This window comes from Pseudomonas wenzhouensis (genome assembly GCF_021029445.1).
In the GTDB taxonomy this organism is placed as follows: domain Bacteria; phylum Pseudomonadota; class Gammaproteobacteria; order Pseudomonadales; family Pseudomonadaceae; genus Aquipseudomonas; species Aquipseudomonas wenzhouensis.
In genome coordinates this window covers 627061-857746 of record NZ_CP072610.1, presented here as the reverse complement: position 1 = coordinate 857746, position 230686 = coordinate 627061, and the positions used below count along the sequence as shown (strand labels likewise).

The following is a 230686-nucleotide window of genomic DNA, read 5'->3' as shown; positions in this document are numbered from 1 at the left end:
AGCTCGCCACCGTCATATTCGTCCGGTTCGCTGAAGAACAGAGTCGCCGAGAGGTCGGCACGAATCCGATGCGGTGTGCCCGGCACGCTGAATACCGCATTGTCGATGTGGTCACCGTAGGTGCCACCTTCGGCATAGCGATTGAAACGCGGCGGCACCACTTTCAGTGGCAACGCAGCGGCCATGAAACGCGGATGCTGGGCCAGGCAGGCCAGGATGAAATCACCCAGTTGCTGGGTCAGCGGATCGTCCTGAGCGAGCTGTTGATTGGCCTTGACGTTCACCGCCTGATGCCCGGCGGTGAACCGGCCATCCTGCCAGTTGCCACCTTCAAGCGCGGCGCGGCATTGCCGTAGTTGTTCGGCATTCAGCACGCCGGGAATGCTCAGCATCATGTTCGGGGTTCTCCAGGGCCAGTCGCCGTTGCGAATGATTCTAAAGGGCAGCAGCACCCGGAAAGAAGTCCGATCTGCTACCGCAAAAATGAAAACGCCCCGACTGCGTGGCAATCAGGGCGTCTGGCACTCAAGCGTGCTTAGAAGTGGAAGTTGGTGCTCAGGGTGAAGGTACGCGGATCACCCAGCAAGGCACGGCGCCCCTGCCAGTTGGCCGAGCTGACATATTCCTCATTGGTGAGGTTGTCGATGTTCAGGCGCACATCCACATTGGCATTGACCTCATAGCTGGCCATCGCGGCGAAGGTGGTGTAGCTCGGCACACGGCCGTAGCGACCGTTGGCGACAATACGCTCGACGTCATCCGGACGCCCCAGGTAGGACGAGCCGACATGCTGGGCGCCCAGCCCCAGAGTCAGGCCGACAGGCAGACGGTAAGTCGTCCACAGGTTGCCGGAGACCTTGGGCGTGAAAGCCAGCTCGTCAACATCGGTGCGCAGCTCAGTGCCGTAGTCGCCACTGTTGGCACGACGACGCACGTCATCCAGATACGCGCTGTGCTTGCGCTCGCTGTCCATGAACACGATGCCGCCGAAGACATCCCAGTTGTCGGTGATCTTGCCACTGACACCCAGCTCAAGGCCTTTAACCACTTGTTCGCCATAGCCCTTGAGTGTGGCAGGCCCGGTCTGACCCACGTCCAGCCCGGTGATCGCCACCTTCTTCTTCTCCGTGTAGAACAGCGCGGCAGTGGTGGACAGGCGCTTGTCGAAGAAGTCCCACTTGGTGCCGATCTCGTAGCTGTGCGCACGCACCGGATCGGCGCCCTTGATCAACGCCGGCAAGCCCTGGTCGCTACGGGAGATATCCGAGTTGGACAGGTAGGAACCCGGCGGTTGGGTGGACACACCGTAGGCCGCATAAACGCTGCCGTTGGGCAGTGGCTTGTAGACCACACCCAACTTGCCACCGAGGCTCAGCTCGGTGTCATCGAAGTCATCGCCCGGCGCAGCAGCGCCATCCAGACGCTTGTTGCTGATGCTCGCCTGGTACTGCTCGAGACGCAGACCACCGGTCACCTGCCACTGGGGGTTGATCTCGATGGTGTCGTAGACATAGAGCGCCGCCGTATCCACATCGACCTTGGTGCGATCGCGCGGGGCCAATGCCGCTGGCACGCTGCGCTCCCAATCCGGATCGAAGACATTGACCAGCCCCGGCAGTGTCTGCGACTGGAAGCCCAGCGACTCAGACTTTTCACGGCTCAGTTCCAAACCTGCCGACAAGTTGTGGCGCAATCCTGCGGTATCGAACTGAGTGGACAGGTTGGTCAGGTTGCTCAGCGAGGTGTTGACGCGGTCATACTGCTGACGCTGTACATTGACCAGCGCAGCATTGGCATTGTTGTCGTCATCCAGTACGTGGGTGTAGCGCGCCTGGCGATCAACGCGGGCCAGACGTGTCTGGTTGCTGAGGGTGACGCCAGCGGACAGATCATGTTCGAGGCGGAACATCAGCGCATCGCTGGTGGTGTCGTCGAAATCGGACTTGAGGCCGAAGTACTTGTCGCGATCGGCCGACCACACCGAGGAATCGAGTGGTGTGTTGGCGCCTTTGAGCTGGTCACGCAGGGTGACGCCGGCCACACCCAGATCCGGGCGGTCGTTCATCTCGACGTGCTCGTAAGCGACTATGGCGCGAGTGTCGGTGCCCAGACCGAAGGCCACCGACGGGGCGATACCCCAGCTGTTCTTCTCGGCATGCTCACGGCCCGCGACGCCACTGTCCTCGACCAGCAGGTTGAGACGAAACGCGCTGCTGTCATTGATGATCTGGTTGGTGTCGAGCGTGGCACGGCGGCGTGGCTCGGAGTCGTACTGATCGAAGCCGAAGCTGGCGCCGCCGGCGATGAAGCTTTCCAGGGTTGGCGTCTTGGTCACCTGATTGACGTAACCACCGGCGCCACCGCGGCCATTGTCGGCTGCCGGCCCCTTGAACACCTCGACCTGCTCGACGTTGAACACGTCGCGGGTGTAGCTGCCGTTATCACGCGCACCGTCGATGAACAGGCTGCCGCTGGTGTTGAAACCCCGCAGGCTGAAGTTGTTGGTACCGGTGGCAAAACCGTTTTCGCCCGCCTCGAAGCTGATCCCGGGCGTATTGCGCAGCACATCGGTCAGGGTACGGGCGTTCTGCTGGCGGAACAGCGTCTCCGGAATGACATTGACCGTCTGCGGGGTATCGAGTAGGGCGGCGGTTTGCTTGGGAGAGGACGCCTTGTCGGCTTTGAACCCGTTGTCCTGTTGCCCCTGAACGGTGATGTCGTCCAGTTCCACCGCCGTCTCTTGCGCCACGGCATAACCGGACAGCAGAGCCAGGCTGACAGCCGAGGCCAGCAAACGACGCTGGGGGAAAGGGGTACGCTTGTTGTGTTTATCGCTCACGAAAGTCACTCCGGATAGAAACTGTGCGCGATAGTATTTGAGATTCAATCTTAATCAATCTTTATGAATGATTTACATCAACTTGTTTGTAACAAAAATATCCACGCTTTTATCCTGCCCCCTAGCAGGCCGTTGAAAAAAGCCAGAGCCCGCGTGGCTCTGGCAAAATGGCGGCCATCCTCTTCTGCCGAAGCCAGCCCAAGCCGATGCGTGGACTCGACCTCAAACAAAACGAGCTGTTCAGTTATACGACGCTGGAGCAGCGCATCCCGAACGATCACCCGCTGCGTCCCCTGCGAGGCCTGGTCGATACCGTTCTGGCTTCGATGGATCGGGACTTCGACGGGCTGTACTCCACCCTGGGACGGGCCTCGATTGCGCCGGAGCGGCTGCTGCGCGCCTCGTTGCTGCAGGTGATTTACACCATTCGCTCCGAGCGGCAGTTGGTCGAGCAGATTGATTTCAACCTGCTGTTTCGCTGGTTCGTCGGCTTGTCGATGGACGAGCGCATGTGGGATCACTCGACCTTCAGCCAGAACCGTGACCGCTTGTTCAACCAGGATGTAGCGCGGCTGTTCTTCCAGCGCATCAAGTCGCTGGCCGCATGGTCCGAGTACGCCAGCAACGAGCATTTCAGCGTCGATGGCACGCTGATCGACGCCTGGGCCTCGCACAAGTCCTTTATCAAGAAGGATGGCGGCGACCCACCGGAGGATGGCACGCGCAACCCCGATGCCGACTTCAAGGGCGAGAAGCGCAGCAACGCGACCCACCAATCGACCAGCGATCCCGAGGCCCGGCTGGCGCGCAAGAGCAATGGCGATGCCAGTCGTCTGGCGCACATGGCCCACACGATGATGGAGCACCGCAACGGTCTGATCGTGGATGTGGAATGCACCGAGTTCAATGGACGTGCCGAGGTAGAGGCGGCGCTGGAGATGCTGGAGCGCACGGCCAAGCCGGGCAGCACGGTAGGTGCAGACAAGAATTACGACCAGAAGCGTTTCGTGCAGAGGGCGCGCGAGCTGAAAGTGACACCGCATGTGGCGCAGAAGCGCAAGGGCAGCGCCATCGATGGGCGCACCACGCGGCATCCGGGGTATGCCGCCAGCCAGAAGATCCGCAAGCGGATCGAAGAAGGTTTTGGCTGGCTGAAGACGGTTGGCGGCCTGCGCAAGACCAAGCTGATCGGTCGCGCCAAGCTGAGTGCTCAGTTATTGCTGGGTTTCTCGGTCTACAACCTGATCCGACTGGGTAGCCTGTCGGGTTGGTGGCGAGGATCGCATGTATAGGGCGAGTTACGCCCAAAAAACGCCGAAAGGCGTGAACGTGGTGCTGAAACCTGTCAAAAAGGCCTGAAGTCAGGCCTTGTGTGGACTCCGTTAGGCCAAAGCGCTTGAAAAAGCGCCAAACCGGACGGGTTGGGGCAGTTGAAGCCGAGTTTTTCAACGGCCTGCTAGAGCGTCCAGGACCGACGATTCATTACACATGAGGTGTTCTGGGCAGACATGAAAACGCCCACTCGAGGTGGGCGTTCGTCACCTGGCATCACAGCCACCCTACGCAGGGTGGCCTACGGCCAGGGTCAAGACTTGCAGTGCCTTACAGGTAGTAGGACTTCAGCGGCGGGAAGCCATTGAACTCCACGGCGCTGTAGCTGGTGGTGTAGGCACCGGTGGACAGCCAGTACAGGCGGTCACCACTGGAGAGGTTGAGCGGCAGGCCGTACTTGTAGTGCTCGTACATGATGTCGGCACTGTCGCAGGTCGGGCCGGCGATCACCACCTCTTCCATCTCGCCCTTCTTCTCGGTCCAGATGGGGAACTTGATCGATTCGTCCATGGTTTCGATCAGGCCGCTGAATTTGCCCACATCGGCATACACCCAGCGCTCAACGGCGGTACGCGACTTACGTGCGACCAGCACCACTTCCGAGACCAGCACGCCGGCGTTGGCGATCAGCGAGCGGCCCGGCTCAAGGATGATTTCCGGCAGATCATCGCCGAAGTCTTCCTTGAGGAAGCGGGTGATTTCCGCTGCGTAGGTTTCCAGATCATTGGTGCGCTGGATGTAATTGGCCGGGAAGCCGCCCCCCATGTTGATCATCTGCAGGGTGATGCCGTCTTCTTCCTTGAGGCGCTCGAAGATCACCTTGACCTTGGCGATGGCAGCGTCCCACACGTCGATATCGCGCTGCTGGCTGCCAACGTGGAAGGAAATACCGTACGGCACCAGGCCCAGTTGCTTGGCCAGGATCAGCAGGTCCAAGGCCATATCTGGCTGGCAACCGAACTTGCGGCTCAGCGGCCAGTCGGCACTGGTGGAGCCTTCGGTCAGGATGCGCACGTAGATCTTCGAACCCGGCGCGGCCTTGGCGATGTTGCGCAGGTCGGCTTCGGAATCGGTGGCGAACAGGCGCACGCCTTTTTCATAGAAGTAGCGAATGTCGCGCGCCTTCTTGATGGTGTTGCCGTAGCTGATGCGCTCGGGGCCGACGCCGGTGGCCATGACCTTGTCCAGCTCGTAGATCGAGGCGATGTCGAAGCTCGAGCCCTTGTCACGCAGCAGCTCGATGATCTCGACGGCCGGGTTGGCCTTGACCGCGTAGTAGACCTTGGCGAAGGGGAAGCAGGTGCCCAGTTGATCGTAGGCATCAGCGATGATCTGGCGGTCGATCACCACGAACGGGGTTTCGTGCTGATCGGCGAATGCCTTCATGCGCTGGAAAGTGGCGGGTGCGTAATAGTCTTCGACCTTGATCGACATGCGGGAACTCCAATGGCTAAACCGGGAACACATGGATTCGGGCAGCAGAACCGCTCACAGGTTCCGCTACGTGTAGGGGGTGGCCGCGCAACGCGCGTGCCTGAACGTCTGACAGTTTCCCCACTTTGGTTCGCCTACTTCCCAAGGCATGTCGCCGAGCATCACCGGTACCGACCATGCGCCGGCCGGCAACCTCTCGTCGTCAGTACTTGAGCCGGATGGATCGTTTCCAGCATGGACGTTCGGGCGCGGACTTTAAGACCATGCGCCCCGCAGATCAACCGGAAATTCTGCCTAATTTCAGCTCGTTCCGGATATCACACAAAACGCCCTGAAATGCTGAACAGGCGGGGCTTTCAGCCAGTTTGGCGCAGCCGTGTTTCAGTGCCATTGCAGCACCTTTGAGCGAGCGGTTTGCACCGTCCGCTCGTCCACTCAGTACACGTCACGGCGATAACGCCCTTCCTCGATCAGCTCCTGCACCACCTCGTCGCCGAGCAAGTCGCGCAGCGCAGCATCGACGCCGCCGGCCATGCCCTGCAGGCTGCCGCACACATAAATGGCAGCCCCTTCGCCCAGCCAGACACGCAGGCGCTCGTGTTGCTCGCGCAATAGATCCTGCACGTAGCGCTTGTGCGCCTGATCACGGGAGAACACCAGATCCAGATGCTGCAGCTCGCCGGTGGCCAGCGCCGCCTGCAGTTCGTCGCCACAGAAGAAGTCGCAGGCGCGGTTGCGCTCGCCGAACAGCAGCCAGTTGCGCCCCTGCCCGGCTAGTGCGCGTGCGCGCAGCAGCGAACGCAGGCCGGCCAGGCCGGTGCCATTGCCGATCAGGATCAGCGGGCGGTCGTCGTCCGGCAGGTGGAAGCCGCTGTTGCGTCTTACCCGCGCCAGCAACTGACCACCGTCCGGCAGGTGCTCGGTCAGCCAGCCAGACCCCAGCCCCAGACGGCCATCGGCTTGCAACGCCTGACGTACGATCAGCTGCAGCACACCATCGGCCGCCACCGAGGCGATGGAATATTCACGCGTGCCCAACGGCACCAGCGCATCGACCAGTGCCTGGGCATGCAGGCCGACCAGATGGGCGAAGCTGTCTGGCAGTTGCCGCTCAGCCAACGCTTCGCGCAAGCTGGTCGCTTGCCCCGCGAGCGTGACGGGCTCGAAGCCCTCGAAGCCGGAATGCTGCAACCAGGACTCCACCACACTCGGCGCATGGCGCGGGCGAATCTGCAGAATGTCGCCGGCCTGCCAGGTGTTCTGCGCCGGTGGCGTCAGGCCGATGAAGAACACCGGCGCGCCCTGGCTGCCAGGGTTGAGCAGGCGCCGCTCAGCCAGCGTCCAGCTCTGCCAGGGCGCCTCCTCGAAACGAACCGGCGCCGCGCCGGTCAGCGCGCTCAGCTGCTGTTGCCAACGCTGCAGCGCGGCCTGATCGGCGCCATCGACCTCAACGCTGTCGAACAGGCGCTGCGCACCCTGCAAACCCAGCCAGTCGTTGATGCGCCGGGCGAAGCCGCAGAAGTGCTGGTACTGGCGGTCGCCCAGCGCCAGCACGGCATAGCTCAGTTGTTCGAGCGGCAGCGCGCCACCCAGCACCTTGCGCTCGAAGCCCTGCGCCGCGTCCGGCGCCTCGCCGTCACCGAAGGTGCTGACCACGAACAACGCCTTGCGTGTCTGCCGCAGGCTGTCAGCATCGAGGCGCGACAGCGGCTCGACCCGCACCGGGATACCGGCGGCCTGCAACTGCCCGGCACTCTGCCAGGCCAACTGCTCGGCAAAACCACTCTGGCTGGCGAAGCCCACCAGCCAGCCTTCAGCCGAGTCATCCGTTTTCAGCGTACCGCGCGCCGCCTGGGCCGCGCGCTTCTTGCGTCGGCGGTCCAGGTACAGCAGCCAGCCGGTGATGAAGAACAGCGGCATGGCCGCCGTGGCCAGCATCATCAGGATGCGCCCAGGCAGGCCGAAGTACTCGCCCACATGCAGGGCGTAGACGCTGGCCAGCAGTTGCGCCTTGAAGCTCTTCTCGGCGTAGCGCTCATGCCGACTGACTTCACCGCTTTGCGGGTCGAGCTGCAACTGGTTGAAGGCGCGCACATGCTCGGCGCCATCGAGTATGTAGAAAACCGTCGCTGGCTGCCCCGCCACTGGCGGCAGGCGCAGGTTCCAGGCCACCAGCTTGGGCCCGGCGGCTTGCTGGATGCTCTGCCAGACGGCGTCGTAGTCAACGTTCGGCGCAGGGCCAGCGGGCGCCTGGCGCTGACCACGCTCGCCACGCTGTTCGGTCGGCGTGTCGGAGAGCAGACGCGTCAGCCCCTCGCGATACCAGTCATAAGACCAGTACAGGCCCGTGAGCCCGGCGCAGAGATAAAACAGCAGCGCCCAGGTGCCGGCGACCGCGTGCAGATCCCAGTTGAAGCTACGCCCCTTCTTCTTCCAGTCCAGCGTCAACCAGGTACGCCAGCTCAAGGCCTGGCGCGGCCAACGCAGATAGAGGCCGGAGAGACAAAAGAACAGCAGCGCCAGAGTGCTGGCAGCGGTGATCTGCTTGCCCACTTCGCCCATGGACAGGAAGCGGTGCAACATCAGCATCAGGTGGAAGAAGTCCTGACCAACGGGCTCGGCAAGGACTTCACCGGTATAGGGGTCGAAGACGATGCGCGGCCCACGCCGCTCGCCCGGCGGCGGAGACAGAAAAGCCATGCCAGGCCCGTCATGGCGGCCATCGACCCACAGCCCGGTAACGCGATCAGCAGTGGCGGCCTCGATCTTCGCAGCCAGCTCGCCAGGGGTGAGAGGGCCTTGTGCGCTGGGCTGAATCTGCCAACGCTCGGCGTTGAGCGCCCGGGTGATCTCGCCCTCGAAACTGTAAAGGGCACCGGTTATGCCCATGACGGCCAGCACCAGGCCGGCGCTGATACCGAAGAACCAGTGCAACTGGAAGATGATTTTCTTGAACACGACGGAGCCACCCTCACCCACTGCGACGGGCGGCTACTCTATATGGGAATAATTTTCATAACCATTACTTTGCGCGATATTTACGCATCTGCAACAAGGCCCGGCCGCAGCACTTACCGAACGGCCTGAAAACCGATGACCGCTCTCCGCCAGAGCCGCCAGTTATCGGTATAATCCCGCGTTTTACGGGTGCCAAGGCACCCTCAACGACTCCATCCAGGCACATATTCATGACCACCCAGGCCGCCGAAGTCGCCAAGCGCCGTACCTTCGCCATCATTTCACACCCGGACGCCGGTAAGACCACCATCACCGAAAAGCTGCTGCTGATGGGCAAGGCCATCGAAGTGGCCGGTACCGTGAAGTCGCGTAAATCCGACCGTCACGCCACCTCCGACTGGATGGAGATGGAGAAGCAGCGCGGCATCTCCATCACCACCTCGGTGATGCAGTTCCCTTACCGTGAGCACATCGTCAACCTGCTCGACACCCCCGGCCACGAAGACTTCTCCGAAGACACCTACCGCACCCTGACCGCCGTGGACAGCGCGCTGATGGTGCTCGACGGCGGTAAGGGCGTCGAGCCGCGTACCATCGCCCTGATGGATGTGTGCCGCCTGCGCGATACGCCGATCGTGAGCTTCATCAACAAGCTCGACCGCGACATCCGCGACCCCATCGAACTGCTCGACGAGATCGAGGCGGTGCTGAAGATCAAGGCCGCACCCATCACCTGGCCGATTGGCTGCTACAAGGATTTCAAGGGCGTCTACCACCTGAGCGGCGACTACATCATCGTCTACACCCCGGGCCATGGTCACGAGCGCACCGAAGCCAAGATCATCCAGAAGCTGGATTCCGACGAAGCGCGTGCCCACCTGGGCGACATGTACGAGCGCTTCGTCGAGGAGCTGGAGCTGGTGCAGGGCGCCTGCCATGAGTTCGAGCCCGACGCTTTCCTCAAGGGCGAGATGACCCCGGTGTTCTTCGGCACCGCGCTGGGCAACTTCGGCGTCGACCATGTACTCGACGCCGTGGTCGACTGGGCGCCGCGTCCGCTGCCGCGCGCCGCCAACGAGCGCACTGTGGAGCCGACCGAGGAGAAATTCTCCGGCTTCGTGTTCAAGATCCAGGCGAACATGGACCCGAAACACCGCGACCGTATCGCCTTTATGCGCATCTGCTCGGGCAAGTACACCCAGGGCATGAAGATGCGCCACGCGCGCCTGGGCAAGGACGTGCGCGTTGGCGACGCCCTGACCTTCTTCTCCAGCGAGCGTGAGCACCTGGAAGAAGCCTACGCCGGCGACATCATCGGCCTGCACAACCACGGCACCATCCAGATCGGCGACACCTTCACCGAAGGCGAGAACCTGGGCTTCACCGGCATCCCGCACTTCGCCCCGGAACTATTCCGCCGCGTACGCCTGAAAGACCCGCTGAAATCCAAGCAGCTGCGCCAGGGCCTGCAGGAACTGGCCGAGGAAGGCGCCACCCAGGTGTTCTTCCCCGAGCGCAACAACGACATCATCCTCGGCGCCGTCGGTGTGCTGCAGTTCGACGTGGTCGCCAGCCGCCTGAAAGAGGAATACAAGGTCGAGTGCGCCTACGAGGCGATCAACGTCTGGTCGGCGCGCTGGATCGAATGCAGCGACGAGAAGAAGCTCAAGGAGTTCAAGGACAAGGCCTACGAGAACCTCGCCATCGACGGCGGCGGTCACCTCACCTACCTGGCCCCGACGCGCGTCAACCTCAGCCTGATGGAAGAGCGTTGGCCGGAAGTGAAATTCCGCGCCACCCGCGAGCATCACTGATCGCCCACTGCACAAGGCCACGAACATCAGCCGGCGTGTGCATTAATGTGGCTGATGTAGAAACGGACGCTGGCCCAGCCGGCGTCCAGTAGCCGAAACACCTGTCACCCGCTACTCTCGCCTTCTCGACTACAGGAGTTATCGATATGCGCGCTGCCCTTCTTTCTTTGCTTTTCACCGCTGGTATCACCCAGGCTGGCGTACTGGTCAACTCGACGGTATGGGTGGTCGCCCTCAAATGCGACGGCTACTCGCAGTGCTACGCCTCCAGCAACGGTTCCTACACCGGCAACCTGAGTGGCGCGCGTCGCTTTGACGATGCCGCTGCAGCCGAACGTTTTATCGGCAGCTTCACCAGCAGCATTCGCGACAAGAGCCCTCAGGTGCAGTCCATCGTTGAGCAGGTGTGTGTGGAGCCGACCGATAACCGCAGCAACGGCAAGCCCTGCTGAAGCGCCGCCCCTAATGGCGACCTGCCCAGGAGCCAGCATGCCCCATCCCAATCTCGTCATCCTTACCGGCGCCGGCATCTCCGCCGAGAGCGGTATTCGCACCTTCCGCGCCTCCGACGGCCTGTGGGAAGACCATCGCATCGAAGAAGTGGCCACGCCCGAAGGCTTCGCCCGTGATCCTGCGCTGGTGCAGCGCTTCTACGACATGCGTCGCGCCCAGTTGCGTGATTCGGCCATCGCACCAAATGCCGGGCATCTGGCCCTGGCCGAGCTGGAGGCTGGTTGGCAAGGCGAATTCCTGCTGGTGACGCAGAACGTCGACAACCTGCACGAGCGCGCCGGCTCCAAACGCTTGTTGCATATGCACGGCGAGTTGCAGTCGATGCTGTGCAGCAACAGCCAGCAGCGTTTTCCCTTGCTGGAGGACATGCCGGTCGGCCAGGCCTGTGCCTGCTGCGGCCTGAAGGGCACGTTACGGCCGGATATCGTCTGGTTCGGCGAAATGCCTTATCACATGGAGCGTATTTACGACGCGCTGGAGCAGTGCGAGCTGTTCGTCAGCATCGGCACCTCGGGGCACGTCTACCCGGCAGCGGGTTTCGTCGCGCAGGCGCGCCGTGCGGGCGCGCATACGCTGGAGATCAATCTGGAGCCGAGCCAGGGCCACTCGCTGTTCGCCGAAAAGCGCTATGGCCCGGCCACCGAGCAAATACCGCGCTGGGTGGCGGAGCTGCTGGCTGGTTGAGCGTCGAAATGTAGGAGCCAGCTTGCTGGCGATCAGCATCGTGCAGGATCGCCGGCAAGCCGGCTCCTACAAAAGCGCGCCCATGGCCATCATGCTGTTCACATAAGCGATGGTCGGACGCGATTAGTCCCCTCGCCCCTTTGGGGGAGGGTTAGGGCGGGCCGCGTTCGGAGAGGGGAAACTGGCAGTTTTGCGGTGCTTTCAACCCTCTCCCCCAGCCCATGGCCAAGCCGTAGGAGCCCCGCCTCGGGGCGAATACCCGATTCGCCGCGGGGAGCGGCTCCCACAATTTTCCTTCAGCCGGCAGCGCGTAGGGCGGACCGGGACGCCCTACCCGGCGTCCTGAACAGGCGCCGCGGCTTCGGCAGGTACCTCCGATGCCGGGCTGAACACACCATTGCTCCAGGCGTAGTAACCCAGTCCAAGCGCCAGCAGCAGCGCCAGTATCCAGGGCCACACAGGCGCTTTGTTGGCATAGGGGTCGCGTAGCGCGCGGTCGCTGCCCTTGGGCAGTTCCGCCATCTGCGTCAGTGCAGTACCGAAGGGAATGCTGAGCCGCGCCTGGGCATTCACCGCCCAGCCGTTGCCATCGAGGATCGGCCCCAGGCTGCGCCGGCGCAACTTGAACCAGGCCAGCAGCATCGCCGGGCCGGAGATGGCCAGCAACACACCGAGCAACAACAATGGAATCTGCCACCAGGCCAGCGCCAGAATCCCCGTGACCACCGCCGCCAGCGCCGTCCCCAGGGCGCCGACCGCCAGGCCGATGGCGGCGAAAATCCCGGCGAACTTGGCAATGTCGAAGGCCGGCGCCGCTGTAGCGGCCGGCGCAGCACCGGTTTCGCCGAGCCTGGCGGCAGTCTTGCTGACCATATCGGCATCACGGCTGGCCGCCAGCTTCTGTACCTGTTCGGACACCAGGCTGGAGATGCGCCGGTACGGCGACCAGAACGCCTCGCGAATACTGATGGCATGCTGCACCACCTTGACCACCGTGGCATCCCAGTCGTTGCCATCGCGGTCATAGAACAGCCCGTGGCGACCGGCCTGCAGATCGCCTTCACTGCCAGCGGTCACGGCCACCACGATGTTCAGCGTTTCCCGCCCCCGCACCGGCTCGCCACGACGGGTACAGGTGCAATAGAGCAGGAAGCAGTCGCTGGCCGCCGCCACCTTGGCATGCGCCTCGATGTCGCCCACCTCGACCACCAGATCACAGCTCTTGCCGTCGATGTACAGCACGCCGGCCTGGAACACCGCCTTGGCCTGACGCGCATAGAAGCGCTGGAACGACACGAAATTGCGCAGCAACTCGACCAGGCCGTGGCGCAGACGAATCAGCTTGTCCAGATCGACCAAGCCTTCGGCCGCCTCGGCCACCGCCTTGTCCTGTTCGACCAGGGCCAGTAGACGCGCTTCGCTGCCTTGTTCGAGCAGTTCGAGAATGCGCTCGCGTGACAGTCCATCGGCAATTGCCGGCTTGGGTGCCTCGGCCTGCCAGGCCAGGTAGTTGCCACACAGCGTCAGCAGATGTTGCCACTGCTCGCGCGACAGGCTATCCAGCTCGCCATACACCGGCACCACCACACGCTGACGAAACGCCGCGATAGCGCCCTGCCAGGCCGGATTGAGCCCCTTGCTCAGGGGTAATTCGTCGCCCTGCTGCACGGCGGCCAGTGGCAGCCCCGCGACTTCGCCGGCATCGGCCAGTGACAGCGCCGCCAGACGTACCAGTTCGTCTTCCCGGGCATTCATCAGCGCAGCGGCGCGCGGGTCGAACTCGGCCATGGCCACGCGAGTGAAATAATCGTCGATCTTGTCGCGCACGGCACTCAACGCCTCAACCGCCGCGACGGTGTCATCGCCGAACACATCCAGCCCCTGCTCGGCGGCCCGTGCATACCAAGCGTGTATTTGCCGCGCCTGGTCGAAGAAGACCGTAATCTGCTCAGCACCGATGGCCGGCTCGCCGCTACGATCAGTCTGCGCACCGAGGCAGCCAATAATGTCGGCGATGGCCACCTTGAGCTCGGCATCGTCGGTCAGGGTCGCCGGCACCAGACCATCGCCATTGGGCTGATGCGGCGGGAACAGTTGCGCCAGGTCAGCCGTATCGGCCGGGGTCAGGCTATCGCCATCGGGCCGGCCGAGTACACCCAGCAGACGCTGTGCAGCCAGACGCAGGCGTGTACCCACGGCATCGTCGGTGAGCGAGGACAGCAGCAGCGGGCCTTGCTGAAACAGCACGGCAGGATCAGCCAGGCGTGCCAGGGTCCAGTCGACCACATCGAGCATTTCCGGCGCCCGAATACGCCCGTCCCTGTTCAGGTCGATGTAATCGAGCATGCGCCGGTCCAACTCGAGGTTCTGCACCGGGCAGGCCAGGCTGGCCCAGAGTTTCTGATCCAGGCCACGCAGGGCGGCGAGGTCGGCCGGGGTTTCCAGTTGCACCTGATCGAAACCGCCGGCACGGAAGAAGCGCCAGCGATGCGCGAGAGTTTGGGTCATCTAGAGCAGTTCCTTTCTGGGTGAAGGTGTCACGCCACGGGGCAGAGCAGTACAACGCCACCCCAAATCCCGGCGTCAGTGCAGCCAGTGTAACCGAGCCTCGTCACCTTGCACTCATCATGCCCCAACTGCCTGCGGCTGCACCTCGGGCTGTTTGATCAACGCGTAGAGCACACCCGTGACCAGGCTGCCGGCGACGATGGCGAACAGGTAGGGCAGCGCATGGTTGATGGCGTTGGGAATCAGCAGCACGAACAAGCCGCCGTGCGGCGCCATCAGCTTGCAGCCGAAATACATCGACAGCGCGCCGGTCAGCGCTCCACCGGCGATACTCGCCGGGATCACCCGCAGCGGGTCTTTCGCCGCGAAGGGAATCGCCCCCTCGGAGATGAAGCACAGCCCCAGTACCCCAGCGGCCTTGCCGGCCTGGCGTTCGCTCTCGGCAAACTTGCGCCGCGCCAGCACGGTGGCGATGGCCATGCCGATGGGCGGCACCATGCCGGCAGCCATGGTCGCCGCCATCGGTGCATAGCTGCTGGAGGCCAGCAGACCGACGGAGAAGGCATAGGCCGCCTTGTTGACCGGCCCACCGAGGTCGACGCACATCATACCGCCGAGCAGTACGCCAAGCAGGATGGCATTGGTGCTGCCCATGCCATCGAGAAAGGCGGTAAGCCCCGCCAGCATACCCGCCACCGGGCTGCCGACCAGATAGATCATCACCAGCCCGGTAAACAGGCTGGCCAGCAGCGGGATGATCAGAATCGGCTTGAGCGCTTCGACGCTGGCCGGCAGACGCACCCAATGGGCGATGGCCTTGGCCGAATAGCCGGCAAGAAAACCGGCGACGATGCCGCCGATAAAACCGGCGCCCAGCGAGCTGGCCAGCAGCCCGCCGATCATCCCTGGTGCCAAGCCCGGACGGTCGGCGATGGAATAGGCGATGTAGCCGGCCAGCAGCGGCACCATGAGTTGAAAGGCGCTCTCGCCGCCAATCTTCATCAGCGCGGCAGCCAGGGTGCCCTCCTCCTTGAACGCCTCGATGCCGAAGACGAACGACAAAGCAATCAGCAGACCACCCGCCACCACCATCGGCAGCATATAGGACACGCCGGTGAGCAGATGCTTGTAGGGGCCGCTCTTTTCGCCACTGCTGGCGACGGCCTTGCCCTCAGCAGGCGCTGCCGCCTCGGCCAGCGGCCGCGCTTCGCTCAAGGCTTTTTCCAACGTCTGTTGCGGCTGTTTCAGTGCCACCCCGGTGCCGCAGCGATAGACCTTCTTGCCGGCGAAGCGGCTGGTATCCACCTCGATATCGGTGGCCAGCAGCAAGGCATCGGCGGCGGCAATGGCAGCCTCATCGAGCAGATTGCGCGCACCGACTGAGCCACGGGTTTCCACCTGCAGGTCGATCCCCATGCGCTGCGCCGCCTGTTGCAGCGCTTCGGCGGCCATGAAGGTGTGCGCCACGCCGGTCGGGCAAGCGGTGATGGCGACCAGGCGACGGCGGCCAGCGGTTTCAGACTCGGCACGTTCGACATAGGGCTGAGCACGCTCGGCGGCGTCCTGCAGGAAGCGCTGCGGGTCGGCCAGCGCTTCGGCCGGCGCAGCCTGAACCAGACGCTTGCCGGCAAAACGCGCCAGCGACAACTCACCGGTCTTGACCACCAGCACCCAGTCGGCGGCGGCGATCTGCGCTTCGCTCAGCGGCGCGCCGATGGCACGGCTGTCGTGCACCTCGACACAGGTTTGCCAGCCCAGGCGCTCAGCCGCTGCCTGCAGCAGGCGCGAACAGAGCACACTGGTGACCTGGCCGTTGGGGCAGGCGGTGACGATCAACAGATTCATGGTGGGCGCCTCTTATTGTTCTATGGAGTGCAACTGCACAGCCGTCTTGAGACGGGCCAGCTGCTCGCGATCATGGATGCCGAAGCCGATCTGGGTGACCGCTTGCGCGGCCACGGCGGTGGCCAGGCGCAGGGTGCGTTCGGCCGGCCAGCCTGCGAGCAGGCCGTGCAGGCTGGCGGCCAGCAGCGAGTCACCGGCACCCACCGTGCTGACCACCTCGACACGCGGCGGTACAGCGCGCAGGGCGATGCCCGGCCCATACCAATCGACGCCCTCGGCGCCACGCGACAGCAGCACATGCTCGATGCCCTGCGCGCGCAGACGCTGCACGGCGGTCGGCAGATCGCTGCCACAGACCTCAGCCAGTTCTTCTTCATTGGGTTTGATCAGCCAGGGCGCGACGCCCAGGGCCGCCTGCAACGCGGCACCGCTGCTGTCCACCAGCAGCGGCACGCCACTGGCCTTGATCCGCCGCAGCAGGCCGGCGAACCATTGCGGCGTCACCCCACGCGGCAGGCTGCCGGCGACCACGACGGCGTCATGCCCGGCGAGCAGCGGCTCCAGCTCAGTTTCCAGACGTTGCAGATGCTCGGCCTCGACCTGCGGGCCAGGGCCATTGAGGTCGGTGATGCAGCCATCGGCCTCGGCCAGTTTGATATTGCTGCGCGTCTCCCCCGGCACACGGACGAACAGATCGTGAAAACCGCGCTTGTGCATCAGGCTCTCGAACGGCGCCGCGTTGGCGCGCCCGAGAAAGCCAGCAACGCTCAGGCTATGGCCAAGGTCGGCCAGCACCTGGGCGACGTTCAGCCCCTTGCCGGCGGCGTGGCTGCGCAGCTCATGGCAGCGGTTGACCGCACCGGGGTGCAGGCGATCCAGGCGCAGGGTCAGATCCAGCGCCGGATTCAGGGTCAGGGTCAGGATTCGTGCCATCAGTGCATCTCCGCCACCAGCGCACGCACGGCGCTGGCACTGTCCAGGGTCAGGGCGCGGTCGGCCAGGGTGCGCGCCTGGCGACTGTCCAGCTCACGCACGCGCGCCTTGACCAGGGCCATCGAACGCGGCGTCACGCTCAGTTCGTCCACGCCCAGGCCGACCAGCAGCGGCACGGCCAAACGGTCGCTGGCCAGCTCACCACAAACGCCCACCCACTTGCCCTGGGCGTGGGCGGCGGTCACGGTCATCTCGATCAGGCGCAGCACCGCCGGATGCAGACCATCGGCCTGCGCCGACAGCTGTGGATGGCCACGGTCGATGGCCAGGCAATATTGCGTCAGGTCGTTGGTGCCGATGCTGAAGAAGTCCACTTCGCGCGCCAGTACCGGCGCCAGCAGCGCTGCCGAGGGCACTTCGATCATGATGCCGACCTGCAGATCGCTGACGGCGATCTCCTCACGCAGACGCTGCACCATGTCACGCGCTGCGCGCCACTCTTCCACCGCGCCGACCATGGGGAACATGATGCGCAGCGGCCGGCCATCGGCCGAGGCGAGCAAGGCGCGCAACTGGGTTTCCAGAATCGCCGGGCGCTGCAGGCTCAGGCGAATGCCACGCACACCAAGGAAAGGGTTCTCCTCAGCCGGCATCGGCCAGTACGGCAGCGGCTTGTCGCCGCCGACATCCAGGGTACGCACCACCAGCGGGCGCCCGTCCAGGGCATCGAGCACACGCCGGTACTCACGCTCCTGCGCGGCCTGATCCGGCGCTTGGGCATGCTCCATGAATACCAGCTCGGTGCGCAGCAGGCCCACCGCCTCCGCGCCCAGCTCCACCGCTTCGGCGGTTTCGCCACTGGCGCCAATATTGGCCGCCACTTCCACGCGCACACCATCGCGGGTCTGCGCCGCCTCGAAGCGCGCGGCATGTGCCTGCTCACGGCGTTGCTGCGCCGTCTCGCGCTCCCGGAGTGCCTGATCACGCTCGGCGACATCCGGAGCGATACGCAGCAGGCCGCTGTCGCCGTCGAGCAGCAACGGCGTGCCCTGCGCCAGGGCCAGTACGCCGTCACCGGCACCAACCACGGCGGGAATCCCCAGAGCGCGGGCGATGATGGCGCTGTGTGCAGTCGCACCGCCGCGCGCGGTCAGAATGCCCGCCACGCGCTGACGGTCGAGGCTGGCGACGTCCGACGGCACCACTTCGGCCATCACCAGAATGTAAGGTTCGTTCGGCTCGCTGGGCAGCTCCACGCCACACAGATGCGCCAGCACGCGGTTGCCGATATCACGCAGATCCGCCGCGCGCTCGGCCAGCAGCGGATCATGCAACGCCTCCTGGCGCGAGGCCGCTGCCTCGACCTCGCCCTGCCAGGCCGCCTCGGCGCTCGCACCCTTGGCCAGGCGCGCATCGACGTCCTCGCGCAACGCCGGATCAGCCAGCATGGCCAGATGGGCACTGAAAATCTCGCGGATGCTCGCCATCCCGGCGCCGTCGACCAGGCGCTGAATCTGCGCGGCAACGGCCGTTAGGGCTGACGCCAGTCGCGCTCGTTCCTGTTCGGCACCCTGCCCTTGCTCGGCGAAATCAAACACCGGCGGCGTGCGCACCAGCGCCGGGCCCATGGCGATCCCCGGCGAAGCACCAACCGCCAGCAGGCGACTCCCGGCAACCGGCGCCACCACCTCGACGGGTTGCAACTGCGCAGCCACTTCCGGCAACGCTTCGCTCAGCGGCTCGACTGCCTCACCCAAGCCGCTTTCCAGGGCCGCGCGAATGGCCGGTAGGGCGCTGTCGGCAATCGCCGGTTCGGCGCTGAACTCAAGCATCTGCCCACGTCGCGCGCCCAGGGCCAACAAGCGGCTGAGGCTCTTGGCCGACACGCCCGCGCCGCTGTCGCCGCGCAGACGCACGCGAATCTCGCCGGTAAAACCCTGCGCCAGCTCGCTCAGCGCCTTGGCCGGTCGCGCGTGCAAACCATGAGCATTGAGCAGCGGCACGCTGAGGCTGGGCCAGTCCGGCGGCACCTCGCCGCCCAGCGCCTCGATCACCTGGCGGCTATCGCTGGCTTCACTGAAGGCCGCCGCGCGGCCACCGATCAGCACATCGCATAAACGTTCCAGCGCCTGCCGATGCGCTTCGCCCTGGCTGGCCAGACAGAACAGACCACGTAGCGCCTCACCGCGAAAACTCAGCGGCTGAGCCGGGGTGACGAAGGCCAGCCCAGGCCGCTCGACGCTGGCCTCGCTGTGCAGCCACCACAGGCCGTCGCCCAGCGGCAGCGGCTCGCCACGGGCCAGCCCGAGGGCAAAACCGCTGCGCGCGCAACCGGCCTGGCGCAACAGGCGCGCGCCCTGCCAGAGCAATTCGTCGAAATCTTCGGCCGGCTGCCCCAGCGCCACCAGTTGGCCGTCCAGCGCCAGCGCCTGCGGCGCGCCCTGCAGCAGCTCGAGAATCTGCGCCGGCTCGCGGGCCTCACGCAGTGCCTGGCTCAGGTCGCCCTCGCCCAAGGCGCGGGTCAGCAGTTGCAGCAGGTGCAGGTGTTCGTCGGATTGCGCAGCAATGGCAATGGCCAGGTACACCTGCTGGCCATTGCCCCAGTCCACCCCATCGGGAAATTGAATCAGGCTGACGCCAGTGCGCAGCACCTGATCGCGGGTCTGTGGCGTGCCATGGGGGATGGCGATGCCCTGACCGAGAAAGGTCGAGCCCTGGGCCTCACGCGCCTGCAAGCCCTCGAGGTAAGCCGGATTGGCCAGGCCGGCACGGGTCAGCGCATCACCGAGCATGGCCAGGGCTTCGCCCTTGTTCGCCGCAACCCGGCCCATCTGGATTTGGCTGGCATCGAGTTCGAGCATGGTGGTCTCCGACTTGTTGTTTTGGCTAAGACTAGCCGATGAATCCGCTTTGCTGAAACGATTCATCAAGCGCTGGCACCTTATCCGATAATGAGTGATCCTTGAAGCCCGGCCGTCGCCGAGTCGTTGTAGACTCGCGGCGCTCGCACGCCCTCTCACTCAGCGATTCAGGATGCGCCCGTGAAACTCAGCGACATCGCCCGCCTGGCTCAGGTCTCGGTTACAACCGCCAGCTACGTGATCAACGGTCAGGCCGAGAAACGCCGCATCAGCCCCGCCACCGTGGCCCGGGTGCTGGCGGTGGTCGAAGAGCATGGCTATCGCCCAGATCAGCAGGCCGCCAGTCTGCGCCGTGGGCAGAGTCGCTGCCTCGGTTTCATCCTGCCGGACCTGGAAAACCCCAGCTATGCGCGCCTGGCCAAGCTGCTCGAGCAGAAGGCCCGCGCCGCCGGCTACCAGTTGCTGATCGCCAGTTCCGATGACGACCCGAGCAGCGAACGGCAGTTGCTTGACCTGTTTCGCTCGCGTCGCTGCGAGGCGCTGATCGTCGCCAGTTGCCTGCCGCCGGACGACCTGCTGTACCCCAGCATCGTCGCCGCCGGCCTGCCAGTGATCGCTGTCGACCGGGCATTGTCGCCAGCCCACATCCGCTCGGTGGTCAGCGATGACGAACAAGCCGGACGCACCCTCACCGCCAGCCTGCTCACGCCCAAACCGCGTCATATCGCCCTGCTTGGCGCACGCGCTGAACTGGTCATCAGCCAGGCGCGCGAGCGCGGTTTCCGTGCCGCCCTGGCGGGCTTCGACGGACGCCTCAGCGTCTGCCACGGCGAGCAGTTCAACCGCGCCTGCGGCTACCGGCATATGAAGACGCTACTGGACGCAGGCAGCCCGCCGGATGCCCTGCTGACCACCGCCTACGTGCTGCTCGAAGGGGTGTTCGATGCCCTGCGCGAACAAGGCAGCGAGCACTGGCCAGCCGTGCGACTGGCCACCTTCGGCGACACCCAGTTGCTGGATTTTCTGCCGCTGCGGGTCAACGCCATGAGCCAGCAGCACGAGCGCATTACCGAACGGGTATTGGCCTGGACCTTACAGGCGGTGGAGAACAACGACTATCGCCCCGGCATCGAGGCCATCGAACGCAGTTTCAAGGCGCGCCTGTAGGATCGGGCGCCTTCGCAACACAGAACCCGCGTGCGGACGACCATGGCGAGAAACACCGGCATCCGCACCTGGCATCGCCGGGAAAAATCACCGAAGCTTGGCCCATGCGCCTGATCGACACCCATACCCACCTCGACTTCCCCGACTTCGACACGGATCGCGACGCCGTGCTCGCGCGCAGCCGGGCGCTTGGCGTGCAGCGCATGGTGGTGCTCGGGGTTTATCAGGCCAATTGGCAGCGGCTGTGGCACCTGGTCGAGGCAAACGAAGGCCTGTATGCCGCGTTCGGCCTGCACCCGGTCTATCTCAACGAACATCAGCCGCAGCACCTCGATGAACTGCGTGCATGGCTCAGCGACCGCCTCGGGCAGCGCAAGCTCTGCGCCGTTGGCGAGTTCGGTCTGGATTACTACCTGGAGAACCTGGATCGGCAGCGCCAGCAGGCCTTGTTCGAGGCGCAGCTTGAGCTGGCTGCCGAGTTCGAACTGCCAGCCTTGCTGCATGTGCGCCGCGCCCATGCCGCGACCATCGCCACACTCAAACGCTTTCGCCTGAAGCCCGGCGGCATCATCCACGCCTTTGCCGGCAGTCAGGAAGAAGCCCGCGAATACATCAAGCTGGGTTTTCGTCTCGGCCTGGGTGGCGCGGCCACCTGGCCACAGGCCAACCGTCTGCGCCAGGTAGTGGCCGGGTTGCCACTGGACGCCATCGTGCTGGAAACCGACGCCCCGGACATGGCACCGGCCATGCACCCGTATCAGCGCAACAGTCCGGAGTACCTGGCAGATATCTGCACTGAACTGGCCGCCTTACGTGGCATCAGCACCGAAGAACTGGCGGCGGCCAGCAGCCGTAATGCAGATGAGTTGTTCGGCTGGGGATAAATGCAGCCAGGGTAGGAGCCCCCGCCCCGGGGCGAATGCTTCCAGACCGCGTCGCCCAAATTCGCGGCGGGGCGCCGCTCCTACCCCTGAGCGTGGAGGCCTGTGGAAGGGGCTTTGGCCACGACGACTACAAAAGCATCGCCGCCAAAGCGCCTCCCACGAGGCCAGTCCTCACACACGAAACGCGCCGATCAATTGCTTGAGCCGCGTTACCAACTCGCTCAATTCGCGGCTGGCCTGCTCGGTCTGGCTGGCACCGGCGGCGGTACGCTCTCCAGCGTGGTTGATCTCGACGATGTTCTGATCGATATCGTGCGCCACCGCCGTCTGCTGTTCGGCAGCAGCGGCGATCTGCTGGTTCTGGTCGACGATCATGCCCACTGCACCGAGGATGTTTTCCAGCGCCTGCTGCACCCTGGATGATTCACTGACCGTAGCATCCGCCATCTGGTGACTGGCATTCATGGCCTTGACCGCCGCGCCGACACCGCCTTGCAGCTTGGCGATCATCGCCTCGATCTCTTCGGTGGACTGCTGGGTACGCTTGGCCAGGTTGCGCACCTCATCGGCCACCACGGCAAAACCTCGTCCCTGCTCACCGGCGCGCGCGGCCTCGATCGCGGCATTGAGCGCCAACAGGTTGGTCTGCTCGGCGATGCCCTTGATCACATCCAGCACCTGACTGATCGAAGCGCTGTCGCTGGCCAGCTGATTGATGACCGCCACCGATTGATCGATTTCGCCGGCCAGACGCTCGATGGCGCCGACCTGCGCTTCGACCAGGGCACGGCCACTGACCGTTTCCTGATTCACGCTCTGCGCACTGCCCACTGCCGCCGCGGCGCTGCGTGCGACTTCCTGAGCGGTAGCGGCCATCTGGTTCATCGCCGTGGCCACTTGCTCGATCTGCGAACGCTGCCCCGCCACGGCCTGATTACTCTCGCCGGAGATCACCTCAACCCGGTCAGCCTGGCCACCGACTTCGCCCACGGTATGGCCGACACGCTCGATCAGATCGTGAATACGCTGCACGGTCTGATTGAATACCTGCCCCAGCTCGCCCAACTCGTCACGGCTGTGCGCCTGAAAGCTGACCGTCATGTCGCCCGCCGCCACCTTGTCCATCACCCGCCCCAGATTCTTCAGGGTGGTGCGGGTCGATACGTAAAAGCCGCTGTAGAGATAGACGATCAGCAGGAACACCACCACCAGGGCAGCGACCAGCAGCACCATCTGCCCACGGTTCTCCGCGAGCCTCTCGCTCAACTGGCTGTCGAGAAAGGCCAGCAGGCCATCGTTGAAAGCGTAGGTCTTGGCCATTTCCTGGCTGACCTGCTCATAGAACTGCGCCCAGGGTGCATCCAGGCTGTCGGCGATGATCACCTTGTCCTCGAACAAGACTGCGCCGTCCTTGAGCGTCTGACGGCTGGCCTCGGCCAGACTGCCCAGGCCATTCTGCGCAGCCACATTGCCCGCCAGGGCCTCCTGCAGATTGAGGCCATACTCGGCGTGCAGTTTCTCCAACCGCAACAGCAGATCATCGAATTTGGTACTGGCAGCGGAATTGAGAAACCCCTGCCCCAGGGAATAGGCACCGATGGCCCGCCCCTGGCTGAGCGCCCCGGTAATATGGGGCGTCACGTTGGTCAGTAGCTCGGTCATACCTCGCACCTGCGGCTGCGGGTCCTGACTCAGACCAGCCTGACTGGCCACCTGCTTGATGAAGACCTGCGAAGCTCCCAACAGCTTCTCGACCATGACGGCCTTGCTCTGCAAAGACGTCTCGGCTTCTGCGCTTTTCAGCTCGGCCAGCAGCTCATCGCGCTTGGCCAGGAACTCTGCGGCCTGGTCGGCATCGCTGGTCACCGGTTGCAGCCCCTGCAAACTGGCGCTGAGCGACTGCTGCAGTTGATCGATGCGCCCCTCGAGATCACCCGCCTGACCGGACTGGCCGATCATCGAATTGATCAGCACCAGGTCGTTGAGGTTTTCCAGATCACGCCGCAACTGCAGGCTGCTCCCCAGCAGTTCCAGGCTTTGCAGAGCCGTCTGGGTACCAACGAACTGACGATAGGAGTCACGCACCAGATAGAAGTTGGTGACGAGCATGGGCAGGAAGAACAAAACGCTGATCAGGCTGAACTTCATGCCGAAGCTGAGGCGATTCATCAGCGCGATGGCCGGGTACAACACGGTCTTCACTAGACGTCTCCAGTTAGCATTATTGTTATGGGTGTAGCTGAACGACCGCAAAACCGCTTTCGGGCTGACGACGGCGTCCTGCGCAGCCCGGCCTGTACAGAGGCAGACGAATGTGACGAAAGTCACCAAAAGGGCGGCTGATGCCTCTTATACCCCTTATCGACGTGTCGCTTTGTAACTTAAGGTTAAGCGCACGCCGAATGCCCAGCCGATATCCTGCCGGGCCGCGCAGCGCACGAAAGAGCCTGGCTGATCGCCAGGCGCTGCTAGATGAACAACACCCACACCGCGTAACCGGCGTACCAGACCACCGCCGCGCGTATCAGCAGCTGCCAGAGCTGATCGAGAGTCTCGACGCCCTCCTCACCCATCACCGGCGGCGGCATCTCCCCTGCCGCACGCCCGGCCTTGATCACCAGTTGCGCAGCAGAAATGTCCCAGCTCAGCAGCTCATGCAGCAGGGCACGACTGACCGCGACGAAATTGCCCACCAGGGCAAAACTGGAAGCCAGCACCCGCGCCGGCAGCCAATCGAAGGCATGCCGCACCTGCACGGCCCGCTCGCGCAGAGCCGGTTGCTCGGCCTGCTCGGCGCTCAGCGCCAGCAGGCGATACGCCAGCGCCGCCATCGGCCCGAGCAGCAGATACCAGAAAATAACCGCGAAGAAGCTTTGATACGCCTGCCACAGCAAGTGTCCCTGAACCTGCACCAGCAGCTCGCTGCCCTCTTCCGGCTGCAGGGCCAGATCGCGCTCGGCGACGTGGTACGCCGCCTGCGCATCACCGCGCCGCCAGGCATCACGAAACGGCCCCAGGGCGGCGAGCAGATCGCCACGCCCCAGGCTGTAGATCAGCACCAGCAAATGCACGGGCAACGCCAGCCAACCGTAAGCCAGCGGTTCGAGTACCAGCAAGAGCAGCCCCAGCACCAGCACCGGCAGCAACACCAGCAGCGCCAGGCACAGCCAGGGCGCCTGCTGAAAACCACCCTGCTGCAAACGCTGGAGCTGTGCCAACCAGGGGCCATCCTGCTGAATACGCAGGCGCCAGGCCGAAAACTTTTCAACCCACAGCACCAGTAAGATCACCAGAAAACTCATTGCTACCTCTCCTTCAGTTCGGCATGCAGGCGCGACCAATCGAAAGCCGGCCCCGGGTCGGTCTTGCGCCCGGGCGCGATGTCGCTATGGCCACGGATACGCTGCGCCGACAACGCCGGATAGGCGCCCAGCAACTGCCGGGTCAACTCGCCCAGCCTGGCGTACTGGGCATCGGTGTAGGGCAGATCATCCGTCCCTTCCAGCTCCACACCAAGCGAAAAATCATTGCAGTTGTCGCGCCCCTCGAAGCTCGATACACCCGCATGCCAGGCGCGATCCAGACAGGAGACGAACTGCGTCAGCCCGCCATCACGCTCGATGAAGAAGTGCGCAGAAACCTGCAAGGAGGCAATCTCAGCGAAGAAAGGGTGCTCGTGCACAGGCAAACGGTTCTGAAAGAACGTCTGCACCTTGCCGGTGCCGAACTGCCCGGGCGGCAAGCTGATGTTATGCACCACCAGCAAGGAAACCTCACCCGCCGGGCGTGCATTGAAGTTCGGCGATGGGCAATGGCGAATGCCCTGAAACCAGCCTGTCGAGGGGTCGAGCTGCATGAAATGCTCCTGAACGAGCAACCACTCTAGAACAGGCGGCTACAGCGGCCAAGAGCGAGGGCGCAACAGGATGTGCGCGCGAGAGAATCAGAGCGAGCCGCCAAGGCTCAGCGTCCTGGCATCAACCCCCTGTAGCCGCACATCGCGGCGAATGGTTACAGGGGCAACACCCAAGCCAGAAGCTTCGCCCCGGGACGGGGCTCCCACAAAAGCCGAAATGCTTAGCCCTGATATCCCCTGTAGGAGCCGCGCCTCGCGGCGAATCGATACCGAGCACGCTGCAAGAGCAAAAGGTTTAATCCTGATGCAGGGCCACTGACCAGAGCGTTACCGGAAGCGCTTCCCGGCAAAGAATCAGCTGTGTTTCAACCTGCGCAGGTTGCCTATCACCGACTCCAGAGCCCGGTCGAAAAGCAGAGCATCGTCGAGCAGGCGAATGGTATTGCGGCGAAACTCCACGGCCAGGGCGTTGCGCGTCTTCTCCAGCACCTTCATACCAGTGCGATTGACGAATACATACTTGCCAGTCGGCTTGATGATCGCCGCCAGCTTGCAGCGCAATTTATGCTCTTCGTCTTCCTGGATCTCGACCCAACTGCCGACACGCAGGGCATCGACCTGCAACAAGGCCTCGTCATCGTCCGGCAATACCACATCCGGCTCCTGCGGATGCGTCTGGCCCGGCGCGAGCAGAATGATTTCCTCCACCACCTCGACCATCGCCGGGGCATCTTCGACGTCTTGCGCAGCCGGCAACTCCAGCAGCGGCAACTCGATACCGGCCTCTGCTGCGTCGGTTGTCAGTTCAGGCACCACGTCGCTGTCGGACGAGGCCCGTTTGAAACGCTGGAAAGCCTGCACATGCAGCACCTCCAGCTGGCTGAAAAACTCGCTGGTGGAGAATGGATCGAAGGCCGCGCTGGCCATGCCCTCGCGCAATGCCTTGAGCAGCCCCGGCACCAGCTCCAGCAAGCGCAGGCGTGCTTCCGGGTCTTCATGCGGAGCAACACTCCAGACCAGATCATCCATGGTCTGCAAGGCGGCCTGCCACTCCTCGGAATCGACACCATGCTTGAGGCAGGTGAGCATCAGCACCTTGCTCCAGGCCTCCTGCAGCAGACGCACCACCACCTCCGGCAAGGTCTTGCCCAGCAGTCGTTCGTTCAATGCGTGCTCGACCTGACGACGCGCCAACTCGGCCTTCGCGCTGCCTTCCTCGGCGTCGCGCGTGCGCTGTTCGAGCAACTCGCTGCGGCGGCGTTCATCGCCGGTAAAGGCCATGAAGTCGGCCAGCAGCTCGGAGAAAATCGCCGGATCATCGACAAAGTCGTTAAGCAGACGCTGCACCACCTGCTCGATCTTCTGATACAGGCTGTCACGCTGCGCATCGTCCTGATCGACCCAGCCAAGGGCCGCAGAAGCGATTTCATTGAGCAGGCGGCGCGCCGGATGGCTGCCACGGCTGAAGAAGGTCTTGTCCAGCACCGCGACCTTGAGCATCGGGATCTGCAGACGTCCGATCAGCGCCTTGAGCGAATCCGGCAGGGTGCGATCGTCGAGAATGAACTCGAACAGCATCGACACCAGGTTGATCACATCTTCATCCACCTCACCCACTACCCGCGCCTTGCCGCTCTTGGCACTGGCGCGCTCGAGCAGTAGCTCGAGCTGCTCGCGCAGGTCGAAGTCTTCGACACTGGCCTGAGCCGGAGCACGCTGCTGCATGTGCGAGAGCAGACGCATCAGGTCATTGCTGGTAATCGGCAATGCATCGGCCACCTGGGCACGTCGTGGCATCGCCGTGCCGCGCACCTGCGACAGCAGATCCTGCAAGGCGCCAAACACCTCCTGCACACTCGCATCAGCCCCGTCGAGCAAGGGCATGCCGTCCTCAGTGGCTGGCTGCGCCTGGGCCGAAGTTGCCTGGCGCGGCTGCCGGCGCGGCGGTGCAGACCTGAGTTCAGGCAGCACACCGGCAGCGACCAGCGCCTGGTTGGCTTCGGCGTACAGCAGATCACAACCGCCGAGCACATATTTTTCGAACAGTTTGAGGATGATCAGCTTGACCTTGATCTCCACACCCAGGCCACTGCAGGCATCGAGGAAGTATTCACTGAGCAGCGTCGGGCCGAGCGGGTTGCTCTTGTCATCGAGTTTTTTGCTGATCACAGCATTGAGGCGCGTGGTGAGATGCCCCAGCGCAACGGCATCACGGCTCATCACCCTGGCCACCATGGCATCCAGGGCAACGGTTTCTTCCAGTTCGTCGTTCTGCACCAGGCTCAGGCTGTCGAACGACACCGCATCAAGCGCGGGTTGCGGCTTACCGATTTCGTACTGATTGAGATTGGCGAAAGACTCGAACACCTTCTGCAGGAAACCGCGCTCGATGTTCTTGCGTTTCAGGCGCAGGTCGCGCATGGCCTCGAAGAAAGCATTCTGCTCGGCATTACTGGTAGCCCGATCCGCCATCTCGAAGAGGGTATCGTCGGCATTGTCGAACAGGCTCTGCAGACTCTGCTTGAGCTGTTGCGCAGCTTTATCACGCACCTGGGTCAGCGCCACGGGCAGTCTTCCTACCGGCGAAGTTGGCGATTGCTCTGCGATGACCTTGGCCAGGTGCACCACATTCGCGTCGGTCTTCATTCTAGTCTCCCGCAGACTGCCCGAACCCGGGCTTCCTGGTCTGCACAGCGTCAACCGAGCGTCGTCCGTAACGTCAAAGGCCTGGCGTCAATAATGTAAAAAGTAAAGCCATTATAGGGAGGATACGCGCCACACCAAGCCAATTTTTACTGTAGACATGAAGCAGGTCACAGATAGCCACGCGCCCTGCCCGGAAGCCACTCGCTCAAGCGTAGCCGCAGATCGACAACCTAACGCCGGCTCGAAGCGAGCGCCGCGCCATGGGTCGGTCAAGCGCTCCGCTCGCAAGACCATACTGCGCAACCCGCCAGTTGCCAGTCCATTGCCCTTGCAGCGTCTGCCTCTATAATCGCCCCACGCCTACACCGGAGCCGATCATGCCCAACCTGACCCTCGCTGACCTCAGCGGCGAAATCGAAGCCAATGTCCGCCGCGCCCTGGCAGAGGACATCGGCAGCGGCGACATCACCGCGCAGCTGATTCCGGACGAACGCCTGGCCAGCGCCCGCGTGATCACCCGTGAGGCCGCCGTAGTGTGCGGCACGGCCTGGGTCGATGCGGTGTTTCGCCAGCTCGACCCCCGCGTCGCGGTACATTGGCAGGTGCAGGATGGTGACAAGGTCAGCGCCGACCAGACCCTGCTGCGCCTCGAAGGCCCGGCGCGCGCCCTGCTCAGTGGCGAGCGCAGCGCACTGAACTTCCTGCAGACCCTGTCTGCCGTGGCCACCCGCTGCCGCCACTACGCCGACCTTGTCGAAGGCACCCAGGTAAAACTGCTCGATACCCGCAAAACCCTTCCAGGCCTGCGTCTGGCACAGAAATACGCGGTGACCTGCGGCGGCTGCCACAACCACCGCGTCGGCCTTTACGACGCCTTCCTCATAAAGGAAAACCATATCGCGGCCTGCGGCAGCATCGCCCAGGCCATCAACGCCGCTCACCAGATCGCCCCGGGCAAGCCGGTGGAAGTGGAAGTGGAAAGTCTGGAAGAACTGCGCCAAGCGCTGGACGCGGGCGCCGATATCGTCATGCTCGACGAGCTGTCACTGGAGGACATGCGCGAAGCCGTAAGGCTCACCGCCGGCCGCGCCAAACTCGAAGCCTCGGGCGGCATCAACGACAGCACCTTGCGCGTGATTGCCGAGACAGGCGTGGATTACATCTCGCTGGGGACGCTGACCAAGGATGTGAAGGCGGTGGATTTGTCGATGCGGTTGGCACTGTAAACCGCTAACAATATCCAGATGCATCTCGCAGCGCATTGTAGCGCCAGCCTCCCCCTCGACATCTCACATCAGGAATAAGTCTGTAGACCCTACTTCACCCGGTTCGAGCCCCCCTCACCGCAACGAAAAACGGAGCCCGCAGGCTCCGTTGTATTTTCCACTGAACGCTTACTGCGCCAGCTTCTTGTAACGCACGCGGTGTGGCTGTGCGGCAGCCTCGCCCAGGCGTTTCTTGCGGTCGGCTTCAAACTCGGTGTAGTTGCCTTCGAAGAAGTTGACCTTGCCGTCGTCCTCGTAGGAGAGGATGTGCGTGGCGATACGGTCGAGGAACCAGCGATCGTGGGAGATCACGATGGCGGCGCCGGGGAAGTCCAGCAGCGCTTCTTCCAGGGCGCGCAGGGTTTCCACGTCGAGGTCGTTGGACGGTTCGTCGAGCAGCAGCACGTTGCCGCCCTGCTTGAGGGTCAGCGCCATGTGCAGACGCCCGCGCTCACCGCCGGAGAGATCCTTGACGAACTTCTGCTGGTCGGCGCCCTTGAAGTTGAAGCGCCCGACATAACCGCGCGACGGCACCTCGTAGTTGCCGACCTTGATCATGTCGAAACCATCGGAAATCTGCTCCCACACGGTCTTGTTGCCTTCGAGCATTTCGCGGCTCTGCTCGACGCTCGCGATCTGTACGGTTTCACCGATCTCGATGGTGCCGGAGTCCGGCTGCTCCTTGCCGGTGATCATGCGCAGCAGGGTCGACTTGCCGGCACCGTTACCGCCGATCACGCCGACGATGGCGCCTTTGGGGATGCTGAAGGACAGATCGTCGATCAGCACGCGGTCGCCGAAGGACTTCGATACATTGTGGAAATCGATGACCTTGTCGCCCAGGCGCGGACCGGCCGGAATGTAGATCTCGTTGGTCTCGCTGCGCTTCTGGAATTCCTGCGACTGCATTTCCTCGAAGCGCTGCAGACGCGCCTTGGACTTGGACTGACGCGCCTTGGCGCCCTGACGAACCCATTCCAGTTCGGCCTTCATCGCCTTGGCATGCGACGCCTCGGCCTTGGCTTCCTGAGCGAGGCGGTTGGCCTTCGATTCCAGCCAGCCGGAGTAGTTGCCTTCGTAGGGGATGCCGTGGCCACGGTCGAGTTCGAGAATCCAGCCGGCAACGTTGTCGAGGAAGTAACGGTCGTGGGTAATGGCCACCACGGTGCCGGGGAAATCATGCAGGAAACGCTCGAGCCAGGCCACCGAATCGGCATCCAAGTGGTTGGTTGGCTCATCGAGCAGCAGCATGTCGGGCGCCGACAGCAGCAGGCGGCACAGCGCCACACGGCGCTTCTCGCCACCGGACAGGTGTTCGATCTTGGCATCCCATGGCGGCAGGCGCAGGGCGTCGGCGGCCACTTCCAGCTGGCGCTCGAGGTTGTGCCCGTCGGAGGCCTGCAGGATGGCTTCGAGCTTGGCCTGCTCGGCGGCCAGCGCGTCGAAATCGGCATCCGGCTCGGCATAGGCGGCATACACTTCGTCGAGGCGGGCCTGGGCCTGCTTGATCTCGCCTACGGCCTCTTCGACGATGTCACGCACGGTCTTGCTCGGGTCGAGCTGCGGCTCCTGTGGCAGGTAGCCGACCTTGATGCCGGGCATCGGCCGGGCTTCGCCGTCGATCTCGGTGTCGACGCCGGCCATGATGCGCAGTAATGTTGATTTACCTGCACCGTTGAGACCTAAAACACCGATCTTAGCCCCCGGGAAGAAGGACAGGGAGATGTCCTTGAGAATTTCACGCTTGGGCGGGACAACCTTGCTGACCCGATGCATGCTGTAGACGTACTGAGCCATGGAAAACCTGACTGGTTAGAATAAAGGCTGAAATAGAGTGGGCCCGGCGTTACGGCGCAACGCTGCAGTAATGCAGACGGCAAACCGCTGGCGTCTGCTGACCTGCCCGCCGTGACCGGCTGCGGGTAATTTTCATTGCCCTGGCAACGACACGCTGACGAAGACGGTAGCCCCTGACAGGACGAACGCCAAGTGTCGCGCGGAGCGTTCACGCGCGCGGCACCAAAGCTACCGGAATGCGCGAGGCAGGGCAAACCCACGCTCGTCGGCGCAACTGGCACTTCGCCATATTTACAGGCATTCTACCCGGCTGGCGCGCATTCATGCAGACTCGCACGCCCAACTGCTCAAGATAGCCCCGCACCGTCAGCAGGTTCACCAGACGTGTCAACTCCCTCCTCCCTGCCTGCCTCCTCCACGGGCGAGTCGCGCGTGGCGTTGCGGCGCGCGCTGGTCACACTGATAGTGACGATCCTGGGATTGCTGGTCTGGCAGTTGGCTCAGGAATATCGCCAGTTGCTCGACAGCCAAAGGCAGTTGCATCAGGCCTATGCCACGCAACTGGCCAGACACCTGAGCCAGAGCATGTCACTCAAGGCGCAGACGGTGCAGGTCATACTCCAGAGCCGTGACGTTGCAAGTGAGGGGTTCGATCAGCGCATCGGCAACCTGCGCGAGGTTTTTCCGGCACTGAGCAGCGTGGCCTGGTTCGACAGCAACGGGCAGTTGCGGGCGGATAGCGCAGGCCCATCACGCGACCAGGCCTTTATCCGCCAACTGCTGCGGCACAACGCTTCGCACGACTATCACTACGCCTTCAGCCCCCCTGAAGGCCGCACGCTGTACCTGTTGCTGCGCCAGCCCGACGACAGTCATCACGTGCTGCGCCTGCAGCCCCAGGTACTGGACGACTGGCTGCGTGATCAGGATCGTGGCGAACATCAGTGGCTGCTCGAGGACAGACTGAGCCAGCGGGTCATTGCACGCGCTGACGACGCGCCACGAACAGGCTTCAGCGCCACCCCGGTTACCGCCGCAGAACAGGCGCACAGTCTGGAGGCATTCGCCCTGTCCGGTAGCGACTGGCAACTGCGCGCCCTGTTCGACGCTGAACGCGCCGGCAACCAGCTGATGCCAGCGCTGGCCGGTAAATTTCTGCTGTTCATTCTCTGCAGCCTGCTCACACTGCTGGCGCTCTATGGCCTGCAGCGCGAGCAACGCCGCCTACAACGTCTGAATACCGAATCACGCCGCTCGCTGCGCCAGGCTGCCAGCGCGCTTGGCGCCGTCGAGGAACGGATTCTGGTTACCCAAGCCGATGGCAAGGTGCGCTACCTGAATCCGCAGGCCGAGGCCCTGTTCGGTTTCAACAGTGAAGGCGCTCGAAACCTGCATCTGCTGGAATTGCTGCCGGATCTGGATCCCCTGCTGCTCAACAGCCCGCAGCAGAGCAGCGACCTCGGCGCGGAGCTGGTCAGGGTAACCCGTGAAGGTCGCGAACGGCTGTTTGCCGTGACGCGCAGCGACATCAGCGATAACGGATACCAGGCCGGCTACGTCTGGGTGCTGCGTGACGTGACCGACGAGCAGCAGGCCATGCGCGTGCTGCAGGAAACCCGCAGGCGCTATCAGGATATCTTCGAGGGCACCGGCGTGGCCCTGTGCGTCCTCGATCTCTCCGGCATGCGCAGCCTGCTGCTGCAGCACAAGCTGCGTGACGAAGCCGGCCTGCAGCGCTGGCTGCGTGCCGATAGCGCACACCAAGAGCAGCTGATCGAGCACCTGCACCTCACCGAAGCCAATCAGGTGGCGCTCAACCTGCTCGGGGTGAAGAGTACCGAGCAGGCCTGGCAGCAACTGATCGACAACGGCCCGATACAGCACGACGATCTGCGTTATCGCCTGGCCGTGGCCGTGCTCGAAGGCCCCAATCTGGTGGAGCTGGAAACCCAGCTGGTCACCGCACAGGGCCTGCAGCGTCATGTATGGCTGGTACTGCGTCTGCCGGAAATGATTCAGGATTATCAGGCCGTCACCCTGAGCATCAGCGATATCACCAGCCGCAAGCGTATCGAGCTGTCGCTGATCGAGCGTGAGCGTTTCTGGTCCGAGGTGGTGCGCTCGGTTCCTGATCTGCTCTACGTACATGACATGCAGAACCGGCACGTGCTGTTCAGCAACCACAGCCTGGGCCTGCAGCTGGGTTACAGCAAGGCCGAGCTGCGTGCGATGCGCGAAGACTTCTGGGTGCAGGTGCTGCACCCGGACGATGCCGAATACTACTGGCGCATCCGCAATCTGCAGCAGGTGGTGGGCGAGGGCGTCCTGCTCGAATCCGTGCTGCGCTGGCGTCATCGCAATGGTCAATGGCACTGGTTCAGTATCCGCGAGCAGGCACTGGCGCGCGACGAACGCGGCCGCGTCAGCCGCCTGATCGGCGTGGCCAAGGACATCACCGAGCAGATCGAGCGCAACCAGTCACTGCGTGACAGTGAGCAGCGCTATCGCCTGCTGGCCGAAAGCATCAGCGACGTGATCCTCTCCACCGACAGTCTGCTCAGGCTCAATTACGTCAGCCCTTCGGTCGAACCCCTGCTGGGCTATTCGGTCGACTGGGTGATGAGCAACAACATCTTCAGCCTGGCAGCCAACCCGCAACAGCTCAGCGGGCTGAACCTGCTGCTCGAGCGCATCCGCGACTCCCTGAGTGAGAGCGACCGGCTCGATCGCCTGCGCGAAGAACTGCCGGATCAGCTCTTCGTCTTCGACTGCCTGCGCGCCGACGGCCACAAGATTCCGGTGGAGCTGCGCCTGGTGCTGATGTGGGACGAGTACGGACGCTTCGAAGGCATTCTCACCGTAGGCCGCGATATCAGCCAGCAACGCCGCGCGGAAAAGGACCTGCGCATGGCCGCCACGGTATTCGAGCATTCCACGGCGGCGATCCTGGTAACCGACCCGGCCGGCTACATCGTGCAGGTCAACAAGGCCTTCAGCCGTGTCAGCGGTTACTCGCCGGCTCAGGTGCTCGACCAGTTGCCAGGCATGCTCACCGCCGACCGCCAGCAGGCGACACATGTGCAGTACATCCTTGGCCAACTCAACCAGCGTGGCAGCTGGGAGGGCGAGGTATGGCTCAAGCGCAGGGGCGGCGAGAACTTCCCTGCCTGGGTCGGCATCACCGCCGTGCATGACGAGGAAGGTGACCTGGTCAGCTACGTGTGCTTCTTCAGCGACATCAGCGAGCGCAAGGCTAGCGAGCAGCGCATCCATCGCCTGGCCTACTACGATGCCCTGACCCACCTGCCCAACCGCACCCTGTTCCAGGATCGTCTGCACAGCGCCCTGCAGCATGCCGAGCGGCATGACGAATGGGTGGTGCTGATGTTCCTCGACCTCGACCGCTTCAAGCCGATCAACGACTCACTCGGTCATGCTGCCGGCGACCGCATGCTCAAGGACGTGGCCGTGCGCCTGTCGGCCTGCGTCGATGGCGACGACACCGTGGCACGCATGGGCGGCGACGAGTTCACCCTGCTGCTGCAACCACGCGCCAACCGCGACAGCGCACTGAACCGTGCCATTCATGTCGCCGAGCAGATTCTTTCCAGCCTGGCCCGCCCCTTCATCCTCGAAGGTCGCGAGTTCTTCGTCACGGCCAGTATCGGCATTGCCCTCGCCCCGCAAGACGGCAACGAACTGAGCCAACTGATGAAGAACGCCGACACGGCGATGTACCACGCCAAGGAACGCGGCAAGAACAACTTCCAGTTCTACCAGGCCGACATGAACGCCAGCGCCCTGGAACGCCTGGAACTGGAAAGTGACCTGCGCCACGCCCAGGAGCAGGCTCAGTTCGTGCTGCATTACCAGCCACAGTTTTCCGGCGACGGCAGCCGCCTGACCGGCGTCGAGGCCCTGTTGCGCTGGAATCATCCGACCCGTGGCCTGATACCACCGGATGACTTCATCCCCGTACTGGAGGAACTGGGCCTGGTGGTGCAGGTCGGTGAATGGGTACTGGAAGAGGCGTGCCGTCAGCTCAAGACCTGGCATGACGAGAAGATCCGCATCCCCAAGGTGTCGGTCAACCTGTCGGCGCGTCAGTTCGCCGAAGGCGATCTGACAGCGCGGATCGCCACCATTCTGCGCAGAACCCGCGTACCGGCGGCCTGCCTGGAGGTGGAGCTGACCGAAAGTATTTTGATGCGCGATGTGGAAAGTGCGATGCAGACCCTCAGGGAACTCAAGCACCTGGGCCTGTGCATCGCCGTGGACGACTTCGGTACCGGCTACTCGTCGCTGAACTACCTCAAGCAGTTCCCCATCGACGTACTGAAGATCGACCGCAGTTTCGTCGACGGCCTGCCGGACGGCGAACAGGATGCGCAGATCGCCCGCGCCATCATCGCCATGGCGCACAGCCTGAACATGATGGTGATCGCCGAAGGCGTGGAAAACCACGCACAGCTGGACTTCCTGCGTGAGCATGGTTGCGACGAAGTGCAGGGCTATCTGCTCGGCCGGCCGATGAAGGCGCGCCAGTTCAGCGCCCAGTTCGGCGGTGCCGCGCTGTTCATGCTGAGCTGAGCGGCAGGCTGATATGGCACAGGGCTCTTGAAAGCCATTTGTCAGGCTCATGACCGACCTTCATATGCCTTAATGCGACCTTTACGGTAGAATCCGCCCCCTATTTCTTCCGCCCAGCTGACTTCAGGGGAATGCCATGTTCAGCCGTGATTTGAACCTCGCTCGTTATGACGCCGAACTCTTTGCCGCGATGGAGCAGGAAGCTCAGCGCCAGGAAGAGCACATCGAGCTGATCGCCTCGGAAAATTACACCAGCCCGGCGGTGATGGAAGCCCAGGGCAGCGTGCTGACCAACAAGTACGCCGAAGGCTACCCGGGCAAGCGTTACTACGGTGGTTGCGAGTATGTCGACGTGGTTGAGCAACTCGCCATCGACCGCGCCAAGGAACTGTTCGGCGCCGACTACGCCAACGTCCAGCCGCACTCCGGCAGCCAGGCCAACAGCGCCGTGTACATGGCCCTGCTCAACGCCGGCGACACCGTGCTGGGCATGAGCCTGGCCCATGGCGGTCACCTGACCCACGGCGCTAGCGTCAGCTTCTCCGGCAAGATCTACAACGCCGTGCAGTACGGCATCAACGACCAGGGTCTGATCGACTATGACGAAGTCGAGCGCCTGGCCGTCGAGCACAAGCCGAAGATGATCATCGCCGGCTTCAGCGCCTACTCGCAGGTGCTGGACTTCCCGCGTTTCCGCGCCATCGCCGACAAGGTCGGTGCCTACCTGTTCGTCGACATGGCCCACGTCGCCGGTCTGGTTGCTGCCGGTCTGTACCCGAACCCGGTACCGTTCGCCGACGTCGTCACCACCACCACCCACAAGACCCTGCGCGGCCCGCGTGGCGGCCTGATCCTGGCGCGCAAGAACGAAGAGCTGGAGAAGAAGTTCAACTCCGCCGTGTTCCCGGGTGGCCAGGGCGGCCCGCTGGAGCACGTCATCGCGGCCAAGGCCGTGTGCTTCAAGGAAGCGCTGCAGCCTGAATTCAAGGCCTACCAGGCGCAAGTGATCAAGAACGCCCAGACAATGGCCCAAGTGTTCATCGACAACGGCTACGACGTGGTTTCAGGTGGCACCGAGAACCACCTGTTCCTGCTCTCGCTGATCAAGCAGGACATCACCGGCAAGGACGCCGACGCCGCCCTCGGCCGCGCCTTCATCACCGTCAACAAGAACAGCGTACCGAACGATCCACGTTCGCCGTTCGTCACCTCTGGCCTGCGTATCGGCACCCCGGCCGTGACCACGCGCGGTTTCAAGGAAGACGAGTGCCGTCAGCTGGCGGGCTGGATCTGCGACGTGCTGGCCAACATCGGCAACGATGAAGTCGAAGGCCGCGTGCGCGAACAGGTCAAGGCGCTGTGCGCGAAGTTCCCGGTATACGGCAACTGATACGCTGCCTGAAATGAACAAGCCCGCCGAATTGGCGGGCTTGTTTTTGCCGGGGATTAATCTCAGGCCGGCTGTTTCACGTAGCGCGCCAACTGCGCGTCACGGCTCATCACATCGAGGGTGGCAGCCAGCACTTGCTCGCTGGTGGCGTCAGCTTTGCTGAAGATGCTGCCGAAATTCTCGTGGGTGACCTTGGCGAAATGCGCGCGGTCTTGCGCGGCAACGCCCAGCAGCGTGGCGTAGGCATCCAGCGCTTCACCCTGGCCCACGGCCATGTCTTCGGCGATGGAGTCGAGCATGCCATTCATTGCCAGCATGGAGCGACCGTTGTAACCCAGCGCGCCGCTGGTATCGCAGCCGTTGGTACCGGAAGTCATACCGAAGGTGGCATTACCCGAGGTGCCGTTGGTGGTGGTCGCCAGGAAGTGCGGCGCCATGCCGCGCTGCCCTTCGAACAACATGTTGCCCCAGCCGCAGCCGTTGCCGCCTGCCGCATCGGCAAATGCACCAACGCTGGCCATGCTCAACAGGCCGAAGACCAAACCTTTACCCAGCAGTCGCTTGCTCATATCTGTCACTCCGCAATATCGAGTAATAAAAACCGCATAAGGAGCTTTGGCGAGACTTGGCCACCTGTCAAACTTATGCGCTGCGGTTGTGCGCTACGGCACAGCTATGCAGCACAGGCTTACCAGCCTTGGCTATAGTGATGTAAATCCTTCAGGAGTACGGGCATGAGTGAATCAGCCAACGAGCGTCGGCGCTTTCAGCGCGTCGCTTTCGACGCCCCCACCGTCATCGCACAGGGCGAGCGACAATGGTCGGCCGCTCTGCACGATATTTCGCTCAAGGGTCTGCTCATCGGCACGCCGCGAGACTGGAACGGCGATCCGGATCAACCATTCGAGGCGCTGATCGAACTGGGCAACGAAGCCCGGGTGAAGATGGAAGTGGTGCTCACGCGCACCCAGCCGCAGTCGCTCGGCTTCGTCTGCCGGCATATCGACCTGGAATCGATCAGCCACCTGCGCCGCCTGATCGAGCTCAATCTGGGTGATGAGCAACTGCTGGAACGTGAACTGGCGGCACTCGGCGAAGCCGATTGATCAATGGCGCAGGCAGGCAGCTTCAGCCTGCTGCCGGCGCTGACGACGGGCCTGGATACGCTGCGCTTCGCGACGCGCCTCGCGTGACTCGACGGCCTTGGCGTCGAAGTTGAAAGCCCGGGAAAAGTAGTCGAAAAACAGGAACATGATGGTGTCTCCTCGTTTGGATACGCCTTCATGCTGCGCGTCGATAGCCTGCTACCCATTGATCTCGGTCAATTTTCCCCAGTGCCCCAATCGCGACAGAACGCCGCAGTCCAGTAGCCCGGATGAAATCCGGGAAGAACAGCACCGCAAAGCCCCGGATTGCATCCGGGCTACGCCCTCCTCTATTCGAACAGCGCATCCAGCGCCTGCTCCAGGCGCGTCACGGCGATGACCTGCAACCCAGCCGGCGCTTCCTTGGGCGCGTTGCCCTTGGGCACAATGGCGCGCTTGAAGCCATGCTTGGCCGCCTCCTTGAGACGCTCCTGACCACTGGGCACCGGGCGGATTTCGCCGGACAGACCAATCTCGCCGAACACCAGCAGGTCATGTTGCAGCGGCCGGTTGCGCAGGCTGGAGATTACCGCCGCCATCAATGCCAGGTCGGACGCTGTTTCCAGCACCTTGACCCCACCGACCACGTTGAGGAATACGTCCTGGTCATAGGTCGGGATGCCGCCATGGCGGTGCAATACGGCCAGCAGCATGGCCAGGCGATTCTGGTCCAGGCCCAGAGTGACGCGGCGCGGATTCGCCAGATGGCTGGTGTCGACCAGCGCCTGCACTTCCACCAGCATCGGCCGCGAACCTTCCCAGGTGGCCATCACCACGCTACCGGGCACCGCTTCCTGGGCGCGGGTGAGGAAGATCGCCGACGGATTGGAGACTTCCTTGAGGCCTTTGTCGGTCATGCCGAACACGCCCAGTTCGTTGACTGCGCCGAAACGGTTCTTCACCGCCCGCAACAGGCGCAAACGGCCATCGGACTCGCCCTCGAAATACAGCACTGTGTCGACCATGTGCTCCAGTACACGCGGGCCGGCCAACGCGCCTTCTTTGGTGACGTGGCCGACCAGAAAGATCGCCGTGCCGCTCTGTTTGGCAAAACGCACCAGCAGCGCCGCACTCTCGCGCACCTGGGCAACGCCACCAGGAGCCGACTGCAGTTGCTCGGTGAAGATGGTCTGGATCGAGTCGATGACCATGACCTTGGGTTTTTCCTGGCGGGCGGTGGCGATGATCGACTCGATGCAGGTTTCGGTCATCACCTTGAGCTTGTCCTGCGGCAGGTCCAGCCGCCGCGCGCGCATGGCCACCTGCTGCTGTGATTCCTCGCCGGTGACGTACAGTGCCCGGAAACGCTGGGCGATGTTGCACAGGGTCTGCAGCAGGATGGTCGACTTGCCGATGCCGGGGTCGCCGCCGATCAGCACCACCGAGCCATCGACCAGGCCACCGCCGAGCACCCGGTCCAGCTCGCCGGAAGCGGTGGAAAAGCGCGGAATTTCTTCGACACTGACCTCGGCCAGGGTCTTGATATTGGCCTTGTCGCCGGCCCAGCCAGTGCGGCCACTGGGCGTCGCGCCCTCGACCACGGTTTCCACCAGGGTGTTCCAGGCGCCGCACTCACCACATTGCCCGGCCCATTTGGGAAAGGTGGCGCCGCACTCGGTGCAGCCGTACATGCGTTTAGCCTTGGCCATGGGAAAATCGTCCTGCCTGTTGAGCGAAGGCTGGAACGATACCGAACTACTGGATAGATTTACAGACCACACCACACCGCGCGGAGCACATCCATGCAGATCCAACTGCTGCCCACCAGCGCCGAACAATTGCCGCTACTGGCCAACCTCTACCAGTTCTATGCCTACGAAAGCTCCGACTGGGAGCAGGAGGACGTGGAGACGGACGGCCGCTTCTACATCCATCACCCCCATCTGCAGCGCTATTGGCAGGAGCCGGGCTGGAGCGCACAGCTGATCCTGGCCAATGGCTTTATCGCCGGCTTTCTGTTGGTCGAACGCAGCGAATTGCCGGGTATCGAGGCGCCGGAATTTGCCGACCTGTTCATCCTCAAGAAGTATCGCCGCCAGGGCATTGGCCGCGCGCTGGTGCAGCAGATCATGGGCGATGGCAGCCCGTGGTTGCTGCGCTACTACCGCCAGGATGAACTGGCCTGCGCATTCTGGCAGCAGCTACTGAGTGAATGGCCCAGGCCAGCGCGCCCCGTGTGGACGGAAGAAGAGGCGGACGGGCTGCTCACCTACCTGATCAACCCGCCCGTACATTGATAGCGCCTGAGCGCAGGAGCCCGCTTGTGGGCGATCAGTCTTTACCAAGACCGCCTGCACTCAGCCCTTGCAGCCATTACCGCAACCGCAGCACTGCCCGGCAGCGCGCTTGAGCTGGCGCGCCAGCTCGTCCTTCATGGCGACACGATTGAGTTTCAGCGCGCCGAGCGTGACGTCATCGAGCAGCTCGATACCGTCCTCGATGCGGCAGATACGCTTGTCCAGCGCTTCGTATTCCTCGGCCTGGCGCGCGAAATACTCATCACTCTGGCGAAGACGCTGCAGCTCGCTGCGCAGTTCGGGAAAGTCATGAACCAGCGGATGATGGTCGACGTGCATGGTGGAGCCTCTGACAGGAAAGATGGCTCCAGCCTAGCGCTGCACGTCGACCGTTCATTTGATCCGGATCAAGCACTGCCCGCTTGGCGCAACAGTTCGGCGATCTCGTCCTTGAGGGCCACCCGCTGCAACTTCAGGCCCTGCAGGATCAGATCATCCGCCGCCTCACGCCCCGCCTCGATGGCGTAGATGCGCCTGTCCAGCGCTTCATAGTCACTGGCCAGACGTGGAAAGTGTGGGTCGCTGTGCAGCAACTTGCGCAAGGCATCGTGCTGCTGCGGAAACTCTCGGCTAAGCGGATGGTGTTCGAGCGGCATGGAGGATTCTCCGGAAGGGGTTTCCTTAGCCTAGTCGAAGCTGCACCGAATGCTGCAGCGCAAGGAGTTGCCAGCCCCGGCGTACCTGCGCAGCCCCTGAAACAAAATGTTGCAGCCTTGCTGCAATATCACCTGCTTTTTGCGTTAATTTCATCGGCCGTTCGTCACTAGCCCATCTACATGACACTCCTGATAGCGTTCGCTGTCCTCTCCATCCTGGTTTCGTTCATCTGCTCCATTCTCGAAGCCGCGCTGCTCTCTCTCACGCCCAGTTACATCGCCCAGCAGAAGGCCGACAAACCTCAGCTGTACGAAAGGCTGAAAGAGCTCAAAGACAAGATCGACCAGCCGCTGGCGGCCATCCTGACCCTCAACACCGTGGCACACACCGTTGGCGCGACCGGCGTTGGTGCGCAGGTGGCAATCGTCTTCGGCGACGGTTACCTGGGTATCGCCTCGGCGGTCATGACCCTGCTGATCCTGGTGCTTTCGGAAATTCTGCCGAAGACCATCGGTGCCCGTTACTGGCGCGCCCTGGCGCCCGTTCTGCCGGGCATGCTGCGGGCGATGATCCTGCTGCTCAAGCCGTTCATCGTCATGTCGGACCTGATCATGCGCCTGTTCGGCGGCAAGGAGCCGGAGCACGACATCCGTCAGGAGATCAAGGCGCTGACCCTGCTTGGCCGCGAAGTCGGCAAGCTCGACGAAGATGAGCATCGGGTGATCAGCAATATCCTCGACCTGCACGAGATTCGCCTGCGCGACATCATGACCCCGCGCATCGTCTGCGAATCCGCCGCACCGGACGAATCCATTGCCACCTTCAAGACACGCGCCAGCGAGAGCCAGTTCTCCCGCTACCCGGTCATCGGTGAAGACGAATCGCCGCTGGGCGTGGTGTTCCGCTATGACGCCCTGGCCGCCGAGAACGATGGCGAGCCGATCACCCAGATCATGAAGCCGCTGAAGGTCGTGCCGGAAAGCATGAACGTGGAGAACCTGATGACCCTGATGATGCAGGAACGTCAGCACATGTGCCTGGTGTACGACGAATTCGGCAGTTGGCGCGGCCTGGTGACCCTGGAAGACATCATGGAAACCATCATCGGAAAGCCGATCCTCGATGAGACCGATGACATTCCCAATATGCGCCGCTTCGCCAAGCGCCGCTGGGAGCACCGCATCAAGGCCATCCGCGAGGACTGATCACCAGTAGTTCTCCACCGCCACCTGACCCGGTCTGCGGGTCAGGCTCAGGTTGAGGCCGCGCGCTTTCAGACGCTGGCGAATATCGTCGATCATCTGCGGGTTGCCGCAGATCATCACCCGCGAATGCTCGGGCGTCAGTTGCAGCCCGGCAGCGCGCTCCAGCTCGCCGCTGTCGAGCAGATCGGTGATCCGCGCATGCAGGCAGCCCGGCGCCTGTTCGCGGGTAACCACCGGCAGGTAGGTGAGCTTGTGCGCGAACTCGGCCAAATGCTCCAGTTCAGCGAAGCTTCTGATCAGCGGCTGATAGGCCAGCTCGGCGCTGGTGCGCGCGCTGTACACCAGCACGATGCGCGCGAAGCGCTGCCACACCTCGAAGTCCTGCAGGATCGACAAAAATGGCGCGATGCCGGTGCCGCTGCCCAGCAGCCACAGGTCGCGGCCATCGACGAAGCGATCCAGGGTCAGGAAGCCGGTGGCCAGCTTCTCCACCAGCAGGCTGTCACCAACCCGCAGACGGCTCAGCTCGCGGGTAAATTCGCCGCCCGGCACCACGATGGAGAAGAACTCGAGAAACTCGTCATGCGGCGCGGACACCAGCGAATAGGCACGCCAGACCACTGAACCATCGACTTTCTCGACACCGAGACGCACGAACTGCCCGGCGCGAAAACGAAAGCCCGCATCCCGCGTGGTACGCAGGGTGAACAGGCTCGGCGTCAGGCCGTGCACCTCGAGCAGCGTCTGACGGGTGAACTTGTCGTCACTGACGGTCATAATCGCCTCCTCCTTTGAATACCTGCCCAGTCTGGCGCAATCGACCGCCGACAAACACCGAAGGTTTGCATGCCTACTCTCGACACACCCTTCGCCAGCCTTGATCATCTGCAACGCCAACCGCACCAGCCTAACGAGCCGCTGCAAGCCTTCGACGCAGCCGATGAATACCTGCTGGCTCATCTGCATGAGCACGGCATCGAAGCCGGTAGCCGCGTGCTGCTGCTCAATGACAACTTCGGCGCCCTCGCCTGCTCGCTGGCCGGGCACTACCAGGTGACCAGCAGCAGCGATTCGCACCTGGGCTTTCTCGCCCTGCAGAAAAACCTCGCCAGCAATGGCCTGAGTAGCGACACAGTCACTTTTTTGCCGAGTAGCGAAACGCCGCAAGGGCCGTTCGACTGGGTGCTGATTCGCGTGCCCAAGACCCTGGCGCTGCTGGAAGAACAACTGATCCGCCTGCACGGCCAACTGGCGCCGGGCGCTCGGGTGATTGCCGGGGCGATGATCAAGCACCTGCCGCGCGCGGCGGGCGATCTGCTGGAGCAATACATCGGCCCGGTGCAGGCCTCGCTGGCGGTGAAGAAAGCCCGCCTGCTCAGCGCCACGCCTGAGGCCAAGGCCGCGCCACGCTCGCCCTACCCGAGCCGCTATCGCCTGGATAAACCGGCGCTGGAGCTGGTTAACCACGCCAACGTGTTCTGCCGCGACGGCCTGGACATCGGCACCCGCGCCTTACTGCCGCACCTGCCACGCCATCTCGACGCACGCCGCGTCGCCGATCTGGGCTGCGGCAACGGCGTGCTCGGCATCGCCTACGCGCTGGGCAGCCCGCAGGCGCAACTGACGCTGGTGGACGAGTCCTATATGGCCGTGCAGTCGGCGCAGGAAAACTGGCTGGCGGCGCTCGGTGAGCGAGCAGTGATGATCCGCGCAGGCGACGGCCTGGCCGAGCAGCCGGCCGACTCGCTGGATCTGGTGCTGTGCAACCCGCCGTTCCATCAGCAGCAGGTGGTCGGTGATTTTCTCGCCTGGCGCATGTTCCAGCAGGCCCGCGCGGCACTGGTGACCGGCGGCGAACTGTGGATCGTCGGCAACCGCCACCTGGGCTATCACGCCAAGCTGGCGCGGCTGTTCCGTGGCGTCGAGCAGGTGGCGGCCAACCCGAAGTTCGTGGTGCTCAAGGCGAGCAAGTAAGCCACCTACAAGGTCAGGGTAAAGCGCGACAGCAATGCCCCCGGCAGCGCCATCGAGCCGGTCTGCCGGGCGCCGTAGGTGCCGCCGGGCAGCAGCAGTTCGGGCTCGCGGGTCAGGGCTTCGAGTTGCGGGCCGAGGCAGTCGAACAGCGAATCATCGAAGCGCATGGTGTTGACCGGCGCCTGGATCTGCCCGTCCTCGACCCAGAAGGTGGCAAAGCGGGTCATACCGGTCAGGCGCCCGGCCGGCAGGTCGGAGAAGTTGCCATACCACAGGTTACCGATATACAGACCCGTGCCGAGGCGCTGCAGCACCTCGCGCTCATCCAGATCACCGCCGTGCATGTGCAGTGACAACGGGTATTCGCCGCGTCCGGCACCATTGGCGGTCAGGCCGTACTCGGCAGCGCTGCGCGAACTGACCAGGCGTTCGCCAGGACGGCCACGATCGATCAGGCGCAGCGGCTGGCGTGGCCCCTCTGCCGTGAAGGCCGGAGCCAGGCCACCTTCGATACGCTCGTCCACGGTCACCTGGGTGTTGAGTTCGGCCTTGCCGCCGAACAGCCGCTGCAAGGGGCTGCCGCCCGAAGCCAGCGCCTGCGCACCGAAGCCCCAGCAGCATAGGCTGACCAGCTCTTCCAGCGCTGCCGGCGCCAGATAGGCGCGATAAGCGCCCGGTTGCAACGCCTTGGCCGGACGGCCGAGAAACGCCAGTTGTTGTCGCGCGCTGTCGAGATTGCGGGCGAACGCCTGAGCGTCCCACTGCTCACCGGCATAAGCGCTTTTCACCGCCTGGCCGTTGCCGTGAAACAGACTGAACTCGAAGTTGAAGCTGCTGGCGGCATACCAGCCGAAAGCGCCCCAGGAGCTGGCGAAGCCCTGGTACTGCGGCCCCAAGGCGAGAAAGCCGACCAGATCCAGGCCAGCCGCCGCAGCGACGATCTGCTGCGCCATGGCCGCGCTATCCAGCGCAATCGCTTCGCCCATGGATTCGCTGCGCCAGGCCTGACGATTCAGGCGCAGATACGGATCCTCGCTCAGAGTTGGCAGCATGCCACGCAGGCGCTGCAGCGCTTGCAGCAGCAGGGGTACATCTTCATCGAGCACACCACTGAGCGCCAGCTTGTGCTCGGCATGGCGCTGGCCCTGGTACAGCGACAAGGTGACGTAGACCTGCTGCACCTGCCCAGCCTGACGCACCTGCCCCTGGTTGAAGCGGATAAAGCTGGAAACCTCGGCGCCGTAGACCAGGGTAAAACCCTCCTCGCCCACGACTTGCGCCTGCAAATACTCCAGCAACGCGGTGAAATGCTGACGAGCATCCATCAGGCCGCCCCTCCAAAAACGTCGATATCGGCGAATACACAGGCCGGCGAGGCATGCCCGACGCGGATCACCTGATTGGGTTCGCCCTTGCCGCAATAGGGCGTGCCCATCACCTCGAAGGTGCAGGCGTCGCCGACCGCCTTGAGGTTGCGCCAGAAGCCCGAGCTGATGCCGCGATAATTGGGATTCTTCACCACGCCCTTGAGTTCGCCGTTTTCGATCAACTGGCCCCACTCGCAGCCGAACTGGAATTTGTTGCGCGCATCGTCGATCGACCAGGAGCGGTTGTTGCTCATCAGGATGCCGCGCTCGATGCCGCCGATCAGCTCGGCCAGGCTCTGCTCACCCGGTTCCAGATTGAGATTGGCCATACGGTCGATGGGCGGTCGATTCCAACTGCAGGCGCGGCTGTTGGCGACACCCGGCAGCCCGCTGCGCCACTGCGACAGCGCACCGCCGAGCGGACGCTGAAGGATGCCATCGCGGATCAAGTATTCGCGCTGCGCTGGGGTGCCGTAGTCGTCATGGCGGTAGCTGGCCAGCTCGCCTGGCACACCCGGATCGAAGGTCACGTTGAGCAATGGCGAGCCGTACTGGTAATGACCGAAATCCTCCTGGCGAATGAAGCTGGTACCGGCGAAGTTGCGCTCGTCACCGAGGATGCGGTCCAACTCCAGCGGGTGGCCGATGGATTCGTGAATCTGCAGGATCATCTGATCCGGCATCAGCAGCAGATCGCGCGCACCGCTTGGCGTGTTGGGCGCCAGCAGTAGTTGCAACGCCTCGTCGGCGATACGCGCAGCGCTGCCGATCACGCCCAACTGCTGCAGCACCTCGGCACCACCCTGCCGCGCCAGATGGGTGCCGCCGAAACTGCGGCTCTGGCTATCTCGATCATCGCTGGCGGTAACACCCACTTGCGGAAAGACATAGCGCTGGGCACGACGCAGGCAAGCGCCTGCGCTGTTGAGGTAGATCTGCTCGTGATCGGTAAAGGTCAGCCCAACATGGCTATCGACCAGACGTGCATCGCGGGGAATCAACGCCGACTCGGCCATCAGCAACTCGAACCAGTGCGCGGCACTGGCCAGCGGCTGCTGGTAACCCGGCATCACATCATCGGCCTGTTCGGCAGGTTGCGGCAGGTCAACGAGGCTCAACAGGTTATGCCCGGCCAGTGCGCGAGCCATCTGCTCGGCTCGCTCCAGCGCGGCCTGCAAGCCGACCTGGCTGAGATCGCTGGTGGCCGCATAAGCTTCGACACCGCCAATGCGCACGGTGAGCATGGCACCGCCATCGTCAACGAAAGAAGGCACCTGCGCCACATGCCGCCTCACCCAGTAGGATTCCCGGCTCTCCTGCACATAACGCAGCGAGCAGAAGTCGGCGGTGGATTTCAGCGCAGCAAAACGCCGCTGCAGAGTGTCGCTAAGGGCGAACATCGGGCCTCCCGGATTGCGGAGAAAGGAGGCCAGTATGGGAACAAGCGGGGGTGACGGATCAACCAGGGTTCAGCCCGGTGTACCCAACCCCGCCGCACTCATGAACTGGCGCAACAGCCAGGCCACCACACCCAGCGCAGTGACGCTGCAGGCCCAGATCAGCACCAGCCACACCAGACGCTGCCACAGCGGTTTCTTCTCTTCGGTTTCGGTCATGGCTGCGTTCTCAGTGATAACCATCATCCACCGTCACCTTGCCGCGAAACACGTAGTAGCTCCAGGCGGTGTACATGAGAATGAAGGGGATGATGAACAGCGCGCCCACCAGCATGAAGCCCTGGCTCTGCGGCGGCGCGGCGGCATCCCAGATGCTGATCGACGGCGGGATGACGTTCGGCCACAGGCTGATGGCCAGGCCGCTGTAACCCAGGAAGATCAGCACCAGGGTAAGGATGAACGGCGCGTAGTGTGCGTTATCGGCCACGGCCTTGAGCAGCGCCCAGGTGCACAGCAGCACCAGTAGCGGCACCGGCATGAACAAGAACAGGTTGGGCAGGCTGAACCAGCGCTCGGCGATATCCGGGTGAGCCAAAGGCGTCCACAGGCTGACGATGCCGGTCACGCCCAGCAACACCAGCACCAGCGGCCGCGCCATATCGTGCATTTGCTGCTGCAGGCGCCCCTCGGTCTTCATGATCAGCCAGGTGCAGCCGAGCAGCGCATAGGCAGCGATCAGCGCCAGGCCGCAGAACACCGAGAACGGCGTGAACCAGTCGAAGGCACCGCCGGCAAAACGCCGGTTGACCACCTCGAAACCATCGATATAGGCGCCCAGCGCCACGCCCTGGAAGAAGGTCGCGGTCAGTGAGCCACCGATGAAGGCCTTGTCCCACAGATGGCGTTTGGCGGCCTTGGCCTTGAAGCGGAACTCGAAGGCCACCCCCCGGAAGATCAGCCCCAGCAGCATCAGGATCAGCGGCAGGTACAAGGCATCGAGCACCACCGCATAGGCCAGCGGGAAGGCGCCGAACAGCGCCGCGCCGCCCAGCACCAGCCAGGTTTCGTTGCCGTCCCAGACCGGCGCCACGGTATTCATCATCACATCGCGCTCGCCGTCGTCACGGACGAAGGGAAAGAGGATGCCGATGCCCAGATCGAAACCATCCATCACCACATACATCATCACACCGAAGGCGATGATCACCGCCCAGATCAGCGGAAGGTCGATACCCATGTTCAGTTCCTCTGCGGCAAGGTGTCGGTTTCGCCATCGTCCAGGCCTTCTTCGGCAGCCGACAACGGCCGTGCCGGCGTACGCGGCTGACCAGGGCCACCGGACGACACTTCCTTGCCTTCATCGAGCGTCGGCCCCTTGCGCACCAGACGCAGCATGTAGCCGATGCCCGCACCGAACAGGACGAAATACACTACCACGAACAGCACCAGGGTGATGCCCAACTGCGTCGCGCTGTGCCCGGACGAAGCATCGGCGGTGCGCATCAGGCCATGGATGATCCACGGCTGGCGGCCGATTTCGGTGGTGTACCAGCCGGCGAGGATGGCGATGATGCCGCTCGGCCCCATCCATACCGCCAGGTGCAGGAACGGCCGGCAGGTATAGAGCCGGTCGCCGCGACGCAGCCAGGTGCCCCACAGGCCAACGAAGATCATCATCAGGCCCATGGCAACCATGATGCGGAAGGTCCAGAAGACGATGGTGGAGTTGGCCCGGTCTTCCGGCGGGAAGTCCTTGAGCGCCGGCACCTGCTTGTCCAGGCTGTGGGTGAGGATCAGGCTGCCGAGTGCGGGGATCTCCACCTTGAAGCGGGTTTCCTCGCGCTCCATATCCGGCCAGCCGAAGAGGATCAGCGGCGTCGGCTCGTCACCGACATTCTCCCAGTGCCCTTCAATGGCTGCGATCTTGGCCGGCTGGTACTTCAGGGTATTGAGGCCGTGCAGATCGCCAATGAAGGCCTGCACCGGCGCGACGATCAGCGCCATCCACAACGCCATCGAGAGCATCTTGCGGATCGCCGGGTTGTCACGCCCGCGCAGCAGATGCCAGGCCGCCGAGGCGCCGACGAAGAAGGCGGTAGCCAGGAACGCCGCCGTGGCCATATGCGCCAGGCGATAGGGGAACGAGGGGTTGAACACCACGGCGAACCAGTCCACCGGAATCACTCGCCCGTCGATGATCTCGAACCCCTGCGGTGTGTGCATCCAGCTGTTGGAGGCGAGAATCCAGAAGGTCGAAATCAGCGTACCGATGGCCACCATCAGCGTGGAGAAGAAGTGCAGGCCCGGCCCGACGCGATTCCAGCCGAACAGCATGACGCCGAGGAAACCTGCCTCGAGGAAGAACGCGGTGAGCACTTCGTAGGTCAAGAGCGGCCCGGTGACCGCCCCGGCAAAATCGGAGAAGGCACTCCAGTTGGTGCCGAACTGATAGGCCATGACCAGGCCGGAAACCACGCCCATGCCGAAGTTGACCGCGAAGATCTTCGACCAGAAGTGGTAGAGATCGCGGTACAAGGTATTGCCGGTTTTCAGCCACAGCCCTTCGAGCACCGCCAGGTAACTGGCCAGGCCGATAGTGATGGCCGGGAAGACGATGTGAAAGGAAATGGTGAAGGCAAACTGGATTCGGGCGAGATCAAGCGCCTCTAGACCGAACATGTGGTGTCCTCATTCAGGGTTATCTTGGCCCCGGCACGCAAAGCCGAGCCACAGACTCCAGGTGTTGGAGTCACACGAGCTGAAATTGTTCTTATGACATGCAGTGCAGCCGAACGGCTGCCAGATTAAGCGCGACGTGCGGTATTGATTTGAATCAATGTTGCAATGAAAGACTAGCGGCTAAAGGCGCAACAGGCGCTGTGGTGATTTGCCGCGCGACAGGCCACCACAGCACGGCTCCGACGAGCAATTGCTGAAGAGGCGTTGCAGCAGACGCCGCCTGCTGGGGCATGCCGGGCATCTACCCCTCGGTGAGCGAGCGCATGGGCGGCATGTCGTCGCTCGGATCAGGCCTGGCGTCGGTTGTCATTCGTCAACGACGCTCATCCGAAGAACAGGCCAATCAGCTCCTGCTTGCAGCGCACAACGTTCGCGCCGAAGCTATGCGGCTCGACAGGAGCCGCACCATGAACATCGCTGCACTCACCGCGCGCATGCACGCCATTCGCGACCACAACGACTGGCGCCGTTACCAGAGCCCGAAGAACCTGGCCATGGCCGCCAGCGTGGAAATGGCCGAACTGGTGGAAATCTTCCAGTGGCTGAGCGAGGAGCAATCCCGCCAGTTGCCGCCTGAACAACTCGCCCATGCCGGCCAGGAAGTGGCCGATGTGGTGCTCTATCTGCTGCAACTGTGCAGCGAGTTGGGCATCGACATGAACCAGGCGGTGCTCGACAAGCTCGCCGACAACGAACGGCGCTTCCTCACATGAGCGACCGCCACTTCGACGAACTCGCCACCCGCTTCGCCGAGAGGATCTACGGCGGCGCCAAGGGTGCCATCCGCCTCGCCGTGCTGCAGGCCGACCTAGCCGAAGCGCTGCCGGATCGTCCGCTGCGCGTACTCGACGTGGGCGCCGGGCTCGGCCATATGAGCCTGTGGCTGGCCCAGCGTGGCCATCAGGTCACCCTGGCTGAGCCGGCCGAACCCATGCTCGAAGGCGCGCGTCAGCGTTTCACCGAAGCGGGTCAGCATGCCACCTTCATCCAGGCGCCCTGGCAGGAACTGCCCGGCCAGTTGCAGGAGCCCTTCGACCTGGTGCTGTGCCACGCCGTGCTGGAATGGCTGGCCGAGCCGGCCGCCATCCTGCCGGTGCTGCACCAGTTGACGAACAAGGGCGGCTGGCTGTCGCTGGCCTTCTATAACAAGGACGCGCTGATCTACCGCAACCTGCTCAAGGGCCACTTCCGCAAGCTGCGCAAGGCGCAGTTCGCCGGCGAGAAACAGAGCCTGACGCCCCAACAACCGCTCGACCCACGCGAACTGGCCACGCAACTCGCAGCCTACTGGCAGGTCGAAAGCCGTAGCGGCGTGCGCGTATTCCACGATTACATGCCGCAGCCATTCCAGGCCAAGGCCGAACTGATCGACCTGCTGGAAATGGAGCTGGCCCATCGGCGTCACCCCAGCTTCGAGGGGCTGGGCCGTTACCTGCACTGGATATGCCGGCCGATCTGAACGCGTTGGACGAAGCCAGCAAGCCGGCGTAGCCTGAAACCACCCGGGATGTCGCGCGCGACCACGGAGACCACCATGCGCACCGTCATAGCCATACTCATCCTGCCGCTGCTGGCCGCCTGTCAGAGCCAGAATCCCTACCGCGCCGAATCGCTGCCCATACCACCAGCCCCGCCGGAAGCGGCCACCACCTTCGACCGCAGCGCCTACCCGGCCGCACCGCGCGATTACGGCCGTTATCGCAGCTGGAGCTGGCTGGACGGCCAGGCGCCCAGCAGTGAACTGGCCGACAGCGTCAGCGCCGGCCTCGACCAGTATGGCCTGCGCCCGGCGCTCAACGGCCCCGCTGATGTGCTGGTCAGCGCCCGCATCAGCCAGGAAACCCGCCTGCGCCAGTATCAGGACAACGTCGGCGGCTACTACGGCACTGGCAGCCACTGGGATCGCCATTACGGCGCCTATGGCAGCGTGCCCATCGTGCGCACCTACGAACAGAAAGTGGCCGTGGTACGCCTCGAACTGATCGACCCGCGCGACCGCCAGGTGGTCTGGTCCGGCAGCGGCGAGGCCCTGGCCGGCAAGGATCAGGCGGCGCAGGCCGAGGCCATGCGTGAGGCCATCCGCAGCGCGCTAAACGGCTACCCACCCCATTGATCGACCGCCTCGGAGAGCATCATGCGTACCCTGCCCTGCCTGTTTCTTGCCCTGCTGCTCAGTGGTTGCGCCAGCGTCAGCCTGGAGCGCGACTTCGACCCCAGCCGCGATTTCGCCGCCTACCGCAGCTGGAGCTGGATGGACGACAAGCTCGCCTACCAACCCGACGACGCACGGCTGAAGAGCGATATCACCGAAGCGCGAATCAGCCAGGCCGTCGCCGAGCAGCTCGAGCAACGCGGCCTGCGCCAAGCAGCTGACGGCAAGGGCGACCTGAAAGTGCAGAGCGTGCTGATCGTCGACGAGCGTCAGGATCAGATCACCACCCAGTACGGCGGTGGCTGGGGCGGCTATTGGGGAGGTTACTGGGGCGGCCCGGCCTTCACCGAAACGCGCCGTGTGGACTACAAGGTCGCGACGCTGCAGATCGACTTGTACGACGGCAAAGACGGCAAACTGGTCTGGCGCGGCAGCGGTGAACAGGTCATGCGCAGCCAGCCACCGACACCGGCAGAGCGCGAACGGGCGATCCGCGAAACCGTCACCCAGGTGCTCTCGCAGTATCCACCGCGCTGAACAAGGACCGCCCCGTTTGAACGCAAACCTGCAACACCGCCCGGCCACGGCCACCGACCTCGGTGACGTGGCCGGCTTCCCGCAGAACGTCGATGAACTGTTCTTCTGCTACCCCAAGGCCATCTGGCCACTCAACGTCGGCCAGCTCGCTGCCGCCATTGCCGAGCGGCGTGAAAGCACCGTGGTGGAACTGGCTGGAAAAGTCGCCGGCTTCGCCAATTTCTACCAATGGCAGCACGGCGAATTCTGCGCCCTCGGCAACCTGATGGTGGCACCCTGGGCACGCAGCCAGGGCGTGGCTCAGCACCTGGTGGAAGTGATGGAGCAGATCGCCCACGAGCGCTACAAGGCGCCGCTGATGAAGGTGTCCTGCTTCAACGCCAACGCTGGCGGCCTGCTGCTCTACACGCGTCTTGGCTATCAGACCGTCGGCATCGTCGAACGCCGCGCCCCGGATGGCAGCCGTGTCGCCCTGGTGCAGCTGGAAAAAAACCTGTCGTAACGCCTTACCCCGTTTCCCTCGTTGGAGTTATTTATGAACCACATCAGCGGCTGGCTGCTGGCCCTGCCCTTCCTCGCCGGCGCGGTGCTGCCTCTGCAGGCCGGTATCAATGGCCAGCTTGCCCGTCACCTGTCCAGTGTCTTCGCCGCCGCGCTGATTTCCTTTGCCGTTGGCAGCCTGGCGTTACTGCTGATGACCCTGAGCCAGCGTGAAATGCCTGGCCTCGGTGCGCTCAAGGAGCTGACCTGGTGGCACTGGAGCGGCGGCCTGCTCGGCGCTTTCTTCATCGCGACCGCGGCCTTCGCCGGGCCGCGCGTCGGGGCACTGCTGTTCATGGTGCTGGTGATCGCCGGACAACTGGCCATGGCCATCACCCTCGATCATTTCGGCTGGGCCGGTTTCCGAGAAAATCCGATCACCTTCGGCAAGGTGGCAGGCCTGCTGTTGATCGTCGCCGGGATATGGATGATCCGTCGCGGCTGACGGGTGGCCACGAATACTGGCAAATGGACACTCCAGGTATCACGAAAAGGCGCTATGCTCAGGCATGCATTTTCTGTGATCACAAAAAGCCCCGTGGAGAAGGTTCTGACGTCGCCTGCGACGGCCCGGAGGTGGCCGCCAGCGGTGACAGGCCGAAAACGATGCCCGACGCCGAAGTACCGCGCCAACCCAATACCTTCGCCCTGTGGCGCGAAGTGGATGACACCCGCATCCGCACGCGCCTTGGTGGTTTCTTCTATTTTCTGGCCTGGCTGCTGACCTGGGCCTTCAGCGCAGCGCCCGGCAGCCTGATGTTCAGCGGGGTGCTGGGCTGCCTGCTGTTCGCCGCACTGCTGGCCGCGCGACTGCTGCACCGCCCTGACGGCCTCGAAAGCCCCGAGCAGTTGCAGCGCTGGCTCGACCGTCACTGGGGTCTGATCCTCCTGACTTCGTTGTGCTGGGGCCAGGCCCATGCGCTGGCGGTGTACAGCGATGCCTACAACGACTCGGAAATGATCGCCACACTGGCCACGGTGGCCTTCGCCACGGCGATGACCTTCAACTTCGCCATGCGCCGCAGCCGCGCACTCCTGGCGCTGGCCCTGCTCTACCTGCCGGGCCTGGCAGTGATGGCGCTGAACTGGCAGCAGAGGCACGCGATGCTGATCACTCTGATCTTCTATCTCAGCTATCTGATTCTGGTATTAGGGCGTAACCATCGCGAGTACCGCGCCACCATCAATCTGGAGCTCAAGCTGCTGGAGCAGCAAAGCCAGTTGGACCTGCTCAGTCGCACCGACAGCCTGACCCAGCTCGGCAACCGCTATCAGTTCAATAACCTGTTTCCCAGCCTGGTGGCCAATGCAGTGCGCCAGGGCGAGCCGCTGTCGCTGGTACTGATGGATATCGACTTCTTCAAGAAGGTCAACGACGAACACGGCCACGTCGGTGGCGATACCTGCCTGAGCGCCTTCGCCGAACGCATGCGCAAGGTGTTTCGCCGCGATGCCAACGCACTGCTACGCCTGGGTGGCGAGGAGTTCGGTGTGCTGCTGCCGGGCACCACACTGGCCCAGGCCTGGGATCTGGCCGAGCACTTTCGACAGGAGCTGGAGGTAGAAGGCCTGCAGTTGTACGATCAGCGTCTGGAGCTGACAACCAGTCTCGGCATCGGTTGCTTCAGCAACAGCCATGACGCCGATGCCGACGCCTTCTTCAAGCGCGTCGACAGTGCGCTATACCGCGCCAAGCGCGAAGGCCGTAACCGTCTGGTTGCGGCAGATCACTAAAGCGCGCTGGCGTTAAGATCACGTACCAATTTAGGTAGGGTGCAGCGGGGCTGCCCAGGCGGCGCACACCAGCGTGTTCCGGAGGGATAAGTGGTGTGCACGGCATCTTACAAAGCCCATCACGACTAAAGGCGGAACTTGCCCATCTACCCGGTTAGACCATCGGCCAGGCAGCTCAGGCCAGAGCGGCCGACACCTGGAAACTCAGATCTCAGGACCCTACGCTAAATTCCAGACGAGCGGTCTGACCACCTTCGTCGAGCACACTCAGTTGATGCCGGCCACTGGCGAACGCGTGGTTGAAGGGAGCATCCTGAGTGCTCTCCCCAATAGGTTGGCCATCGAGGAACCACCAGCGCCGGCCGCTGCCGCCCAGGGCCGAAAGATTGAGCCTTAGCGGTTCTTGACTGCCTTGCGGCCGACGCAAGCGATCGCCATTGCGCACACCGACGATGGACAACGGTGACACCTGACTGCTCTGTGGTGGCGGGCAGCTCGCATCGATATGTGGCAAACGCGCGGTACGCCGCTCCCGGCGCGGCAACCAGGGCTCCAGCGGTGCCGGCCACAAGGCCAGTTCACGCGCTTCGGCCCCGGCACAACCGGAGCCGACGCGCAGCCCTTGGGCATTGACCCAATAGCGCTCGCGCAAACCGCTCCCCAGTGGCTGATCGGCTGCCAGCAGCGTGGGTGGCGTGGTGCCTTCAAGCGTCCAGACGAAACGCAGGCGCCGGCAGTTGGGGTCGTCCCTGCTCATCGGCTGCCCCAATGGCCAGCAGATGGCCGCCACACCCACCTCGGCAGGTTGTGGATCGGGCGGTGTGGCAATGCCGCGCTGGCTGTCGCGGTTGACCAGCAGATCGTGAACCTGCAGCAACAGCGGCGCAGCGGAGGCCAGGCCGAACTGGCCAGGCACCGGCGTGCCATCCGGGCGACCGATCCAGATACCGATCAGGTGACGCGGGCCGACGCCGATGGCCCAGGCATCGCGAAAGCCGTAGCTGGTGCCGGTTTTCCAGGCCAGGGTCGGGCGCTGCGCCAGGTAGGCACGCGGGTCACGATCAGGGCGCGCCTGACCGCTGAGAATGCGCCTGATGATCCAGGCCGAGCCGGGCGACAGCAGGCGCCGCTCGCGCAGTTCATCACTCGGCTGCAGTCGCGGCTTGGCCGCCATGCCACCGCGCGCGAAGGCGCTGTAGCCTGCCACCAGCGACTCCAGGCGCGAACCGCCGCCTCCAAGGATCATCGCCAGGTTCGGCTCCGCCAGTGCAGGCAGGCGAATAGGCACACCGGCACTGCGCAGCTCACCGGCAAAGCGTTTCGGCCCGTAGGCTTCGAGCAACTGCACGGCCGGCAAATTGAGCGAGGTGGCCAGCGCCTCGCTGGCCGATACCGGACCGACGAAGCCGGCGGCGAAGTTGCCGGGCCGGTAGTCGCCATAGTGTCGCGGCACGTCCTGCAGCAGCGACTCGGAATGAATCAGCCCGGCATCCAGGGCCATGCCATAGAGAAAGGGCTTGAGCGTCGAGCCCGGCGAGCGCAGGGCGCGAACCATGTCGACGTGACCGAAGCGCGAGGTATCGGCTATATCCACCGATCCGAGATAGGCACGCACCGCCATACTCTCGTGCTCGACCACCAGAATCGCCGCCGAGGTGCGCTCAGGCAGGCGCGCGCGCCAGCCCAGCAGCAGGTCTTCCAGGCGCTGCTGCAAGCTGGCATCGAGGGTGGTGCGGATTAGCGGTGGGCTGCCGGCACGGTTCAGCCGCCGCGCCAGCAAGGGCGCGAGGCTTGGCTCACGGCGCGGCGCTAGAAACACTGGTTCCTCCAGCGCTTCGTCTACCTGGGACTGGGGCCACACCTGAAACTCGCCCAGGCGCCGCAGCACCTTGTCACGTGCGGCCTGGGCGCGCTCGGGATGCCGGTCCGGACGCAAGCGGCTGGGCGCCTGCGGCAGTACCGCGAGCAACGCCGCATCGGCACGGGTCAGTTGGCTCGGCGGCTTGCCCAGGTAACTCCAGCTGGCAGCCGCCACGCCCTCGAGGGTGCCACCGAAAGGCGCACGGTTCAGGTACAGGGTGAGGATTTCGTCCTTGGACAGGTGCCATTCCAACTGCGCCGTGCGCCACAGTTGCTTGAGCTTGCCGGGCAGGTCACGCCCATGCGGATCGAGCAGCCGCGCCACCTGCATCGACAGCGTACTGCCGCCGGACACCACGCGCCCGCCGGTCAGGTTCTGCCAGGCCGCACGCCCCAGCGCCAGCGGATTGACCCCAGGGTGCTGGCGAAACCAGCGGTCCTCGTAAGTCAGCAACGCTTCCAGGTAATAGGGCGAGACCTCTTCGGGCGTCACCGGATAGCGCCATACGCCATCACGGTCAGCGAAGCGCCACAACGGCGTGCCGTCCTCGGCCAGCACCACCCGCGCCAGATCATCCTCGGGCAGGGGTAGTGGAAAGAGTTGGTCGGCTAGCCAGAGCAGGGTCAGGGGGAGTACGAGAATGAGGAGCCAACGGCGAGTTAGGCGGCGCATGCAAGGCCCTCTCCCCCAGCCCCTCTCCCATAAATGGGAGAGGGGAGCCGATCAGCGTTTTGCCAAGACTTGTGGCTACGTTCACCGCCCATCTTGCTCGCCGATTTCAAGACGAACCCGTTCAAGTACCGCCTTCGTTTCAGCCAGCACCTGATGATTCCAGAAACGCAGCACACGATAGCCTCGACTCTCCAGATAATGCTCACGTTTCTGGTCGTATTCCGCCTGCCGCTGATGTTGACCACCGTCCAGCTCGATGACCAGCCAGCGTTCGGTGCAGATGAAGTCGACGATATAAGGGCCAATGGGTTTCTGCCGTTTGAACTTCAGGCCTAGGAAGCGGTGGGCACGCAGGTAATACCAGAGCCGTTGTTCGGCATCAGTCATCTCATGACGAAGGCGTTTGGCGTTGTCGAGTAGCGTCATGGTTCCTCCTTGAACCTTTTTTCCCTCTCCCCCAACCCCTCTCCCGCAAGCGGGAGAGGGGAGAAGTTAGACACGCAACAGAAGTTGTACACGCTCGGCCCCCTCTCCCATTCATGGGAGAGGGTTGAGGAGAGGGCCGCTTTTAGCGCCCCCTCACCACCAGACTATCCGGCGCACTACCCAGTGCCTGCCAGCTCGGGCGGTACATGGATTCGACCTGCGGTGGCGGTACACGGTAGCTGCCCGGCGTCACCGCACGGGCCAGGTAGAGCAGATGGGTAGTGCCGTACTCCTCCACATCCACCGCGGCTACGTAACGGTCGCCGCGATATTCCTGGTGCTTGATCCGCGCGTTCTGCATCGACTGACGCCACTCCTTGACGTTGATGCCTGCGTCATCAAGGCTCGCCGCGCTTTGCGCCAGGTTCTGGTTCTCCAGCTCCAGGCCAGCCGGGAGCAGGTCAACGACCAGGGCGTCCGGCACACGTTGCTTGGCGCGCACGGCCAGGTGCACCAGCACCAGTTCGCCGCTGTCCAGGCGCTGCAAATCGAGCGGGCGACCATCCATACCGAGGTACTCGCGCTCGATGCTGAGGTTCTCACCACCGGCGCGCGGCGCCTGGCTCGGGTAACCGGACAGGGTAAGTTGCTGATACAAGGTAGCGCTGCCGGCGTTGCTCACGCTCAGCGGTTCGGCCAGCTCGCCACGCTCCAGCTTGATGCCGGGCTGCTGGTTGCTCAGGTCGAACTGGAAGGCGCCGCTGGCCAGCTTGGCGCTCCAGCTTTGCTCGGGTTTGCCGAGAATGCCGCGACCGGCGAGGAACAGCGAGTTGCGCTCCTGGGTCGACAACCAGCGCTGACCGGCCAGCTCATCCGCCAGATTGAACAGACGTTGCTCGCGCTGGCCAGCCGCCAGATCGTGCTCTTCCAGCAGGGCGAGAATCAGCGCCTGATCGCGCAGCGGGCTGCCATAGTCAGCCATCCAGCGTTCGCCATCGCGTTGTTGAATCAAGCCCTGATTCAACGCCTGCTCGGCACGCGGTGCATCGCCCATCAGCTTCAATGCGGCGGCCAGTTGCACCAGCGGCAGACCGGAGCGGGCGTCGTTACGACGGTCGAACAGGCTGCGTAGCGCGCCCAGCGGCGCCTGTTGGCTACGCGCCAACACGTAGCCGGCGTAGGCCTGCACGGCGAAGCGGGTGTGGGCGAAGTCCTGGCTGTAGCTGGCTTCGATCAGACTGCTCTGCTGCAGGTAACGCAGCAGGCGGTCGTTGGCCTTCTTCAGTGCCTCTGGCGGTACGCCAAAGCCCTGCTCGCGAGCACGCAGGAGGAAGTCGGTGACATAAGCGGTGAGCCAGTATTCCTCTTCGCTCTCGGCGCTCCACAGGCCGAAGCCGCCACTGTGACGCTGCATGCCGAGCAGACGCTCGATACCCAGCTCGATGCTCTTGCGCCGTTGCTCTTCCGGCTCGCCTTCCAAGCCGAGGCGCTTGAGGCTCGCAGCGTCAGCGTAGAGCGACGGAAACAGGCCGCTGGTGGTCTGCTCCAGACACCCGTACGGATAGGCCTTGAGTGCACGGATCTGCTCACCGAGGTTCAGCGGCGGCCGGCTCGACAGCGCCAGCACCGCCTCCAGCCCGGCAGGCTCGAACTGGTTCAAGGTACCGGCCGGCAGGGTCCAGGGCTCGCCCTCCCCCAATACCGCACGGAAGTGTTGCAGCTGCGCCGGGTAGGCCGGGCGAATGCCCAGCGTCCATTCGCGACTGAAGTCGCCCAGCGTCTCGTTCGGCAGAGCCAGGCCCTGCACCTCGACATGGATACGCCCCTGCCCCAGGCCACCTTCGGCGCGCACCGGAATCCGCAGTGTGGTGCGCTGGCCGTCGTTCAGACGGATCGGCGCCTCACCCTGGTTGAGCAGACGCAGTTGGCCTTCCACACTGACCTGCACGTCGAGCTGCTGCTCGGCACCGGACAGGTTGGTCAGGTCCAGCGCCAGGGTGGTTTCGTCACCACCGGCAAGGAAACGCGGCATCGACAGTTCGGCGATCAGCGGCGCAGCGACCACCGTCTTGGCCTCGGCCATGCCGAAGCGTTCGTCGGTCCAGGCCTGGGCCATCAGTCGCAGCTCGCCGTTGAAGTCGGGAATGTCCAGGCTGACTTCGCCCTCGCCCTTGTCGTTCAGTTTCAGCGCATCGCTCTGCAGGGCGACGATCAGCACACTGGTATCCGGGCGTTTGCCACCGGCGGCAAGGCCGGCATCACCACCGAAGGCCAGGCTGGCGACGCGCCCCTGGGCTTCGATCAGTTGGCCGTAGATATCCAGTTGGTCAGCGCCATAGGCCTTGCGCCCGAAGAAGTTGGCGAAAGGATCGGGCGTGGCATAGCTGGTGATATTTAGGATGCCCACGTCCACCGCGGCGACCAGCACATGCACCTTGTCAGGAATGCTGCCGTCGGCATTACGCGCGCTGACCTTGACCTTCAGCGGCTGTTTGGGCCGCATCTTCTCTGGCGCCTCCAGGCTCACCGCCAGCTTGCGCGGGGCACGTTCCAGCGGCAGGTGCAGCAGGCCGACCGCACGTTTCGGGGTGACCTGCGCCTTGCGCTCACCCGGACGCACCACCAGGGCGCTGAGGTAGAGATCGTGGCGCGCCCATTTCTTGTCGATGGGCAGTTCGAAGGTCTTGCCTTCGGCCGGCACGCTGATTTCCTCCCACCACAGCGGCCCCTCGCTGGACTCGACCAGCAGGTAGCCGTTGCCGGCAGCGGGCGGGGTGACGGTGATCCTGGCCACATCACCGGCGGAATAGGCGGGTTTATCCAGCGCCAGCTTGACCTGGTCCGGGCGCACCGCGCCGCCATCGGCGTTGTCCTGCCAGCGGTAGCCGGCCCAGAAGCGCAGACTGCTGACCAGCCCGGTCTGGTTGTCCACCACCTCGACCCGATAAGGGCCCCACTCCACCGGGAAGCTGACCTTGGCGGTACCGCCCGCGGCGACCTTCAGCGGCTCGTCGCTGAGGGTGAGGAATTTCTCGTTGTAGTTGTGACGCCAGCCTTCACCGTCGGAGAAGCTCCAGAAATAGTCGCGGCGTTCGCGCACCAGGCGCACGTTGAGGTTGTCGGCTGCCAGCTTGTTGCCAGCGGCGTCGGCCACCAGAATTTCGAATTCGGCCAGGCTGTCGGCGTCGACTTCCTCACCCTCGAACAGCCCACGCAGCCCTGGCAACCGCTCGGCCGGCCACACCGGCTGGATGATGCGGCGGGTGATCGGGCGACCACCGGACTCTTGCAGGCTGGCCTGGAGGATCAGACGCAGCGGCGACTTGGCGTCACCCCAGCGATTTTCCGGGCGCAGCACGGCGCGGCCCTGATCGTCGAGACTGACCTCGTCCAGTTCCTGGTCCTGGCTCAGATCGGCCTCGGTGATATCGCCGAACTGATAGCCCGGCAGGCTGGCCACCGCCTCACGCAGCGGACGCACATAGAGCTGCCCGGTCAGGCGATTACCGGCGGCCGGCGCGCCGTAGAGATAGCGGCCAGTCACAGCGAACTCGGCACTGTCGCCCGGTGCATAGGGCTGGTCCTGGCCCTTGAGTTCCAGGGCCAGGCGCTCGGGCAGGAAGTCCTCGACGAGAAATTCATAGAGCTGTGGGCTGCCGTCGCCCAGGTCGAGCAACAGTTGCCAGCGCCCGGTCGGGGCCTCCTCGGCCAGCGGCAGTTGATACTGATAGAGGCCGTCATCACCGGCATTCCAGACGAACTTGCGGCTGATTTGCTCATCCGGGCGGCGTACCTCGACGCTGACCGGCTGCGCCTTGACCGGGCGACCATCGGCATCGCGCAGCAGGCCGTTGAGCAGCACGGTCTCGCCGGGGCGATACAGATCGCGCGGGCCGAACACGAAGAACTGCAGGGCGTGCGCTTTCGGGCCGGTGATGTCGAATTCGGCCAGATCCAGCGCCGGGGTGTTCAGGCGCAGCAGGCTGGTCTGCTCGTCCTGCCTGGCCAGCAGCACCTGGGCCTTGTCCGGCAGCGGCAGTTGCGCATGGCCGGCCGAATCGGTCTTGCCTTCAGCGAGCAAAGCGCCATCACCATCGAGCAACTCGAGCTGCACGCCGGACTGCGCCTTGCCACCTTCCAGCGTCTGGGTGAACACATCGAGGCGGTCACGATAACGATGCGCGGACAGGCCGATATCGCTCAGGGAAAACAGCGTCGCTGGCTGCGAGTAGCTGTAGCTGCCAGCCTCACGCATCACCACCAGGTACACGCCCGGCTGCTTGAACGGCTCCAGGCCGGCAATGGGCAGCAGCAGGGTTTCACGGGTATTGCGTGCCGGGTTCAGGTCGAAGCGCCCGCCATAGACTAGATCGGCCATCGGCAGCAGCTCGCGCGCCTCCCAGGTATCCAGGTTGCTGGCGCGGCCCCAGCGCGCGAGGAAATTCGGCAGCGCCTCGGGCTTGATGCGGAAGAACTCGACATTGACCTTGTCGACGTTCAGCGCGATCACCGGCAGGCCTTCGGCCAGTCGGGTCGGCAGCAGCGAGCCACGGCTGGCGAAACCGACGCTGGCCTGCAGGTCGCGGGTTTCGAAACGGCTGACATGCTCGGCAGCGAGTTTGCCGCCATTGATCGACTTCAGCCCGGCATCGATGGTCAGCACCAGTTTGCGCTTCGGCTCGAGGTGGCGCAGGCGCAGCTCGCTGAGGTTGTCGGTCAGTTCCCAGGCGCCATCGACCTTGCCAGAGACGCTATCGACCAGATGCAGGCGTTCGGCGAAGGGCTGATCGGGGTCCAGTGGCATGGAGAAGGTCAGCGACAGCGCACTGGCGCCATCGAGCTGCACCTCGGAAACGTCGACCACCTCCAGCTCGCGCCCGGCGTAGCGCTTGGCCAGTGCCTCGCGGTCGACCGCTGGCTTGGGCGCCTGTGGCTGTTGCGCAGCAGGCGCGGCGGGGGTCACCGTGGCAGGGGGCTGGGAGGAATCACAGGCGCTGAGCAGGCTCAGCAGCATGGCCAGAAGCAGTCCTTTGTTCGGCATTGCGGGCTCCGGAGAGTAGGGGCGCGAAGGCCATCACTATAGCCGAGCGGCCAATGCGCCGACGAGGCGAGGCGACGAAATCCGCCAAGCTGCGCACACTCCGCAGGGCGCCTATAATCGGCGCTTTGCTGGAACGGAAGCCCCACATGCACGCACTGCTCGAAGCCTGGCGCCACACCCCGACCCAGCGCAAGGTCTGGGCGCTGGCGGCACCGATGATCCTCTCCAATTTGTCGGTGCCCATGGTGGCCTTGGTCGACACCGCCGTGGTCGGCCATCTGCCACATGCTCACCAGCTCGCTGCGGTGGCAGTCGGCGGCAGCCTGTATACCCTGCTGACCTGGGCCATGGGCTTTCTGCGCATGGGCAGCACCGGTTTCGCCGCTCAGGCAGCAGGGCGCGAAGATGGCGGCGCGTTGCGCCAGGTGCTGGTGCAAGGGCTCGGCCTCGGCGTGTTCATGGCCTTGCTGCTGGGCCTGCTGGCTTTGCCGTTCAGCAGCGCGGCGCTGAGCCTGATGCAACCCTCGGCGGAGCTGGATCAGTTGGCGCGCCAGTATTTCCAGATTCGCCTGTTCGGCCTGCCCGCCAGCCTGGCGACCTATGCGCTGATCGGCTGGCTGCTCGGCACGCAAAGCGCCCGTGGCCCGCTGGCCATTCTGCTCACCGCCAACCTGATCAACGTATCGCTGGATCTGCTGTTCGTGCTCGGCCTGGAATGGGGCGTGGCCGGTGCGGCCTGGGCCTCGGTGATCGCCGAATGGAGCGGTGCCCTGCTCGGCCTGTGGCTGGCCCGTGGCGCGCTGGCACGCTATCCCGGCCAACTCGACCGCCGCGCGCTGCGACACTGGCGCAACTGGCGCCCAGTGCTGGCGGTCAACCGCGACATCTTCATCCGTACCCTGGCGCTGCAATTGGTGTTCTTCCTGATCACCGTGAAAGGTACGCGCCTGGGCGATGCCACGGTGGCAGCCAACGCGCTGCTGCTCAATGGTCTGACCCTGACCGCCTACGCCTTGGACGGCCTGGCGCATGCCGTCGAAGCCTTGTGCGGTCATGCCCTGGGCGCGCGTGATCGCGCTGCACTGCGCCGCTCGCTACTGGTGGCCGGCACCTGGTCGCTGCTGGCCAGTGCCGGCTTTGCGCTGTTCTTCCTGTTCGGCGGGCACTGGTTCGTCGGCATGCTCACCGATATCGCCGAAGTCCGCGAACTGGCGCTGACCTTCCTGCCCTACCTGGCCGTGCTGCCGCTGCTGGCCGTGTGGAGCTACCTGCTCGACGGCCTGTTCATCGGTGCCACCCGCGCCCGCGAGATGCGCGACGCCATGCTCATCGCCCTGGCCTTGGCACTGCCGCTGGCCTGGTGGCTGCAAAGCCTGGGCAATCACGGGCTGTGGTTGGCATTTCTGGCCTTCATGGGGCTGCGCAGCGTCATACTGGGTGGCTATGCTTGGCACTTGAGTCGCCGCGACCTGTGGTTCCCACTCCCAGTATCAGGAGAGATCGCCCATGCTCAGCGTTCAGCTGCCCGCTAACGAGGCCAAGCGCCAACAAGCCCTGGATAACCTGGAGCTGCTCGACACCCCCGCCGATCCCTACCTGGACGCCCTGACTCGTCTGGCCCGCGATGTATTTCAGGTGAAGATGGCGCTGGTCACATTGGTTGACCGTGATCGCCAATGGTTCAAGAGCCGCCAGGGGATGGACGCGGCTGAAACACCGCGCAGCCTCTCGTACTGTTCACACGCGGTCCTGCGCGACGCACCGCTCATCGCCGAAGACAGCCTGACAGACGCCTGCTTCGCCGGCTCCGAGTTGGCGCGCAACACCCCCGATGTGCGCTTTTACGCCGGCTGGCCGCTGCACGATAGCGAGGGCCTGCCATTGGGTACCCTCTGCCTGGCCGACCCGCAGCCACGCCAGTTCGGTATTCAGGAACATTTCCGCCTGCGTGACCTGGCCTACCTCGCCGAACACTACCTGCACCTGCAGCACAGTTCGCAACAGGCCAGTGACCTGCGCGACGCGCTCAGCCGTGAGCAGCGCAAGGGCATGCTCGATCCGCTTACGCAACTCTGGAATCGCGCCGGATTGCAGCATTTCCTGGCTCTGGAACAAGTCGCCGTCAAATGCAGCAGCCAGCGCCTGGGCTTGATCTATTGCGATCTGGATCATTTCAAGCAGGTCAACGACAGGTATGGTCATGACGGTGGCGACCATGTGCTCTGGGAAAGCGCCCGACGCATGAGCAGCGCACTACGACCGGCGGATATCCTCGCCCGCAATGGCGGCGAAGAGTTCGTCGCACTCACCCGCGTGCACGATGATACGGAACTGCTGCAGATCGCCGAGCGTATCCGTCTGAGCATCGCCAGCCTGCCCATACAACTCGACCAGGGCGAATTGCAGCAGACGGTCAGCCTGGGCTGCACCCTGCTCGGCCACGACGAGAGCAGCCAGGATGCACTGAAGCGTGCCGACCAGGCGCTGTATCGCGCCAAGCACGGTGGCCGTAACCGCAGTGAGCTAAGCGCGCTGCCCCAGTGAAGGAAACCCGCATGACTGCCGCACTCGTCGCTTACCTGCACTACCTGTCGATCTTCGCCCTGTTCGCCCTGCTCAGCATCGAGCATGTCCTGTTCAAGGCGCCGCTTGACCTTGCCCGCGCGCGCAGCCTGATGATCACCGACCTGGCCTATGGCATCTGCGCCGGCCTGGTATTGGCTACCGGCTTCGCCCGTGTGCTGTGGTTCGGCAAGGGCGCCGCCTACTACATGGGCAACAGCCTGTTTCACGCCAAACTCGGCCTGTTCATCCTGGTCGGCCTGCTGTCGATCCTGCCTACGGTGGTTTTTTTCAAATGGCGTGGCGCCGTGAAGGCCGCTCAGGTGCCCGCGCCGAGTGCTCGGCAGGTACGCCTGGTGACCCGGAGCATTCGCCTCGAACTGCTGCTGTTGCTGGTGATACCGCTGCTGGCGGCGCTGATGGCGCGCGGCTATGGCGTGATTGGCTGAACCCTGGGAGACGCCGTTAAGCGCCTCCGCAGAGCAACACCGTAGCCCGGATGCAATCCGGGAGCGGTGTCCAACATTGCGCCAGCCCCGGAGAGCATCCGGGCAGGCGGCTTACGACGCCAGGTAGGACGAACGGGTCAGGCCCAGACGCAGCGCATCGAGGAACTGGGTACGCTCACGGGCGCTGATCTTGGCGCTGGCGACCTTGTCGCGGTAGTGGGTCATCAACTCCTCGGGCGACAGGTGCACGTAGCGCAGCATGTCCTCGATGGTGTCGTGGGTCTCGATGCCGGCATGCACCACGCTGCCATCGGCGCTCTGGTAGATGTTCACCGAGTCGGTATCACCGAACAGGTTGTGCATGTCGCCAAGGATTTCCTGATAGGCGCCGACCAGGAAGATGCCCAGCACGTAATCCTCGCCTTCGCGCAGTTCGTGCACTGGCAGGCTGGTCTCGATGGACTGCTCATCGACGTACTGACGGATCTTGCCATCGGAGTCGCAGGTCAGGTCCTGCAGCACCGCGCGGCGCAGCGGCTCCTCGTCCAGGTGCGACAGCGGCAGGATCGGCAGGATCTGACCGATGGCCCAGGTGTCCGGCAGACTCTGGAACACCGAGAAGTTGCAGATGTACTTGTCGGCAAGCTTGTCGTTGAGTTCGTCGAGCACCGCACGGTGCGAACGCTGGCGGGCCTTGAGCTGGTTGTGCAGGCGACGGCAGATGGCGAAGTAGCACTGCTCGGCCAGCGCCTTCTGCGCCAGGCTCAGCTTGCCGGCCGAATACTGCGCGGCCACTTCCTCGATGTAGTGGGTGGCGCGCCAATAGGTTTCAGCGACCATTTCCGGGTCGCTGTCGTCGAGCAGCTCGATCAGTACCTGCAGTACTTCCGGCTGCTCGATGCTCGCATCGATCTCCGGCACCTTGTCGTTGTGCCGCTCGACGTCGGTGACCTGCACCAGCAGCACGGCGTGGTGCGCAGTCATCGCCCGGCCGCTCTCGGAGAAGATGTGCGGATGGGGGATTTCCTGGCGGTCGCAGAACTCCTTGAGCATGTCGACCACGGCATCGGCGTAGTCCTGCATGTCGTAGTTGATCGAGCTGGCGTTGCGCGAGTGGGTGCCGTCGTAGTCCACGCCGAGGCCGCCGCCGACGTCGATGTGATCGACCGGCAGGCCCATGGCGCGTAGCTCGCCGTAATAGCGGATGGCCTCGCGGAAGCCCTTGCGGTAGTCGGCGATGTTGGCGATCTGCGAGCCCATATGGAAATGCAGCAGGCGGATGCCCTGATCCAGCCCGGCGGCGCGGAAACGCTCGACCACCGAGAGAAGCTGCGCGGCAGACAGGCCGAACTTGGACTTCTCGCCGCCGGTGTCGGCCCACTTGGAGGATGCCAGCGAGGACAGGCGCACGCGCAGGCCGATCTGCGGCGCGACCTTGAGTTCAGCCGCCTCCTCGATCACCAGAGCGACTTCCGACTCCTTCTCGATGACAATGAACACGTTATGGCCGAGTTTCTGCCCCATCAGCGCCAGACGGATGAACTCGCGATCCTTGTAGCCGTTGCAGACGATGGTGCCACCCTTCGGCGCCAGCGCCAGTACGGCCAGCAGCTCGGGCTTGGAGCCGGCTTCGAGGCCGATGGAGACGTTCTGCGTGGCGATGATGTTCTCGATCACCGCTTCCTGCTGGTTGACCTTGATCGGGTACAGCGCGGTATAGCGACTCTGGTATTCCAGGCGTTCGATGCTGGCGTCGAAGGCGCCGGTCAGGCGCCGTACGCGGTCCTGCAGGATGTCCGGAAAGCGCACCAGCAGCGGCAGCGACAAACCGCTCTGACGCAGCTCGTCGACCTGCTGATAAAGATCGATCGGCTGACTGTCCGGCCCATTGGGCCGTACCTCGATACGCCCGGCGTCGTTGATCGAAAAGTACCCGGCGCCCCAATGGCGGATACCGTAAACACTGCGGCTATCGGCTACGGTCCATTGGCTGCCGTCGTCTTTGCGGGTGCGTCGTGCGGACATCTGAGTCTCCCTGGAAGTGGGTGTGCGCAACCGTGGGTCGCGTCAGAAATTAAAGGCGATAGATGACGGTTGCTCGGCGGTCGACCACCAAAGCCTGCCGAAAGTTTAGAAAAAGCGGGCTCAGCCGCCGGACTTCTTCGCGGTAAAACCGCGCTTGCTCAGTTCGGCCAACAACAGGTCGACGTGGTCGCCCTGAATCTCGATCACCCCGTCCTTGAGTGCGCCGCCGGTGCCGCAGCGTTTCTTCAAGGCGCTGGCCAGCTCCTTGAGCGGCTCCTCGGCCAGCGGCACGCCGCTGACGGTGGTGACGGTCTTGCCGCCACGCCCCTTGGTCTCACGGCGTACACGGGCAATGCCATCACCTTCCGGGATATGCGTCTGCTTGCAGATACAGGCATCCACCGGCTGGTTGCAATCCGGGCAATGACGGCCACCATCGGTGGAATAGACGAGACCGCTCAGGGCGGAAAATGAAGAGGCTTTCTTGACCACCGGCTTGTCCTCGTAGGGGTCAGGATAGCGACTGGCTGAACGGATTCAGCCGCGAAGCCCCACTCAGGCAGGGGCAGCGCTAGCGGACAGACGTCCGCTGAAAAGGCCGCGCAGTTTAACGGCAAAGGCCGGGCTTGCTAAGACCAAATTTGCGTCATTGTTCAGTACTTTGGCGACGCTGTTCGCCATCGTGCACGGAGCGCTCGGAATCAACGACGCCGTAGGGTGCACCGCGCGCACCGCCTTTACATCTGAGACGGAGCTTCGCTGCGCGCGGCGCGGCCTACGAACTCGATACAACCGCCCTCTCCCGCCCTTCGGACACCCTCGGCTTGGGCATCCTGCGTCGCTCTAACTCCTGCATTCCTGCAGTCGTCTCCCATAAATGGGAGAGGGTCATCGGAAGGCCGCAAGCGGCCGGCTCATATAGCGTTCCAGCGCCGCCAACGAGTCCGGGCAGTAAGGTAGGCGTTGAGTTTCCTCCAGCGCCTGCTCGATGCTGATAAAGCGCGCTTCCAGCACCTCTTCCGGCTGCAACACCAGCGGTGCGTCGGATACCGCCGAGTACACCATGCACCACAAGCGACTTTCCGGGGCGTCATAGAGAAAGTGTGCATGCTCGACCAACTCGGCATCGACAATGCCCAGTTCCTCGGCCAGCTCACGCTCGGCAGACAACCGATAGTCTTCACCTTCGAGCACCATGCCGCCGGCTGCCACATCCCAGTAGCCGGGATACAACGCCTTGCTCAGGGTACGCCGGTGCACGCACAGCAGACCGGCCGAGTTGAACAACAGGATGTAGGTGCCACGCCCGATCAGACGCTGCTCACGCAGGTCGGCGCGAGAGACACCGCCAAGCGGCTGATCCTGCTCATCGACCCAGGCCACGCGCTCCTGATCCGAGGCAGCGCGATGCGCTGCCTCCGCCGCTGAAATCGCAGCCATCAACCCTGGCTCAGCAGTTGACGCAGATCGATCATGCCGGCGTTGGCCCGCGAGATGTAGTTGGCCATCACCAGCGAATGGTTGGCGAGAATGCCGTAGCCACTGCCATTGAGGATCATCGGGCTCCACAGGGTCGCCTGCGCCGCCTCCAGCTCGCGGATGATCTGGCGCACGCTGACGGTGGCGTTCTTCTTCGCCAGCACATCGGCGAAATCCACCTCGACCGCACGCAGCAGATGCGCCAGCGCCCAGGCCTGGCCACGCGCTTCGTAGAACACGTTGTCGATCTGCAGCCAGGGCGTCTCATATACGCCGCCCTGACCAACCAGACCGGACTCTTTGGCATCATTGCCGACCTGCAGGGCTTCGCTCAGACGCACCTGGCCAACGCTGGCAGACAGACGCTGCGACAGCGAGCCCAGGCGCGTACCGGCATCACCCAGCCAATTGTTGAGGTTGTCGGCACGGGTGTAGAACTGGGCGTTTTTCTCCTGCGGATCGCTCAGACGCGCCAGGTAGCGATCCAGCGACTTGATGCCCTCGCGGTATTCGGACTCGGACGCTGGCAGCGCCCAGCTCTTGTTGTCGAAATGAAAACGCGGCTCGGCCTTGGCCAGGTCCGGGTCTTCGGTGGACTGCGACTGCGAACGGGAGAAGTCCTTGCGCAGCGCGCGGGAGAAATCGCGCACCTGCACCAGCACGCCGTATTCCCAGCTCGGCATGTTGTCCAGCCACAGGCCGGGCGGCGCCAGGTCGTTGGAAATGTAACCACCGGGCTTGTCGAGCAGCGTGCTGGCGACCTGCTTGAGGGTTTCCACCGTGGTATAGCCGGTCACCATCTGCCGCTGCGCCTGTTGCGCGGCGCTCTGAGCGTGCTGTTGCACCTGAAAGGCCGACGGCTCCTGACTCCAGTACCAGCCGACCACCAGCGCGATCAGCAGATAGACACCGATCAGGCCACCCAGCGCACGCGCGATCAGGCTGCTACCTGAGGCCTTATCGGTACTGCCCGGCGAGTTCGTCGAGCGATTCTTCCAGTCCAGCATGACAGTGTCCCTTTTTAAGCGAATTCGAGTGTTCGACCACAACCTGGCCAACGGGTTGCGACCTGTTCCGCACTATAAGGCAAGCCCACTGCAAAACGCAGGGCGCAGGCGCAAACTTACCGCTGGTAAGGGAAAACTACATTTCTGTCGCTTATACGACAGAAATACGACCGTCAATTGATCGACGGCAATGCCAGCGCCCGCAGCAAGTGATAGCATAAAGCCACCACTGATTTAACCACCTATAGAAGTCGGCCCATGACCGAGCACCCGGCCCCCAGTCGCGATCGCCTCAAGCATCACTTCGCCCAGCGCGTGATTCATCAGGCGCGCCAGGTGCTGGAAGTATGGCAGCGCCTGCAGCGCAGCGAATGGAACGATGCCGGCATGGCCGAGCTGACCGAAGCCAACCTGCGCCTGCTGCGCTACGCCGAGCGCTTCGAGCAGATCGAGCATGCGCAACTGGCGCAAAGCATTGGCACCAGCCTCGACGAGGTCGTGGAAAATCGCGGCCGTCTCAACAGTACGCTGATCGCTCGCCTCAATCAGGCCATGCAACGCCTTTCACATACCGGCCTGCGCCATAGCGACGCCTTCGAGCAAACCTTCCTGCCACCGCTGCGCAAACCGGTCTATCTCGCCCTGCAGGATGCCCAACGCGCCGAGCGCCTGGCCCAGCAACTGGAGTTCTTCGGCCTGGCCGCGCAGGCACTGAGCGATGAGCGTGCTTTCCGCGCCGCCATCACCGAGCGCCACCCCGCCGCCATCGTCATGGACGTCGACTTCGCCGGCGCCGGGCTGGAGCTGGCAGGCTCGGTGCAGGAAGGCCTGGAGCAGAAGATTCCTCTGCTGTTCTTCAGCCACTGCGACAACGACACCCCGACACGCCTGGCCGCGGTACGCGCCGGCGGGCAGGAGTTCTTCACCGGCTCGCTGGATGCCTCGAGCCTGCTCGAACGTATCGAAGTACTGACTCACGTCTCCCAATACGATCCGTACAAGGTGCTGATCGTCGACGACTCCAAAGCCCAGGCGACCCACACCGAACGCGTGCTCAACAGCGCCGGCATCCTCACCCACACCCTGACCGAGCCGATCCTGGCGATGGACGCGCTGGCTGAGCTGCAACCGGACCTGATCATCCTCGACATGTACATGCCCGAGTGCAACGGCGCCGAGCTGGCCAAGGTAATCCGCCACAATGACCGCTACGTCAGCGTGCCGATCATCTATCTGTCGGCCGAGGATGACCTGGACAAGCAGCTCGATGCCATGAGCGAAGGCGGTGATGACTTCCTCACCAAACCGATCAAGCCGCGCCACCTGATCGCCACCGTGCGCAACCGCGCAGCCCGCGCCCGCAACCTCAAGGCGCGCATGGTGCGTGACAGCCTCACCGGCCTGTACAACCACACCCATACCCTGCAACTGCTCGAAGATGCCTGCTTCCGCGCTCGCCGTGACGGGCAGCCATTGGCCTTCGCCATGCTCGATATCGATCACTTCAAGAAGGTCAACGACACCTACGGCCACCCCATGGGCGACCGGGTGATCAAGAGCCTGGCGCTGTTTCTCAAGCAGCGCCTGCGCAAGACCGACCATATCGGCCGTTACGGCGGCGAGGAATTCGCCGTGGTACTGCCCGACACCGACGCGCAATCGGCACTCAAAGTGCTGGAGGAAATTCGCCAGCGCTTCGCCGAAATCAACTACCCGGCGCAGCCGCAGGATCTGTCCTGCACCTTCAGTTGCGGCATCGCCATGCTGCAACCGGGCCTGGATGGCAATGCCCTGTCCAAGCGCGCCGACGAAGCACTGTACAAGGCCAAGCATGGCGGGCGTAATCGGGTCGAGCTGTACTGATAGCAATATGATTGCACTCACCCTTGTGCCGTCATAAAACAGCAACCAAACCGCAATAAGCTCGCGACCATCGTCCAGTCGTCGATCGAGCCCGCCATGCGCCTCAAGCTGCTCACCAACCTCAACACAGCGCTGCTGGTCACTGCCTGCGTCGCGCTGGCAGCCACGCTCTGGTGGTCGCAGCGCGCCTTGCAGCAGCCCATGCAACTGATGGCGCGCTACCTGACGCTGTCCCAGCAGTTCCAGGGCCAAGTGATCGATAACATCCAGGCCTACCTGACCAGCGGCAATGCCGTGCAGCACAGCGCCGCAACCCAGGCCATCGACGCCTTCGAGCAAGATCTCGCGCAACTCCCGCCGCAACTGATCGTCGAACTGCGCCCAAGCCTGGAACAACTGCGCGACTTCAGCGCCAACCAGTTGCTGGCGGCTGGCAAGCTGGCTGGCGACCCACAAGGCCTGCTGTTGCAGGCCGAGCGCGAGATGCTCGCCGCGCTGGAGCAGTTGAACCAGTATGCAGCCAGCGCCAATGGCCCGGCCGCCAACGACTATCGCCAACCTTTGCAGGACGCGGGCTCGCGCCTGATGAAGCTGGCTCACGCCCGCGAACGCTTCATCAGCCAAGGCCGCAGTGAACTGCTCGGCGATGTCGAGCGCGAACTCAAGGCCTTGCGCCAGCAGGTGGAAGTGCTCGACAGCCTGCCGCTACTGGGCGTGCAGCAGGACGCCAGCTCCGCCAGCGCTGGTTTCGCCGCACTGCTCGGGCTGGATGACGGCGGGCAGACGCAACAGGCGCAGGATCGTGGCATCGAGCTGAAGCGTGAGCTGCATGCCCTGGTACGTCGCTACCCCGCTGAACTGCAGCGCACGCGCGAACTGGTCGAACAACGCCAGCAACTGACCCTGATCACGACCGAACGCGTGCGCCAGGTGCAGCAGGCACTGGCGGCGCTGGAGCCGCTGGTGCAGAGCGAATATGACCGCATCCAGGGTGAAGTGCGCCTGCTCCAGGGCCTGATGATCGGCCTGATCCTGCTCATCGCCCTGCTCATCGACCGTATCCAGCGACGCCTGTCGCAGGTGCTGGGCCATCTGGTTCCCGCCTTGTCGCGCTGGGCCAGCGGCGACTTCGCCACGACGATCACGATCAATTCGCGCATCCGCGAATTGCGTGATATCGAGGACTCGCTCAACCACCTGCGCCGCTACCTGGTGGAGCTGGTCGCCAGCATCCGCCATCACGCCGAGCAGGTTGCCGACTCCAGCCACACGCTGGCCGACCTCACGGGAGGCCTGCACGCTGGCGCCGAACGCCAGGCCGGCGATACGGCACTGATCCGTGACGCGCTGGGCGAGTTGGAAGCGACCATCGGCCAGGTCGCCGAGGATGCCAGCCAGACCGCTCATGCCAGCCGTGACGCTGATCGCGCCCTGGCTCACGGCCAACAGGTCATCGGCCAGAGCCTGCAAGGCCTGCATGCGCTGGTCAGCGAGGTACAGGACAACGCCCAGGCCATCGAGCGCCTGGCCGATGAGACGGCGACCATCGGCGGTGTGCTGACAGTGATTCGCGGCATCGCCGAGCAGACCAATCTGCTGGCGCTGAACGCCGCCATCGAAGCCGCGCGTGCCGGTGAAGCCGGCCGTGGCTTCGCCGTGGTGGCCGACGAAGTGCGCTCGCTGTCACAGCGTACCGGCACTGCCACCGCGGAAATTCAGGAGGTGATCGGCCGCCTGCAGCAGGCCGCGCACCAGTCGGTACAGGCCATGCGCGCCCAGGTCGGACATGCCGAAGCCACGGCAGAAAAGGCCGAGGCCGCCGACGGCGCGCTGGACGAGATCGTCAGCGCCATCGGCACCATTGCCAGCATGGCCGGGCGCATCGCCGAGGCCACTGCCCAGCAGAGCAGCGCAGTGGGTGAGATTCGCGAACATGCTGAGCGCATTCACCAACTCGGCGATGACAACCTCGGCCTGATCGCCAGCGGACGCAACGAAAGCGAACGCCTGCTGCAGCTTGGCGGCGACCTGCACAAGGCCGTGCAGGTCTTTCGCGTGTAACAGCCTGCGACACGGCAGCGCAGGGCGACGCGAGACGGAACTCGGCAGGAGCGCTCTTTTCCAAGATTGCGCTCATATCCGGCAATCAACGCTCCGGCGCAACGACGGCGCGGCGAGCGAGTGCTTTCCGGTATCATGCCGCCACCTTTCGCCGAGATATTGACCCGATGTCACTGCGTCGACTGCTGCTCCCCCTGCTTCTGCTCTGCCTGAGCCTGCCCGCTAGCGCCAACCTGTTCGACCAGCGTCCGGCTGCGTCGCCGCTTGGTGCACCGCTGAACAACAGCAGCGATTTCCTGCCGGTACGCGAAGCCTTCAAGCTAAGCCTGGTCAGCAGCGATACACAGGCCGTGACGCTGCGTTTCGTCGCCGCCGAGGGCTACTACCTCTACCGCCACCGCTTCAACTTCAGCGTCGAACCGGCACAGCTGACACTCGGCAAAGCCGAATTGCCGGCCGGTCAGGCCAAGCACGACGAATTCTTCGGCGATGTCGAGGTGTACTACGGCGTGCTGGATATCCGCGTGCCGCTGGATAACCCGGACAATCGCCCGCTGCGCCTGCAGGTCGGTTATCAGGGTTGCGCCGACAAGGGCCTGTGTTACCCGCCGGAAACCGAATTCATCGAGATCGGTGACATGCCTGCTGCCAACAGCAGCGATGGGGTATCGATGGCATCCGGCTGGAACTGGAAAGAGCTGGCGCTGTTCTTTCTCGGCGGCCTGGCGCTGACCTTCACCCCCTGCGTGCTGCCGATGCTGCCAATTCTCTCCGGCGTGGTACTGCGCGGCCAGTTGGGCGGCCTGCGCAGCCTGACCCTGTCGCTGGCTTATGTGCTGCCGATGGCCGCCTGTTTCGCCATTCTCGGTACGCTGATGGGCCTGTTCGGCGCGGGTCTCAACCTGCAGGCGCGCCTGCAATCGGCCTGGGTACTGGTGCCGTTTGCCGCCTTCTTCGCGGTGTTCGCCCTGGCCATGTTCGGCCTGTTCGAGCTGCGCCTGCCACGCCTCATCAGCGAGCCACTGGATCGCCTGGCCGGCAAGACCCATGGCGGCTCGCATGTGAATGCCGCCCTGCTAGGCGTGCTATCGAGCCTGCTGGTCAGTCCCTGCGTCTCGGCACCGCTGGCCGGTGCCCTGCTCTATATCAGTGCCAGTGGCGATGCCCTGGGCGGCGGCCTGAAACTGCTTGCCCTGGGCCTCGGCATGGGTACGCCGCTGGTGCTGTTCGCCGTGGGCGGTGGTGCGCTGCTGCCGAAAACCGGCACCTGGATGGTGAGCGTACGCAATGCCTTCGGTGTGCTGCTGCTGGCCGTTTCGGTGTGGCTGCTCGAACGCGTGCTGCCGGGCAGCCTCAGTCTGGCCCTGTGGGGCCTGCTGGCCGGCGGCGTGGCGGTGTTTCTCGGTGCCCTGGAATTCGGCCCCAAGACGAACCGGCAGAAGCTCAGCCAGATCGTCGGGCTGGCCCTGCTGGTCTATGCCCTGGCTGCCTGGGTCGGCGCCTTGCAGGGCGCGACCGATCCGCTCAAGCCACTCGGCCAGTTGCAGGCCGGCGCCAGCCAGAGCAGCGCCAAGAGCGGTGCCTGGCAAACCCTGAGCAGCCCAACCGAGCTGGACGCGGCCCTGGCCGAGGCCAAAGCTGCCGGCCAGCCGCTGCTGCTGGACTGGTACGCCGACTGGTGCATCAGCTGCAAGGTCATCGAGCGTGAGGTATTCGGCAATGCCGAGGTGGGTAGCAAGCTGGCCGGCTGGCGCCTGATCCGCTTCGACATCACCGCAAGCAATGCTGCCCAGCGCGCCCTGCTGGACCGCTACCAACTGTTCGGCCCGCCGGCCATCCAGTTGTTCGCCGACAATGGTGACGAATGGCTCGATCTGCGTGTCGTAGGTGAGGTCGATGCCGCGACCTTCGCCGGCCGCCTGGATCAGGCCGGCAGCCGCCAGACAGAACGCTGAGTACACTCAGGGTGATCGGGCACGCGCCCGGCAACGACCGAAACCAGCGCTGTAGTCATATTTCTGCCGCAAACGCCGGTCATCGTGTCGACTATTGCCGACATCGGGCCAGCTACGGCATAGTCCTGCGCAGCCCGAACAACAAGGAACGCGACCATGGCCACCCTACTGGTGCTGCACGGCCCCAACCTCAACCTGCTGGGCACCCGCGAGCCCGATAAATATGGCGCCACCACCCTGGCCGAGATCAATCAGGATCTGGAGCGCCGCGCCCGCGAGGCTGGCCACCATCTGCTGCATCTGCAGAGCAATGCCGAATACGAATTGATCGACCGCATTCACGCCGCAAAAGGTGAAGGTGTCGACTTTATCCTGATCAATCCCGCCGCCTTTACCCATACCAGCGTCGCATTACGTGACGCGTTGCTGGCGGTGAGCATCCCATTCATCGAAGTGCACCTGTCCAACGTGCACAAGCGTGAACCTTTCCGCCATCACTCCTACTTCTCCGACGTTGCAGTGGGGGTGATCTGCGGCCTTGGCGCCAGCGGTTACCGACTGGCCCTGGAAGCGGCACTCGAACAACTGACCGGGCGCGCCTGACGCGTAGCCTGGTAGACAAGTCCTACCTCACCTCTGGGAGTTGACCATTCATGGATATCCGTAAAGTCAAGAAACTGATCGAGCTGCTGGAAGAGTCCGGTATCGACGAGCTGGAGATCAAAGAGGGCGAAGAGTCCGTACGTATCAGCCGTCACAGCAAGCAGCCGGCCTATGCCGCGCAGCCGGTCTACGCCCCGGCACCCGCTCCGGCAGCCGCGCCTGTCGCTGCTGCCGCTCCGAGCGCTGAAGCTGCTCCGGCTGCCGCACCGAAGCTGAACGGTACCGTGGCTCGCTCGCCGATGGTCGGTACCTTCTACCGCGCCGCTTCGCCGACCTCTGCCAACTTCGTCGAAGTCGGTCAGACCGTGAAGAAAGGCGACATCCTGTGCATCGTCGAAGCGATGAAGATGATGAACCACATCGAAGCCGAAGCCAGCGGTGTGATCGAATCCATCCTGGTGGAAAACGGCCAGCCGGTTGAGTACGACCAACCCCTGTTCACCATCGTTTGATGCACGGGGAGCCTGCAATGCAGAAGCTGGAAAAAGTCCTGATCGCCAACCGTGGCGAAATCGCCCTGCGTATCCTGCGCGCCTGCAAGGAGCTGGGCATCAAGACGGTGGCCGTGCACTCCACCGCCGACCGCGAACTGATGCACCTGGGCCTGGCCGACGAGTCCGTCTGCATTGGTCCGGCACCTGGCGCGCAGTCCTACCTGAACATCCCGGCGATCATCAGCGCCGCTGAGCTGACCGGCGCCACGGGCATCCACCCGGGCTACGGCTTCCTCGCCGAGAACGCCGACTTCGCCGAACAGGTGGAGAACTCCGGTTTCGCCTTCATCGGCCCGACCGCCAACGTGATCCGCCTGATGGGCGACAAGGTGTCGGCCAAGGACGCCATGATCAAGTCCGGCGTACCGGTGGTTCCCGGCTCCGACGGCCCGCTGCCGGAAGACGAGGAAGAAGCCCTGCGCATCGCCCGTGAAGTGGGCTACCCGGTGATCATCAAGGCCGCCGGCGGCGGCGGTGGTCGCGGCATGCGCGTGGTGCACAAGGAAGAAGACCTGATCAAGTCGGCCAAGCTGACCCGCACCGAAGCCGGTGCCGCGTTCGGCAACCCGATGGTCTACCTGGAAAAGTTCCTCGGCAATCCGCGTCACGTGGAAGTCCAGGTGCTGTCCGACGGCCAGGGCAACGCCATTCACCTGTATGACCGCGATTGCTCGCTGCAGCGCCGCCACCAGAAGGTGATCGAAGAAGCTCCGGCCCCGCTGATCGACGAGAAGGCCCGCGCCGAAGTGCTCAAGCGCTGCGTCGATGCCTGCATCGAGATCGGCTACCGTGGCGCCGGCACCTTCGAGTTCCTTTACGAAGACGGTCGCTTCTACTTCATCGAGATGAACACCCGTGTTCAGGTCGAGCACCCGGTCACCGAGATGGTCACCGGCATCGACATCGTCAAGGAGATGCTCAGCATCGCCGCCGGCAACAAGCTGTCGATCAAGCAGGAAGACGTGAAGATCCTCGGCCACTCGGTCGAATGCCGGATCAACGCCGAAGACCCGGACAACTTCATGCCCAGCCCAGGCAAGGTCAAGCACTTCCATGCCCCGGGCGGCAATGGCGTGCGCGTCGACTCGCACCTGTACAGCGGTTACAGCGTACCGCCGCACTACGACTCGCTGATCGGCAAGCTGATCACCTTCGGCAAGGACCGTGACGAAGCCATGGCGCGCATGCGCAATGCCCTGGACGAGATCGTGGTCGACGGCATCAAGACCAACGTGCCGCTGCACCGCGACCTGGTGCGCGACAAGGGTTTCGTCAAAGGTGGCGTGAACATTCATTATCTGGAAAAGAAACTGGGTATGGATAAGCACTAAGCTTCGGCATAGCGCACAAGACAAGGGCTGCCATTTGGCGGCCCTTGTCGTTTCCGGGCTGCCAGCGGTGGCAGCCGCCTCATTGCTTCAAGTAAGCTTCGCGCCAATTTGCGCCGTCCGCCACCGTGTTCATGAGGTTTGTCATGCCCTGGTTACAAGTCCGTCTCGCCATCACGCCTGAGCAGGCAGAAACCTATGAGGACGCCCTGCTGGAAGTCGGTGCCGTATCGGTAACCTTCATGGACGCCGAAGATCAGCCGATCTTCGAGCCGGATCTGGGCACCACACCGCTGTGGTCGAACACCCACCTGCTGGCGCTGTTCGAAGCCGATACCGACGAGGCGGCACTGATCGCCCACCTGACCCTGCTGTGCGGCGGCAGCCTGCCCGAGCACCAGATCGAGCACATCGAAGATCAGGACTGGGAACGCAGCTGGATGGACAACTTCCAGCCGATGCGTTTCGGCCAGCGCCTGTGGATCGTGCCGAGCTGGCATGCCGCGCCGGAGCCGGATGCGGTCAACCTGCTGCTCGATCCGGGCCTGGCCTTCGGCACCGGTACCCATCCGACCACCGCGCTGTGCCTGGAATGGCTCGATGGCCAGAAGCTGGATGATTGCCATGTGATCGATTTCGGCTGCGGCTCGGGCATTCTCGCCATCGCCGCCTTGCTGCTAGGCGCACCGCAGGCCGTGGGCACCGATATCGACCCACAGGCCCTGGAAGCCTCCCGCGACAACGCCTTGCGTAATGGCATCGACCCCGCTCGTTTCCCGGTCTATCTGCCGGCGGATATGCCGCAGCAACCGGCCGACGTGGTCGTCGCCAATATCCTTGCCGGCCCGCTGGTTTCCCTGGCACCGCAGATCACTGCGCTGGTCAAAGGCGGTGGACGCCTGGCACTGTCGGGCATCCTCGCCGAACAGGCCGAAGAAGTCCGCGCCGCCTACGCCGGCGCCTTCGACCTTGATCCGACCGCCAGCAAGGACGGCTGGGTGCGCATCAGCGGCGTCAAGCGCTGATGCGCGCGCAATCGTTGCGTTAGACTAGCTGCTTGGATTTTCCGGACCCGCGCATGAGCGAAAGCCACGTTACCCAGTGCCCCCATTGCCGTACCAGCTTCCGCGTCAGCCAGGCGCAGCTGGCTGCTGCCCATGGCGTCGTGCGCTGTGGGGCCTGCCTGCACGTGTTCAACGCCGCCGAACAGCTGTTCGGCCCTGCCACGACGAGCGCAACAGTCAAAGCACCCAGCGCGGTGGCGCAACAGTTCCACGCCGGCACCGGCAGCAAGCCAGCAGCCAAGAAAGCGGTCGACGATACGCTGTGGATTCATGACGACCTGGACCTCGACAGCCTCGATCTCGACGAGGAACTGGCCAGACTGGAAGAGCAGGAACAGCAGCTGTCGCAGCAGTTTCTTGCCCTGGAACGGGCGCCGCGCACAACCGAACGCTTCGAGGACATTGGCGTAGACGCCCCCAAGGACATCCACGATGAATCCTGGACTGAAGCCCTGCTGCGTGACGAGCCGGTAAAACCTGAGCGCGCACGCTTCGAGCTGCAGGAAAGTGACGCACAACCGCAAGCGGCTGCAGCGGAACGTAGAATGGCCGAGCCTGCGCCGCCCACCACAACGCACAGACAGCCCGTTGTCGAGCCCCCAGAGGAAGCCGACGAACCGCGCCTGGGTAGCCTCGATGACGAACCGCTGGAACAAGCGCAGACGGACGAAGCCCCGCACAGCGAACGCGAAGAGTCCAAGCTCACGCGCAACGAGCCGGGCCTGCGCGAAGAGCGCCTGTTCGACCTGGACGACGAACCCCTGCAACTCGACTGGCAGCAGCCACAAGGCACCGCCTGGGGGCGCGTGTTCGGCTGGGGCCTGCTCAACCTGCTGGCGGCAGCCGGCCTGCTGGCGCAATACGCCACCTACAACTTCGATGAACTGGCGCGACAGGATCGTTACCGACCCTGGTTCGAACAGCTGTGCCCCAGCATCGGCTGCAGCCTGCCGTCGAAAGTCGACATCGGCCAGATTCGCAGCAGTAACCTGGTGGTGCGCAGCCACCCGGAGTTCTCCGGCGCGCTGATCGTCGACGCCATTCTCTACAACCGCGCGTCTTTCGCCCAACCCTTCCCGCTGCTGGAAATGCGCTTCGCCGACCTGGGCGGACAGCTGATCGCCAGCCGCCGCTTCAAGCCCAGCGAGTACCTCGCTGGCGAGCTGGCCGGACAGCGCGAAATGCCGCCGCAGACGCCCATCCACATCTCCCTGGATATCCTCGACCCCGGCATCCGGGCGGTCAATTACAGCCTCAGCTTCCACTCTCCCGAGTAGCCTGCAGAGGCCGCGACCCGTGGTCGCAGGCTCTTTATCTAACTGCTGGCGATAAGCCCATAGCTGTTCAGAATTTGTTCAAAACGACCTTTATCCGGTCATCCAGAGCGGGTATCATGCCCACCCTTTCGCGAGCACCCGCCCCACCATCGTCTTCCCCGCCGAACACAGTGGAGGGCAGGTGTTGATCGCAATCGACCAAACCCAGCAGGGACGCCCCATGTCGGCCCCACGTATTGGCCCTTACACATTGCCCAATCGGTTGATCCTGGCCCCCATGGCCGGCGTTACCGATCGCCCGTTCCGCCAGCTGTGCCGCCGCCTCGGCGCCGGCCTGGTGGTGTCGGAGATGGTCACCAGCGATGTGCGCCTGTGGAACAGCCGCAAGTCCAGCCTACGCCTGCTGCATGCCGGTGATCCCGAGCCCCGCTCGGTGCAGATCGCCGGCGGCGACCCACAGATGATGGCAGAAGCCGCGCGCAAGAACGTCGAGCTGGGCGCGCAGATCATCGACATCAACATGGGCTGCCCGGCCAAGAAGGTCTGCAACAAGGCTGCCGGTTCCGCCCTGCTGCGTGACGAACCGCTGGTACGCGAGATCCTCGATGCGGTGGTTGGCGCAGTGGACGTGCCGGTAACCCTGAAGATCCGCACCGGCTGGGATCGTGCCAATAAAAATGGCGTTACCGTAGCAAAAATCGCCGAAGACGCCGGTATTTCCGCACTATCCGTACACGGCCGCACCCGCGCCGATCTGTACACCGGCGAGGCCGAATACGACACCATCGCCGCCATCAAGCAGGCGATATCGATTCCGGTGTTCGCCAACGGCGACATCGACTCCCCAGAAAAAGCCAAGGCCGTACTCGACGCCACCGGCGCCGACGCCTTGCTGATCGGCCGCGCCGCCCAGGGACGGCCGTGGATCTTCCGTGAAATCGAGCACTACCTGCGTACCGGCGAAATCCTCCCGGCACCGAGCCTGCTCGAAGTGGAACGCATTCTGCTGGAACACCTGGCCGCACTGCACGCCTTCTACGGCGAATTGATGGGCGTACGCATCGCCCGCAAGCATGTCGGCTGGTATCTGGCAACCCTGCCGGGCGCCAGGGAGTTTCGCGCCCAGTTCAACCGTCTGGACAGCACGGACGCACAGTGCGCCCACGTTCGCGCGTTCTTCCGCGAACGGCACAACGATGAAAACGAGGTGGCCGCATGACGTTGATGACAGAGACCCTAGTGAGTGGAATTGCACCCGTGAGTGACAACACCAGCCTTAAACAGCACCTGAACACGCCAAGCGAAGAGGGTCAGACCCTGCGCGGCGCCGTGGAGAAGGCGCTGCACAACTACTTCGCCCACCTCGAGGGCGCGGACGTCACCGACGTGTACAACCTGGTGCTCACCGAAGTCGAAGCACCGCTGCTGGAAACCGTCATGAATCACGTGAAAGGTAACCAGACCAAGGCGTCCGAGCTGCTCGGCCTGAACCGCGGCACGCTGCGCAAGAAGCTCAAGCAGTACGACCTGCTGTAACCCGAACCCCCGAAAAGGGCGGCCCGCATGAGCCGCCTCTTTTGCTGATATCCCCGCTCTGATGGATAGTGAAATGACCGACCAGACCACCCTTCTGCCCGTCCGCCGCGCGCTGATCAGCGTTTCCGACAAGACCGGCGTCCTCGAATTCGCTCGCGAACTGAGCGCCCTCGGTGTCGAGATCCTCTCCACCGGCGGCACCTACAAGCTGCTCAAGGACAACGGCGTGGCCGCAGTGGAAGTCGCCGACTACACCGGCTTCCCGGAGATGATGGATGGCCGCGTGAAGACCCTGCACCCGAAGATCCACGGAGGCATCCTCGGCCGTCGCGCCCTGGACGGCGCGGTGATGGACGAGCACGGCATCAAGCCGATCGATCTGGTGGCGGTCAACCTCTATCCCTTCGAAGCCACCGTGGCCAAGCCTGATTGCGACCTGGCCGACGCCATCGAGAATATCGACATCGGCGGCCCGACCATGGTGCGTTCGGCAGCGAAGAACCACAAAGACGTGGCCATCGTGGTCAACACCGGCGACTACGCCGGCATCGTCGCCTCGCTGAAAGCCGGCGGCCTGAGCTACGCCCAGCGCTTCGACCTGGCGCTCAAGGCCTTCGAACACACCGCAGCTTACGACGGCATGATCGCCAACTACCTGGGCACCATCGACCAGGCACGTGACGCCCTGTCCACCGAAGGTCGCGGCGCCTTCCCGCGCACCTTCAACAGCCAGTTCGTCAAGGCACAGGAAATGCGCTACGGCGAGAACCCGCACCAGAGCGCGGCCTTCTACGTCGAGGCGAAGAAGGGCGAAGCCAGCGTCTCCACCGCCGTGCAACTGCAAGGCAAGGAGCTGTCGTTCAACAACGTGGCCGACACCGACGCCGCACTGGAGTGCGTGAAGAGCTTCGTCAAGCCGGCCTGCGTCATCGTCAAGCACGCCAACCCCTGCGGCGTCGCCGTGGTACCGGAAGACGAAGGCGGCATCCGCAAGGCCTACGACCTGGCCTACGCCACCGACACCGAATCGGCCTTCGGCGGCATCATCGCCTTCAACCGTGAGCTGGACGGTGAAACCGCCAAGGCCATCGTCGAGCGTCAGTTCGTCGAAGTGATCATCGCCCCGAAAATCTCCGCCGCCGCTCGTGAAGTGGTGGCTGCCAAGGCCAACGTGCGCCTGCTCGAATGCGGCGAGTGGCCGGCCGAGCGCGCTGCGGGTTGGGACTTCAAGCGCGTCAATGGTGGTCTGCTGGTGCAGAGCCGCGATATCGGCATGATCAAGGCAGAAGACCTGAAGATCGTCACCCAGCGCGCGCCGAGCGAGCAGGAAATCCACGACCTGATCTTCGCCTGGAAAGTGGCCAAGTTCGTCAAATCCAACGCCATCGTCTACGCCAAGAACCGCCAGACCGTCGGTGTCGGCGCCGGCCAGATGAGCCGCGTCAACTCCGCACGTATCGCCGCGATCAAGGCCGAGCACGCCGGCCTGCCGGTACCGGGCGCGGTCATGGCCTCGGATGCCTTCTTCCCGTTCCGCGATGGCATCGACAACGCGGCCAAGGCTGGCATCACCGCAGTGATCCAGCCCGGTGGCTCGATGCGCGACAACGAGGTGATCGCGGCGGCCGACGAGGCTGGCATTGCCATGGTGTTTACCGGCATGCGCCACTTTAGGCACTAAAATCGGCCGCACTGAAACCGGCATCTGCGTTGTTGCCCCAGGTTCCGCCAATGCTCATTGCCAGTCGGCAACTGCGCTTGTCGAAACCTGGGGCGCCTAGCATCTACCGGCTTCATCGCGACCTCGAATTTTGTAGAACGTAGCCCGGATGAAATCCGGGAACGCTCAGGAGAACCCCATGAACGTACTGATCATCGGCAGCGGCGGTCGTGAACACGCCCTGGCCTGGAAAGTGGCGCAGGACAAACGCGTCGAGAAGGTCTTCGTCGCCCCGGGCAACGCCGGCACTGCGGTGGAAGCCAAGTGTGAGAACGTCGCCATCGACGTGCTGGCCATCGAAGAGCTGGCCGATTTCGCCGAGAAGAACGTGCAACTGACCATCGTCGGCCCGGAAGCGCCGCTGGTCAAAGGCGTGGTCGATCTGTTCCGCAGCCGCAAACTGGACATCTTCGGCCCCACCGCTGCCGCCGCCCAGCTGGAAGGCTCCAAGGCCTTCACCAAGGATTTCCTGGCGCGTCACAAGATCCCGACTGCCGACTACCAGAACTTCACCGAGATCGAGCCGGCGCTGGCCTATCTGCGCGAGAAAGGTGCGCCCATCGTGATCAAGGCCGACGGCCTGGCCGCCGGCAAGGGCGTGATCGTCGCCATGACTCTGCAAGAGGCCGAAGACGGGGTGCGCGACATGCTCGCTGGCAACGCCTTCGGTGAAGCCGGTTCGCGCGTGGTGATCGAGGAATTCCTCGACGGCGAAGAAGCCAGCTTCATCGTCATGGTCGACGGCGAGAACGTGCTGCCGATGGCCACCAGCCAGGACCACAAGCGCGTCGGCGACGCCGACAGCGGTCCGAATACCGGCGGCATGGGCGCGTACTCGCCTGCGCCGGTAGTCACCGCCGAAGTACACAAGCGCGTGATGGACGAGGTGATCTACCCCACCGTGCGCGGCATGGCCAGCGAAGGCAACGTCTACACCGGCTTCCTCTATGCCGGCCTGATGATCGACAAGGCCGGCAAGCCCAAGGTCATCGAGTTCAACTGCCGCTTTGGCGACCCGGAAACCCAGCCGATCATGTGCCGCCTGGAAAGCTCCCTGGTGCTGCTGGTCGAGGCCGCCCTGGCCAAGGCGCTGGACAAGGTCGAAGCGACCTGGGACCCGCGTCCGACCGTGGGCGTGGTGCTGGCCGCTGGCGGCTACCCCGGCGATTACGCCAAGGGCGACGTGATCGAAGGCCTGGATGAAGCCGCCAAGCTCGACGGCAAGGTGTTCCACGCTGGCACCGCGCTGAAGGACGGCCAGATCGTCACCGCTGGCGGTCGCGTACTCTGCGCCACCGCCATCGGCCGCACGGTCGCCGAAGCCCAGCAGCAAGCCTATCGCCTGGCCGAGAAAATTCGCTGGAACGGCATGTTCCACCGTCACGACATCGGCTACCGCGCCATCGCCCGCGAGCGCGGCGAAGGCTAAGGCCAGCGCCACTCGGAGAATACGGTGCGGATAGCGCAAAAAGCCGCGCCGCGCCGTATTCTCGCGAGCAAATGCTTGGCTATAATCCGGCCACTCATATAGAAGGACTTGCCCGTGCGCCGGCTCAGGATTGCCATCGGACTACTCGCCAGTTTGCTGTTGCTTGGCCTTGCCCTGACAGCCACTGCGAACGCCGCCTCGCAAAGCGCACATGCCTGGTCCTATCTGGTCGACGCCAGCGCCCGCCTGGACCTTGAAGAGGTTCGCGCTCAGCGCCAGCAGTTCAAGCCCCTCAGCAAACAATCCTTCACCTTCCCGCCCAGTGATCACGCCGTCTGGCTGCGTGCTGAACTGCCGCCGCAAGAGCAGCCCGTCTGGCTGTGGATCTTCTCGCCACGGGTGCAGTACCTCGATTACTACCTGCTACGAGATGGCCAGCTGGAGCAGAACCTGCACACCGGCGAGGCCATGCCACTGGACTCGCGGCCGCTGCCGTCGCGCTTCTACCTGATGCCCCTGCCGAATGACGGCCAGGCCCGCGTCGCCTATGTCCGTCTGACCTCCAACCACCCGCTGATGACCTGGTTCAAGGTGATGGATCAGGCCGAACTGGTCAGCCTGGAAAAACCCGCCTACCTCTACGGCATGCTGTTCGGCGCCCTGTTGCTGCTGACCCTGTACAACCTCATCCGCTTCATCTACAGCCGCAGCGCCAGTGGTCTGTGGCTGGCCGGGGTGAACATCGGCCTGGCCGTATGCTCGTCGGCCAACCTCGGCATCTTCGCCCAGTGGCTGCCCAGCCTGGGCTACAACCAGTCCCTGATCGCCGACCTCTCTGCCCTGTTCGCTGCCTTCAGCGCCCTGGCCTTTGGCCTGAGCTTCATGCACGGCACGCCAGTACAGCACAGCCCGCTCAATCGCCTGTTGCAGGGCAATGCCCTGCTGATTCTGGTATACGCCCTGTGCATCGCCGCCACCGGTCTGCTCTGGTACAGCTCGCTGGTCTACCTGCTGGTGGCCCTGAGCGCGATCAACCTGCTGCTGGTGAGCGCGCTGCACTGGCGCTCGGGCTATCAGCCGGCGCGCCTGATCACCATCGGCATGGTGGTGTTCAATCTCGGCTTCGGTTTCTTCGTCCCTGTTTTGCTCGGTTTCGATCAGCTCAATCCAGGCTGGCTGGTGCTCGGCGTGTTCAGCGTCGCCACCCTGGCAGGGCTGATCCTCAGCGTGTCATTGACCGAACGGCAACGGCAGATCCAGAGCGACACCCTGCAAGAGAGCACCGCCCTCGCGGCCAGCAGCGCCGAGCTGCGGGCCAAGGCCGAGTTCCTGGCCAAGATCAGCCACGAAATCCGCACCCCGATGAACGGTGTGCTGGGCATGACCGAACTGCTGCTAGGCACGCCGCTGTCGGCCAAACAGCGTGACTACGTGCAGACCATCCACAGCTCGGGCAACGAGCTGCTCACCCTGATCAACGAAATTCTCGACATTTCCAAGCTGGAATCCGGCCAGATCGAGCTGGATGACGTGCAATTCGACCTCGGTGCGCTAATCGAGGACTGCCTCGACATCTTCCGCGCCAAGGCCGAGCAGCAGCGCGTGGAGCTGATCAGCTTCATCCAGCCGCAGGTGCCACGGGTGATCAGCGGTGACCCCACGCGCCTGCGCCAGGCCTTGCTGAGCCTGCTGGACAACGCCTTCAAGCAGACCGACGAGGGCGAGATCCTGCTGGTCGCCGCACTGGACAGCAGCGATGGTCAGCAGCGCCTGCGCATTGCCGTGCAGGACAGCGGCACACCGTTGCAGGCCGAGGAGCGCGACGCGCTGCTCAACGTCGAACTGCAGAGTCGCGACTTCCTCTCCGCCACCCGGCTGGGTGGGCGTCTGGGCCTGATCATCGCCCGCCAGCTGGTGCGCCTGATGGGCGGCGAGTTTGGCATCCAGGGCAGCGGCAATCAGGGCACGACCCTGTGGCTGACCCTGCCGCTGGACGCCGCCCGCCTGCAGCAGCCGGAACCCGATCTGGACAGCCCGCTGCAGGGCGCCCGCCTGCTGGTGGTGGACGACAACGACACCTGCCGCAAGGTACTGATGCAGCAATGCAACGCCTGGGGCATGCAAGTCAGCACCGTAGCGTCCGGCAAGGAAGCGCTGGCCCTGCTGCGCACCAAGGCGCACATGCGTGAATACTTCGACGCGGTGCTGCTCGACCAGGACATGCCCGGCATGACCGGCATGCAACTGGCGGCGAAGATCAAGGAAGACCCCAGCCTCAACCACGACATCCTGCTCATCATGCTCACCGGCATCAGCAACGCGCCGAGCAAGGTGATCGCCCGTAACGCCGGGATCAAGCGTATCCTGGCCAAGCCGGTGGCCGGCTACACGCTCAAGACCACCCTGGCCGACGAACTGGCGCAGCGCCCCAACGACGCGCCGGCACAGGCCGCACCGACGCCGGTGAGCATGCCCCTGAACGTGCCGAGCGACTTCCGCATCCTGGTCGCCGAAGACAACAGCATCTCGACCAAGGTGATTCGCGGCATGCTCGGCAAGCTCAACCTCAAGCCGGACACCGCCAGCAATGGCGAGGAAGCCCTCAGCGCGATCAAGGCGCAGCCCTATGACCTGGTGCTGATGGATTGCGAAATGCCGGTGCTCGACGGTTTCTCCGCCACCGAACAACTGCGCGCCTGGGAAAAGAGCGAGAAGCGCCCGCGCACCCCCGTGGTGGCGCTGACCGCGCATATCCTCAGTGAACACAAGGAACGCGCGCGTGCCGTCGGCATGGACGGCCATATGTCCAAACCGGTGGAGCTGTCGCAGCTGCGCGAGCTGATCGAGCACTGGATCGCCGAACGCGAACTGCGTCGCCAGCGCGATGCGCTGCCACACTGATAGTCTTCCTTACCTTTTCTGCCTTTCTGCGAGCCTGCCGCCATGGCGTCCGAGTTGTTCAGCCTGTACCTGAAGATGCTGGTGCTCTACAGCCCCTTCTTCGTCCTCTCCTGCTTTATCGGCCTCAGTCGCGGCTACACCCTCAAGGAACGCAAGCGCCTGGCCTGGAAGGTGGCGCTGGCCACGCTGATCGCCAGCGTGCTGCTGTACCTGTTCGGCAAGCACATCTTCACCCTGTTCGGCATCACCATCGACGCTTTCCGTATCGGCGCAGGCAGCGTGCTGTTCATCTCCGCCCTGGGCATGGCCCAGGGCAAGTCGGCGGTGCAGAGCGACAACGTGCAGCAGGACGTAACCATCGTGCCGCTGACCATCCCCATCACCGTCGGCCCCGGCACCATCGGCGCCCTGTTGCTGATGGGCGCGAGCCAGCCGCACTGGGACGACAAGCTGGTGGCCGTGGCGGCGATCTTCCTCGCCAGCCTCACCGTAGGCGTGGTGTTGTACCTGTCCAACCAGTTCGAACGCCTGCTCGGCGACCAGGGGTTGCAGATCGTCAGCCGCCTGATGGGCCTGTTCGTCTGCGCCCTGGCCGCGCAGATCATCTTCACTGGGGTGAAGAATTACTTGGTGCCGTAAGCCGTAGCGCGCGCCAAACCGTAGGGTGCGCCATGCGCACCAGCCTTTATCGCAGAACGCTGGCGGTGCGCACAGCGCACCCTACATGCCCGCTGCGGTGAACGCACCAGCAGCCCTGAAACTCTGCACCATCCGCTTGCAGCGCGGCCCCAGCACGGTGCACCGCTCCTCGACAGCGCCCTGCTCGCAGCGCTGAAAATCACCTAACCACATGAAATAAAAGACTTTATAAGAACTGGCACCCTCATTGCTCTAGCGATTCCAACTTGGATACAAGATGGAATCTCGAAGCATGTCCAACGCACCGACCGCCCTCACCCTCGCCGGATGGCAACAGGCCTACCGCGACGGCCAGTCCCCTGCCGAACTGCTGCACGCTCTGCGCCTGGAACTGCGCACTGATGACAGCGCCTGGATCGCCCTGGCCAGCGAAGCGCAGCTAAACGCTCAACTCGACGCCCTGGCCAGCGCGCTGGAAGGTGCAGCCGGCGATCTGAGCAAGCTGCCGCTGTACGGCGTGCCCTTCGCCATCAAGGACAATATCGACGCTGCCGGCTGGCCCACCACCGCCGCCTGCCCCGAGTTCGCCTACACCGCCGACGCCGATGCCACAGTGGTAGCCCGACTGCGCGCGGCCGGCGCCATCCTTATCGGCAAGACCAACCTCGACCAGTTCGCCACCGGCCTGGTCGGCACCCGCTCACCTCACGGCGCGGTGCCCAACAGCTTCAACCCGGCTTACGTCAGCGGCGGTTCCAGCTCCGGCTCGGCCAGTGTGGTCGCGCGCGGTCTGGTGCCCTTCTCGCTGGGTACCGACACCGCCGGTTCGGGCCGCGTACCGGCGGGTTTCAACAATATCGTCGGGCTCAAGCCGACCAAGGGCTGGCTGCCCAATACCGGCCTGGTACCGGCCTGCCGCACGGTCGACTGCATCTCGGTGTTCGCCCTGACTGTCAGCGATGCCCTGGCCGTGGCCAATATCGCTGGTGGCTATGACGCTGCCGATGCCTACAGCCGCAAGAACCCGAACAGCGCCAAGGTCGGCATGCCGGCCCAGCCGCGTCTGGCCGTGCCGGCCAACCCCGAGTTCTTCGGCGACAGCCAGAACCAGGCCGTCTATGAGGCCGCACTGGGCAAACTGCGCGAACTGGGCGCCGAGCTGGTGGAGATCGATTTCGCTCCCTTCCAGCAACTGGCCGAGCAGCTCTACTACGGCCCCTGGGTCGCCGAACGCACCGTCGCGGTAGAAGGCGTGAACCCCGAGCACATCAACCCGGTGGTGCGCGGCATCGTCGAGAACGGCCACAAGTACAGCGCCTGCGACGCCTACAAGGCCGAATACATTCGCGCCGAACTGAGCCGCGTGATCAACGACGCCCTGGCCGGCTTCGACGCCATGGTGGTACCGACCTCACCAACCATCCGCACCCTGACCGAGATGGAAGCGGAACCTGTGCTGTTCAACAGCCAGTTCGGCACCTACACCAACTTCACCAACCTCGCCGACCTGGCCGCCCTGGCGGTGCCGGCTGGCCTGCGCGCCGACGGTCTACCGGCCGGCATCACCCTGCTCGCCCCGGCCTGGCATGACCAGGCATTGGCCGCCTTCGGTCAGCTCTGGCAGCAGGCACTCAATCTGCCACTGGGCGCCACTGGCAAGCCGCTGCCAGCGCAAACCGCCAGCGATAAACCAGCGCCGGGCTGCATCCGCGTCGCCGTAGTCGGCGCGCACCTGACCGGCATGCCGCTGAACTTCCAGCTCACCAGCCGCGATGCCGTGCTGGTGGAGCAGACCACCAGCACCGCGCATTACCGCCTCTACGCACTGCCCGGCACCGTGCCACCCAAGCCGGGCCTGGCGCGGGTGGCTGAGGACGGCGCCGAGATCATCGTCGAGCTGTGGGACGTGCCGCAGGCGCGCTTCGGCGAGTTCGTCGCCGAGATCCCGCCACCGCTGGGCATCGGCAACCTGGAGCTGGCCGATGGCCGCTGGGTCAAGGGCTTTATCTGCGAGCCCTATGCGCTGGATGGCGCCCGTGACATCACCAGTTTTGGTGGTTGGCGGGCGTTTATCGCCGAAACCAGGAAGTGAATGACTCCCCTCTCCCGCTTGCGGGAGAGGGGTTGGGGGAGAGGGTGGCCTGCATGCCCCCTCTCCCTAGCCCTCTCCCCGAGGGGAGAGGGAACTGATCAGCCGTAGATACTGTTATCTGGCGCAAGCGACATGGAGTTCGGGGTCGAACTTTCGTCCGGACTTCAGCACGCCAAAGGCCACATGCACGAGTTTGCGCATCATGGCACCGATGATGACTTTGGCTGGCTTGCCGTTACCGGCAAGCCGGTCACGATAGCGACGCCCCCAGTCGGTTCTGTACAGAGCCACCATCGCGGGCATGTACAGCGCACTGCGCAGCCGTGAGTGACCGACCTTGGACATCCGCGGCTTGCCCCTGACGCTGCTGCCAGACTCATACGCACGCACGCTCAAGCCGGCAAAGGCAACGAATTGGCGCGCCTTGTCGAAGCGTTCTCCTCCCAGGCCGTAGGCCAATAGAACGGATAAGGTGCGTTCCCCAAGACCAGGGATGGAGGTCAGCAGCTCACGCTTGCCTCGTAACATCGGGTCATCATCAAGCGTCTGGGATATCTGCAGTTCAATACGCTTGATCTCTTCGTCGAGCCATTGCAGGTGCTTGTCCAGACTTTCACGCACCGAGTCACGGGCCGACTCGATCCGGTTCTTTTCCTCGGTGCGCATGGTCACTAGGCCTTGAAGGCGCAGTACCAGCGCTTTTAACCGCTGCTCCGAAAGTGATGGAGCAACCCAAAGGGCAGGTTGTCGTTGCCGACAATAATCAGCCAACGCCCTTGCATCGATTGCATCAGTCTTGCTACGCAGACCCAGCGATTGAGCATGGGCTTTGGCCAGGGCTGGATTGATGACACTGACGCGATGCCCCGCATTGGCCAGATGTACAGCCACTGCCTCCCAGTAGATGCCCGTAGCCTCCATACAGATGTGCACTGTTGCTTGGGCGTGCTGATCGATCCAAGCGCACAACCCGACAAACCCTTCGGGGTTATTGGCGAAGACCTTGTTCTTGAATTTTGCACCCAGCATCAGGGCGCAATCGATTTTCTTCTTGGATATGTCGATTCCCAGAGGGATGAAGTCAAAAGAGCTCATGGCTTGCGCGATCCACCTTGTGAATGCTGACTCACGGCTTGGCCGGGTCGAAGATACTGTCCGATCTCTGGCAAGTTAAAGCAGGCAAACCGGTGCGAAATCTACATCACGGCCTTGTCGCCAAGGGTGGATACGGCATCCGGGTGCCTTGTGCTCAAGAGCGACTTGAGCAAAAACAAAATACAAGGGTGGATGACCGTAGCCATCCACAAAACCGAACAGCTGGTGGAAAACGCTTCGCGGTTTTCCACCCTACGACGAGGGAACGACCGTGTTTACCACCGTACTGATCGCCAACCGTGGCGAGATCGCCGTCAGAGCCATCCGCACGCTCAAGCGCCTGGGCGTCAAAAGCGTCGCCGTCTACGCCGACGCCGACCGCAATGCACAGCACGTACGCGACGCCGATATCGCTATCGCCCTGGGCGGCGACAAGCCGGCCGACAGCTACCTGCGTATCGACAAGATTCTCGCCGCCGCGCAAGAAACCGGCGCCCAGGCGATCTACCCCGGTTATGGCTTTCTCTCGGAAAGCTCCGAGTTCGCCGATGCCTGCGAAGCAGCCGGCATTGCCTTCGTCGGCCCGACCGGCGAGCAGATTCGCGAGTTCGGCCTCAAGCACCGGGCCCGCGAACTGGCGGCCCAGGCCCAGGTGCCGATGGCCCCGGGCACCGGCCTGCTGCACAGCCTGGAAGAAGCGCTGAGCGCCGCCGACAGCATCTGCTACCCGGTGATGCTCAAGACCACCGCAGGCGGTGGCGGCATCGGCCTGACCCGCTGCAGCGACGCCGCCGCGCTGGAAAGCGCCTACGAGAGCGTCAAGCGCATGGGCGAGCAATTCTTCAGCGATGCCGGGGTATTTCTCGAGCGTTTCGTCGATCAGGCGCGCCACGTCGAGGTACAGATTTTCGGTGACGGCGCCGGCCGCGTCGCCGCCCTTGGCGAACGCGACTGCTCGCTGCAGCGGCGCAACCAGAAGGTGGTCGAGGAAACCCCGGCGCCGAACCTGCCGCAGGCCACCCGCGAACGCTTGCACGCCGCAGCCGTGCAGCTTGGCGAGTCGGTCAACTATCGCAGTGCCGGCACCGTGGAATTCATCTACGACGCCGCCCGTGACGACTTCTACTTCCTCGAAGTGAACACCCGCCTGCAGGTCGAGCACCCGGTCACCGAGATGGTCACCGGTCTCGATCTGATCGAGTGCATGCTGCGTGTGGCCGCAGGCGATGCGCTGGATTGGCCCGCGCTCGACCGCGCCCCGCAAGGCGCCGCCATCGAAGTGCGGATCTACGCCGAAGACCCGCTGAAAAACTTCCAGCCCAGCCCAGGCGTGCTCACCGACGTGCATTTCCCGGACGACGTGCGCGTCGACGGCTGGGTCAGCACCGGCAGCGAAGTGTCGGCCTTCTACGACCCGATGATCGCCAAGCTGATTGTCCATGCCGACACACGCGCTGAGGCCATCGCCAAGCTGCAAAAGGCCCTGGGCGAAACCCGCCTGCACGGCATTGCCAGCAACCTCGACTACCTGCGCCAGGTGGTGGCCGACGAACGCTTCACCCAAGGCCAAGTATGGACGCGTCTGCTCGACAGTTTTTCCTTCAAGGCCAGCGTCATCGAAGTGCTGGAGCCCGGCACCTACTCCAGCGTGCAGGACTACCCCGGCCGTCTCGGCTACTGGGATATCGGCGTGCCGCCGTCCGGGCCGATGGATGATTTCGCCTTCCGCCTGGCCAACCGTATCGTCGGCAACCACGCCGAAGCCGCCGGCCTGGAATTTACCCTGCAAGGCCCGACCCTGCGCTTTCAAAGCGATGCGCTGATCGCCCTGACCGGCGCCGATTGCCCGGCCACCCTGGACGATGCACCGGTGGCCTACTGGCAGCCAATCGCGGTCAAGGCCGGCCAGGTGCTCAAGCTGGGCCGCGCGGTCAGTGGCTGCCGCACCTATCTCGCCGTGCGCAATGGCCTGGACGTGCCGCTGTACCTGGGCAGCCGCTCCACCTTCGCCCTCGGCCAGTTCGGCGGGCATGCCGGGCGCCCCCTGCGTACCGCCGACATGCTGGCCATCTCCCAGCCCGAGTTGCCGGCCTGCACCACGCCAGCGCCAGTCGCCCAGCCGCAGGCGGCTCACCCGAGCCTGATCCCCAGCTACGGCACCACCTGGAACATCGGCGTGCTGTATGGCCCGCACGGCGCGCCGGACTTCTTCACCGCTGAAGCCATCGAGGAGTTCTTCGCCGCCGAGTGGGAGGTGCACTACAACTCCAACCGTCTCGGCGTGCGCCTGAGCGGCCCGAAACCGAGCTGGGCGCGGGCCGACGGCGGCGAAGCCGGCTTGCATCCATCGAACGTGCACGACTGCGAATATGCCATCGGCTCGATCAACTTCACTGGCGACTTCCCGGTGATCCTGACCAAGGACGGCCCCAGCCTCGGCGGTTTCGTCTGCCCGGTGACCATCGCCAAAGCCGAGCTGTGGAAGGTCGGCCAGGTCAAGCCCGGCGACAAGCTGCGCTTTCACCCTATCGGCTTCCAACAGGCGCAGAGCCTGGAGCAGGCGCAACTGGGCAGCATCGAGGCACTGGCGGCGATCAGCGCGGTGACCCTGCCGGCACCGTCGCTGCAAGCGGACACCACCGTTTCCGCCACCGTGCTGGCCGAGCTGCCCGCTGCAGGCAGCCGCCCGCGTGCGCTGTATCGCCAGGCCGGCGACGCCTACATCCTGCTGGAATACGGCGACAACGTGCTGGATCTGGTCCTACGCCTGCGTGTGCATCTGCTGATGGAAGCGCTCAAAGCCGAGCCGCTGCGCGGCCTGGAAGAACTCGCCCCCGGCGTACGCTCGCTGCAACTGCGCTACGACAGCCGCGTGCTGCACCAGCGCACCCTGCTCGACCACCTGCTGCGCCTGGAGCGCCAGCTTGGCGATGTCGCCGAGCTCAAGGTGCCGACCCGGATCGTCCATCTGCCCATGGCCTTCGAGGACAGCGCAACGCTGGCCGCCGTCGAACGCTACCGCGAAACCGTACGCAGCGAGGCGCCCTGGCTGCCGAACAACGTCGACTTCATCCAGCGCGCCAATGGCCTGGAAAGCCGCGAGCAGGTTCGCGACATCCTGTTCGACGCCAGCTATCTGATCCTCGGCCTCGGCGACGTCTACCTCGACGCGCTCTGCGCGGTGCCGCTGGACCCGCGTCATCGCCTGCTCAGCTCCAAGTACAACCCGGCGCGCACCTTCACCGCCGAAGGCACTGTGGGCATCGGCGGCATGTACATGTGCATTTACGGCATGGACTCCCCCGGCGGCTATCAGTTGGTCGGTCGCACCCTGCCGATCTGGAACAAATACGTGAAGAACGCCCAGTTCGAGAATGGCCAGCCCTGGCTGCTGCGCTTCTTCGATCAGGTGCGCTTCTATCCGGTCAGCGAGGCCGAACTGGATGAGTTCCGTGAAGCCTTCCGCGAGGGCCGCGCGCAGATCCGCATCGAGCAAAGCGAATTCGACTTCGCCGCCTACAACCGCTTCATCGCCGACAACGCCGCCGCTATCGAAGCCTTCCAGCGCCAGCAGAAAGCCGCCTTCGACGCCGAAGTCGAGCTGTGGAAGGACGACGATCCGAGCACCGCACAAGCGCTGACCAGCCCGAGCCATGATGACGCCGATCTGGACGGCCATCTGGTCGCCGCCGAGATGAGCGGCAGCGTGTGGAAGGTGCTGGTCGAGCCCGGCCAGCACGTGGAAGCCGGCACACCGCTGCTGGTGGTGGAGGCGATGAAGATGGAGCTGGCAGTGACCGCGCCGGTGGCCGGCACGGTCAAGTCGCTGCGCTGCGCCCCCGGCAAGGCGGTGACGCCGGGCGATGCCCTGCTCCTGCTGACCCCGAACGAGGCGGCCTGAGATGCAACTGGTCAGCCCGGCCAAGCGCGGCAAGGAGCGCCCGGAGAATCTCGCCGAGCGCATCTACCTGCAGCTCAAGGACGACATCTTCGAGTTCCGCCTGCTGCCCGGTGATCGCTTTAGCGAAGGCGAGATCGCCGAACGCATGGCCGTCAGCCGCACGCCGGTGCGCCAGGCGCTGTATCGCCTGGAGCGCGAGGGCTATCTGGAGGTGCACTTCCGCAGCGGCTGGCAGACCAAGCCGTTCGATTTCGCCCACTTCGAGGAGCTGTACGAAGTACGCATCGTCCTCGAACTGGAGGCGGTCAAGCGCCTGTGCGAACGCCCCAATGACGTGCTTCCGGATGCACTGGAACAGCTGCGCCGCACCTGGATGGTGCAGCCGGAGCAGCGCCTGCAGGACCGCCGCGAAGTCTCGCGCCTGGATGAACGTTTTCACTGCCAGTTGGTGGAGGCCGCCGGCAATCGCGAGATGGCCCGCCTACACGCCGAAGTCAGCGAAAAGATCCGAATTATCAGGCGCCTGGACTTCACCCGGGGGCCACGCGTGGCACTCACCTACGAGGAACACGCCCGCATCCTCGGCGCGATTCTGTCGCGCCGCTGCGAAGAGGCACAGCTATTGCTCAAGACCCACATAGAGGTCAGCAAAGCGGAAGTGCGCAAGATCACCCTGCACATGCTGCACAGCGCCCGGCAACGGGCGCTACCGGCGCAAGGGTGACGTAAATGACCTTTTGCATCACTGCCGAACAATAAAGAGTTGCCCACTTACTCAAGTTGAGAATGGAGAACACAGCATGCAACGTCGCAGCCTGATCAAGGCCTTTACCCTTTCCGCTTCCATCGCCGCCATGGGCCTGAGCTGGTCCATCCAGGCCGCCGAGACCATCAAGGTCGGCATCCTGCACTCGCTGTCCGGCACCATGGCCATCTCGGAAACCTCGCTGAAAGACATGGCGCTGATGACCATCGACGAGATCAACGCCAAGGGCGGCGTGCTCGGCAAGCAACTGGAAGCGGTGGTGGTCGACCCTGCCTCGAACTGGCCGCTGTTCGCCGAGCGTGGCCGTCAGTTGCTGACCCAGGACAAGGTCGCGGTGACCTTCGGCTGCTGGACCAGCGTATCGCGCAAATCAGTGCTGCCGGTCTATGAAGAGCTCAACGGCCTGCTGTTCTACCCGGTGCAATACGAAGGCGAAGAGATGTCGCCGAACGTGTTCTACACCGGCGCCGCGCCAAACCAGCAGGCCATCCCGGCGGTGGAATACCTGCTCAGCGAAGACGGCGGCGCCGCCAAGCGCTTCTTCCTGCTCGGCACCGACTACGTCTACCCGCGCACCACCAACAAGATCCTGCGCGCCTTCCTCAACAGCAAGGGCATCGCCGACAAGGACATCGAAGAGGTCTACACCCCCTTCGGTCATAGCGACTATCAAACCATCGTCGCCAACATCAAGAAGTTCTCCGCTGGCGGCAAGACCGCCGTGGTTTCCACTGTGAACGGCGACTCCAACGTGCCGTTCTACAAGGAACTGGCCAACCAGGGTCTGGAAGCCACCGAAGTGCCGGTGGTGGCCTTCTCCGTGGGTGAAGAAGAACTGCGCGGCATCGACACCAAGCCGCTGGTCGGCCACCTGGCAGCCTGGAACTACTTCCAGTCCGTGGAAAACCCGGTCAACGAGAAATTCGTCGCCGACTGGAAAGCCTACGCCAAGGCCAAGAAGCTGCCGAACGCCGACACCGTGGTGACCAACGACCCGATGGAAGCCACCTACGTGGGCATCCACATGTGGGCGCAGGCGGTCGAGAAGGCCGGGACCACCGACGTCGACAAGGTACGCGAAGCCATGGCCGGCCAGACCTTCGCGGCGCCGAGCGGCTTCACCCTGAAGATGGACGAGAAGAACCACCACCTGCATAAGCCGGTGATGATCGGCGAGATCCAGGAAGACGGTCAGTTCTCCGTGGTCTGGGAAACCGACGGCCCGATCCGCGCCCAGCCGTGGAGCCCTTACATCGAAGGCAACGACAAGAAAGCCGATACCCCGGTGAAGTCGAACTGATTCCACGGTTCTCACCCGCTGCAAACCTGTAGGAGCTGGCTTGCCAGCGATCACCCTGATCACCCGCAAGCGGGCTCCTACAGGCCATCAAGGACACCCTTATGCCCACTGCCCTTACCCGAATTCTCCTGAGCCTGCTGTTGTTGCTGCCTCTGGCGGCGCAGGCTGGCGAGGCCGACGATTTCGTCGCCGCCAACGCCAGCAAGCAGGCCAAACTGCTGCAGGACTGGGCCGCCGCGCCCAGCCCCGAGCGTATGCCACTGCTGCAAGCTCTGCAGCAGGGCCGCGTCGGCAGCGATGCCGACAAACGCGCCTTCATCGACCAGAGCGGCACCTGGCAAGCCGCCGATGGCGACGCCGCAGCCAACGGCACGCCACGCAAACTGCGCCTGAACAACCGCCTGCGCGGTCTGGTCGCCTTCGCCGTGGCCAGCCATCAATTGCTCGACGACGACGCCGCCGTGCGCCTCGCCGCCGCCAAGCAACTGCAACGCAACACGCCGCCGGCACTGCTGCCCTTGCTGGAAAACCGCCTGAGCGCGGAAGCCGACGAGAACGTGCGCGATGCCATCACCCTGGCCCTGGCCAACCTGCAGCTGGAGGCCAGCGACCCTGCCGTGCGCCTGGCTGCCGTGGAGCGTCTGGGCAAGACCGGCGACCCACTGGCGCGCACCCGCCTGCAAAGCCTGCTCGATGGCGAAGAAAGCGACAGCGCCGTGCGCGCCGCCGCCGAACAGAGCCTGGCTCAGGTGAAGAACAAACTAATGATCGGCGAACTGCTCGGCCAAGCCTTTAGCGGCCTGTCGCTGGGTTCGATCCTGCTCCTCGCCGCCCTCGGCCTAGCCATCACCTTCGGCCTGCTCGGGGTGATCAATATGGCCCATGGCGAAATGCTGATGCTCGGTGCCTACACCACCTACGTGGTGCAGTTGAGCTTCCAGCGCCTGGCACCCGAATACCTGACGCTCTACCCGCTGGCCGCCTTGCCCATCGCCTTTCTGGTCACGGCCTGCATCGGCATGGCGCTGGAGCGTACGGTGATCCGCCATCTCTACGGCCGCCCGCTGGAAACTCTGCTGGCCACCTGGGGCATCAGCCTGATCCTGATTCAGTTGGTACGCGTCACCTTCGGTGCGCAGAACGTCGAAGTGGCCAACCCGGCCTGGCTGTCCGGCGGCGTGCAGGTGCTGCCGAACCTGGTGCTGCCGTACAACCGCATCGTCATCATCGGCTTCGCGCTGTTCGTCGTGGTGCTGACCTGGCTGTTGCTGAACAAGACGCGCCTGGGCCTGAACGTGCGCGCGGTGACGCAGAACCGCAACATGGCCGCCTGCTGCGGCGTGCCCACCGGGCGCGTGGACATGCTGGCCTTCGGCCTCGGTTCGGGCATCGCCGGCCTCGGCGGCGTGGCCCTGAGCCAGATCGGCAACGTCGGCCCGGACCTTGGCCAGAGTTACATCATCGACTCCTTCCTGGTGGTGGTACTCGGCGGCGTCGGGCAACTGGCCGGTAGCGTGCTGGCCGCCTTCGGCCTGGGCGTGGTGAACAAATTCCTCGAACCGCAGATCGGTGCCGTGCTCGGCAAGATCCTCATCCTCGCGCTGATCATTCTGTTCATCCAGAAACGCCCGCAAGGCCTCTTCGCTCTCAAAGGACGGGTGATCGACTGATGACCATGCCACTCAATCAAACATTGCTGGCCCGCGCCAGCGCCAAACTCGGCCCGCAGGTCTCCCTGGCCATCGGCCTGCTGGTGCTGGCGATCCTCGTCGCCATGCCGTTGCTGCACCTGCTGCCGGCCGACCATGCCCTGCACGTCTCGGCCTATTCGCTGACCCTGGTGGGCAAGATCCTCTGCTACGCCATCGTCGCCCTGGCGCTGGATCTGGTCTGGGGCTACGCCGGCATGCTGTCGCTGGGCCACGGCCTGTTCTTCGCGCTCGGCGGCTACGCCATGGGCATGTATCTAATGCGCCAGAGCGCTGGTGACGGCCTGCCGGCCTTTATGAGCTTCCTGGCCTGGAACGAGCTGCCCTGGTACTGGTACGGCACCTCCAGCTTCCTCTGGGCCATGTGCCTGGTGGTGCTGGCGCCCGGCCTGCTGGCGCTGGTGTTCGGCTTCTTCGCCTTCCGCTCGCGGATCAAGGGCGTGTACTTCTCGATCATGACCCAGGCGCTGACCTTCGCCGGCATGCTCCTGTTCTTCCGCAACGAAACCGGCTTCGGCGGCAACAACGGCTTTACCGGCTTCACCCGCATCCTCGGCTTCGACATCACCGCGCAGAGCACCCGCGCGGCGCTGTTCTTCGCCACCGTGGTGTTGCTGGTGGGCAGCCTGTACCTGGGCTTTCGCCTGGCACGCAGCAAGTTCGGCCGGGTGCTCACCGCCCTGCGTGACGCCGAGAACCGCCTGATGTTCTGCGGTTACGACCCACGCGGTTACAAGCTGTTCATCTGGGTATTGAGCGCGGTGTTGTGCGGTCTGGCCGGCGCGCTGTACGTGCCGCAGGTGGGCATCATCAACCCCAGCGAAATGGCGCCGACCCAGTCCATCGAAGCCGCCGTGTGGGTCGCCCTGGGCGGTCGCGGCACGCTGATCGGCCCGCTGCTTGGTGCCGGCCTGGTCAACGGCATGAAGAGCTGGTTCACCGTGGCCTTCCCGGAATACTGGCTGTTCGCCCTGGGCGCGCTGTTCATCGTCGTCACCCTGTATCTACCGCGTGGCGTGGTGGGCTTGCTGCGCAAGGAGAAGGATCAATGAAAGCCACTCCGCTACCTGAAACCATGCTCGAAGCCGCTTTCGACCCCAACGGCCTGACACTGGACACCGGCAAGACCGTCGGCAAGGGCGTCAACGTCCGCCACGGCACCATCCTTACGCTGGAAGACATCAACGTCAGCTTCGATGGTTTCAAGGCGCTGACCAACCTGACCCTGTACATCGGCGTCGGTGAGCTGCGCTGCATCATCGGCCCCAACGGCGCCGGCAAGACCACCATGATGGACGTGATCACCGGCAAGACCCGTCCGGACAACGGCGTCGCCTACTTCGGCGAGCAGTACGACCTGACCGCCATGAGCGAAGTGCAGATCGCCCAGGCCGGCATCGGCCGCAAGTTCCAGAAGCCGACGGTGTTCGAAGCGCTGACGGTGTTCGAAAACCTGGAGCTGGCACAGAAGACCAACAAGTCGGTATGGGCCAGCCTGCGCGCCAAACTCAATGGCGAGCAGAAGGATCGTATCGAGGAAGTGCTGACCACCATCCGCCTGGAAGCCTCGCGCAACCGCCCGGCTGGCCTGCTATCCCATGGCCAGAAGCAGTTCCTGGAGATCGGCATGCTGCTGATGCAGGAGCCGCACCTGCTGCTGCTCGACGAGCCGGTGGCGGGCATGACTGACGCCGAAACCGAGTTCACCGCCGAGCTGTTCAAGTCGCTGGCGCGCAAGCACTCGCTGATGGTGGTGGAGCACGACATGGGCTTCGTCGGCTCCATCGCCGACCACGTCACCGTGCTGCACCAGGGCAGCGTGCTGGCCGAAGGCTCGCTGGAACAGGTACAGAACGATGAGCGGGTGATCGAGGTTTATCTGGGTCGCTGACAGTCGGTGCGCACGGCGCACCCTACCCGGCGCGGCTTATCCCGTAGGGTGCGCCGCGCGCACCGCATGCTTAAGGACATCGATATGCTGCAAGTCCAACAACTCCACCAGTATTACGGCGGCAGCTACATCCTCCGTGGCCTGTCGTTCGACGTGAAGGTCGGCGAAGTCACCTGCCTGCTCGGCCGCAACGGCGTGGGTAAGACCACCCTGCTCAAATGCCTGATGGGCCTGATCCCGGCCAAGGACGGCAGCGTGCAATGGGAAGGTAAGGCCATCACCGGCTTCAAACCGCACCAGCGCGTACACGCCGGCATCGCCTACGTGCCGCAGGGCCGCGAGATCTTCGGCCGCCTGACGGTGGAAGAGAACCTGCTGATGGGCCTGTCACGCTTTCCCGGCAGCCAGGCCAAGGCCGTGCCGGATTTCATCTACGAGCTGTTCCCGGTGCTGCGCGAAATGAAGCATCGCCGTGGTGGTGACCTCTCCGGTGGCCAGCAGCAACAGTTGGCCATCGGCCGCGCCCTGGCCAGCCAGCCGCGCCTGTTGATCCTCGACGAGCCCACCGAAGGCATCCAGCCGTCGGTGATCAAGGAGATCGGCGTGGTGATCAAGAAGCTCGCCGCTCGCGGCGACATGGCCATCCTGCTGGTGGAGCAGTTCTATGACTTCGCCGCCGAGCTTGCCGACCAGTACCTGGTGATGAGCCGTGGCGAGATCGTCCAGCAGGGCCGTGGTGAAAACATGGAAGCCGAAGGTGTGCGCGGGTTGGTGGCGATCTGACCAGCCTCGTAGGGTGGACGACGCTTCATCCGTCCACCACTCTGCGATGCAAGGGTGAATGAAAAAACGTCATCCCCCTACGCCCAGCTCCGCCTTGTGGGGCTTTAGTCGCGACGGATCCTAGCGCCAGCATGTATGGCAATCGCTGCGCGCACCACGCACCGAGTTGGTTCGAGGCACGCCTCTTGCTTGCCCACTCGGTCAACTATCCTGCGAAAGCGCTGCCCTGACATGAATCTGCCTGCCGCCCTGTTCACGCCAAGCTGGCCTGCCGAGCTGGAGCTGGCCTACGCGCGCCACGGCGAACGCACCACGCCGGTGCGCAGACGCCACCTTGGCCCCCTTAGGGTGCAGAAGCACCTGTATGCCGAAGGCCCGGAGGTGTGCCAGCACATCATCGTCCATCCGCCCGGAGGCATCGCGGGTGGCGATACGTTGGACATCTCGGCTCATGCCGGCGAGAACACCTGGGTGCAGCTCACCAGCCCCGGCGCCGCCAAGTGGTACAGCGCAGCCGGTGTCGCCCGCCAGGATCTGCGTCTGCGCGTCGAGGCCGGCGCCACCCTGGAATGGCTGCCGCAGGAAACCATCCTCTATGCCGGCGCCCAGGCCGAACTGCACACGCAGATCGAGTTGCACGGCGATGCGCGCCTGTTCTACTGGGATATCGTCGCCCTAGGCCGCCCCGCCTCCGACGAGCGTTTTGCCAGCGGCCACTTTCAGGCCGCGCTGGATATCCGCCGTGACGGCAAGTTGCTCTGGCACGAGCGCCAGCGCGTGAGCGGTGGCGACGGCCTGCTCGACTCGCCCATCGGCCTGAACGGCCAGCCGGTGTTCGGCACCCTGCTGGTCAGCGGCGAAGTGGACAGCGAACTGCTGGAACGCTGCCGTGAATTGAAGATCGACGGCGTGCGCGGTGATCTCAGCCAGCTCGCGGGCCTGCTGATCGCCCGCTGCCTGGCCAGCGAGGCACTCAAGGCGCGTGCCTGGCTGATCGCCATCTGGCACCTGCTGCGTCCAGCGCTGCTAGGGCGGGAAGCGGTGCCACCGCGAATCTGGAGCACATGAGCACAACGAACAGGTAGGAGCCGGCTTGCCGGCGATCCGCAGAGGCCTGATCGCCGGCAAGCCGGCTCCTACGAATTGCAGTACAGCCACGCCAGCGTGGAACAGCGCACGCCGCGTTCTACCCAGCGACCGAAACACCATTGCGGACAAGGCACGGCCTTGCCGCTCCAAGACTGGAGCCGTCATGGATTTGTCACCAAGAGAAAAAGACAAGCTGCTGATCTTCACCGCCGGCCTGGTGGCCGAGCGCCGCCTGGCCCGCGGAGTCAAGCTGAATTACCCGGAAGCCATGGCCTATATCTCCGCCGCCCTGCTCGAAGGCGCGCGCGACGGCCAGACGGTCGCCGAGCTGATGCACTTCGGCACCACCTTGCTGAGCCGCGAGCAGGTGATGGAGGGCGTACCGGAGATGATCCCGGAAATCCAGATCGAAGCCACCTTCCCTGACGGCACCAAGTTGGTGACCGTCCATCAGCCGATTGCGTAACTCATGAGCTATTCCATAGTCGACGCCAGCGAAGCCGACCTGCCTGGCATCCTCGCCATCTACAACGACGCGGTGCAGCACACCACGGCGATCTGGAACGAGACGCTGGTGGATCTGGCCAACCGCCGCGCCTGGCTGACCGAACGCACGGCAGCCGGCTTCCCGGTACTGGTGGCGCGTGATGCAGGCGGCGCGGTACTCGGCTACGCCAGCTACGGCACCTGGCGCAGCATCGAAGGTTTTCGCCAGACCGTCGAGCACTCGGTCTACGTGCGCGCCGACCAACGCGGCCAAGGGCTCGGCCCAGCGCTGATGCAGGCGCTGATCGAGCGCGCCCGCGCCGCCAACCTGCACGTCATGGTCGCCGCCATCGAGTCGGAAAATGCCGCCTCGATTCGCCTGCACCAGCGCCTCGGCTTCGTCACCACCGGGCAGATGCCCCAGGTCGGGCGCAAGTTCGGGCGCTGGCTGGATCTGACTTTCATGCAACTGATTCTGGAGTGAGCACCCCATGATTCCCGGCGAATACCAGATTGCCGACGGCGAGATCGAGCTCAATGCCGGTCGCCGCACGCTGACCCTTTCCGTGGCCAACAGCGGCGACCGACCGATCCAGGTCGGCTCGCACTACCACTTTTTCGAGACCAACGATGCGCTGCTGTTCGACCGCGCCAGCACCCGTGGCATGCGCCTGAATATCCCGGCCGGCACCGCCGTGCGCTTCGAGCCCGGACAGAGTCGTGAGGTGGAACTGGTCGAGCTGGCCGGCGCGCGTCGGGTGTTCGGCTTCGCCGGGCGGGTGATGGGCAATCTCGACTGATGGTTCCCACGCTCTGCGTGGGAACCCATAGCGGGACGCTCCGCGTCCCTGCGACGCAGAGCGTCGCCAACTGCATGTCCACGCAGAGCGTGGGCACGATCAAACGAATACAGGAAGTGCCGATGAAGATTTCCCGCCAAGCCTACGCCGACATGTTCGGCCCCACCGTCGGCGACAAGGTGCGCCTGGCCGACACCGACCTGTGGATCGAAGTGGAGAAGGACTTCACCACCTACGGCGAAGAAGTGAAATTCGGCGGCGGCAAGGTGATCCGCGACGGCATGGGCCAGGGCCAACTGTGCGCCGCCGACGTGGTCGACACCCTGATCACCAACGCGCTGATCATCGACCACTGGGGCATCGTCAAAGCCGACGTCGGCCTCAAGGACGGGCGCATCGCCGCCATCGGCAAGGCCGGCAACCCGGATATCCAACCGGACGTGACCATCGCCATCGGCGCCGGCACCGAGGTGATCGCCGGTGAAGGCATGATCCTCACCGCGGGCGGCATCGACACCCACATCCACTTCATCTGCCCGCAGCAGATCGAAGAAGCGTTGATGAGCGGCGTCACCACCATGATCGGCGGCGGCACCGGGCCGGCCACCGGCACCAACGCCACCACCTGCACCTCCGGGCCGTGGCACATGGCGCGCATGCTGCAGGCCGCCGACGCCTTCCCGATGAACCTGGGCTTTACCGGCAAGGGTAACGCCTCGCTGCCCGAGCCCTTGATCGAGCAGGTCAAGGCTGGCGCCATCGGCCTCAAACTGCACGAAGACTGGGGCACCACCCCGGCCGCCATCGACAACTGCCTGAGCGTGGCCGATGAATACGACGTGCAGGTGGCGATCCACACCGATACCCTCAATGAATCCGGCTTCGTCGAGACCACCCTCGGCGCGTTCAAGGGCCGCACCATTCACACCTATCACACCGAAGGTGCCGGCGGCGGTCACGCGCCGGACATCATCAAGGCCTGCGGCTTCCCCAACGTGCTGCCGTCCTCGACCAACCCGACGCGCCCGTTCACCCGCAATACCATCGACGAACACCTGGACATGCTCATGGTCTGCCACCACCTCGACCCGAGCATCGCCGAGGACGTGGCCTTCGCAGAATCGCGTATCCGCCGCGAGACCATCGCCGCCGAAGACATCCTGCATGACCTCGGCGCCTTTTCCATGATCAGTTCCGACAGCCAGGCCATGGGCCGCGTCGGCGAGGTGATCACCCGTACCTGGCAGACCGCAGACAAGATGAAGCAGCAGCGCGGCCCGCTGCCCGAAGACGCACCCGGTAACGACAACTTCCGCGCCAAGCGCTACATCGCCAAGTACACCATCAACCCGGCGATCACCCACGGCATCAGCCACGAAGTCGGCTCGATCGAAGTGGGTAAATGGGCCGACCTGGTGCTGTGGCGCCCGGCCTTTTTCGGCGTCAAGCCGACGCTGATCCTAAAAGGCGGGGCGATTGCCGCCAGCCTGATGGGCGATGCCAACGCCTCGATCCCGACGCCACAACCGGTGCACTACCGGCCGATGTTCGCCAGCTACGGCGGCAGCCGCCATGCCACTAGCATCACCTTCATCAGCCAGGCGGCATTCGACGCTGGTGTACCGCAGCAGCTCGGGCTGAAGAAGAAAATCGGTGTGGTCAAAGGCTGCCGCGAGGTGCAGAAGACCGACCTGATCCACAACGGCTACCTGCCGAATATCGAGGTCGATCCGCAGAACTATCAGGTCAAGGCCGACGGCCAGTTGCTCTGGTGCGAGCCGGCCGACGTGCTGCCGATGGCGCAGCGCTATTTCCTGTTCTGAGTTGCCCTGCGGGAAGAGCCGTCGGGAAAGCTAGCGCAGCTGGCTGTCCTTGCTGCCCCGCCGGTTGTAGCCGGTGAAGGCGGCGCTCTTCCGGTCGTGTTCGGCCTGGCAATTGACGCACAGGCGCACGCCGGGAATGGCCTGGCGACGCGCCTCGGGAATGACGGCATCGCATTCTTCGCAATGCCGCAGGCTCTCGCCTTTCGGCAACTGGCTACGGGCACGCGCGACGGCGTCCTCGATGCTGCTGTCGATCTGTTCCTGCACCGCGTCGTCGCTTGCCCAACCGCCAGCCATGTTCGACCTCCTCGCACTGTCCGGACAGATATGCGCCTGGAGAATGCGAAGTGCAAGTGGTGTTCTGGCTAGGAGTCTGTTCACGATATTGCGAGCTGGAAGCCTACAAGGCAAAAACAGGCGAGGATCGGTCGGAGTCGCGCTCGACTTTACGAGCTGTAAATGAGCAGTCCGATCGGGCTGGCGCTCCAGCCTGTTTTTAACGCCGTAAGGTCGAAGCGCAGCAGATCGTGAACAGGCTCTTACTCGCGGACTTCCATGAACTCCTTGGCCCAGACGATGTAGTCCTCGGGCATGGTGTACTTGTGCGTCAGTTCGGTGGCGTTGAGGTCGCACGGCTGGGCGCCGCGCTGCTCGCGCAGGCAGTCGTAGGTGGCCTTGATCGCGGCGAAGTAGGCGGCGTGGCCGTTGACCACGATGCGCACGCCCAGACGCGCCAGGCGTTCGTTATCACGCAGCTCGGGGTTGCCGTAGGTGACCAGCATCAGCGGCACCTTGAGGCCTGCGGCGATCTGCTCCAGGTGGGCGAAATCCTTGATCCCGACCAGGCAGATGCCATCGGCGCCGGCGGCCTCGTAGGCGCGCGTGCGGCGGATCACTTCGTCCACTTCCAGCACCCCGGCGTGGGTCCGGGCGATGATGGAGAGTTCCGGATCGACGCGTGCTTCCAGCGCAGCGAGGATCTTGCCGACACCTTCCTCGATGGAGATCAGATCGGTGGACTTGCGGCCGAACTGGGCCGGCAGCAGGGTGTCTTCGATGGTCAGCGCGGCGACACCGGCGCGTTCCAGCTCGACCACGGTGCGCATCACGTTGAGCGCATTGCCGTAGCCGTGGTCGGCGTCAGCGATCACCGGCAAACGCGCCACGCGGCCGATGCGCGCGGCCTGCTCGACGAACTCGCTGAGAGTGATGAGGGCAAAGTCCGGCGCGCCGAGCACTTGAAGAGACGCGACGGAGCCGCCGAGGATACCGACCTCGAAGTCGAGATCGGCGGCGATGCGGGCGGACATGGGATCGAAGACCGACGCGGTGTGATAGCAGCGATCGGAAGCCAGCAGGGCACGAAAGGCACTGCGCAGCTCATGGTGGGATGCACGTTGCAGGATGGGCATGGGGGCGTATTCCAAAGTCGGTTGAATCGCTTCTTTCTCGTTTTAGTCATGGCGTAGACGTGACGAATGCTAGCGCAAGGCACTTGCTGCCAGCTTTCAGTCGGTACGCCCTGGCGGATAGCCAGCAATTTACCGGCCAGCCAGCTCCGCCGGCAGCGCCGGGAAGAAGCCGCCACCGCTCAGCAGGCCGTAGGCCATCCAGGCGGCGACCGCCAGATAGAACAGGCGCGGCAGCCAGGTCGCCAGCGACTGCTGCTGCGAGGCCAGCTGTTGTGCCTGCAGGCGGGCGAAGCGCAACAGTGCTTCACCTGGTCGACCGGTCGCTTCACCGGTATTGAGCACACCGATGAACATGGCCTTGCCGGGAAAGCTCAGCGCATCGAAGGCCCGAACCAGTGACTGCCCAGCCGTGATTCGCGGCGCCAGGCTGGCGAAATCCCGCCGCAAGCGCGCATTGGTTATGGCACTGCAGGCACGCGGCAGGGCGTCGAGCACCGGCATGCCTGCCTCCAGCAGCAACCCGAGACTGTCGCAAAAATTACGCAAATCCGCCCGCCACTGCAGGCTGCCGAATAACGGCAAGCTCAACAACAGATCGTCGAGCAAGCCGGGGGCCTCGCTCCGGCGCTGCTGCCAACGGCGCCATAGCGCGCTCACCCCCCACAACAGCGCAGACAGCCACAGCAGCGGCAACAGCACGGCGAGCAAATAGCCGCCCCCACTCAGGCCACCCGCCACCAGGGCAGGCAGGGGTTTGACCGCCAGCGCCAGCAGCAGCACGCCCGCCGGCAGCAGCAGACGTGATCTCAGCTCAGTCACATGACGCGCTTGCTCGTCGTAGCGCTGCGCCAGTTGCCGATAGATGTGCGTCAGCGCGCCGGCTTCCTGCGCGGCACGCACCAGGCCACTTTCCAGTGGCGTAAAAACGCCACTCAACTGGCCGGAACTCGCCAGATCGCGACCGTTATCCACCATCTGGCGCAAGCGCTTGAGCGCAGCCTCATGGCGCGCCCCGAGCGTCAGGCTGGCCAACGAGCGATCGATGGGTACACCCGCCTGTTCCATCGCCCCAAGATGGGCGAACAGGTCAGCGCGACTGCGCAGATCGAGCGTAAGGTGACGACGCGCCATGATTGGACTCGGTGAATGACCAGCGCTCAGGGTAACCAGTCGCCGCGCCAGCCGCTACGGCTCCATGGGCGGCATCGCCGCATGTGGTAGCCAGCGCTTGAGGATGGCGGCCAGACTGCCGTCCTCGTGCATCTGCTGCAGGGCGCGCTGCCAGCGCACCACACGTACCATCGAGGTTTGCGGGGAGAAGGCGATGTAATAGGCCGAACGCATGAAGGGCACATGCGCGGTAACGTCTTGCGGTTTGAGCTCGGCGGCAGCCAGCTCGCCCGCCAGGGTCAGATCCTCGGTGGCAATCAGCTTGACCCGGCCATGCCTGAGCATGGTCATCATCTGCTTCGAGCTGGACACGCCATAGAGGTTGCTGAACCCCTGTGCACTCAGGGTCTCGTAGGTGTACCACTGCTTGGGCAGCGCCAGAGGCCCGCTGGCGGCGGCCTGCTGCAGGGTATCGATGACCAGGTGACGGGACTTCAACGAATAGAAGCTGGTGGTACCGACCACGATGGGGCCGACCCAGTGGAATCTATCCTCACGCACGGGCGTGCGCACGGTAGAAAACAGAGCCGTGTCGGCGGCCTGCTGAGCCAGATGGAAGGCCCGTGTCCAGGGCAGCACTTCGATCTTCCCGCTGTCGCCGGTACGCGCCAGCAGGGCCCTGACCACCTCGACGGAAAAGCCACTGGGTTCGCCATCGCGGGTGAAGCTCATCGGCGGGGCTTCTTCGGTGAGCAGGCGCAGCTCAGCCGCAGCCGGCGCGCACAGCGCCAGCAACGCGAGACACAACCATCGACGCAGGTGCCTGCCCATCATGTTTCCTCTCGTGTGCAGCCCGGCAAGCCGGGCAATGCCCTGCAGCCACCTCACTCCGGCCGCAACTGATCGGTCAACGCCCGCGCGTCGGCCTCCGGCAGCCAGCGTCGATAGACACGTGCCAGGCTGCCATCATCACGCATCGCCTGCAACGCATGCTGCCAACGGGCGACACGCGCCTTATCGGTCTGCCGGGAAAAGGCAATATAGGAGTCATTGCTCATCAGGTCGAACTGCGCCTGCAACTGTCCGGCATGCATGCCCTGCTCGGCGAGCATGCCATCGAGGGTTAGGGTGTTGGCCAGCAGCAGCTTGACGCGACCATGACGAAACATGCGCAGCATGTCCTGCGGTGTCGACACGCCATAGAGGTTTTGCAGATTCTGCTCGCGCAACAGTTCATAGCTGTACCACTGCCAGGGGACAGCGAGCGTGCCGAGTTGGCGCACATCATCGAGGGTGTTGACTCGCAGTCCGGCATCCTTGAGCGTGTAGAAACGCGTATGACCGCGCGCGATCGGCCCCACCCACTGAAACTCGGCCTCGCGCTGCGCCGTGCGTACGGTGAAGAACAGCGCGCTATTGGCCTGCTGGCGAACCTGATGATAGCCACGGGTCCAGGGCACCAGCTCGATCCGTGCCGGCTCGCCAGTACGACGGATCAGCTCTTCGACAACGGCCACCGCCATGCCACTGGGCTTGCCGTCCTCGAGGTAGCTGAACGGTCGATAGTCCTCGGTATACAGCCGCAACTCGGCAGCCAGCACATGGGCGCAGGCACTGCAGAGCAGCAACAGGGCTGCGAGCGGGTACTTCAGGCTCATTGCAGATCACCGTCCGTGATGCACCCTACGACCAATTCAGGGTGACCAGGCCGGCCATCATAAACGCCCGGACGATCCATCACCAAGGCCGCCTGCTGAACCCTGCGCGGCCATGATCCGCAGCTCAGCACCACCCGCCTCACTGCGCCACCCAGCCTGTCTGCACGCTGTCGGCTCATACTTTTTCACATTCAAAACCGACGGTCGGGCTAGCCCTGGCGCGCCGGGCAGGCGATCATCGGCCTTCCTACGCAGACTCCAGCTACCATGACCGCCACGACTGACAGCCGTACCCCGACGCACAAGCCCCGCCCACTGATCGACCTGGCCATCAGCATCCTGATCCCTTCGTTCATCCTCATGAAACTCAGTGGCGAGCAGCGCCTCGGCGCCGATGGTGCGCTGATTCTGGCCCTGGCCTTCCCGCTGGGCTGGGGCGCGTTCGAGCTGATCAAGTACCGCAAATTCAATTTCATCGCCCTGCTCGGCCTGATCAGCGTCGCGCTGACCGGCGGTATCGGCCTGCTCAAGCTCGATACCCAGTGGCTGGCGGTCAAGGAAGCGCTGATTCCCGGGCTGATCGGCATCGCAGTACTGGTCTCCACCCGCACCCGTTACCCGCTGATTCGTACCCTGCTGTTCAACAAGACCGTGCTCAATATCGACAAGATCCATGAGCGCCTGGAACAGGGCGGTCATGTCGAGCACTTCGAAACGCGCCTGCTGCGCGCCACCTACTGGCTCAGTGGCACCTTTTTCTTCTCCTCGCTGATGAACTATGTGCTGGCCAAGTGGATCGTGGTCAGCCCGGCCGGCACCGAGGCCTTCAATGACGAGCTGGGGCGCATGACCCTGCTCAGCTACCCGATGATCGCCATTCCCTCGATGATCATGCTGATGGCCATCTTCTACTACCTGTGGAAGACCATCCACGGCCTGACCGGGCTGAGCCTGGAAGAGATCATGGCCAACAGCGGCCAGGAATCGCAGTCCTGATCCCCGCCGGCCCAACGGCCGGCGTGCTGCAGTCATGCTGAGTCTGTCCGCCTATCTGGCGCTGTTTCTCTCCGCCCTGGGCGCGGCGACGCTGTTGCCGCTGCAGTCCGAAGCGCTACTGGTCGCCCTGCTCCTGGCCCGCCAGCATCCGCTCTGGGCCTTGCTGCTGGTCGCCACGCTGGGCAACGTGCTGGGCTCCTGGATCAACTGGCTGCTGGGCCGCTCCCTCGAGCGCTATCGCGAGCGACGCTGGTTTCCGGTCAGCCCGGCGCGGTTGGAGCAGGCGCAAGCCTGGTATGCACGCTATGGGCGCTGGTCATTGCTGCTCAGCTGGATGCCGGTGATCGGCGATCCATTGACGCTGGTGGCGGGTGTGATGCGTGAGCGCCTGTGGGTATTTCTGCTCATCGTCACCCTGGCCAAAACCGGCCGCTACGCGGTACTGGCGGCGCTGACGCTGAACTGGACATGAGCGTTGGGGGACAATCGTTGACACAACTCCGACAAGCCGCAAAAGGTCTGGCAGTTGAGTACAAACGGCGCCTCGCAGATACTGCGCAGCGCGCCGCGCGGGCACGATCCGCCAACGGCCATTGCCAAACGGTCTCAAGGCCGATGAATAGCGGCCTCGGATGGAGGCATGCGGCCCCGCTACCTCGGGGCCAAGCGAGCGAGGAATTGCAGTGTCTGTCGTAGAAGCCAAACCCAAACTGAAGCGCAGCGACCTGATCTGGACGCTGATCGGACTCGGTGCCGTGGTCTTCTCTGGCTTTCTGCTCTACCGCGAACTGCGCACTATTTCCCTCGACGAAATCAAGGGCAGCCTCGAAGCGATCTCCCACATCAACTGGCTGCTCGCCGCTGCCGCGACACTCGGCGCTTACTGGGCGCTGGCCTGGTACGACCGCATTGCCGTCGCCCACCTGGGCAAGAAGATTCCCTGGCGCTTCATCACCCTCTGCTCCTTCACCACCTATGCCCTGGCCCACAATATCGGCGCCTCGGTGTTTTCCGGGGCGGTGGTGCGTTACCGCGCCTATCGCAGCAAGGGGCTGACGCCACATGAAATCGGCATCCTCATCGTCTTCTGCTCCTTCACCTTCGCCCTTGGCACACTTCTGGCCAGCGGCTGTGTGCTGATCGCCCAACCGGATCTGATCCACCGCGTCGTCGACGTCACGCCGCTGGTGTCCATCGCCATCGGCGGCGTCCTGCTCGGCCTGGTCGGCCTCTACGTGCTCGGTTCCTGGCGCCAGTTCAAGCCCTGGACCCTGGGCAAGCTGCATGTGGAATACCCACGCCTGCCCATCGTCAGCCGCCAGTTGCTGGCCGGCCCGCTGGAGCTGTTGTGCGCGGCGGCAATCATCTACTTCGCCCTGCCGGCCGATAACCATCCCGGCTATCTGGTGGTACTCGGCGTGTTCCTCGCCTCTTTCTCGCTGGCGCTGCTGTCCCATGCACCAGGCGGCCTGGGCGTGCTGGAGGTGACCTTCCTCGCCGCCCTGCCGGAAATCCCCGCCGCCGATGTACTGGCCGCGCTGATCGTATTCCGCATGTTCTACCTGCTGCTGCCCTTCGCCCTGTCGCTGTTGGTGGTGCTGGGCTTCGAGTGGAGCCAGTGGAAGGAAAAGCAACTGGGCAACAACTTGCCGTCCTGACGGCTCGCCGCCACCGCTTCGCTGACATAGAATGCGCGGCCATTTTGCGGCCCTGCGTTCTGTCATGTCCTTCAGCACTCCCGCCCGCGCCTGCGGCATCGACTTCGGCACCTCCAACTCCACCGTCGGCTGGCTACGTCCCGGCCAGGACAGCCTGCTGCCCCTGGAAGACGGCAAGATCACCCTGCCCTCGGTGATTTTCTTCAACACCGAAGAGCGTCGCCCGGTCTATGGCCGCCTGGCCCTGCACGAATACCTGGAAGGCTACGAAGGCCGGCTGATGCGCTCGCTGAAGAGCCTGCTCGGCTCCAAGCTGCTGAAGAGCGAAACCACCGTGCTGGGCAGCGCCCTGCCGTTCAAGGACCTGCTCGGCTTCTTCATCGGCGAGCTGAAAAAGCGCGCCGAAGCCCAGGCCGGGCGCCCCTTCGAGGAAGTCGTGCTGGGACGCCCGGTGTTCTTCGTCGACGACGACCCGGCCGCCGACCAGGAAGCGCAGAACAACCTGGTGGCCGTGGCGCACAAGCTTGGCTTCAAGGAGGTGTCCTTCCAGTACGAGCCCATCGCTGCAGCCTTCGACTACGAGTCGAACCTCGACCGCGAGGAGCTGGTACTGATCGTCGATATCGGCGGCGGTACCTCGGACTTCTCTCTGGTGCGTCTGGCCCCTGAGCGCCATCATCTGGCCGAGCGCCAGGGCGATATCCTCGCCACCGGCGGCGTGCACATCGGCGGGACCGACTTCGACAAACAGCTGTCGCTGGCCGGGGTGATGCCGCTGTTCGGCTATGGCAGCCGGATGAAAAGCGACGCCTTCATGCCCACCAGCTACCACCTCAACCTGGCCACCTGGCACACCATCAATGCGCTGTACGCGCAGAAGACCCAGCTTGCCCTGCAGAACATGCGCTACGACATCGTCGACGCCACCGGCATTGACCGCCTGTTCGGCCTGATCGAACAGCGCGCCGGACACTGGCTGGCGATGCAGGTGGAAGACAGCAAGATCGCCCTGAGCGAACAGGACGCACGGCCCATCGACCTGTCGCGCGTCGAGCCGGGCCTGGTCGCCGAGCTGACTCGACCGTTGTTCGAGAATGCCATCGAGCCATTGCTCGAACGCATCCGCGCCAGCCTTACGCAGTTGCTGGCCGATGCCGGCATCAGCGCCGATCAGGTCGACACGCTGTTCTTCACCGGTGGTTCCAGCGGCGTGCCGGCGCTGCGCCAGAGCGTGGCGGCGATACTGCCGAATGCGCGCAGCGTGGAAGGCAACACCTTCGGCAGCATTGGCAGTGGCCTGGCCATCGAAGCCAAGAAACGCTACGGCTAACGATCTGCTGCGCGTTGGCCCGGCCAGAGCAGCGGTAAGCAATCGGCCTGGTGATAGACTCCCCACCTTTTGATCTGCTGAGGAAATGTCCGATGAAAACCGAGCTGGAAGAACTGATCGCCAAGATAAGCTCCGGCTGCCTGGCCGAGGACGAGATCGCCCGCATCGCCGACGAGGCCGCGCAGGCCTATGCCGACCCGGCTGCCTTCCTCGCGGCCAACCCGGACGTCAACTACGACGATGACTTCCCCATCCCGCTGGGCGAGTGGGTGGTGGTCGGCAGCCTGCCGGAGACCGTGCTGTTCCAGGCCGACAGCTATGAAGAGCTGTTCCAGCGCATCACCGAATCCTTCGGCCCGCAGGTGCAGTTCGTGCTCAAGGCCAAGCAACTGGCCAAGACCGAGCCGCTGAAAGCACTCAACCGCATCCAGGTACAACTCTCGGCGTTGTCGCCAGAGACCGACGGTTACGTGCTGGTGGACTTCAGCGAGTCGCTGGACGACGAACTGCAGGCCGTACTGGTGTACGCCAGCGACCTGCCACGGGTACTGGAACTGGCGGTGGAGGTGGGCATCTACGCCGCACCAGCGCTACAAGCCCTGCAAGAACAGGCGCAAGACTGAGCCACCGCCGCGCGCGGTTCGATACACCGGCCAGGCTCAGAATCCCACCAGCAGCATCCACCCCGGCAAGGTCATCGCCGCCAGCAGCGTGGACAGGGAAATCGCCGCGCTGACGCTGCGGCTATCCTCAGCGGTGCGGGCGAAGGCCATTACATTGACCCCGCTGGGGCAGGCCGCGAGCAATACCAGCACACTGCGCGCGGTGTCGTTGAGGCCGGGGAGCAGGCCGCTGAGCCACCAGACCAGCGCCGGGAATACCAGCAGTTTGACCAGCGCCACGCCCCAGGCCTCGCCCGTTGGGCGCAGGCGATAACGCGACAGGCTGGCGCCGAGCACGATCAGCGCACAGGGCAAGGCGGCCTGCCCCAGCCAGGTAACGGCGCGCCACAGACTCTCCGGCACCTGCAGCTCGGAGAGGTTGAGCAGCGCGCCCAGCCCCAGGCCAATGATCATCGGGTTGGCCAGGTTCTTCAGCAGCGCGCGACCGTCGACACGCTCCTGGCTGCCGAAGGCGGCGTAGAAACTGTGCAGGGAAAACAGCGTGAGGCTGTGGAACACCAGGATGGCAAACACATAGAGCAGCCCGTCATTGCCCAACAGGCTGGCGATCAGCGGAATGCCCACCAGCACGTTGTTGGAGAACGCCGCCACCAGCCCCAGTGGTGTCGCCGTCCCGCGCCGCCAGTGTGCCAGCGCGTTGACCATACCGAACACCAGCAGCACGGGCAGGTAGTAGGCCAGCAGCAATACCGGCGACAGCCCTTCGGCCAGCGAGGCCTTGGCGATACCGGCGAACAGCAGCGTCGGCATGAACAGCTTGAAGGTGATGTTGGCCAGACCGGCCGCCGACTCGGTGGTGAGCCACTGGCGCCAGCCGAGCAGATAGCCGAGAACGATCAGCGCGAAGATCGGCAAAATGGCCTGTGCGGCGAGCATGGCTGAAGCGGCCTCCTGGGACTGCTGAAGAGGACGGATCGAGCTCGACCCGCGAGGGCCGCCAAGCATACGCGTGCCGAACGCTCAGCGCGACGCCTTGCGAAACATCCGCCGCCAGGTTTGACACTCAGCCAGAAGTACCGAGATAGAGAGCCCCAATCAAGTATTGAGGGGATCGATGTTCACTATCAGGTCAGTCAAGTTCTTATCTTCGCTCATGTCCTCAAGAATTAGCTCCGAAGCCACTTATTACTCCCCAACGGAGAGAACGACATGAAAACTCAACTTAGCCTTGCAGCCCTGGCCCTGAGCCTGATGACCACCAGTGTATTCGCCGCCTCTAGCAGCGCCCCCTTCCCTCTGGTGGGTGAAACCAAGGACAGCCAGGTCCAACAGCAACCCGTCGCACCGCTGGCCGAAGACGGCGCCGACCGCACCCCCGGTGCCCAGCGCGTTCAGCTGGTAGAAGGTGGTTATGAGCGTACGCCGGGTGCACAGCGCGTTCAGCTGGCTGAAGGCGGCTATGAGCGCACTCCGGGTGCCCAGCGTGTTCAACTGGCCGAGGGCGGCTATGAGCGTACTCCCGGTGCTCAGCGCGTGCAGTTGGCCGAAGGCGGCTATGAGCGCACCCCGGGTGCCCAGCGTGTTCAACTGGCCGAGGGCGGCTATGAGCGTACTCCCGGAGCTCAGCGTGTGCAGTTGGCCGAAGGCGGCTATGAGCGCACCCCGGGCGCCCAACGTGTTCAGTTGGCCGAAGGCGGCTCCGATCGTCTGATCGAGCAGCGCGGCCGTACGGTTTGAGTGCTGTTGCAACACCCACAAGCCCGGCCCAAGCCGGAATGCTGTTCACTTAAGGTTGCACACGTTTGGCTCCCCTCTCCCATTTATGGGAGAGGGGCTGGGGGAGAGGGCTGAAAACACCGCAAACCTGCCAGTTTTCCCCTCTCCGAACGCGGCCCGCCCTAACCCTCTCCCCAAAGGGGCGAGAGGACTCATCGCGTCCGACCATTTCTTATGTGAACAGCATTACGGCCCAAGCCGGGCTTTTTCATACCCGTGGCTGGCTCAACCGAGTCACTCACGCCACCCCGGCAGTGGGCAAACGGTAGATCCAGATGCGCCGCAGAACGGTCGCGAACTGTCCCCATAGGGTTCCGCTGTTGTAGTGCTGGCCATAACGCTCAGCGATCAGGCGCACCTCACGTGCCAACGCGGCATAGCGCCGCGCCGGCAGATCCGGAAACAGGTGATGCTCGATCTGATGGCAGAGGTTGCCGGTCAGAATATGCAGCAGCGGCCCACCGGACAGGTTGCTGGAACCACGCAGTCGGCGCAGGTACCAATGGCCACGGGTTTCCCCTTGCAATACTTCGGGTGCAAACACCGCTGCCTTCTCGGTGAAATGGCCGCAGAAGATCACCAGAAAGGTCCACAGGTTACGCAGTAGATTGGCCACCAGGTTGCCCGCCAGCACGGCCAGGGCATTGGCGCCAAGCAGCAGCGCCAGCAGCGGAAAAACCAGATAATCCTTGCCCCACTGCCGTGCCAGCTTGGCGCCGAACTGACGCGCCAGCGGTTTTACCTCGTCCTGGCTGATGCGCCCCTTGATCAGCTTGTCCAGGCGCAGGTGCTGGATGGCCACGGCGTACTGGAACAGCAGCGCCTGGATCGTCACCCACAAAGGCTGCCAGCGGTAAAAGGGCTTCCAGCGCTGCTCGGGGAACAGCCGCACCACGCCGTAGCCGACAATGCCTGCAGCTCTTCGGCAAAGGCCTGTTGCCCCTGACGGCGCACCTGATGCAGCAGTGTCACCGGCGCAGAAAAACCTCGCGCCAGCGCCTCACGCAACAACCCGAGCAACGGCGTGATGCCGCTGCCGGCCGCCAGCCACCAGCACAGAGCCGGCGCAGCGGCTGCAGAGCAGGCGACAAGCAGCGCGCCAATGACAGGGGAATCAGGGGCATCCGTAATTATCCATTAAACATTTGTTCACGACACTGGCAGAAAGCCCATATTCCAGACAACACTTGTACACCGAAAGGCGCCGCGCGGTTCGACGCTGCCCCGCTGCTTTTGCTAGAGTGCGGCATCGCCCAATGATCCGGTTTCGCATGACGCCACGCGCCGAACAAAAGCAGCAGACCCGCCAATCCCTGATGGACGCAGCCCTCACGCTGATGGAAAGCGGCCGCGGCTTTGGCAGCCTGAGCCTGCGCGAAGTGACGCGTGTCGCCGGTATCGTGCCCACCGGCTTCTACCGCCATTTCGCCGACATGGACGAACTCGGCCTGGCACTGGTGGCGGAAGTCGGCGAGACCTTCCGCGCGGCGATCCGCCAGGTACGCCGCCATGAATTCGAGATGCGCGGCATGATCGATGCCTCGGTGCGCATCTTCCTCGCTGAAGTGGCGGCCAACCACGCTCAGTTCCTATTTCTCGCCCGCGAGCAGTACGGCGGCTCACAACCTGTGCGCCAGGCCATTGCCGCCCTGCGCGAGCGAATCACCAGCGACCTGGCCGCCGACCTCAAGCTGATGAACCGCATGCCGCACCTCGACGATGCAGCGCTCGACGTGGTCTCGGATCTGGTGGTCAAGACCGTCTTCGCCACCCTGCCCGAGCTGATCGATCCGCCCGCCGAAACCCTGCCGGCGCACCTCACCGCAGAGGCCAAGGTCATCCAGCAACTGCGCTTCATCATGGTCGGTGGCAAACACTGGCTGGGGCTGGGCAAGCCATCCGAGTAGCCCGCACCAAAAACGCGCAAGCCTGAAAAAAACGCACCAAATAAATTCCGACCGCTTCGTCGAGTTATCCACAGCTCGCCTGAACCTCGCGCCCTGCGCCATTCTTCGGCCTTGGCAAGGCACTTGCACTATTTCCGGGCACACTGCCCCGGAATCGATACACATGCTGGTGATCCACGCCCGAATCGCGCCGCAGAGAGCCTACGACGCCGAACTGGAACTGACCTTCGAAGCCCGCAGCAAGAGCCGCCTGCGCTGCTTTACCACTGCCGGTGAAGAGGTCGGCCTGTTCCTCGAACGCGGCCAACCGGCACTGGCCGATGGCGAGTTTCTGCAGGCCAAGGACGGACGTGTCGTGCGCGTGCGCGCCAAGGCCGAGCCGCTGCTGCATGTCACCTGCGCCAGCCCGTTCGAGCTGATGCGCGCCGCCTATCACCTCGGTAACCGCCATGTCGCCCTGCAACTGGGTGACGGCTGGCTGCGCCTGCCCGACGACTATGTACTCAAGGCCATGCTGGAACAGCTCGGCGCTACGGTCGAAGCCATCGAAGCACCCTATCAGCCCGAGCAGGGCGCCTATGGCGGCGGCCATCATCACTCCCATCATGGCGACGAAGAGTTCAACTATGGTCCGCGCCTGCACCAGTTCGGGGTACGCAAGTGAGTCGAGCCATATCGCCCGCGCGCACCGGGGTCAGCCCATGAAACCGGCCTGGGCACTGTTGCGCCTGGCCAGCCCACAGCTGCCCATTGGCGGTTACAGCTACTCGCAAGGCCTGGAATGGGCCATCGACAGCGGCCTGGTCAGCGATGCCGAGAGCGCCGAGCGTTGGCTGGCCGATCAGCTCTTGCTCAATCTCGCCCGCTTCGAAGCGCCGCTGCTGCTGGCCCACTGCCGCGCAGCCGCACAGGCTGACTGGGCACAGCTTCAGCTACTGGCCGAACAACACCGCGCCAGCCGCGAAACCCGCGAGCTGGCCCTGGAAAGCCGGCAGATGGGTTATTCGCTGCGGCAACTGCTCGAAGGCCTGCCGGAGCTGGATGAGGCCGCGCGTGAACTCCTCGCAACCCAGGAGGAGCCCGGCCTGGCTCTGGCCTGGGCACTGGCGGCACGCGCCTGGCACATCACCGCGGACGATGCCCTGGCCGCCTGGCTCTGGGGCTGGCTGGAAAACCAGCTCGCCGTCTTGATGAAGGTGCTGCCGCTCGGCCAGCAGGCCGCCCAGCGCCTGACCAGCCGCCTGCTGCCGCAGCTCGAGGCCGCGCAACAGCAAGCCGCCAGCCTTTCCCCCGAACACTGGGGCAGCGCCGCTTTCGGCCTGGCCCTGACGAGCATGGCGCACGAGCGCCAGTACTCGCGTCTTTTCCGCTCCTGATGAGGAACAACACCCCATGAACAGCCAACCCCTGCGTGTCGGCATCGGCGGCCCGGTCGGTTCCGGCAAGACTGCCCTCACCCTGGCCCTGTGCCGCGCCCTGCGCGAGCGCTACAACATCGCCGTGGTCACCAACGACATCTACACCCAGGAAGACGCCCAGTTTCTGGTGCGCAACGAGGCGCTGGAGCCCGAGCGCATCATCGGCGTGGAAACCGGCGGCTGCCCGCACACCGCGATTCGCGAGGACGCCTCGATCAACCTGGAGGCCGTGGAGCAACTCAACCGCCGCTTTCCCGGCCTGGATCTGATCATCGTCGAATCCGGCGGCGACAACCTGTCGGCCACCTTCAGCCCCGAGCTGTCCGACCTGACCCTGTACGTGATCGACGTGTCAGCCGGCGACAAGCTGCCGCGTAAGGGCGGCCCCGGTATCTGCAAATCCGACCTGCTGGTGATCAACAAGGTCGACCTGGCGCCGATGGTCGGCGCCTCACTGGAAGTGATGGAGCGCGACACCCTGAAGATGCGCGGCGACAAGCCCTTCGTCTTCAGCAACCAGAAAGTCGGCCAGGGTCTCGACGAGATCATCGCCTTCATCGAACGCCAGGGCATGCTCACGGCAGCCTGATTCCACCTTCAAGGAGATCCCTATGAACCTGCGCAAGACCCTTTCCGCCATCGCCCTGCTCTGCACCCCGGCACTGGCCTTCGCTCACCCTGGGCATGGTGATTCCGGCCTGATGGCCGGCCTGGCCCACCCGGTGTTTGGCCTGGATCACCTGCTGGCGATGTTCGCCGTTGGCCTGTGGGCCGCCCAACAGAGCGGCGCGGCGCGCTGGGCGCTGCCGCTGACTTTCGTCGGCAGCATGCTGGTCGGCGGCCTGCTCGGCTTCTCCGGCGTGGAAATCCCGCTGATGGAAACCGGCATCGCCGGCTCGGTACTGGCGTTCGGCCTGCTGGTAGCCGTCGCCGCGCGCCTGCCGATGGCGGTATCCGTAGCCCTGACCGCCTTCTTCGCCCTCACCCACGGCGTCGCTCACGGCCTGGAGTTGCCGGAACTGGCCAGCCCCTTCGGCTACGCCATCGGCTTCATCGTCGCCACTGCCGCACTGCATGCCATTGGCTTTGCATTGGTGCGTTTTCTGCCCCAGGCCGCAGCCCCCTTGGTACGTATCGCGGGTGGCGCCTCGGCAGCGACGGGTGCCTGGTTGCTGCTCAGCTGAGCATCCGCTGCAGGCAGGGTGTACACGCACCCTGCCTGTTGGCGTCCAGAGCCGACGTGACGGGCGCTAGCGTGATCGACCACCAGCTTATCCACAGTTTTCTTCACATACCCAGGGGATAATTGTTCGGCCTGCCTGCCAAGGTATAAAAAAGACTGGACAACGGTGTGTCCAGCATCCGCTGAACAGCACTGATCAAAGCTTGGCCAATACGCTGAGAACCAGTCATATCAGGCCATACAGCAACAATTACAACAGTTACCCACAGCATCACCCACAGCAATCGTGGAAAACCAAAAAGCACGCTTCGAGCTTTCCCAAAAACTGTCAAGTCCTTGTGTAAAAAGGAAAAATAACGCTGTTCAATTCTTCACCAACAGGCTGTAAACACGGTATTTCAGGCATCGCAGGCAAACGCCACCAGCTTATCCACAAAAATGTCCACAGCCTTCGTGGAAAACTTTATTGCCGTTGTCCGGATACACAAGGCCCTTGCATCGATACAGGCACCAACGCGACGCTAGCGGCTGCAGCCGGAGTCGCTTTCAGTGGTCTTGCAGGCGCATCAAGCCGCCAAGTTCATCCTGGGATGTTTCATGTTCAGTTTCTTCCTCGCCGCCATGCTCCTTGGCTTCGTCTTCAACGCGGCGCCCGGCGCCGTATTCAGTGAAACCCTGCGCCGGGGCCTGCGCGACGGTTACAAACCGGCGCTGATGGTGCAGATCGGCTCGCTGGTGGGCGATGCCACCTGGGCCGCCGTGGGCCTGACCGGCCTGGCACTGCTGCTCGACAGCGCACAGATCCGCTACCCGTTGACCCTGGCCAGTGCGCTGTATCTGGCCTGGCTCGGTTATCAGTCATTGCGCGACGCTCATCGCCCGCCGCTACCCAGCAACGACAGTCAGGGCGCCGCTGGTGGTGCCTTCGCCGCAGGCGCTGCGCTGTCGCTGACCAACCCGCAAAACATCGTTTATTGGGCGGCCATGGGCGGCGCGATGGCGGCCATCGGCGTCGCTCAGCCAACGCCAGCTCACCTGGCGGTGTTCTTCGCCGGCTTCATGGTCTCGTCGCTGCTCTGGTGCTTCATCTGTGCCGGGCTGGTGGACTGGTTTCGCCGCGCGGCCTCGCTGCTCTGGCACCGCCTGACCTACGCAGCCTGCGGCGTGGTGCTGCTGGGGCTGGCCGGCATGAGCGCAATGGAACTGGTCTGATCGACGGGCAGCTATCGCCATCATCGAAATAATCTAAGGGCGCAGCATCCCAGGCAGGACTAGGCTCAAACACATACCCCTGCGTCAGGAAGCCGCGCCATGCCCCTCAACGACCTGCTCAAGCAACTGCTCGCCAGTTACGCCTGCGCCACCTGCGGCATCGATACGCGCCACTGACCCTTGGTGGCTGGGCTGCGGCTGGTTACCCTTGGCGCCTTCAGCCAAGGAGCCTGCTCATGTCCCTGCGTAGCGTCTGCGTCTTCTGTGGTGCCAGCCCTGGTGCCAGTCCCATCTACCGCGAAGCGGCCGAAGCCCTCGGTCAGCACCTGGCCAAGCGCGGCATTCGCCTGATCTATGGCGGCGGCGCCGTCGGCCTGATGGGCGTGGTCGCCGATGCGGCGCTGAACGCCGGTGGCGAGGTGATCGGCATCATTCCGCAAAGCCTGGAACGTGCCGAGATCGGCCATCGCAACCTGACCTGCCTGGAAGTGGTGGATGGCATGCATGCACGCAAGGCGCGCATGGCCGAGCTGGCCGATGCCTTCATCGCCCTGCCCGGCGGCCTCGGCACTCTGGAAGAGCTGTTCGAGGTGTGGACCTGGGGCCAACTCGGCTACCACGCCAAACCGCTGGGGCTGCTGGAGGTGAACGGTTTTTACAGCAAACTCGGCGACTTCCTCGATCACCTGGTCGCCGAGCGCTTCGTGCGCCCGCAGCACCGCGAGATGCTGCAGATTGCCGGTACCCCCCAAGACCTGATCGATGCGCTGGTCGAATGGCGCCCGAGCGCGGCGCCGAAGTGGGTAGTTCGCGCGCCCGTCTGAGCCAGTACGCAGAGATGTAACACAATGCTACGCTCTGCGGCTTCACTCCCTATGGAAGCCGCACCATGGCCGCAAGCAGCCTGCTCGCCCTGATCGACGATATCAGTACGGTACTCGATGACGTCGCCACCATGACCAAGGTCGCCGCGCGCAAGACTGCCGGCGTACTGGGCGATGACCTCGCGCTCAACGCCCAGCAGGTCACCGGGGTCAAGGCGGATCGCGAGCTGCCAGTGGTCTGGGCCGTGGCCAAGGGTTCGCTGGTGAACAAGGCGATCCTGGTGCCGGCCGCGCTGCTGATCAGCGCAGTGGCGCCCTGGCTGGTGGTGCCGCTGCTGATGCTTGGCGGTCTGTTTCTCTGCTATGAAGGCGCGGAAAAGCTGCTGCACAAGCTCCTGCACCGGCATCAGCATCAGCATGAGCCGCAGCAGGCGCATCTGCAGGCCGTCGCCGATCCGGCCATCGACCTGCTGGCATTCGAGCGCGAGAAGATTCGCGGTGCGGTACGCACCGACTTCGTGCTGTCGGCCGAGATCATCGCCATCACCCTCGGTACCGTCGCCACCGCCAGTTTTCTCAATCAGGTGCTGGTGCTCAGCGGCATCGCCCTGGTGATGACCGTCGGCGTGTATGGGCTGGTCGCCGGCATCGTCAAACTGGACGACGCCGGACTCTATCTCAGCCAGCGCGCCAGCGCCTTCGCCCAGGCCTGTGGGCGCGGCATCCTGCGCCTGGCCCCCTGGCTGATGAAGACGCTTTCGGTTGTGGGCACCGCAGCCATGTTCATGGTCGGCGGTGGCATCCTCAGCCACGGCCTGCCGCCTGTGGAAAGCGCCGTGCACCTGGCTGCCGAATGGGTGGCCGAGGATGCAGGCGCCCTGCTTTCGGCCCTGGTGCCGACACTGCTCAACGCCCTGTTCGGCATCATCGCCGGATTGCTCAGCGTACCGCTGGTCAGCGCGGCGAGTGGTCTGTGGCGGGCACTGCGCAAAACGCCGAGGCGTTAGGCGCTCACTTTCTCGGCAGTTGCCTGCGCCCCTTGCGGGGCGCTGCCCGAAGCGACTTGCCCCAGGCTTATCCACAGCTTGCTCCACCGTTTTCGGGGATAACCTCTCAGCCCCCTCTGCAACGTCGGGCAGAGCCTTGCCTGCTCACTCAAGCAATTCATTACAAAGCATTTTCTCGCAACGCCACGAGCATCTGGACAAAAGCTGCACAGCGCCTTGCCAAGTCCGCATGGCAGAGCCTCTGGCGGATCTTGCAGAGCTTCCCCACAGAACTATCCACAGCTTTTCTGGATAACCGCCGTGGCGTTCGGTCGCACCCATGAGCAGCGGTAGCTGTGCGAACCTTCACTGGACCTGACCGGAAACTCAGAATCTGGAGGCTTCACGATGTTACGTAACGTTGCTCTGATGGCACTGCTTGGCCTGGCCAGCACCCCGCTTCTTGCTGCCGAATGCTCGGTGGATGTCGAATCGACCGACCAGATGACCTTCAACACCCAGGCCATCTCCGTCAGCAAGAGCTGCAAGACCTTCACCGTCAACCTCAAGCACGTAGGTTCGTTGCCCAAGACCGCCATGGGCCACAACTGGGTACTGAGCAAGACCGCCGACATGCCCGGCGTGGCCACCGACGGCATTCCCGCCGGCCCGGACGCCAGCTACGTAAAAGCCGGTGACGAGCGCGTGATCGCCCACACCGACCTGATCGGCGGCGGCGAAAGCACCTCGGTCACCTTCGACGTCAGCAAGCTGGCAGCGGGCGAAGACTACAGCTTCTTCTGCTCCTTCCCCGGCCACTACTCGCTGATGAAAGGCAGCCTGAACTTGGTCGACTAAAAGGCCTGCGATGATCGTGGGAGCAGCGCCAGTGCGCCCTCCCACGCCTCCTACCCCAACGGCAGCACCGTGACCTGCACGTCCGGATCGTGGCTGCCGCCCCCCAGGATCACCCCACGCAGCGGCGACACATCGGAGAAATCCCGGCCCCAGGCCAGGGTGATGTGCTCCAGCGCCGGACGTAGGTTGTTGGTCGGATCAAAATCCACCCAACCCTGACGCGGACAATACAGCGAGATCCAGGCGTGCGAGGCATCGGCGCCGATCAGCCGTGGTTGGCCGGGTGGCGGCTGGGTCAGCAGGTAGCCGCTGACATAGCGGGCCGCCAGGCCGCGCGAACGCAGGCAGGCGAGCATCAGGTGGGCGAAGTCCTGGCAGACGCCGCGTTTTTCTTCCAGCACCTGCAGCAGTGGCGTGGTCACCTGAGTGGCGCCAGCATCGAAACTGAACTCCTCGAAAATCTTCTGCATCAGTGCCTGGCCGGCCTGCAGCAACGGGCGCCCTGGCGTGAAGCAGTCGTCAGCGAAGTCGGCAAAGACCTGCTTGAGGCGTACGTAGGGTGACTCGAAGCGATAGCGTGCCGCTTCCAGCAATGCCGGCTCCATCGGCTTGCCGCTATAGCTGAGCGCCGCGCAGGCCGCCTCCCAATTCGGCGAATCGTCGAGGTCGAGCGCAGGGCGTGCCAGCACCTCGACACGCAGCCGCGCACTGACGCTGAGCGCCTCATGCGGGCGCTCGAACACCAGCCGCGTCAGCGGGTTGCCAAACACGTCCAGACCGTCACGGCGCTGGCAGGGCTGCGGGTCGATACGCAGCTCCTTTTCCTGGCAGCGCTGCCAGGGGCATTCGCGCGGCCACAGGTGCGCCAGTTGCTGGGCCAGGGAAACCGGCGCCGAATAGCGATAGTGAGTGTCGTGCAGAACTTGATAAAAGGCGCTGCTCATGAGGATTGCGTCCGTTGGCTGACATCGACATGAGCGAAGAAGCGCAGGCCAAGATGATCGGATACCGCGCCGGCGGCCTCGCTGATGGCCACCAGCAGATCGGCCAGGCCTTCGAGCACCGCGCGGGTGCTGCCGGGGCCGAACAGCGGGTTTTCCAAACTGGCGAGGCTGAACGCGGCAAGCTGCTCCTCCAGATACGCCAGGTAGCGCTCGGCCGGCAGCTCGAAGCGCTCATTGAGCCCTTCCAGCGAACGCAGCAGGGTGCGCATCTGGAAGATCACCGCGTGCGGGTTCTGCTCGTCCAGCAGCAGCAAGTCGAGCACCGGGATCAACTGCGCCGAAGCCAGGTAGCGGGTGCGGTAAGTGATGCTGCTGTTACCCAGTTCCAACAGCCACTCCAGCGCTGATTGATCGGTGGATGAACCGCTGCGCAGGAAGCCGGCGAAGCTGTCGCAGAGAAACTGCAGGCGCTCGATGTAGCGGCCGAGCATGAGAAAGCGCCAGCCGTCATCGCGGGTCATGTCGTCGAGGGCGAAGCCCGACAGCGCCGCCAACGACATCAGTAGGCGGTTGAGAAAATCCAGCAGTTCACCGAAGTCGGCCGGTTGGCCTTCAAGCAGCTGCGCCTCGCGCTGCAATTCCACCAGCGCCTGCCAGTTAGCCTGGGACAGCTTGCCGCGCACACTGCCGGCAGCCCATTGCAGACGCTGCAGGTTGGCGCGCAGACTGGCCGGCCAGTCGCTGCCGAGCAGCGCTTGCAGCAGACGCTCCGCCAGTTCACCCTCGTCGGGATCTGCCAGCAGGCCCAATTCCTGCGCCAGCGCCAGCGCGCTCTGCAGCGCCTGCGGGTCGTCATCGTCATCGACGTAGCGCGCCAGCATGATGCGCAGCAGGCGCGCATTGCCCTCGCAGCGCTCGGCGTAACGACCGAACCAGTACAGGTTCTCCACCACGCGTGAAGGCAGGAAGGGGTCGCTACGGACCAGGTCGGCGGTGCCGAGCGTACGCTGCGTCTGCCAGGGCTCGCCGCCACTCTGCCGCGTGCCGAGCACCCAGGTATCCTTGCTCGCCCCGCCGCGCTGCATCGACACGACCTCGGCATCGGCCTCGGCGGCCACACGCGTCAGGCCACCCGGCATCACCCGATAGCCATCGGCGCTGGCCACGGCGAACACGCGCATGCCGATGGCCCGCGGCTGCAAACCGCTGCCGTCCCACACTGGTGCCTGCGACAGCTTGGCCCTCGCTTGCGCGACATAGGCGTAGGGACGTGCCTGCAGGCGCTCAGCCAGCTTGGCGCGCTGCGCCTCGTCCAGATCACGGCCGAATACCGGATTGAAGCTCTGCGAGGGGAAGGCCGGACGTACCAGCAGCTGATCGAGTTTCTCCAGCGCCTCGTCCAGTACCGGCGGCTCGCCGCACCACCAGCTGGCGATGGATGGCAGCAGCAGTTCTTCGCCCAACAGGTGCTCGCTGATCGCCGGCAAAAAGCCGGGCAGGCCGGGGGATTCCAGCACGCCGCTGCCCAAGGCATTGGCCACCAGCACGCGGCCACGGCGCACGGCCTCGAGCAGGCCAGGTACGCCAAGGGCGGAATCGGTACGCAGCTCCAGCGGGTCGCAGTAGTCGTCGTCGAGACGGCGCAGCACCGCATGCACGCGGCGCAGGCCGGCCAGAGTCTTGAGGTAGAGGGTTGCGTCGCGCACGGTCAGGTCGCTGCCTTCGACCAGTGGATAACCTAGCTGGCGCGCCAGGTACAGGTGTTCGAAGTAGCTCTCGTTGAAGCGCCCCGGCGTCAGCAGCACCACCAGCGGTGTCTCGCCGCCACTTGGCGCCTGACGTGCCAGGGTGTCCTGCAGGGTACGGAAGAAACCGGCCAGGTACTGCACGCGCAGGTCGCGGTACAGCTCGGGGAAGGCACGCGAGACGATCTGCCGGTTCTCCAGCGCATAACCGGCACCGGATGGCGCCTGGGTGCGGTCGGCGGTGACCCACCAGCGCCCGTCCGGCGCCCGGGCCAGATCCACTGCATACAGGTGCAGCCAGGTACCGCCCGGCGCCTGCATGCCCTGGCACGGCCAGAGGAAATTGTTGTGGCCGAACACCAGCTCGGTCGGCAGCAAGCCCTCGGCGATCAGCTTCTGCGGGCCATACAGATCGGCCAGCACGCGGTTGAGCAAGGTCGCGCGCTGCGCCACGCCAGCGGCGATCTGCTGCCACTCGTCAGCGGGGATCAGATTGGGCAGCAGGTCGAGTTCCCACGGGCGGTCGGCGCCGTCCGGGTCGGCGTAGACGTTGTAGGTAACGCCGTTTTCCTGAATCTGCCGCGCCAGCATCGCCTCGCGCTGCGCCAGGTGTTCCGGGCGGCTGCGTGCCAGTTGCTCGTAAAGGCGGCGCCAGTGCGGGCGCACGTTGCCCTTGGCGTCGAGCAGTTCGTGGTAGGCCCCGGCAGGGGGCGGATAATCGTCTAGCAGGTCGTGCATGGCAGGCTCGGCAGTGGCAAGGCGGTGCAGCGTGATGCAGGTTGATGCTGTATCCGTGGGAGGCGCTTCAGCGGCGACGGTTCGCGGCTAAAGCCCCTCCCACAGACGGAATCGACGTCAGACGCGACGCAGATCCAGGGTCATCGGCAGTTCATTATTGTCTATCGGCTGCATGACAGGGCGCTTGCCCGGGCTATGGCCCAGGCGGAAGAAGCGCGCCAGGCGCCGGCTCTCGGCCTCGTAGGCGTTGACCGGCAGGCTGTCGTAGTTACGACCGCCCGGATGCGCGACATGGTACTGGCAACCACCCAGCGAGCGCTGCATCCAGGTGTCGATCAGGTCAAACACCAGCGGCGCGTGCACACCGATGGTCGGTTGCAGGCAACTGGCCGGCTGCCAGGCGCGGAAACGCACACCACCAACGAACTCGCCAACCTTGCCAGTCGGCCGCAGCGGCACCGGCACGCCGTTGCAGGTCAACACATAGCGATCCGGGGCCATGCCGTTCACCTTCACCTGCAGCCGCTCCAGGGACGAGTCGACGTAGCGTACGGTGCCACCGACCGCCCCCTCCTCACCCAGCACGTGCCAAGGCTCCAGCGCCTGACGCACTTCCAGGTCGATACCCTTGACCATGAAGTCGCCGGCCTTGGGAAAGCGGAACTCCAGATGCGGGGCGAACCATTCGCTGCGTAGGCGATAGCCAAAGGCACCCAGTTCCTGCAGCACATCGGCGAAGTCCTGCTCGATGAAATGCGGTAGCAGGTAACGGTCGTGCAACTCGGTGCCCCAACGCACCAGCTTCGCCGGCCGATAGGGCTCCTGCCAGAAGCGCGCGATCAGCGCACGCAGCAACAGTTGTTGAGCCAGGCTCATCTGCGCATGCGGCGGCATCTCGAAGGCGCGCAGTTCGAGCAGACCCAGGCGACCAGTGGCCGAGTCCGGCGAGTACAGCTTGTCGATGCAGAACTCGGCGCGGTGAGTGTTGCCGGTGACGTCCACCAGCAGGTTGCGCAACAGCCGATCGACCAGCCACGGCGGGCAGTCGCGCCCCGGTTCGGGCATCTGCGCGAAGGCGATCTCCAGCTCGTACAGAGCATCGTTGCGCGCCTCATCGACACGCGGCGCCTGTGACGTCGGGCCGATGAACAGCCCGCTGAACAGATAGGACAGCGACGGGTGGTTGTGCCAATAGCTGATCAGGCTACGCAGCAGGTCGGGACGGCGCAGGAAGGGCGAATCCCCCGGCGTCGCCCCGCCGAGGACGAAGTGGTTGCCACCGCCGGTGCCGGTGTGGCGTCCGTCGATCATGAATTTCTCGCTGGACAGACGCGACTGCCGCGCGGCCTCGTAAAGAAATTCGCAGCGCTCGACCAGCTCATCCCAACTGGCGGCCGGGTGGATGTTGACCTCGATCACGCCCGGGTCGGGGGTAACGCGGAAATACTGCAGGCGCGGGTCCAGCGGCGGCTCGTAGCCCTCCAGTAGCACCGGGCATTTGAGCTCGGCAGCCACGGCCTCGATGGCCGCGACCAACTCCAGATAGTCTTCGAGATGGCTCAGCGGCGGCATGAACAGATACAGACGGCCATCGCGGGGCTCGGCGCACAGCGCGGTACGGACGATGCCGGCAGCCGATTGCCCGTTGGCCGGGCGCGCGCTCTGCGGGCCGGCACTGGCGCCGCGCCAGACACCGCGCAGCTGACGCTGGATCTGCGCCGGACTGGGCAACGGCGGCAACGCCTGGCTGGGGTCGACCGGATTGACGTAAGGGTAGTCGGCCTGACTGACCCAGGGCATGGAATCCAGCGGCAGCCGATAGCCCAGCGCCGAGTCGCCCGGCAACAGACGGCAATGCTCGTCGCGCAGGAACCAGCGCCCGCTCTGCCAGCCGTTGCCCACTACCTGGCGCGCCAGCGGCAGCACGTGACCGACCACGGCGTCGAGGCCCTGGTCGAACACCTTGCGCAGGCGCTCGCGCTCCAGCGGGTCGCTCAGGCGCGGATCGTCCGGAGTGACGTTGTCCGGCAGCTTGCGCTCGCGCCACAGGTAGTAGAACCAGTCCTCATAGGCCGGGAAAACGTTGCCGCCATCTACACCCAGATGCGCCGCCAGGGTGGCGAGAAAACGCGAGGCCGTTTCTGCCGTAGCGCCATAACCGCGCTTCTCATCGGCCAGCAGCTTGGGGTCGTGCCACAGCGGCTCACCATCGCGGCGCCAGAAACAGTTCAGCGACCAGCGCGGCAACTGCTCGCCGGGGTACCACTTGCCCTGGCCGAAGTGCACCAGCGCCTTGGGCGCATAGTGACTGCGCAGGCGGTAGAACAGATCGGCGGCCAAGCGGCGCTTGTTCGGCCCGAGCGCGGCGGTGTTCCACTCGTCGTCATCGGGATAATCGAGAGCGACGAAGGTCGGCTCGCCGCCCATGGTCAGGCGCACGTCGTGCTTGTGCAGGTCATCGTCGATCTGCTGGCCCAGCGCCTGGATCGCCTGCCATTGCGCCTCGCTGTAGGGTTTGGTGACGCGCGGCGCCTCCCACACCCGCTCCACGCTCATCAGGTGCTCGAATTCCACCTCACACTCGTCCAGCCCGCCGGTGATCGGCGCCGCCGAGGACGGCTCCGGGCTGCAGGCCAGCGGAATATGACCTTCGCCAGCAAACAGGCCGGAAGTCGGGTCGAGGCCGATCCAGCCAGCGCCGGGCAGGTACACCTCGCTCCAGGCGTGCAGGTCGGTGAAGTCCTTGTCAGTGCCGCTGGGGCCGTCGAGGGCTTTGACGTCGGCGGTGAGCTGGATCAGGTAGCCGGAAACGAAACGCGTCGCCAGCCCCAGGTGCCGCAGCAGCTGCACCAGCAGCCAGGCCGAGTCGCGGCAGGAGCCGGAAGCCAGCTCCAGCGACTGCTCCGGCGTCTGCACGCCCGGCTCCATGCGAATCAGGTAACGGATGTCAGCCGACAGGCGCTGATTCAGCCCGACCAGAAAGTCGATGCTGGGCACCGGCTCGCGGGAAATGCCGGCCAGGTACTTGGCGAATAGCGGCGTCGCCGGCAACTTGATCAGGTAAGGCGCCAGCTCGCGCTGCTCGCCCTCGGTATAGGCGAAGGGAATACGTTCGGCGTAAGGCTCGAGGAAGAAGTCGAAGGGGTTGAACACCGCCATCTCGGCGACCAGGTCTACCTCGACCTTGAACTCGCGGGTCTTCTCCGGAAACACCAGGCGCGCCAGGTAGTTGCCCTGCGGGTCCTGCTGCCAATTGATGAAGTGCTCGCCCGGCTCAACCTTCAATGCGTAGGAAAGGATACGCGTGCGACTGTGCGGTGCCGGGCGCAAGCGTACGACCTGCGGCCCGAGATTGACCGCACGGTCGTAGCGGTAGTGGGTGACATGGTGCAGCGCGACATGAATCGACACGGCGGCCTCCTGCTAGCCTGGGCGATGTGCTGAACAGCGCAAGACTTATGCCAGAGACGCAACACCGGTTTTCAAGGGCGCGCGCCGCGGCAAGCCCCACAACAGTGCATCACCCGCACCAGCAGCGAATGGACGCACAACGATAGAGCAGACCCAACTGACAGCAGCAGCACTCTAACTCATTCGACATTGCAAACAGCAAAACGCCAGCTCGAGGCTGGCGTCTTGTTCAGCGTGGCGCGACCGGGCGCGGTTTCTTCTTGCCACTGGCACCCTTGCCAGCCCCCTTCTTCTGCTCCTGCAACTTGGCGAAGGCTGCGGCCTTGGCCTGCTCGCGCTTGTCCCAGGGCTTGGCACCATCGCTGGCGCGTGGCGGCAGGCCGTTGTGCTGGGTGAGGATCTTGCCCACTTTCTTGCTACCCGCCGGCGTCGAGTTTTTGCGCCGGGCGCTCTGGTACTCGTCGGTCTGCGGTTGGTAGGTTGGGATCAGGTGGTGCTTGCCATTGCCGATCAGATCGCTACGGCCCATGCGCTCCAGCGCTTCACGCAGCAGCGGCCAGCCCTTGGGATCGTGATAGCGCAGGAAGGCCTTGTGCAGGCGACGCTGCTGCTCGCTCTTGACGATCTCCACGCCATCGCTCTTGTAGGTAACCTTGCGCAGCGGGTTCTTGCCCGAGTGGTACATGGCTGTCGCCGTGGCCATCGGCGACGGGTAGAAGGCCTGCACTTGGTCGGCGCGGAAGCCGTTGCGCTTGAGCCACAGGGCGAGGTTCATCATGTCCTCGTCGGTGGTACCGGGGTGCGCTGCGATAAAGTACGGGATCAGGTACTGCTCCTTGCCCGCCTCTTTCGAGTACTTCTCGAACATCTGCTTGAAGCGGTCGTAGCTGCCGATGCCCGGCTTCATCATCTTGTCCAGCGGGCCGCGCTCGGTGTGCTCCGGGGCGATCTTCAGGTAGCCACCAACGTGGTGGGTGACCAGCTCCTTGACGTACTCCGGCGACTCCACGGCCAGGTCGTAGCGCAGGCCCGAAGCGATCAGGATCTTCTTCACGCCCGGCAGCGCACGCGCCTTGCGGTACAGCTCGATCAAGGATGAGTGGTCGGTGTTGAGGTTCTCGCAGATCCCCGGGAACACGCACGACGGCTTGCGGCAGTGCTTCTCGATCTCCGGATCCTTGCAGGCGATGCGGTACATGTTGGCGGTCGGCCCGCCGAGATCGGAGACCACGCCGGTGAAGCCCGGCACCTTGTCACGCATTTCCTCGATCTCGCGGATGATCGACTCATGCGAACGGTTCTGGATGATGCGGCCCTCGTGTTCGGTGATCGAGCAGAAGGTGCAGCCGCCGAAGCAGCCGCGCATGATGTTCACCGAGAAGCGGATCATCTCGTAGGCCGGGATCTTCTCCTTGCCATAGGCCGGGTGCGGCACGCGCGCATAGGGCATGCCGAACACGTAGTCCATTTCCTCGGTGGTCATGGGAATGGGTGGCGGGTTGAACCAGACGTCCACCTCGCCATGCTTCTGCACCAGCGCGCGGGCGTTGCCCGGGTTGGTTTCCAGGTGCAGCACGCGGTTGGCGTGGGCGTAGAGCACCGGGTCGTTGCGCACCTTCTCGAACGACGGCAGGCGGATCACCGTCTTGTCGCGGGTCATGCGCGGGCTTTCGAGAATCTGTACCACCTTGGCTTCATTCGGGTCTTCGACCGACCCTTTGGCCTGCTCGATGGCACAGGCTTCCATGTCCTGGGTATTGACGTAGGGGTTGATGATCTTGTCGACGCGGCCCGGGCGGTCGATACGGGTTGAGTCGACCTCGAACCAGCCCTCAGGCGTATCGCGACGAATGAACGCCGTGCCGCGTACGTCGGTGATGGCTTCGACTTTCTCGCCTCGCGACAGACGCTGGGCGATTTCCACCACGGCGCGCTCGGCGTTGCCGTAGAGGAGGATGTCGGCGGTGGCGTCCATCAGAATCGAACGGCGCACCTTGTCCTGCCAGTAGTCGTAGTGGGCGATGCGACGCAAGGAGGCCTCGATGCCACCGAGCACCACCGGCACATGGCTGTAGGCTTCCTTGCAACGCTGACTGTAGACCAGGCTGGCGCGGTCCGGGCGCTTGCCGGCCAGGCCGCCCGGGGTGTAGGCGTCGTCGGAGCGAATCTTCTTGTCGGCGGTGTAGCGGTTGATCATCGAGTCCATGTTGCCCGCCGCGACACCGAAGAACAGATTCGGCTCGCCAAGCTTCATGAAGTCGTCTTTGCTGCGCCAATCCGGCTGGGCAATGATGCCGACGCGAAAGCCCTGGGCTTCGAGCAGGCGGCCAATGATGGCCATGCCGAACGACGGATGATCGACGTAGGCGTCACCGGTGACGATGATGATGTCGCAGCTGTCCCAGCCGAGCTGATCCATCTCTTCCCGGCTCATCGGCAGGAAGGGCGCAGGCCCGAAACACTCGGCCCAGTACTTGGGATAGTCGAACAACGGCTTGGCGGCTTGCATAATTTTTGATCAGCGGGCTATCACGAGGGGCGCGGATGATAGCACAAAAATTGACCAAACCAGACTACTGCACTGGGTTTAATGATACCGCGCAAGCCACGAAAAGATGGGCGCCGCTCCCTCCCACACAGGGCTAGCCATGACGCCATCCAGCTAACAAGAAGGATGAAAGTGGCCGTCATGCTTGCGCAATAGCCTAATGCCATATTTGTTTACGTCGGATAACAATCCTGAGCATATACTCAGAAAGTCGGCCAGCTGTTTTCGGGAAACCTATGCTGCAGCGCCATATTCTCCTGCTCGTTGTTCTGCTGGGCTTGTCCGCTTGCGGCCTGGCACACGCATCCATGGTGCTCACCGACGCCAGTAGCGGCATGCCGCTCAATGCCCATATCGAGCTACTGGAGGATACTCAGGGCACACTGAGCATCGACAACATTACCGCCCCCGAACAGCAGGCACGCTTTCAGCCCGCCAATGGCCGCGCCAGCGTTGGCCAAAGTCTGAACCCCTGGTGGGTCAAACTCGCCCTGCAGCGTGATGAGCAGGCACCCGCCCACTGGGTACTGGAAGTGGGCTCGGTGACCCAACTCGACCTGCAGCTCCATCAACCCGACGGCCAGGGCGGCTGGCTGGTGCGTCAAGCCGGCGAGCGCGTCGCCTTCAGCGAGAACCGCGACCACCCCTACCGACGCATGGTGTTCGACCTGCCAGCCCTGGGTGAACAGCCAACGACCTTCTACCTGCGTGCCTTCGACCCGGCGGGCAACTCCTTCCCGCTGCGCATCTGGCAGCTCGACGACCTCACGCAACTGGCCACCCGCGAGAATCTGGCACTCGGCGTCATCTACGGCGTGGTCTTCGCACTGCTGCTGTACAACCTGTTCATCCTCATCTCGCTGCGCGACAAGGCCTATTTCTGGTATGTGCTGACCACCGCCTTCGCCCTGCTGTTCATCATGAGCATGACCGGTCACGGCGCGCAGTACCTGTGGCCGAATTATGCGGTACCGCCATGGCTCGACCGCATTACCCTGCCATCGCTGTGGGGGCTGTTCGCCAGCCGCTTCACCCAGGCCCTGCTGCAAACGCGTGTCTACGTGCGCTGGGCGCATCACCTGCTGAACATGGCCTGCGTGATCTACCTCATCGCCATCGTCCTGAACCTGTTCGAGCAGCGTTACCTGGCCGCATGGGCCATCGCCCTGCTGTCTCTGACCAGCATCCCCGCTGCGTTGGGCAGCGCCCTGATACGCTGGCGCCAGGGCTTCTTCCCGGCGCAGCTGTATCTCTACGGCTACGGTCTGGTCCTGGGCAGCGTCAGCATCCTCCTGCTGCGCACCACCGGCGTGCTGCAACCAGCCGAGTGGAACGCTTACATCTTCCCGCTGGCCGTGGCCGCCGAATCCATCCTGTTCTCCTTTGCCCTGGCTTACCGCATCCAGATACTCAAGCAGGAACGCGCTGTCGCGCTGCAGCAGGCGGACCGCGAGAAGACCGCGCGCCTAGCCCAACTGCAGGCCAGCGCCGACGAACTTCAGGCGGCAGTGACCATGCGTACCGCCGAACTGGCCGCAACCAACGAGCAGCTGCGTGATCGCGAGCGCGAACTGCAATACGCCGCCTTCCACGACTCGCTCACCGAACTACCCAACCGCCGCTACCTGGTCGAGCGCTGTGAATCAGCCCTGGCGCACGCCGAGCGGCACAAGGAAAGCATCGCGCTGCTGCTGATTGATCTGGATCACTTCAAGCCGATCAATGACCGTTTTGGCCACGCGGCTGGTGATCTGATGCTGCAGGTAATTGCCAGGCGCCTGCGTGAACATGTGCGCGCCGGTGATGCGGTGGCCCGCCTGGGCGGCGATGAATTCGCCGCGCTGATCTGTGGCAGCGATGCCGAAAGCCAGGCCCGGGAAATTGCCGAGCGCCTGCTGGCTGAGCTGGCGGCCCCCGTGCACTACGGCGCCGAACGTCTGCAGGTGACCATCAGCATCGGCGTGGCGCTCTATCCGCGCCATGCGAAGAACTTCACTGGCATTTACAAAGCAGCCGATACAGCTCTTTACCGGGTCAAGGAGCAAGGGCGTTCGGGCCTACGCGTGCATGGCGACGATGGTGAGCTGAGCGAGCAGGCCTGCCTACAGCTGGATGTACTGAAAGTATCCAGTGGCCTGGCCTGAGCACACGGCAGGGCTAGCGTTAGCCGATATAGCGTCGCGGCACCCGCGCGGTAACCTTGGTCAGTAACTCGTAGCCAATGGTGCCACACGCCGCGGCCACCTCATCCACTGGCAACTGACTGCCCCACAGCTCCACCGGCGAATCGATATCGGCCTCGGGCAGATCCGTGATATCCACCGCCAGCATGTCCATCGACACCCGGCCCGCCAGCACAGCACGCTGCCCCTCGACCAACACCGGCGTACCGCTGGGCGCATGGCGCGGATAACCATCGGCATAACCGCAGCTGACCGTGGCGATACGCGAAGGCCGCTCGGCCACCCAGGTCGCGCCATAACCAACGCTCTCACCGGCTGCAACTTCACGCACGGCGATCACCCGCGCAGCCAGGGTCATGGCCGATTTCAGCCCCAGTTCGCGTGCGCTCAGCTCGGCGAATGGTGTGGCGCCATAGAGCATGATGCCGGGGCGCAGCCAGTCCATATGCGCGGCAGGAATGGTCAGCACGGCCGCCGAGTTGGCCAGTGAGCGATGATTGAAATCCAGATCCAGCAGATCGAGAAAACGCTCGACCTGCTGTTCGGTCAGCGGATGACCGCGCTCGTCGGCGCAGGCGAAGTGGCTGAGCAGGTTGAGCTCGGCGACCTGCTCAGCGTCTTCCAGCCGCGCATGCCACTGACGCAGGCTGGCGGCGTCGAAACCCAGGCGATGCATGCCGGAGTCGAGCTTGAGCCAGACATTGAGCGGACGCGCCAACTCAGCAGCAATCAGCGCCTCTGCCTGCGCCGCGCTCTGCACCACCACATCCAGTCCAAGCTGCGCGGCGATGGCGTATTCACTGGCCTCGAAGCAGCCCTCGAGCAGCAGGATGCGCGCCTCACCATGCATGGCGCGCACCTCGGCCGCCTCCTCCAGGCAGGCCACGGCAAAGCCATCGGCAACCTCGTGCAGCGCCGTCACCACCTCACGCACGCCATGCCCGTAGGCATTGGCCTTGACCACGGCGAAGGCCTGACGCCCGGGCGCGCAGCGCTTGGCGACGGCGTAGTTATGAGCGATGGCGGAAAGGTCGACGATGGCGGCAAGCGGACGCATGACAGAAGGCCTGAACGAAAAACGGGCGCCCATCTTAACCGCTGGGCGCCCGTTTTCATTGATCTAGAGCGTAGCCCGGATGCAATCCGGGGGCTTCTGCGCCGAGAGCCCTGGATTTCATCCGGGCTACAGAGCTCGCCCCTACGACGCCCGTGCTGAGAATCTCATTCGTCGTCGAACTGGTAGCTACCCGGCGCCAGGTTCTCGAAGCGCGAATACTTGCCGAGGAAGGCCAGGCGCGCGGTGCCCAGCGGGCCGTTACGCTGCTTGCCGATGATGATCTCGGCCACGCCCTTGTACTCGGTCTCGGGGTGATACACCTCATCGCGGTAGACGAACAGGATGATGTCGGCGTCCTGCTCGATTGCACCGGACTCACGCAAGTCGGAGTTGATCGGGCGCTTGTTAGGGCGCTGTTCCAGACCACGGTTGAGCTGCGACAGGGCGATGACCGGGCAATTGAATTCCTTGGCCAGCCCCTTGAGCGAGCGCGAAATCTCGGAAATCTCGTTGACCCGGCTGTCGCCGCTGGAGCCCGGGATCTGCATCAGCTGCAGGTAGTCGACCATGATCAGGCCGATCTCGCCGTGCTCGCGCGCCAGACGTCGCGTGCGCGCACGCATCTCGCTCGGGGAAATACCGGCGGTATCGTCGATGAATAGCTTGCGATCATTGAGCAGGTTGACCGCACTGGTCAGGCGTGGCCAGTCATCGTCATCGAGCTGACCGGCACGTACCTTGGTCTGGTCGATACGCCCCAGCGAGGCGAGCATACGAATCACGATGGATTCCGACGGCATCTCCAGCGAGTAGACGAGAATCGCCTTGTCGCTACGCATCAGCGCGTTTTCCACCAGGTTCATGGCGAAGGTGGTCTTACCCATCGACGGACGGCCGGCGACGATGATCATGTCAGCAGGCTGCAGGCCACTGGTCAGGTTATCCAGATCGTCGAAACCGGTGGACAGGCCGGTGATCGCGTCACCGTTGTTGAACAGCGTGTCGATGCGGTCAATGGCCTTGACCAGAATGTCGTTGATACCCACCGGCCCACCGGTCTTGGGGCGGTCTTCGGCGATCTGGAAGATCAGGCGCTCCGCTTCGTCGAGAATTTCCTCGCCAGTGCGGCCTTCCGGGGCGTAAGCCCTGTCGGCAATCTCGTTGCTGATGCTGATAAGTTTGCGCAGCGTGGCGCGCTCACGAATGATCTGCGCATAGGCCTTGATGTTGGCCACCGACGGCGTGTTCTTCGCCAGCTCGGCGAGATAAGCCAGGCCACCGACCTGCGATAGCTGCCCTTCCTTGTCCAACTGCTCGGACAGAGTCACCACGTCAAAAGGTTCGTTTCGCTCGGCCAGCTTGAAGATGGCGCGGAAGATCAGGCGGTGGTCGTGGCGATAGAAATCGACGTCCGACACACCATCGAGCACACGCTCCCAGGCATTGTTGTCGAGCATCAGGCCGCCGAGCACCGCCTGTTCCGCCTCGATGGAGTGCGGTGGCACTTTCAGGGCGGCAGTTTGCAGGTCGTACTGTTCGGGAATGCTGATGTCGTTCATAGGCTCGGGACGGAAACACTGCGATAGAAGACCATGTCTGCATCAGGCGCAGGAGCCGTAGGGTGGGCTTCAGCCCACCAGCCCGCGTGGGCTGAAGCCCACCCTACGAGAAAACGCCGACAGGGACATGACCATAGAAAAACAAAGGGCACGGATCGCCGAAGCGATGCCGTGCCCGATTGTCAGCAGACCTGCGCTACAGCGCAAGCCCGCTTGGCGGCTACTTGATTAAGCAGCGACCACGATCACCTTGACGGTGGCTTCGACGTCGGTGTGCAGGTGCACAGCTACGTCGTATTCGCCAACCTGGCGAATGGTGCCGTTCGGCAGGCGCACTTCAGCTTTGGCCACTTCAACGCCGGAGGCGGTCAGGGCGTCAGCGATGTCGTGGGTGCCGATGGAACCGAACAGCTTGCCTTCATCGCCAGCGGTGGCGGTGATGGTGACTTCCAGCTCAGCCAGTTGAGCAGCGCGAGTTTCAGCAGACGCTTTCTTCTCGGCAGCCAGTTTTTCCAGCTCGGCGCGACGTGCTTCGAAAGCAGCAACGTTGGCTTCGGTGGCAGCAGTGGCTTTGCCTTGCGGCAGCAGGAAGTTACGGCCGTAACCGGCTTTAACGTTCACTTTGTCGCCCAGGTTGCCCAGGTTGGCGATTTTTTCCAGCAGGATGACTTCCATTTGGGTCTTACCTCTTAACTTTTAACCTTCACCGTTCGCAGAGCCCGGGCCGTTCTTGCGCGCCAGGCGACCGCGAAAATCAAACAGACTGTCGACGATGGCCAAGACCACCAGCAACGGATAGATCAGCTGCATGAACAGCAGGAGCGTGATGTACATGCCCACCAGCCAGAAGCGAGCGAGCCCACCCTTCTCCACCAGGCCGTGCACCAGGGCGATCCCGGCGAACAGCAGCGGCACACTGCACAGCGGCGTGAGCATGGCCAACTGCGGCCCCAGATTGGGACCTAGCACCATGCCCGCCAACAGCAACAGCGCCTGCGGCAGCGGCAGTCTCAGGGCGCGAAACTCGCGACCGAAACCGCCAGGGTTGTACAGCACGGCCTGCCAGTAACGCCCAAGAATCAGGCTCAGCAAGCTCAGGATCTGCAGCAAGGCCGCCAGCAATCCGGTCAGCACCGGTGCGATCAACGCCTCGAGACGCTCGCGTTCGCTCACCGACAATTGCTGGTGAGCCCCATCGAACATGGTTGGCAAAAGCTTCTGCAGCTCGCCGGCCATGGCCGCGATGGGTTCGCGGAACACTGCCCCAAGAACCAATCCATACACCAGGCCCAGTGCCACACTGCACAGCAGTATGCGGTTCCAGGTCCAACTGGCGCGCAACAACAACGCCAGGCTCAACGCCCCCACCAGCACCAGCAAGGTGCGCGGTTCGCCGAAATACCACCAGGCAATCGCCGGCAGCATGGCCCAGGCCAGGATGCCCATGGCATCACTGGCTCCACGCCGCAACAGCACAAGGCTGCCAGCGGCGGCACTCAACCAGAACAACAGCGGCATCGCTGCCGATCCCACCACCACGAGGGTGGCCTGCATACGGCCGCGCATGATGTATTCAGCCAGGGCGCGCATGCGATCTATTCCTTAACGCTTGTCGACTGTCCGGTCTCAGCGGCCGTGGCTGTCGGTGTAGGGCAGCAGGGCCAGGAAGCGGGCGCGCTTGATAGCGGTGGCCAGCTGACGCTGATAACGAGCCTTGGTACCGGTGATACGGCTCGGAACGATCTTGCCGGTTTCCGAGATGTAGGCCTTCAGGGTGTTGAGATCTTTGAAATCGATCTCTTTCACGTCTTCAGCGGTGAAGCGGCAGAATTTACGACGACGGAAGAAACGTGCCATGTGATTGGCTCCTCAATAGATCCGTGGATTACTCGTCAGCGTTGTCGCTGTCGTTGCTGTCGCTGTCATCGCCATCGTTGGAATCGGCGTTTTCAGGACGTTCACGACGCTCGCGGCGCTCACTGCGGTTTTCTTCGGCCTTCAGCATCTCGGACTGGCCAGTGACGGCCTCGTCGCGACGGATGACCAGGTTACGGATCACGGCGTCGTTGTAGCGGAAGTTGTCTTCCAGCTCGGCCAGGGCCTTGCCGGTGCACTCTACGTTGAGCATCACGTAGTGGGCTTTGTGGACGTTGTTGATGGCGTAAGCCAGCTGACGACGGCCCCAATCTTCCAGGCGGTGAATCTTGCCACCGTCTTCTTCGATCAGCTTGGTGTAACGCTCGACCATGCCGCCGACTTGCTCGCTCTGGTCCGGGTGAACCAGAAAGATGATTTCGTAATGACGCATAAATGCTCCTTACGGGTTGTAGCCTGCCAACTCAGGTGGTCAGGCAAGGAGTGGGTTTTTCTCGTGATGAGCTTGCCAGGCGGTAGGCGCAAAAAGGCCTGCCGTCACAGCAAGGGGCGCCATTCTAGAGAAGCCCCCTGCCGCACGCAAGACGAATTGGCGATTATTTGAGCAGTCAGCCCTTGTGCTTGGCCTGACGCTGGCGCACCGCCTCGAACAGGCAGACGCCGGTGGCCACCGAGACGTTGAGACTGCTGACACTGCCGGCCATGGGCAGTTTGACCAGGTAATCGCAATGCTCACGGGTCAGGCGGCGCATGCCCTTGCCCTCGGCACCCATGACCAGCACCGTCGGGCCGGTCATGTCCTGCTCATAGACTTCCTGCTCGGCCTCGCCGGCCGTACCGACCACCCACAGGCCACGCTGCTGCAACTTCTCCAGACTGCGCGCCAGGTTGGTCACCGCCACCAGCGGAATCACCTCGGCAGCGCCACAAGCAACCTTGCGCACCGTGGCATTGAGGGTGGCCGATTTGTCCTTGGGCACGATCACCGCCAACGCGCCGGCGGCATCTGCCGTACGCAGGCAAGCCCCCAGGTTGTGCGGATCGGTCACGCCATCGAGCACCAGCAGCAAAGGCGGGCCTTCGCAACGATCGAGCAACTCTTCGAGCATCGCCTCGCCCCAGACCTGGCTGGGGCTGACATCCGCAATCACACCCTGGTGCACACCCTCGACCCAGGCATCCATTTCACGGCGCTCGCACTGCCCCACTTTTACCCGAGACTGCGCAGCCAGCTCCAGCAACGGCTGCACCCGCGGATCACTGCGACCATCAGCCAGCCAGACCTGCTTCACCCGCTTGGGGTGATGACGCAGCAAGGCTTCCACGGCATGTACGCCGTAGATCTTTTCCAGATCACTCATGACTTGGCCTTACGCTTACGCGGCTTGCTGCCCGCTGGCGGGGCACTGTCGCCACGCCCGGCACCTTTGCGTGCAGTGCTCGCCGACTTGCCGGCAGCACTTTTGCCGCTACCGCCCTTGCCTGCTTTGGCACCCGCCAGCAACGCCTTCTTCACGTCACGACTCTTCTGCACATCGGTATTGCCCATGCCGTCGGGCTTGCCGCGCCGCGCATCGTCACCCTTGGCGGCCTTATCCTGGCTTAGCTCGAAGTCGATCTTGCGCTCGTCCAGATCGACGCGCATCACCTTGACCTCGACGCTGTCGCCGAGGCGGAAGCTGCGGCCGCTGCGCTCGCCGGACAGGCGATGGTGAACCGGGTCGAAGTGGTAGTAGTCGGCCGGCAGCGCGGTCACGTGCACCAGACCTTCGACGTAGATGTCGCGCAACTCGACGAAAATGCCGAAACCGGTCACCGCCGTGATCACACCGGCGAAGGTCTCGCCGACACGATCCTGCATGAACTCGCACTTGAGCCAGTTGACCACGTCGCGGGTCGCTTCGTCGGCACGCCGCTCGGTCATCGAGCACTGCTCGCCGAGCTTCTCCAGCGTGGCCTCGTCGTACGGATAGATACGCGCCTTGGGCATGATCGCGGCCCCGGCACGCTCGACGTGCTTAGTGTCGCGTTTGGAGCGGATCACGCTGCGAATGGCGCGGTGCACCAGCAGGTCGGGGTAGCGGCGAATCGGCGAGGTGAAGTGGGTATATGCCTCGTAATTGAGACCGAAGTGCCCTTCGTTCTGCGCGCTGTATACCGCCTGGCTGAGCGAACGCAGCATCACGGTCTGGATCAGGTGATAGTCCGGGCGCTCGCGGATGCTTTCCAGCAGGCGCTGATAGTCCTTGGGCGACGGGCCGTCCTTGGACTTGCCGCGTTGCAGCGACAGACCCAGCTCGCCGAGGAACGCCTTGAGCTTCTCCAGGCGCTCCAGCGGCGGGCCGTCGTGCACGCGGTACAACGACGGGATCTCGTGATCCTGCATGAAGCGCGCGGTGGCCACGTTGGCGGCCAGCATACACTCCTCGATCAGCTTGTGCGCATCGTTGCGCTGGGTCGGGCGGATCTCGTCGATCTTGCGGTCGGTGCCGAAGATGATGCGCGTTTCCTGCGTCTCGAAATCGATGGCGCCGCGCTCGTGTCGCGCCGCCACCAGCACCTGATACAGCGCATAGAGCTGATTGAGGTGCGGCAGGACGTCCTTGTACTCGCTGCGCAGGGACTTGCCCTCGCTGCTCTTGGGGTCTTCCAGCATCAGGCTGACCTTGTTGTAGGTCAGGCGCGCATGGGAGTGGATCACCGCTTCGTAGAACTTGTAGTCGACCATCTGGCCGCTCTTGGACATGGTCATTTCGCAGACCATGGCCAAACGATCGACATGCGGGTTGAGCGAGCACAGACCGTTGGACAACTCCTCCGGCAGCATCGGCACGACGCGCTCGGGGAAGTACACCGAGTTGCCACGCTCGACCGCCTCGGCATCCAGTGCCGAACCGACCTTGACGTAGTGCGACACGTCGGCGATGGCCACGTAGAGCTTCCAGCCACCGGAGAACAGCTTCCAGCGGCTGCTGTTCTTCTCGCAGTACACCGCATCGTCGAAGTCGCGCGCATCTTCACCATCGATGGTGACGAACGGCAGGTGACGCAGATCGATGCGCTTCTCCTTGTCCTTCTCGTCCACTTCAGGCTTGAGCTTGCGCGCTTCCTTGACCACCGCCTCGGGCCAGACGTGCGGAATGTCGTAGCTACGCAGCGCGACGTCGATCTCCATGCCCGGCGCCATGTAGTTGCCGATCACCTCGACGATATCGCCCTGTGGCTGAAAACGTGAGGTCGGCCAGTGCGTGATCTTGATCTCGACGAACTGGCCGATGCGTGCACCGGCCGTGCGCCCCGGCGTGACCAGCACTTCCTGCTGGATCTTCGGGTTGTCGGCGACAACAAAGCCAATACCATTTTCTTCGTAATAGCGCCCGACGATACTTTCATGGGCGCGCTCGATCACTTCGACGATGCCACCTTCACGGCGACCACGGCGGTCGAACCCGGCGACACGCACCAGCGCACGATCACGATCGAACACCAGGCGCATCTGCGCCGGGCTAAGGAACAGATCGTCACTGCCGTCATCGGGCACGAGGAAGCCAAAGCCATCGCGGTGACCACTGATACGCCCGCAGATCAGATCGAGCTTGTCCACCGGCGCGTAGGTGCCGCGACGGGTATAGATGAGCTGGCCGTCGCGCTCCATGGCACGCAGACGGCGACGCAGCGCTTCGAGCTGGTCGTCGGTATCGAGACCGAACTCTTCGACCAGTTGCTCACGGCTGGCAGGCGAACCACGCTCGGCCAGATGGGCCAGAATCAGTTCGCGGCTGGGGATGGGGTTGTCGTATTTTTCCGCCTCGCGGGCGGCCTCGGGATCGAGGGATTGCCAATCGGCCATGTAGGAAGGATTACCTATGCTTATGTATAAAGGTGTATGCCATCTGCCTATTGAAGCGCGAAAACGTCATTCGCGGCAGCTTTTCCGGCGACAATAATTTTTTTGCGGTCAGGGGTTTACAAGGTAAATGCCCGCCCGTATAGTTCGCGCCCACAGCGTCGAGCGGACGTTGTAACACGAAGCAGATGATGATTCATCAGTTTCAGTGCCCAGGTGGCGGAATTGGTAGACGCGCTGGTTTCAGGTATCAGTGGCTTAACGGCCGTGGAAGTTCGAGTCTTCTCCTGGGCACCAAATTTCGTGAAATGGTCTGATAAGCCATTTTGCAAATAACGGATGCAACGCTCCGTGTCGGTAACGACGAACATTGCTGCAGTGCCCAGGTGGCGGAATTGGTAGACGCGCTGGTTTCAGGTATCAGTGGCTTAACGGCCGTGGAAGTTCGAGTCTTCTCCTGGGCACCAAAATTCAAAAAACCGAGTCTTATGACTCGGTTTTTTATTGCCTGCGCAAAAGTGGCCCGCACGCAAGGTGCGCCCAGCGCACCCTACACCTTGAACTGACCCAGGCTGGCCTTGAGCTGCGCCGCCAGTTCGTCCAGCGCGCGCGCATTGCCGGCAATCGCCGCCACCGCCTCCGCCGCATGCTGCGCCTCGGCATGAATGATCTCGACACGCCCACGCACAGCGCCTGCACCTTCTGCCTGATGCGCCGCCGCCTGAGTCGCCGCATTGATGGCGCCGTGCACATCATCCACCGATTGCTGCACCGACTGCTGCAGGCGCGCACTGTCACGCAGCACCTCCAACCCCTCGCTGCCCTGCGCACCTGCCTGAGCGATGGCAGCAACCGCCTCCTGCGCGCCACGCTGCAATGCCGCGATATGCGTCTGGATATCGCCCGTGGACTGCTGGGTCTTGCTTGCCAGCGCCCGCACCTCGTCGGCCACCACGGCGAAGCCACGCCCACTCTCGCCCGCGCGCGCCGCCTCGATGGCCGCATTGAGCGCGAGCAGGTTGGTCTGCTCGGCGATGGACTGAATCACCGTCAGCACCACTTCGATCTGCTCGCTCTGCTTGGCCAGCCGCTCGATCACCGCCGAACCATCAGCCACCCGAGCCACCAGACCTTCGATCAGCGCGGACAGACGCTGAGCAATCGCCGCATTTTCGTGCGCGGCCTGACGGATGGTATCGACACGCTGCAGCGCCTCCTGCATGGCCTGGCTTTCTGCCTGCGCCTCATCGGCCATCTGCTCCAACGCCTGCAGACTGCCCGCCACCTCATCGCGCTGACGACCGGCTGCGGCCTCGGCCGCAACGCCACGCTGAGTCAGGCTGCGGATCTGCTCACCGGTGCGCAGCGCCACTTCACCGGACTCACGCACGATGGGCTGCAGCTTGGCGATGAAACGATTGACCGCATCCGCCATCTCGCCGACTTCATCACGGCTGTCGATACTGACGCGTCGCGTCAGATCCCCCTCACCCGCTGCCAGGTCGTTGAGCGCGGCACTGAGCAAACGCAGCCGGCTGAGCACCCGCCATCCCAACACAAGGGCGACCACCAGCATTGCCAACGCCCCCACGACCAACAGCCCCATGGCAATGTTCCACCGCAGCGAATCAGCCGCTACACGCACCGACTCGCCACCGTTACGGGCCATTTCCTGGGTATAGCGCTCGGCCGACTGCAGACGCTCACGCAGCGCACCAGCGGCTTCTTCGGAGGCACCGGCCAGGCTGCTGTCGACCAGCACACCCGCCCCTTCGACCAATGTGGCAAAACGGCCATCCAGCGCTGCCAGCTCCTTCTCCACCACATCCAGCGACAAACCCATCTGCACCTTGCCGATCGACGCCCCCATCGGGCTGATTTGCGCCTCGACCACGTATACGCGCGGATCACGCGAGGCTGCATCGACCAGTTTTTCCAATGGCGAGTCACCCTGACCAGCAGCGACCAGCTCACGTACCTGCGCATTGCTGCGATTGAAATTGCGGGTCAGGCGCTTGCCTTCGGCGTCATAGATGATGGCGAACAACACCGCCGGATCCTGCTGGGCAATGCGCGTGAGCGAGGTGAGCGCCGGAATGTCCAGATCCCAGATCGACTTCGGTGCAACCCCGGCCAGCAACTGCGCCAGCGCCTGACCAGACTGCTTCAGGTTGTTTTCCAGCACCACCCGCAGCTGCGCCTGCTCGTCCTTCAGCTGACTGGAAAGCCCCTCCCCCAGGCGCGACCGCGTACTGCTCGACAACGCCGCCAGGCCCTGGGTCATCTCACGCTCAGCCAGGCTCAATTCCTCGCCAAGACGGCGACTCTCGCCTCCCAGGCGCTGCACCAGGTCTTCGACCATGCCATCGACCGAGGCACGCATCAGCCAAACCGCCAAACCGACCTGCACCAGCATGGCCAGACCAAGCGCGACGAAAACCGGGCGCAGCAAACGACTACGCAACATGGACACGATGGCAAACACTGGCGACACTCCTCAACGACCGTAACGACTATAACGGCGACTTCCGGGATTTGTTTAATACAAGCAAAGCACATGCCCGAAACACTGGAACCGCTCCGTCAGCGCCCACGAAAAAGCCGCCCGAAGGCGGCTCTCGTGACGCGTCAGCAGCGCCCCATCAGGCGAACGGATGACGCAACACGATCGTCTCGTTGCGATCAGGACCGGTGGAGATGATGTCGATCGGCGCACCGACCAGCTCTTCCACGCGCTTGATGTAGGCGCGAGCAGCGGCCGGCAGGTCTTCCAGGGTCTTGGCGCCCAGAGTGGACTCGCTCCAGCCCGGCATTTCCTCATAGACCGGCTGCAGGCCGATGTAGCTGTCGGCGTCAGTCGGCGCATCGACCAATACCTGGTCATTGGCGTCCTTGTAGCCGGTGCAGATGCGGATGGTTTCCAGGCCGTCGAGCACGTCCAGCTTGGTCAGGCACAGACCGGAGATGCTGTTGATCTCGATGGCGCGACGCAGGATTACCGCATCGAACCAGCCACAACGACGGGCACGCCCGGTGGTCGCGCCGAACTCGTGACCGCGCTTGGCGAGGAAGGCGCCAACGTCGTCGAACAGCTCGGTCGGGAACGGGCCGGAACCGACACGGGTGGTGTAGGCCTTGGTGATACCGAGGATGTAATCCAGGTACAGCGGGCCGAAACCGGAACCGGTGGCGATACCGCCTGCCGTGGTATTGGAACTGGTGACGTAGGGGTAGGTGCCGTGGTCGATGTCCAACAGCGAGCCCTGAGCACCTTCGAACATGATGTCCTTGCCTTCACGACGCAGGTCATGCAGCACCGCGGTGACGTCAGCCATCATCGGCTTGAGCAGCTCGGCGTATTCCATGCACTCGTCGAGTGTCTTCTGGAAGTCGATGGCCGGCTCTTTATAGAAGTTGACCAGCTGGAAGTTGTGGTAATCCAGCAGCTCGCCCAGCTTGGCGGCGAAGCGCTCGCGGTGAAACAGGTCACCGACACGCAGGCCGCGACGCGCGACCTTGTCTTCGTAGGCCGGGCCGATACCGCGACCGGTAGTGCCGATCTTGGCATCGCCACGCGCCTTCTCACGCGCCTGATCCAGCGCCACGTGGTAGGACAGAATCAGCGGGCAGGCCGGGCTGATGCGCAGACGCTCACGCACTGGCACACCCTTCTCTTCCAGCTTGACGATTTCGCGCATCAGGGCGTCGGGCGCAACGACCACGCCATTGCCGATCAGGCACTCGACGCCTTCACGCAGGATGCCGGACGGAATCAGGTGTAGGACGGTCTTCTCACCGTCAATAACCAGGGTGTGGCCAGCGTTGTGGCCACCCTGATAACGCACGACTGCTGCGGCCTGCTCGGTGAGCAGGTCGACGATCTTGCCCTTGCCCTCATCACCCCACTGGGTGCCCAGGACGACGACATTCTTACCCATAAACTTGTCCTCTTCGCGCAAGCTTCGATGCCGGCCGCGAGCCGGCGAAAATGAATTCAGGACGCCAGGGGCGCCACCTGCCAACGTCCATCGCGCAGTGCCAGCAGGCGATCACAGCCTGCTTCGCGCGCATCCGCCTCGCTCTGCCCGGGCAGCGCCTGTACCACGCGCTCACCCTCACCACGCAGACGCCGAACGGCCTGCCACAGATAGAGGTCATGATTATCCGGTGCCCAGATACCGGTTACCGTCTCGTCCAGACGCATGTCGCCCAGGGTCACCAGGGTTTTCAGATCGGTCGAGAAGCCGGTGGCCGGACGCGCCCGGCCGAACACGGCACCGGTATCGTCGTAACGACCGCCCTGTGCAATTGCACCACCCTCGCCCGGCACGAACGCCGCGAACACCACGCCGGTGTGGTAGTTGTAGCCGCGCAACTCGCCCAGATCGAAGTACAGTGGCAACTCCGGGTAACGCAACTCCAGCGCATCAGCAATGGCCACCAGCTCATCGAGCGCGGCGTGCACGGCATCCGGTGCCTCGACCAACGCCGCCTGAGCCAGGTCCAGCACTTCACGCCCGCCGCACAGCTCGGCCAGCGAACGCAGCATGTTGCCCAGGCCAGCCGGCAAGGCCGCCGTCAGGGTCTCGATTTCGTCCATGGCCTTGCGCTGCAACGCATCGAACAGCCGCTGCTCGGCTTCGCCGGATAAACCCGCGGCACGCGCCAGGCCGCGATAGATGCCAACATGACCGAGATCCATATGGACATGCGGCACCGCGGCCAGCTCGAGGGTCTCGACCAGCAGGCTGATCACCTCGATATCGCTGGCCGGACTGGCATCACCATACAACTCGGCGCCCAGCTGAATCGGACTACGCGAGGTGGTCAGCGCACGCGGTTGTGCATGCAGCACGCTACCGGCGTAGCACAGCCGGCTTGGCCCTTCGCGGCGCAGGGTGTGCGCGTCGATGCGCGCCACCTGCGGGGTGATGTCGGCACGAAAGCCCATCTGCCGACCGGACAGCGGATCGGTGACCTTGAAGGTACGCAGGTCAAGATCCTGACCGGCGCCAGTCAACAGGGATTCCAGGTACTCGATATGGGGGGTGACGACGAACTCGTAACCCCAAAGTTGGAACAGATCCAGCACTTGGCGGCGGGCCGCCTCGATGCGCGCCGCTTCCGGCGGCAGTACTTCTTCGATGCCATCTGGCAGCAGCCAGCGGTCTACCGTTGCCATTTCGCCATTCCCCTCTCGATCCGGGCGGCACAAGCCTTCAGTGAAGCAGATATAGAAGGGCCGTACCCAGCAGCATGCTGGCCAGCCCCATAAGACGCAGTCGGCGGTCGGACAGACGCGCTGCCTGCATGACCGCTCCGCGCCAATGGCGCGGATAGAGGAAGGGCAGGATGCCTTCCAGCACCAATACCAGACACAGTGCGATGCCGAGTTCCTGCCACATGATTCCCACAGACGCAAAAAAGCCGGGATTTCCCCGGCTGCCGCATGATAACACGGTCAGGGCGACAAGCCACAGGCTTCAGGCGACAGGCAAACAGATGTTCGCCTGAGGCCTGTAGCGTGCAGCCTGAAGCCACTTTTTCAAGGCTTTGAGTTCTCCAGATAACGGAAGAAGTCACTGCCCGGATCCAACACCAGCACATCACGCTTGTCGGCGAAGCTTTCGCGGTACGCCTGCAAGCTACGGTAGAAGGAGTAGAACTCCTGGTCTTGACCGAAGGCATTGGCATAGATCGCAGCAGCCTGTGCGTCACCATCACCGCGCAGCTCTTCAGCCTCGCGATAGGCCTCTGCCAGCAGTACGCGGCGCTGACGATCAGCGTCGGCACGAATACCCTCGGCCAGCTCGCGACCCTTGGCACGGTGTTCGCGCGCTTCACGCTCACGCTCGGTGCTCATCCGCTCGAATACACTGCGGTTGACTTCACGCGGCAGGTCGATGGCCTTGACCCGAACGTCAACCACTTCGATACCCAACTCACGCTCGGCGGCGCGGTTGAGGGTCGCGGTCACGTCGGCCATCAGCGCATCACGCTCACCGGATACCGACTCATGCAGCGTACGCTTACCGAACTGGTCACGCAGCGAAGCTTCCAGTCGACGCGCCAGACGCTCGTCGGCAACCTGCTTCATGCCGGAGGTAGCCTGATAGAAGCGCTCGGCATCCTTTACCCGCCATTTGGCATAGGCGTCGACCATGAGCGCCTTCTTCTCCAGCGTCAGGAAGCGCGACGAGGTCGAATCCAGTGTCAGCAGACGCCCATCGAAAATACGCACCTGGTTGACGTAAGGAATCTTCACATGCAGACCGGGTTGCACATCAGGCTGAACCACTCGCCCGAACTGCAACAGCACCGCACGCTCAGTCTGCGCCACGATATAGAAGCTATTCCATGCCACCAGGGCCAGAACCACGGCCACGATCAGGCCGATCAGGGACTTGTTGCTCATCAACGGCCCTCCCGGGTACGCAGGTTACGCTGCGACAGATCGCTGCTCAGCGGCACCGCTGGATCACGCGTTGTCGTGTTGCTGCTGTTGGCAGAACTGGAGGAAGAAGCACCGCCACGGCTGTCGATCATCTTGTCCAGCGGCAGATAGAGCAGGTTGTTCTGCCCCTTGTCGCCGGTGACCAGAACCTTGCTGGTGTTGCTCATGACTTCCTGCATGGTGTCGATATACAGACGCTCGCGAGTGATCTCGGGTGCCTTGCGGTACTCGGCCACCAGCTTGGTGAAGCGGTCGGCCTCGCCTCGGGCACGCGCAATGACTTCATCACGGTAACCATTGGCCTCTTCCAGCATACGCTGGGCCTGACCACGGGCTTCCGGGATTACGCCGTTGGCGTAGGACTCGGCCTGGTTCTTCTCACGCTGCTCGTCTTCACGGGCGCGAATCACGTCATCGAAGGCTTCCTGAACTTCACGCGGCGCAGCAGCGCTCTGGATGTTCACCTGAGTGATGGTGATACCGGTGCGATAGTTGTCGAGGAAGCGCTGCAGACGCTCACGCACCTCGGTCGCCATCAGTTCACGGCCCTCGGTCAGCACCTGATCCATCTCGGTGGAGCCCACGACATGGCGCACGGCGCTGTCGGTGGCGTGCTGCAGGCTGACTTCCGGCTGGTCGACGTTGAGCACGAAGTCCTGCAGGTTGCTGACGCGGTACTGCACGGTCAGCGGTACCTCGATGATGTTCTCGTCTTCGGTCAGCATGGCGCCCTGCTTGCTGTAGGCGCGCTCACGGGTGACGTTTTCCTGGAACTTGCGATCGATCGGCGGGAAGTAGATGTTCAGGCCAGGACCGACGGTCTCATGGTACTTGCCGAAGCGCAGCACGACAGCCTGCTCCTGCTCGTCCACCACATAGATCGCGCTGTACAGCCAGACCGCCGCCAACAGGCCGAGGCCTACGAACAGCAGACCGAAGCCACCGCCGCTACCGCTGCGCCCGGAGTCGTCATCGCCGCGCTTCTTGCCGCCACCGAAAATGCCATTGAGGCTTTCCTGCAGCTTGCGAAACGCCTCGTCGAGATCCGGCGGGCCCTGCCGGCCACCGCCTTTGCGGCCGCCCCAAGGGTCTTGATTGTTCGAGTTGCCACCCGGCTCATTCCAAGCCATAGCGTTCTCCGTACTGATAAAGCGAAGGCGCGCCCACGGCGCGCCGGCTAATGCTACCCAAAGCCCCACGGTGACAGCAAAGCCGCCGCCCCAGGCTTTATTGCAAAGTATGTTGCTCGATAAAGGCCTGAGGCTCCAAACCTTCACGACTCACCAGGCGATTGAGCTCGACGCGCGGCAAGCGTACCGACAGCAGGCTGTTGCCCAGCTCATCATGCACTTCACTTTGCACGGCCCCCAGGGCGAACAATTGCGCCCGCAGCCTTCCGAGACGCTGCGACAACTGCAGCGTGGCAACGAACAAATCCTCGCCCAGCAATTCCGCCACGGCCTGGCGTAACAGCTCCAGACCACGCCCATCTCGCGCCGACAACCACACGCGAAGCGGTTTACCGTCACCATCACGCTGGATCTGCGGCTCGACACCTTCCAACAAATCCAGCTTGTTGTATACCTCCAGCATCGGCAATTCGTGCGCACCGATCTCCCGGAGCACGTTCTGCACCTGCTCGATCTGGGCCATGCGCTCAGGCTCATGGGCGTCGATCACATGCAGCAGCAGGTCGGAATTGCTCGATTCTTCAAGCGTAGCGCGGAAAGCCTCGACCAGCTTGTGCGGCAGATGGCGAATGAAACCCACGGTATCGGCCAGCACCACGGGGCCCAGGTCGTCGAGTTGCAGACGGCGCAGGGTCGGATCGAGTGTGGCGAACAGTTGATCGGCCGCATACACCTCGGAGGTGGTCAGGGCATTGAACAAGGTGGACTTGCCGGCGTTGGTGTACCCCACCAGGGAGACCGATGGAATATCCGCACGCCTGCGCCCGCGACGCGCCTGCTCACGCTGACTGCGCACCTTGTCCAACTTCTGCTTGATCTGCCGGATGCGCACACGCAGCAAGCGGCGGTCGGTTTCCAGCTGGGTTTCACCCGGGCCACGCAGACCGATACCGCCCTTTTGCCGCTCAAGGTGAGTCCAGCCGCGCACCAGGCGCGTACTCATGTGGTCGAGCTGAGCCAGTTCGACCTGCAGCTTGCCTTCATGAGTACGCGCGCGCTGAGCGAATATATCGAGGATCAGGCCGGTACGGTCGAGCACACGGCATTCGAAGGCGCGCTCAAGATTGCGCTCCTGGCTGGGTGTCAGGGTGTGATTGAAGATGACCAGATCGGCCTCGGCGGCCTTGACCTGGTCGCGCAGTTCCTCGACCTTACCGCTGCCGATCAGGAACTTGGCCGTCAGACGACTGCTGGGCACACTGAAGAAAGCGACCATGTCGGCGCCTGCCGACATGGCCAATTCCTGGAACTCCTGGGGGTCTTCGCTCGCCTCGGAGTCTTGGCCTTCCAGATGAACCAGGATGGCCCGCTCACCGCCCTCATGACGCTCGAAGAACAATGCAGCCCCCTATAGGTCAGGCGTTACCCGGTTCGCTATCGCCCTGCTCGGCATCACCTGCGCTCGGCAAACGCACCGGACGGCTGGGGACGACGGTGGAAATGGCGTGCTTGTAGACCATCTGGCTGACGGTGTTCTTCAGCAGGATGACGAACTGGTCGAAGGACTCGATCTGGCCCTGCAGCTTGATGCCGTTGACCAGATAGATGGAAACAGGGACGCGTTCCTTACGCAGGGTATTCAGGTAAGGGTCTTGTAGCGAATGCCCTTTTGACATGTGCCGCACTCCTTTCGAGGATCAATTCAATAATTTTAGTAGGTAAACAATGGCTTCAGGCCGTCCCACCCCCAAGGATAGACGACCAGCGGCAAGGTCTCATTTCAATATGGAGACGCTTTCCAGGTATTTCAAGACGCGAGACAGATTGTCGCAGGCCAGGCTATCGAGCCAATGCAAGTTCTCCCAACCGCGTAGCCAGGTGAACTGCCGCTTGGCCAACTGGCGAGTGGCGATGATGCCCCGCTCGACCATATCGTCCCGGGACAGCTCGCCATCGAGGTATTCCCATACCTGGCGATAACCCACCGCCCGTATAGACGGCAATCCCGCGTGCAAGTCACTTCGGCTACGCAGGGCTTCGACCTCTTGCACAAAGCCCTGCTCCACCATCGCCCGAAATCGTTGAGCGATGCGGTCATGCAAAACCTGACGCTGCGCTGGTGCGATAGCAAGCTGAGCAACAGTATAGGGTAATTGCCCGGTACCTGATGTGCCCGCATCGGGATTTCCTGCCGCCTGGCGCCGGCGATGCTCGGTCATGCTCAGGCCGCTCAGGCGATAGACCTCCAGGGCCCGGGTCAGACGCTGCGGGTCGTTGGGGTGGATGCGCGCCGCGGACTCCGGATCGACCTCCGCCAACTCACGGTGCAGCGCGTCCCAACCTTCGACCAGTGCGCGCGCTTCCAGCTCGGCGCGTATCGCCGGATCGGCACTGGGCATGTCGGCCAGGCCCTCCAGCAGCGCCTTGTAATAGAGCATGGTGCCGCCGACCAACAGCGGAATACGGCCACGCGCCGTGCTCTCGGCCATGGCGGCCAGGGCATCGGCGCGAAACTCCGCCGCCGAATAGCTCTCAGCAGGATCACGGATATCGATCAGGGCGTGAGGAAACGCGTCGAGAATGGCACGATCAGGCTTAGCCGTGCCGATGTCCATGCCACGATAGATCAGCGCCGAATCAACGCTGATCAGGTCACACGGCAAGACGCGCGCCAGCTCCAGGGCCAGGTCGGTCTTGCCGGCGGCAGTCGGGCCCATCAGGAAGATTGCAGGAGGAAGCGCAGGCATCGATATGACTCGGCAACAAAGACGGGAGCCCTCGGCGGGGCATTGCTCAATTACTGACCACGCATGAACAGCTTGTCGAGCTGATCCATGCTCAATTGCGTCCAGGTCGGTCGCCCATGGTTGCACTGGCCACTGCGCTCGGTCTGTTCCATGTCACGCAGCAGGGCGTTCATCTCGGGAATGGTTAGGCGCCGGTTGGCGCGCACCGCGCCATGGCAGGCCATGGTCGCCAGCAGTTCATTGAGGTGCGCCTGGATACGGTCGCTGGTGCCATATTCGAGCAGATCGGCCAGTACGTCGCGCACCAACTGGGTCGCTTCGGCCTGCTTGAGCAGCGCCGGAATCTGGCGGATCGCCAGCGTTTCCTCTCCCAGGCGCTGCAATTCGAAGCCCAGACGCTGGAACCACTCGCCATGTTCCTCGGCGCAGTCGGCTTCACGCTGACTGAGAGCGATGGACTCCGGTACCAGCAACGGCTGGCCGCGCAGCCCCTCGCTGGCCATCGCATGCTTCAGGCGCTCGTAGGTGATGCGCTCATGCGCGGCGTGCATGTCCACCACAACCATGCCCTGAGCATTCTCGGCGAGGATGTAGACGCCCTTGAGCTGCGCCACGGCATAGCCGAGCGGCGGAATGTCGCCCTGTTCCTGCGGCAGCGCTGCGGGCGACGCAGCGGGCAGCGGGGCGAAATACTCGCGATAGGCGGCCTGCGTTTCGGCAGCCGGTACGCCGGGGTTGCCGGCCGGCTGCTGATAACCGGCACCTGCACCACGCCAGGCCGGCTGCGCATTGGCCACCGGGGTTTCCAGCACGCTGGCGGCCAGGCCCATTTCGCCCTGCGGGCCAAATTCTCCGGCGGCCAGCCCGCTTGCACGCGACATGGGGGAGATGGCCGCCGGAGCCGCCACCTGATCTTCCGGTCGTACATCGGCCAAGGCCCGATGCAGCGTACCGTAAAGGAAGTCATGCACCATGCGGCTGTCACGGAAGCGCACTTCGTGCTTGGTCGGGTGAACGTTGACGTCCACCGTGCTCGGGTCGATTTCCAGAAACAGCACAAAGGTCGGGTGACGGCCGTTGAACAGCACATCACGATAGGCCTGGCGCACCGCATGGGCAACCAGCTTGTCGCGGACCATGCGGCCGTTGACATAGAAGCACTGCAGGTCCGCCTGGCTGCGCGAGAAGGTAGGCAAGCCAACCCAGCCCCACAAGCGCAGACCACCGCGCTCGATCTCGATCGGCAGCGCCTGCTCGAGGAAGGCCGGGCCGCAAACCGAGGCCACACGCCGCGCACGACTGATCTCGTCACCCGCCTCGTGCAGGCTGAGCACGGTCTTGCCGTTATGGCGCAGGTGAAAGCCGACATCGAAGCGAGCTAGCGCCAGGCGCTTGATCACTTCCTGCAGGTGATCAAATTCGGTTTTCTCGGCGCGCAGGAACTTGCGCCGTGCCGGGGTGTTGAAGAACAGATCTCGCACTTCCACCGAGGTGCCCACCGGGTGCGCAGCTGGCTGCACCCGTGGCGCCATGTCGCGTCCTTCGGTTTCCACCTGCCAGGCCTGGTCGGCGTCGGCGGTACGCGAAGTCAGGGTCAGGCGCGATACCGAGCTGATCGAAGCCAGCGCCTCGCCGCGAAAGCCCATGCTGAGTACGGCTTCGAGGTCTTCCAGCTCGCGAATCTTGCTGGTGGCATGGCGAGCCAGGGCCAGCGGCAGGTCGTCCGGGGCGATGCCACTGCCGTCGTCGCGCACCTTGAGCAGCTTGACGCCGCCCTGCTCGACCTCGACATCGATACGCCGGGCACCGGAATCCAGGCTGTTTTCCAGCAGCTCCTTGGCGACCGAAGCCGGACGCTCGACCACCTCGCCCGCAGCGATCTGGTTGGCCAGGCGCGGGCTGAGCAAATGAATACGGGACATGACACTCACTACTGGGCTGCCAGCGCTGTGGCGGGTATCTGCAATGTCTGGCCGACCTTGATCACGTCGCCCCTGAGCTTGTTGGCACTGCGCAAGGCCGCCAGGCTGATCTGATAACGCTGAGCGATCAGCGCCAGGCTTTCGCCGCGCGCCACCACATGTTCGCGCGGGCCGGCGACGATCTTGCCTTCGTCACGCAGCCAGGCTACGTAGGTGCCGGGCGGCGGATTCTCGTGGAAGAACTGCTTGACCCCGGTGGTAATGGAGCGCGCCAGTGCCTGTTGATGACTGACAGTGTGCAGCTTCTTCGCCTCGTTGGGATTGGAGATGAACCCGGTTTCCACCAGGATCGAAGGAATATCCGGCGACTTCAGCACCATGAACCCTGCTTGTTCGACGCGCCGCTTGTGCAGCGGGGTGATGCTGCCCATGTTCGACAACACCTTCTGCCCGACATTCAGGCTGGATGACAGCGACGCCGTCATCGACAGGTCCAGCAGCACGCCAGCGAGCATCTTGTCCTTGTCGTCGAGACTGACGTTGCCGGCACCGCCGATCAGGTCAGACTGATTCTCGGCATCGGCCAGCCAGCGGGCGGTCTCGGAGGTTGCTCCGCGCTCGGACAAGGCATAGACCGACGCACCGAAGGCCGAAGCGCGCGGCGCTGCATCGGCATGAATGGAGACGAACAGATCCGCGCCCTTCTTGCGCGCAATCTCGGTGCGCTTGCGCAGTGGAATGAAGTAATCCCCCGTGCGCACCAACTCGCCGCGAAAGCCTTTCTCGGCATTGATCTGTCGCTGCAATTCCCTGGAAATGGCCAAGGTCACGTTCTTCTCGTACTGCCCTTTGACCGGCGACAGCGCGCCAGGGTCTTCGCCACCATGGCCGGCATCGATGGCGATAACGATATCGCGCTTGCCATTGGGCACAGGCGTCAGCTTGGGTGGCGGCTGGGTCGGCGTGACCGGCACGGGCGGCGCGCTGGCCGCAACGCTGGAGGTCGGCGCAGAGGGCGGCGCACTGCCCTGATCGAACAGGTCGACAACCAGGCGATGGCCGTACTGCTGATTGGGCGCCAGGGTAAAGCTCTTCGGCGAAACCGGCGCCGACAGATCGATGACCACGCGCAACTCTTCGGCGCTGCGCTGCGCCGAGCGCACACCGGTGATCGGGGTATTGGCGAGCGAGAGCTGCTCGAGATTGGTGGCCAGCCTGGCACCCTTGACATCGATGACGATACGGTCAGGAGCCGCCAGCGTGAAGACACTGTGCTGCACCGGGCCGGACAGATCGAAGACCAGGCGGGTATTGTCCGGTGCACGCCACAGACGCACGCTACGCACATCGGAGGCAGCCAGCACCTCGGCAGCCAGGGCCGCCAACAACACCCCCACAGCGGTAACCAGCGCGCCTATGCGCATAACCAACCCCATCGCGTCTTATTCATTGCTTGCTGCCAAGCGCCTTGCACCAGGCCTCCCCTCGAGTCCCATGCCCTTGCAGCAACAGCGAGCGGCCGCTCGCCTGGGGGCTAATGGTAATGTCCAGGTCTGGCTTTGGCAAAACGCCTGCGCCACGCTGCGGCCACTCGATCAGGCACAGAGCGGCGCCTTCGAAGTAATCGCGGATCCCGAGAAACTCCAGCTCCTCAGGATCGACCAGGCGATACAGGTCGAAGTGGAAGGCGCGTACGCCACCAATCTCATAGGGTTCGACCAGGGTGAAGGTCGGGCTCTTGACCGCCCCGACATGGCCCAGCCCGCGCAGAATACCGCGCGACAGGGTGGTCTTGCCGGCCCCCAGATCACCATGCAGATAAATCGTGCCGACACCTCCACTGACCTCGGCAATCGACGCACCCAACGCCAGCATCGCAGCCTCGTCGGCCGCCTCGAATCTCACTTCGTACAAGGACACACCTCCTCCAATAACTGACGAATGGTACAGGGCAGATCACCGGCCGCCAGCCCACGCCCCTGCACGGCAAGCACCTCGCCGGCCCGTGCATGCAGCCAGACGGCCAGGCAGGCCGCATCATACGCGGCCATGCCCTGCGCCAGCAGCGCGCCGATCAGGCCAGCCAGCACATCTCCCAGCCCCGCCCCCGCCATCGCCGGATGGCCACGATCACACAGCGCCAGACGTCCATCCGGCGCGGCGACCAGACTACCGGCGCCTTTGAGCACTACCACCAGACCAAAACGCTGCGCCAGCGCTCGCGCCGCTGCGGGTCGGTCCGTCTGCAGCACCGCCGTTTCGATACCCAGCATACGCGCCGCTTCACCCGGATGCGGCGTCAGCACACCATGACGCGGCGCACTGACCTGCCCAGCCGCAAGCAGATTCAATGCATCGGCATCCCATACCTGCGGCTGATCGCTACCCGCCACGCCAGACAGCAGACTGCGGCTCCAGGCCCCCTGGCCCAGTCCCGGCCCGACCACACAGACATCGGCACGCTCGACCAGACTCAGCAACTGATTGGCCGAGGCTACCGCAGCACACATGATTTCTGGTCGGCGCACCAGGGCGGCCGCAACATGTTCAGCGCGCGTGGCCAACGACACCAGCCCGGCACCGGCACGCAACGCGCTATCGGCGCACAGCAACGCAGCGCCGCCCATACCCAGGTCACCCCCTACTACCAGCAGGTGACCGAACTGCCCCTTGTGTGCCACTGGCGAGCGGGCGGCCAGACGCGGCAGGTTAGCTGGATCGAGACGCTGCGCCACGCTGGGCGCCCGAGCCAATAGCTCAGCGTCGCCCTGTAGATCGTCGAACTGTAGCTCGCCGCACAACTGCGGGCCGACACCCGTGAACAGACCGAGCTTGAGCGCGATAAAGGTCACCGTCAGGTCGGCGCGCACTGCCACCCCCAGGCGCGCGCCCGTGTCGGCCTGCAAGCCAGATGGAATATCCACCGCCAGCACCGGCAACCTGCTCTGGTTGAGCAGACGAATCGCCTGGGCACAAGGCTCACGCACATCGCCAGTCAGGCCCGTGCCGAGCAAGGCATCGACCACGACACCGGCCAATGGCGCGCATTCGCTCCAGGGCAGAATCGCCACCCCGGCATCCCTGGCCTCAGCACGAGCCTGGGCAGCATCGCCACTCAACGCGGCGGGATCGCCAACGGCCAAGACCCGCACACGCCAGCCGGCACGCTGAGCCAGGGCAGCAATCAGATAACCATCGCCAGCATTGTTGCCACGCCCGGCCAGCACGGTGATTTCGCCAGCCTCCGGCCAGCGCCGGCGCAGGGCGCGCCAGGCGGCATGGGCAGCGCGCTGCATCAGCGCGAATCCGGACGTACCGGCTGCAATCAACTGCGCATCCAGCGCACGCACCTGTGCGGCACTGTGCAGGCTAAACGGCAAAGAAGCGGAAAATGAATGCATGGCTCGCTCACCACGGATGTCTGGCAGAATTATACCCACGTCCATCGCCTGCGCCCGCCCATGTCCGAACAGCATCTCGACCTCGACCTTCTCGCCCAATCCATCAAGGACTGGGGGCGCGAGCTGGGCTTCCAGCAGGTTGGCATCAGCGATGTCGAGCTGGGCGAGCACGAAGCGCACCTGCAACGCTGGCTGGAGGCCGGCTACCAGGGCGAAATGGACTACATGGCCGCCCATGGCAGCAAGCGCTCACACCCGGACGAACTGGTACCTGGCACCCTGCGCGTGGTGTCGCTGCGCATGGACTATCTGCCCGGCGACACGCAGATGGCCCAGCGCCTCAAAGAGCCGGAACAGGCCTACGTATCGCGCTACGCCCTGGGCCGCGACTACCACAAGCTGATCCGCAAGCGCCTGCAACAACTGGCCGAACGTATCCAGCAACAAATCGGCCCGTTCGGCTACCGCGCCTTCGTCGACAGTGCACCGGTACTGGAGAAAGCCATCGCCGAAAAAGCCGGCCTGGGCTGGATCGGCAAGAACACCCTGGTGCTCAACCGCAAGGCCGGCAGCTATTTCTTTCTCGGCGAGCTGTTCGTCGACCTGCCACTGCCGGTGGATGCCCCACACGCCAGCGAGCATTGCGGACGCTGCAGCGCGTGCATGGATATCTGCCCCACTGCAGCCTTCGCCGGCCCTTATGTACTGGACGCGCGGCGCTGTATCTCCTACCTGACCATCGAGCTGAAGGGCTCAATTCCCGAAGAATTGCGCGCGCCCATCGGTAACCGGGTATTCGGCTGCGATGACTGCCAGATCGTCTGCCCCTGGAATCGCTTCGCCCGGCCCACCGAACAGGGCGACTTCCAGCCGCGCCACGGCCTGGACAACAGCAGCCTGGCCGAGCTGTTCCTGTGGACGGAAGAGGAATTTCTCGGCCGCACTGAAGGCTCGCCGCTGCGCCGCGCCGGCTACGAACGCTGGTTGCGCAACCTGGCGGTCGGCCTGGGCAATGCGCCCTCCACCATCCCGGTGTTGGAGGCGCTACAGGCGCGCCGCGAACACCCGTCGGAGCTGGTACGCGAGCATGTGGCGTGGGCCCTGGAGCAGCACGGCGCCTTGTAGTCCGGATGAAATCCGGGAATGGCGCCGCCCGTTTCCCCGGATTGCATCCGGGCTACGCTACTCGCACGGCACGCGGGACGCGCCGGAGTGGCTCATTTACACCTTGAGGAAATGCTCACGGTAGTGGCGCAGCTCGGCAATGGACTCGCGAATGTCATCCAGCGCCTGGTGGGTCGCGGTTTTCTGGAAGCTGTCCTTGACCTCGGGCGCCCACATGCCGGCGAGGATCTTCAGCGTCGACACGTCCAGGTAGCGATAGTGGAAGTAGGCTTCCAGCGCGGGCATGTACTTGTAGAGGAAACGACGATCCTGGCCAATGCTGTTGCCGCAGATCGGCGACTTGCCCTTGGGCACCCATTGCTCGAGGAAGGCGATGGTCTGCGCTTCGGCCGACGCCGTGTCGATCTTGCTTTCACGTACGCGCTGGGTCAGACCGCTCTGGCCATGGGTGCGGGTGTTCCATTCGTCCATAGCGGCCAGCGCTTCGTCGCTCTGGTGAACGGCGATCACCGGGCCTTCGGCCAGCACGTTCAGCTCGCTGTCGGTGACGACGGTGGCCATCTCGATGATCACGTCGCGCTCCGGCTCCAGGCCGGTCATTTCCAGGTCGATCCAGATCAGGTTATTGGGGTTTTGCATGGTTAGGCTCCTTGGCTCAGGCACCCAGTCTAGCGGATCTCGGCACCCTTCATACGCCAGAGCAACAGCGCCGTTTGCCGCCCTTCGTTGATCTCAAGCTTGCGATCAGCCGGCACACCCGGTATCTCGAAGGTGTTGCTGATCAGCCAGCTGCCGGCGCGCATCTCGACCTGCGCCTTGGCCCACAGTCGCGGCATCGGCACCGGCGACAGGAAGCAGTAGACGACATCGAACTCACGCAACTCGACCTGCCATAGGCTTTGATAACGAATGCTGCAGTTCTCCTGCAGCAGGCAGCGTAGCCAGGCGAAAGCGAAGAGCAGCGGCGCCGTCTCGACACCAACGAACTGCCCGCGCGGAAACCGTCTGGCCATCTGCAGCACCGTACCAGCAGTACCACAGCCCAGGTCGACGAAGCGCAGCGGCGGCTCACGCTCGCTCAAGCACTGCTGCAGGCGTCGCTGCGCCTTGCGCCCACTCAGGTAGAGCGGCACCTGTTCGCGCAGACTGTTCCAGTTGACCAGTAGCAGCAGGACGAAGCCCAGCAGGAACAACCAGGCCGGTAAATCGGCGCGCTGCATCACCAGCAGCGCGGGCAGAAACGCCAGATTGATCCACAACCACCAGCGTGACAGACCCAGGCGCCAGCCGATCCCGGCGGCCACAACACCTTGCAGCAGCGCCACCGAAAACAACGACATGCGCCAGGGCAGCAACGCCAGCAGATAGACCAGCACCACCACCAGCGCCAAGGCCAGACCCTGCGCCAAAAGAGCGCGCAATAACGGTAGCCGCAGCACCGCTCGTTCCTCGCCTGCCGTCATTCCCGACCTCTGTTCCTGACAGCCGAATGGCCACCGAGCGCTCATGCTAAACTCGCCGCGATCAACACTCCACTACCCGGATGCTCCATGGCCAAACGCCAACTCAACCGCCGCCAGAACTGGCGCATCGAAAAGATTCAGGGCGAACGCGCTGCCCGCGCTGCCAAACGTGAATCGAAGGCCGTGGAAGCCCTCGAAGGCGGCGACCTGGGGCCGGAGCAGACCGGTCTGGTCATCGCCCACTTCGGCGTCCAGGTGGAAATCGAGGGCTTGCAGGGCGAGCTGGCCGGCCAGGTGTTTCGCTGCCACCTGCGCGCCAACCTGCCGGCACTGGTCACCGGTGATCAGGTGGTCTGGCGCCCCGGCAATCAGGGTGACGGCGTAATCGTCGCGCAACTGCCGAGAAACAGCGAACTGTGTCGCCCCGACATGCGCGGCCAACTCAAGCCGGTGGCAGCCAACGTCGATCAGATCGTCATCGTCTTCGCACCACTACCCGAGCCGCACGCCAACCTGATCGACCGTTACCTGGTGGCCGCCGAGCACGCGGGCATTCGCCCGCTGCTGCTGCTGAACAAGGCCGACCTGATCGACGAACAGAATCAGGTGGCGCTGGACGCATTGCTCAAGGTCTATCGTGAGCTCGAGTACCCGCTGCTGGAAGTCTCGGCCCATCAGGGCGATGGCATGGAGCAGCTGAAACATCGCCTGAACGGAAACATCAGCGTATTCGTCGGCCAATCAGGCGTGGGCAAATCATCCCTGGTCAACAGCCTACTGCCCGGCATCGATACGCGCGTTGGGGCATTGTCGGAGCTGACCGGCAAAGGCACGCACACCACCACCACCGCACGGCTATTCCATTTCCCCGGTGGCGGCCAGTTGATCGACTCACCCGGCATTCGCGAATTCGGCCTGGGCCATGTCAGCCGTGATGACGTTGAGGCAGGCTTCATCGAATTTCACGAGTTGCTCGGGCGCTGCCGCTTCCGTGACTGCAAACATGACCGCGAGCCAGGCTGCGCACTGCTCAAGGCGCTCGAGGACGGCCGCGTGCAACCTCAGCGCATGGCCAGCTACCGACACATCATCGCCAGCCTGCCGCAGGACGATTACTGATTGTTCAGTTGATCGAGCGGGCTGCCGCCACCCTCGAAGATATTCAGACGCTCGCGCAACTGATCCTCGGGCAATGCCTCTGCCGGGGCATCTGAAGGGGTTGTCGCAGGCGCCTGGTCTGGCGCAGGCGCGTCACCGTTCGCGCCCTGCTCACCCTCGATCGCACGCTGCGCCTTCTTGGTCAGCACGACGATATCGATGCGCCGGTTGACCGGATTGAACGGATCCTCACGATCGAATAGTGCCGACGACGCATAGCCGACCACCCGCGCCACCTGCTCGTCCGGATAGCCGCCAGCGATCAGCACCCGCCGGGCGGCATTGGCGCGATTGGATGACAACTCCCAGTTGCCGAAATCACCCCGCCCGACGAAGGGCTTGGCATCGGTATGGCCACTGATGCTGATCTTGTTCGGCACCGCACGGATGGTATCGGCCATGACCAGCAGGATGTCTTCGAAATAAGGCTGCAGGTTGGCGCTACCCAGGGCGAACATCGGCCGGTTCTCGGCGTCCATGATCTGGATGCGCAAGCCATCCTGGGTGATCTCGAACAGGATCTGGTCCTTGAAGCGCTGCAACTCGGGGTTGTCCTCGACCTTGTTCTGCAACTCCTGCAACAGCAGCTCGAGACGCTCCTGCTCCATCTTGTCGGCCAGGGTCTCGATCTGATCGGTGCTGATCCCCGTCTCGTCCGGCTGGCTCTCGGGGGTCTCGGAGATATCCGGATTGAGCGTGCGCTCAGGGGCCGGCGTCGGCGTGCCGCCCAGGTCGATGACGTAGGGGCTGGCGCTTTCGGTGAAGCCAATGGGGTCCTGGAAATAACCGGAAATGGCCTTCTTCTGCTCCGGCGTGGCCGATGTCATCAGCCACATCACCAGAAAGAACGCCATCATGGCGGTTGCGAAGTCGGCGAAGGCAATCTTCCAGGCACCGCCATGGTGCCCGCCCGCGACCTTCTTGACCCGCTTGACGATGATGGGTTGGTTATTTTCCATGGCTTAGCTGCCGCGCATGGCCTGTTCGAGCTCACTGAAGCTCGGACGGTGCGCCGGATACAAGACCTTGCGCCCGAACTCCACGGCCAGGGTCGGCGGCATGCCGGACGCCGATGCAACCAGGGTCGCCTTGATCGCTTCGTAGAGATTCAGCTCTTCCTTGGCATCGTGCTCAAGGGCGTTCGACAGTGGGCCGAAGAAACCGTAGGAAGCGAGAATGCCGAGGAAGGTACCGACCAGGGCAGTACCCACCTTTTCGCCGATTTGCGCGTTGTCCGCCTCGGCCAGGATCGACATGGTGATCACGATACCCAACACCGCCGCAACGATCCCCATGGCCGGCATGCCGTCGGCGACCTTGGCCACGGCATGCGCCGGGTGTTCCACTTCTTCCTTGAGGCTGGCCAGCTCCATGTCGAACAGGCCTTCCAGCTCATGCGGTGCCATGTTGCCGGAGGACATGATGCGCAGGTAGTCGCAGATGAAGGCGGTCATCCGCGCATCCCTGAGCACGCCAGGGTACTTGCTGAAGATCGGACTGGCGTTGGGATCCTCGACGTCGGCCTCGATAGCCATCATGCCCTCGCGGCGACTCTTGTTGAGAATCTCGTAGAGAAGCTTGAGAACTTCCAGGTAGTAGGTATGGGTAAAGCGCGTACCGAACATGCTCAAGGACTTCTTGAACACGGTCATGAACATGCTGCCCGGGTTGGCCTGCAAAAATGCCCCCAGCGCCGCACCGCCGATGATCAGCACCTCGAAGGGGTGAACCAGAGCCATGAACTGCCCGCCCGAGAGGATGAATCCGCCGAGTACGCAGCCGAAAACAACGATGATGCCAATGATTCTTACCATGAAATAAACGCTTGCAGAGCCTAGTGAATGGGTTATTGAAAACAACCCTTCTAATTATCGGAACTTATACGCCAGACTATAGCCAGTTATGGTCAAAAGCCAGTTTCGACTCGAGCCAATATGCCGACGTCAAAGTCTCTACCGCGTACGCTGGACACCTGGTTACAACAACTGGGCAAACTGCCCCTGCCGATCGAGCAGCAGCAGCATGTGCGCCTGCGGCGCATTCTCGCCGATAGCCGTCTCAACTGGCGTGAAATCGCCGAGGCGATAGAAGCGAGCCCCTCCTTTGCCCTGCAAGTGCTGCGCGAGGTCAATCAATCGGGCAACAGCCTCAGCGCCCCTGCAGAAAGCGTCGAGACGGCATTGTCGCGCCTGGGTCTGACCCGCTGCGAAGCCCTGCTCAACCTGGCCCCCGCACTGCCCGAACAGGATATACCGCTGGCCTTCAGGCAAATCCTGCTCATCAGTCAGCACGCCAGCCAGCAGGCCCGGGGGCTGTTCGGTGCGCGCCTGGCACGCCTGTGGAATGAACTGCATGGCTGCAGCCTGCTGTTTCTGGCGCCGGTCTGGCCGCTGCTGTATGCCCACCCCGAACTGTTCGACGCCTGGGAACAACGCGTGCTGCTCAAAGGCGAACGTCCGGCAGCAGTGGAGCAGGAGCTGCTCGGCGTCCCCCTGATTCAACTGTGCATCAAGCTGGCCGAGCGCTGGCGTCTGCCGGAGTGGATCGTACGCGGCTACCGCCTGCTCGAACGAGATCGTCGCCAGTTGGTCAAGGCCCTGCATATCGCCCGCGATAACGAGCACCCACTGCATCAACAGCAGATGCTCGATGCCGACATTCCCCTGCGCCACTGGCTTACCCACCCCAGCAATTGCGTGCTGCTGGCCAACGGTCTGGCGGTGTCGGCTCACCATGCCTGGGATACCGCGCACAGCCTGCGCTGGCAGCGCCTCACCGGCCTGTACCTGCAGATCCCGTTGAGCGAATTGCAGCAGGAAGTGCACCAGCATGCCGTCAGCAGCGCCCGCCTGAGCCATGACGCTGCGCTGTGGCATCCCGCCCAGGCCTTGATCTGGCCGTGGCATGTCCACCGACTGAAACCTGCCGTCAGCGCCCCACCGCCACCAAAGCGTGACGCGCTCGCCTTGTGGCGACAGCACTGCGCACGCCTGCTGGCCGAGCCCAGCAGCTTTGCCAATGTGCTACAGCTGACCGCATGTGCCCGCGATGCCCTGCAAGCCTGCGGCATGCAACGCATCCTCGTGCTACTCGCCGACCGCACGCACACCCGCCTGCAGGTGCAGCAAGCGGCCGGCCTGGATGCCAGCGCAGCGAGCCTGAGCCTCGATCCGACACAAAGTCAGGTGCTCCGGCGCTTGCTCGACGCACCTGGGCAATTGCGCCTGACGCCAGGCAACGTGGCGCAGTTTTCTGCCTTGCTGCCGGGTCACCTCAAGGCGCTGTTCCCCAGCGAGCATCTGCTGCTGCGCTCACTGGCCAATAACGGTCGTGTGGTGCTGCTGCTCGTGGCCGACCAGAGTGGCCAGCCGCTCAACGACGTCAGCCTGCAGGCTGTCGGCAAGACCGCGCAGTGCATCGAACGCGCGCTGGGCAGCTTCTCCAGGCGCGGACGCTGAAGCAGCCCATTTCCGCTACAATCGTCCGTTCTTAACTTCAGGGAGGCCTTCATGTCCGCCTTCGACAACCTGCCGCTGGTGATAGAGCCTGCCGAACTGGCCGCACGCCTGAACGCCGACGACCTGATCCTGCTCGATCTGAGCAGCGCCGCACGCTATGCCGACGGCCACATTGCCGGCGCACGCTGGGTCGATGCCAAGCGCACGCAACGGGGTCAACCGCCAGCGCCGGGCCTGCTGCCGGAGCCGGCCCAGCTCGAGGCGCTGTTCGCCGATATCGGCCACCGTGCTGACGCCACCTATGTTGTCTACGACGACGAAGGCGGCCCCTGGGCGGGCCGCTTCATCTGGCTGCTCGATGTGATCGGTCACCCGCGTCATCACTTCCTCAATGGTGGCCTGCAGGCCTGGGTCGCCGACGGCCTCGAACTGAGCCAGGCAGAGCCTGCAGTAACCCGCACCGAGGTATCACTCACACTGAGCGATACCCCCACCGCGACCTGCGATTACCTGCAAGCGCGTCTGGGCGATGATGACCTGGCCATCTGGGACGTGCGCAGCGCGGACGAATACACGGGCGCGAAACTCAATTCAGCGCGAGGTGGGCATATCCCCGGCGCCGTCCATTTCGAATGGACAGCCGCCATGGATCCGCAGCGCGGCATGCGCATCCGCAGTGATATCGACGACATCCTGCAAGGTCTGGGCATCACGCCGGACAAGGAAGTGATCACGCATTGCCAGACGCATCGCCGCTCCGGCCTCAGTTACGTGGTGGCCAAGGCGCTCGGCTATCCGCGCGTGAAGGCCTATGCCGGCTCCTGGTCAGAATGGGGCAATCGGCCCGACACCCCCATCGAGCGCTGAGCGAACGGCCATCAGTTACCCCGACCTGGCCGTGCCAGCGCCGGCTCAAACCCTCAAGGAAACACGATGAAACAACGTCTTTTTATCCTCAGCCAGTACCTGCTGCCGCATCACCTGCTGTCACGTCTGGTCGGCTGCGTGGCCGAATGCCGCATCGGCTGGCTGAAGAACCCGCTGATTGCCTGGTTCGCCAAGCAGTACCAGGTCAACATGAGCGAAGCTCAGGTCGAAGACCTGCGCGCCTTCGAACACTTCAACGCGTTCTTCACCCGCGCTCTGAAAGACGGCGCGCGCCCGCTGGATGAAACCCCTGGCGCCATTCTCAGCCCCGCCGATGGCGCGATCAGCCAACTCGGCGCCATCGAACACGGCCGTATCTTCCAGGCCAAGGGCCACAGTTTCAGCGCCGTCGAACTCCTGGGTGGCGACGCTGAGCGTGCCGCGCCGTTCATGGGCGGCCAGTTCGCCACCGTGTACCTCTCGCCGAAGGATTACCATCGCGTCCATATGCCGCTGGGCGGCACCCTGAAGGAAATGGTCTACGTGCCCGGCCGGCTGTTTTCGGTCAACCAGACCACCGCGGAAAATGTGCCGGAACTGTTCGCCCGCAACGAGCGCGTGGTCTGCCTGTTCGATACCGAGCGTGGCCCCATGGCCGTGGTGCTGGTAGGCGCAATGATCGTCGCCAGCGTTGAAACGGTATGGGCCGGTCTGGTCACACCGCCCAGGCGCGAACTCAAGAGCACGCGTTACGACGCAGCAGCGCGCGGCCCCATCGAGTTGGCCAAGGGCGCCGAGATGGGCCGCTTCAAGCTGGGCTCTACGGCCATCGTGCTGTTCGGCCCGAACCAGGTGCAATGGGCCGAGGAACTGGCGGCCGGCAGCCCGGTGCGTATGGGCCAACGACTGGGCAATGCCCAGGCCTGAGCGGGCGAGACAAGGAACCGCCCCCCGACCATCTGGTTATAGATGTGCACCCTGGCCAGGCAGCCCAGCAGGTAAGCGGGCTGCCAGCGCAGTCAGATACTGCTAGAGTTCGAAAGACTACTACTAGAGCCGCTTGATAGTGCGTGGCCGGAGTATCCGAGTTTGATGGATAAACAGAGTACCCACCTGCAACTGTTGCGTGTGCCCACGCCAAGCCAGCAGAGCCTCAGTTTCTGCAATGGCAGCCCCCGCGATCTGAAACGCTGGATCGCGGCCCTGCCCAAGGCGAACATCGGCGAAACCGCACGACAGCTGTACCAGAGCCTGGTGGAACTCAACCAGTTTCTCACCCCCGCCGACAATCGCCTGCAGTTGCTGGAGTTGCTGCGCCCGGAAGTCAGCTTCGTTTGCCAACATCTGGAACGCCACTTTCTCAATCAGGCGATCGTCCTCGATGAACGCCCGCGCAAGGTGGCCAACCTCTGCCAGGCGCTGCAGAACCATCTGGCTGTCGGCTACAAGCTGATCATTGCCAAGGTCATCCCGCTCAGCGGCAAAGACCGCGACCAACTGCTCGCAATCGCCCTGCAGCGTGCCAGCAACAGCCTGTGCAGCCCGCTGGTGCGCGCCAGCCAGCTGTATTGCCCGGTGCCTGAAGGACTCTGGCTGGAACTGCACCAGCTCTACCAGATCGCCTGCGAGCAACGCCTGCAACGCCAGGTCATTCGTGACCCTCTGGCCCGCCATACGCCGGGCCTGAGCACCGAGCAAAGCTATATCACCGCGCTGCTGCTGGGCTGCGCGCGCACCAACCAGATGCGCCAGAACGGTATTGCACGCCTGGCCGAGGCCCTGGAGCCGTGGAGCGCACTGATCAAATTGCAGCCGGGCGATCATCCGGACAGCCTGTTCGTCCTCGCCCCACAAATCGATGGCCCACCGCGCTACAAGTCGCTGTATCAGAGCAGCGACCTGCACAATCTGCTGGGCATCGATACGCAGCCACTGGTCGATGCGATCAAGGAATACCTCGAACTGCCCGAAGAAGATCGCAGCAAATCGCGCCTGATGATCCCCGAAGGCATCAGCCTCGACCTGCTGCAACATGTTGCCGCAGCCTGGGGCGACATCGCCGAGCGCACCTTCCAGCGCACGCCGGGGCAAGGCAGCCTGACCCTGTGCATTGGCATGACCGCGCTGCATTTCTTCCTCTCCGGGCGTCGCTCGTTCGGCGAGGTGCTCAAGCGCCCGGTGGAAATCGGCGCGGCCGTCTTCAAGCCGAATACCGGTGAGCCGGATATCTGGTCCAATGCCTTCGATGCGCAACGCAGCGCAGCCGACGAGATCCACTTCGAAGAGATTCAGTACACCAAGGTCACCCCGGGCGAGCAGACGCCGACGACGAACAGCGCCGAGGACTATCCGACCTTCAAGCTGGCCATCGTCAACCACAGCCCGGGCGGCTACTGCCTGTCCTGGCCCAAGGAAGTGCCCAGCCAGCTACAGGCGGGCGAGCTGCTCGGTGTGCAGGACAGCCCCAGCCAGGGCTGGAGCGTGGCCATCGTACGCTGGATTCGCCAGGTGCGTGGTGGCGGCACGCAGATGGGTATCGAGCTGATCGCTCCGCATGCACGCCCCTGCGGCCTGCAACTGCTGCGCAAGGCCGATCAGAACAGCCAGTACCTGCGCGCCCTGCTACTGCCGGAAATCAGCGCCATTTCTCGCCCTGCCAGCCTGATCACACCGCGCCTGCCCTTTCAGGAAGGCAGCAAGGTACTGATCAACGACCGCGGTGAAGAACACCGCGCCGTACTCAGCCGACGCCAGGTCAGTACCGGCAGCTTCAGTCAGTTCGAATATCACCGCGTAGGCGAACAAGAGCCCCCTGCCGGGACGCCGGTCACAGCCTCGCAAAGCCACAAGCCTGCCGGGGAGGAAGATTTTGACTCGCTCTGGAAGTCTCTGTAGGCTCCGGAAGATTCACCATTTGTCGCCTTTTCGCGTCCATTCGGCGCTGCATTGACCCTCTATGGCCATCGAAAAAAAAACCATCCGCCTGCTGCTTCTCGAAGATTCGCAGAACGAAGCTGAGCGCCTGGTCAGTCTGTTCCGCAACGCCGGGCATGCCACCCGTGTGCACCGGCTGACCTCCAGCGAGGATCTCGCCGAGACCCTGCAGCACACCTGGGATCTTTTGATCTGCGCCCCGAGCAGCGAGTACCTGGAACCTGGCGAGGCTATCAACGCCATCCGCCGGCAGGCCAAGGATATTCCCGTCATTCAGCTGGTCGATGACAACGACCCGGAAATCATTACCGAAGCGCTGTTGTTCGGCGCCCAGGATGCATTGCCACAGGGCGAGGACGAACGCCTGGTGTTGGTGGCCAAACGTGAGCTGAGCAATCTGGAAGAGCGGCGTGCCCGGCGCGCGGCTGAAGTGGCCCTGCGCGAGGCGGAAAAGCGCTGCCAGTTGCTGCTGGAAAGCTCGGTGGACGCCATCACCTACGTGCATGACGGCATGCATATTTACGCCAACCGCGCCTACCTTGAGCTGTTCCGCTACGAAGATAGCGAAGAGCTCGAAGGCATGCCGATGATCGACCTGATCGCCAGCAGCGATCATGCAGCGTTCAAGGATTTTTTGAAGAACTACCAGAGCGCCGAAGGTAATGCTGAGCTCAATTGCCAGGGCGTACGCGCCGACGGCAGCAGCTTCGCCGCGCAAATGAGTTTCTCTCCGGCCACCTATGACGGCGAACCCTGCATCCAGGTGGTGATCCGCGCGGAAACCTCCAATGCCGAACTGGAAGAAAAGCTGCGCGAGATCAGTAGTCAGGACCTGGTCACCGGCCTGTTCAACCGCAGTCATTTCCTCGAGCTGATGGACAGCGCAGCCGAGCGCGCCATCAACAGCGGCCAACCCTCGACCCTGGCATATATCCGCGTCGACCGCTACGCCGCCCTGCAGGGCGAAATCGGCCTGGCCAGCATCGACCTGCTGCTGACCGATCTGGCAGGACTGTTGCGCGACCACTTCCCCGCCGACAGTCAGTTGGCGCGTTTCGGTGACGACGTATTCACCGCCCTGCTGCCAGGCCAGACACCCGAGCATTGCCAGGCCAGCCTGCAGAGCCTGCTGAAGAAAGTCGAAAGCCATCTGTTCGACGTCAGCGGACGCACCGTGCAGACCACGCTGTCGATTGGTGTCGCGGGGCTCAGCGAGAAGACCGCCAAGGCCCAGGAAGTCATCGACCGCGCACTCCGCTGCGCTGATGAACTCAACGACGGCAATGCGCTCAAGCTGTTCAACCCGGCCGACGAGCTGGCCGCCGCCGCCAACCGCGGCAACCTGCTGGCCATGGTGCAGCAGGCACTGGAGAACAACAGCTTCCGCCTGCTGTTCCAGCCGATCATCAGCCTGCGCGGCGACGCCAACGAACACTACGAAGTCCTGTTGCGCCTGCTCAGCCCGCAGGGGCAGGAGGTCTCGCCGAAGGACTTCCTCGCCGCCGCCAAGGAGGCAGGACTCGGCGAGAAGATCGACCGCTGGGTGATCCTCAATTCGATCAAACTGCTGGCTGACCACCGCGCCAAAGGGCATCACACCCGTCTGTTCGTGCACCTGTCCAGCGCCAGTCTGCAGGATCAGACCCTGCTGCCCTGGCTCAGCGTGGCACTCAAGGCTGCACGGCTGCCGTCGGACTCACTGGTGTTCCAGTTCAGCGAACCGGACGCCATCGCCTACCTGAAACAGGCCAAGGCATTGACCCAGGGGTTGGCGCAGCTGCATTGCAAGGTCGCTCTGAGCCAGTTCGGCTGCGCACTGAACCCGTTCAACACGCTCAAGCACCTGCACGTGGACTTCGTCAAAGTCGACGGCTCGTTCTCCCAGGATCTGAGCAATGCAGAGAACCAGGAAGCGCTGAAAACCCTGCTCAGCAGCCTGCATGCCCAGGCCAAGCTGACCATCGTACCCTTCGTCGAAAGTGCCAGCGTGCTGGCCACGCTATGGCAGGCCGGCGTCAACTTCATTCAGGGTTACTACCTGCAGGGCCCAAGCCAGTCGATGGACTACGACTTCTCGGCCGGCGACGAATAAATCCCGCCGACGAAGAAGCCACCTGAACAGGTTAATGCCGATCCGATAAGGTGGCCGTGGCCAAAGCGGCTTTTCGTAGGAGCCCCGCCTCGGGGCGAAGTTTTTCGATGGCACGTCACCCTGGTTCGCGGCGGGGCGCCGCTCCTACACATTGGCTGCGTCGAGGCTTAACTGGCTGGCATTAACCTGAACAGGTGACTTTTTATATCCGAGACGGCGCCGGTGCTTATTCCTGCCCCTCACGGTCGCGAAAACCCAGCAGATAAAGAATGCCATCCAGCCCCAGGGTGGAGATCGCCTGCTTGGCCGATTGCTTGACCAGCGGCTTGGCCCGGAAGGCCACACCGAGACCGGCCAGGCCAAGCATCGGCAGGTCGTTGGCGCCATCACCAACGGCGATGGTCTGCTCCAGCTGCAAGCCCTCCTTCTGCGCCAGCTCGCGCAACAGATCGGCCTTGCGCTGGGCATCGACGATGGGCTCGACGGCCACCCCGGTGACCTTGCCGTTCTCGATCTGCAGTTCGTTGGCGAACACGTAGTCGATGCCCAGCTTGGCCTGCAGCTGCCTGGCGAAATAGGTGAAGCCACCAGAGAGGATCGCGGTCTTGTAGCCCAGGCGCTTGAGTTCGGCGAACAGCACCTCGGCGCCTTCGGTCAGACGCAGGGACGCGCCAATCTCTTCCAGTACGTCTTCCGACAGCCCCTGCAGCAAGCCCAGGCGCTCCTTGAAGCTGGCGCGAAAGTCCAGCTCACCGCGCATGGCGCGCTCGGTAATCTCGGCCACCTGTTCGCCAACGCCGGCCGCCTTGGCCAGCTCGTCGATCACCTCGGCCTCGATCAGCGTCGAATCCATGTCGAACACGGCCAGGCGGCGGTTGCGACGGAACACCGAGTCGCGCTGGAAGGCGATGTCAACATTGAGCTCCTGCGCCACACTGAGAAATTCGGCGCGCAGAGCTGCCGGATCAGCCGGCTCGCCACGCACGGAAAACTCGATGCAGCCCTTGCCCTGCTCGGCCGGCATGTCCAGTGGCATGCGCCCGGAAAGGCGGTCGATATGGTCGATATTCAGGCCGTACCTGGCGGTAATCGCACTGACCCGCTGCAGTTGCTCGGCGCTGACCTTGCGCGTCAGCAGGGTGACGATATGGCGCGCCTTGCCCTGGCCACCGACCCACTGCCGGTAGTCGTCTTCGGAGACCGGGGTAAAGCGCACCTGCTGATCGAGTTCGTAGGCGGTGAACAGCAGATCCTTGAGCACTGACTGCGAGCGACCATTGTCCGGAATCTCGATGAGGATGCCGAACGACAGGGTGTCGTGGATCACCGCCTGGCCGATATCGAGAATGTTCACCCCGCCCTGAGCCAGCACGCCGGTGATGGCAGCAGTGAGTCCGGGGCGGTCTTCGCCGGTGATATTGATCAGGACGATTTCGCGCAAGACGCACCCTCCAGGGCAAACGATTGAGGCAAGCCAGCAGTGAAATGACTACCGACCGACGAAAAGGCGCACATTCTACCCAGTTTCCCGTCGATCCGGGCAGCCGTGCGCTTTGCCCACCCCAGAGCGCTCGCTATACTGCGCGGCAACTTCAGTCGACAAGAGCCGAGCTCTGTGAACCGGCCCGCGCCCGTCAAACCCGATAACTTCTTCCTCCTGATCTTCCACGCGCTGCGTCAGCGACGCGTGCCTCTGGTGCTGCGCATCGCCAGCCACAGCCTGCTGCTGGTGGCGCTGGCCATGCTCATCTATGCCTGGGTCATGGGCATGCAGTTCAAGCAGGCCATGCAGCAGCAGGCCGACGCCCTCGGCCAGGCGCTGATTACCCAGACGGCTGCCTCCGCAACCGAGCTGCTGGTGTCCAACGACATCCTCAGCCTCAACGTGCTGCTGAGCAACCTGGCGAAGAATCCACTGGTCGCGCACGCCGCGATCTACAGCGTGGATGACCGCATCCTTGCCGAGGCGGGCTCGCGCCCGACGCGCAGCGTACTGGGCGAAACCGAGGGTCTGTACTCCACCTCCATCACCTTTCAGGAAGTGATGGCCGGGCAGTTGCGCATCAGCCTGGACATGAGCCAGTTCCAGCAACCGATGACCATCAGCCTGCAGAGTATGGGCATCCTCAGCCTGATCCTGCTGGCCCTCACGCTGTCACTGAGCATGCGCCTGGGCCGGCACATCTCCACGCCGCTGCTGCAGATGCGCCTGTGGCTACGCGACCCGGACGACCCCGCCCCAGGTGCCGGACGCAACGACGAAATCGGCGATCTGGCGCGCCAGCTGCAGGCACGCCTGGTGCCGGAAAAGCCTGAACCCGAGCCGGAGTTGGATGACCAACCGCTGCTCGACGACGTCGACGACTACCTCCCAGAAGAAGACGACGACGAGCCGCAACAGCCGCGCGCCAGCCATACCTTCGATGAACGGGACAGAGACGACGAGACGCTCAAGCCCTGGCCCGAGGCGATTGAACCGGACGATCCCTTCGCCGACCTGCGCGACGAATCCACAGCCGCCGCGCCCGTCGCCCAAGCGCCGCGCCAATCGCAGGCCAGCGCGGTGCTGGCCATTCAGCTCGGTGCTCAGGAGCAACTACGGCGTCTGCCGCGCACACGTCTGATGGAACTGCTGGAGCGTTATCGTGCCTGCCTCGATCAGGCTGCCGCGCTGTATCAGGGACAACTGCACACGCTCAAGGACGGCAGCAGCCTGATGCTGTTCCACGAACGCGAATGCGGCGAAGACTACCTGACCCACGCCATCTGTTGTGGCGAATTGATGCGCGCCCTGGGCCATGCCCTGCAGATCGAGGTCGCCGACAGCGGCATCACCCTGCAGCTGCAATTGGGCCTGACCCTGGGCAGCGACCTGGAAGAACTGGGCCAGGCCGAGCTGCTGCTCAGCGACAGCGCCCTGGATGCCCTGGCACTGTCACAACACAGCCGCAACCTGCTGCTGGTCGAGCAGCGCGTCGCCCAGGACACCCTCGCTCGCCAACGTGCGCGCATTCGTCCGATTGCCAGCCCGGAGGGTGCCAGTTGCGTGGAGCGCCTGCTCGATCCTTATCCGGCCCTGCTGGAGCGGCAACTGACGCGCATGCACGACAGCCGGGCACACTGAGGCCCGGCGTCACTCAAGCACTGGCCAATGCGCGCCGCTGTGGCGGCTTCACACCGTAACGCTGCAGCCAGTCCGCCCAGCGCACCCGCTCGTCACGCACCAGCCAGCCTTCCTGCTCGGCGAAGCTCTCCGACAGCCACAGACCGCGGGTACCGGCAGGCCGCAACTCGCCTTTGCTCAGGGTGAACAGCTCGCCACTGGGCGCCCCCCGGTGCAGCGCCAACAGGTAAAGATCCGGGCGACGACGCTCCAGCCGCGCTACCAGCCGGCCCTCCTCCAGGCATTCATCGACATGGAACAGACTCAGTTGGCGGGCATCGCGCGGCAGCTCCAGACTCATGTCATAGACCAGCTGCAAGGATGCCGTAGGCAGATGCACATAGGCACGCGGGCGCTCGAGCAGGGTCAGGTTGCCACACTGCACCGGTAGCGCTGCACCGGACAGCGGACTGAGGCGGAAGTGACTGGACTCACGGTAACGCAGGGCGCCCTGATAGGGCGTGGGCAGCCAGGTATCGCCGAAGCGCCCGCTCAACCAGCCATCGGCGCTTTCCAGCAGACATTCCTCGGCCACCTCCTGAATGGCCGTGAGCAACGGCAGATTGAGCTCATGCGCCGGCACGTAGCCGGAAATCAGCTTGAGCACGGTGTCGCCACGATCCGGGCGACGCTGGCGCACCAGCAGCCAGTAATCGCGCCCGTGCAGACGCAGGGTCAGGCGTACCGACACGCCCAGATTGGCCAGCTCGACGGAAAAGCGCGAGCTGTTCGCCACCTCAAGCGGGCGGCGCCGCTCGAGCATCTGCTGAAAATTCAGCGGCTGCCCCAGGCTCTGGTAACTCAGCCCATCCGGGCCGGCCTCGACGAACAGTGGCAGGGTCTTGAACGTGCTTGGGTCCTTGCGGATCAGCGTACGAGGCATCTCGGCTCCTCTTTCCGGCGGGGCGTGAGGCGACTAGCAAGCCGGCACTCACGCGCGGGTCAGGTTGCGACGAAAACCGCTCAAGGCTGCCCCAAGCTAGCCACTCAATACAACCCAGGGCCTGTAAGAGGACGTGACCGATCTAGTCGATGCCCTGCAAAACAGCCGCAACAGTCGCGGCATTGGCCGCCAGATGCGCAGGCGTGATGGTGCCGACGATGGCGCTGCTGACCCCCGGATGCGCGAAAATCAGCTCGAAACTGGCGCGTACCGGATCGACCCCCTCGGCCAGGCAGGCGTGACCGCTGGCCAGCGCCTTCTTGATCAGGATGCCCTTGGCATGACGGGCAGCGTAGTCCAGCACCGGCTTTTCGCCCTGCTCGCCGAGGTTGTAGGTGACCATAGCGCAGTCCCCCTGCTGCAACGCCAGCAACCCGCCCTCGACGGTCTTGCCGGAAATCCCATAGGCGAGAATCTTGCCCTCGCGCTTGAGCGCGGCCAGCGTCTCGTACACCCCTGTCTCGCGCAGCACCGCCAGATCGTTACCGTCGGAGTGCACCAGCAGCAGATCGATACGGTCGGTTTCCAGGCGCCTGAGACTGCGCTCGACGGACAGCCGCGTATGCGCCGGCGAGAAGTCGAAATGCGACTGCCCCTGCTCGAATTCTTCGCCGCTCTTGCTGACGATCACCCACTCATCACGCTGGCCACGCAACAGCGGGCCAAGGCGTTGCTCGCTGATACCGTAGGCCGGCGCGGTATCGATCAGGTTGATGCCCAGCTCGCGCGCCTGCTGCAGCAAGGCCCGCGCCTGCGCATCGTCGGGGATGGTGAAGCCGTTGGGATACTTCACCCCCTGATCGCGCCCCAGCTTGACCGTACCCAGGCCCAGCGGCGAAACGCGCAAGCCGGTGGAGCCCAGCGGACGATGCAGATCGTGCAGGGTGCTCATGGCAGCAACGCCTCCCATACCGGCTGACCCAACGCAGGGCGCGGCAGCTCGGGCCGCGGCGTATGACTGAGCGGCTGCACGCCATCACGCTGCAGGGCGGCCAGTACGCGGTCGGCGAAATCCGGCGCCAGCGCCAGTTTGGTCGGCCAGCCCACCAGCAGGCGCTGCTGTTCGGCCAAAAATGCATTGTCGGGACGCACCAGGCCCGACTGCGCCGGCTCGGCACGGTCGACACGCAAGGTGGCCCAGCGCGTCTGACGCTGATCGACCCAGGGCAGCAAGGCTGCCATTTCCTTTTGCGCGGCCTGAATTTGCGCAGCTTCATCGCGGGCAACGCCGTCCGCCTCGGCCAGATCACCGCCGAGGTACCAGACCCACTGTCCGTCCGCCGCCGGATGAGTGGTGACGGTCACCCGTGGCTTCGGCCCACCACCCAGACAATGCGCATACAGCGGTTTCAGCGCCGGCCCCTTGGCCAGCACCATATGCAGCGGGCGCAACTGCTGCGCAGGCTGCTCAATGCCCAAGGCGGCGAGCAGCTCAGCATTGCCGGCACCGGCACTGAGCACCACGCGCTGCGCACGAATCTCGCGACCATCGACGATCAAGCCGCATAGCTCGCCATTGTCCTGCAGCGATTCGATACGTTCGGCCGCCAGCAGGCTGTCGCCAGCCAACTCGGCCAGACGGGCGATCAGGCTCGGCACATCGAGCACCAGCTCGGCCAGGCGATAGACCTTGCCCTTGAACTTCGGATGCTGCAGCGCCGGCGGCAACTGATCGCCCTTGACCTGATCGACTCGGCCGCGCACCGCCTTGCTGGCAAAGAAGCTGGTGAGGTTGCCGGCCAGGGTGCCGGGCGACCACAGGTAATGCGCGTCGGAGAGGATGCGCACGCCAGAAAGATCCAGCTCGCCATTACCCGCCAGCGCCTCGCGCCAGCGCCGTGGCATGTCGGCAATGGCCTCGGAAGCGCCCGTCAGCGCACCGTGCAGGGCGTACTTGGCGCCGCCATGGATGATGCCCTGCGATTTCAGACTCTGCCCGCCGCCCAGGCTGCCGCGCTCCAGCAGCACGGTGGCGAAGCCATGCTGACGCAGGCGCGCATTGAGCCAGAGACCGGCGATACCGCCGCCGACGATCAGGACATCGGTGCTGAGAGCTTGGGACATGAACGCGCCTCGCAGAAAAACAGGCGCGCAGTATAACCCTCGGGGCCGCTACACGCGGCAAGCTTCAGGCCGCAAACGTAACCCTGACGTCCCGCTTCAATGGCCGGTGGAGCTGGAAAACAACTGGATCACCACCACGCCACTGACGATCAGGCCCATGCCCAGCACAGCCGGCAAATCGAGTTTCTGCTGATAGATGAACATCGCCGCGATGCTCACCAGGACGATGCCCAGACCCGCCCAGATGGCGTAGGCAACGCCCACCGGAATGGTACGCACCACCAGTGTCAGCATCCAGAAGGCAATGCAGTAGCCGCCCACCACCAGCACCAGCGGCAAAGGCTTGTTGAAACCATCGATGGCCTTCATCGATGTGGTGGCGACCACTTCGGCGGCGATGGCAATGGCGAGATAGAGGTATCCGGGCATGATGGCGACTCCTGAGCGAGGCTGCCGATTCTAGTCGTCATAGCGATGGGATAAAGTCATTACCTATCTGCAATGGAGATAGGCAATGAACTGGAACCTCGATCAGCTCCATCTGTTTGTGCGCACCGCCGAGTGCCGCTCCTTCTCTGCCGTGGCACGCGAAAGCGGTCGCGCGCAGTCGGCGGTGAGCACTGCCATCGCCCTACTCGAAACGGATCTGGGCGTAGCCCTCTTCGAACGCAGCAGCGGTCGCCAGCCACAGCTGACCGAAGCGGGTGCGGCGCTGCTGGAGCAGGCACGCAGCGTGTTGCAGCAGTGCGAGCGCCTGGATGGTCGCGCACTGGGCCTGGCACGCGGCGAGGAAGCACGCCTGCGCCTGGCGCAGGATGAGGCCATGCCCTATCAGCCAGTGCTGGCCAGCCTGGAAGCACTGGCCGAAGCCTTCCCCCTGCTGGAGGTTCAGCTCTCCAGCGGCGCGCAGGGTGATGTGGCGCGCAAGCTGCTCCAGCGCCAGGCCGACCTAGGCCTGCTGTTTCATCACGAACAGATGCCCAGGGAACTGGAAAGCCAGCGCCTGGGCACCATCGAGATGGTCACGGTATGCAGCCCACAGCACCCGCTGGCGGCACTCGACAGCGTGGAACGCCGCGACCTGGCCGAGCATCGCCAGTTGCTGATGACCCCGCAGGACAGCCACTACCCCGGCGGTGAGCAGATCAGCCCGCTGGTGTGGCGCGCCGACAGCTTCTACGTGATGGCCGAGCTGGTGATCCGTGGCGTTGGCTGGGCCTGGCTGCCGCGCCATGTGGCGCAGTACCCGACCTACCAGGGCCACCTGCAGGAACTGCGCAGCGACTGGGCGCCGCTGCCACTGGTGGTGGAGCTGGTCACCCGCCGCGACGGCGCGCTCGGCCCGGCGGCCAACTGGCTGGCCGACTGCCTGGCGCGCGAACTGCTGCGCCCGCAAGCGTGATCGTGCTTCCAGAGGATTGCGGGCGGCGATAAGCTGCGCCCCCATGAACAGACTCCTCTACACCCTGCTGCTGCACCTGGCCCTGCCCCTGATTGCTCTGCGCCTGGCGCTGCGTGCGCGCAAGGCACCGGCTTATGCCCAGCGTATCGATGAACGTTTCTCCCTAAACCTGCCTTCGATGAAACCCGGCGGCATCTGGGTGCACGCGGTCTCGGTAGGCGAAAGCATCGCCGCAGCACCCATGATCCGCGCATTGCAGGCACGCTATCCCGAACTGCCGATCACCGTGACCTGCATGACGCCGACCGGCTCAGAGCGCATCCAGGCACTGTTCGGCGGCAGCGTGCAGCACTGCTACCTGCCCTACGACCTGCCCTGGGCCGCTGCGCGTTTTCTCGACCGCGTAAAGCCGCGCCTGGCCGTGGTCATGGAAACCGAGCTGTGGCCGAACCATATCCACCAATGCGCCAAGCGCGGCATTCCGGTCGCCCTGGCCAACGCAAGGCTGTCCGAACGCTCGGCACGGGGTTACGCCCGGTTCGGCAAACTCACCGCACCGATGCTTGCCGAACTGTCGCTGATCGCCGTGCAGACTCAGACCGAAGCCGAGCGCTTTCTCGATCTGGGCGCCCGCTTCGAGTGCGTGGAGGTGACCGGCTCGATCAAGTTCGACCTGAAGATCGATGCTGAACTGCTGCAACGCGCAGATGCCCTGCGCCAGCAATGGCAGGCCACGACTCGACCGATATGGATCGCCGCCAGCACCCACACCGGCGAGGACGAGATCATCCTCGCCGCCCATCACCAGTTGCTGAAGTCTCGACCGGATGCCCTGCTGATCCTGGTGCCGCGCCACCCCGAGCGTTTCAACACGGTGCATGAGCTCTGCATCAGCCAAGGGCTGACCACACGCCGCCGCTCCACGGGAGAAGCCGTGCAAACCAGCGATCAGGTGCTGCTGGGCGACACCATGGGTGAGCTGCTGTTTCTCTACGCCCTGGCGGATATCGCCTTCGTCGGCGGCAGCCTGGTGGCCAACGGCGGGCATAACCTGCTGGAGCCGGCCGCGTTGGGCAAGCCCGTGCTGAGCGGCCCGCACCTGTTCAACTTCCTGGAAATCGCCGCGCAGTTGCGCGAAGCCGGCGCCCTGAACGAAGTGGAAAACGCCGGGCAGTTGGCGGACAAGGTTGCGGCGCTGCTGAACGAACCGAGCGAGATGCAGCGCATGAGCCAGGCGGGCCTGAGCGTGCTCAAGGCCAACCAGGGCGCGCTGCAGCGATTGCTGGAGGGCTTGCAGCGTCTTCTGTAGCCGGATGTAATCCGGGCTACGCTTGGCAATCGTCAGGGCGGGTAGGGTGGGCTTCAGCCCACCACATCCAGAGCGGCCACTGTTGGTTGGCCGAAGCGGTTCGCCACCCGCCCCCTACGCTCTGTCTGATACGCAACCGCACTTGAAAGCAAAAGCCCGACTCGCGTCGGGCTTTTTCGTCTCAGCGCTTGCCTCAGAAATCCTGATTGTTCTTCAGGCGATCCTCGGCGGCCGAGGCCAGGTCCGGCGGCAGGAAATCCTTGTCCGGGTTGTAGTCCGGCTTGAGGAAACTGCCCAGCGCTTCCAGGTCAGCCGGGCTCAGAGTGCCGGCGGCCTGCTTCAGGCGCAGGTTATTGAGGATGTAGTCGTAACGTGCGTCGTTGTAATTGCGCACGGCGCTGTAAAGCTGACGCTGGGCGTCGAGCACGTCGACGATATTGCGGGTACCGACCTGATAGCCGATCTCGGTGGCCTCCAGCGCGCTCTGGTTGGAGATGATCGACTGGCGCCGCGCCTGCACGGTCTCCACATCGGTGTTCACCGCACGGAACAGGTTGCGGGTGTTCTGCACCACCTGACGACGCAGGCTCTCGCGCAGCTGCTCAGTCTGCCCCAGGCGCTGGTAGGCCTCGCGTACCTGCGAGCTGGTCAGGCCACCGCTGTAGATCGGGATATTCAGTTGCAGACCGATGGAACGCTGTGAAACGTCGCCACTGAAGGTACGCCCAGTCGCCGCACTGTTGGTAAAGCCCAGGCTGTCGTTGTCGCCCTGCTGATAACTGGCCACGGCATCCAGGGTCGGCGCATGGCCGGCCTTGCGCTGCCGCAGGTTCTCTTCGGCAGCCGTCACCGCATACAAACTGGCCTGCAGGTTGAGGTTCTGCGCCGCCGCCGTATCGACCCAGGACTTGGCATCGTTCGGCGTTGGCGCCAGCACCGGCAGGCTGTGCACGATCCCTTCAACCGCCACGTAATCGCGGTTGGTCAGGGTCACCAGCGCTTCGAAGGCATCATCCACCGCGCGCTCGGCGAGCAGGCGGTTGGCGCGCGCGGTATCGAAACCGGCCTGCGCTTCGAGCACGTCGGTCTTGTCGGACAGACCGACGTCGAAACGTTCGTTGGCCTGATCCAGCTGACGCTTGAATGCAGCCTCTTCGGCCCGGGTCGAGGCCAGGTTGTCCTGCGCACGCAGCACGGCGAAGTAGGTTTCGGCGCTCTGCAGAATCAGGTTCTGCTCGGTCGCCGACAACTCCAGTGCGGCCTGCTCACTGGTCGCTTCGGCGGCCTGCAGCTGGAACCAGCGATCAGCGCGGAACAGCGGCTGACTGAGATTGGCCTGGTAGACCAGACCACTGCGCGAACTGGTGACGCTCGGCGTGTCGACTTCCGTACGTGTATCACCATAGTTGGCACCGGCCGACAGGTTGGGCAGCAAACCGGCACGCGCCTGCGGCACGACTTCGCGACGTGCCTGGTAATCGGCACGCGCGGCAGCGATATCGGCGTTGCTCTTCGCGGCTTCCTGATACACGGTGACCAGGTCGGTCTTGCTGGACAGTGGGGCCTCTTCGGCCTGAACCAGGCCCACCGAAGCGGCGGCCACGGCGATTGCCAGGGAAAGTCTGCGCAACATGATGGATGTCGATCCTTGAGTAGGCGGTAATCAGCAAGGCTACGGCCCGCTGCAGGCAGGGGTCAAGCGCGCCATGGCTTGCATCAGTCTAGATAGTGACAAGCTATGTTGCCGCCCCGGAACAATCCGTCAAAACGGCAGATTCCGACATACGGGCCAATGCCCAACGGGCAGCGGATTGGTTTTCTCTCGCCAGCTTGTTTAGACTGCGTACGTTCTTGTCGGGGTGCCTCAAATCAGAGGCTGAGATCGGAGAGTTCCGGATCCCGTTGAACCTGATCAGGTTAAGGCCTGCGTAGGGAACAAGATGTCCTCGCCCATCAACCGGCGAGTCCTCTCGGCACCGCTCATGGTGCGCCTCCGCCTCTCTTTGCTCTCAGGTTCCGCCTCCGACAACCATCCCCGGAGATAGCCTTGATGAGCGTACAACAACAAAAGAATCTGAGTGAGTCGGCACAGGTCGACCAGCAGTCGGTACAGCCCTTCCCCCGTTCGCAGAAAGTCTATGTGCAGGGCTCGCGCCCGGACATCCGCGTGCCGATGCGCGAGATCAGCCTGGACGTGACGCCGACCGACTTCGGTGGTGAGATCAACGCGCCGGTCACCGTCTACGACACCTCCGGCCCCTACACCGACCCCAACGTCAGCATCGACGTGCGCAAGGGCCTGGCCGACGTGCGCAGCGCCTGGATCGAAGACCGCGGTGACACCGAGAAACTGCCGGGCCTGTCCTCCGAGTTCGGCCAGCGCCGCCTGAACGATGCCGAGCTGACCAAGATGCGCTTCGCCCACGTGCGCAACCCGCGCCGGGCCAAGGCTGGGCACAACGTCAGCCAGATGCACTACGCCAAGAAAGGCATCATCACCCCGGAGATGGAATACGTCGCCATCCGCGAAAACATGAAGCTGGCCGAAGCGCGTGAAGCCGGCCTGCTCAATGAGCAGCACGCCGGCCACAGCTTCGGCGCCAACATCCCGAAAGAGATCACCCCCGAGTTCGTCCGCAGCGAAGTCGCTCGTGGCCGCGCCATCATCCCGGCCAACATCAACCACGTCGAATTGGAGCCGATGATCATCGGCCGCAACTTCCTGGTGAAGATCAACGGCAATATCGGCAACTCGGCGCTGGGTTCCTCCATCGAGGAAGAAGTGGCCAAGCTGACCTGGGGCATCCGCTGGGGCTCGGACACGGTGATGGACCTGTCCACCGGCAAGCACATCCACGAAACCCGCGAGTGGATCATCCGTAACAGCCCCGTACCGATTGGCACCGTGCCGATTTACCAGGCCCTGGAAAAGGTCGGCGGCATCGCCGAGGACCTGACCTGGGAGCTGTTCCGCGACACCCTGATCGAGCAGGCCGAACAGGGCGTGGACTACTTCACCATCCACGCCGGCGTGCTGCTGCGTTATGTGCCGCTGACTGCCAAGCGCGTCACCGGCATCGTCTCGCGCGGCGGCTCGATCATGGCCAAGTGGTGCCTGGCGCATCACAAGGAAAACTTCCTCTACACCCATTTCGACGACATCTGCGAAATCATGAAGGCCTACGACGTCAGCTTCTCGCTGGGCGATGGCCTGCGTCCGGGTTCGATTGCCGACGCCAACGATGCCGCCCAGTTTGGCGAGCTGGAAACCCTTGGCGAGCTGACCAAGATCGCCTGGAAGCACGACGTGCAGTGCATGATCGAAGGCCCCGGTCACGTGCCGATGCAACTGATCAAGGAGAACATGGACAAGCAGCTGGAATGCTGTGACGAGGCGCCGTTCTACACCCTCGGCCCGCTGACCACCGACATCGCGCCAGGCTACGACCACATCACCAGCGGCATCGGTGCGGCGATGATCGGCTGGTTCGGTTGCGCCATGCTCTGCTACGTCACGCCCAAGGAGCACCTGGGCCTGCCGAACAAGGATGACGTGAAGACCGGCATCATCACCTACAAGATCGCCGCCCATGCTGCTGACCTGGCAAAAGGTCACCCCGGCGCACAGATCCGCGACAATGCCCTCTCAAAGGCGCGCTTCGAGTTCCGCTGGGAAGATCAGTTCAACCTGGGGCTGGACCCGGACACTGCACGCGCTTACCACGATGAGACGCTGCCGAAGGATTCGGCCAAGGTCGCGCATTTCTGCTCCATGTGCGGGCCGAAGTTCTGCTCGATGAAGATCACCCAGGAAGTACGTGAATACGCCAAGGATCAGCGCATCGACGCCGTCGATCTGGATGCCGAGCAAGGCATGCAGGCCAAGGCCGAGGAATTCAAGGCGCAAGGCAGCCAACTCTACCAACGCGTGTAGCAGGCAGTCATGGAAGCTTGATCTGGCAGCGCTATGCTCGCTAGTGTGACAGGTAACGGGCCGCAGTTTGGCCCGTTACGACTATCTGGGGAGTTGCCATGGGCAAAGACGACATCGACATCATCGAGCGCGAGAACTGCTTTCGCGGCTTCTACCGCCTCGACCGGATCAAGCTGCGCCATCGCCAGTTCGCCGGCAACATGGGCCCGCAGCTGACCCGCGAGCTGTTCGTGCGTCACGACGCCGTGTGCGTGCTGCCTTACGATCCGCAGCGCGACGAAGTGGTGCTGATCGAGCAGTTTCGCGTCGGTGCCATGGACAAGAGCGCCAACCCCTGGCTGCTGGAGCTGGTCGCAGGCCTGATCGACAAGGACGAGGAGCCCGAGGAGGTCGCGCGTCGCGAAGCCATCGAGGAAGCCGACCTGCCCCTGACGTCGCTGTGGCCGATCACCCAGTATTACCCTTCGCCTGGTGGCTCGGACGAGCGCGTGCATCTGTTCGTCGGTCGCTGCAGCAGTGAAGGTGCCGGCGGTGTGCATGGCCTGCCTGAGGAAGGCGAGGACATCCGGGTACAGGTGATGCCGCTGGAGGATGCCCTGGCCGCCGTGCGCGACGGGCGTATCGACAACGCCGCCAGCATCATCGCCCTGCAATGGCTGGCGCTGAACCGCGACGAAGTGCGGGGGATGTGGTCGTGAATCTGCTACGCGAGCGCTATCGGGTCGACCTGGTCGAGCTGCAAGCGGCTTGCGAGGCCAACTACGCGCGCCTGATGCGCCTGCTGCCGAACATGCGTGAGCACACGGAAAGCCGCCGCGTGGCACTGAGCCAGGGTGAGCATCTGCTCGGCGTGCTGGCGCTGGACGTGTTGGAAAGTTGCCCCTACACCACCACCCTGTGCGTGCGCCAGGAACACAGCCTACCCTGGCTGCCGGTGCCGCAACTGGAAGTGCGGGTGTATCACGATGCACGCATGGCCGAGGTGGTGGGCGCCGAGAACGCGCGGCGCCTGCATATTCGCTACCCATACCCGAATGCCGCCATGCACCAGCCGGACGAGAAGAGCCAGCTTAATCTGTTCCTCGGCGAATGGCTGAGCCATTGTCTGGCCTGCGGGCACGAACCGCTGCCGGTGATGTAGAGCGCCCTTCACGTTTTTCGCTGGGCGGCAGTTTAGGTGCCGTTGTATGGTTCATCTGCCGTGCACACCCGAGTCGCGACACCGATACAGGTAAAAAACGTTGCAGACGTTTTTCTGTGATCCGCGTCCACTTCCCAGGTTTTCCCTTTAGTGCGGCAACCACCATAATTCACTCGATAGAGTCCAAGGAGACGGTCTTGCCGAGCCTGCCCACCCACTCTGCTGATTCCTCGGTCCTGCTGGTGCAGTTGTCCGACAGCCACCTGTTCGCCGACGCGGGCGACAAGCTGCTGGGCATGGATACCTGCGACAGCCTGCGCCGCGTGATCGAGCAGATGCTGCAGGAGCAACCCGGCATCGACCTGATTCTGGCCACCGGCGACCTGTCGCAGGACGGCAGCCTGGCCTCCTATGAGCGCTTTCGCCACCTGACCGACCCGCTCGGCGCGCCCGTGCGCTGGCTCGCTGGTAACCATGACGAACTCCCGCCCATGCAAGGTGCCTGTGCCGGCACGCCGTTGCTCGAGCCGATCTACGACCTGGGTGCATGGCGCGTGATCATGCTCGACTCGTCGATCCCCGGCGCGGTGCCCGGTTTTCTTGCCGACAGCCAGCTTGAATTGCTGGAACGCGCCCTGAGTGAAGCACCGCAGCGCCATCACCTGATCTGCCTGCATCACCACCCGGTATCGATCGGCTGCACATGGATGGACCCCATCGGCTTGCGCAACGCCGATGCCCTGTTCGCCATCCTCGATCGCCATCCGCAGGCCCGAGCCGTGCTATGGGGGCACGTCCATCAGGAGTTCGACCAGATGCGCGGCAATCTGCGCCTGCTCGCCTCGCCTTCGACCTGCGTGCAGTTCGCACCGGGCAGTGAAGAATTCCAGGTCAGCAGCGAAGCCCCTGGCTATCGCTGGCTGCGCCTGCATACCGATGGCACGCTGGATACCGGTGTTTCGCGCGTAACCGGCATCACGTTCGAGATCGATTACAGCGTCAAGGGCTATTGAGGCGTCAGGCGGCAGGAAACCGCTTTGCTCTTGCCTGCCGCCTGAAGCCTGCCGCCGTTTTTTGTAGTAGCCTCCCGCACCATGACCGCATCCATTCTCTATATTCACGGCCTCAACAGTTCGCCGGCCTCGCTCAAGGCCAGCCAGTTGAGCCGTGCCATGGCTCATCTGGGCCTGGAAAACCAGTTGCGCGTACCGGCCCTGCATCATCATCCGCGCCAGGCCATCACGCAGTTGCAGGCGCTGATCGGCGAACTGGGCGCGCCGCTGCTGGTGGGCAGCTCGCTGGGCGGCTACTACGCCACTAACCTGGCCGAGCAGCACGGGCTCAAGGCACTGTTGATCAATCCGGCCGTGCAGCCGCACCTGCGCTTCGACGGCTACCTCGGCCCGCAGAAGAACTACTACAGCGACGAAACCTGGGAGCTGACCGAGGATCATGTCCACGCCCTGGCCGAGCTCGACGTTGCGCCACCGTGCGATCCGGCGCGTTACCAGGTGTGGCTGCAAACCGGCGACGAAACCCTCGACTACCGCGACGCCGAGCGCTATTACCGCGCCTGTGCCCTGCGCATCCAGGCCGGTGGCGACCACGGCTTCCAGGGCTTTACCGAACACTTGCCGGCACTCTTCGCATTCGCCGGCATTAGCGCCACACTCTGGCGCGATACCGACTTTTCCGCATTCAATTGATGACCAAGAGACCCTATGGCCCAGCAGAACGCCTATAACGCAGACGCCATCGAAGTTCTTTCCGGCCTCGACCCGGTGCGCAAGCGCCCGGGCATGTACACCGACACCACACGCCCCAACCACTTGGCCCAGGAAGTGATCGACAACAGCGTCGACGAAGCCCTGGCCGGGCACGCCAAGTCGATCCAGGTGATCCTCCACGAGGACAACTCGTTGGAAGTGCTCGACGACGGTCGCGGCATGCCGGTGGACATCCACCCGGAAGAAGGCGTGCCGGGTGTGGAACTGATCCTCACCAAGCTGCATGCCGGCGGCAAGTTCAGCAACAAGAACTACCAGTTCTCCGGCGGCCTGCACGGCGTCGGCATCAGCGTGGTCAATGCCCTGTCGACCCGCGTGGTGGTCACCGTCAAACGTGATGGCAACGAATACCAGATGAGCTTCGCCGATGGCTTCAAGGCCAGCGACCTGCAAGTCATCGGTACCGTCGGCAAGCGCAACACCGGCACCAGCGTGCATTTCTGGCCGGATGCCAAGTACTTCGACTCCTTCAAGTTCTCCGTCAGCCGCCTCAAGCATGTGCTCAAGGCCAAGGCCGTGCTGTGCCCAGGTCTGTCGGTGACCTTCGAGGACAAGGCCGCCGGCGAGAAGGTCGAGTGGTTGTACGAGGACGGCCTGCGCTCCTACTTGGTCGATGCCGTCAGCGAGTTCGAGCGCCTGCCGGCCGAGCCCTTCGTCGGCAGCCTGGCCGGCAACAAGGAAGCCGTTGACTGGGCCTTGCTGTGGCTGCCCGAGGGCGGCGACGCGGTACAGGAAAGCTACGTCAACCTGATCCCCACCGCGCAGGGCGGCACCCACGTCAACGGCCTGCGTCAGGGCCTGCTGGATGCCATGCGTGAGTTCTGCGAGTTCCGCAACCTGCTGCCGCGCGGCGTCAAGCTGGCTCCGGAAGACGTCTGGGAGCGCATCGCCTTCGTCCTCTCGATGAAGATGCAGGACGCCCAGTTCTCCGGGCAGACCAAGGAGCGCCTGTCCTCGCGCGAGGCAGCGGCGTTCGTCTCCGGCGTAGTCAAGGACGCCTTCAGCCTGTGGCTCAACGCCCACCCGGAAACCGGCCTGCAACTGGCCGAGCTGGCCATCAGCAACGCCGGCCGGCGCCTCAAGGCCGGCAAGAAGGTCGAGCGCAAGAAGATCACCCAGGGCCCGGCGCTGCCCGGCAAGCTGGCCGACTGCGCGGGGCAGAACCCGCTGCGCTGCGAACTGTTCCTGGTCGAGGGTGATTCGGCCGGCGGCAGCGCCAAGCAGGCGCGCGACAAGGAATTCCAGGCCATCATGCCGCTACGCGGCAAGATCCTGAACACCTGGGAAGTGGACGGCAGCGAAGTGCTGGCCAGCCAGGAAGTGCACGATATCGCTGTGGCCATCGGTATCGATCCAGGCTCCAGCGACCTTTCCGGGCTGCGCTACGGCAAGATCTGCATCCTCGCCGACGCCGACTCCGACGGTCTGCACATCGCCACCCTGCTCTGCGCCCTGTTCGTCCGTCACTTCCGCCCGCTGGTGGACGCCGGGCACGTCTACGTGGCCATGCCGCCGCTGTATCGCATCGACCTGGGCAAGGAGATCTTCTACGCCCTGGATGATGCCGAGCGCGATGGCATCCTCGACCGCCTGGTGGCCGAAAAACGCCGTGGCAAACCGCAGGTCACACGCTTCAAGGGCCTTGGCGAGATGAACCCGCCGCAGTTGCGCGAAACCACCATGGACCCCAACACCCGGCGCCTGGTGCAGCTCACGCTGGAAGACTTCGAAGGCACCCGCGAGGTGATGGACATGCTGCTGGCGAAGAAACGCGCCAGCGACCGCAAGAGCTGGCTGGAGTCCAAGGGCAACCTGGCCGAGGTACTGCTCTGATGCGTGTCATGTTCCTTGTGCTCGGCTTGCTGGCCAGTGGCGCACAGGCCGAACCGGTGCAGCTCGAAGAGCTCACACTGCAGGCCGAATACCCGGTCACGGCTATGCCGGGCGGGAATCTCTCGGGCCTGGCCATGTGCGGCGAAAGCCTGTGGGCGGTCTCCGACCGTGATGACGACCGCCTCTACCGGCTGCATGCCGAGGATGGCCTGCTGCGTGCCGAAGCGGAAACCTTCGTCGCCCCGGAGCCACCCGAAAGCCTGCTGCCCTGGGGGCTGCGCATGCGCAATTGGGCCAGCGGCCTGGTACGCGGAAGCATGCTGGATTTCGAAGGTCTGTCATGCGACGCCCAGGGTAATCGCTACCTGGTCAGCGAAACCCGCGCCGCCGTGCTGCAGGTCGCCAGCAACGGTAACGCCCAGTGGCTCAATTTGCCGACCGGCCTGGTACGTCAGGCCCGTGCCAGCGGCATGCTGCTGCACTTCAACCAGGGTTTCGAAGGCATCGCCATCGATCCGGCCGGTGATCGCCTGTGGCTGGCCGCCGAACAGCGCCGCCGTGGCCTGACCGTGCTGCATCGTCGCGGCAGCAGTTGGCGTTGTACCGGCGGTTGCGTGCTGACCAGCGAAAGCGGCGACGAACCCTCACCAGAAGCACTCGGCGGCCATCCGGCGCCGCGCGACTTCTCCGGCCTGGCCTATTTTGGTGAAAAGCTCTTTACCCTGGAGCGCCAGGCGCATCGCATTTGCCGCCGCACGCTGAGCGACGGCGTGGCTGAGCTCTGCTGGTCGTTCGCCAGCGAAGCGCTGAGCGAACCACGCCGCTACGCACCGAACTACGGCATGGCCGAAGCGCTGTGGATCGACAAGGATGGCGCCTGGATCGGCGTCGACAACGGCAGCCAGACCCGTGCTGACGGCGAAGTGCGTCCCGTCGCCTGGCGCTTTGCCGCGCCCAAGGGCGGCTGGAGCCGACGTCCGTGACAGAGCAGACGCCTGGCCGCCGCGCCGGACGGGTGATGTGGGTGCTCTTCTGGGGCACCGGCCTGCTGCTGGCCACGCATTTTTTCGGTAATTGGGAAGAGCGCCAGCGCAACCCCAACCAGACGCCGCAGTCGGTGCATGGCGAGGGTTACGTCGAAGTCAGCCTGACCAGCAGCCGGCAAGGCCACTATCTGGTCGACGGCGAAATCGACGGGCAGAAAGTGACGTTCCTGCTCGACACCGGCGCCACCCAGGTGGCGATTCCCAGTGCAGTGGCAGAGCGTCTTGGCCTGCAACGTGGCGCGCCAATCATCATCAGCACGGCCAACGGTCGTGCCACCGGGCACCGCACCCGTCTGAACAGCTTGCGCCTGGGCGACATCGAACTGCGTGACGTCGCCGCCTTGATCGCCCCCGGTATGGACGGCGACGACGTGCTGCTGGGCATGAGCGCCCTGAAGCAACTCGAATTCAGTCAAAAGGGCGGCACCCTGGTGCTGCGCCAATCAACCTTGCAATGAGGCCCGCATGAGCGAATCCCTCGACTTGAGCCTGGAAGGCGTTGAACGCCGGTCACTCGCCGATTTCACCGAGCAGGCTTATCTCAATTACTCCATGTACGTGATCATGGACCGCGCCCTGCCGCATATCGGCGACGGCCTCAAGCCCGTGCAGCGCCGTATCATCTACGCCATGAGCGAACTGGGCCTGGATGCCGACGCCAAGCACAAGAAATCGGCGCGCACCGTCGGTGACGTGCTCGGCAAGTTCCACCCGCACGGCGACAGCGCCTGCTACGAAGCCATGGTGCTGATGGCGCAGCCGTTCAGCTACCGCTACACCCTGGTCGACGGCCAGGGCAACTGGGGGGCGCCGGATGACCCCAAATCCTTCGCCGCCATGCGCTACACCGAAGCGCGCCTGTCGCGTTATTCGGAAGTGCTGCTAGCCGAACTCGGTCAGGGTACGGTCGACTGGGTGCCGAACTTCGACGGCACCCTGAACGAGCCGGCGACGCTGCCGGCGCGGCTGCCCAACCTCTTGTTGAATGGCACCACCGGCATCGCCGTGGGCATGGCCACCGACGTGCCGCCGCACAACCTGCGGGAAATCGCGGCGGCCTGCGTACGCCTGCTCGATGAGCCGAACGCCACGGTCGAGCAGCTGTGCGAGCATATTCAGGGCCCGGACTTCCCCACCGAAGCCGAGGTCATCACGCCCAAGGCCGACCTGCTGAAGATCTACGAGACCGGCCGCGGCTCGGTGCGTATGCGCGCGGTGTATCGCGTCGAGGATGGCGATATCGTCGTCACTGCCCTGCCGCATCAGGTCTCCGGGGCCAAGGTGCTGGAGCAGATCGCCGCGCAGATGCAGGCCAAGAAGCTGCCGATGGTCGCTGATCTGCGTGACGAGTCGGATCACGAGAACCCCTGCCGCATCGTCATCATCCCCCGCTCCAACCGCGTCGATGCCGATGAGCTGATGACCCACCTGTTTGCCACCACCGATCTGGAGTCCAGTTACCGGGTCAACACCAACGTCATCGGCCTCGACGGCAAGCCGTCGGTCAAGGACCTGCGCACCCTGCTCAGCGAATGGCTGGTGTACCGCGTCGGCACCGTGCGCCGCCGCTTGCAGTTCCGCCTGGACAAGGTGGAGCGTCGCCTGCACCTGTTGGAAGGCTTGCTGATTGCATTCCTCAACCTCGACGAGGTGATTCGCATCATCCGCAGCGAGGATTCGCCCAAGCCGGTGCTGATGGAGCGTTTTGGCCTGACCGACGTGCAGGCCGACTACATTCTCGACACCCGCCTGCGCCAACTGGCGCGCCTGGAAGAAATGAAGATCCGTGGCGAGCAGGACGAGCTGGCCAAGGAGCGCGACAAGCTGCTGGCCCTGCTCGGCAGCGAAGCCAAGCTGAAGAAGCTGGTGCGCAAGGAAATTCTCGAGGATGCCGAGAAGTACGGCGACGACCGCCGCTCGCCGATCGTTGCCCGCGCCGAAGCCAAGGCCCTCTCGGAAACCGAGCTGATGCCGACCGAGCCGGTCACCGTGGTGCTCTCGGAAAAAGGCTGGGTGCGCTGCGCCAAGGGCCACGATATCGACGCAACGGGGCTTTCCTATAAAGCCGGCGACGGTTTCAAGGCCGCCGCGCCGGGCCGATCCAACCAATACGCGGTATTTATCGACTCGACAGGCCGCAGTTATTCGCTCGCGGCTCACAGCCTGCCGTCGGCGCGTGGCCAGGGCGAGCCACTCACCGGCCGCCTGACCCCACCGCCAGGGGCGACCTTCGAGTGCGTGATGCTGCCCGAAGACAGCGCGCTGTACGTGATCGCCTCCGATGCCGGCTACGGCTTCGTGGTCAAGGGCGAAGACCTGCAGGCCAAGAACAAGGCGGGCAAGGCCCTGCTGAGCCTGCCCAACGGCGCTTGCGTGGTAACGCCCAAGCCACTGAGCAATCTCGAAGACGATTGGCTGGCCGCCGTCACCACCGAGGGGCGTCTGCTGCTGTTCCCGGTGCGCGACCTGCCGCAACTGGGCAAAGGCAAGGGCAACAAGATCATCGGCATCCCCGGTGAGCGCGTGGCCAGTCGCGAGGAGTACCTGACCGACCTGGCCATCGTACCGAGTGGCTCCAGCCTGGTGTTGCAGGCTGGCAAGCGCACCCTGACCCTCAAGGCCGATGACCTGGAACACTACAAGGGCGAGCGCGGCCGGCGTGGCAACAAGCTGCCGCGCGGTTTTCAGCGCGTCGACCAGTTGCTGGTGGAATAACCCCGGCATCCGCCATCGTTCTGCCACGATAACCGCGCGACCAGCCAGCAGCCAGGGCTGGAGTCATCGCGCGGTTTGACGGATGATACGCGCCCCGGGTCATGTGCAGATGACCCCACAGCATGATATGGGATCGATAGCAGCTGCCCCAGAAGCGGCTGCCTGGAATGAATGATGACTGTAGTACGCCCTGTGGCTCTGTTTCTGACCACGCTGCTCGTGCTGAGCGGTTGCAGCCTGCTGCAGCAGAAACCGGTGCCGCTTTACCAACTCGATAGCGGCGAAGCGCTGACGCCGACCCGTGAAAATGGCGTCACCGTGCTGATTGGCCCCATCAGCGTGGCTGATTACCTGCGCCAGCAAAATCTGCTGCAACGCCAGGCCGATGGCAGCCTGGTCGCCGCGCAAGACGCTCGCTGGGCCAGCGGCCTGGCCAACGACATCGACCAGCAGATGTTGCGCCAACTGGCCTGGCGTCTGGATAGTCAGCGACTGGCGCTGGCGCCGGCCGCACCGGGTTTCAGTGCCGATGCGCAGGTCATGCTGACCATCACCCGCCTGGACTCCGGCCCGACTCAACCTGCAGTGCTCGAAGCGCAATGGCGCCTGCTCGACCGCCGTGGACAACTGCGCGACAGCCGCCTGATCCGCCTGGAAGAAGCACACGGCGGCGCCCTGGCTGAACAGGTCAAGGCTCAGAGTCTGCTGCTGCAACGCCTGGCCGCTGAGTTGGCAGTGGCCATTCAACCCATCGCCGCCGCCGATCCGGCACCCGAAGCGCCGCGCAAGAAGGCGCCGGTGGCCAAAGCCAAACCGCAGGAACCTGACACAGCCGGGCCGAAGATTCCGGTGGCAGAACCGATCAAGATCGATACCGAAGTCTTCCGTTTCTAGGGATATCCTCCATCCATTCAACGCCACTCCCGCAAAGCGGGAGCCTGGATGGGGGTGTGGGCTGTGGATGCCCATCTGCATGGGCATGCAGGCGTTTGCAGTGTGCGCCCGAACGATTCTCTGCTGCCAACTGACAGACACTGCGCACACCAGAGCCGACGGGCGATGCCATAGGCAATGCGTTACTTGCTGCGGATCTTCTCGACGATGGCGGTGGTGGAGCTGTTCTCCACCAGCCCAAGCACGCGTACTTCGCCGCCATAGGCCTGGACGATATCGGCGCCGACGACCTGGTCAACGCCGTAATCGCCCCCCTTGACCAGCACATCCGGCTGCACCTGCTTGAGCAGACGCTCGGGCGTGTCCTCGCTGAAGCTCACCACCCAGTCCACCGCGCCGAGGCCGGCCAACACGGCCATACGGCGATCGACGGCATTGATCGGTCGCCCCGGGCCTTTCAGGCGACTGACCGAGGCATCGTCATTGACCGCCACGATCAGGCGGTCGCCCTGCGCGCGGGCCTGTTCCAGATAGGTCACGTGGCCGGCATGCAAAATATCGAAGCAGCCATTGGTGAAGACGATCTTCTCGCCATGGGCACGGGCATCCTCGATGGCGATCAGCAGTTGATCGAGGCTCAACACGCCACGTTCGGAACCTTCCTCGCGCTGCACGGCGCGGCGCAGCTCTGGCGCGCTGATGGCGGCCGTGCCGAGCTTGCCGACGACGATGCCAGCGGCCAGATTGGCCAGGGCCACCGCCAGCGGCAACTCCTCGCCAGCGGCGATGGAGGCCGCCAGGGTAGAAATAACCGTGTCACCGGCACCGGTGACGTCGAACACTTCCCGAGCACGGGCCGGCAGATGCAATGGCGCATACTGCGGGCGCAGCAAGGTCATACCGTGCTCACCACGGGTCACCAGCAGCGCACCCAGTTCCAGGTCGCTCATCAACTTGGCACCCTTGCTGACCAGCTCGGCTTCGTCGGCGCAGCCACCGACGATCAGCTCGAATTCATGCAGATTGGGGGTGATCAGGCTGGCGCCACGGTAGATGGAAAAGTCCTTGCCCTTGGGGTCGGCCAGCACCGGAATGTTCTTCTTGCGCGCGGCCTGGATCAGCGCCTGATGATTCTGCAGTGCCCCCTTGCCATAGTCCGACAGAACCAGCACCTTGACCCCGGCGAGCAGTGCATCGACGTCACGCGCCAGGGCGGCGCTGTCAGTGTTGAAGGGCTCCTCGAAGTCCATGCGCAGCAATTGCTGGTGACGGCTCATCACCCGCAGCTTGACGATGGTGGGCTGGTCGTCGAGGCGCTGGAAATGGGTTTCCACGCCCGCACCACGCAGGCTGTCGCTGAGGCTGTCGGCGGCTTCGTCTTCGCCGGTCACACCGACCAGCAGGGCGCGCGCGCCGAGCGCGGCGATGTTCAACGCCACGTTGGCAGCGCCACCGGGACGATCCTCGATCTGATCGACACGCACCACCGGCACCGGCGCCTCCGGGGAAATCCGCGAGGTGCCGCCATGCCAGTAGCGATCGAGCATCACGTCGCCCACCACCAGAACGGCGGCTTGGTCATAGCGGGGCATGGTCAGTTTCATGGTGGCTCCAGAAGGGGAGAAAAACGGGAAAAATCATAGCATGAGCCAATCGGCGTACCGCTTAACGCTGACGGACCCAGAACAGTTCGTGGCGACGCACGGCCTTGCGGAAGAACTCGTCTTCGCCCGTGGCCGGCCAGCGACGCCCAGCCAGCAGTTGCTGAATCAAGCGGCGCAGGCGCCTTTTCAGCGGCAGTGGGCCTTGCAGATCATGCTGCAGGCCGAGCGCCATGGCCTTGTCCAGTTGCTGCTCGGCATCCAGCGTCGGGCTCCACAAGCGATCAGCCGGCAGCGCCGTCAGCGCCGGCGGCAGGGCAATGCCATTACCGGCCGGGCCCATGGGCCAACGGTCGTTGTCGTGTAGATGGTTGGCGTAGAGCAACAGGGTTTGCGGCTTCCAGCCGCTGCAATCGCAGGCTTCGAGCACGGCACGGGTGCTGGCGACATGGTCGTGATGTGGATCGAGTTCCGGGTGCGGCGTCAGCAGCACTTCGGGGCGGTAATGCTCGATCACGGCGACCAGATCGGCGATCAGGTTGTTCCAGGTCGGCTGGCCATCGGCGTCCGCCGGCAGCGTCAGCGGGTTGTGACAGCGCACGCTGCGAATATCGCTCTCGCCCGACTCCCGCGAGCCAAACGGCGTTTGCGGTTGCTCGGCCATGGCCGGCAGTTGCAGGCAGTAGTAACCGAGCTGCACACAACGCGCTTGAGTGACCCCTCCCCAGAGCGGCGCGGCCAGGCTGTCCCAGGCGCGCAGCCGCCCCTTCAGGCGAGCGGCGGCAGCCTTGTCCAGGCCGAGGCGCTGATAGTTTTCGGCCTCGATCTCACCCTGAGTCAGGGTGACGATTGCCGTGTCGGACGAGCGGCTGTACTGACCAAAAGCCGCCAACTCGGCATCGTCGGCATGCGGCGCGATGATCAGCATGCGCTGTTTACTGAAGTCCGGATTACGCATGGCGTGCAGGCGCAGCTCGCCATCTATTCGGCAAAACCGTGGAACGATGCTTAGCCCGTTCGCCTGCTGCCCGGATAAATTGAGGTAACGACGCCCGACAACGCCGCGCTCGAAATCCTGACGGTCATCGCCGAGCAGAACATGCGGGTCGAGCCAGCGCCCGAGCCATGTTGCCGTCAGACGCAGCTCGAGGATCTGCGTGTCACGGCCCTCCAGCCCCTCCTCGACATACAGGATGCCTTGCTCGATGCGCGCCGGCACACTCAGACAGTCATCGGGAAAGTCATAGCGATAGTCGTCGCGCGGCGAATAGAACAGGTGATCGGCAAACCAGGCCTCGTGTGCCACCCAACCCAGCACCAGCAGCAGAGGCGGCAGCCACCAGGCAACGCACACACCCAGTACCAGCAGGGCCAGCAGCGCCACTGACAAGCCGATACGTTTGTTGCGCCGGTGGCGCCTGAGCAGTTGTTGCTTGCGTCCGTTCATCGCCTCACACCTGATAGACCGGCACCCGGTTGCACCAGCGATCCTTGTATTCGCGGTCGGCGCGGCCGAAGGAGTAGCGCAACGGCTTGCCCAGCGCTCGCGCATGCTCCCATTCACTCTGCGTATTGACGAAGCTGAGCACGCTGCCGGGGCTGAACTCGCGCTGCTGCGGGTCGACCCCACCGTTGATGTATTCCAGGCTGACCCATTGCGGCGCCTCGACGCGATAGAGCACCTGGATCGCCACCGGCTCGTCGTTGAGATAGATCAGCGCGCCGGTCATGAACTCGCGCAGCAAGCCGAACACTTCGCCCAGATGATCCTTGCCGGTGGCCGCGAAGCCCCAGCGGCGCTGAAACAGATCGGCGTAGATGCGCGCCTGTTCCTCCGGCGTCAGCTCCAGCATCGGCCGGATCACCCCGCCCGCCTCCTCCAGCAAACGCTGTTCACGGCGCTGGTTGTAGCGGAACTTCTTGCTGTACTGCTCCGGCTCGCGGGCCAATGCCAGCCCTTCGGGCTGCTCGCTGATGCCGGTAAGTTGAGCGGCATTGAGCTCGGACAGGTAGCGCACCCGATGACGCAACGGCACATGCGCATCGGCAGCCAGCGGCAGGATGATCTCGGCATTGCCCAGGTCGAACAGGCCACGCTTGCCCTGCTGTTTGAGCACGTCCTTGGACAAGGCCAGGTGCCGCCCCCAGGTCGGGATAGCAGCTTTTAGCTCACCACCTGACTGCCATCCCAGATAACGCACCGGGATACCGGCCAGATCGGCCAACCGTGCCACCACCTCGGGGTGAGTGGCAACGCTGCCACCGAAGCGCGCCCAGGCCTCGGCGTAGTCAGCCGCATTGATTGGCGCCCAGCCACGCTCACGCCAGAATTGCAGACGATTCAGCATCAGGTGTTCAGCTCAGCTACGACGGACTCGTCGCCGTCCTCGAACTGCTTGGCATGCAGTCTGGCGTAGTAGCCATTCTGTGCCAGCAACTCGGCATGCGTACCGCGCTCGACGATCTGCCCCTGATCCATCACCAGAATCAGATCGGCCTTCTCGATGGTAGTCAGGCGGTGCGCGATCACCAGCGTGGTACGACCCTGCATCACCTGATCCAGCGCCGCCTGGATATGCCGCTCGGACTCGGTATCCAGGGCCGAGGTGGCCTCGTCGAGAATCAACAGCGGCGCATCCTTGAGCAGCGCACGGGCAATGGCCAGGCGCTGACGCTGCCCGCCGGATAGCAACACGCCGTTCTCGCCGACCAGGGTGTCATAACCCTGCGGCATCTTCTCGATGAACTCGGCGGCATAAGCATCGGCGGCCGCCTGCTGCACAGCTTCGAGCGGCGCGCCGGCCAGATCGCCATAGGCGATATTGTTGCGCACCGAGTCATTGAACAGGGTGACGTGCTGAGTCACCAGAGCAATGTGGCGACGCAAATTGCGCAGGGTGTAATCCTCGACATCGACACCATCGAGCAGGATGCTGCCCTGCTCGTGGTGATAGAAACGCGGAATCAGGTTGGCCAGGGTCGACTTGCCGCTACCGGAACGCCCGACCAGTGCCACCATCTGCCCTGGCTCGGCGACGAAGGAAATGTTGTTCAGCACGGGCTTTTTCGAACCGGGGTAGCTGAAGCTCAGATCCTTCACTTCCAGTCGGCCGTTGATGCGCTCGCGTTCCTGAGTGCCGCAGTCGACTTCCGGCTCCTCGTCGAGCTGCTCGAAAATGCTCTCGGCACCCGCCACACCTTTCTGGATGGTCGAGCTGACCTCGGACAGTTGACGAATCGGCTTGGGCAATAGACCCGCCAGAGTGATATAGGCCACCAGATCACCCGCCGAGGCATCACCGCGAAGCCACAGGACAAGAAACATCAGCACGGCCATGGCACTGTAGATCACCAGTTGCAGTGAAGGCGTATAGACCGCGTTAGTCTTGACCATCTTCAGTTGCTTGAGCTTGTTCTCCTCGCTGGCCCCGAGAAAGCGCTGTTTCTCGTAATCCTCACCACCAAAACTGCGCACCACGCGGTAGCCCTGGATGCTCTCGGAGGTGACGTGGGTGACATCACCCATGCTGGTCTGGATCTTCTTGCTCTGCTTGCGAAATTTCTTGCTGGTGCTGGTCACCATCAGACCGATGACAGGCAGGATCGCCACCATCACCAGCGTCAGTTTCCAGTTCATCCACAATAGGGTGGCGAACAGGAAGATCACCGTCATACCTTCACGCACGACAACCTTGATCGCATCGGTAGCCGCACCGGTGACCATGGTCACGTTGTAGGTAATGCGCGAGATCAGATGACCGGAATTATGGTTGTCGAAATAACGATTGGGCAGGGTTAGCAGATTATTGAATAGCTCTACGCGCAGATCCTGAACCAACCCCATCGATACCTTGGCCAGGTAGTAATTGCCGAGGAACGAACCAATACCCTGCCACAACGCAATCAACACGATCAGCAGTGGTACGGCCTGCAGCAGCTTCAGGTGCGCTAGCCATGGCGCATGCTCCAGCAACCAGGGCACACCCGCAAAAAGACTGGCATCTGGATTGGACAGTCCGTCGACGAAATATTTGAGGATATAACCCAGCATCGGTTGGGTGGACGCGAAGATCAGAAAGCCTGCCAGGCTGAGCAGGAACAAACCGATGTAAGGTCTGACGTAACGTAACAAGCGAAAATAGATCTTCAAACTAGAGCTGGATTGAAGGTCCGCAGAGGTATCGGTCATGGAAATATGCCGCAGCCAGAACAAGGGCGAATACTATCACAGCCCCCCTTGCGCCATGGATGCGCGAAATATCCGCTGGTATCCCGTAGAATCGCGCCTCGAATCAGGATCAGAGGATGCAGGATCAATGTCGTTTGCCTTACGCGCATGGCCGCGCACTACATCAGATTTCGTTGGCGAATGGATTTTGCCGATCGGCTACTTTTGCTTGCTGACCGGCCTCACTTGGCTGGACGATCGCAGTCAGTATCACAAGCTTTTCTATGCACTGGTTGCAGCGCCGGCACTCATCGCAATGGTGATGCAGCCCAAACAACTTGTCTCGCCGCTTCGCGACCCCATCACGCTAGCATTCATTGCCTTCTCTGCGTGGGCCCTGCTGAGCATATCCTGGTCGGACACCGACGAGTCTGTTGCGTCGCTGAGCAAGAGGCCACTGTATATCCTCATGCTCTTCATGGCCTGCGCATTCATGGCGCAACGCAACTGCTCGCGACTGCTGAAGGTAGTGTGCCTGGCCTCACTTGTGATCATCCCGATAGCCGCTTATGCGTTGATCGATTTTGCTCTACATCACGAACCTGATGCTCGCCTGGTCGGTAGCGGCGCACTGGACAATCCTCTGCTCAGCTCGCATGTATTCGGCTTGTTCTGCATAGCCTGGCTTGGCTGGGGGATGACAGCCTCCAGCAGGCAGAGCCAGCTGGCACTCATACCACTCGCGGTGCTGTTGCTAACCCTGCTTGCAACCGGCTCACGCACTCCAATTCTCGCTCTAGCGCTCGCATCGGGCTGGTTGATGATCTGCTGCTGGAATAAGCGCGCCCTTGTGCTGGCCGTCCTTGGTGCCTGTGGTGTACTAGCCCTGCTGCTGATTTACCCGGAGAGCTTGCTGAACCGGGGCACATCTTATCGTTTGGAAATTTGGCAGTTGGCACTTGAGCAAATTCGCCTCCAGCCCTGGATCGGGCATGGTTTCGATGCCCATCTTGCGATTAGCATCCCCGGAACCAACTACACATTCAGCGAGCCTCATAGCTTCTTCCTCGGCGTGCTTTATTACACGGGGATCATTGGCGCCCTCTTCTGGCTGTTTATGCACGGAGCAGCACTTTGGGCCTGCTGGCAGCAACGCAGTGACCTGTATTTCATTATCGCTGGCGCCCTGGTCGTTTACGGGCTGGGCGCCGGCCTGGCCGAGGGCGGTGGCATTCTTTCCCGCCCCAAGGAGCATTGGTTCCTGACCTGGATTCCACTGGCCCTTGTGGCAGCCTTGAATATCGGCCGCAAAAAAGAGCGAGACCGTTGATGCAACGTCTGTCAGCCGATCAACTACAAGTACTGATGCACGATTCGACCGTCTTGGAACAGGATGGTCTCGGCCCGAAGGTTCTACGCCTTCAGGACGGCAGCTACCTGAAACTGTTTCGTAAGCGACGGTTATTCTCCAGCGCAACACTAAAGCCTTACGCGATGCGCTTTTCCGAAAATGCCAGACGCCTACAACGTCTGGGCTTTAGCACGCCGCAAATCATCGCAACCTATCGCGTAGAAGATAAAGTAAACGGCACGGCCGTGCATTACGTGCCATTGCCTGGCGATACGCTGAGAAAGACCCTCGAGGAAGCGCAGCCGGAACAACAGCGCAGATTGATTACGCAATTTGGCCAACTACTCGGACACCTGCATGAGCAGGGTGTCTATTTCCGTTCCATCCACCTGGGCAACGTACTCGTGCTGCCAAATGAAGCATTAGGCCTCATCGATGTAGCGGATATGAAAGTGGGACGCCGCCCGCTCAGCCTGAGCATGCGTCAACGCAACCTGAAGCACATGCGTCGCTACGAAAAGGATGAACACTGGCTTTTCGGGTTGTACAGGGACGCGTTGAGCCAAGGCTACGGCCAGTACGCCCCTCATTTCGTTCAGGCGCTTTTGCTGAGGCCGGACTGATTTGACATAGCGTTAGTGCGCCGTTCCACGTACTCGATAAACGCATCCAACCGCTCGCTGCAAAGCAACGTACTGACCTGACGGATCTCGCCTTCCGGCCAATCCCACCATTTCGCAGCCAAAAGCGCCCCTCTGATCGACTCAGAAAAACGCCAACGGATATGTCGTGCTGGGTTACCGGCTACGATCGAGTAAGGCGCAACATCACGGGTGACCACAGCGCCAGCGGCGACCACCGCGCCATCCCCCACAGTGACGCCAGAAAGAATCACCGCGCCGGTACATAGCCACACGTCGTTGCCGATAACAACATCGCCACGGCTGAATGCATAACCGGGAATCTCCGCAGCCTCATCAATCATTGCGGGGAACGGGTAAGTCGTGACCCACTCTGTGCGGTGATGACCACCCAGAAAAATCTCGACCTGCTCGGCGATAGAGGTGTAAGCGCCAATACGCAGCGTAGCTCCCTCGTTCCAGTCATGAACGATTGGCAGACCATAGCTGCCGACACCAATCGAATAGTGGGGATAGCGCAGCAGGAAGCGTGCCTGACCGCGATACAGCTTCGGCAACTTACGGATCGCTCGCTTGGCCCGACGCTCTCTAAATCTTGCCCAGAAGCTCATGGTCAATTTTTCTCCAAGGGCGAGAAAAGCAGACGCCCCAACCCACGCCAGGTCTTCTTGTTCCAGCTACGAAACGGAATCTGCCTGAGCAACTGCTTCGCGTAATCACGATCTCGGTTGGAGCACTTCAGGAACATCGAACTGAGAAAGCGTGTCCGGACAAATTCGTACTGCGGGTGATCCTTGAACAAGGCATAGGTGCGCAGAATGCTGTCCACCATGAACGGCGTATTCTTGGACGAGTTGCTGTCGTGTTTGCGGTATTGAGCTAGCACCTCGCCAAGGCAATCGATGTAGTAGCCGGCATGGGTGATCTTGAGTTCGATGAGCAAATCCTCCAGTCGAATCTGCGGGTCGAACCCACCCACCTGCTCCAGCGCCTCTTTGCGAAATAGCAGAGTGGGTGCTGGCGGATAAGGTTTGCGCTCCATGAACACGTCATCGAAATCCAGTCGACGGAACGCGATATCCCGTCGCTGACGAGATTCGGGAAACAGCTGGCCATCGGAATCGATCAATTCGATATTGCCGGCGCAGATTCCTACCTCAGGCTTGTCCTGCATGTAGGCAACCTGCTTGGCGATTCGCTCGGGCACCATGATGTCATCCGAACCAAACGGAGCAATCAAGCTGCCTTTGGCGCGTGCAATCGCCTCGTTGAGCGTGTGCGTCAGGCCTTTATTCTGCTGAACACGCAACTCGAATCCATGCTCACGCTGCAACTGCTCTATTCGCACCACACTGTCATCTGTGGAGCCGTCATCAACTACGAGCAGCTCGATATGCGGATATGTCTGCTGCACGACACTGAGGATGCACTGTTCGATATAGTGTGCATGGTTATATGAGGCAATGACGACCGTGACCAATGGCAGCTGTTCTGTCATGGCGTCACCTCGCTCAACGCAGAGTCGATCAACTCCAAGTACTGCTGGCGAAACACGTCAATATCGTGCTGTTCCTTTAGATAACGATAGGACTGCTCCCCCTTCATCTGGAGCTGCTCATCACTGAGAGAGAGGTACTCATCCAAGGCCCTGCTCAACCCCTCGACATCTGCCGGTGCGACAGCAATACCACCAGCACCCTGGATCAATGGCAGCATGGCTGGGACATCGCTCGCGATCACCGGTAGACGCCCACTCATTCCTTCGAGCAGTGCTAAACCTAGCCCCTCTGCCAAAGAAGGCATGGCCCATATATCGAACGCGCGCACATAGCGCAGGGCGTTTTCGCGGAAACCAAGCAGATGCACACGCCCTTGCAAACCGAGAAGCTCTACCTCCCGTAGCAAGCGGTCATGCTCGCGTCCCGCGCCAATGATTGCCAACTGCGCATTCGGATGCGCCCCTGCAATCTGCGCAAAAGCACGGATCAGGTGAATATGCCCCTTTACCGGGACCAGTCGCCCCAACGCTCCGACAAGCCGTACATGTGGCTCGAGCCCTAACTGGGAACGCGCCTCGTCACGCGAAAGCTGAAGGCCTTCAGCCTGCATAATATCAATGGCATTGGTTATCGCGACAGTATTGCGCTCGGTGAAGCCGCATCGGCAATCGAGGAGATATTGTCTGACCGCAGGTGAAACACCCACGAAACGCCAAGCGGAGCTGACCAAGCGAGCAGTCTGCTGACGACGATAGGCTCGATCGTATTCGCCAAAACCATGAGCGATACCGATACACAAAGGGATCTTCAACCAGCGATTGAGCATCAGCATCATGTTCACAGGCTTGAAGCGATTGCAGATCACCACATCGAAGCGCTCATTTCGGCAGTATCGGAATAGCTGCCACATGGCGCGAATACGCATACCCTTGAGTTGGGCGTCGGAAAACTCGAAATAGATCGAACGCTCGGCTCGACTCTCGGGTTGATCACCGGTAGGCCGCCCACGTAGAAACGCATTGACCGTCTCGAAACGCTCCGAAGGTAGGGCGTGAAAAATCTGCTCTCCCAAATCGGCAAAATCGTGCGTCTTGATGTTGTAGTCCGGATGCAACTGCAAGACTTTGATACGTCGCGCCATATTCACTCCCACTGCGAAAATCCCTCTTCGTCGATCATCCAAGCCTGCTTAACTGCCAGCATCTGCATCGACTCCTGCGCGGGAGCCGATTTATCCGACCACGCACCACGCTTCCATATGGCGAAGTGGAAATAAGGAAACTGTCGATCACCATCCTGGTCGTTGGTCAGGCTGCCGTTACGCCAGAGCCAGCACCTAGGAAAATTAAAACTGCCATCGATCCAAGGGATACATCCATCAGGGGTGCTGAATGCCTCGATGAACTCACTACGCCGACGCAATGGATTGAACCGCCCTACCAAATTGAAAAGCGGCTTTGGAAAATTCTTCCGCCACAGGAACAAACGACTGAATGCACCTTCATCGAGTGCATGATGCTCCTGATCCCCCAAACGCTCCTGCCAGTGCGGCATGCGCATGAACAGCTGACGCATCACGTCCGTATTACGTATCAGGCAAAGATGCCCAGACACACGCCGGGCATGTGTGGAATAGAGGTCGTAACGTGCAAGCCGCTCATCGGTGAAGTACTGGCGTAAACGCCCGTAAATCAAGTCGAGGTCACCGAATGCCCAAAAATCGTATCCCCGCAATTGCTCTTGATGAATAAAGCCAAGAGCGGGTTTGAGGTCGCAAAGCTTGTAGGGATTAACCGGTGAGAACGATATACCGAGACGATCCGAAACCAACGAGCAATAGTCAGCGTACGTCACGGGCTCAACGCGAACGTTGGCCGGCAGACCCTCCGGCTCGCCACAGTCACTAAAAAGCAACCAGTCTATATCTGGATTGGTTCTGCAGCTTTCAAGAAACAGAGGCATCCAGAACGGCCAGCGCCCAAAATACGGAATGATGAAACAAATACTAGGGGCCACAGTCACGATCCCAGAATTCAAATAAAACACGGCAAATTATTGGGACAACCAACCGAGCGTCCAGAAGCGCTCACGTGCTGCCTGATCACTAAAGCACAGACTCAACCTATCAGCTGATGACTGCGTGTCTATCAGACCCTCGGCACATTCACGCAAGCCTGTTGCCAATGCAGAGGGTTGAGCAAAAGCAACCAGCAAGCCACTCCCGTCCACCACCTCACGGCCGCCGCCACAATCACTACAGATAACGGGTACCTCCGCTGCCATCGCCTCCAGCAACACCATGCCGAACGGCTCATGATCGGAGGTCAGCGCGAACACGTCGAACGCCTTGAAATAGTGTCGCCCATTGGGCACCTGACCGAGAAAGCGTACCGAATCGCTGACGCCCAGTTCAGTTGCCAATGCCTTCAACTGCGCCTCCAGCCGGCCGCTACCCATGATCGCCAGCAGACTACCTGCAGGCAGTTGTGGCAGTGCCTGGGCGAAACCGCGAATCAGCGTAGCCTGATCCTTGTCCGGATGCAGACGGCCGACATTGCCGACCACCCAGGCATCTAGCGGCAGCCCAAGATGCTCACGGGCAGCCTCACGAGATACTTGTTCAGCCTGCACGGCCTCGACGTCTATGCGGTTGTACAGCGTTTCAATACGCTCGGCAGGCCAACCAGGCAGGCAGGCGCGCATGTCGTCGCGTACGGCGTTAGACACACCAAGCAGCGCCAGGCGCTTGCGAAAGAAGTTGGCGAACAACTGGCGTGAACGACGCTTGAAGTCGCCAAAGGCGTGATGCACGCCGATCACCGGCAGGTCGCTGCCGAGCAAGGCGACATAGATCGGTTTGAAGCGGTGGGCGATGCACAGGGCAAAGTCGCGTGAGGCAGCGATTCGCCGGAAATCGCGGATCGCCCCCAGCTTGAGGCCGCGCACCTGAGCGCTGGAGTAGTCGAGGAAAATTACCTCGTCCGAGGCCGAGCCGCGCTCGACCTCGGTACTCGGTTTACCCGTCAGGTAAACCGTGCAGACCTTGTAGGGCGTGCCCTTGAACAGCACGGCGTATTGCCGCGCACAATCCAGAAAGGGACCGTCATAGCCATGGCAGAACTGCAGCACCCAACGCTCGGTCTCGCCATGTGCCTGGTCAGACGTGGTCATACCAATCCTTGCCATCCTTGACCACGAGAATGTCTTCCATGATCAGGTACTGCAGGTCGGAGCCGTAGAACATGTTCAGCGCATCGGTGGGCGAGCAGATCATCGGCTCGCCACGACGGTTGAGCGAGGTGTTCAGCGATACGCCGTTACCGGTGAGCTTCTCCAGCTCCAGCATCAGGTCATACCAGCGCGGGTTGAAGCGGCGCTCCAGCACCTGGGCGCGCGAGGTGCCGTCTTCATGCACGACTTCGCCAACGCGCTCCTTCCATTCCTCGTTCACCTCGAAGGTGAAGGTCATGAACGGGCTCGGGTGATCGACCTTGAGCATCTTCGGCGCCACGGTGTCGAGCATGGACGGACAGAAGGGTCTCCAGCGCTCGCGGAACTTGATCTGCTCGTTGATGCGGTCGGCCACGCCCGGCACGCTCGGGCAGCCGATGATGGAACGGCCACCGAGGGCGCGCGGGCCGAACTCCATGCGGCCCTGGAACCAGGCTACCGGGTTGCCGTCGACCATGATCTTGGCGATGCGCTCGGGGGTATTGTCGATGCGCTTGAACACCGGCTTGTTCGGGTGCTTGGCGCAGGCGGCGACGACTTCCTCGTTGCTGTACGAGGGGCCGAGATAGACGTGTTCCATCTTCTCCACCGGTACGCCGCGCTGGTGCGAAACGTAGGCGGCGGCGCCGACAGCGGTGCCGGCATCGCCAGAGGCCGGCTGGACGAACAGCTCCTTGACATCATCGCGGGCGATGATCTTCTGGTTCAGTTTGACGTTCAACGCGCAGCCACCGGCGAAGGCGATCTTGCCGGTTTCCTTGAGGATGTCGCCCAGGTAGTACTCCATCATCTGCAGCGCCAGCTTCTCGAACAGCGCCTGCATGCTGGCCGCATAATGGATGTACGGGTCGTCGGCGATATCGCCCTCACGCTTCGGGCCGAGCCATTCGATCAGCTTGGGTGAGAAGTAGTAGCCCTTGCCGTTTTCCTTGTAGCGACGGAAACCGATGACGTTGGCGTACTCGGTGTTGATGATCAGCTCGCCGTTCTCGAACTTGGCCAGCCGCGAGAAATCGTACTTGGCGGCGTCGCCATAGGGCGCCATGCCCATGACCTTGAACTCGCCATCGAGCATCTCGAAGCCCAGGTACTCGGTGATCGCGCCGTACAGGCCGCCGAGCGAATCCGGATCGTAGAACTCCTTGATCTTGTGGATCTTGCCGTTCTCGCCGTAGCCGAAGAAGGTGGTGGCGTACTCGCCCTTGCCGTCGATACCGAGGATCGCGGTCTTCTCCTTGAAGCCCGAGCAGTGGTAGGCGCTGGAAGCGTGCGCCAGGTGGTGTTCGACCGGCTCGACCTTGACCTTCTTCAGGTCGAAACCGAGCTGCACCAGGCACCACTCGATGCGCTTCTTGTAGCGTTTGTAGCGGCGGTTGCCGAACAGGATGGCATCGAGCGCACGATCCGGCGCGTAGGCGTAGCGCTTGGCGTACTGCCAGCGGGCCTTCTCGAAGATGCTGATAGGGGCGAAGGGAATGGCGACCACGTCGACATCCGAGGGCTTGATGCCGGCTTGCTCCAGGCAGAACTTGGCCGACTCGTAGGGCATGCGGTTCTTCGCGTGCTTGTCACGCACGAAGCGCTCCTCTTCCACCGCCGCGATCAGCTTGCCGTCGATATACAGCGCGGCGGACGGATCGTGACTGAGGGCGCCGGACAGGCCGAGAATGGTCAGTGCCACAGGTTTGAGCCTCTAATTCGGGCAGGTGCCGGGCACCTGCGGTAAACGTTGATCGAGCAACTGGTACAGGGCGGAATCCGCCGGCCAGTTGCGCAGAAAACGGGCGCGGTCGCGGGCATAGGCCCGGGCGAAACTGCGCGTACTGCGATGCTGTCGCATGGCATCCAGGTCGATCAGCGACCAGGCGCCCTGCGTTTCATCCCAGAACAGGTTATGACCCTTGAAATCACCGTGGCTGATTCGTTCGCGCAACAGGGCGGCGAACAGTCGATCCAGCGCCAGCAGCTCGGTTTCCGGGGGCGTTGCCTGCTTGTATGCCTCGAAACGGGCGATTATATCCTGCCCGCCGCAATAGTCGGTAATCAGGTAGGCGCGGCGGCGTAACCAGCACCAGCGCCGTTCGATCACGGCAAGCGGCGTCGGCGTCGTGAACCCTAGCAGTTGCAGGCGATTGCCTTCGATCCAGCTATGCCAGGCACGACTCGGGCGCCAGAAGCGCTTGAGCCAGTGCAGCCAGCTCTTCACATTGTAACGCTTGACCACCAGCAGCCGACCGTCCAGCTCAACACGTGCCACCGTAGCGGCACCACCGGTCTTGTAGATATGCCCGGCATCGATGCGAGCGTCCAGATCGGCCAGCAGCGGTTGCAACGCCGGCTCTGCCTCACGGCGCACCACGCGCAGGCCGAAGGCGCCAATGCGCGCAGCAAACAGACTGCAATCACGCGCCGCCTTCTTCAGGTAGTCGCGCAAGCGCCAACGGCGCACCTTGGCAATCTCGGCCTGGAGCATTTCCAGCGGCAGCGCATGCTCACCATTGGCCAGCAGGTAGTGGATCAACAACTCTTCCAGATGCTCGTCCAGCTCAGCCGGCAACTGGGCGAAGAACACGCCGAGGTTTTCCAGCACACGCGCGCGCGACAGTGGCTGCCCAGGCGTCTCGCAGCGCACGCCGCCGCCGTCGATCAGATACAGGCGGCCTTCATGCTGGAGCAGGTTGTCCAGATGCAGGTCGGCCTGCCACAGGCCCTGAGCATGCATCTGCCCAATCGCCCCCAGCGCCTCAGCCAGGATCGCCTGTTGCGCATCGCTCAGCAACGGCTCGCGAGCCGCCTGGCGCCAGGCCTCCCAGAGGCTCTGCGCGCCCTCCAGATAGTCGAACAGCAGCCAACCGCCCTGCCCGTCGATAAAACCCTGCGCCAGCAGTTCGGGCGTAACCAGCCCCTGTCGGGCCAAAAGCTCGGCACCCTCCAGCTCACGCTGAAAATGCCGCTGCGCCTTGCTGCCCACCAGCAATTTGGCCAGCACCGGGCGCTCCTGCCAACGTGCAGCAGCAACATAACGCTGCCCAGGCAGCACACGCAGCAGGCGCTCGAGCACCAGCGTTTCGCCGGCGATATCCAGCGTCAGTGGTAGCGCGGGTGCGCGCCCAGCCTGACTCAGTTCGCGCAAGCTCATCACCGTGCCTCCTTGTTACGCTGGCGCGCACCGAGCCGGCGCCACCAGGCGTCGACATCCGCCGCCCCGCCAAGATAGGCCGCCAACAGTTCACGCACTTCAGCCTCGTTCCAGATTCTGGCGCGACGCAACAGCGGTTCGAGATCCTTGATCCGATCACGCCGTCCCAGCAGCAGCGGCCGGGTTTTCTCCAGATCGATCAGCTGCGCGTCGACCCGGCCGTCCTGTTCACGGAGGAAAATATGCTTGGGATAAAAGCAGCCATGCATCTGCCCTGCTTGATGCAGACGCCGCGCCAGCTCGCCACAGGCATGCAGAATGGCCGTGCGACCGGCACTGTCGAGCGTGCTCCAGCCCATCAGCCAGTGCTCCAGATCCTGCCAGCCATCGAGCGCGCGCGTGAGCAGAACGGCGCGCCGCTCGCCTGGCACTCGACGCTCGGCAAAAAAAGCGGCTTGTAGCGCCGGTATGTTCAATTCGGCATAACGACAGATATTGCGAAATTCGCGAGCGAAGGTCGGCTCACCTGACGGATGCAGCAGGCTGCGTGTCAGATGATTGCTCTGCCGCTTGAGATAGAAGGCACGCTCATCCAGCTCAAGACGATAGACCGTACTCCAGCCACCGCGCTCGGTATTGGGCTCGTCCACCGCCTCCAGCTTCAGTGCCCACAAGGCATCGAAGCTTGCCAACCCATGGCGTTCGAGCAGGGCGCGATCCTGCGCCGCGATAAAATCCGTCATTCACGTCCCTCGAAGAACTTGAGGATTTGCCGGACACGCTGCTTGTCACCACGACTCAACCGACTGCGCTGGCGGTATTGCAGGTAGAAACGCAGGCGTTGCGTGCGCGACAGGTGGTACTTGGCGACCTTATCTAGGCAGGCCAGATCCTTGACGATGCGGTAACGCAGTAGGGGCCCCCACCAGAAGCTGCCGGTGGGGCAATCGATGAAGTACAGTTCGGCCTTGTCGTTGACCAGCAGATTGCGCCACTTCAGATCATTGTGGGTGAAGTGGTGATCGTGCAGCGTCCGTGTGCACTTGGCCAACTGCCGACTGATGATTTGAACCCATGTCCGATCAGCCAAGCGCAGATCCTGACGACTGGCGACTTCAGCAAGATCGACTGTATTCTCCAGTTCACGCGTGATCAGCGCGCCACGCACAAACGCTCCTGCCTTGCGCTCAAGACCATGCGCAACAATAGGCGCGGTAGGGATGCCCCACTTGGCGAACAATTTGAGGTTCTGCCATTCGGCCTTGACCCGCGGACGCCCCAGATAACGGCGCAGACCTTTACCCGCCCCCCAGTAGCGCTTTACGTAATAGCGAACACCGTCACGTTCGATGCGCACGACCTCCGACAGTGGATCCTTGGTCAAGCGCTCCCCTTCGATAGCAAAAACAGCCTCGAAAGATCCGAAGTCTGCTGCGAGCGCACGATATTCGGGGGCCAGGTTCCAGCTAGCCATCAGAGCGCATCCCCATAACGCTGCTTACGCTCATACAGTTTCGCCGCCTTGCGCTCCAGCCAGGCCAGCAGGCTTGCCTCTTCACGCAGCACCTCACGTAGCGGACGCTGGAAGTAGGTGCGCAGAAAACGCAGCTTGTCGCGACGGGTCAGGCCGATGTCCAACGCCGAGAAGTACAGCGCGGCCAGGTCCTTGTCACGCCAGCGCCGTGGCGTGAAGCGACGCACCTGGGCGCGGTGCAGGTCGATCAGTGATAAACGCAGGTCGCTGGCCTGGATCGGCCGGTCACTGTGCAGCAGAAAATGGCAGATGTAGCAGTCACGGTGGTTGACCCCGGCGCGGTGCATACTACCAGTCATCTTCGCCACTTCGCGAATCAATGCCCACTTCAGCGCCGGCTTCGGCGGCTGCTGTGCCCAGTTCAGGCTGAGCTGTTCCATGTCGACGGTCGGCGCCAGTTCTTCGGTGACGATAAAGGAGTGCTGGCGTGCAGGATTGCTGCCGCGCTCACCGTAAGCCACGGCAGTCATGGTCGGCACACCGGCTTCAGTCAGGCGCTGGATGGCTTGCCATTCCTGCGCAGCCCCCAGCACTGGAGCCTTGGCGGTGAGCAGGTTCTTGACGATTTCGCCCCAACCGATGCCACGATGGATCTTGACGAAGTAGCCACGCCCTTCGACCTCGGTACGCAGGGTGCGACGACCTTCCAGTTCACGGTAGACCTGCCCTTCGAGCGCCTCGACGGCTTCGAAAGCGTCCCGGCCGGCCCACAGGCGCTTGAACGGCTCGGCGAGAATCAGCTTCACGCGCACCTCGAAGCGAGGATCACGTCGGCCGCCTTCTGCGGCATCGAATACAGGTCGGCGCTATCGGCATAGGCCAGGCCGTTGCGCCCCCAGAACGCGCGGTGCTCGGGATCAGCCAGCATATCGGCCAGGGTGCGGTTGAGCTGCTCCTGTTCGAAGGGGCTGGGCACGACCCGGCCGCAATCAGCATCAGCGATGTAATGGGCGTAGCCGCAGACATCACTGACCAGTACCGGCAGGCCGGACACCAGCGCCTCAAGCAGTACGGTGCCGGTGTTCTCGTTGTAGGCCGGATGGATCAACAGATCGGCCCCCAGCAGAAAGCGCGGAATGTCGCTGCGTCCCTTGAGAATCTGCACCTGATCGGACAGCCCCAGCGCCTTGACCTGCAGCAGGAAAGGCTTTGGATCGTCCTGGCCGATGGCGATTAGCCGCGTGCGCTTGCGCAGCTCGCGCGGCAACGCGGCCAGCGCCTTGAGACTGCGATCCAGACCCTTGGTCTTGAAGCCGGAGCCAATCTGCACCAGCAGCAGGTCATCGTCGGCCAGCTTGAACTCGCGGCGGAATTCGGCGCGAATCTCGCCAGCATTGGCCGGCGCGCGGCGATCCTGGGCGATACCCGGTGGCAGCAGGTGGAAACGCTGCAACGGCGTCTTGTAGTGCTTGACGAACAGCGGTTGCTGCACCTCGGAGATCATCAGAATCTCGGTCTTCGATTCCGGCGCGAACACCGCACGCTCGTAATCGGCGAAGTGCTTGTAACGGCCCCAGCGGCGATAGATCGGGTTACGCAAGGTCTGCGCCTTGTCCTCGAAGCAGCCATCGGCAGCGTAATAAACATCCAGCCCCGGCATCTTGTTGAAACCGATCACCCGGTCGACCGGATCGCGCTTCAGGTCAGCCTGCAACCAGGCACTGAATTTTTCGTTGCGGCGATGGTTGAACAACGCGCGTACCGGCGCCACGCGTACATCGAAACCGCCGGGATTTTCCCCTTCCCAGATCGGCGTGTAGACGCGAATGGCATGGCCGCGCGCCTGGCACTCCAGGGCGATGCGCATGAAATCGCGCTGCAGCCCGCCGAACGGGAAGTACTTGTAGAGAACGAAGGCCAGTTGCATAGCCGCTCCTTAAAGGGTGCCGGGAGGCGCCAGCAGCAGCGCCTCCAGTTCCAGGCCGACGCGCTCGGCGCCGAGGCCATCGAAGCAGGGCTTGTCACGGTCACCGCTGCCGGCGTTCGGGCCGCAGGCGCACAGGTGAATCTGGCTACGGCCGTAGGCGCCCACCTTGCCGGGCAGGGTTGGACCGTAGAGGGAGATATTGGGCACATCCAGCGCGGCGGCCAGATGACCAAGGCCGGTGTCGACAGAGACGCAAGCGCTGGCGCCGGCGATCACCTTGGCCACACCGGCCAGATTCAGCTTCGGCAGCACGGCGGCATGCGTCAGGCCGGCAGCGATGCGCTCGGCACGCGCCTTTTCCGTCTCGTTGCCCCAAGGCAGACGCACGGCCCAGCCCAGCTCGTCCATGCGCTCAGCCAGCGCACGCCAGTCGGCTTCCGGCCAATGCTTGCTGGTCCAGGTGGTGCCATGCAGGAACACCAGATAAGGCTGCGCCGGGGCATCCATCATCGCCGTACGGTTGAGGCCGTAGTCACCCGTGCCGGACGGCAGCGTGTAACCGAGCGCCTTGGCGAACAGCTGGCGCACCCGTTCCAGGGCATGTTGATCCTTGGGTACCGCATAGCGGCGATCATAGAAGCGACTGGCCAGCGGCTCACGCGCCGAGTCGCGATCCAGCCCCGCTACCGGTGCCGAGACGTAACGCGTCAGCCAGGCGCTCTTGAGCAGGCCCTGGGCATCGATCACCAGGTCATAGCGGGTTTCCCGCAGACGCCGCTTGAAGCGTGCCCATTCGCCGCTACGCCAGGTGCGCAGCGGATGCTTGCGCCAGCGGCGAATGGCCACCGGGATCACCTGGGAAACGGCCGGATGCCAGGCGGGAATCTCGGCAAAGCCTTCTTCCACCACCCAATCGAAGCGAATACCGGGAATGGCGCGTGCGGCATCAGTCAGCGCTGGCAGGGTATGCACCACGTCGCCCAGCGACGAGGTCTTGATGATCAGCACCCGCAAATCAGTCGCCCTCGACCAGGGTCAGGGCATCACCGACCAGACGCTCCAGCGCCTCGATCACCGGGCGTGGCTTGAGCTCGCGCAGGCAGTTGTAGTGACCGAAGCGGCAGGTACGCTCGAAGCAGGGGCTGCACTCCAGCCCCAGACGCACGATCTCGACACGATCAGCCAGCGGCGGCGTGAAACCCGGCGAGGTGGAACCGTAGACCGCCACCAGCGGGCGGTTCAGCGCCGCTGCCACGTGCATCAGCCCGGAATCGTTGGACACCACCGCAGTGGCGGCCGACATCAGGTCGATGGCCTCGGCCAGGCTGGTTTGCCCGGAGAGGTTGCTGACCTCCTCGCGCAGGCCCGGAATCAGGCGCAAGCGGATGTCTTCACCACCGGCATGGTCGTTCTTCGAGCCGAACAGCCAGACCTGCCAACCCTCACGGATTTTCACTTCGGCGACCTTGGCATAGTGCTCGGCAGGCCAGCGCTTGGCCTCGCCGAACTCAGCGCCGGGGCATAGCGCCAGCACCGGACTGTCCAACTGCAGGCCAAATTTGCTCAGAGCGGCGTCACGGCTCGATTCATCGATCTGCAAACGCGGCTGCGGATACGGCTTGGGAAGCTCCGTCCCGCCATCGTACGCCAGCGCCATAAAACGCTCGATCATCAGCGGGTAGCGTTCCTTGTCCAGCGTGCGGATATCGTTAAGCAGGCCATAACGCATCTCGCCTTTCCAGCCGGTGCGCTTGGGGATGCCGGCGAACCAGGGCACCAGCGCGGACTTGAGCGAGTTGGGCAGCAGAATGGCCTGATCATACTGGCCGGCCAGTGACTTGCCGATGCGCCGGCGCGTGGCCAGATCGAGCACGCCATGCCCCAGCGGCAGGCTCAGCGCGGCACGCACCTCGGGCATGCGCTCGAGGATCGGCCGACTCCAGTCCGGCGCCAGCACGTCGATCTCGCACGCAGGGTGGCGCTGTTTCAGGCACTGGAACAGCGTCTGCGCCATCACCATGTCGCCTACCCAGCTCGGCCCAACGATCAGTATCTTCATATCTTTTCCAGAAACGACCGGGGAGGCTCAGAGCCCGCCTGCAATCAGCTGCGCGTCGGTCAGCGTCGTTGCAAAAGGGTCTTGGGCGTTCATTTACCGCAGTAAACTCACGCCCTCGCCCCTGTTGCGCCTAGCCTGACTCTAGCTCGCAAGATTACCGGCGGACTCTTGAGGCCTCCCCGTCGAGCCTTCGAACAATCGCTTATTTAACCAGCGTACGCCATTCGGCATGCGCGCTGGTCTTGCCGGTGACCAGGTCGAAGTAGGCCTTCTGCAGCTTCTCGGTCACCGGGCCACGGCGACCTGCACCGATCTTGCGGCCGTCGACTTCGCGGATCGGCGTGACCTCGGCAGCGGTGCCGGTGAAAAAGGCCTCGTCGGCGATGTACACCTCGTCGCGGGTGATGCGCTTCTCGACCACCTTGATGCCGTGCTCTTCAGCCAGGGTCAGGATGGTGCTGCGGGTAATGCCGTTGAGGCAGGAGGTCACTTCCGGGGTGTACACCACGCCGTCTTTGACCAGGAAGATGTTCTCGCCCGAACCCTCGGCCACGTAGCCTTCCGGATCCAGCAGCATGGCCTCGTCGGCGCCGCCGGAAATGGCTTCCTGCAGGGCCAGCATCGAGTTGATGTAGTTGCCGTTGGCCTTGGCGCGGGTCATGGCGATGTTGACGTGGTGACGGGTGTAGGAGCTGGTGCGCACCTTGATGCCGGCTTCCAGCGCTTCTTCGCCCATGTAGGCGCCCCAGTGCCAGGCGGCGACGATCACGTGCACCTTCAGACCGGCGGCGCGCAGCCCCATGCCCTCGCTGCCGAAGAACACCATCGGACGCAGGTAGGCGCTTTCCAGGCCGTTCTCACGCACGGCGGCGCGCTGGGCTTCGTTGATCTCTTCCTTGGAGAAAGGAATCTGCATGTTGAAGATGTGCGCGGAGTCGAACAGGCGATCGGTGTGCGCCTGCAGGCGGAAGATCGCGGTGCCGTCCGGGGTGTTGTAGGCACGCACGCCCTCGAACACGCCCATGCCGTAGTGCAGGGTGTGGGTCAGCACATGGGTGTTGGCTTCGCGCCACGGCACCAGTTTGCCGTCGTACCAGATCACGCCATCACGGTCGGACATCGACATCTTGCCTGCTCCTCAAATTCGCTTCACGGTTCGAACAATTCGGTGGGGCCGCAGCCCCGTCATTCAACTCAGTCCCAACTCACGCCACAAGCGCATCACGGCACGACGCTCGTCCTGAAACTGATCGCCCGGCACCACTCCAGGCTGCTTCTGCAGCGCCTGGCGATGGGCGGCCGAGCGGTAATTCTTGTAGACCTCACGCAGCAATGCGGCATCCTCGGCGCCCATCAGACCGACCCGCTCCAGACCTTCCAGAATGCGGATGTTATCGGTGAACTCGAGTAGCTGCGGGTGTTGCCACGACCAGGCCAGAGCCGCGTATTGCACCATAAATTCGATATCGACGATACCACCGGCGTCCTGCTTCAGATCGAAGGAGGACGTGGCCTCGAAGGCGTTTGGCGCCGTTCCGGCCGCGGTATTTTTGTTGCCAAGGTTGTCGCGCATCTTCGCCCGCATCTCGCTGACCTCGACGCGCAGCGCCTCGATATCGCGCTGGCGCCCCAGCACCTCGGCGCGCACCCGGGCGAATTCGCCGGCCAGCCGCGAACAACCCACCAGCACCCGCGCACGCACCAGCGCCTGATGCTCCCAGGTCCAGGCCTCGTTTTCCTGATAGCGCTGGAAGGCACCCAGCGAGCTGACCAGCAGCCCGGCTGCGCCAGATGGTCGCAGGCGCATGTCCACCTCATACAGCGCACCGGAGGTGGTCTGAGTGGTCAGCAGATGGATGATGCGCTGCCCCAGGCGGGTGAAGAACTGCGCACCGTCGATGGGCTTGGCGCCATCGGTCTCGGCCTGCGGATCGCCGTCATGGATGAACACCAGATCCAGATCCGAGCCGTGGCCGAACTCCAGGCCACCGACCTTACCGTAGCCGACGATGATGAAGTCCGGGTCGCACGGTGTGCCGTCGACTCGCTGCGGGCGGCCATGACGCTGCACCGTATGCTGCCAGGCCAGCGCCAGCACCTGATCGAGAATCGCCTCGGCCAGCCAGGTGAGGTAATCCGACACTTTCATCAAGGGCAGCGTACCGGCGATCTCCGAGGCGGCCACGCGCAAGCTGTGCGCCAGCTTGAAATGACGCAGCGCCTCCATCTGCTGCTCCAGATCCTCCTCGGGAATGCGCACCAGCCGCTCACGCAACTCGGCCGCCAACTCCGGCGCCAGCGGCGGCGAATACAACCGGCCTTCATTGAGTAACTCATCGAGCAACAGCGGGTAGCGGGCTATCTGCTCGGCAATCCAGGGGCTGGCGGCGCAGAGCGTGATCAGTCGCTCCAGCGCTCCTGGGTTTTCAGTCAGAAGCACCAGGTAGGCCGAGCGCCGGGCAACCTTTTCTACCAGCGGCAGCACCCGCTCCAGCACCAGATCCGGCTTGTCGTGCTCGACGGTCTGCGCCAGCAAGCGCGGAATGAAGGCATCCAGACGCTCGCGCCCGAGCCGCTGCATGGCACGCACCTGCGGCCCGTTGCGCAGATCGACGAGGCGCCGATTGGCCGTGGCGGCCTCGACAAAACCGGCCTCCTGCAACTGCTGCTGGGCAGCCTCATCATCCAGTGCGCCTTGCCATAAAGGCAGCCACTCGGCGCCGACTGCGGTTTCGCCGGCCTGCGCCTCATCCTCATCGGGATCGGCGATCACTTGCTGGAAGTGCCATTCGATGCGACCACGCCAGTGCATCAGCCGCTCATGGAAGCTCGACCAGTCGGCGAAGCCCATGATCGCCGCCACCCGCGCCTGATCCTGCGCATCAGCCGGCAACATCTGCGTCTGCCGGTCACCGATGCCTTGCAGGGCATGCTCGGTATAACGCAGAAACTCATAACCCTCCTTCATCTCCGCAACCACCGCCGGCGGCAGGTAGCCTTGCCCTTCCAGCGTGGTCAACACCTTGAGCAGCGGCCGCTGCTGCAGACTGAGGTCCCGTCCGCCATGGATCAGCTGGAAGGCCTGGGCGATGAACTCGATCTCGCGAATACCCCCCGCGCCGAGCTTGATGTTTTCGCTCATGCCCTTGCGCCGCACCTCCTGCTGAATCAGCAGCTTCATCGCACGCAGCGCCTCGATGGCAGAGAAATCCAGATAGCGGCGGTAGACGAAGGGCCGCAGCATCTCCAGCAACTCGGCACCGGCGGCCTGGTCACCGCCGACCACGCGCGCCTTGATCATGGCGTAGCGCTCCCAGTCACGCCCCTGATCCTGGTAGTACTGCTCCAGCGCATTGAAGCTGAACACCAGCGCACCGGAGGAACCATAGGGACGCAGGCGCATGTCGGTGCGGAATACGAACCCGTCGACAGTGATCGCATCCAGCGCCTTGATCAGCTTCTGCCCCAGACGAATGAAGAACTCCTGATTGTCCAGCGGGCGCTTCACGCCCTCGGTCTCGCCGCCTTCCGGGTAGCCGAAGATCAGGTCGATATCCGACGACAGATTCAGCTCCACCGCACCGAGCTTGCCCATGCCGAGGATGACCATGTGCTGCGGCTGGCCCGTGCGCCGCCCGACCGGCGTACCGAACTGCGCGCAGTGACGCGGATACAGCCAGTGATAGGCCAGATCGATACAGGCGTCAGCCAGATCGGACAGATCGCGACAGGTCTCGGTCAACGCCGCCTGCCGACTGAAATCGCGCCAGATGATGCGCAACTGCTGCCGGTTACGAAAACGCCGCAGGCAACGCCCCAGCGCATCCTCATCGGCACACTCGGCCAACTGTGCCTCCAGCTGCTGACGCAACTCACCGGGCGCCAGGCTGCGTTCCAGCTCGCCGGAGTCGGCCAGCGCGACGAACATCTGCGGATCACGCCGGGCCTGCTCGGCGACGAAATCGCTCAGCGCCGACACCTGCTGCCAGGCCATGCGCCGCGCTTGCGGCCAGGCCGCAACCCGCTCGACCAGCCCATCATGCTCGGCCAGCGCCGCCTGCAATGACTGTTCGGCGCGCTCGGCAAGGGCACTCAGGGAAGGGGGCAACTCGACCAGCAACGGCAGGCTCATGGTCTATCCTTTTGGCGGGCTGCCAGACATACGGCGCAGTCACCCAAACCCCTGAGGTAGTGGGCGCGCGCGGCCGGCAACACCGCGAACTGTAGTTTTACTACGGAAGAAATGTATCCAGAGGGCTGAATCCGCCGTCGAAATGTAGTAAAACTACACGCGGCCGGTCCTACCCCCGGTAAATCCAAGAACTTCAACTCGCCCGCCCAAAAAGCTGACGAGACCCAACTGGCCTCCGATTCTGGAAGCCTTTCCGCCCTGGAGCAAGCCATGCAAGACCTCGATCCGATCGAAACCCAGGAATGGCTGGACGCCCTTGAATCCGTCCTCGACCGTGAGGGTGAAGACCGTGCCCATTACCTGATGACCCGTCTGGGCGAGCTGGCCACCCGTAGCGGTGCGCAACTGCCCTACGCGATCACCACGCCGTACCGCAACACCATCCCGGTTACCCACGAAGCGCGCATGCCCGGCGACCTGTTCATGGAGCGCCGCATCCGCTCGCTGGTGCGCTGGAACGCCCTGGCCATGGTGATGCGCACCAACCTGGACGACCCGGATCTGGGCGGCCACATCTCCAGCTTCGCCTCCTCGGCGACGCTGTATGACATCGGCTTCAACTACTTCTTCCAGGCTCCGACCGAAGAACATGGCGGCGACCTGGTGTTCTATCAGGGCCATGCGAGCCCTGGCGTCTACGCTCGCGCCTTCATGGAAGGCCGCATCGACGAAGAGCAGATGAAGAACTTCCGCCGCGAAGTCGACGGCAAAGGTCTGTCGTCCTACCCGCACCCCTGGCTGATGCCGGACTTCTGGCAGTTCCCCACCGTGTCCATGGGTCTGGGCCCGATCCAGGCGATCTACCAGGCACGTTTCATGAAGTACCTGGAAGCGCGCGGCTTCATTCCGGCCGGCAAGCAGAAAGTCTGGTGCTTCATGGGCGACGGCGAGTGCGACGAGCCGGAATCCCTCGGCGCCATCTCCCTGGCTGGCCGCGAGAAGCTGGACAATCTGATCTTCGTCATCAACTGCAACCTGCAGCGCCTCGACGGCCCGGTGCGCGGCAACGGCAAGATCATCCAGGAACTCGAAGGCGTGTTCCGCGGTGCTCAGTGGAACGTCAACAAGGTGGTCTGGGGTCGCTTCTGGGATCCGCTGTTCGCCAAGGACAAGGACGGCGCCCTGCAGCGTCGCATGGACGAAGTGGTCGACGGTGAATACCAGAACTACAAGGCCAAAGACGGCGCCTACGTGCGCGAAAACTTCTTCAACACCCCAGAGCTCAAGGAGATGGTCAAGGACCTCTCCGACGACGAGATCTGGAAGCTCAACCGTGGCGGCCACGACCCGTACAAGGTCTACGCGGCTTACCACCAGGCCGTGAACCACAGCGGCCAGCCCACCGTGATCCTGGCCAAAACCATCAAGGGCTACGGTACCGGCGCCGGTGAAGCGAAGAACACCGCGCACAACACCAAGAAGGTCGATGTCGACAGCCTGCGTCAGTTCCGCGACCGCTTCGACATTCCGGTCAAGGATGAGGACCTGGAAAACCTGCCGTTCGTGCGCCCGGAGCCGGGCAGCCCGGAGTACAAGTACCTGCACGAGCGCCGCAACGCGCTGGGTGGCTTCGTCCCGCAGCGTCGGCAGAAGAGCTTCAGCATCCCCACCCCGCCGCTGGATACCCTCAAGGCCATCCTCGACGGCTCGGGCGACCGCGAAATCTCCACCACCATGGCCTTCGTGCGCATCCTCGCGCAGCTGGTCAAGGACAAGGAACTCGGCCAGCGCATCGTCCCGATCATCCCGGACGAAGCCCGTACCTTCGGTATGGAAGGCATGTTCCGTCAGCTCGGCATCTACTCCTCGGTCGGCCAGCTGTACGAGCCGGTCGATAAAGACCAGGTGATGTTCTACAAAGAGGACAAGAAAGGTCAGATCCTCGAAGAAGGCATCAACGAAGCTGGCGCCATGAGTTCCTTCATCGCCGCCGGTACTTCGTACTCCTGCCATAACCAGCCGATGCTGCCGTTCTACATCTTCTATTCGATGTTCGGCTTCCAGCGTATCGGTGACCTGGCCTGGGCCGCTGGCGACAGCCGCACCCGTGGTTTCCTGATCGGCGGTACCGCTGGCCGTACCACCCTCAACGGTGAAGGCCTGCAGCACGAAGACGGTCACAGCCACATGCTGGCAGCGACCATCCCCAACTGCCGCACCTACGATCCGACCTACGGTTACGAGCTCGCCGTGATCATCCGCGAAGGTATTCGCCAGATGATCGAAGAGCAGCAGGACATCTTCTACTACATCACCGTGATGAACGAGTCGTACCAGCAGCCGGCCATGCCGGAGGGCGTGGAAGACGGCATCATCAAGGGCATGTACCTGCTCGAGGAAGACAAGAAGGAAGCCGCGCACCACGTGCAACTGCTGGGTTCCGGCACCATCCTGCGCGAAGTGCGTGAAGCAGCGAAGATCCTGCGCGACGAGTACAACATCGGTGCCGATGTGTGGAGCGTCACCAGCTTCAACGAACTGCGTCGCGACGGCCTGGCCGTGGAGCGCCGCAACCGCCTGCACCCGGGTCAGAAGCCGCAGCAGACCTATATCGAGCAGTGCCTGAGCGGTCGCAAGGGTCCGGTCATCGCGTCGACCGACTACATGAAGCTGTTCGCCGAACAGGTTCGTCAGTGGGTACCGAGCAAGGAATACAAGGTCCTGGGCACCGACGGCTTCGGCCGCAGCGACAGCCGCAAGCAGCTGCGTCACTTCTTCGAAGTGGATCGTAACTGGGTCGTGCTCGCCGCCCTGGAAGCCCTGGTCGACAGTGGTGAGATCGAAGCCAAGGTGCTGGCCGATGCCATCACCAAGTTCGGCATCGACGCCGACAAAGCCAACCCCCTGGACTGCTAAGGAGCGAAGCGATGAGTGAGTTGATTCGCGTACCCGACCTCGGCGGTGAAGGCGAGGTGATTGAACTGCTGGTGAAGGTCGGCGACCGTATCGAAGTCGATCAGAGCGTACTGACCCTGGAGTCCGACAAGGCCTCCATGGAAGTGCCCTCGCCCAAGGCCGGCGTGATCAAGGAAATCAAGGTCAAGATCGGTGACCGCCTGAAGGAAGGCGACGAGCTGCTGGTGCTGGAAGTCGAAGGTGCTGCGCAAGCGGCGCCTGCGCCGAAAACCGAAGCCGCCCCTGCCGAAGCCCCACAAGCGGCCACTCCGGCTGCCGCGCCCGCCGCTGCTGCCACCGGCAGCAGCGTGCAGGACGTGTACGTGCCGGATATCGGCACCGACGGCAAGGTCAAGGTCATCGAAGTCATGGTCAAGGCCGGCGACACAATCGAAGCCGACCAGTCGCTGATCACCCTAGAGTCCGACAAGGCCTCCATGGAAATCCCCGCGCCGGCTGCCGGCGTGGTGGAGTCGGTACAGGTCAAGCTGGACGATGAAATCGGCACCGGCGACCTGATCCTCAAGCTGAAAGTGACAGGTGCTGCCCCAACTGCGGCACCGGCTCAATCGGCCGCGCCGAAGGCAGCAGCTGCTCCCGCCGCCGCACCAGCCCCTGCCGCCGCGCCAACCGGCAGCAGCGTGCAGGACGTGCACGTGCCGGATATCGGCACCGACGGCAAGGTCAAGATCATCGAAGTCATGGTCAAGGCCGGCGACAGCATCGAAGCCGACCAGTCGCTGATCACCCTGGAGTCCGACAAGGCCTCCATGGAAATTCCCTCGCCGGCTGCCGGCGTGGTGGAAGAAGTGCTGGTCAAACTCGACGCTGAAGTTTCCACCGGCGACCTGATTCTCAAACTCAAGGTGGCTGGCGCTGCACCGGCCGCAGCGCCGGCGCAAGCCAGCCAGGAAGTGCACCGCGTGCCGGAAGGCGCCGCACCGGAAGTGGCTGCCGAAGTGCGCGCCATCGCCTCGCTGTCTGCTGCTGCTGCCGATCCGGCCAACGCACCCAAGCGCAGCAGAGCCAAGGTGCACGCTGGCCCGGCCGTGCGTCAGCTGGCCCGCGACTTCGGCGTGGAGCTGGCGGATATCGCCGGCAGCGGCCCGAAAGGTCGCATTCTCAAGGAAGACGTGCAGGTATACGTCAAGGCCATGATGCACAAGGCCAAGGCCGCACCGCAGGCGCCTGCTGCAGCCGCTACCGGCGGCGCCGGCATTCCGCCGATCCCGACCGTGGACTTCAGCAAGTTCGGTGAAATCGAAGAAGTACCGATGACCCGCCTGATGCAGGTCGGCGCTGCCAACCTGCACCGCAGCTGGCTCAACGTGCCGCACGTGACCCAGTTCGATTCGGCCGACATCACCGACCTGGAAGCCTTCCGCGTCGCGCAGAAGGCCGTGGCGGAAAAGGCCGGCGTCAAGCTGACCGTACTGCCGCTGCTGCTCAAGGCCTGCGCCCACCTGCTCAAGGAACTGCCGGACTTCAACAGTTCGCTGGCCCCGAGCGGCAAGGCGATCATCCGCAAGAAGTACGTGCACATCGGCTTCGCCGTCGATACGCCGGACGGCCTGCTGGTGCCGGTGATCAAGAACGTCGACCAGAAGAGTCTGCTGCAACTGGCTGCTGAAGCCGCCGCCCTGGCGGAAAAAGCGCGCACCAAGAAGCTCTCGGCTGATGACATGCAGGGCGCCTGCTTCACCATCTCCAGCCTCGGCCACATTGGCGGCACCGGCTTCACGCCGATCGTCAACGCGCCGGAAGTGGCGATCCTCGGTGTGAGCAAGGCGACCATGCAGCCGGTGTGGGATGGCAAGGCCTTCCAGCCCAAGCTGATGCTGCCGCTGTCGCTGTCCTACGACCATCGGGTGATCAACGGCGCGGCTGCCGCACGCTTCACTCAGCGCCTGTCGCAGCTGCTGGCCGATATCCGCACCATCCTGCTGTAAACCGTTTCGAGCACGCCACGCTCGCATCCTCAACCCCGCCCATCCAGGCGGGGTTCTTTTTGCCTGCACGAATCAGGGCCGGCTTGATCCTGATCATGACGATGAGCGCAGCAAGCGCCATGATCGTTGCATCGATCTCGATCCGGTGCGCGCCTCATGCTCTATCTATTGCTCAAATTCGCCCACCTGACTGCAGCCGCATTCTTCATCGGTGGCGTCTTCTTCGAAGTGATGATTCTCAGCCGTGCCACACAGGCACTGCCGGATGCAACCAAGGCCGGCTTCTCACGCGCGCTGGGCCAACGCGCCAGGCAGGTCATGCATTGGGTCATACTGGTGCTTTACGCCGCCGGCCTGGGCCTGGCCTGGCACTACCGCGCAGCCCTGCATGCGCCACTGGCCAGCAGCTTCGGCATGCTGCTCAGCCTGAAAATCATCCTGGCGCTGAGCATCCTCGGGCATTTCCTGTTGGTGGTGTTCCTGATGCGCACCGGCCGCATGACAGCAACACGCTCGCGCCGTATTCACCTGAGCGTGCTGCTGCACATGTTGGCCATTCTGTTCCTGGCCAAGGCCATGTTTCTGCTGAACCTGTGAGCGGGGCAAATCAGCCCTTCTGCACGTTGCGAATCAGAAAGCTCAGCGCCTTGGCCAACTCGCCCGCCCCCTGATGGTCACGCACGATACTCAGCAACTCGCTGCCATCGACCGGATTGAGCAGCACACAACGGATACCGCCGGTCGGACATTCGTAGCGGATGAACGGGTCGATACCGAACACCGAAACGCGCTGATTGCGCACGGCGATGGCAGTCCCCTGCACGTCACGGCGCTCCTCGCGCAGAATCAGTTCGCCGGTATTGCCGACAGCGAAGCGGTAGAGCAGATCCTGCCGCTGCGCCTGGCCAACCTGGTAGCCGGCGCGCAGGGCGTAGGTTTCCAGCAGGGCATTGTTGTGCGCCAGCAATGCCTGACGCTCGTTGTCGGTCAGATACAGACGCTTTAGCCCGTCCAGATAAGCGGCCTGATCAGCGCCCTGCAATGCCCCCTTTTCATCGGCACCGGCCAACGTGGGGATGGCAGCAGAAAGCGTTGCCCCCAACAGCATGGCCATCAGTTTCCTTGTCAGTCTTGCTTGCATGATGCACCCTTGCCGAACGCTATAGTGAAGTAGGCCTGAGCCTCAGCCTCCGTCCACGCCAATGTGCCTTGCGGTACAGCGGCCCTGTACCGAGTACGGAAGCCTCGCCTGGTCAGCATACTGGAAGCCCAACGCCTAATGAAAAGCCATCCCGATGCCGGCACACGGTCGGCAGCCGAGGTTGTGACGCAGTTGCCAGTACCCTCGCGGCTCGGCATGTTGCGTTTCGAGCGCTTGAACGAACCAAGCTGGGCTCTGCTGTTTCTCGACCCGACCTGCGAGCGCAAGCTCGGTATCAGCGCCACCGCCCTGTGCGCGCTGGTGGATGCCCCCTATGCCAGCCTGATGGAGCCGGAAGCACGCTACCGCCTGCACGATGTCATCCAGCAACAACTGCAGCGCAGCGCCCACTATCAGGTCAGTTACACCCTGCACACGCCTCAGGGGCGGCTGAATCTGATGGAGATAGGCGAGCCGTTCAAACAGCGTAATCGCCAGTTGCTGCGTGGTTATCTGCTGATCTCCGATGACAGCTCCACGCCGATACAGGAGCCTGACCTGCTGGACTCACTGCAGCACTTCCCACGCACGCAGCACGACCATCTGCAGCAGTTGGCGCGCTCACAGACTCAGCGTGAGCTCATCGTGCGGCTGGCGCGCCAACGCTACGTTTCCAGCGACCCGCAGCAGGAAGCCGCCGAATTGATCACTCAAGCGGCCTGCGAGGTCTATGGTGTCGCTCGCGCCAGCCTGTGGAGGCTCGCCAGCCAGCATCTGGAGCCCATATCGCTGTACCGGCGCGACCTGGCTCGCCACGAACAGCCGCAGGCGATAGACGCGCGCCATTCCCCGCTGTACCTGCAGGCACTGCACAGCAGCCGGGTGATCGATGCCCATGACGCCCTGCATGATCCACGCACCCGCGAATTGGCTGCCAGTTGTCTACAGCCGTATGGCATCCACTCATTGCTCGATGCCAGCATTCGTATCGAAGGCGAGGTGGTAGGCATCCTCTGCCTGGAGCATATCGGCCCGAAGCGTATCTGGCAGGCTGACGAGATCGCCTTCGCCGGCGAGTTGGCCGACCAGTTCGCCCAGGTGCTGATCAACCAGCAAAAGCGTGACGTCACCAGCACCCTGAATCTGTTCCAGCGCGCCGTGGAGCAGAGCGCCAGCGCCTTTCTGCTGGTCGACCGCGATGGCCGGGTGGAGTACGTCAACCCCAGTTTCACCGCCATCACCCTGTACAGTTGCGACGAGGTCTATGGCCAGCGCCTGTCGGAACTACCGGCCATGGCCAACCTCAGCGACCTGCTATTCGACACCGACTCGAGCCTGGCCGAACACAGCAGTTGGCAGGGCGAGTTTCGTAGCCGGCGCAAGAACCTGGAGCCCTACTGGGGCCACCTGTCGATCTCCAAGGTGTATGGCGACGACGGCGAGCTGACCCACTACATCGGCATCTATGAAGACATCACCGAGGCCAAGCTGGCCCAGCAGCGCATCGAGCGCCTGGCCTACACCGACAACCTGACCAACCTGGGCAATCGTCCCGCCTTCATCCGCAGCCTTGAACAACGCTTTGCCCAGAACCTACGGAGCCTCGGCCTGCTGCTGGTGGACATCGACAACTTCAAGCGCATCAACGACAGCCTCGGCCACCAGACCGGCGACAAGCTGCTCTCGGCCCTCGCCCGGCGCCTGCGCAACAGCCTGGGCGCCAAGGGCAGCCTGGCACGCTTCGCCAGCAACGAGTTCGCCATCCTGCTCGATAGCTGCAGCCAGGAAAACGCCCTGGATCTCGCCCATCAGGTGCTGCAGACGCTGGACAAGCCACTGTTCGTCGACAACCAGTTGATCAGCGTCACCGGCTCGGTCGGCCTGGCCATCGCCCCGGAGCACGGTGATGATCCGCAAACCCTGATGAAACACGCCGGCCTCGCGCTGCACAAGGCCAAGGCCAACGGCAAGCATCAGGTGCAGCTGTTCACCGAGGCGCTCAATGCCGAAGCCAACTACAAGCTGTTCGTCGAGAACAATCTGCGCCGCGCCCTGACCCAGAACGAGCTGGAGGTGTTCTACCAGCCCAAGCTGTGCCTCAAGACGGGTCAATTGCTCGGCATGGAAGCGCTGCTGCGCTGGCAGCACCCGGAAAAAGGCATGATCAGTCCGGATCAGTTCATCAGCGTGGCCGAGGAAACCGGCCTGATCATCCCCATCGGCAAATGGGTGGTGCGCCAGGCCTGCCGCATGAGCAAGCAGATCGCCGCCATCGGCCTGGGCCAGTTGCAGGTGGCGATCAACCTGTCGCCCAAGCAGTTCTCCGACCCTGATCTGGTCGGCTCCATCGCCGCCATCCTCCATGAAGAACAGCTCGACCCGCACCTGCTGG

General features: G+C 63.5%; 185 protein-coding genes, 2 tRNA genes, 5 pseudogenes and 1 riboswitch (2 of these 193 running past the window's edge). Of the genes and pseudogenes, 94 read left to right on the top strand and 98 right to left on the bottom strand.

What is annotated here, in order from left to right; genetic code table 11:
• Both J7655_RS03840 and J7655_RS03835 read right to left on the bottom strand, forming a co-directional pair.
• Positions 1-395 carry the 5' portion of a Fe2+-dependent dioxygenase gene (locus J7655_RS03840; protein ID WP_230926647.1) on the bottom strand. It extends 286 nt beyond the left edge of the window, so only the first 395 of its 681 coding nucleotides appear in the window; it begins with the start codon at positions 393-395; the stop codon falls past the left edge of the window.
• A 140-nt stretch (positions 396-535) separates the two neighbouring features.
• Positions 536-2839 carry a TonB-dependent receptor gene (locus tag J7655_RS03835; protein WP_230926646.1) on the bottom strand — a complete coding sequence of 768 codons (2304 nt, stop codon included), beginning with the start codon at positions 2837-2839 and terminating at the stop codon, positions 536-538.
• Positions 2840-3045: 206 nt separating this feature from the next.
• Between J7655_RS03835 and J7655_RS03830 the strand changes: the two genes are divergently transcribed.
• A complete protein-coding gene (locus J7655_RS03830) occupies positions 3046-4131 on the top strand; it encodes an IS5-like element ISPst12 family transposase (RefSeq protein WP_011913346.1) in 1086 nt (361 codons plus the stop codon).
• A 310-nt stretch (positions 4132-4441) separates the two neighbouring features.
• On the opposite strand, the gene J7655_RS03825 is transcribed toward J7655_RS03830, so the two are convergent.
• Together J7655_RS03825 and J7655_RS03820 are read right to left on the bottom strand one after the other, a co-directional pair.
• Positions 4442-5605 carry a type III PLP-dependent enzyme gene (locus tag J7655_RS03825; protein ID WP_143506163.1) on the bottom strand — a complete coding sequence of 388 codons (1164 nt, stop codon included), beginning with the start codon at positions 5603-5605 and terminating at the stop codon, positions 4442-4444.
• Between the two features lie 435 nt (positions 5606-6040).
• Positions 6041-8563 carry a PepSY domain-containing protein gene (locus J7655_RS03820; RefSeq protein WP_230926645.1) on the bottom strand — a complete coding sequence of 841 codons (2523 nt, stop codon included), beginning with the start codon at positions 8561-8563 and terminating at the stop codon, positions 6041-6043.
• 230 nt (positions 8564-8793) lie between these two features.
• On the opposite strand from J7655_RS03820, the gene J7655_RS03815 reads away from it, so the two are divergent.
• The 3 genes from J7655_RS03815 to cobB all read left to right on the top strand — a co-directional run bounded on the left by J7655_RS03815 (position 8794) and on the right by cobB (position 11574).
• Positions 8794-10377: a peptide chain release factor 3 gene (locus J7655_RS03815; RefSeq protein ID WP_230926644.1), complete on the top strand. Its 1584-nt coding sequence runs from the start codon at positions 8794-8796 to the stop codon at positions 10375-10377.
• Positions 10378-10523: 146 nt separating this feature from the next.
• The gene (locus J7655_RS03810) at positions 10524-10829 is read left to right on the top strand and encodes a hypothetical protein (RefSeq protein WP_230926643.1); all 306 of its coding nucleotides are present in this window, start codon (positions 10524-10526) and stop codon (positions 10827-10829) included.
• A 37-nt stretch (positions 10830-10866) separates the two neighbouring features.
• Positions 10867-11574, top strand: coding sequence for a Sir2 family NAD+-dependent deacetylase (cobB, locus tag J7655_RS03805; protein WP_230926642.1), 708 nt, complete (start codon positions 10867-10869; stop codon positions 11572-11574).
• A 330-nt stretch (positions 11575-11904) separates the two neighbouring features.
• Here the strand turns inward: cobB and J7655_RS03800 are convergent, their stop codons facing one another.
• The 4 genes from J7655_RS03800 to ptsP all read right to left on the bottom strand — a co-directional run bounded on the left by J7655_RS03800 (position 11905) and on the right by ptsP (position 19721).
• Positions 11905-14082: a hypothetical protein gene (locus tag J7655_RS03800; RefSeq protein WP_230926641.1), complete on the bottom strand. Its 2178-nt coding sequence runs from the start codon at positions 14080-14082 to the stop codon at positions 11905-11907.
• A 117-nt stretch (positions 14083-14199) separates the two neighbouring features.
• Positions 14200-15927 (bottom strand): fructose-specific PTS transporter subunit EIIC, encoded by a 1728-nt coding sequence (locus tag J7655_RS03795; RefSeq protein WP_230926640.1) that lies wholly within the window; start codon positions 15925-15927, stop codon positions 14200-14202.
• A 12-nt stretch (positions 15928-15939) separates the two neighbouring features.
• A complete protein-coding gene (gene pfkB / locus J7655_RS03790) occupies positions 15940-16860 on the bottom strand; it encodes a 1-phosphofructokinase (RefSeq protein ID WP_230926639.1) in 921 nt (306 codons plus the stop codon).
• Positions 16860-19721, bottom strand: a complete 2862-nt coding sequence (gene ptsP, locus J7655_RS03785) for a phosphoenolpyruvate--protein phosphotransferase (protein WP_230926638.1) — start codon at positions 19719-19721, stop codon at positions 16860-16862. The genes pfkB and ptsP overlap by 1 nt, the downstream gene beginning before the upstream one ends.
• A 180-nt stretch (positions 19722-19901) precedes the next feature.
• On the opposite strand from ptsP, the gene cra reads away from it, so the two are divergent.
• Positions 19902-20888 (top strand): catabolite repressor/activator, encoded by a 987-nt coding sequence (gene cra, locus J7655_RS03780; RefSeq protein WP_230926637.1) that lies wholly within the window; start codon positions 19902-19904, stop codon positions 20886-20888.
• Between the two features lie 104 nt (positions 20889-20992).
• On the top strand, positions 20993-21772 hold the full coding sequence (locus J7655_RS03775) for a TatD family hydrolase (protein ID WP_230926636.1): 780 nt from the start codon (positions 20993-20995) through the stop codon (positions 21770-21772).
• 171 nt (positions 21773-21943) lie between these two features.
• Here the strand turns inward: J7655_RS03775 and J7655_RS20900 are convergent, their stop codons facing one another.
• The 5 genes and pseudogenes from J7655_RS20900 to J7655_RS03755 form a co-directional block, all read right to left on the bottom strand.
• Positions 21944-22648: a methyl-accepting chemotaxis protein gene (locus J7655_RS20900; RefSeq protein ID WP_420850930.1), complete on the bottom strand. Its 705-nt coding sequence runs from the start codon at positions 22646-22648 to the stop codon at positions 21944-21946.
• Positions 22649-22798: 150 nt separating this feature from the next.
• Positions 22799-23005: pseudogene (locus J7655_RS20895) on the bottom strand (HAMP domain-containing protein); the annotation flags it as partial.
• A 1235-nt stretch (positions 23006-24240) separates the two neighbouring features.
• Entirely contained in the window at positions 24241-25074 is an 834-nt protein-coding gene (ampE, locus tag J7655_RS03765; RefSeq protein ID WP_230926634.1) for a regulatory signaling modulator protein AmpE, read from the bottom strand.
• Between the two features lie 2 nt (positions 25075-25076).
• A complete protein-coding gene (ampD, locus tag J7655_RS03760; protein ID WP_230926633.1) occupies positions 25077-25628 on the bottom strand; it encodes a 1,6-anhydro-N-acetylmuramyl-L-alanine amidase AmpD in 552 nt (183 codons plus the stop codon).
• 354 nt (positions 25629-25982) lie between these two features.
• Positions 25983-28274 carry a DUF1631 domain-containing protein gene (locus tag J7655_RS03755; RefSeq protein WP_230926632.1) on the bottom strand — a complete coding sequence of 764 codons (2292 nt, stop codon included), beginning with the start codon at positions 28272-28274 and terminating at the stop codon, positions 25983-25985.
• A 377-nt stretch (positions 28275-28651) separates the two neighbouring features.
• Here J7655_RS03755 and nadC point away from each other — a divergent pair, with 377 nt between their 5' ends.
• A complete protein-coding gene (gene nadC / locus J7655_RS03750; protein ID WP_230926631.1) occupies positions 28652-29500 on the top strand; it encodes a carboxylating nicotinate-nucleotide diphosphorylase in 849 nt (282 codons plus the stop codon).
• A 168-nt stretch (positions 29501-29668) separates the two neighbouring features.
• Here the strand turns inward: nadC and ettA are convergent, their stop codons facing one another.
• Positions 29669-31336 (bottom strand): energy-dependent translational throttle protein EttA, encoded by a 1668-nt coding sequence (gene ettA, locus J7655_RS03745; protein ID WP_230926630.1) that lies wholly within the window; start codon positions 31334-31336, stop codon positions 29669-29671.
• A gap of 384 nt (positions 31337-31720) precedes the next feature.
• Between ettA and J7655_RS03740 the strand changes: the two genes are divergently transcribed.
• Positions 31721-35926: an EAL domain-containing protein gene (locus J7655_RS03740; protein ID WP_420850905.1), complete on the top strand. Its 4206-nt coding sequence runs from the start codon at positions 31721-31723 to the stop codon at positions 35924-35926.
• Positions 35927-36062: 136 nt separating this feature from the next.
• A complete protein-coding gene (gene glyA, locus J7655_RS03735) occupies positions 36063-37316 on the top strand; it encodes a serine hydroxymethyltransferase (protein WP_230926629.1) in 1254 nt (417 codons plus the stop codon).
• 62 nt (positions 37317-37378) lie between these two features.
• Here the strand turns inward: glyA and J7655_RS03730 are convergent, their stop codons facing one another.
• The gene (locus J7655_RS03730; RefSeq protein WP_230926628.1) at positions 37379-37885 is read right to left on the bottom strand and encodes a DUF3015 domain-containing protein; all 507 of its coding nucleotides are present in this window, start codon (positions 37883-37885) and stop codon (positions 37379-37381) included.
• A 165-nt stretch (positions 37886-38050) separates the two neighbouring features.
• Here J7655_RS03730 and J7655_RS03725 point away from each other — a divergent pair, with 165 nt between their 5' ends.
• Positions 38051-38422, top strand: coding sequence for a PilZ domain-containing protein (locus J7655_RS03725; protein ID WP_230926627.1), 372 nt, complete (start codon positions 38051-38053; stop codon positions 38420-38422).
• Here J7655_RS03725 and J7655_RS03720 read toward each other — a convergent pair whose 3' ends face one another.
• Positions 38423-38569 (bottom strand): hypothetical protein, encoded by a 147-nt coding sequence (locus tag J7655_RS03720; RefSeq protein ID WP_230926626.1) that lies wholly within the window; start codon positions 38567-38569, stop codon positions 38423-38425.
• Positions 38570-38751: 182 nt separating this feature from the next.
• Entirely contained in the window at positions 38752-40110 is a 1359-nt protein-coding gene (gene radA, locus J7655_RS03715) for a DNA repair protein RadA (RefSeq protein WP_230926625.1), read from the bottom strand.
• Between the two features lie 93 nt (positions 40111-40203).
• On the opposite strand from radA, the gene J7655_RS03710 reads away from it, so the two are divergent.
• Positions 40204-40698, top strand: coding sequence for a GNAT family N-acetyltransferase (locus J7655_RS03710; protein ID WP_230926624.1), 495 nt, complete (start codon positions 40204-40206; stop codon positions 40696-40698).
• A gap of 60 nt (positions 40699-40758) precedes the next feature.
• Here J7655_RS03710 and J7655_RS03705 read toward each other — a convergent pair whose 3' ends face one another.
• Entirely contained in the window at positions 40759-41037 is a 279-nt protein-coding gene (locus tag J7655_RS03705) for an HP1242/YdcH family protein (RefSeq protein ID WP_230926623.1), read from the bottom strand.
• 68 nt (positions 41038-41105) lie between these two features.
• Positions 41106-41354, bottom strand: a complete 249-nt coding sequence (locus tag J7655_RS03700; RefSeq protein ID WP_230926622.1) for an HP1242/YdcH family protein — start codon at positions 41352-41354, stop codon at positions 41106-41108.
• Between the two features lie 180 nt (positions 41355-41534).
• On the opposite strand from J7655_RS03700, the gene J7655_RS03695 reads away from it, so the two are divergent.
• Positions 41535-42560, top strand: a complete 1026-nt coding sequence (locus J7655_RS03695) for a CNNM domain-containing protein (protein ID WP_230926621.1) — start codon at positions 41535-41537, stop codon at positions 42558-42560.
• Here the strand turns inward: J7655_RS03695 and J7655_RS03690 are convergent, their stop codons facing one another.
• The gene (locus J7655_RS03690; protein WP_230926620.1) at positions 42561-43337 is read right to left on the bottom strand and encodes a ferredoxin--NADP reductase; all 777 of its coding nucleotides are present in this window, start codon (positions 43335-43337) and stop codon (positions 42561-42563) included. It abuts the gene before it with no gap.
• 69 nt (positions 43338-43406) lie between these two features.
• On the opposite strand from J7655_RS03690, the gene J7655_RS03685 reads away from it, so the two are divergent.
• Positions 43407-44534, top strand: coding sequence for a methyltransferase (locus J7655_RS03685; RefSeq protein ID WP_230926619.1), 1128 nt, complete (start codon positions 43407-43409; stop codon positions 44532-44534).
• A gap of 5 nt (positions 44535-44539) precedes the next feature.
• Here the strand turns inward: J7655_RS03685 and J7655_RS03680 are convergent, their stop codons facing one another.
• The 5 genes from J7655_RS03680 to J7655_RS03660 all read right to left on the bottom strand — a co-directional run bounded on the left by J7655_RS03680 (position 44540) and on the right by J7655_RS03660 (position 49977).
• A complete protein-coding gene (locus J7655_RS03680; protein ID WP_230926618.1) occupies positions 44540-45859 on the bottom strand; it encodes a TldD/PmbA family protein in 1320 nt (439 codons plus the stop codon).
• On the bottom strand, positions 45859-47301 hold the full coding sequence (locus tag J7655_RS03675; protein ID WP_230926617.1) for a TldD/PmbA family protein: 1443 nt from the start codon (positions 47299-47301) through the stop codon (positions 45859-45861). Before J7655_RS03675 ends, J7655_RS03680 begins: the two co-directional genes overlap by 1 nt.
• Before the next feature lie 69 nt (positions 47302-47370).
• Entirely contained in the window at positions 47371-47517 is a 147-nt protein-coding gene (locus J7655_RS03670; RefSeq protein WP_230927659.1) for a DUF2474 domain-containing protein, read from the bottom strand.
• 10 nt (positions 47518-47527) lie between these two features.
• Positions 47528-48535, bottom strand: a complete 1008-nt coding sequence (gene cydB, locus J7655_RS03665) for a cytochrome d ubiquinol oxidase subunit II (protein ID WP_230926616.1) — start codon at positions 48533-48535, stop codon at positions 47528-47530.
• Between the two features lie 2 nt (positions 48536-48537).
• Positions 48538-49977 (bottom strand): cytochrome ubiquinol oxidase subunit I, encoded by a 1440-nt coding sequence (locus J7655_RS03660; protein WP_230926615.1) that lies wholly within the window; start codon positions 49975-49977, stop codon positions 48538-48540.
• Between the two features lie 467 nt (positions 49978-50444).
• Here J7655_RS03660 and J7655_RS03655 point away from each other — a divergent pair, with 467 nt between their 5' ends.
• The 7 genes from J7655_RS03655 (at position 50445) to J7655_RS03625 (ending at position 55000) form a co-directional block, all read left to right on the top strand.
• Positions 50445-50750, top strand: a complete 306-nt coding sequence (locus J7655_RS03655) for a nucleotide pyrophosphohydrolase (RefSeq protein ID WP_230926614.1) — start codon at positions 50445-50447, stop codon at positions 50748-50750.
• Positions 50747-51496, top strand: coding sequence for a methyltransferase domain-containing protein (locus J7655_RS03650; RefSeq protein ID WP_230926613.1), 750 nt, complete (start codon positions 50747-50749; stop codon positions 51494-51496). The genes J7655_RS03655 and J7655_RS03650 overlap by 4 nt, the downstream gene beginning before the upstream one ends.
• 75 nt (positions 51497-51571) lie before the next feature.
• A complete protein-coding gene (locus J7655_RS03645) occupies positions 51572-52150 on the top strand; it encodes a DUF4136 domain-containing protein (RefSeq protein WP_230926612.1) in 579 nt (192 codons plus the stop codon).
• Positions 52151-52168: 18 nt separating this feature from the next.
• Positions 52169-52726: a DUF4136 domain-containing protein gene (locus tag J7655_RS03640; RefSeq protein WP_230927658.1), complete on the top strand. Its 558-nt coding sequence runs from the start codon at positions 52169-52171 to the stop codon at positions 52724-52726.
• A 16-nt stretch (positions 52727-52742) separates the two neighbouring features.
• Positions 52743-53228, top strand: a complete 486-nt coding sequence (locus J7655_RS03635) for a GNAT family N-acetyltransferase (RefSeq protein ID WP_230926611.1) — start codon at positions 52743-52745, stop codon at positions 53226-53228.
• 33 nt (positions 53229-53261) lie between these two features.
• Entirely contained in the window at positions 53262-53711 is a 450-nt protein-coding gene (locus J7655_RS03630; RefSeq protein WP_106732596.1) for a DMT family transporter, read from the top strand.
• 161 nt (positions 53712-53872) lie between these two features.
• A complete protein-coding gene (locus tag J7655_RS03625; RefSeq protein ID WP_230926610.1) occupies positions 53873-55000 on the top strand; it encodes a GGDEF domain-containing protein in 1128 nt (375 codons plus the stop codon).
• A gap of 211 nt (positions 55001-55211) precedes the next feature.
• Here the strand turns inward: J7655_RS03625 and pbpC are convergent, their stop codons facing one another.
• The 3 genes from pbpC to J7655_RS03610 all read right to left on the bottom strand — a co-directional run bounded on the left by pbpC (position 55212) and on the right by J7655_RS03610 (position 63000).
• On the bottom strand, positions 55212-57533 hold the full coding sequence (pbpC, locus tag J7655_RS03620; RefSeq protein WP_230926609.1) for a peptidoglycan glycosyltransferase PbpC: 2322 nt from the start codon (positions 57531-57533) through the stop codon (positions 55212-55214).
• Between the two features lie 81 nt (positions 57534-57614).
• Positions 57615-57959, bottom strand: coding sequence for an endonuclease domain-containing protein (locus J7655_RS03615; RefSeq protein ID WP_125881507.1), 345 nt, complete (start codon positions 57957-57959; stop codon positions 57615-57617).
• Between the two features lie 142 nt (positions 57960-58101).
• Entirely contained in the window at positions 58102-63000 is a 4899-nt protein-coding gene (locus J7655_RS03610; RefSeq protein ID WP_230926608.1) for an alpha-2-macroglobulin family protein, read from the bottom strand.
• Between the two features lie 146 nt (positions 63001-63146).
• Between J7655_RS03610 and J7655_RS03605 the strand changes: the two genes are divergently transcribed.
• The 3 genes from J7655_RS03605 to J7655_RS03595 are packed head-to-tail and all read left to right on the top strand — an operon-like array spanning position 63147 to position 66011.
• A complete protein-coding gene (locus J7655_RS03605; RefSeq protein WP_230926607.1) occupies positions 63147-64532 on the top strand; it encodes an MATE family efflux transporter in 1386 nt (461 codons plus the stop codon).
• Entirely contained in the window at positions 64507-65544 is a 1038-nt protein-coding gene (locus J7655_RS03600) for a GGDEF domain-containing protein (RefSeq protein ID WP_230926606.1), read from the top strand. Before J7655_RS03605 ends, J7655_RS03600 begins: the two co-directional genes overlap by 26 nt.
• Before the next feature lie 11 nt (positions 65545-65555).
• The gene (locus J7655_RS03595) at positions 65556-66011 is read left to right on the top strand and encodes a DUF2214 family protein (RefSeq protein WP_230926605.1); all 456 of its coding nucleotides are present in this window, start codon (positions 65556-65558) and stop codon (positions 66009-66011) included.
• A 111-nt stretch (positions 66012-66122) separates the two neighbouring features.
• On the opposite strand, the gene speA is transcribed toward J7655_RS03595, so the two are convergent.
• From speA to J7655_RS03575, 4 genes are all read right to left on the bottom strand, one after another.
• Entirely contained in the window at positions 66123-68036 is a 1914-nt protein-coding gene (gene speA, locus J7655_RS03590) for an arginine decarboxylase (RefSeq protein WP_230926604.1), read from the bottom strand.
• 120 nt (positions 68037-68156) lie between these two features.
• Positions 68157-68528, bottom strand: coding sequence for a translation initiation factor Sui1 (locus J7655_RS03585; RefSeq protein ID WP_230926603.1), 372 nt, complete (start codon positions 68526-68528; stop codon positions 68157-68159).
• Between the two features lie 396 nt (positions 68529-68924).
• Complete coding sequence (locus J7655_RS03580) at positions 68925-69476, bottom strand: NUDIX hydrolase (protein WP_230926602.1); 552 nt, start codon at positions 69474-69476, stop codon at positions 68925-68927.
• Positions 69476-70522 (bottom strand): DUF2333 family protein, encoded by a 1047-nt coding sequence (locus tag J7655_RS03575; RefSeq protein WP_230926601.1) that lies wholly within the window; start codon positions 70520-70522, stop codon positions 69476-69478. Before J7655_RS03575 ends, J7655_RS03580 begins: the two co-directional genes overlap by 1 nt.
• Before the next feature lie 258 nt (positions 70523-70780).
• On the opposite strand from J7655_RS03575, the gene J7655_RS03570 reads away from it, so the two are divergent.
• From J7655_RS03570 to atzF, 15 genes and pseudogenes are all read left to right on the top strand, one after another.
• Positions 70781-72385, top strand: coding sequence for a response regulator (locus J7655_RS03570; protein WP_230926600.1), 1605 nt, complete (start codon positions 70781-70783; stop codon positions 72383-72385).
• A gap of 1527 nt (positions 72386-73912) precedes the next feature.
• Positions 73913-74446 (top strand): annotated as a pseudogene (locus tag J7655_RS21150) (methyl-accepting chemotaxis protein); the annotation flags it as partial.
• A 167-nt stretch (positions 74447-74613) separates the two neighbouring features.
• Positions 74614-76401, top strand: a complete 1788-nt coding sequence (dsbD, locus tag J7655_RS03560; protein WP_230926598.1) for a protein-disulfide reductase DsbD — start codon at positions 74614-74616, stop codon at positions 76399-76401.
• A 156-nt stretch (positions 76402-76557) separates the two neighbouring features.
• The gene (aroQ, locus tag J7655_RS03555; protein WP_074856144.1) at positions 76558-77004 is read left to right on the top strand and encodes a type II 3-dehydroquinate dehydratase; all 447 of its coding nucleotides are present in this window, start codon (positions 76558-76560) and stop codon (positions 77002-77004) included.
• A gap of 50 nt (positions 77005-77054) precedes the next feature.
• On the top strand, positions 77055-77516 hold the full coding sequence (gene accB, locus J7655_RS03550; RefSeq protein WP_024306840.1) for an acetyl-CoA carboxylase biotin carboxyl carrier protein: 462 nt from the start codon (positions 77055-77057) through the stop codon (positions 77514-77516).
• A 17-nt stretch (positions 77517-77533) separates the two neighbouring features.
• On the top strand, positions 77534-78889 hold the full coding sequence (gene accC, locus J7655_RS03545) for an acetyl-CoA carboxylase biotin carboxylase subunit (RefSeq protein WP_230926597.1): 1356 nt from the start codon (positions 77534-77536) through the stop codon (positions 78887-78889).
• 143 nt (positions 78890-79032) lie between these two features.
• Positions 79033-79911, top strand: a complete 879-nt coding sequence (gene prmA, locus J7655_RS03540) for a 50S ribosomal protein L11 methyltransferase (protein WP_230926596.1) — start codon at positions 79033-79035, stop codon at positions 79909-79911.
• Positions 79912-79964: 53 nt separating this feature from the next.
• Positions 79965-81227: a DUF3426 domain-containing protein gene (locus J7655_RS03535; RefSeq protein ID WP_230926595.1), complete on the top strand. Its 1263-nt coding sequence runs from the start codon at positions 79965-79967 to the stop codon at positions 81225-81227.
• A gap of 220 nt (positions 81228-81447) precedes the next feature.
• On the top strand, positions 81448-82446 hold the full coding sequence (gene dusB / locus J7655_RS03530) for a tRNA dihydrouridine synthase DusB (RefSeq protein WP_230926594.1): 999 nt from the start codon (positions 81448-81450) through the stop codon (positions 82444-82446).
• Entirely contained in the window at positions 82443-82763 is a 321-nt protein-coding gene (gene fis / locus J7655_RS03525) for a DNA-binding transcriptional regulator Fis (RefSeq protein ID WP_003242613.1), read from the top strand. The genes dusB and fis overlap by 4 nt, the downstream gene beginning before the upstream one ends.
• Before the next feature lie 73 nt (positions 82764-82836).
• Positions 82837-84444 carry a bifunctional phosphoribosylaminoimidazolecarboxamide formyltransferase/IMP cyclohydrolase gene (purH, locus tag J7655_RS03520; RefSeq protein WP_230926593.1) on the top strand — a complete coding sequence of 536 codons (1608 nt, stop codon included), beginning with the start codon at positions 82837-82839 and terminating at the stop codon, positions 84442-84444.
• A 178-nt stretch (positions 84445-84622) separates the two neighbouring features.
• Positions 84623-85912 (top strand): phosphoribosylamine--glycine ligase, encoded by a 1290-nt coding sequence (gene purD, locus J7655_RS03515; protein ID WP_230926592.1) that lies wholly within the window; start codon positions 84623-84625, stop codon positions 85910-85912.
• Between the two features lie 114 nt (positions 85913-86026).
• Entirely contained in the window at positions 86027-88813 is a 2787-nt protein-coding gene (locus J7655_RS03510; RefSeq protein WP_230926591.1) for a hybrid sensor histidine kinase/response regulator, read from the top strand.
• Positions 88814-88855: 42 nt separating this feature from the next.
• Complete coding sequence (locus J7655_RS03505) at positions 88856-89452, top strand: MarC family protein (protein WP_072423203.1); 597 nt, start codon at positions 88856-88858, stop codon at positions 89450-89452.
• A 292-nt stretch (positions 89453-89744) separates the two neighbouring features.
• Positions 89745-91544 (top strand): allophanate hydrolase, encoded by a 1800-nt coding sequence (atzF, locus tag J7655_RS03500; RefSeq protein WP_230926590.1) that lies wholly within the window; start codon positions 89745-89747, stop codon positions 91542-91544.
• Between the two features lie 114 nt (positions 91545-91658).
• Here atzF and J7655_RS03495 read toward each other — a convergent pair whose 3' ends face one another.
• A complete protein-coding gene (locus J7655_RS03495; protein ID WP_230924362.1) occupies positions 91659-92639 on the bottom strand; it encodes an IS110 family RNA-guided transposase in 981 nt (326 codons plus the stop codon).
• 271 nt (positions 92640-92910) lie between these two features.
• On the opposite strand from J7655_RS03495, the gene uca reads away from it, so the two are divergent.
• The 12 genes from uca (at position 92911) to ureC (ending at position 107187) form a co-directional block, all read left to right on the top strand.
• Entirely contained in the window at positions 92911-96540 is a 3630-nt protein-coding gene (gene uca, locus J7655_RS03490) for an urea carboxylase (protein WP_230926589.1), read from the top strand.
• A gap of 1 nt (position 96541) precedes the next feature.
• Positions 96542-97264, top strand: a complete 723-nt coding sequence (locus tag J7655_RS03485) for a GntR family transcriptional regulator (RefSeq protein ID WP_230926588.1) — start codon at positions 96542-96544, stop codon at positions 97262-97264.
• A gap of 76 nt (positions 97265-97340) precedes the next feature.
• Positions 97341-98606: an urea ABC transporter substrate-binding protein gene (urtA, locus tag J7655_RS03480; protein WP_230926587.1), complete on the top strand. Its 1266-nt coding sequence runs from the start codon at positions 97341-97343 to the stop codon at positions 98604-98606.
• A 101-nt stretch (positions 98607-98707) separates the two neighbouring features.
• Positions 98708-100276: an urea ABC transporter permease subunit UrtB gene (gene urtB / locus J7655_RS03475; RefSeq protein WP_230926586.1), complete on the top strand. Its 1569-nt coding sequence runs from the start codon at positions 98708-98710 to the stop codon at positions 100274-100276.
• Entirely contained in the window at positions 100276-101367 is a 1092-nt protein-coding gene (gene urtC, locus J7655_RS03470) for an urea ABC transporter permease subunit UrtC (protein WP_230926585.1), read from the top strand. Before urtB ends, urtC begins: the two co-directional genes overlap by 1 nt.
• Complete coding sequence (urtD, locus tag J7655_RS03465) at positions 101364-102206, top strand: urea ABC transporter ATP-binding protein UrtD (RefSeq protein WP_230926584.1); 843 nt, start codon at positions 101364-101366, stop codon at positions 102204-102206. Before urtC ends, urtD begins: the two co-directional genes overlap by 4 nt.
• Before the next feature lie 84 nt (positions 102207-102290).
• On the top strand, positions 102291-102989 hold the full coding sequence (urtE, locus tag J7655_RS03460; RefSeq protein WP_230926583.1) for an urea ABC transporter ATP-binding subunit UrtE: 699 nt from the start codon (positions 102291-102293) through the stop codon (positions 102987-102989).
• Between the two features lie 231 nt (positions 102990-103220).
• Positions 103221-104057 carry an urease accessory protein UreD gene (locus J7655_RS03455; protein WP_230926582.1) on the top strand — a complete coding sequence of 279 codons (837 nt, stop codon included), beginning with the start codon at positions 103221-103223 and terminating at the stop codon, positions 104055-104057.
• A 184-nt stretch (positions 104058-104241) separates the two neighbouring features.
• A complete protein-coding gene (ureA, locus tag J7655_RS03450) occupies positions 104242-104544 on the top strand; it encodes an urease subunit gamma (RefSeq protein WP_003246897.1) in 303 nt (100 codons plus the stop codon).
• Between the two features lie 3 nt (positions 104545-104547).
• Positions 104548-105048 carry a GNAT family N-acetyltransferase gene (locus tag J7655_RS03445; RefSeq protein WP_230926581.1) on the top strand — a complete coding sequence of 167 codons (501 nt, stop codon included), beginning with the start codon at positions 104548-104550 and terminating at the stop codon, positions 105046-105048.
• A gap of 7 nt (positions 105049-105055) precedes the next feature.
• Positions 105056-105364: an urease subunit beta gene (locus J7655_RS03440; protein ID WP_108234569.1), complete on the top strand. Its 309-nt coding sequence runs from the start codon at positions 105056-105058 to the stop codon at positions 105362-105364.
• A gap of 122 nt (positions 105365-105486) precedes the next feature.
• Positions 105487-107187: an urease subunit alpha gene (ureC, locus tag J7655_RS03435; protein ID WP_230926580.1), complete on the top strand. Its 1701-nt coding sequence runs from the start codon at positions 105487-105489 to the stop codon at positions 107185-107187.
• Between the two features lie 30 nt (positions 107188-107217).
• On the opposite strand, the gene J7655_RS03430 is transcribed toward ureC, so the two are convergent.
• The 5 genes from J7655_RS03430 to J7655_RS03410 all read right to left on the bottom strand — a co-directional run bounded on the left by J7655_RS03430 (position 107218) and on the right by J7655_RS03410 (position 111367).
• Positions 107218-107484: a DksA/TraR family C4-type zinc finger protein gene (locus J7655_RS03430; RefSeq protein ID WP_230926579.1), complete on the bottom strand. Its 267-nt coding sequence runs from the start codon at positions 107482-107484 to the stop codon at positions 107218-107220.
• Positions 107485-107726: 242 nt separating this feature from the next.
• On the bottom strand, positions 107727-108590 hold the full coding sequence (locus J7655_RS03425; RefSeq protein WP_230927657.1) for an isocitrate lyase/PEP mutase family protein: 864 nt from the start codon (positions 108588-108590) through the stop codon (positions 107727-107729).
• A gap of 138 nt (positions 108591-108728) precedes the next feature.
• Positions 108729-109730, bottom strand: a complete 1002-nt coding sequence (locus J7655_RS03420; RefSeq protein ID WP_230926578.1) for a type II secretion system F family protein — start codon at positions 109728-109730, stop codon at positions 108729-108731.
• A 54-nt stretch (positions 109731-109784) separates the two neighbouring features.
• Entirely contained in the window at positions 109785-110543 is a 759-nt protein-coding gene (locus J7655_RS03415) for a substrate-binding periplasmic protein (protein ID WP_230926577.1), read from the bottom strand.
• Between the two features lie 50 nt (positions 110544-110593).
• Complete coding sequence (locus tag J7655_RS03410) at positions 110594-111367, bottom strand: substrate-binding periplasmic protein (RefSeq protein ID WP_230926576.1); 774 nt, start codon at positions 111365-111367, stop codon at positions 110594-110596.
• 267 nt (positions 111368-111634) lie between these two features.
• Here J7655_RS03410 and J7655_RS03405 point away from each other — a divergent pair, with 267 nt between their 5' ends.
• From J7655_RS03405 to J7655_RS03385, 5 genes are all read left to right on the top strand, one after another.
• Positions 111635-112363 carry a VC0807 family protein gene (locus tag J7655_RS03405; protein ID WP_147810404.1) on the top strand — a complete coding sequence of 243 codons (729 nt, stop codon included), beginning with the start codon at positions 111635-111637 and terminating at the stop codon, positions 112361-112363.
• A 34-nt stretch (positions 112364-112397) separates the two neighbouring features.
• Positions 112398-112835: a YqaA family protein gene (locus tag J7655_RS03400; protein ID WP_230926575.1), complete on the top strand. Its 438-nt coding sequence runs from the start codon at positions 112398-112400 to the stop codon at positions 112833-112835.
• Between the two features lie 211 nt (positions 112836-113046).
• The gene (locus J7655_RS03395; RefSeq protein WP_230926574.1) at positions 113047-114021 is read left to right on the top strand and encodes a lysylphosphatidylglycerol synthase transmembrane domain-containing protein; all 975 of its coding nucleotides are present in this window, start codon (positions 113047-113049) and stop codon (positions 114019-114021) included.
• A gap of 64 nt (positions 114022-114085) precedes the next feature.
• Positions 114086-115351, top strand: a complete 1266-nt coding sequence (locus J7655_RS03390) for an Hsp70 family protein (RefSeq protein ID WP_230926573.1) — start codon at positions 114086-114088, stop codon at positions 115349-115351.
• A gap of 92 nt (positions 115352-115443) precedes the next feature.
• A complete protein-coding gene (locus tag J7655_RS03385) occupies positions 115444-115974 on the top strand; it encodes a hypothetical protein (protein WP_230926572.1) in 531 nt (176 codons plus the stop codon).
• A gap of 36 nt (positions 115975-116010) precedes the next feature.
• On the opposite strand, the gene J7655_RS03380 is transcribed toward J7655_RS03385, so the two are convergent.
• A complete protein-coding gene (locus J7655_RS03380) occupies positions 116011-116910 on the bottom strand; it encodes an AEC family transporter (RefSeq protein ID WP_230926571.1) in 900 nt (299 codons plus the stop codon).
• Between the two features lie 273 nt (positions 116911-117183).
• Here J7655_RS03380 and J7655_RS03375 point away from each other — a divergent pair, with 273 nt between their 5' ends.
• A complete protein-coding gene (locus J7655_RS03375; RefSeq protein ID WP_230926570.1) occupies positions 117184-117711 on the top strand; it encodes a hypothetical protein in 528 nt (175 codons plus the stop codon).
• Between the two features lie 277 nt (positions 117712-117988).
• Here the strand turns inward: J7655_RS03375 and J7655_RS03370 are convergent.
• Both J7655_RS03370 and J7655_RS03365 read right to left on the bottom strand, forming a co-directional pair.
• Positions 117989-118657, bottom strand: a pseudogene (locus tag J7655_RS03370) (fatty acid desaturase family protein); the annotation flags it as partial.
• Positions 118651-118797 (bottom strand): annotated as a pseudogene (locus tag J7655_RS03365) (ferredoxin reductase); the annotation flags it as partial. The pseudogenes J7655_RS03365 and J7655_RS03370, both read right to left, overlap by 7 nt.
• Before the next feature lie 224 nt (positions 118798-119021).
• On the opposite strand from J7655_RS03365, the gene fabR reads away from it, so the two are divergent.
• From fabR to J7655_RS03335, 6 genes are all read left to right on the top strand, one after another.
• Complete coding sequence (fabR, locus tag J7655_RS03360; protein WP_074676196.1) at positions 119022-119657, top strand: HTH-type transcriptional repressor FabR; 636 nt, start codon at positions 119022-119024, stop codon at positions 119655-119657.
• 163 nt (positions 119658-119820) lie between these two features.
• Positions 119821-120321 (top strand): urease accessory protein UreE, encoded by a 501-nt coding sequence (gene ureE, locus J7655_RS03355; protein WP_230926569.1) that lies wholly within the window; start codon positions 119821-119823, stop codon positions 120319-120321.
• Between the two features lie 37 nt (positions 120322-120358).
• Positions 120359-121033, top strand: a complete 675-nt coding sequence (locus J7655_RS03350) for an urease accessory protein UreF (RefSeq protein WP_230926568.1) — start codon at positions 120359-120361, stop codon at positions 121031-121033.
• Positions 121034-121049: 16 nt separating this feature from the next.
• The gene (gene ureG, locus J7655_RS03345) at positions 121050-121664 is read left to right on the top strand and encodes an urease accessory protein UreG (RefSeq protein ID WP_013713893.1); all 615 of its coding nucleotides are present in this window, start codon (positions 121050-121052) and stop codon (positions 121662-121664) included.
• Between the two features lie 22 nt (positions 121665-121686).
• On the top strand, positions 121687-122259 hold the full coding sequence (locus J7655_RS03340) for a HupE/UreJ family protein (protein WP_230926567.1): 573 nt from the start codon (positions 121687-121689) through the stop codon (positions 122257-122259).
• A gap of 596 nt (positions 122260-122855) precedes the next feature.
• A complete protein-coding gene (locus J7655_RS03335) occupies positions 122856-123470 on the top strand; it encodes a LysE family transporter (protein ID WP_230926566.1) in 615 nt (204 codons plus the stop codon).
• Positions 123471-123554: 84 nt separating this feature from the next.
• On the opposite strand, the gene J7655_RS03330 is transcribed toward J7655_RS03335, so the two are convergent.
• Complete coding sequence (locus J7655_RS03330) at positions 123555-123695, bottom strand: hypothetical protein (protein ID WP_230926565.1); 141 nt, start codon at positions 123693-123695, stop codon at positions 123555-123557.
• An 11-nt stretch (positions 123696-123706) separates the two neighbouring features.
• Between J7655_RS03330 and J7655_RS03325 the strand changes: the two genes are divergently transcribed.
• The 3 genes from J7655_RS03325 to azu all read left to right on the top strand — a co-directional run bounded on the left by J7655_RS03325 (position 123707) and on the right by azu (position 126138).
• Positions 123707-124294 carry an LOG family protein gene (locus J7655_RS03325; protein WP_230926564.1) on the top strand — a complete coding sequence of 196 codons (588 nt, stop codon included), beginning with the start codon at positions 123707-123709 and terminating at the stop codon, positions 124292-124294.
• Between the two features lie 65 nt (positions 124295-124359).
• Positions 124360-125301 (top strand): DUF808 domain-containing protein, encoded by a 942-nt coding sequence (locus tag J7655_RS03320; protein ID WP_230926563.1) that lies wholly within the window; start codon positions 124360-124362, stop codon positions 125299-125301.
• A 387-nt stretch (positions 125302-125688) separates the two neighbouring features.
• On the top strand, positions 125689-126138 hold the full coding sequence (gene azu, locus J7655_RS03315; protein ID WP_230926562.1) for an azurin: 450 nt from the start codon (positions 125689-125691) through the stop codon (positions 126136-126138).
• A gap of 50 nt (positions 126139-126188) precedes the next feature.
• Here azu and J7655_RS03310 read toward each other — a convergent pair whose 3' ends face one another.
• The 4 genes from J7655_RS03310 to J7655_RS03295 all read right to left on the bottom strand — a co-directional run bounded on the left by J7655_RS03310 (position 126189) and on the right by J7655_RS03295 (position 135485).
• On the bottom strand, positions 126189-127082 hold the full coding sequence (locus J7655_RS03310; protein ID WP_230926561.1) for a transglutaminase family protein: 894 nt from the start codon (positions 127080-127082) through the stop codon (positions 126189-126191).
• The gene (locus J7655_RS03305) at positions 127079-129565 is read right to left on the bottom strand and encodes a circularly permuted type 2 ATP-grasp protein (RefSeq protein ID WP_230926560.1); all 2487 of its coding nucleotides are present in this window, start codon (positions 129563-129565) and stop codon (positions 127079-127081) included. The genes J7655_RS03310 and J7655_RS03305 overlap by 4 nt, the downstream gene beginning before the upstream one ends.
• A 117-nt stretch (positions 129566-129682) precedes the next feature.
• Positions 129683-132976 carry a transglutaminase family protein gene (locus J7655_RS03300; RefSeq protein WP_230926559.1) on the bottom strand — a complete coding sequence of 1098 codons (3294 nt, stop codon included), beginning with the start codon at positions 132974-132976 and terminating at the stop codon, positions 129683-129685.
• Between the two features lie 229 nt (positions 132977-133205).
• On the bottom strand, positions 133206-135485 hold the full coding sequence (locus tag J7655_RS03295) for a YgiQ family radical SAM protein (protein ID WP_230926558.1): 2280 nt from the start codon (positions 135483-135485) through the stop codon (positions 133206-133208).
• A 275-nt stretch (positions 135486-135760) separates the two neighbouring features.
• Between J7655_RS03295 and J7655_RS03290 the strand changes: the two genes are divergently transcribed.
• Complete coding sequence (locus tag J7655_RS03290) at positions 135761-137668, top strand: diguanylate cyclase (protein ID WP_230926557.1); 1908 nt, start codon at positions 135761-135763, stop codon at positions 137666-137668.
• Positions 137669-137687: 19 nt separating this feature from the next.
• On the opposite strand, the gene alr is transcribed toward J7655_RS03290, so the two are convergent.
• The 8 genes from alr to rnr all read right to left on the bottom strand — a co-directional run bounded on the left by alr (position 137688) and on the right by rnr (position 146048).
• Positions 137688-138764 carry an alanine racemase gene (gene alr / locus J7655_RS03285; protein ID WP_230926556.1) on the bottom strand — a complete coding sequence of 359 codons (1077 nt, stop codon included), beginning with the start codon at positions 138762-138764 and terminating at the stop codon, positions 137688-137690.
• A gap of 164 nt (positions 138765-138928) precedes the next feature.
• Positions 138929-140323 (bottom strand): replicative DNA helicase, encoded by a 1395-nt coding sequence (dnaB, locus tag J7655_RS03280; RefSeq protein WP_230926555.1) that lies wholly within the window; start codon positions 140321-140323, stop codon positions 138929-138931.
• A gap of 228 nt (positions 140324-140551) precedes the next feature.
• Positions 140552-140998, bottom strand: coding sequence for a 50S ribosomal protein L9 (gene rplI / locus J7655_RS03275; protein ID WP_230926554.1), 447 nt, complete (start codon positions 140996-140998; stop codon positions 140552-140554).
• A 21-nt stretch (positions 140999-141019) separates the two neighbouring features.
• Positions 141020-141913 (bottom strand): YybS family protein, encoded by an 894-nt coding sequence (locus J7655_RS03270; RefSeq protein ID WP_230926553.1) that lies wholly within the window; start codon positions 141911-141913, stop codon positions 141020-141022.
• 36 nt (positions 141914-141949) lie between these two features.
• Positions 141950-142180 carry a 30S ribosomal protein S18 gene (gene rpsR, locus J7655_RS03265; RefSeq protein ID WP_003246847.1) on the bottom strand — a complete coding sequence of 77 codons (231 nt, stop codon included), beginning with the start codon at positions 142178-142180 and terminating at the stop codon, positions 141950-141952.
• 28 nt (positions 142181-142208) lie between these two features.
• On the bottom strand, positions 142209-142631 hold the full coding sequence (gene rpsF / locus J7655_RS03260; protein ID WP_230926552.1) for a 30S ribosomal protein S6: 423 nt from the start codon (positions 142629-142631) through the stop codon (positions 142209-142211).
• Between the two features lie 175 nt (positions 142632-142806).
• The gene (gene rlmB / locus J7655_RS03255; protein WP_230926551.1) at positions 142807-143559 is read right to left on the bottom strand and encodes a 23S rRNA (guanosine(2251)-2'-O)-methyltransferase RlmB; all 753 of its coding nucleotides are present in this window, start codon (positions 143557-143559) and stop codon (positions 142807-142809) included.
• Positions 143556-146048: a ribonuclease R gene (gene rnr, locus J7655_RS03250; protein WP_230926550.1), complete on the bottom strand. Its 2493-nt coding sequence runs from the start codon at positions 146046-146048 to the stop codon at positions 143556-143558. Before rnr ends, rlmB begins: the two co-directional genes overlap by 4 nt.
• 207 nt (positions 146049-146255) lie before the next feature.
• On the opposite strand from rnr, the gene J7655_RS03245 reads away from it, so the two are divergent.
• Both J7655_RS03245 and J7655_RS03240 read left to right on the top strand, forming a co-directional pair.
• Positions 146256-146342: transfer RNA gene (locus J7655_RS03245), tRNA-Leu, on the top strand.
• An 83-nt stretch (positions 146343-146425) separates the two neighbouring features.
• Positions 146426-146512, top strand: a tRNA-Leu gene (locus J7655_RS03240).
• A gap of 83 nt (positions 146513-146595) precedes the next feature.
• Here the strand turns inward: J7655_RS03240 and J7655_RS20890 are convergent.
• The 14 genes and pseudogenes from J7655_RS20890 to J7655_RS03175 form a co-directional block, all read right to left on the bottom strand.
• Positions 146596-147480 (bottom strand): methyl-accepting chemotaxis protein, encoded by an 885-nt coding sequence (locus J7655_RS20890; protein ID WP_420850929.1) that lies wholly within the window; start codon positions 147478-147480, stop codon positions 146596-146598.
• Positions 147454-147621 (bottom strand): annotated as a pseudogene (locus tag J7655_RS20885) (HAMP domain-containing protein); the annotation flags it as partial. The gene J7655_RS20890 and the pseudogene J7655_RS20885, both read right to left, overlap by 27 nt.
• 1066 nt (positions 147622-148687) lie before the next feature.
• A complete protein-coding gene (locus tag J7655_RS03230) occupies positions 148688-149983 on the bottom strand; it encodes an adenylosuccinate synthase (RefSeq protein ID WP_230926548.1) in 1296 nt (431 codons plus the stop codon).
• A 56-nt stretch (positions 149984-150039) separates the two neighbouring features.
• Complete coding sequence (locus J7655_RS03225; RefSeq protein WP_230926547.1) at positions 150040-151227, bottom strand: ATP phosphoribosyltransferase regulatory subunit; 1188 nt, start codon at positions 151225-151227, stop codon at positions 150040-150042.
• A 37-nt stretch (positions 151228-151264) separates the two neighbouring features.
• Entirely contained in the window at positions 151265-151450 is a 186-nt protein-coding gene (locus J7655_RS03220) for a DUF2065 domain-containing protein (RefSeq protein ID WP_230926546.1), read from the bottom strand.
• 140 nt (positions 151451-151590) lie between these two features.
• Entirely contained in the window at positions 151591-152460 is an 870-nt protein-coding gene (hflC, locus tag J7655_RS03215; protein WP_230926545.1) for a protease modulator HflC, read from the bottom strand.
• Entirely contained in the window at positions 152460-153629 is a 1170-nt protein-coding gene (gene hflK, locus J7655_RS03210; RefSeq protein WP_147810278.1) for an FtsH protease activity modulator HflK, read from the bottom strand. The genes hflC and hflK overlap by 1 nt, the downstream gene beginning before the upstream one ends.
• Positions 153630-153726: 97 nt before the next feature.
• Entirely contained in the window at positions 153727-155028 is a 1302-nt protein-coding gene (gene hflX, locus J7655_RS03205) for a ribosome rescue GTPase HflX (protein WP_230926544.1), read from the bottom strand.
• A 16-nt stretch (positions 155029-155044) separates the two neighbouring features.
• The gene (gene hfq, locus J7655_RS03200) at positions 155045-155305 is read right to left on the bottom strand and encodes an RNA chaperone Hfq (protein ID WP_147810276.1); all 261 of its coding nucleotides are present in this window, start codon (positions 155303-155305) and stop codon (positions 155045-155047) included.
• Positions 155306-155404: 99 nt separating this feature from the next.
• Positions 155405-156376, bottom strand: coding sequence for a tRNA (adenosine(37)-N6)-dimethylallyltransferase MiaA (miaA, locus tag J7655_RS03195; RefSeq protein ID WP_230926543.1), 972 nt, complete (start codon positions 156374-156376; stop codon positions 155405-155407).
• A gap of 50 nt (positions 156377-156426) precedes the next feature.
• Entirely contained in the window at positions 156427-158307 is a 1881-nt protein-coding gene (gene mutL / locus J7655_RS03190) for a DNA mismatch repair endonuclease MutL (RefSeq protein WP_230926542.1), read from the bottom strand.
• A complete protein-coding gene (locus J7655_RS03185) occupies positions 158307-159734 on the bottom strand; it encodes an N-acetylmuramoyl-L-alanine amidase (RefSeq protein WP_230926541.1) in 1428 nt (475 codons plus the stop codon). Before J7655_RS03185 ends, mutL begins: the two co-directional genes overlap by 1 nt.
• A 10-nt stretch (positions 159735-159744) precedes the next feature.
• Complete coding sequence (gene tsaE, locus J7655_RS03180) at positions 159745-160212, bottom strand: tRNA (adenosine(37)-N6)-threonylcarbamoyltransferase complex ATPase subunit type 1 TsaE (protein ID WP_260469753.1); 468 nt, start codon at positions 160210-160212, stop codon at positions 159745-159747.
• The gene (locus tag J7655_RS03175; RefSeq protein ID WP_230926540.1) at positions 160200-161699 is read right to left on the bottom strand and encodes an NAD(P)H-hydrate dehydratase; all 1500 of its coding nucleotides are present in this window, start codon (positions 161697-161699) and stop codon (positions 160200-160202) included. Before J7655_RS03175 ends, tsaE begins: the two co-directional genes overlap by 13 nt.
• 60 nt (positions 161700-161759) lie before the next feature.
• Between J7655_RS03175 and queG the strand changes: the two genes are divergently transcribed.
• Entirely contained in the window at positions 161760-162824 is a 1065-nt protein-coding gene (gene queG / locus J7655_RS03170) for a tRNA epoxyqueuosine(34) reductase QueG (protein ID WP_230926539.1), read from the top strand.
• A 96-nt stretch (positions 162825-162920) separates the two neighbouring features.
• Here the strand turns inward: queG and orn are convergent, their stop codons facing one another.
• Together orn and J7655_RS03160 are read right to left on the bottom strand one after the other, a co-directional pair.
• Positions 162921-163463, bottom strand: a complete 543-nt coding sequence (orn, locus tag J7655_RS03165; RefSeq protein WP_230926538.1) for an oligoribonuclease — start codon at positions 163461-163463, stop codon at positions 162921-162923.
• 29 nt (positions 163464-163492) lie between these two features.
• Positions 163493-164287 carry a class I SAM-dependent methyltransferase gene (locus tag J7655_RS03160; protein ID WP_230926537.1) on the bottom strand — a complete coding sequence of 265 codons (795 nt, stop codon included), beginning with the start codon at positions 164285-164287 and terminating at the stop codon, positions 163493-163495.
• Between the two features lie 87 nt (positions 164288-164374).
• Between J7655_RS03160 and rsgA the strand changes: the two genes are divergently transcribed.
• Positions 164375-165406, top strand: a complete 1032-nt coding sequence (gene rsgA / locus J7655_RS03155; protein ID WP_230926536.1) for a small ribosomal subunit biogenesis GTPase RsgA — start codon at positions 164375-164377, stop codon at positions 165404-165406.
• Here rsgA and motB read toward each other — a convergent pair.
• Positions 165400-166404, bottom strand: a complete 1005-nt coding sequence (gene motB / locus J7655_RS03150; protein ID WP_230926535.1) for a flagellar motor protein MotB — start codon at positions 166402-166404, stop codon at positions 165400-165402. The genes rsgA and motB overlap by 7 nt on opposite strands.
• A gap of 3 nt (positions 166405-166407) precedes the next feature.
• Positions 166408-167259 carry a flagellar motor stator protein MotA gene (motA, locus tag J7655_RS03145; RefSeq protein ID WP_230926534.1) on the bottom strand — a complete coding sequence of 284 codons (852 nt, stop codon included), beginning with the start codon at positions 167257-167259 and terminating at the stop codon, positions 166408-166410.
• Between the two features lie 120 nt (positions 167260-167379).
• Here motA and J7655_RS03140 point away from each other — a divergent pair, with 120 nt between their 5' ends.
• The 5 genes from J7655_RS03140 (at position 167380) to J7655_RS03120 (ending at position 174796) form a co-directional block, all read left to right on the top strand.
• Complete coding sequence (locus J7655_RS03140) at positions 167380-168903, top strand: HDOD domain-containing protein (protein ID WP_230926533.1); 1524 nt, start codon at positions 167380-167382, stop codon at positions 168901-168903.
• Positions 168904-168954: 51 nt separating this feature from the next.
• Positions 168955-169770: a rhodanese-like domain-containing protein gene (locus J7655_RS03135; RefSeq protein WP_230926532.1), complete on the top strand. Its 816-nt coding sequence runs from the start codon at positions 168955-168957 to the stop codon at positions 169768-169770.
• 66 nt (positions 169771-169836) lie between these two features.
• Entirely contained in the window at positions 169837-170697 is an 861-nt protein-coding gene (gene asd, locus J7655_RS03130; protein WP_230926531.1) for an archaetidylserine decarboxylase, read from the top strand.
• Between the two features lie 165 nt (positions 170698-170862).
• On the top strand, positions 170863-172665 hold the full coding sequence (locus tag J7655_RS03125; RefSeq protein WP_230926530.1) for a molecular chaperone: 1803 nt from the start codon (positions 170863-170865) through the stop codon (positions 172663-172665).
• Between the two features lie 61 nt (positions 172666-172726).
• Positions 172727-174796 (top strand): EAL domain-containing response regulator, encoded by a 2070-nt coding sequence (locus tag J7655_RS03120; RefSeq protein WP_230926529.1) that lies wholly within the window; start codon positions 172727-172729, stop codon positions 174794-174796.
• A gap of 226 nt (positions 174797-175022) precedes the next feature.
• Here J7655_RS03120 and serB read toward each other — a convergent pair whose 3' ends face one another.
• Positions 175023-176237 carry a phosphoserine phosphatase SerB gene (serB, locus tag J7655_RS03115; protein WP_230926528.1) on the bottom strand — a complete coding sequence of 405 codons (1215 nt, stop codon included), beginning with the start codon at positions 176235-176237 and terminating at the stop codon, positions 175023-175025.
• A 174-nt stretch (positions 176238-176411) separates the two neighbouring features.
• Here serB and J7655_RS03110 point away from each other — a divergent pair, with 174 nt between their 5' ends.
• Positions 176412-177920 (top strand): AhpA/YtjB family protein, encoded by a 1509-nt coding sequence (locus tag J7655_RS03110; RefSeq protein WP_230926527.1) that lies wholly within the window; start codon positions 176412-176414, stop codon positions 177918-177920.
• A gap of 13 nt (positions 177921-177933) precedes the next feature.
• On the opposite strand, the gene J7655_RS03105 is transcribed toward J7655_RS03110, so the two are convergent.
• From J7655_RS03105 to J7655_RS03090, 4 genes are all read right to left on the bottom strand, one after another.
• Positions 177934-178842: a metal ABC transporter ATPase gene (locus J7655_RS03105; RefSeq protein ID WP_230926526.1), complete on the bottom strand. Its 909-nt coding sequence runs from the start codon at positions 178840-178842 to the stop codon at positions 177934-177936.
• A gap of 142 nt (positions 178843-178984) precedes the next feature.
• Positions 178985-179794, bottom strand: coding sequence for an aldo/keto reductase (locus tag J7655_RS03100; RefSeq protein WP_230926525.1), 810 nt, complete (start codon positions 179792-179794; stop codon positions 178985-178987).
• Positions 179791-180966, bottom strand: coding sequence for an NAD(P)/FAD-dependent oxidoreductase (locus J7655_RS03095; protein WP_230926524.1), 1176 nt, complete (start codon positions 180964-180966; stop codon positions 179791-179793). The genes J7655_RS03100 and J7655_RS03095 overlap by 4 nt, the downstream gene beginning before the upstream one ends.
• Positions 180967-181062: 96 nt before the next feature.
• Positions 181063-181395: a DMT family transporter gene (locus J7655_RS03090; RefSeq protein WP_230926523.1), complete on the bottom strand. Its 333-nt coding sequence runs from the start codon at positions 181393-181395 to the stop codon at positions 181063-181065.
• A gap of 85 nt (positions 181396-181480) precedes the next feature.
• On the opposite strand from J7655_RS03090, the gene J7655_RS03085 reads away from it, so the two are divergent.
• Together J7655_RS03085 and waaA are read left to right on the top strand one after the other, a co-directional pair.
• Complete coding sequence (locus J7655_RS03085) at positions 181481-182368, top strand: LysR family transcriptional regulator (RefSeq protein ID WP_230926522.1); 888 nt, start codon at positions 181481-181483, stop codon at positions 182366-182368.
• Between the two features lie 43 nt (positions 182369-182411).
• The gene (gene waaA, locus J7655_RS03080; protein ID WP_230926521.1) at positions 182412-183677 is read left to right on the top strand and encodes a lipid IV(A) 3-deoxy-D-manno-octulosonic acid transferase; all 1266 of its coding nucleotides are present in this window, start codon (positions 182412-182414) and stop codon (positions 183675-183677) included.
• A 193-nt stretch (positions 183678-183870) separates the two neighbouring features.
• Here waaA and J7655_RS03075 read toward each other — a convergent pair whose 3' ends face one another.
• Positions 183871-185310, bottom strand: a complete 1440-nt coding sequence (locus tag J7655_RS03075; protein WP_230926520.1) for a TolC family outer membrane protein — start codon at positions 185308-185310, stop codon at positions 183871-183873.
• Positions 185311-185522: 212 nt separating this feature from the next.
• Positions 185523-185629, top strand: a riboswitch (TPP riboswitch).
• A gap of 98 nt (positions 185630-185727) precedes the next feature.
• On the opposite strand from J7655_RS03075, the gene thiC reads away from it, so the two are divergent.
• From thiC to J7655_RS03025, 10 genes are all read left to right on the top strand, one after another.
• The gene (gene thiC, locus J7655_RS03070; RefSeq protein ID WP_230926519.1) at positions 185728-187611 is read left to right on the top strand and encodes a phosphomethylpyrimidine synthase ThiC; all 1884 of its coding nucleotides are present in this window, start codon (positions 185728-185730) and stop codon (positions 187609-187611) included.
• A gap of 98 nt (positions 187612-187709) precedes the next feature.
• Positions 187710-188309, top strand: coding sequence for an NUDIX domain-containing protein (locus J7655_RS03065; RefSeq protein WP_021487850.1), 600 nt, complete (start codon positions 187710-187712; stop codon positions 188307-188309).
• Positions 188300-188752, top strand: coding sequence for a DUF1249 domain-containing protein (locus J7655_RS03060; protein ID WP_230926518.1), 453 nt, complete (start codon positions 188300-188302; stop codon positions 188750-188752). Before J7655_RS03065 ends, J7655_RS03060 begins: the two co-directional genes overlap by 10 nt.
• Before the next feature lie 197 nt (positions 188753-188949).
• Positions 188950-189765, top strand: coding sequence for a 3',5'-cyclic-AMP phosphodiesterase (gene cpdA / locus J7655_RS03055; protein ID WP_230926517.1), 816 nt, complete (start codon positions 188950-188952; stop codon positions 189763-189765).
• 81 nt (positions 189766-189846) lie between these two features.
• Positions 189847-190458 (top strand): YqiA/YcfP family alpha/beta fold hydrolase, encoded by a 612-nt coding sequence (locus tag J7655_RS03050; RefSeq protein ID WP_230926516.1) that lies wholly within the window; start codon positions 189847-189849, stop codon positions 190456-190458.
• 15 nt (positions 190459-190473) lie between these two features.
• Positions 190474-192372 (top strand): DNA topoisomerase IV subunit B, encoded by a 1899-nt coding sequence (parE, locus tag J7655_RS03045; RefSeq protein ID WP_230926515.1) that lies wholly within the window; start codon positions 190474-190476, stop codon positions 192370-192372.
• A complete protein-coding gene (locus J7655_RS03040; protein ID WP_230926514.1) occupies positions 192372-193355 on the top strand; it encodes an esterase-like activity of phytase family protein in 984 nt (327 codons plus the stop codon). Before parE ends, J7655_RS03040 begins: the two co-directional genes overlap by 1 nt.
• Complete coding sequence (locus tag J7655_RS03035; protein ID WP_230926513.1) at positions 193352-193876, top strand: retropepsin-like aspartic protease family protein; 525 nt, start codon at positions 193352-193354, stop codon at positions 193874-193876. The genes J7655_RS03040 and J7655_RS03035 overlap by 4 nt, the downstream gene beginning before the upstream one ends.
• Positions 193877-193883: 7 nt before the next feature.
• The gene (parC, locus tag J7655_RS03030) at positions 193884-196133 is read left to right on the top strand and encodes a DNA topoisomerase IV subunit A (RefSeq protein WP_230926512.1); all 2250 of its coding nucleotides are present in this window, start codon (positions 193884-193886) and stop codon (positions 196131-196133) included.
• A 174-nt stretch (positions 196134-196307) separates the two neighbouring features.
• Positions 196308-197027: a PqiC family protein gene (locus J7655_RS03025; protein ID WP_230926511.1), complete on the top strand. Its 720-nt coding sequence runs from the start codon at positions 196308-196310 to the stop codon at positions 197025-197027.
• Between the two features lie 182 nt (positions 197028-197209).
• Here the strand turns inward: J7655_RS03025 and hldE are convergent, their stop codons facing one another.
• The 4 genes from hldE to msbA form a co-directional block, all read right to left on the bottom strand.
• Positions 197210-198631, bottom strand: coding sequence for a bifunctional D-glycero-beta-D-manno-heptose-7-phosphate kinase/D-glycero-beta-D-manno-heptose 1-phosphate adenylyltransferase HldE (hldE, locus tag J7655_RS03020; protein ID WP_230926510.1), 1422 nt, complete (start codon positions 198629-198631; stop codon positions 197210-197212).
• A 61-nt stretch (positions 198632-198692) separates the two neighbouring features.
• Complete coding sequence (locus tag J7655_RS03015; RefSeq protein ID WP_230926509.1) at positions 198693-200075, bottom strand: PIG-L deacetylase family protein; 1383 nt, start codon at positions 200073-200075, stop codon at positions 198693-198695.
• Positions 200076-200079: 4 nt separating this feature from the next.
• Positions 200080-200976 (bottom strand): GNAT family N-acetyltransferase, encoded by an 897-nt coding sequence (locus tag J7655_RS03010; protein ID WP_230926508.1) that lies wholly within the window; start codon positions 200974-200976, stop codon positions 200080-200082.
• Positions 200976-202817: a lipid A export permease/ATP-binding protein MsbA gene (msbA, locus tag J7655_RS03005; protein ID WP_230926507.1), complete on the bottom strand. Its 1842-nt coding sequence runs from the start codon at positions 202815-202817 to the stop codon at positions 200976-200978. The genes J7655_RS03010 and msbA overlap by 1 nt, the downstream gene beginning before the upstream one ends.
• Here msbA and J7655_RS03000 point away from each other — a divergent pair.
• The gene (locus tag J7655_RS03000) at positions 202816-204126 is read left to right on the top strand and encodes an O-antigen ligase family protein (protein ID WP_230926506.1); all 1311 of its coding nucleotides are present in this window, start codon (positions 202816-202818) and stop codon (positions 204124-204126) included. The genes msbA and J7655_RS03000 overlap by 2 nt on opposite strands.
• Positions 204126-204770, top strand: a complete 645-nt coding sequence (locus J7655_RS02995; protein WP_230926505.1) for a lipopolysaccharide kinase InaA family protein — start codon at positions 204126-204128, stop codon at positions 204768-204770. Before J7655_RS03000 ends, J7655_RS02995 begins: the two co-directional genes overlap by 1 nt.
• On the opposite strand, the gene J7655_RS02990 is transcribed toward J7655_RS02995, so the two are convergent.
• From J7655_RS02990 to glnE, 15 genes are all read right to left on the bottom strand, one after another.
• Positions 204743-205399 carry a CatB-related O-acetyltransferase gene (locus J7655_RS02990; protein WP_230926504.1) on the bottom strand — a complete coding sequence of 219 codons (657 nt, stop codon included), beginning with the start codon at positions 205397-205399 and terminating at the stop codon, positions 204743-204745. The genes J7655_RS02995 and J7655_RS02990 overlap by 28 nt on opposite strands.
• Before the next feature lie 2 nt (positions 205400-205401).
• On the bottom strand, positions 205402-206286 hold the full coding sequence (locus J7655_RS02985; RefSeq protein ID WP_230926503.1) for a glycosyltransferase: 885 nt from the start codon (positions 206284-206286) through the stop codon (positions 205402-205404).
• On the bottom strand, positions 206283-207428 hold the full coding sequence (locus tag J7655_RS02980) for a glycosyltransferase family 4 protein (RefSeq protein WP_230926502.1): 1146 nt from the start codon (positions 207426-207428) through the stop codon (positions 206283-206285). The genes J7655_RS02985 and J7655_RS02980 overlap by 4 nt, the downstream gene beginning before the upstream one ends.
• A gap of 2 nt (positions 207429-207430) precedes the next feature.
• Positions 207431-208312, bottom strand: coding sequence for a DUF6625 family protein (locus tag J7655_RS02975; RefSeq protein WP_230927656.1), 882 nt, complete (start codon positions 208310-208312; stop codon positions 207431-207433).
• Positions 208313-208339: 27 nt separating this feature from the next.
• Complete coding sequence (locus J7655_RS02970) at positions 208340-209458, bottom strand: glycosyltransferase (RefSeq protein ID WP_230926501.1); 1119 nt, start codon at positions 209456-209458, stop codon at positions 208340-208342.
• Positions 209445-211199, bottom strand: coding sequence for a carbamoyltransferase family protein (locus J7655_RS02965; protein WP_230926500.1), 1755 nt, complete (start codon positions 211197-211199; stop codon positions 209445-209447). Before J7655_RS02965 ends, J7655_RS02970 begins: the two co-directional genes overlap by 14 nt.
• A gap of 12 nt (positions 211200-211211) precedes the next feature.
• Positions 211212-212657: a lipopolysaccharide kinase InaA family protein gene (locus J7655_RS02960; RefSeq protein ID WP_230926499.1), complete on the bottom strand. Its 1446-nt coding sequence runs from the start codon at positions 212655-212657 to the stop codon at positions 211212-211214.
• Positions 212657-213400 carry a lipopolysaccharide kinase InaA family protein gene (locus J7655_RS02955; RefSeq protein ID WP_230926498.1) on the bottom strand — a complete coding sequence of 248 codons (744 nt, stop codon included), beginning with the start codon at positions 213398-213400 and terminating at the stop codon, positions 212657-212659. The genes J7655_RS02960 and J7655_RS02955 overlap by 1 nt, the downstream gene beginning before the upstream one ends.
• Entirely contained in the window at positions 213397-214131 is a 735-nt protein-coding gene (locus J7655_RS02950) for a lipopolysaccharide kinase InaA family protein (RefSeq protein WP_230926497.1), read from the bottom strand. Before J7655_RS02950 ends, J7655_RS02955 begins: the two co-directional genes overlap by 4 nt.
• On the bottom strand, positions 214131-214937 hold the full coding sequence (gene rfaP, locus J7655_RS02945; RefSeq protein WP_230926496.1) for a lipopolysaccharide core heptose(I) kinase RfaP: 807 nt from the start codon (positions 214935-214937) through the stop codon (positions 214131-214133). Before rfaP ends, J7655_RS02950 begins: the two co-directional genes overlap by 1 nt.
• The gene (locus J7655_RS02940; protein WP_230926495.1) at positions 214934-216058 is read right to left on the bottom strand and encodes a glycosyltransferase family 4 protein; all 1125 of its coding nucleotides are present in this window, start codon (positions 216056-216058) and stop codon (positions 214934-214936) included. The genes rfaP and J7655_RS02940 overlap by 4 nt, the downstream gene beginning before the upstream one ends.
• Before the next feature lie 9 nt (positions 216059-216067).
• Entirely contained in the window at positions 216068-217072 is a 1005-nt protein-coding gene (gene waaC / locus J7655_RS02935) for a lipopolysaccharide heptosyltransferase I (RefSeq protein WP_230926494.1), read from the bottom strand.
• 1 nt (position 217073) lies between these two features.
• Entirely contained in the window at positions 217074-218117 is a 1044-nt protein-coding gene (gene waaF, locus J7655_RS02930) for a lipopolysaccharide heptosyltransferase II (protein WP_230926493.1), read from the bottom strand.
• 202 nt (positions 218118-218319) lie between these two features.
• The gene (locus J7655_RS02925) at positions 218320-219243 is read right to left on the bottom strand and encodes a branched-chain amino acid transaminase (protein ID WP_147810227.1); all 924 of its coding nucleotides are present in this window, start codon (positions 219241-219243) and stop codon (positions 218320-218322) included.
• Positions 219244-219306: 63 nt separating this feature from the next.
• Positions 219307-222249 carry a bifunctional [glutamate--ammonia ligase]-adenylyl-L-tyrosine phosphorylase/[glutamate--ammonia-ligase] adenylyltransferase gene (glnE, locus tag J7655_RS02920; RefSeq protein ID WP_230926492.1) on the bottom strand — a complete coding sequence of 981 codons (2943 nt, stop codon included), beginning with the start codon at positions 222247-222249 and terminating at the stop codon, positions 219307-219309.
• A gap of 270 nt (positions 222250-222519) precedes the next feature.
• Here glnE and aceE point away from each other — a divergent pair, with 270 nt between their 5' ends.
• The 3 genes from aceE (at position 222520) to J7655_RS02905 (ending at position 227750) form a co-directional block, all read left to right on the top strand.
• On the top strand, positions 222520-225165 hold the full coding sequence (aceE, locus tag J7655_RS02915; RefSeq protein ID WP_230926491.1) for a pyruvate dehydrogenase (acetyl-transferring), homodimeric type: 2646 nt from the start codon (positions 222520-222522) through the stop codon (positions 225163-225165).
• Positions 225166-225176: 11 nt separating this feature from the next.
• Positions 225177-227153: a dihydrolipoyllysine-residue acetyltransferase gene (gene aceF, locus J7655_RS02910; protein ID WP_230926490.1), complete on the top strand. Its 1977-nt coding sequence runs from the start codon at positions 225177-225179 to the stop codon at positions 227151-227153.
• A 156-nt stretch (positions 227154-227309) separates the two neighbouring features.
• A complete protein-coding gene (locus tag J7655_RS02905; RefSeq protein ID WP_230926489.1) occupies positions 227310-227750 on the top strand; it encodes a CopD family copper resistance protein in 441 nt (146 codons plus the stop codon).
• Between the two features lie 10 nt (positions 227751-227760).
• Here J7655_RS02905 and J7655_RS02900 read toward each other — a convergent pair whose 3' ends face one another.
• Positions 227761-228294, bottom strand: a complete 534-nt coding sequence (locus tag J7655_RS02900; protein WP_230926488.1) for a hypothetical protein — start codon at positions 228292-228294, stop codon at positions 227761-227763.
• Positions 228295-228432: 138 nt separating this feature from the next.
• Between J7655_RS02900 and J7655_RS02895 the strand changes: the two genes are divergently transcribed.
• On the top strand, positions 228433-230686 hold the 5' portion of the coding sequence (locus J7655_RS02895; RefSeq protein WP_230926487.1) for a putative bifunctional diguanylate cyclase/phosphodiesterase. Its footprint extends 422 nt past the window's final position; only the first 2254 of its 2676 coding nucleotides appear in the window; the start codon lies at positions 228433-228435; its stop codon lies beyond the right edge, outside the window.

Bases quoted from the DNA above. Each gene is read 5' to 3' on its own strand.
- J7655_RS03825 (WP_143506163.1), bottom strand. From the start codon at position 5,605: ATGTCGATCAAGGTCGAAGACTATTACGCACCCGCCACTTTCCAGCGC.
- motB (WP_230926535.1), bottom strand. From the start codon at position 166,404: ATGGAAAATAACCAACCCATCATCGTCAAGCGGGTCAAGAAGGTCGCG.
- J7655_RS03050 (WP_230926516.1), top strand. From the start codon at position 189,847: ATGACCGCATCCATTCTCTATATTCACGGCCTCAACAGTTCGCCGGCC.
- J7655_RS03580 (WP_230926602.1), bottom strand. From the start codon at position 69,476: ATGGCTGCGATTTCAGCGGCGGAGGCAGCGCATCGCGCTGCCTCGGAT.
- radA (WP_230926625.1), bottom strand. From the start codon at position 40,110: ATGGCCAAGGCTAAACGCATGTACGGCTGCACCGAGTGCGGCGCCACC.
- J7655_RS03645 (WP_230926612.1), top strand. From the start codon at position 51,572: ATGCGCACCGTCATAGCCATACTCATCCTGCCGCTGCTGGCCGCCTGT.
- orn (WP_230926538.1), bottom strand. From the start codon at position 163,463: ATGCAAAACCCCAATAACCTGATCTGGATCGACCTGGAAATGACCGGC.
- J7655_RS03830 (WP_011913346.1), top strand. From the start codon at position 3,046: ATGCGTGGACTCGACCTCAAACAAAACGAGCTGTTCAGTTATACGACG.
- J7655_RS03090 (WP_230926523.1), bottom strand. From the start codon at position 181,395: ATGCCCGGATACCTCTATCTCGCCATTGCCATCGCCGCCGAAGTGGTC.
- purH (WP_230926593.1), top strand. From the start codon at position 82,837: ATGACCGACCAGACCACCCTTCTGCCCGTCCGCCGCGCGCTGATCAGC.
- J7655_RS02990 (WP_230926504.1), bottom strand. From the start codon at position 205,399: ATGAGCTTCTGGGCAAGATTTAGAGAGCGTCGGGCCAAGCGAGCGATC.
- J7655_RS03350 (WP_230926568.1), top strand. From the start codon at position 120,359: ATGAAACCGGCCTGGGCACTGTTGCGCCTGGCCAGCCCACAGCTGCCC.
- cydB (WP_230926616.1), bottom strand. From the start codon at position 48,535: ATGGGTATCGACCTTCCGCTGATCTGGGCGGTGATCATCGCCTTCGGT.
- J7655_RS02950 (WP_230926497.1), bottom strand. From the start codon at position 214,131: ATGGCTAGCTGGAACCTGGCCCCCGAATATCGTGCGCTCGCAGCAGAC.
- J7655_RS03025 (WP_230926511.1), top strand. From the start codon at position 196,308: ATGACTGTAGTACGCCCTGTGGCTCTGTTTCTGACCACGCTGCTCGTG.
- J7655_RS02995 (WP_230926505.1), top strand. From the start codon at position 204,126: ATGCAACGTCTGTCAGCCGATCAACTACAAGTACTGATGCACGATTCG.
- rnr (WP_230926550.1), bottom strand. From the start codon at position 146,048: ATGGCCGATTGGCAATCCCTCGATCCCGAGGCCGCCCGCGAGGCGGAA.
- J7655_RS03625 (WP_230926610.1), top strand. From the start codon at position 53,873: ATGCCCGACGCCGAAGTACCGCGCCAACCCAATACCTTCGCCCTGTGG.
- hflK (WP_147810278.1), bottom strand. From the start codon at position 153,629: ATGGCTTGGAATGAGCCGGGTGGCAACTCGAACAATCAAGACCCTTGG.
- rpsF (WP_230926552.1), bottom strand. From the start codon at position 142,631: ATGCGTCATTACGAAATCATCTTTCTGGTTCACCCGGACCAGAGCGAG.
- J7655_RS03600 (WP_230926606.1), top strand. From the start codon at position 64,507: ATGCTCAGCGTTCAGCTGCCCGCTAACGAGGCCAAGCGCCAACAAGCC.
- J7655_RS03270 (WP_230926553.1), bottom strand. From the start codon at position 141,913: ATGCGCGCCCTGGCTGAATACATCATGCGCGGCCGTATGCAGGCCACC.
- J7655_RS03000 (WP_230926506.1), top strand. From the start codon at position 202,816: ATGGAAATATGCCGCAGCCAGAACAAGGGCGAATACTATCACAGCCCC.
- J7655_RS03755 (WP_230926632.1), bottom strand. From the start codon at position 28,274: ATGAAGACCGACGCGAATGTGGTGCACCTGGCCAAGGTCATCGCAGAG.
- J7655_RS03185 (WP_230926541.1), bottom strand. From the start codon at position 159,734: ATGGGGTTGGTTATGCGCATAGGCGCGCTGGTTACCGCTGTGGGGGTG.
- dusB (WP_230926594.1), top strand. From the start codon at position 81,448: ATGTCGGCCCCACGTATTGGCCCTTACACATTGCCCAATCGGTTGATC.
- prmA (WP_230926596.1), top strand. From the start codon at position 79,033: ATGCCCTGGTTACAAGTCCGTCTCGCCATCACGCCTGAGCAGGCAGAA.
- aceF (WP_230926490.1), top strand. From the start codon at position 225,177: ATGAGTGAGTTGATTCGCGTACCCGACCTCGGCGGTGAAGGCGAGGTG.
- J7655_RS03100 (WP_230926525.1), bottom strand. From the start codon at position 179,794: ATGAGCACCCTGCACGATCTGCATCGTCCGCTGGGCTCCACCGGCTTG.
- J7655_RS03690 (WP_230926620.1), bottom strand. From the start codon at position 43,337: ATGACCGTCAGTGACGACAAGTTCACCCGTCAGACGCTGCTCGAGGTG.
- ureC (WP_230926580.1), top strand. From the start codon at position 105,487: ATGAAGATTTCCCGCCAAGCCTACGCCGACATGTTCGGCCCCACCGTC.
- urtD (WP_230926584.1), top strand. From the start codon at position 101,364: ATGAAAGCCACTCCGCTACCTGAAACCATGCTCGAAGCCGCTTTCGAC.
- J7655_RS03685 (WP_230926619.1), top strand. From the start codon at position 43,407: ATGCCTACTCTCGACACACCCTTCGCCAGCCTTGATCATCTGCAACGC.
- waaF (WP_230926493.1), bottom strand. From the start codon at position 218,117: ATGAAGATACTGATCGTTGGGCCGAGCTGGGTAGGCGACATGGTGATG.
- J7655_RS20900 (WP_420850930.1), bottom strand. From the start codon at position 22,648: ATGGCCGCTACCGCTCAGGAAGTCGCACGCAGCGCCGCGGCGGCAGTG.
- parC (WP_230926512.1), top strand. From the start codon at position 193,884: ATGAGCGAATCCCTCGACTTGAGCCTGGAAGGCGTTGAACGCCGGTCA.
- thiC (WP_230926519.1), top strand. From the start codon at position 185,728: ATGAGCGTACAACAACAAAAGAATCTGAGTGAGTCGGCACAGGTCGAC.
- J7655_RS03485 (WP_230926588.1), top strand. From the start codon at position 96,542: ATGCAACTGGTCAGCCCGGCCAAGCGCGGCAAGGAGCGCCCGGAGAAT.
- J7655_RS03795 (WP_230926640.1), bottom strand. From the start codon at position 15,927: ATGAATCTGTTGATCGTCACCGCCTGCCCCAACGGCCAGGTCACCAGT.
- nadC (WP_230926631.1), top strand. From the start codon at position 28,652: ATGCCCAACCTGACCCTCGCTGACCTCAGCGGCGAAATCGAAGCCAAT.
- J7655_RS03570 (WP_230926600.1), top strand. From the start codon at position 70,781: ATGACCGAGCACCCGGCCCCCAGTCGCGATCGCCTCAAGCATCACTTC.
- urtA (WP_230926587.1), top strand. From the start codon at position 97,341: ATGCAACGTCGCAGCCTGATCAAGGCCTTTACCCTTTCCGCTTCCATC.
- J7655_RS03495 (WP_230924362.1), bottom strand. From the start codon at position 92,639: ATGAGCTCTTTTGACTTCATCCCTCTGGGAATCGACATATCCAAGAAG.
- J7655_RS03015 (WP_230926509.1), bottom strand. From the start codon at position 200,075: ATGAACGGACGCAAGCAACAACTGCTCAGGCGCCACCGGCGCAACAAA.
- urtB (WP_230926586.1), top strand. From the start codon at position 98,708: ATGCCCACTGCCCTTACCCGAATTCTCCTGAGCCTGCTGTTGTTGCTG.
- atzF (WP_230926590.1), top strand. From the start codon at position 89,745: ATGTCCAACGCACCGACCGCCCTCACCCTCGCCGGATGGCAACAGGCC.
- J7655_RS03095 (WP_230926524.1), bottom strand. From the start codon at position 180,966: ATGTCCCAAGCTCTCAGCACCGATGTCCTGATCGTCGGCGGCGGTATC.
- J7655_RS02955 (WP_230926498.1), bottom strand. From the start codon at position 213,400: ATGACGGATTTTATCGCGGCGCAGGATCGCGCCCTGCTCGAACGCCAT.
- J7655_RS03725 (WP_230926627.1), top strand. From the start codon at position 38,051: ATGAGTGAATCAGCCAACGAGCGTCGGCGCTTTCAGCGCGTCGCTTTC.
- ettA (WP_230926630.1), bottom strand. From the start codon at position 31,336: ATGGCTCAGTACGTCTACAGCATGCATCGGGTCAGCAAGGTTGTCCCG.
- J7655_RS03720 (WP_230926626.1), bottom strand. From the start codon at position 38,569: ATGTTCCTGTTTTTCGACTACTTTTCCCGGGCTTTCAACTTCGACGCC.
- J7655_RS03340 (WP_230926567.1), top strand. From the start codon at position 121,687: ATGAACCTGCGCAAGACCCTTTCCGCCATCGCCCTGCTCTGCACCCCG.
- motA (WP_230926534.1), bottom strand. From the start codon at position 167,259: ATGGTAAGAATCATTGGCATCATCGTTGTTTTCGGCTGCGTACTCGGC.
- J7655_RS03700 (WP_230926622.1), bottom strand. From the start codon at position 41,354: ATGCCGCTCGAACACCATCCGCTTAGCCGAGAGTTTCCGCAGCAGCAC.
- J7655_RS03675 (WP_230926617.1), bottom strand. From the start codon at position 47,301: ATGTTCGCCCTTAGCGACACTCTGCAGCGGCGTTTTGCTGCGCTGAAA.
- aceE (WP_230926491.1), top strand. From the start codon at position 222,520: ATGCAAGACCTCGATCCGATCGAAACCCAGGAATGGCTGGACGCCCTT.
- J7655_RS03705 (WP_230926623.1), bottom strand. From the start codon at position 41,037: ATGCACGTCGACCATCATCCGCTGGTTCATGACTTTCCCGAACTGCGC.
- J7655_RS03140 (WP_230926533.1), top strand. From the start codon at position 167,380: ATGCCGACGTCAAAGTCTCTACCGCGTACGCTGGACACCTGGTTACAA.
- J7655_RS02980 (WP_230926502.1), bottom strand. From the start codon at position 207,428: ATGGCGCGACGTATCAAAGTCTTGCAGTTGCATCCGGACTACAACATC.
- J7655_RS03595 (WP_230926605.1), top strand. From the start codon at position 65,556: ATGACTGCCGCACTCGTCGCTTACCTGCACTACCTGTCGATCTTCGCC.
- J7655_RS03305 (WP_230926560.1), bottom strand. From the start codon at position 129,565: ATGCACGACCTGCTAGACGATTATCCGCCCCCTGCCGGGGCCTACCAC.
- J7655_RS03695 (WP_230926621.1), top strand. From the start codon at position 41,535: ATGACACTCCTGATAGCGTTCGCTGTCCTCTCCATCCTGGTTTCGTTC.
- J7655_RS03385 (WP_230926572.1), top strand. From the start codon at position 115,444: ATGAAAACCGAGCTGGAAGAACTGATCGCCAAGATAAGCTCCGGCTGC.
- J7655_RS03375 (WP_230926570.1), top strand. From the start codon at position 117,184: ATGAAAACTCAACTTAGCCTTGCAGCCCTGGCCCTGAGCCTGATGACC.
- fabR (WP_074676196.1), top strand. From the start codon at position 119,022: ATGACGCCACGCGCCGAACAAAAGCAGCAGACCCGCCAATCCCTGATG.
- rsgA (WP_230926536.1), top strand. From the start codon at position 164,375: ATGGCCAAACGCCAACTCAACCGCCGCCAGAACTGGCGCATCGAAAAG.
- J7655_RS03175 (WP_230926540.1), bottom strand. From the start codon at position 161,699: ATGCATTCATTTTCCGCTTCTTTGCCGTTTAGCCTGCACAGTGCCGCA.
- J7655_RS03445 (WP_230926581.1), top strand. From the start codon at position 104,548: ATGAGCTATTCCATAGTCGACGCCAGCGAAGCCGACCTGCCTGGCATC.
- rpsR (WP_003246847.1), bottom strand. From the start codon at position 142,180: ATGGCACGTTTCTTCCGTCGTCGTAAATTCTGCCGCTTCACCGCTGAA.
- J7655_RS03680 (WP_230926618.1), bottom strand. From the start codon at position 45,859: ATGGATGCTCGTCAGCATTTCACCGCGTTGCTGGAGTATTTGCAGGCG.
- J7655_RS03325 (WP_230926564.1), top strand. From the start codon at position 123,707: ATGTCCCTGCGTAGCGTCTGCGTCTTCTGTGGTGCCAGCCCTGGTGCC.
- accB (WP_024306840.1), top strand. From the start codon at position 77,055: ATGGATATCCGTAAAGTCAAGAAACTGATCGAGCTGCTGGAAGAGTCC.
- J7655_RS03440 (WP_108234569.1), top strand. From the start codon at position 105,056: ATGATTCCCGGCGAATACCAGATTGCCGACGGCGAGATCGAGCTCAAT.
- J7655_RS03415 (WP_230926577.1), bottom strand. From the start codon at position 110,543: ATGATGGGCAGGCACCTGCGTCGATGGTTGTGTCTCGCGTTGCTGGCG.
- waaA (WP_230926521.1), top strand. From the start codon at position 182,412: ATGAACAGACTCCTCTACACCCTGCTGCTGCACCTGGCCCTGCCCCTG.
- ureG (WP_013713893.1), top strand. From the start codon at position 121,050: ATGAACAGCCAACCCCTGCGTGTCGGCATCGGCGGCCCGGTCGGTTCC.
- accC (WP_230926597.1), top strand. From the start codon at position 77,534: ATGCAGAAGCTGGAAAAAGTCCTGATCGCCAACCGTGGCGAAATCGCC.
- J7655_RS03505 (WP_072423203.1), top strand. From the start codon at position 88,856: ATGGCGTCCGAGTTGTTCAGCCTGTACCTGAAGATGCTGGTGCTCTAC.
- rplI (WP_230926554.1), bottom strand. From the start codon at position 140,998: ATGGAAGTCATCCTGCTGGAAAAAATCGCCAACCTGGGCAACCTGGGC.
- ureA (WP_003246897.1), top strand. From the start codon at position 104,242: ATGGATTTGTCACCAAGAGAAAAAGACAAGCTGCTGATCTTCACCGCC.
- J7655_RS03410 (WP_230926576.1), bottom strand. From the start codon at position 111,367: ATGAGCCTGAAGTACCCGCTCGCAGCCCTGTTGCTGCTCTGCAGTGCC.
- rlmB (WP_230926551.1), bottom strand. From the start codon at position 143,559: ATGAGTGATCTGGAAAAGATCTACGGCGTACATGCCGTGGAAGCCTTG.
- J7655_RS03310 (WP_230926561.1), bottom strand. From the start codon at position 127,082: ATGAGCAGCGCCTTTTATCAAGTTCTGCACGACACTCACTATCGCTAT.
- J7655_RS03230 (WP_230926548.1), bottom strand. From the start codon at position 149,983: ATGGGTAAGAATGTCGTCGTCCTGGGCACCCAGTGGGGTGATGAGGGC.
- J7655_RS03040 (WP_230926514.1), top strand. From the start codon at position 192,372: ATGCGTGTCATGTTCCTTGTGCTCGGCTTGCTGGCCAGTGGCGCACAG.
- J7655_RS03610 (WP_230926608.1), bottom strand. From the start codon at position 63,000: ATGCCGAACAAAGGACTGCTTCTGGCCATGCTGCTGAGCCTGCTCAGC.
- aroQ (WP_074856144.1), top strand. From the start codon at position 76,558: ATGGCCACCCTACTGGTGCTGCACGGCCCCAACCTCAACCTGCTGGGC.
- J7655_RS02900 (WP_230926488.1), bottom strand. From the start codon at position 228,294: ATGCAAGCAAGACTGACAAGGAAACTGATGGCCATGCTGTTGGGGGCA.
- speA (WP_230926604.1), bottom strand. From the start codon at position 68,036: ATGTCCGCACGACGCACCCGCAAAGACGACGGCAGCCAATGGACCGTA.
- J7655_RS03075 (WP_230926520.1), bottom strand. From the start codon at position 185,310: ATGTTGCGCAGACTTTCCCTGGCAATCGCCGTGGCCGCCGCTTCGGTG.
- J7655_RS02940 (WP_230926495.1), bottom strand. From the start codon at position 216,058: ATGCAACTGGCCTTCGTTCTCTACAAGTACTTCCCGTTCGGCGGGCTG.
- J7655_RS02970 (WP_230926501.1), bottom strand. From the start codon at position 209,458: ATGACCACGTCTGACCAGGCACATGGCGAGACCGAGCGTTGGGTGCTG.
- ptsP (WP_230926638.1), bottom strand. From the start codon at position 19,721: ATGCTCGAACTCGATGCCAGCCAAATCCAGATGGGCCGGGTTGCGGCG.
- asd (WP_230926531.1), top strand. From the start codon at position 169,837: ATGAAACAACGTCTTTTTATCCTCAGCCAGTACCTGCTGCCGCATCAC.
- J7655_RS03615 (WP_125881507.1), bottom strand. From the start codon at position 57,959: ATGACGCTACTCGACAACGCCAAACGCCTTCGTCATGAGATGACTGAT.
- J7655_RS20890 (WP_420850929.1), bottom strand. From the start codon at position 147,480: ATGGCGGATGCGGTCAATCGTTTCATCGCCAAGCTGCAGCCCATCGTG.
- glyA (WP_230926629.1), top strand. From the start codon at position 36,063: ATGTTCAGCCGTGATTTGAACCTCGCTCGTTATGACGCCGAACTCTTT.
- J7655_RS03085 (WP_230926522.1), top strand. From the start codon at position 181,481: ATGAACTGGAACCTCGATCAGCTCCATCTGTTTGTGCGCACCGCCGAG.
- J7655_RS03800 (WP_230926641.1), bottom strand. From the start codon at position 14,082: ATGACCCAAACTCTCGCGCATCGCTGGCGCTTCTTCCGTGCCGGCGGT.
- J7655_RS03655 (WP_230926614.1), top strand. From the start codon at position 50,445: ATGAACATCGCTGCACTCACCGCGCGCATGCACGCCATTCGCGACCAC.
- urtC (WP_230926585.1), top strand. From the start codon at position 100,276: ATGACCATGCCACTCAATCAAACATTGCTGGCCCGCGCCAGCGCCAAA.
- dnaB (WP_230926555.1), bottom strand. From the start codon at position 140,323: ATGAACGACATCAGCATTCCCGAACAGTACGACCTGCAAACTGCCGCC.
- J7655_RS03105 (WP_230926526.1), bottom strand. From the start codon at position 178,842: ATGCCTCGTACGCTGATCCGCAAGGACCCAAGCACGTTCAAGACCCTG.
- J7655_RS03125 (WP_230926530.1), top strand. From the start codon at position 170,863: ATGGATAAACAGAGTACCCACCTGCAACTGTTGCGTGTGCCCACGCCA.
- parE (WP_230926515.1), top strand. From the start codon at position 190,474: ATGGCCCAGCAGAACGCCTATAACGCAGACGCCATCGAAGTTCTTTCC.
- J7655_RS03710 (WP_230926624.1), top strand. From the start codon at position 40,204: ATGCAGATCCAACTGCTGCCCACCAGCGCCGAACAATTGCCGCTACTG.
- alr (WP_230926556.1), bottom strand. From the start codon at position 138,764: ATGCGTCCGCTTGCCGCCATCGTCGACCTTTCCGCCATCGCTCATAAC.
- J7655_RS03630 (WP_106732596.1), top strand. From the start codon at position 53,262: ATGAACCACATCAGCGGCTGGCTGCTGGCCCTGCCCTTCCTCGCCGGC.
- hfq (WP_147810276.1), bottom strand. From the start codon at position 155,305: ATGTCAAAAGGGCATTCGCTACAAGACCCTTACCTGAATACCCTGCGT.
- J7655_RS03400 (WP_230926575.1), top strand. From the start codon at position 112,398: ATGCTGAGTCTGTCCGCCTATCTGGCGCTGTTTCTCTCCGCCCTGGGC.
- J7655_RS03670 (WP_230927659.1), bottom strand. From the start codon at position 47,517: ATGACCGAAACCGAAGAGAAGAAACCGCTGTGGCAGCGTCTGGTGTGG.
- fis (WP_003242613.1), top strand. From the start codon at position 82,443: ATGACGTTGATGACAGAGACCCTAGTGAGTGGAATTGCACCCGTGAGT.
- msbA (WP_230926507.1), bottom strand. From the start codon at position 202,817: ATGACCGATACCTCTGCGGACCTTCAATCCAGCTCTAGTTTGAAGATC.
- J7655_RS03455 (WP_230926582.1), top strand. From the start codon at position 103,221: ATGAATCTGCCTGCCGCCCTGTTCACGCCAAGCTGGCCTGCCGAGCTG.
- pbpC (WP_230926609.1), bottom strand. From the start codon at position 57,533: ATGCGCCGCCTAACTCGCCGTTGGCTCCTCATTCTCGTACTCCCCCTG.
- J7655_RS03730 (WP_230926628.1), bottom strand. From the start codon at position 37,885: ATGAGCAAGCGACTGCTGGGTAAAGGTTTGGTCTTCGGCCTGTTGAGC.
- J7655_RS03575 (WP_230926601.1), bottom strand. From the start codon at position 70,522: ATGCTGGACTGGAAGAATCGCTCGACGAACTCGCCGGGCAGTACCGAT.
- J7655_RS03390 (WP_230926573.1), top strand. From the start codon at position 114,086: ATGTCCTTCAGCACTCCCGCCCGCGCCTGCGGCATCGACTTCGGCACC.
- J7655_RS03335 (WP_230926566.1), top strand. From the start codon at position 122,856: ATGTTCAGTTTCTTCCTCGCCGCCATGCTCCTTGGCTTCGTCTTCAAC.
- J7655_RS03660 (WP_230926615.1), bottom strand. From the start codon at position 49,977: ATGTTCGGTCTAGAGGCGCTTGATCTCGCCCGAATCCAGTTTGCCTTC.
- J7655_RS03320 (WP_230926563.1), top strand. From the start codon at position 124,360: ATGGCCGCAAGCAGCCTGCTCGCCCTGATCGACGATATCAGTACGGTA.
- J7655_RS03290 (WP_230926557.1), top strand. From the start codon at position 135,761: ATGCTGCAGCGCCATATTCTCCTGCTCGTTGTTCTGCTGGGCTTGTCC.
- hldE (WP_230926510.1), bottom strand. From the start codon at position 198,631: ATGAAACTGACCATGCCCCGCTATGACCAAGCCGCCGTTCTGGTGGTG.
- purD (WP_230926592.1), top strand. From the start codon at position 84,623: ATGAACGTACTGATCATCGGCAGCGGCGGTCGTGAACACGCCCTGGCC.
- J7655_RS03420 (WP_230926578.1), bottom strand. From the start codon at position 109,730: ATGGCGCGTCGTCACCTTACGCTCGATCTGCGCAGTCGCGCTGACCTG.
- J7655_RS03650 (WP_230926613.1), top strand. From the start codon at position 50,747: ATGAGCGACCGCCACTTCGACGAACTCGCCACCCGCTTCGCCGAGAGG.
- ureE (WP_230926569.1), top strand. From the start codon at position 119,821: ATGCTGGTGATCCACGCCCGAATCGCGCCGCAGAGAGCCTACGACGCC.
- J7655_RS02985 (WP_230926503.1), bottom strand. From the start codon at position 206,286: ATGACAGAACAGCTGCCATTGGTCACGGTCGTCATTGCCTCATATAAC.
- J7655_RS03810 (WP_230926643.1), top strand. From the start codon at position 10,524: ATGCGCGCTGCCCTTCTTTCTTTGCTTTTCACCGCTGGTATCACCCAG.
- pfkB (WP_230926639.1), bottom strand. From the start codon at position 16,860: ATGGCACGAATCCTGACCCTGACCCTGAATCCGGCGCTGGATCTGACC.
- J7655_RS03220 (WP_230926546.1), bottom strand. From the start codon at position 151,450: ATGTGGCAGGAACTCGGCATCGCACTGTGTCTGGTATTGGTGCTGGAA.
- J7655_RS02960 (WP_230926499.1), bottom strand. From the start codon at position 212,657: ATGAGCTTGCGCGAACTGAGTCAGGCTGGGCGCGCACCCGCGCTACCA.
- ampD (WP_230926633.1), bottom strand. From the start codon at position 25,628: ATGCAGCTCGACCCCTCGACAGGCTGGTTTCAGGGCATTCGCCATTGC.
- J7655_RS03135 (WP_230926532.1), top strand. From the start codon at position 168,955: ATGTCCGCCTTCGACAACCTGCCGCTGGTGATAGAGCCTGCCGAACTG.
- ampE (WP_230926634.1), bottom strand. From the start codon at position 25,074: ATGAGTTTTCTGGTGATCTTACTGGTGCTGTGGGTTGAAAAGTTTTCG.
- miaA (WP_230926543.1), bottom strand. From the start codon at position 156,376: ATGCCTGCGCTTCCTCCTGCAATCTTCCTGATGGGCCCGACTGCCGCC.
- azu (WP_230926562.1), top strand. From the start codon at position 125,689: ATGTTACGTAACGTTGCTCTGATGGCACTGCTTGGCCTGGCCAGCACC.
- J7655_RS02905 (WP_230926489.1), top strand. From the start codon at position 227,310: ATGCTCTATCTATTGCTCAAATTCGCCCACCTGACTGCAGCCGCATTC.
- J7655_RS03430 (WP_230926579.1), bottom strand. From the start codon at position 107,484: ATGGCTGGCGGTTGGGCAAGCGACGACGCGGTGCAGGAACAGATCGAC.
- J7655_RS03120 (WP_230926529.1), top strand. From the start codon at position 172,727: ATGGCCATCGAAAAAAAAACCATCCGCCTGCTGCTTCTCGAAGATTCG.
- J7655_RS03295 (WP_230926558.1), bottom strand. From the start codon at position 135,485: ATGCAAGCCGCCAAGCCGTTGTTCGACTATCCCAAGTACTGGGCCGAG.
- urtE (WP_230926583.1), top strand. From the start codon at position 102,291: ATGCTGCAAGTCCAACAACTCCACCAGTATTACGGCGGCAGCTACATC.
- J7655_RS03775 (WP_230926636.1), top strand. From the start codon at position 20,993: ATGCGCCTGATCGACACCCATACCCACCTCGACTTCCCCGACTTCGAC.
- glnE (WP_230926492.1), bottom strand. From the start codon at position 222,249: ATGAGCCTGCCGTTGCTGGTCGAGTTGCCCCCTTCCCTGAGTGCCCTT.
- J7655_RS03160 (WP_230926537.1), bottom strand. From the start codon at position 164,287: ATGACGGCAGGCGAGGAACGAGCGGTGCTGCGGCTACCGTTATTGCGC.
- J7655_RS03405 (WP_147810404.1), top strand. From the start codon at position 111,635: ATGACCGCCACGACTGACAGCCGTACCCCGACGCACAAGCCCCGCCCA.
- J7655_RS03225 (WP_230926547.1), bottom strand. From the start codon at position 151,227: ATGGCAACGGTAGACCGCTGGCTGCTGCCAGATGGCATCGAAGAAGTA.
- queG (WP_230926539.1), top strand. From the start codon at position 161,760: ATGTCCGAACAGCATCTCGACCTCGACCTTCTCGCCCAATCCATCAAG.
- J7655_RS03065 (WP_021487850.1), top strand. From the start codon at position 187,710: ATGGGCAAAGACGACATCGACATCATCGAGCGCGAGAACTGCTTTCGC.
- hflC (WP_230926545.1), bottom strand. From the start codon at position 152,460: ATGAGCAACAAGTCCCTGATCGGCCTGATCGTGGCCGTGGTTCTGGCC.
- J7655_RS03815 (WP_230926644.1), top strand. From the start codon at position 8,794: ATGACCACCCAGGCCGCCGAAGTCGCCAAGCGCCGTACCTTCGCCATC.
- J7655_RS03010 (WP_230926508.1), bottom strand. From the start codon at position 200,976: ATGCTGAATCGTCTGCAATTCTGGCGTGAGCGTGGCTGGGCGCCAATC.
- cobB (WP_230926642.1), top strand. From the start codon at position 10,867: ATGCCCCATCCCAATCTCGTCATCCTTACCGGCGCCGGCATCTCCGCC.
- J7655_RS02925 (WP_147810227.1), bottom strand. From the start codon at position 219,243: ATGTCGATGTCCGACCGTGATGGCGTGATCTGGTACGACGGCAAACTG.
- J7655_RS03380 (WP_230926571.1), bottom strand. From the start codon at position 116,910: ATGCTCGCCGCACAGGCCATTTTGCCGATCTTCGCGCTGATCGTTCTC.
- J7655_RS03605 (WP_230926607.1), top strand. From the start codon at position 63,147: ATGCACGCACTGCTCGAAGCCTGGCGCCACACCCCGACCCAGCGCAAG.
- J7655_RS03535 (WP_230926595.1), top strand. From the start codon at position 79,965: ATGAGCGAAAGCCACGTTACCCAGTGCCCCCATTGCCGTACCAGCTTC.
- dsbD (WP_230926598.1), top strand. From the start codon at position 74,614: ATGTCACTGCGTCGACTGCTGCTCCCCCTGCTTCTGCTCTGCCTGAGC.